145 protein-coding genes, 5 tRNA genes, 3 pseudogenes and 1 riboswitch are annotated in these 164490 nt (G+C 71.0%); of the genes and pseudogenes, 100 read left to right on the top strand and 53 right to left on the bottom strand.

The window, feature by feature from the left end:
* The coding region (locus ABZ877_RS06275) for an ABC transporter ATP-binding protein (RefSeq protein WP_361065189.1) at positions 1–1034 on the top strand (1034 nt) is incomplete at its 5' end.
* A 15-nt stretch (positions 1035–1049) separates the two neighbouring features.
* Here ABZ877_RS06275 and ABZ877_RS06270 read toward each other — a convergent pair.
* Positions 1050–1661 (bottom strand): YceI family protein, encoded by a 612-nt coding sequence (locus ABZ877_RS06270; RefSeq protein WP_361065187.1) that lies wholly within the window; start codon positions 1659–1661, stop codon positions 1050–1052.
* A gap of 231 nt (positions 1662–1892) precedes the next feature.
* Between ABZ877_RS06270 and ABZ877_RS06265 the strand changes: the two genes are divergently transcribed.
* Positions 1893–2402 (top strand): hypothetical protein, encoded by a 510-nt coding sequence (locus ABZ877_RS06265; protein ID WP_361065184.1) that lies wholly within the window; start codon positions 1893–1895, stop codon positions 2400–2402.
* 18 nt (positions 2403–2420) lie between these two features.
* On the opposite strand, the gene ABZ877_RS06260 is transcribed toward ABZ877_RS06265, so the two are convergent.
* Positions 2421–2843 carry a MarR family transcriptional regulator gene (locus ABZ877_RS06260; protein ID WP_361065181.1) on the bottom strand — a complete coding sequence of 141 codons (423 nt, stop codon included), beginning with the start codon at positions 2841–2843 and terminating at the stop codon, positions 2421–2423.
* A 167-nt stretch (positions 2844–3010) separates the two neighbouring features.
* On the opposite strand from ABZ877_RS06260, the gene eno reads away from it, so the two are divergent.
* The 3 genes from eno (at position 3011) to ABZ877_RS06245 (ending at position 6300) form a co-directional block, all read left to right on the top strand.
* Complete coding sequence (gene eno, locus ABZ877_RS06255; protein WP_361065178.1) at positions 3011–4306, top strand: phosphopyruvate hydratase; 1296 nt, start codon at positions 3011–3013, stop codon at positions 4304–4306.
* Between the two features lie 180 nt (positions 4307–4486).
* Entirely contained in the window at positions 4487–6082 is a 1596-nt protein-coding gene (locus tag ABZ877_RS06250) for an acyl-CoA carboxylase subunit beta (protein ID WP_361065175.1), read from the top strand.
* 26 nt (positions 6083–6108) lie between these two features.
* Positions 6109–6300, top strand: coding sequence for an acyl-CoA carboxylase subunit epsilon (locus ABZ877_RS06245; RefSeq protein WP_361065172.1), 192 nt, complete (start codon positions 6109–6111; stop codon positions 6298–6300).
* A 76-nt stretch (positions 6301–6376) separates the two neighbouring features.
* On the opposite strand, the gene ABZ877_RS06240 is transcribed toward ABZ877_RS06245, so the two are convergent.
* The 9 genes and pseudogenes from ABZ877_RS06240 to ABZ877_RS06200 all read right to left on the bottom strand — a co-directional run bounded on the left by ABZ877_RS06240 (position 6377) and on the right by ABZ877_RS06200 (position 18217).
* The gene (locus ABZ877_RS06240; protein WP_361065169.1) at positions 6377–6967 is read right to left on the bottom strand and encodes an ATP/GTP-binding protein; all 591 of its coding nucleotides are present in this window, start codon (positions 6965–6967) and stop codon (positions 6377–6379) included.
* A complete protein-coding gene (locus ABZ877_RS06235; RefSeq protein ID WP_361065164.1) occupies positions 6948–7538 on the bottom strand; it encodes a DUF742 domain-containing protein in 591 nt (196 codons plus the stop codon). The genes ABZ877_RS06240 and ABZ877_RS06235 overlap by 20 nt, the downstream gene beginning before the upstream one ends.
* 94 nt (positions 7539–7632) lie before the next feature.
* Positions 7633–8046 carry a roadblock/LC7 domain-containing protein gene (locus ABZ877_RS06230; RefSeq protein WP_026057603.1) on the bottom strand — a complete coding sequence of 138 codons (414 nt, stop codon included), beginning with the start codon at positions 8044–8046 and terminating at the stop codon, positions 7633–7635.
* Between the two features lie 10 nt (positions 8047–8056).
* Positions 8057–11355, bottom strand: a pseudogene (locus ABZ877_RS06225) (nitrate- and nitrite sensing domain-containing protein).
* Positions 11356–11739: 384 nt separating this feature from the next.
* On the bottom strand, positions 11740–12330 hold the full coding sequence (locus ABZ877_RS06220) for an ATP/GTP-binding protein (RefSeq protein ID WP_324775236.1): 591 nt from the start codon (positions 12328–12330) through the stop codon (positions 11740–11742).
* A complete protein-coding gene (locus ABZ877_RS06215; protein ID WP_361065160.1) occupies positions 12311–12724 on the bottom strand; it encodes a DUF742 domain-containing protein in 414 nt (137 codons plus the stop codon). Before ABZ877_RS06215 ends, ABZ877_RS06220 begins: the two co-directional genes overlap by 20 nt.
* Before the next feature lie 190 nt (positions 12725–12914).
* A complete protein-coding gene (locus ABZ877_RS06210; RefSeq protein ID WP_164305831.1) occupies positions 12915–13328 on the bottom strand; it encodes a roadblock/LC7 domain-containing protein in 414 nt (137 codons plus the stop codon).
* Between the two features lie 9 nt (positions 13329–13337).
* Positions 13338–17189 (bottom strand): nitrate- and nitrite sensing domain-containing protein, encoded by a 3852-nt coding sequence (locus ABZ877_RS06205; RefSeq protein ID WP_361065157.1) that lies wholly within the window; start codon positions 17187–17189, stop codon positions 13338–13340.
* Between the two features lie 668 nt (positions 17190–17857).
* Positions 17858–18217 (bottom strand): hypothetical protein, encoded by a 360-nt coding sequence (locus tag ABZ877_RS06200; RefSeq protein WP_361065154.1) that lies wholly within the window; start codon positions 18215–18217, stop codon positions 17858–17860.
* Positions 18218–18481: 264 nt separating this feature from the next.
* Here ABZ877_RS06200 and ABZ877_RS06195 point away from each other — a divergent pair, with 264 nt between their 5' ends.
* The 9 genes from ABZ877_RS06195 to ABZ877_RS06155 all read left to right on the top strand — a co-directional run bounded on the left by ABZ877_RS06195 (position 18482) and on the right by ABZ877_RS06155 (position 22519).
* On the top strand, positions 18482–18670 hold the full coding sequence (locus tag ABZ877_RS06195; RefSeq protein WP_361065151.1) for a hypothetical protein: 189 nt from the start codon (positions 18482–18484) through the stop codon (positions 18668–18670).
* 130 nt (positions 18671–18800) lie between these two features.
* Complete coding sequence (locus ABZ877_RS06190; protein ID WP_361065148.1) at positions 18801–19586, top strand: fumarylacetoacetate hydrolase family protein; 786 nt, start codon at positions 18801–18803, stop codon at positions 19584–19586.
* Complete coding sequence (gene gltX, locus ABZ877_RS06185) at positions 19570–21054, top strand: glutamate--tRNA ligase (protein WP_361065145.1); 1485 nt, start codon at positions 19570–19572, stop codon at positions 21052–21054. Before ABZ877_RS06190 ends, gltX begins: the two co-directional genes overlap by 17 nt.
* Positions 21055–21133: 79 nt before the next feature.
* Positions 21134–21892 (top strand): HAD family hydrolase, encoded by a 759-nt coding sequence (locus tag ABZ877_RS06180; protein ID WP_361065142.1) that lies wholly within the window; start codon positions 21134–21136, stop codon positions 21890–21892.
* A gap of 89 nt (positions 21893–21981) precedes the next feature.
* Positions 21982–22053: transfer RNA gene (locus ABZ877_RS06175), tRNA-Gln, on the top strand.
* A 42-nt stretch (positions 22054–22095) separates the two neighbouring features.
* Positions 22096–22168, top strand: a tRNA-Glu gene (locus ABZ877_RS06170).
* A 62-nt stretch (positions 22169–22230) separates the two neighbouring features.
* A tRNA-Glu gene (locus ABZ877_RS06165) sits at positions 22231–22303 on the top strand.
* Between the two features lie 30 nt (positions 22304–22333).
* Positions 22334–22405: transfer RNA gene (locus tag ABZ877_RS06160), tRNA-Gln, on the top strand.
* A gap of 41 nt (positions 22406–22446) precedes the next feature.
* A tRNA-Glu gene (locus ABZ877_RS06155) sits at positions 22447–22519 on the top strand.
* A gap of 141 nt (positions 22520–22660) precedes the next feature.
* On the opposite strand, the gene ndgR is transcribed toward ABZ877_RS06155, so the two are convergent.
* Complete coding sequence (gene ndgR / locus ABZ877_RS06150) at positions 22661–23377, bottom strand: IclR family transcriptional regulator NdgR (protein ID WP_324767461.1); 717 nt, start codon at positions 23375–23377, stop codon at positions 22661–22663.
* 186 nt (positions 23378–23563) lie between these two features.
* Here ndgR and leuC point away from each other — a divergent pair, with 186 nt between their 5' ends.
* The 4 genes from leuC (at position 23564) to ABZ877_RS06130 (ending at position 26987) form a co-directional block, all read left to right on the top strand.
* A complete protein-coding gene (gene leuC, locus ABZ877_RS06145) occupies positions 23564–24994 on the top strand; it encodes a 3-isopropylmalate dehydratase large subunit (protein WP_361065138.1) in 1431 nt (476 codons plus the stop codon).
* A 6-nt stretch (positions 24995–25000) separates the two neighbouring features.
* On the top strand, positions 25001–25594 hold the full coding sequence (leuD, locus tag ABZ877_RS06140; protein ID WP_361065135.1) for a 3-isopropylmalate dehydratase small subunit: 594 nt from the start codon (positions 25001–25003) through the stop codon (positions 25592–25594).
* Positions 25595–25891: 297 nt separating this feature from the next.
* Positions 25892–26131 carry a hypothetical protein gene (locus tag ABZ877_RS06135; RefSeq protein ID WP_361065132.1) on the top strand — a complete coding sequence of 80 codons (240 nt, stop codon included), beginning with the start codon at positions 25892–25894 and terminating at the stop codon, positions 26129–26131.
* Between the two features lie 133 nt (positions 26132–26264).
* Complete coding sequence (locus ABZ877_RS06130; RefSeq protein ID WP_361065128.1) at positions 26265–26987, top strand: HU family DNA-binding protein; 723 nt, start codon at positions 26265–26267, stop codon at positions 26985–26987.
* A gap of 134 nt (positions 26988–27121) precedes the next feature.
* Here ABZ877_RS06130 and ABZ877_RS06125 read toward each other — a convergent pair whose 3' ends face one another.
* Together ABZ877_RS06125 and cofC are read right to left on the bottom strand one after the other, a co-directional pair.
* Complete coding sequence (locus ABZ877_RS06125) at positions 27122–27325, bottom strand: hypothetical protein (protein WP_361065125.1); 204 nt, start codon at positions 27323–27325, stop codon at positions 27122–27124.
* 13 nt (positions 27326–27338) lie between these two features.
* Positions 27339–27983, bottom strand: a complete 645-nt coding sequence (gene cofC / locus ABZ877_RS06120) for a 2-phospho-L-lactate guanylyltransferase (protein WP_361065123.1) — start codon at positions 27981–27983, stop codon at positions 27339–27341.
* 135 nt (positions 27984–28118) lie between these two features.
* Between cofC and ABZ877_RS06115 the strand changes: the two genes are divergently transcribed.
* From ABZ877_RS06115 to ABZ877_RS06105, 3 genes are all read left to right on the top strand, one after another.
* The gene (locus ABZ877_RS06115; protein WP_361065120.1) at positions 28119–28895 is read left to right on the top strand and encodes a lysophospholipid acyltransferase family protein; all 777 of its coding nucleotides are present in this window, start codon (positions 28119–28121) and stop codon (positions 28893–28895) included.
* Positions 28892–29914, top strand: a complete 1023-nt coding sequence (locus tag ABZ877_RS06110; RefSeq protein ID WP_361065116.1) for an NAD(P)H-dependent glycerol-3-phosphate dehydrogenase — start codon at positions 28892–28894, stop codon at positions 29912–29914. The genes ABZ877_RS06115 and ABZ877_RS06110 overlap by 4 nt, the downstream gene beginning before the upstream one ends.
* Before the next feature lie 103 nt (positions 29915–30017).
* The gene (locus ABZ877_RS06105) at positions 30018–31196 is read left to right on the top strand and encodes a D-alanine--D-alanine ligase family protein (RefSeq protein ID WP_361065113.1); all 1179 of its coding nucleotides are present in this window, start codon (positions 30018–30020) and stop codon (positions 31194–31196) included.
* Positions 31197–31212: 16 nt separating this feature from the next.
* Here the strand turns inward: ABZ877_RS06105 and ABZ877_RS06100 are convergent, their stop codons facing one another.
* Both ABZ877_RS06100 and ABZ877_RS06095 read right to left on the bottom strand, forming a co-directional pair.
* On the bottom strand, positions 31213–31722 hold the full coding sequence (locus ABZ877_RS06100; protein ID WP_361065110.1) for a DUF3515 domain-containing protein: 510 nt from the start codon (positions 31720–31722) through the stop codon (positions 31213–31215).
* 20 nt (positions 31723–31742) lie between these two features.
* Positions 31743–31976, bottom strand: coding sequence for an Lrp/AsnC ligand binding domain-containing protein (locus tag ABZ877_RS06095; protein WP_351165332.1), 234 nt, complete (start codon positions 31974–31976; stop codon positions 31743–31745).
* A gap of 301 nt (positions 31977–32277) precedes the next feature.
* Here ABZ877_RS06095 and ABZ877_RS06090 point away from each other — a divergent pair, with 301 nt between their 5' ends.
* Together ABZ877_RS06090 and thiD are read left to right on the top strand one after the other, a co-directional pair.
* On the top strand, positions 32278–33261 hold the full coding sequence (locus ABZ877_RS06090) for a thiamine-phosphate kinase (protein WP_361065107.1): 984 nt from the start codon (positions 32278–32280) through the stop codon (positions 33259–33261).
* Positions 33258–34241 carry a bifunctional hydroxymethylpyrimidine kinase/phosphomethylpyrimidine kinase gene (gene thiD, locus ABZ877_RS06085; protein ID WP_361065104.1) on the top strand — a complete coding sequence of 328 codons (984 nt, stop codon included), beginning with the start codon at positions 33258–33260 and terminating at the stop codon, positions 34239–34241. The genes ABZ877_RS06090 and thiD overlap by 4 nt, the downstream gene beginning before the upstream one ends.
* Positions 34242–34332: 91 nt before the next feature.
* On the opposite strand, the gene ABZ877_RS06080 is transcribed toward thiD, so the two are convergent.
* The 3 genes from ABZ877_RS06080 to rpmB all read right to left on the bottom strand — a co-directional run bounded on the left by ABZ877_RS06080 (position 34333) and on the right by rpmB (position 39174).
* On the bottom strand, positions 34333–35790 hold the full coding sequence (locus tag ABZ877_RS06080) for an FAD-dependent monooxygenase (protein ID WP_361065101.1): 1458 nt from the start codon (positions 35788–35790) through the stop codon (positions 34333–34335).
* A complete protein-coding gene (locus ABZ877_RS06075) occupies positions 35787–38834 on the bottom strand; it encodes a BTAD domain-containing putative transcriptional regulator (RefSeq protein WP_361065098.1) in 3048 nt (1015 codons plus the stop codon). The genes ABZ877_RS06080 and ABZ877_RS06075 overlap by 4 nt, the downstream gene beginning before the upstream one ends.
* A 154-nt stretch (positions 38835–38988) precedes the next feature.
* Entirely contained in the window at positions 38989–39174 is a 186-nt protein-coding gene (gene rpmB, locus ABZ877_RS06070; protein ID WP_003957616.1) for a 50S ribosomal protein L28, read from the bottom strand.
* Between the two features lie 261 nt (positions 39175–39435).
* On the opposite strand from rpmB, the gene ABZ877_RS06065 reads away from it, so the two are divergent.
* Complete coding sequence (locus ABZ877_RS06065) at positions 39436–41109, top strand: DAK2 domain-containing protein (RefSeq protein ID WP_361065094.1); 1674 nt, start codon at positions 39436–39438, stop codon at positions 41107–41109.
* Between the two features lie 39 nt (positions 41110–41148).
* On the opposite strand, the gene ABZ877_RS06060 is transcribed toward ABZ877_RS06065, so the two are convergent.
* A complete protein-coding gene (locus ABZ877_RS06060; protein ID WP_361065091.1) occupies positions 41149–43848 on the bottom strand; it encodes a tetratricopeptide repeat protein in 2700 nt (899 codons plus the stop codon).
* Positions 43845–45656, bottom strand: a complete 1812-nt coding sequence (locus ABZ877_RS06055) for an HSP90 family protein (protein WP_361065088.1) — start codon at positions 45654–45656, stop codon at positions 43845–43847. The genes ABZ877_RS06060 and ABZ877_RS06055 overlap by 4 nt, the downstream gene beginning before the upstream one ends.
* Positions 45657–45828: 172 nt before the next feature.
* On the opposite strand from ABZ877_RS06055, the gene recG reads away from it, so the two are divergent.
* The 8 genes from recG to mutM all read left to right on the top strand — a co-directional run bounded on the left by recG (position 45829) and on the right by mutM (position 53335).
* Entirely contained in the window at positions 45829–48048 is a 2220-nt protein-coding gene (gene recG / locus ABZ877_RS06050; RefSeq protein WP_361065085.1) for an ATP-dependent DNA helicase RecG, read from the top strand.
* Between the two features lie 130 nt (positions 48049–48178).
* The gene (gene rsmD / locus ABZ877_RS06045; RefSeq protein ID WP_361065082.1) at positions 48179–48775 is read left to right on the top strand and encodes a 16S rRNA (guanine(966)-N(2))-methyltransferase RsmD; all 597 of its coding nucleotides are present in this window, start codon (positions 48179–48181) and stop codon (positions 48773–48775) included.
* Between the two features lie 26 nt (positions 48776–48801).
* Positions 48802–49281, top strand: coding sequence for a pantetheine-phosphate adenylyltransferase (coaD, locus tag ABZ877_RS06040; RefSeq protein WP_361065079.1), 480 nt, complete (start codon positions 48802–48804; stop codon positions 49279–49281).
* 91 nt (positions 49282–49372) lie between these two features.
* Entirely contained in the window at positions 49373–50482 is a 1110-nt protein-coding gene (locus ABZ877_RS06035) for an ATP synthase F0 subunit B (RefSeq protein ID WP_361065543.1), read from the top strand.
* Between the two features lie 169 nt (positions 50483–50651).
* Positions 50652–51296 carry a YceD family protein gene (locus ABZ877_RS06030; RefSeq protein ID WP_361065540.1) on the top strand — a complete coding sequence of 215 codons (645 nt, stop codon included), beginning with the start codon at positions 50652–50654 and terminating at the stop codon, positions 51294–51296.
* Between the two features lie 2 nt (positions 51297–51298).
* Positions 51299–51472 (top strand): 50S ribosomal protein L32, encoded by a 174-nt coding sequence (rpmF, locus tag ABZ877_RS06025; RefSeq protein WP_030361955.1) that lies wholly within the window; start codon positions 51299–51301, stop codon positions 51470–51472.
* 7 nt (positions 51473–51479) lie between these two features.
* Complete coding sequence (rnc, locus tag ABZ877_RS06020; protein WP_361065075.1) at positions 51480–52286, top strand: ribonuclease III; 807 nt, start codon at positions 51480–51482, stop codon at positions 52284–52286.
* A 179-nt stretch (positions 52287–52465) separates the two neighbouring features.
* A complete protein-coding gene (mutM, locus tag ABZ877_RS06015; protein ID WP_361065072.1) occupies positions 52466–53335 on the top strand; it encodes a bifunctional DNA-formamidopyrimidine glycosylase/DNA-(apurinic or apyrimidinic site) lyase in 870 nt (289 codons plus the stop codon).
* Here mutM and ABZ877_RS06010 read toward each other — a convergent pair.
* Positions 53308–53688 carry a helix-turn-helix domain-containing protein gene (locus ABZ877_RS06010; protein ID WP_361065070.1) on the bottom strand — a complete coding sequence of 127 codons (381 nt, stop codon included), beginning with the start codon at positions 53686–53688 and terminating at the stop codon, positions 53308–53310. The genes mutM and ABZ877_RS06010 overlap by 28 nt on opposite strands.
* 107 nt (positions 53689–53795) lie before the next feature.
* Positions 53796–55103, bottom strand: coding sequence for a CAP domain-containing protein (locus tag ABZ877_RS06005; RefSeq protein ID WP_361065066.1), 1308 nt, complete (start codon positions 55101–55103; stop codon positions 53796–53798).
* A 226-nt stretch (positions 55104–55329) separates the two neighbouring features.
* On the opposite strand from ABZ877_RS06005, the gene ABZ877_RS06000 reads away from it, so the two are divergent.
* The 4 genes from ABZ877_RS06000 to ABZ877_RS05985 all read left to right on the top strand — a co-directional run bounded on the left by ABZ877_RS06000 (position 55330) and on the right by ABZ877_RS05985 (position 61800).
* Positions 55330–55611 carry an acylphosphatase gene (locus ABZ877_RS06000; protein WP_361065063.1) on the top strand — a complete coding sequence of 94 codons (282 nt, stop codon included), beginning with the start codon at positions 55330–55332 and terminating at the stop codon, positions 55609–55611.
* Positions 55612–55995: 384 nt separating this feature from the next.
* On the top strand, positions 55996–56199 hold the full coding sequence (locus ABZ877_RS05995; RefSeq protein WP_361065059.1) for a hypothetical protein: 204 nt from the start codon (positions 55996–55998) through the stop codon (positions 56197–56199).
* Between the two features lie 237 nt (positions 56200–56436).
* Entirely contained in the window at positions 56437–60150 is a 3714-nt protein-coding gene (locus ABZ877_RS05990; RefSeq protein ID WP_361065057.1) for an AAA family ATPase, read from the top strand.
* 225 nt (positions 60151–60375) lie between these two features.
* Complete coding sequence (locus ABZ877_RS05985; protein WP_361065054.1) at positions 60376–61800, top strand: sugar porter family MFS transporter; 1425 nt, start codon at positions 60376–60378, stop codon at positions 61798–61800.
* Between the two features lie 101 nt (positions 61801–61901).
* Here ABZ877_RS05985 and ABZ877_RS05980 read toward each other — a convergent pair whose 3' ends face one another.
* Both ABZ877_RS05980 and ABZ877_RS05975 read right to left on the bottom strand, forming a co-directional pair.
* A complete protein-coding gene (locus tag ABZ877_RS05980) occupies positions 61902–62888 on the bottom strand; it encodes an LLM class flavin-dependent oxidoreductase (RefSeq protein ID WP_361065051.1) in 987 nt (328 codons plus the stop codon).
* Between the two features lie 57 nt (positions 62889–62945).
* Positions 62946–64391, bottom strand: a complete 1446-nt coding sequence (locus ABZ877_RS05975; protein WP_361065048.1) for a cytosine permease — start codon at positions 64389–64391, stop codon at positions 62946–62948.
* 234 nt (positions 64392–64625) lie between these two features.
* Between ABZ877_RS05975 and ftsY the strand changes: the two genes are divergently transcribed.
* The gene (gene ftsY / locus ABZ877_RS05970; protein ID WP_361065045.1) at positions 64626–65828 is read left to right on the top strand and encodes a signal recognition particle-docking protein FtsY; all 1203 of its coding nucleotides are present in this window, start codon (positions 64626–64628) and stop codon (positions 65826–65828) included.
* A 116-nt stretch (positions 65829–65944) separates the two neighbouring features.
* Here the strand turns inward: ftsY and ABZ877_RS05965 are convergent, their stop codons facing one another.
* Entirely contained in the window at positions 65945–66613 is a 669-nt protein-coding gene (locus tag ABZ877_RS05965; protein ID WP_361065042.1) for a bifunctional DNA primase/polymerase, read from the bottom strand.
* A gap of 479 nt (positions 66614–67092) precedes the next feature.
* On the opposite strand from ABZ877_RS05965, the gene ABZ877_RS05960 reads away from it, so the two are divergent.
* The 5 genes from ABZ877_RS05960 (at position 67093) to ffh (ending at position 75134) form a co-directional block, all read left to right on the top strand.
* Positions 67093–68574 carry a hypothetical protein gene (locus ABZ877_RS05960; RefSeq protein WP_361065039.1) on the top strand — a complete coding sequence of 494 codons (1482 nt, stop codon included), beginning with the start codon at positions 67093–67095 and terminating at the stop codon, positions 68572–68574.
* A gap of 275 nt (positions 68575–68849) precedes the next feature.
* Complete coding sequence (locus ABZ877_RS05955; protein ID WP_361065036.1) at positions 68850–70205, top strand: ammonium transporter; 1356 nt, start codon at positions 68850–68852, stop codon at positions 70203–70205.
* The gene (locus ABZ877_RS05950) at positions 70202–70540 is read left to right on the top strand and encodes a P-II family nitrogen regulator (RefSeq protein ID WP_361065033.1); all 339 of its coding nucleotides are present in this window, start codon (positions 70202–70204) and stop codon (positions 70538–70540) included. Before ABZ877_RS05955 ends, ABZ877_RS05950 begins: the two co-directional genes overlap by 4 nt.
* A 70-nt stretch (positions 70541–70610) precedes the next feature.
* Positions 70611–73187, top strand: coding sequence for a [protein-PII] uridylyltransferase (locus tag ABZ877_RS05945; protein WP_361065031.1), 2577 nt, complete (start codon positions 70611–70613; stop codon positions 73185–73187).
* 387 nt (positions 73188–73574) lie between these two features.
* A complete protein-coding gene (gene ffh / locus ABZ877_RS05940; protein WP_361065028.1) occupies positions 73575–75134 on the top strand; it encodes a signal recognition particle protein in 1560 nt (519 codons plus the stop codon).
* A 153-nt stretch (positions 75135–75287) separates the two neighbouring features.
* Here ffh and ABZ877_RS05935 read toward each other — a convergent pair whose 3' ends face one another.
* The 8 genes from ABZ877_RS05935 to yhfZ form a co-directional block, all read right to left on the bottom strand.
* Positions 75288–76523, bottom strand: coding sequence for a phosphopentomutase (locus ABZ877_RS05935; protein ID WP_361065025.1), 1236 nt, complete (start codon positions 76521–76523; stop codon positions 75288–75290).
* Positions 76520–77686 (bottom strand): alanine racemase, encoded by a 1167-nt coding sequence (locus ABZ877_RS05930; RefSeq protein WP_361065022.1) that lies wholly within the window; start codon positions 77684–77686, stop codon positions 76520–76522. Before ABZ877_RS05930 ends, ABZ877_RS05935 begins: the two co-directional genes overlap by 4 nt.
* Before the next feature lie 6 nt (positions 77687–77692).
* Positions 77693–78817 carry an aminotransferase class V-fold PLP-dependent enzyme gene (locus tag ABZ877_RS05925; RefSeq protein ID WP_361065019.1) on the bottom strand — a complete coding sequence of 375 codons (1125 nt, stop codon included), beginning with the start codon at positions 78815–78817 and terminating at the stop codon, positions 77693–77695.
* Between the two features lie 2 nt (positions 78818–78819).
* A complete protein-coding gene (locus ABZ877_RS05920; protein ID WP_361065016.1) occupies positions 78820–79767 on the bottom strand; it encodes a phosphotriesterase in 948 nt (315 codons plus the stop codon).
* A gap of 195 nt (positions 79768–79962) precedes the next feature.
* Entirely contained in the window at positions 79963–81309 is a 1347-nt protein-coding gene (locus ABZ877_RS05915) for a YhfT family protein (protein ID WP_361065013.1), read from the bottom strand.
* A 16-nt stretch (positions 81310–81325) separates the two neighbouring features.
* Positions 81326–81682: a DUF2620 domain-containing protein gene (locus ABZ877_RS05910; protein WP_361065010.1), complete on the bottom strand. Its 357-nt coding sequence runs from the start codon at positions 81680–81682 to the stop codon at positions 81326–81328.
* Between the two features lie 42 nt (positions 81683–81724).
* A complete protein-coding gene (locus tag ABZ877_RS05905; RefSeq protein ID WP_361065007.1) occupies positions 81725–82099 on the bottom strand; it encodes a PRD domain-containing protein in 375 nt (124 codons plus the stop codon).
* Positions 82100–82189: 90 nt separating this feature from the next.
* Positions 82190–83134: a GntR family transcriptional regulator YhfZ gene (gene yhfZ / locus ABZ877_RS05900; RefSeq protein WP_361065005.1), complete on the bottom strand. Its 945-nt coding sequence runs from the start codon at positions 83132–83134 to the stop codon at positions 82190–82192.
* A gap of 101 nt (positions 83135–83235) precedes the next feature.
* Here yhfZ and ftsH point away from each other — a divergent pair, with 101 nt between their 5' ends.
* Positions 83236–85176 (top strand): ATP-dependent zinc metalloprotease FtsH, encoded by a 1941-nt coding sequence (ftsH, locus tag ABZ877_RS05895; protein WP_361065002.1) that lies wholly within the window; start codon positions 83236–83238, stop codon positions 85174–85176.
* 12 nt (positions 85177–85188) lie between these two features.
* On the opposite strand, the gene ABZ877_RS05890 is transcribed toward ftsH, so the two are convergent.
* A complete protein-coding gene (locus tag ABZ877_RS05890; protein ID WP_361064999.1) occupies positions 85189–86049 on the bottom strand; it encodes an SAM-dependent methyltransferase in 861 nt (286 codons plus the stop codon).
* A gap of 256 nt (positions 86050–86305) precedes the next feature.
* Here ABZ877_RS05890 and proS point away from each other — a divergent pair, with 256 nt between their 5' ends.
* From proS to ABZ877_RS05800, 18 genes are all read left to right on the top strand, one after another.
* Positions 86306–87721, top strand: coding sequence for a proline--tRNA ligase (gene proS, locus ABZ877_RS05885; RefSeq protein WP_361064996.1), 1416 nt, complete (start codon positions 86306–86308; stop codon positions 87719–87721).
* A gap of 259 nt (positions 87722–87980) precedes the next feature.
* The gene (locus tag ABZ877_RS05880; RefSeq protein WP_361064993.1) at positions 87981–88577 is read left to right on the top strand and encodes a hypothetical protein; all 597 of its coding nucleotides are present in this window, start codon (positions 87981–87983) and stop codon (positions 88575–88577) included.
* 210 nt (positions 88578–88787) lie between these two features.
* On the top strand, positions 88788–89210 hold the full coding sequence (gene rpsP, locus ABZ877_RS05875; RefSeq protein WP_361064990.1) for a 30S ribosomal protein S16: 423 nt from the start codon (positions 88788–88790) through the stop codon (positions 89208–89210).
* A gap of 2 nt (positions 89211–89212) precedes the next feature.
* Positions 89213–89452, top strand: a complete 240-nt coding sequence (locus tag ABZ877_RS05870) for an RNA-binding protein (protein ID WP_014176063.1) — start codon at positions 89213–89215, stop codon at positions 89450–89452.
* A gap of 138 nt (positions 89453–89590) precedes the next feature.
* A complete protein-coding gene (rimM, locus tag ABZ877_RS05865) occupies positions 89591–90157 on the top strand; it encodes a ribosome maturation factor RimM (RefSeq protein WP_361064986.1) in 567 nt (188 codons plus the stop codon).
* A complete protein-coding gene (trmD, locus tag ABZ877_RS05860) occupies positions 90154–90975 on the top strand; it encodes a tRNA (guanosine(37)-N1)-methyltransferase TrmD (protein WP_361064983.1) in 822 nt (273 codons plus the stop codon). The genes rimM and trmD overlap by 4 nt, the downstream gene beginning before the upstream one ends.
* A 132-nt stretch (positions 90976–91107) precedes the next feature.
* Positions 91108–91458 (top strand): 50S ribosomal protein L19, encoded by a 351-nt coding sequence (rplS, locus tag ABZ877_RS05855; RefSeq protein WP_361064980.1) that lies wholly within the window; start codon positions 91108–91110, stop codon positions 91456–91458.
* Positions 91459–91523: 65 nt separating this feature from the next.
* A complete protein-coding gene (gene lepB / locus ABZ877_RS05850; RefSeq protein ID WP_361064977.1) occupies positions 91524–92228 on the top strand; it encodes a signal peptidase I in 705 nt (234 codons plus the stop codon).
* Positions 92221–93336: a signal peptidase I gene (gene lepB, locus ABZ877_RS05845; RefSeq protein ID WP_361064974.1), complete on the top strand. Its 1116-nt coding sequence runs from the start codon at positions 92221–92223 to the stop codon at positions 93334–93336. Before lepB (ABZ877_RS05850) ends, lepB (ABZ877_RS05845) begins: the two co-directional genes overlap by 8 nt.
* Positions 93224–94204 carry a signal peptidase I gene (gene lepB / locus ABZ877_RS05840; RefSeq protein ID WP_361064971.1) on the top strand — a complete coding sequence of 327 codons (981 nt, stop codon included), beginning with the start codon at positions 93224–93226 and terminating at the stop codon, positions 94202–94204. The genes lepB (ABZ877_RS05845) and lepB (ABZ877_RS05840) overlap by 113 nt, the downstream gene beginning before the upstream one ends.
* Before the next feature lie 92 nt (positions 94205–94296).
* The gene (gene lepB / locus ABZ877_RS05835) at positions 94297–95037 is read left to right on the top strand and encodes a signal peptidase I (protein WP_361064968.1); all 741 of its coding nucleotides are present in this window, start codon (positions 94297–94299) and stop codon (positions 95035–95037) included.
* Positions 95030–95542 carry an NUDIX domain-containing protein gene (locus ABZ877_RS05830; RefSeq protein ID WP_361064965.1) on the top strand — a complete coding sequence of 171 codons (513 nt, stop codon included), beginning with the start codon at positions 95030–95032 and terminating at the stop codon, positions 95540–95542. Before lepB (ABZ877_RS05835) ends, ABZ877_RS05830 begins: the two co-directional genes overlap by 8 nt.
* Positions 95543–95597: 55 nt before the next feature.
* A complete protein-coding gene (locus tag ABZ877_RS05825; RefSeq protein ID WP_005311352.1) occupies positions 95598–95906 on the top strand; it encodes a DUF2469 domain-containing protein in 309 nt (102 codons plus the stop codon).
* Between the two features lie 141 nt (positions 95907–96047).
* Positions 96048–96407: a YraN family protein gene (locus ABZ877_RS05820; RefSeq protein WP_361065537.1), complete on the top strand. Its 360-nt coding sequence runs from the start codon at positions 96048–96050 to the stop codon at positions 96405–96407.
* Positions 96407–98026: a YifB family Mg chelatase-like AAA ATPase gene (locus ABZ877_RS05815; RefSeq protein ID WP_361064962.1), complete on the top strand. Its 1620-nt coding sequence runs from the start codon at positions 96407–96409 to the stop codon at positions 98024–98026. The genes ABZ877_RS05820 and ABZ877_RS05815 overlap by 1 nt, the downstream gene beginning before the upstream one ends.
* The gene (gene dprA / locus ABZ877_RS05810; RefSeq protein WP_361064959.1) at positions 98023–99204 is read left to right on the top strand and encodes a DNA-processing protein DprA; all 1182 of its coding nucleotides are present in this window, start codon (positions 98023–98025) and stop codon (positions 99202–99204) included. The genes ABZ877_RS05815 and dprA overlap by 4 nt, the downstream gene beginning before the upstream one ends.
* 365 nt (positions 99205–99569) lie before the next feature.
* Complete coding sequence (whiG, locus tag ABZ877_RS05805) at positions 99570–100412, top strand: RNA polymerase sigma factor WhiG (RefSeq protein ID WP_361064956.1); 843 nt, start codon at positions 99570–99572, stop codon at positions 100410–100412.
* A gap of 135 nt (positions 100413–100547) precedes the next feature.
* Entirely contained in the window at positions 100548–101105 is a 558-nt protein-coding gene (locus ABZ877_RS05800; RefSeq protein WP_361065534.1) for a helix-turn-helix domain-containing protein, read from the top strand.
* Positions 101106–101701: 596 nt separating this feature from the next.
* Here the strand turns inward: ABZ877_RS05800 and ABZ877_RS05795 are convergent.
* A pseudogene (locus tag ABZ877_RS05795) lies at positions 101702–102250 on the bottom strand (M23 family metallopeptidase); the annotation flags it as partial.
* A gap of 267 nt (positions 102251–102517) precedes the next feature.
* Here ABZ877_RS05795 and rpsB point away from each other — a divergent pair.
* The 10 genes from rpsB (at position 102518) to ABZ877_RS05745 (ending at position 113551) form a co-directional block, all read left to right on the top strand.
* Complete coding sequence (gene rpsB / locus ABZ877_RS05790) at positions 102518–103411, top strand: 30S ribosomal protein S2 (RefSeq protein ID WP_361064953.1); 894 nt, start codon at positions 102518–102520, stop codon at positions 103409–103411.
* 134 nt (positions 103412–103545) lie between these two features.
* Positions 103546–104382 carry a translation elongation factor Ts gene (gene tsf / locus ABZ877_RS05785; protein WP_361064950.1) on the top strand — a complete coding sequence of 279 codons (837 nt, stop codon included), beginning with the start codon at positions 103546–103548 and terminating at the stop codon, positions 104380–104382.
* Between the two features lie 184 nt (positions 104383–104566).
* The gene (gene pyrH, locus ABZ877_RS05780; RefSeq protein ID WP_361064946.1) at positions 104567–105337 is read left to right on the top strand and encodes a UMP kinase; all 771 of its coding nucleotides are present in this window, start codon (positions 104567–104569) and stop codon (positions 105335–105337) included.
* A 214-nt stretch (positions 105338–105551) separates the two neighbouring features.
* Positions 105552–106109: a ribosome recycling factor gene (frr, locus tag ABZ877_RS05775; protein ID WP_255982473.1), complete on the top strand. Its 558-nt coding sequence runs from the start codon at positions 105552–105554 to the stop codon at positions 106107–106109.
* 32 nt (positions 106110–106141) lie between these two features.
* On the top strand, positions 106142–107467 hold the full coding sequence (locus tag ABZ877_RS05770) for a phosphatidate cytidylyltransferase (RefSeq protein ID WP_361064942.1): 1326 nt from the start codon (positions 106142–106144) through the stop codon (positions 107465–107467).
* Positions 107468–107579: 112 nt separating this feature from the next.
* Positions 107580–108686, top strand: a complete 1107-nt coding sequence (rlmN, locus tag ABZ877_RS05765) for a 23S rRNA (adenine(2503)-C(2))-methyltransferase RlmN (RefSeq protein WP_361064939.1) — start codon at positions 107580–107582, stop codon at positions 108684–108686.
* A gap of 31 nt (positions 108687–108717) precedes the next feature.
* Positions 108718–108836, top strand: a riboswitch (TPP riboswitch).
* A 69-nt stretch (positions 108837–108905) separates the two neighbouring features.
* A complete protein-coding gene (locus tag ABZ877_RS05760; RefSeq protein WP_361064936.1) occupies positions 108906–110000 on the top strand; it encodes a thiamine ABC transporter substrate-binding protein in 1095 nt (364 codons plus the stop codon).
* A gap of 65 nt (positions 110001–110065) precedes the next feature.
* On the top strand, positions 110066–111679 hold the full coding sequence (locus ABZ877_RS05755; protein ID WP_361064933.1) for an iron ABC transporter permease: 1614 nt from the start codon (positions 110066–110068) through the stop codon (positions 111677–111679).
* On the top strand, positions 111680–112729 hold the full coding sequence (locus tag ABZ877_RS05750; RefSeq protein ID WP_361064931.1) for an ABC transporter ATP-binding protein: 1050 nt from the start codon (positions 111680–111682) through the stop codon (positions 112727–112729).
* A gap of 9 nt (positions 112730–112738) precedes the next feature.
* A complete protein-coding gene (locus ABZ877_RS05745) occupies positions 112739–113551 on the top strand; it encodes a maleylpyruvate isomerase family mycothiol-dependent enzyme (protein ID WP_361064922.1) in 813 nt (270 codons plus the stop codon).
* A gap of 64 nt (positions 113552–113615) precedes the next feature.
* Here the strand turns inward: ABZ877_RS05745 and ABZ877_RS05740 are convergent, their stop codons facing one another.
* From ABZ877_RS05740 to ABZ877_RS05710, 7 genes are all read right to left on the bottom strand, one after another.
* Positions 113616–114302, bottom strand: a complete 687-nt coding sequence (locus ABZ877_RS05740; RefSeq protein ID WP_361064920.1) for an LAETG motif-containing sortase-dependent surface protein — start codon at positions 114300–114302, stop codon at positions 113616–113618.
* Between the two features lie 163 nt (positions 114303–114465).
* Positions 114466–115647, bottom strand: coding sequence for a Rossmann fold nucleotide-binding protein (locus ABZ877_RS05735; RefSeq protein WP_361064917.1), 1182 nt, complete (start codon positions 115645–115647; stop codon positions 114466–114468).
* Between the two features lie 50 nt (positions 115648–115697).
* On the bottom strand, positions 115698–116105 hold the full coding sequence (locus tag ABZ877_RS05730; RefSeq protein WP_361064914.1) for a VOC family protein: 408 nt from the start codon (positions 116103–116105) through the stop codon (positions 115698–115700).
* A 107-nt stretch (positions 116106–116212) separates the two neighbouring features.
* The gene (locus ABZ877_RS05725) at positions 116213–117430 is read right to left on the bottom strand and encodes a hypothetical protein (RefSeq protein ID WP_361064911.1); all 1218 of its coding nucleotides are present in this window, start codon (positions 117428–117430) and stop codon (positions 116213–116215) included.
* The gene (locus ABZ877_RS05720) at positions 117412–118152 is read right to left on the bottom strand and encodes an ATP-binding cassette domain-containing protein (protein WP_361064908.1); all 741 of its coding nucleotides are present in this window, start codon (positions 118150–118152) and stop codon (positions 117412–117414) included. Before ABZ877_RS05720 ends, ABZ877_RS05725 begins: the two co-directional genes overlap by 19 nt.
* A gap of 194 nt (positions 118153–118346) precedes the next feature.
* Positions 118347–119726 carry an aspartate aminotransferase family protein gene (locus ABZ877_RS05715; protein WP_361064905.1) on the bottom strand — a complete coding sequence of 460 codons (1380 nt, stop codon included), beginning with the start codon at positions 119724–119726 and terminating at the stop codon, positions 118347–118349.
* On the bottom strand, positions 119711–120226 hold the full coding sequence (locus tag ABZ877_RS05710) for an Lrp/AsnC family transcriptional regulator (RefSeq protein ID WP_361064903.1): 516 nt from the start codon (positions 120224–120226) through the stop codon (positions 119711–119713). The genes ABZ877_RS05715 and ABZ877_RS05710 overlap by 16 nt, the downstream gene beginning before the upstream one ends.
* Positions 120227–120390: 164 nt before the next feature.
* Between ABZ877_RS05710 and ABZ877_RS05705 the strand changes: the two genes are divergently transcribed.
* The 3 genes from ABZ877_RS05705 to ABZ877_RS05695 all read left to right on the top strand — a co-directional run bounded on the left by ABZ877_RS05705 (position 120391) and on the right by ABZ877_RS05695 (position 123629).
* On the top strand, positions 120391–121833 hold the full coding sequence (locus ABZ877_RS05705; protein WP_361064900.1) for a gamma-aminobutyraldehyde dehydrogenase: 1443 nt from the start codon (positions 120391–120393) through the stop codon (positions 121831–121833).
* The gene (locus ABZ877_RS05700; protein WP_361064897.1) at positions 121830–122330 is read left to right on the top strand and encodes a DUF1990 domain-containing protein; all 501 of its coding nucleotides are present in this window, start codon (positions 121830–121832) and stop codon (positions 122328–122330) included. Before ABZ877_RS05705 ends, ABZ877_RS05700 begins: the two co-directional genes overlap by 4 nt.
* Before the next feature lie 96 nt (positions 122331–122426).
* Positions 122427–123629, top strand: a complete 1203-nt coding sequence (locus ABZ877_RS05695) for a spermidine/putrescine ABC transporter substrate-binding protein (RefSeq protein WP_361064894.1) — start codon at positions 122427–122429, stop codon at positions 123627–123629.
* 10 nt (positions 123630–123639) lie between these two features.
* On the opposite strand, the gene ABZ877_RS05690 is transcribed toward ABZ877_RS05695, so the two are convergent.
* The 3 genes from ABZ877_RS05690 to ABZ877_RS05680 all read right to left on the bottom strand — a co-directional run bounded on the left by ABZ877_RS05690 (position 123640) and on the right by ABZ877_RS05680 (position 126754).
* Positions 123640–124812 (bottom strand): serine hydrolase domain-containing protein, encoded by a 1173-nt coding sequence (locus tag ABZ877_RS05690; protein WP_361064891.1) that lies wholly within the window; start codon positions 124810–124812, stop codon positions 123640–123642.
* Between the two features lie 144 nt (positions 124813–124956).
* Positions 124957–125637, bottom strand: coding sequence for a glycerophosphodiester phosphodiesterase (locus ABZ877_RS05685; protein ID WP_361064888.1), 681 nt, complete (start codon positions 125635–125637; stop codon positions 124957–124959).
* Between the two features lie 28 nt (positions 125638–125665).
* Positions 125666–126754, bottom strand: coding sequence for an adenosine deaminase (locus ABZ877_RS05680; RefSeq protein WP_361064885.1), 1089 nt, complete (start codon positions 126752–126754; stop codon positions 125666–125668).
* A gap of 103 nt (positions 126755–126857) precedes the next feature.
* On the opposite strand from ABZ877_RS05680, the gene ABZ877_RS05675 reads away from it, so the two are divergent.
* Positions 126858–127622 carry a DUF4190 domain-containing protein gene (locus ABZ877_RS05675; protein ID WP_361064882.1) on the top strand — a complete coding sequence of 255 codons (765 nt, stop codon included), beginning with the start codon at positions 126858–126860 and terminating at the stop codon, positions 127620–127622.
* 17 nt (positions 127623–127639) lie between these two features.
* On the opposite strand, the gene ABZ877_RS05670 is transcribed toward ABZ877_RS05675, so the two are convergent.
* Entirely contained in the window at positions 127640–128188 is a 549-nt protein-coding gene (locus ABZ877_RS05670) for an NADAR family protein (protein WP_361064879.1), read from the bottom strand.
* Positions 128189–128407: 219 nt separating this feature from the next.
* On the opposite strand from ABZ877_RS05670, the gene ABZ877_RS05665 reads away from it, so the two are divergent.
* The 8 genes from ABZ877_RS05665 (at position 128408) to ABZ877_RS05630 (ending at position 138350) form a co-directional block, all read left to right on the top strand.
* Complete coding sequence (locus tag ABZ877_RS05665; protein WP_361064876.1) at positions 128408–129958, top strand: gamma-aminobutyraldehyde dehydrogenase; 1551 nt, start codon at positions 128408–128410, stop codon at positions 129956–129958.
* Positions 129959–130064: 106 nt separating this feature from the next.
* Positions 130065–131324, top strand: a complete 1260-nt coding sequence (locus tag ABZ877_RS05660; RefSeq protein ID WP_361064873.1) for a spermidine/putrescine ABC transporter substrate-binding protein — start codon at positions 130065–130067, stop codon at positions 131322–131324.
* Between the two features lie 73 nt (positions 131325–131397).
* The gene (locus ABZ877_RS05655) at positions 131398–132546 is read left to right on the top strand and encodes an ABC transporter ATP-binding protein (protein ID WP_361064870.1); all 1149 of its coding nucleotides are present in this window, start codon (positions 131398–131400) and stop codon (positions 132544–132546) included.
* Entirely contained in the window at positions 132543–133466 is a 924-nt protein-coding gene (locus ABZ877_RS05650) for an ABC transporter permease (protein WP_361064867.1), read from the top strand. The genes ABZ877_RS05655 and ABZ877_RS05650 overlap by 4 nt, the downstream gene beginning before the upstream one ends.
* Positions 133466–134257, top strand: a complete 792-nt coding sequence (locus ABZ877_RS05645) for an ABC transporter permease (protein WP_361064864.1) — start codon at positions 133466–133468, stop codon at positions 134255–134257. The genes ABZ877_RS05650 and ABZ877_RS05645 overlap by 1 nt, the downstream gene beginning before the upstream one ends.
* A 34-nt stretch (positions 134258–134291) precedes the next feature.
* Positions 134292–135728, top strand: coding sequence for an FAD-binding oxidoreductase (locus ABZ877_RS05640; RefSeq protein ID WP_361064861.1), 1437 nt, complete (start codon positions 134292–134294; stop codon positions 135726–135728).
* A 206-nt stretch (positions 135729–135934) separates the two neighbouring features.
* The gene (locus ABZ877_RS05635; RefSeq protein ID WP_361064859.1) at positions 135935–136396 is read left to right on the top strand and encodes a hypothetical protein; all 462 of its coding nucleotides are present in this window, start codon (positions 135935–135937) and stop codon (positions 136394–136396) included.
* Positions 136397–136499: 103 nt separating this feature from the next.
* The gene (locus ABZ877_RS05630; RefSeq protein WP_361064856.1) at positions 136500–138350 is read left to right on the top strand and encodes a glycoside hydrolase family 18 protein; all 1851 of its coding nucleotides are present in this window, start codon (positions 136500–136502) and stop codon (positions 138348–138350) included.
* Here ABZ877_RS05630 and ABZ877_RS05625 read toward each other — a convergent pair.
* Complete coding sequence (locus ABZ877_RS05625) at positions 138304–139005, bottom strand: phosphatase PAP2 family protein (RefSeq protein ID WP_361064854.1); 702 nt, start codon at positions 139003–139005, stop codon at positions 138304–138306. The two genes, ABZ877_RS05630 and ABZ877_RS05625, sit on opposite strands and share 47 nt — an antisense overlap.
* Between ABZ877_RS05625 and ABZ877_RS05620 the strand changes: the two genes are divergently transcribed.
* The 9 genes from ABZ877_RS05620 (at position 139004) to ABZ877_RS05580 (ending at position 145837) form a co-directional block, all read left to right on the top strand.
* Positions 139004–140455, top strand: coding sequence for a recombinase family protein (locus ABZ877_RS05620; protein ID WP_361064851.1), 1452 nt, complete (start codon positions 139004–139006; stop codon positions 140453–140455). The genes ABZ877_RS05625 and ABZ877_RS05620 overlap by 2 nt on opposite strands.
* A 353-nt stretch (positions 140456–140808) precedes the next feature.
* Complete coding sequence (locus tag ABZ877_RS05615) at positions 140809–141051, top strand: hypothetical protein (protein WP_361064848.1); 243 nt, start codon at positions 140809–140811, stop codon at positions 141049–141051.
* Positions 141041–141805, top strand: a complete 765-nt coding sequence (locus ABZ877_RS05610; RefSeq protein ID WP_361064846.1) for a ParB N-terminal domain-containing protein — start codon at positions 141041–141043, stop codon at positions 141803–141805. The genes ABZ877_RS05615 and ABZ877_RS05610 overlap by 11 nt, the downstream gene beginning before the upstream one ends.
* A complete protein-coding gene (locus ABZ877_RS05605; protein WP_361064843.1) occupies positions 141802–142077 on the top strand; it encodes a hypothetical protein in 276 nt (91 codons plus the stop codon). The genes ABZ877_RS05610 and ABZ877_RS05605 overlap by 4 nt, the downstream gene beginning before the upstream one ends.
* Positions 142074–143462 carry an AAA family ATPase gene (locus tag ABZ877_RS05600; protein WP_361064840.1) on the top strand — a complete coding sequence of 463 codons (1389 nt, stop codon included), beginning with the start codon at positions 142074–142076 and terminating at the stop codon, positions 143460–143462. Before ABZ877_RS05605 ends, ABZ877_RS05600 begins: the two co-directional genes overlap by 4 nt.
* A 270-nt stretch (positions 143463–143732) precedes the next feature.
* Positions 143733–143996, top strand: coding sequence for a hypothetical protein (locus ABZ877_RS05595; protein WP_361064836.1), 264 nt, complete (start codon positions 143733–143735; stop codon positions 143994–143996).
* A 211-nt stretch (positions 143997–144207) separates the two neighbouring features.
* Entirely contained in the window at positions 144208–145506 is a 1299-nt protein-coding gene (locus ABZ877_RS05590) for a phage major capsid protein (protein ID WP_361064833.1), read from the top strand.
* The gene (locus tag ABZ877_RS05585; RefSeq protein ID WP_361064831.1) at positions 145503–145685 is read left to right on the top strand and encodes a hypothetical protein; all 183 of its coding nucleotides are present in this window, start codon (positions 145503–145505) and stop codon (positions 145683–145685) included. Before ABZ877_RS05590 ends, ABZ877_RS05585 begins: the two co-directional genes overlap by 4 nt.
* Positions 145682–145837 carry a hypothetical protein gene (locus tag ABZ877_RS05580; protein WP_361064829.1) on the top strand — a complete coding sequence of 52 codons (156 nt, stop codon included), beginning with the start codon at positions 145682–145684 and terminating at the stop codon, positions 145835–145837. The genes ABZ877_RS05585 and ABZ877_RS05580 overlap by 4 nt, the downstream gene beginning before the upstream one ends.
* A gap of 502 nt (positions 145838–146339) precedes the next feature.
* On the opposite strand, the gene ABZ877_RS05575 is transcribed toward ABZ877_RS05580, so the two are convergent.
* On the bottom strand, positions 146340–147101 hold the full coding sequence (locus ABZ877_RS05575; RefSeq protein ID WP_361064826.1) for a helix-turn-helix transcriptional regulator: 762 nt from the start codon (positions 147099–147101) through the stop codon (positions 146340–146342).
* 189 nt (positions 147102–147290) lie between these two features.
* On the opposite strand from ABZ877_RS05575, the gene ABZ877_RS05570 reads away from it, so the two are divergent.
* Positions 147291–147866, top strand: a complete 576-nt coding sequence (locus tag ABZ877_RS05570; RefSeq protein WP_361064823.1) for a DUF6415 family natural product biosynthesis protein — start codon at positions 147291–147293, stop codon at positions 147864–147866.
* A 71-nt stretch (positions 147867–147937) separates the two neighbouring features.
* Here the strand turns inward: ABZ877_RS05570 and ABZ877_RS05565 are convergent, their stop codons facing one another.
* The 3 genes and pseudogenes from ABZ877_RS05565 to gabT all read right to left on the bottom strand — a co-directional run bounded on the left by ABZ877_RS05565 (position 147938) and on the right by gabT (position 150088).
* Positions 147938–148147, bottom strand: coding sequence for a hypothetical protein (locus ABZ877_RS05565; RefSeq protein WP_361064820.1), 210 nt, complete (start codon positions 148145–148147; stop codon positions 147938–147940).
* Between the two features lie 260 nt (positions 148148–148407).
* A pseudogene (locus ABZ877_RS05560) lies at positions 148408–148602 on the bottom strand (phosphoesterase); the annotation flags it as partial.
* A gap of 151 nt (positions 148603–148753) precedes the next feature.
* Positions 148754–150088, bottom strand: coding sequence for a 4-aminobutyrate--2-oxoglutarate transaminase (gabT, locus tag ABZ877_RS05555; protein WP_361064818.1), 1335 nt, complete (start codon positions 150086–150088; stop codon positions 148754–148756).
* Between the two features lie 284 nt (positions 150089–150372).
* Here gabT and ABZ877_RS05550 point away from each other — a divergent pair, with 284 nt between their 5' ends.
* From ABZ877_RS05550 to ABZ877_RS05540, 3 genes are all read left to right on the top strand, one after another.
* The gene (locus ABZ877_RS05550) at positions 150373–152487 is read left to right on the top strand and encodes an ATP-binding protein (RefSeq protein WP_361064816.1); all 2115 of its coding nucleotides are present in this window, start codon (positions 150373–150375) and stop codon (positions 152485–152487) included.
* A 141-nt stretch (positions 152488–152628) separates the two neighbouring features.
* Positions 152629–154269, top strand: coding sequence for a PucR family transcriptional regulator (locus tag ABZ877_RS05545; protein ID WP_361064814.1), 1641 nt, complete (start codon positions 152629–152631; stop codon positions 154267–154269).
* Positions 154270–154775: 506 nt separating this feature from the next.
* A complete protein-coding gene (locus ABZ877_RS05540; protein ID WP_361064812.1) occupies positions 154776–156224 on the top strand; it encodes an aldehyde dehydrogenase family protein in 1449 nt (482 codons plus the stop codon).
* 60 nt (positions 156225–156284) lie between these two features.
* Here the strand turns inward: ABZ877_RS05540 and ABZ877_RS05535 are convergent, their stop codons facing one another.
* Positions 156285–157730 carry a glycosyltransferase family 39 protein gene (locus tag ABZ877_RS05535; RefSeq protein ID WP_361064809.1) on the bottom strand — a complete coding sequence of 482 codons (1446 nt, stop codon included), beginning with the start codon at positions 157728–157730 and terminating at the stop codon, positions 156285–156287.
* Positions 157731–157925: 195 nt separating this feature from the next.
* Here ABZ877_RS05535 and ABZ877_RS05530 point away from each other — a divergent pair, with 195 nt between their 5' ends.
* From ABZ877_RS05530 to ispG, 4 genes are all read left to right on the top strand, one after another.
* Positions 157926–159866, top strand: a complete 1941-nt coding sequence (locus tag ABZ877_RS05530; protein ID WP_361064806.1) for an acyl-CoA dehydrogenase family protein — start codon at positions 157926–157928, stop codon at positions 159864–159866.
* A 343-nt stretch (positions 159867–160209) separates the two neighbouring features.
* Positions 160210–161478 (top strand): 1-deoxy-D-xylulose-5-phosphate reductoisomerase, encoded by a 1269-nt coding sequence (dxr, locus tag ABZ877_RS05525; protein ID WP_361064803.1) that lies wholly within the window; start codon positions 160210–160212, stop codon positions 161476–161478.
* Complete coding sequence (locus tag ABZ877_RS05520; protein WP_361064801.1) at positions 161475–162776, top strand: site-2 protease family protein; 1302 nt, start codon at positions 161475–161477, stop codon at positions 162774–162776. Before dxr ends, ABZ877_RS05520 begins: the two co-directional genes overlap by 4 nt.
* A gap of 156 nt (positions 162777–162932) precedes the next feature.
* Positions 162933–164090, top strand: a complete 1158-nt coding sequence (gene ispG, locus ABZ877_RS05515) for a flavodoxin-dependent (E)-4-hydroxy-3-methylbut-2-enyl-diphosphate synthase (RefSeq protein WP_361064798.1) — start codon at positions 162933–162935, stop codon at positions 164088–164090.
* The last annotated feature ends 400 nt before the right edge of the window (positions 164091–164490 follow it).

The raw sequence follows: 164490 nt of genomic DNA, 5'->3' as shown, positions 1-164490 counted from the left end.
AGTCCGAGGACCCGGCGACGATCCGGGACCCGGCGAAGTCCGAGGACCCGGCGACGATCCGGGACCCGGCGAAGTCCGAGGACCCGGCGATGATCCGGGACCCGGCGGAGACCAGGAACGCGGCAAAGACCGAGGACGCTGCGACGATCCCGGACCTGGCCACGATCCGGAACCCGGCGACGATCCGGGACTCGGCGACGATCCGGGACTCGGCGAAGTCCGAGGGCCCCGGGCAGGGGGAGGCGCCCGCCCCCGGCCATACCCCCGCGGCACCCTCCATCCTGTCCACCCCCCTGTCCGTCGCCTTCGCCGACGTCGGCTTCCGCTACGACGACACCCGCGCCCCCGCCCACACCGGCCTGACCTTCGACGTCCCGGCCGGTGGCCTCACCGCGCTCGTCGGACCCTCCGGCGCGGGCAAGTCCACCGTCTTCGCCCTCCTCGAACGGTTCTACGACCACGACTCGGGCCGCCTCACGGTCGGCGGGCGGGACATCCGGGACTGGCCGCTGGGCGACCTGCGGGGTGCGCTCGGCTATGTGGAGCAGGACGCGCCCGTCCTCGCCGGCACCCTGCGCGACAACCTGCTCTACGCCGCCCCGGACGCCACCGGCGACGAGATCCGGGACGTCGTCGCCCGGACCCGGCTCGGCGATCTCGTCGCCCGGCTCGCGGACGGCCTGGACACGCCCGTCGGACACCGTGGCGTGCTGCTCTCGGGCGGGGAACGTCAACGCGTCGCCATTGCCCGGGCCTTGCTCCGCCGCCCCCGGCTGCTCCTGCTCGACGAGGTCACCGCCAACCTGGACGCCGTCAACGAGCAGTACTTGCGGGACGTCGTCCGCGACCTCGCCACCCGTACGACGGTCCTGGTGATCGCGCACCGGCTCTCCACCGTCGTCGACGCGGACCGCATCGTCGTCCTGGAGAACGGGCGGGCCCGCGCCCAGGGCACCCACGCCGAACTGCTCGAACGGGACGCCCTGTACGCCGAGTTGGCGGCCACGCAACTCGTGACCGCCTCAACTCGCTGATGTCCCGCTACCGGGTCAGGCCTTCTTGATCGCCGAGATGTCGAAGTTCAGCTTGATCTTGTCGGAGATCAGGACGCCGCCGGTCTCGAGCGCGGCGTTCCAGGTCAGGCCCCACTCGGAGCGCAGCAGCTCCGCCTTGCCCTCGAAGCCGACGCGCTCGTTGCCGAACGGGTCCTTCGCCGAGCCGTTGAACTCCAGGTCGATGGTGATCGGCTTGGTGGTGCCGAGGATCGACAGGTCACCGGTGACGCGGTAGTCCGAGCCGCCGAGCGCCTCGGCCGACGTCGTACGGAACGTCATCGTCGGAAACTCGTCGGTCTTGAAGAAGTCGGCGCTCTTGAGGTGCCCGTCCCGGTCGGCGTTGCCCGTGTCGATGCTCGCCATCTGCACGTCGAAGGAGGCCGTGGACTTCGCCGGGTCGGAGCCGTCGAGGTACAGCGCGCCGGTGAAGTCGGTGAAGGTGCCCTTCACGTTCGTGACCATGGCGTGCCGGGCGACGAAGCCGAGCGTGGTGTGCGCGGGGTCGACGGTGTACTCGCCGGTGAGGGCGGCCAGTCCGGGGTCGACGGCGGCCGGGGTGGCGGCGGTGGCGGTGGTGGTGTCGTTCTTGCGGCTGAAGATGCTCATGACGCGCTCCTTGGGGACGGTCGGCACGCGGATGCCGGTTGAAGTTGAATGTTGAACCATCAACTGGTGACGACTCTAGCGCGCTGATGTTCAACTTTCAACATCAAGCGCGGCGTGCTCGTTCGATTACACCGAGTGGATCTTGAAGGCGCACTACCCCACGCGCGTAGAACCGGGGACCATCTTCCTGTTCCACCTGCACCACCCCCCACTCGGCAGGAAGGAAACCCCATGCGCATCCGCTCCGCGCTCACCGCGCTCGCGCTCACCACCGGCGCCCTCGTCGCCCCCGGCGTCGGCGTTCTCACCTCCGCGACCGACGCGTTCGCCGTCACGAAGATCAGTCACTCCACCGCGACCTCGATGTTCAGCTCGGTCGGCATCACCTGGTCGTCCTCCGGTGGCTGCTCGGACCGCAACGTCAGCACCTGTACGTCCTTCGACCAGCTCAACCTGGCCACCGCCCAGGGCGCCCAGACCCTCAAGCGCGCCACAGGCTGCGCCCTCAACATCACCGGCGGCACCGAGACCGGCCACGCGAGCGGCACCTACTCGCACTGGAACGGCTACAAGCTCGACTACGGCAAGAACACCTGCGTCACCAACTACATCAAGAACACCTTCACGTACATAGGGCTGCGCGGCGACGGCGCCGCGCAGTACCAGTCCGGCTCGGGCAACATCTACGCCGACGAGGGCAACCACTGGGACGTCCTCTACTACAACTGCGGCGGCTGCTGACCGCCCGCGCAAGCAGGTCTAGCGCGCGGCGAGGCGCTCCAGAAGCGCCGCGCCGCGCGCCAGCAACTCCCGCTCCTCGTCGCTGAGTTCGGCCTCGATGGCCTGCGCCAGCCAGCCCGCCCGCCGACCGCGCTCCGTCTCCAGGGCGGCCCGGCCCGCGTCGGTCAGCTCCACCAGGGACTTGCGGCCGTCCGTCGGATGCGGGCGGCGCGTGATGAGCCCCTGCTCCATCAGCAGCCCCACGGCGCGGGCCATGGACTGCGGCCGTACGCGCTGGTCCGCGGCCAGGTCGCTGGTGGTCATGGCGCCGTCGCGGTCCAGGGCGCCGAGCACGGCCACCTGGCCGAGCGGAATCCGGTCCTCGTGCTTCACACGCCGCGTGAGCTTGCCCATCGCGGTACGCAGTTCGGCGGCGACGGCGGCGGCTTCCGGGGTGGGCATACGGAACTTTAACCCGCAGGTCACCGGCGTACAGGTCTGCTCGGACAACTGCACAGCAGAACTGAACAGCGCAACTGAACAGCATTGCTGTAGAGTTCCGTCGCGTCGGGCTCAGCGCCAGCGTCGTCGCAGCCGGAGCCCGGACTCGTTCCGAGCGAAGGAACTCCATGCACCTCACGCACCCCGTCGCCGACGCCACCGCCATCCGCTCCGTCACCGCCCGCACCGTCCTCGACAGCCGAGGCAACCCCACCGTCGAGGTCGACGTCGTCCTCGCCGACGGCTCCCTGGGCAGCGCCGCCGTCCCCTCCGGCGCCTCCACCGGCGCCCGCGAAGCCGTGGAACTGCGCGACGGCGACCCCACCCGCTGGCACGGCAAGGGCGTGGACCGCGCCGTCGAGCACGTGAAGGGCGAGATCGCGGCGGCCGTCACCGGCCGCGACGCCACCGACCAGGCCGGTCTCGACGCCGCGCTGACCGCGCTCGACGGCACCCCCACCAAGTCCAGGCTCGGCGCCAACGCCCTGCTCGGCGTCTCGCTCGCCACCGCCAAGGCGGCCGCCGCCGCACACCGCCTGCCCCTGTACCGCTACCTCGGCGGCGCCGACGCCCGCACCCTGCCCATGCCGATGATGAACATCGTCAACGGCGGCGCCCACGCCGACAATCCGCTGGACTTCCAGGAGTTCATGATCGCGCCGGTCGGCGCCGCGACCTTCGCCGAAGCCGTCCGGATGGGCTCCGAGGTCTTCCACACCCTGCGCCGCGACCTGCTCGCCGCCGGCCACTCCACCGGCGTAGGGGACGAGGGCGGATTCGCGCCCGCCCTGCGCACGGCCGAGGAGGCGCTCGACTTCGTCATGGCCGCCATCGAACGCACCGGCTACCGGCCCGGCGCCGACATCGGCCTGGTCATGGACCCGGCGTCCTCCGAGTTCCACCGCGACGGCGTGTACACGTACGCGGGCGAAGGCGTCCGCCGCACCTCCGCCGAACAGGTCGACTACCTCGCGGGGCTCATCGACGCCTACCCCGTCCTCTCCGTCGAGGACCCGATGGCCGAGACCGACCTCGACGGCTGGCGCGAGCTGACCGCCCGCGTCGGCGACCGCTGCCAGCTCACCGGCGATGATGTCTTCTGCACGAACGAGGCGCTGGTCAGGGAGGGCATCCGCACGGGCGTCGGCAACGCGGTCCTTGTCAAGGTCAACCAGATCGGTACGCTGACGGAGGCGCTCGGCACCGTCTCCGCCGCCCGCCGGGCCGGCTGGGCGGTCGTCATCTCGCACCGCTCCGGCGAGACCGAGGACACGACGATCGCGGACCTCGCCGTTGCCACCGGCTGCGGCCAGATCAAGACGGGCTCCCTGTCCCGCTCCGACCGCACCGCCAAGTACAACCGGCTCATCCGGATCGAGGAGGAGCTGGGCGCGAGCGCCGTCTACGCGCCGACGGCCGTGTGACGGGCCTCTCACGCCCCGACGCCGACCGCCTTTGTGCGACCCCTACAAGCGGAGAGGGGCCTGAGCAGTGACTTCGGCTGCATGAGGCGCCGGTTCTGTTCAGGGCTACCAGGAAAACGAGCCGGAGACTGTGTGAAGTCGACGGCCCGTTTTCCTTGGTCGGCTTCGTATGGTCACTACATGACCGTTTTGGACGACACCGCCTCCGCCCCCGGGGACGAGCCCACCGACGCCCGTGGGCGCGTGGCCGAGCTGCACGCGATCCGTGAGCAGGCCCTGCGCGGTCCGAGCGACCGGGCGACCGAGGCCCAGCACGCCAAGGGCAAGCTGACCGCGCGCGAGCGCATCGAGCTGTTGCTTGACGAGGGGTCGTTCAACGAGGTCGAGCAGCTGCGCCGGCACCGTGCGGTCGGGTTCGGTCTGGAGGCCAAGAAGCCCTACACCGACGGTGTGATCACCGGCTGGGGCACGGTCGAGGGCCGTACGGTCTTCGTCTACGCGCACGACTTCCGGATCTTCGGCGGGGCGCTGGGCGAGGCCCACGCCACGAAGATCCACAAGATCATGGACATGGCCATCGCGGCGGGTGCCCCGCTGGTCTCGCTCAACGACGGGGCGGGCGCCCGTATCCAGGAGGGTGTCTCGGCGCTGGCGGGGTACGGCGGCATCTTCCAGCGCAACACCAAGGCGTCGGGTGTCATCCCGCAGATCAGTGTGATGCTGGGCCCGTGCGCGGGCGGCGCGGCCTACAGCCCCGCCCTGACCGACTTCGTGTTCATGGTCCGCGACACCTCGCAGATGTTCATCACAGGACCGGACGTCGTCAAGGCGGTCACCGGTGAGGAGATCACGCAGAACGGGCTCGGCGGCGCCGATGTCCACGCCGAGACGAGCGGTGTCTGCCACTTCGCCTACGACGACGAGGAGACCTGCATCGCCGAGGTGCGCTACCTCCTGTCGATGCTGCCGCAGAACAACCGCGAGAACCCGCCCACGGCCCACTCCGACGACCCGGTGGACCGCCGCGGCGACGTCCTCCTGGACCTGGTCCCGGCCGACGGCAACCGCCCGTACGACATGGCCAAGGTCATCGAGGAGCTCGTCGACGACGGCGACTACCTGGAGGTCCACGAGCGCTGGGCGCGCAACATCATCTGCGCCCTGGCCCGCCTCGACGGCCAGGTCGTCGGCATCGTCGCCAACCAGCCGCAGGCCCTCGCCGGCGTCCTCGACATCGAGGCGAGCGAAAAGGCCGCGCGCTTCGTGCAGATGTGCGACGCCTTCAACATCCCGATCGTCACGCTTCTCGACGTCCCCGGCTTCCTGCCCGGCGTCGACCAGGAGCACGGCGGCATCATCCGCCACGGCGCCAAGCTGCTCTACGCGTACTGCAACGCCACCGTCCCGCGCATCTCGCTCATCCTGCGCAAGGCGTACGGCGGTGCTTACATCGTGATGGACTCCCAGTCCATCGGCGCGGACCTCACCTACGCCTGGCCGACCAACGAGATCGCCGTGATGGGTGCCGAGGGCGCCGCCAACGTCATCTTCCGCCGTCAGATCGCCGAGGCCGAGGACCCCGAGGCCATGCGGGCGCGCATGGTCAAGGAGTACAAGTCCGAGCTGATGCACCCGTACTACGCGGCCGAGCGCGGCCTCGTCGACGACGTCATCGATCCGGCGGAGACCCGTGAGGTACTGATCAAGTCCCTGGCGATGCTCCGCACCAAGCACGCCGACCTGCCCTCCCGCAAGCACGGCAACCCGCCGCAGTAGCGGCACCAGTCGTAGGAGACCCGCCCATGTCCATGCCTGACATCCGTGTCGAGAAGGGCCACGCCGAGCCCGAGGAGGTCGCCGCCATCACCGCGATCCTCCTCGCCCGCGCCGCCGCGCAGCCCGCCGCCCCGGTGCACCGCGTCCGCCGGACCCGCGCCGGCTGGCGCCGCCTGGAGCGCGAGTCCGGCTTCCGCGCCCCGCACAGCTGGCGCTGAGCGCGCACAGCGACGTACGACAGCGGCCCCGCTCTCCTCACGGAGGGCGGGGCCGCTGTCGTAGGCGGGTGGGCGGCTAGCGCAGGCGCGCCATCAGCGCGTGCTCCACCAGCGTGATCAGCGAGGACTTCGCGTCCGCGCGGTGGCGGGCGTCCGTCGTGATGATCGGGGTGTCGGGGCCGATCTGGAGCGCCTCGCGGACCTCGTCGGGGCCGTAGGGCTGCTGGCCGTCGAAGCCGTTGAGGGCGATGACGAAGGGGAGACCCGAGTTCTCGAAGTAGTCGACCGCGGGGAAGCAGTCGGCGAGGCGGCGCGTGTCGACGAGGACCACGGCGCCGATCGCGCCGCGCACCAGGTCGTCCCACATGAACCAGAAGCGGTCCTGGCCGGGCGTGCCGAACAGGTACAGGATCAGGTCCTGGTCGAGCGTGATGCGGCCGAAGTCCATGGCGACCGTCGTGGTCGTCTTGTCCCCGGTGTGGGTGAGGTCGTCGATGCCCGCGGAGGCGGACGTCATGACGGCCTCGGTGCGCAGGGGGTTGATCTCCGACACGGCGCCCACGAAGGTCGTCTTGCCGACGCCGAACCCGCCGGCGACCACGATCTTCGCGGACGTGGTGGAACGACTTGGAGTTGCCGGCCCTCCGCTAGAGCTTGCGAAGTCCACTGAGCACCCTTTCGAGCAGTGTCACGTCTGGCTGACCGCCGGCGCTCTCGTCGCCGCCGGGCTGATGGATGGCGACCAGGCCCGCCTCCGCCAAGTCGGCGACGAGAATCCTGGCCACGCCGAGAGGGATGGTGAGCAGGGCCGAGATCTCGGCCACCGACTTGATCTCCCGGCAGAGGTGGCAGATCCGCTGGTGCTCGGGCAGTTGGCCCTGCAACTGGTGCGGCTGCGCGGTGGTGTGCACCAGCGCCTCGATGGCGAGCTGGTAGCGGGGCCTGGTGCGGCCGCCCGTCATGGCGTACGGACGCACCAGGGGGTTGTTCTTCGCAGCAGGCGCGGGGCTCGCGTCGGGACGCGGCTGCGGCTGCACAGGCTGGATGCGCGGTGCCTGCGGCTGGTCGTAGGGGCCGGGCTGCCGGGTCGGCCGGGCGTGGCTCGGCGTGGAAGGGAAGTTGTACCGGTTCCGTGAGACGTCGTCACGGTGCGCGCCCGGCTGACCCTGGCCCTGTGCCGGGCCGTAGGGCGGCCAGTGGGCCGACGAACCGCTCGGGGGTGTTGCTGAACCAGACACGTACTTCCTCCTCCGACTGCGCTGGGCACCATCACTGTGGAGCCGCGTCCCGAAACTTTACGGCCACGGGACGCGGGAACGCACCGCTTGTCTGTCAGTTGAGAAGGCTTCCCTGGAGCTCGGCCCGCAGGTCCGGGGTGAGAACCGTGCCCGCGCGGTCGACGAGAAGTGCCATCTCGTACCCGACGAGGCCAATGTCCGCTTCCGGGTGTGCAAGGACGGCAAGGGAAGAACCGTCGGAGATGGACATGATGAAGAGGAATCCTCGCTCCATCTCCACAACGGTCTGGTTCACCGCGCCGCCCTCGAAGATGCGGGACGCGCCCGCGGTCAGCGAGGTCAGACCCGACGCGACGGCCGCCAACTGGTCGGCGCGGTCGCGGGGGAACCCTTCGGACATCGCCAGAAGGAGTCCGTCGGCGGAGACCACCACGGTGTGGGACACCCCGGGGGTGTTGTCCACGAAGTTCGTGATCAACCAGTTCAGGTTCTGTGCCGCCTGGCTCATCGGGCTCACACTAACGCTCCTGGATGTAGGTGCTGTCAGGGCCACCGGGAAACCCGCTGTCCTGGCCGTTCTTCGTCACTACGGTCGCTACGGTCACTGCTGCTCACCACTGCCTTCACTGCGCCCGCGCTGCACGCCGCGCCGCAGATTGCTCAGCCGGCCCCGGACGTCCTCGGGGGCGCGGGATATCTGCGGGCCGCCCTGCGGCGTGGCCTCCGCGGCGCCCTCGATCAAGTTGGCCTTGGGCACCCGGCGCGGCAGTCCGGAGGCGGTGACGCCGCCCGCCTTCGGCTGCTTGAGCCGCTCCGCGCGCCCCCACCGCTCGTCGTTGGCCGAACGCCAGTCGGCCGTCCCGTCGGAGCCGGCCGCCGGGGACTCCTGTGCGGAGTCCTGGCGCTGGAGGGCGCCGGAGCCGCGGCGCGGCAGTCCGGCGTCCGTCACCTCGTGCGGTGCGGAGGGGGAGGGACCGGCCGCCGGTCCTGATCCGGCGGTGGTGCCCGGGCCGAAGCCTACGCTGTCCAGGTCCGCCGCGTCAGCGGCCTGCGAGGATTCCGCATCGGGCGCGTACGCCGTGCCGAAGTCGCCCTGGTAGCTCTCCCGTACAGGCCAGTCGTCGTGCCGGCCGCGCTCGGGGTAGGCGGGGTAGGCGTCCGTGCCGGCTTCCGCATAGCCGTCCGGCGAGGTGTGGTCGGCGACGTACGCACCCTGCTGGCCGTGGTCGTAGGACGGCTGCGCGGGCGCGAAGGCGTCGTACCCGGCCTGCTGCCCGGTGTCGTAGGAAACCTGCTGCTGATCACCGTAGACGCCCTGACCCTGATCGTCGTAGGCGATCTGCTGCTGCGGCTCGTAGCCGAGCTGCTGACCGTCGTACGCGGACTGATCGGCGTACGCCGACTGGTCCGGCTGGTCCGTCTGGTGGCCCGGCTGGGGCTGGGCCGGGGCGACCTCGTCGCGGAAGAGCGGACGGCTCTCCGCCGCTTCCTGGCCCTGCGCCTGCGCCTCCAGGGCCGCACGGCGCTCCTCGCGCATCAGGGAGCGGCCGACCGGGTCGAGTTCGCGGGCGTCGTCCGGGACGTCGTAGCGGCTGTCGTCGAAGCCGAGCTCGGCCGCGGTGCGCAGCGGCGGCGCCTTCTCGAAGGGCTGCTGCTGCTCCTGCTGCGGGATCATCGTCGAGACGGTGAACTCGTCGAAGTCGGCGTTGCTCTGCTGGCCGCCGCCACCGTGCGTGATGTTCTCCGGGAGCATGACGAGCGAGGTGGTGCCCGCCTGCTCGCCCGAGGGGCGCAACTGGACGCGGATGCCGTGCCGGTCGGCGAGGCGGCCGACCACGAACAGGCCCATGCGCTGGGAGATCGCGGCGTCCACCGTCGGCGGGTTGGCCAGCTTGTGGTTGATGTCCGCGAAGTCCTCGGCGGTGAGGCCGATGCCCTTGTCGTGGATCTCGATCATGATGCGGCCGTCGGGGAGACGGGTCGCGGTGACGCGGACCTTGGTCTGCGGCGAGGAGAACGTCGTGGCGTTCTCCAGGAGCTCGGCGAGCGCGTGCACGAGGTCGGTGACCGCGCGGCCGTGGATGTCGGCCTCGGGGACGCCGGACAGCTCGATGCGCTCGTACTGCTCCACCTCGGAGGAGGCGGCGCGCAGCACGTCGACGAGGGGGACCGGCTGGTCCCAGCGGCGGCCCGGCTCCTCACCGGCGAGGACCAGGAGGTTCTCGCCGTTGCGGCGCATACGGGTCGCGAGGTGGTCCAGGCGGAAGAGGTTCTCCAGCTGGTCCGGGTCGGCCTCGTTGTTCTCCAGGTCGGTGATGAGGGTCAGCTGGCCCTCGATCAGCGACTGGTTGCGGCGCGACAGGTTGGTGAAGATCGCGTTGATGTTGCCGCGCAGGAGGGCCTGCTCGGCGGCGAGCCGGACGGCCTCGCGGTGGACCTGGTCGAAGGCGCGGGCGACCTCGCCGATCTCGTCACGCGTGTTGATCGGGATCGGCTGGACGCGGGTGTCGACCCGGCCCGGCTCGGTGCGCGAGAGCTGGTCGACCAGCATCGGCAGCCGCTGCTCGGCCACGTCGAAGGCGGCGGAGCGCAGGCGGCGCATCGAGCGGGACATCTGGCGGGCCATCATCCCGGCGAGGACGAACGCGGCGAGCAGGGCCACGACGACCGCGGCGCCGATGATGACCGCCTGCCGCTTGGCGTCGGCGGCGATGCCGGACGCCTCGGTCACGGCCTTGTCCGCGAGGTCCGACTCGATGGTGCGGTACATGTCGAACTTGGCGGTGTTGACCGCCCACCAGTTCTCGGCGGTCACACCCTTCTCGGCGAGGGCGACACGGGCGCTGGGCTGGGTGCTGGGCATCCCGACGATGGCGGCGACCATGTCGGTCGTCTCGGCCGGCGGCGGGACGTAGTCCGGGTCCTTCGCCTTGGCCGCGGCGGCCTGCTTGGCGCCGTCGGTCTTCAGCTTCTCGCCCGCCTCCTCGAGCTTCTTGAGGTCCTCGGGAGTGCCACCGCCCTTGTACTCCTCGATGGCGATGTTCTCGAGGTAGGCGTAGCTGCCGAGCGCGGTGCGCTGCTTGGCGAAGCTCTCGGCGGACACGCCGGGCTTGACCAGGAGGTGCGTACCGATGGAGCGCTCCAGGGAGAGCGCCGCCTTGGTGAGCGAGATCGCGTAGACCGTGCGGCCGTAGCTGGTGATGTTGCCGGTGCCGAGGCCCAGCTCGTTGGCGAACTCCATCAGCGGGTGCTGGATGGCGACGTAGCTCTCCTCCGTCGCGACGCCCGGGAGCTTGGAGGTGTACGACGCGGCGCGCAGCTGGTCCAGGCCGCCCTCGACCTTGGTGAACTGCGCGAGGCGGCGCTCCAGGCCCTCCTTGTGCGGCATGTTCTTCGCCGCGGCGTGGAACTCCTCGGCGGCCGAGTCGGTCGCCGCGCGCGCCTTGACCACCTTGGGGTCGTTCTTCTTGCCCTGGAGGAGGGGCGCGGCGGAGATGTCGCGCTCCTCGATGAGCCGGTTGCCGTAGGTCAGCGACGCCTGCACGAGACGTGCGGTGGCCTCGGCGTCCTCGGCCTCGTGCCAGGTGTCGATGGAGCTCTTGACCTGGAAACCGCCCATGACGAGACCGACGAGGACGGGTATGAGGAGGATCGCGTTCAGCTTGGTGGGCACGCGCCAGTTGCGCGGCGACAGCCGGCCGCCCGACGACTGCGGCGCCGCCGTCTCGGCCGGGGCGGCCTGCGCCGCCGTGCGCGGCGGCGGGGTGAAGTTGCCCCGCGCCGACGCCGGCTCGGGACTTTTCTTGCTTCGCCTCACTCGACCAACAACCTCTCGGCGTCGGCACTCACGTCGTGCCGCGGTATGTCTCCAGGCCCGTTACTACTGGGCAGTTCAGCGCATTCCAGCACGTCAGGAGGCGCACCTCCAAACAGTCGGAAGCGGAACCTCCCCGTGATGTATGCCCCAGATAAAACGGTCATAAAGAGCGAGCCCCGCCAAAAGGCGGGGCTCTTGTGCGCACAGTGGAACCAGGTGTGCGCGACGTGTGTCTACGCCCATGGAATTCTCTGTCGAAACGTTATGAACACAGCGGCCCCGCGTGTCAAACGCCACAGGGGCCGCTGATTCCACTACGACAACTGCCGTACGGTTCTGGCCACTTGATGGCCGACTTCTGACCGTTTCCGGCCGCTCGACCGGCTACTTGAGCCGGGCCATCAGCGCGTGCTCCACCAGCGTGATCAGCGCACTCTTCGCATCGGCGCGGTGGCGGGCGTCCGTCGTGATGATCGGGGTGTCGGGCCCGATCTGGAGCGCCTCGCGCACCTCCTCGGGGTTGTAGGGCTGGTGCCCGTCGAACCCGTTGAGGGCGACCACGAACGGCAGGCCCGAGTTCTCGAAGTAGTCGACGGCCGGGAAGCAGTCGGCGAGGCGGCGGGTGTCGACGAGGACGACGGCGCCGATCGCGCCGCGCACCAGGTCGTCCCACATGAACCAGAAGCGGTCCTGGCCGGGCGTGCCGAACAGGTACAGGATCAGGTCCTGGTCGAGCGTGATGCGGCCGAAGTCCATGGCGACCGTCGTGGTCGTCTTGTCCCCGGTGTGCGTGAGGTCGTCGATCCCCGCGCTCGCCGAGGTCATCACGGCCTCGGTACGCAGCGGGTTGATCTCGGAGACGGCGCCCACGAACGTGGTCTTGCCGACGCCGAAGCCACCGGCCACCACGATCTTGGCCGAGGTCGTCGACCGGGGCGCCGCCCCGGTGGCGCCGTCAGAGCTTGCGAAGTCCACTGAGCACCCTTTCGAGCAGAGTCACGTCCGGCGCGCCGCCGTTGTTCTCGTCGCCACCAGGCTGGTGGATCGCCACCAGGCCCGCCTCGGCCAGGTCCGCGACGAGGATCCGGGCCACCCCGAGCGGCATCGAGAGCAGGGCCGAGACCTCGGCCACCGACTTCACCTCACGGCACAGGTGGCAGATGCGCTGGTGCTCGGGGAGCAGCGTCACCAGCGCCGCCGGGTCGGCGGTCGTGCTGACGAGCGCCTCTATCGCGAGCTGGTAGCGCGGCCGGGTCCGGCCGCCGGTCATCGCGTACGGGCGGACCAGCGGCTGGTCGCCCTCAAAACCGTAGGCGGCCTGTGCGGCTGCGCTGCCGTACGGATCGTGAGGAGCGGTGGGCGGGGTCATGGATCCTCCGGGCGGGACGGCGGGCCTGACGGCCTGCCGTCTGAGGGTGGGCCGGTGGGGGGATTGTGACGGCCATACGGTGACAGGACGCAGATCGGAAGGGGATTACGTGACTTCTCTGGTTTCCGGGACCGGTGATGCACCAGACTTCTGGTGTGGCCGGGGTTACCGGCCGTCACCCCCGGTCGGGTCAGTGCAGAAGACTGCCCTGCAGCTCTGCGCGCAGGTCCGGGGTGAGCACGGCGCCCGCCCGGTCGACGAGGAGCGCCATCTCGTACCCGACGAGGCCGATGTCGCAGTCCGGGTGCGCGAGCACGGCCAGCGACGATCCGTCGGAGACGGACATGATGAAGAGGAAGCCGCGCTCCATCTCCACGACGGTCTGATTGACCGGGCCGCCCTCGAAGATTCTCGAGGCCCCCGCCGTCAGCGAGGTCAGACCCGACGCCACGGCCGCGAGCTGGTCCGCGCGGTCGCGCGGGAAGCCCTCGGACATCGCGAGCAGCAGACCGTCCGCGGACACCACGACCGTGTGGGAGACCCCCGGCGTGTTGTCCACGAAGTTGGTGATCAACCAGTTCAGGTTCTGTGCCGCCTGGCTCATCTGGCTCAACTAACGCTCCTGCTGGTGAGTGGGGCGGGGATAGCTGCCGGTCTGGCCGGAGTTACCGGCCTGCCGGCCCTGCTGGATGCCCCTACGGAGATTGGTCAGCCGTCCCCGCACCTCGTCGGGTGCGCGTGAGACCTGCGGGCCGGTCTGGTTCTGCTGTTGCTCCTGGGCCGTGCCCGCCACGAGGTTCGCCCGCGGCACACGGCGCGGCAGACCCGAGACGGTGACGCCGCCCGCGGCGGGCTTGCGCACCCGCTCGGCCTGACGCATCAGCTCGTCGTTCGGGGACTGCCGCCAGTTGGACTGGTTCTGACCGGAGTCGGGGGCGGCGGGCGCCTGGCGGGCCACGCCGTTCTGCGGCTGCGGACGCTGCGGCAGACCGCGCTGCGGCAGGGGACGGCCCTGCGGAGCGGGCTGCGCCTGCTGCGGGTCCTGGCCCTGCTCGGGCCGGCCGTTCCGGCCGCCCTGGCTCTGCTGGCCGTGGAACCAGTTCGTCTCGAGCGTGTCGTACAGCGGGGTGCGGCCGTCGCCGGGACCGGTGGCCGGCGGCAGGTAGTCCTGCTGCGGCTGCTGCTGCGCCGGACGCTCGTACGCGTACGGGTCCTGCTGCGCCGGGGCCTGGAACTGCTCGAACTGGCCGGTCGCGGCCGGGTCCTGCGGCTGCTCGTAGCGCACCTGCTCGTACTGCCCGGTGTCCGACGCGCTCTGCTGCGGCTCGTACTGCGCGAACTGACCGGTCGCGGCCGGGTCCTGCGGACGCTCGAACTGACCGGTTTCGGACGGGTTCCGCGGCTGCTCGTACTGGCCGGTGTCCGACGGGTTCTGGCCGCCGGGTATGCCACCACTCGGTATGCCGCCGAAGACGTCGGAGCGGACGAACTGGCCGCCGTCCTGGTCCGCGGGGCGCGGCGCGTCGAAGTCGGGGCGGGGGAACTCGGCCGTGGCGGCCGGGCCCTGGTGCGCGTCCTGGACCCGCGGGTAGCGCGCCGTCGAGTCCGGCTCGTCGTGCTCGCGCGGGGCGTCGAGGCGCGGCTGGGCGTTCTCGTCGCTCCAGCTCGGCACGCGGGGCTGCGGGTCGCCGCCCGGCAGCTCGGCGCGCGGGCCGCCGCGCGGGGGCAGCACCGGACGGCGCCGGCCGCCCTGCTGCTGCTCGGCCGGGTCGTTGTGAGTGCGCTGCTGCGGCGGGACCGGGCCCTGCCCGAAGACGCCGGAACCGTTCGGCGCCTGCGGAGCGGGGGCGTCCTGCGGGTTCTGGGGGGCCTGCGGGCCCCGCTGGGCGCGCGCGGGCAGCGGGGGCTGCTGCCGCTGCGGAGCCTGCGGGTTCTGCGGGGCCATGGGGGCCTGGGGGTTCTGCGGACCCTGCGGGTTCTGCGGGCCGCGCGGCTGTCCCGGCCTGCCGGTGTCGCGCGGACCCTGCGGGACCTGCGGGTTCTGCGGACCACGGGGGCCCTGGCCCTGCGGCGCCTGCGGGTTCTGCGGACCCTGCGGGGCGGGGGCGCCGTCCCGGCCGGGCAGCGCCGCACGGGGGCCACCGGCACCCGCGCCGACCTGCGGCCGCGCCGCACCCGGTCCGGCGTTCAGACGGCCACCGTTGCCGTTGCCCGTGCCCGGGGCGACACCCCGGCGCGCGGCGGCGGCACCGGCCGCGGCCTGCGCGGCGGCGGGACCGCCACCACCCGGACCACCCTGGCCGGGCAGCTTCTTGCCGCCCTGGGCGACGTCCACGGGGAGCATGACGAGCGCGGTCGTACCACCGGAGTCGGACGGCCGGAGCTGGATGCGGATGCCGTGGCGCTGCGACAGACGGCCGACCACGAACAGACCCATGCGGCGGGAGACGGAGACGTCCACGGTGGGCGGCGAGGCGAGCCGCTCGTTGATCGCGGCGAGGTCCTCGGGGGAGAGGCCGATGCCGGTGTCGTGGATCTCGATCAGGACGCGGCCGTCGGGCAGCGCGTGACCGGTCACCTTCACCTTGGTCTGCGGGGACGAGAACGAGGTCGCGTTCTCGAGCAGCTCGGCGAGCAGGTGCACGAGGTCGTTGACGACGCGGCCCGCGACCTCGGTGGTCGGCACCGAGGCCAGCTCGATGCGCTCGTACTGCTCCACCTCGGAGGCGGCGGCGCGGAGCACGTCGACCAGGGGCACGGGGCGCGTCCAGCGGCGGCCCGGCTCCTCACCGGCGAGGACGAGGAGGTTCTCGCCGTTGCGGCGCATGCGGGTCGCGAGGTGGTCGAGCTTGAACAGCGAGGAGAGCTGGTCGGGGTCGGCCTCGCGGGACTCCAGCTCGGAGATGAGCGAGAGCTGGCGCTGGATGAGGCCCTGGGAACGCCGCGAGAGGTTGGTGAACATCGCGTTGACGTTGCCCCGCAGGAGGGCCTGCTCGGCGGCGAGGCGGACGGCCTCGCGGTGCACGTCGTCGAAGGCCGCGGCCACCTGGCCGATCTCGTCCCGGGAGTGCACACCGACCGACTCCACGGACGTGTCGACGTCCTGCGGGTCGGACTCGGAGAGCTGCTTGACCAGCTCGGGCAGGCGGTCCTGGGCGACCTTGGTCGCGGTGTCCTGGAGCCTGCGCAGCGAACGGATCATGGAGCGGGCCACGACGAACGCGCCGACGAGGGAGACGCCGAGGACGACGAGGATCAGCGCACCGTTGACGATGGCCGACTGCTCGGAGGCGTTGCGCAACTCACGGGCCTGCTGCTCCATCTGGTTGAGCAGCGTCAGCTCGATCTTGGACATCTCCTGGATCCGGGCGCTGTCCGCGTCGACCCAGTCCTTGTAGGAGCGCTTGTCCTGCGACCTGATGCCGTCCGACTTGGCCAGTACGCGCTCCGCGTACTTGTCGGCAGCCTTGATGGTGGCGTTGTTGTCCTCGATGGGCTTCAGCAGTTCCGTCGCCGCCACGTTGCCGTAAACGCTTCTGAACGAGTCGAGCTGCGATTTTTGGTTGCTGGCGGCACCAAGCGCGTACTGACGGTCAGTATCCGAGATCGAACCGAAGTGAGTGCTATTGGCCGGCAGCGCGGCGGCGATGACGGCACGCTGTTCGGACGCGTATTCCTTGGCCGAGGAGAAAGCGGCCAGGGCGCGGGTTCGCTGAATCATCTCGGGGCTGCTGGTGGCCTGGGCCATGTCCGTGGACAAGGAGAGCAGCTGCTCGATGATGCGCGCGTACGCCTCTACCGTCTGCGACGAGTTGGTTTTTTTGGCGTAGGCGTTCTGCCGGATCTCGTTGATGCCGATCAGCTCGTGAGCGATCTGCACGGCGTGCTCACGCACGCCGTTGAGACTGTCGGCATCGCCCTCGATGTCCGTCGTGCCCTGCAGGAACGTGTCGCGGGCGCGGTTCGTCTTCTCGCGCGCTGCCTTGATGTTGAAGTCGTTCGTCGCCTTGGGGTCGTTGGACAGCGGCCCCGCCGACTGGTCGCGCTCCTCCTGGAGGGCCGAGGCCAGGTCGGTGGCCTGCTTCGTCATCTCCGTCAGCAGCTTCATGTTGTCGAGCTGCTTGATGTCGTCCAAGGACTCCGCGATCCGCAGCGCGCCGAGGGAGGTGGCGGCGACCACGGGGAGGGTCAGCAGGGCGACCAGACGGGTCGAGATGCGCCAGTTGCGCAGGGCGACCCGGGGGCCGGGGCCGGTCGGGCCCTTCGGCTTGGCGGAGGCCGGCGCGGGCGTGGCTGCGCCGCCGGACGTCGCGGCGCGCCCGTCGCGCTCCCCGGCGTCGACGGACGCGGTGCGCCCCGGGTTCTGGGCGTGCGGGGGCTGGGAGCCGCCTGTTATCGGGCCGGTCCCGCCGCGCGGCTCCGGCTCCGCCGCAGCGCTGCCATCCCTGTTCTTACGTCCCTGCACTAGCGTCGCAACCTCTGGACCAGGCGTCCCGCTCGCATGCGCGGGCAGGACGGTGTCGGCGTAGTTCGAGGGGCGACCTGAAACGCCCCCCTGTTGGTCGTGAGTGACCGGCGCCGGCTCCCCCTTTCCGCCGCCGCTCGGCGCTTGAGTCGCGCCCCCGTGCGCCGGCGCAGTCCGCGGCGGTCCCGGGAATTTCAGCACAGTGCAGGATCTCCAACAAGGCCCGAGGGGCGCAGCGCACCAGTCGTGACGCCACGTGAGGGAGGGGTAACCAGCCGTAGAAGCAATCTAGTTGAAACCGGGCGTTCAAGGAGGTTCTACGTGTAGCTTGGGGAAGGTGGAGTCGCGTGATCGGGAGCCCAGTGATGGCTTAAGTGACGCAATGTCCGATTTTCGCTTGTCGCTCGTCGGTTTGGATTGCCCTATTTGCGTGCGCCTTCGTGAGTAAACTCACAGGCCGCCGGTGGCGCCTTTCCGGCTTTGGGCGGGAAAGCGTTGTTCTGCGCCTCCAGAGAGGCGTCGCCACGCTCCGTGCTGCTCGCGCGGTCCCCGTCGCGTCTGGACGGTGGTCGTTCAGCCAAGGTGTGGCACTGGCGCTGTCCGGGCGACGAAATGAGATGGCCCGTCGCTCAAGGCGACGGGCCATCAAGCATCACGAAACTTCGCCTCTATGCGCAGGCCAGCTTCCAGGCCCCGTACGAGCCGGACACGTACGAACCGTTGTCTACAAGGCCGGCCCGCATAAAGAAGCAGGCGTTCTCGGTGAAGTCCCTGTTGTAGACGAAAGCATTGTCCCAATTGAGGCCAGTTGCGCCCAAGGTGTAGTCCTTCGTCCACTTGGGATCGCTGGTGCTTGGCGTGCCGGTAGACGTAGTCGGCACCGTGGCCTGCAGGCGCACTCCCCTGCCGTCGGAACAAGCATCCTGGAACCTGAAGACATCGCCGTATTTAGAGAACGCTACGACGCCGCATGAGTTGTTCGAAAATGCGAAGTAGTCGAGCGAGTAGGCGTTGGCTGACGTCGTCACTCCAATGGTCAGAGCCGCAGTGGCTGCAGCCACTGTCGCAACGCGCTTAAAATTCCGCATGGTTTCCTCCCCTGTGCCCTTACTTGGGTGCTGCGATGCAGTACATGATCGCCAACGGCACTATGCCTTGAGGTGGAGAAGGAGGCAATGGTTAGTTTGAGGCGTCACTGTGGAATCGGACGGTGCATGTTGATATGCTCCGGTGTTCGATCCCGATGAGGGCAACGCAGCCATCGAGCGGGAAGGTTCTAGAGCGCAGTAGTCATGAGGACGATGATGACGTATCTCCACCTTGCAAACCCGCGGCGTACCACGCTGGCGCACCTCAAAGACGCCGCTGATCTGCAGGCCGCTCCGGCCCTCCCGGAACACTCGGTCACACTTCCGACGAATACCGCGAACCCGAAGCGTACGATCCTGACGGTCGCGCCGAAGATCCCTGCGAGCAGCTGAGAGAGGCGCCTCCTGAGGGGGCCCGTCGGCGATGCCACGCCGCTCGACGGAACACTGTCTACGCCCCGCGTTAGCCTGGACACGTACGCATACTCAGGCCCACCGGCAAGTTAAAGGGGCGCAGCCACCCGTGCGCATCGCCAGATTCTCCATCGACGGGAACGTCGCCTTCGGCGCGGTCGAGGGCGACAAGCCAGACGAGCTCGTCCTCGACATCATCAAGGGCATCCCCTTCGCGGACTTCGAGCTCTCCGGCACCAAGGTCCCGCTGAGCAAGGTCCGGCTGCTGCCGCCCGTGCTCCCCAACAAGGTGATCGCCTTCGGCCGCAACTACGCGGAGCACGCGAAGGAGCTGGGCCACGAGGTCCCCGACGCCCCCTTCGCCTTCTTCAAGCCGTCGACGTCCGTGATCGGCACCGGCGACGAGATCCAGTACCCCTCGTTCTCGCAGGAGCTGCACCACGAGGCGGAGCTGGCCGTCGTCATCGGCCGCATGTGCCGCGAGGTCCCGCGTGAGCGCGTCAATGACGTGATCCTGGGCTACACCGCCGCCAACGACGTGACCGCCCGCGACGTGCAGAGGCGCGAGAAGCAGTGGGCCCGCGCCAAGGGCTTCGACACCTCCTGCCCGCTCGGTCCCTGGGTGGAGACGGACCTGGACGTGGCCGCCGCCTCCGACCTCGGCATCCAGTGCACGGTCAACGGGCAGCAGCGCCAGCTCGGCTCCACGTCCCAGATGATCACGTCCATCCCGGACCTGATCGCCAACATCTCCGAGGCAATGACCCTGCTCCCGGGCGACGTCATCCTCACGGGCACCCCGGAAGGGGTCGGCCCCCTGCAGGCGGGCGACGAGGTCGCCGTCAGCATCGAAGGCATCGGCACTCTCACCAACAAGGTTGTCAAGCGTGGCTAGCGCACCCGTACGCGTCCGTTTCTGCCCCTCGCCCACCGGTAACCCCCATGTGGGCCTGGTCCGCACCGCCCTGTTCAACTGGGCCTTCGCGCGCCACCACCAGGGCACCCTCGTCTTCCGCATCGAGGACACCGACGCGGCCCGCGACAGCGAGGAGTCCTACAACCAGCTCCTCGACTCGATGCGCTGGCTCGGCTTCGACTGGGACGAGGGCCCCGAGGTCGGCGGCCCGCACGCCCCGTACCGGCAGTCGCAGCGCATGGACCTCTACAAGGACGTCGCGCAGAAGCTGCTCGACGCCGGGCGCGCGTACTACTGCTACTGCTCCACGGAGGAGCTGGACGCCCGCCGCGAGGCCGCCCGCGCCGCCGGCAAGCCGTCCGGCTACGACGGCCACTGCCGCGAGCTGACCGCCGAGCAGAAGGAGGCGTACGAGGCCGAGGGCCGCAAGCCGATCGTCCGCTTCCGGATGCCCGACAAGACGATCACCTTCACGGACCTGGTCCGCGGCGACATCACGTACGAGCCGGAGAACGTGCCGGACTACGGCATCGTCCGCGCCAACGGCGCCCCGCTGTACACGCTGGTCAACCCGGTCGACGACGCGCTGATGGAGATCACGCACGTCCTGCGCGGCGAGGACCTGCTCTCCTCGACCCCGCGCCAGATCGCCCTGTACGACGCGCTCAAGGACCTCGGCATCGCCAAGGAGACCCCGCACTTCGGGCACCTGCCGTACGTCATGGGCGAGGGCAACAAGAAGCTCAGCAAGCGCGACCCGCAGTCGTCGCTGAACCTCTACCGCGAGCGCGGCTTCGTCCCCGAGGGCCTGCTCAACTACCTGTCGCTGCTCGGCTGGTCGCTCTCGGCGGACCGCGACATCTTCTCGATCGAGGAGATGGTCGCCGCGTTCGACGTCGCCGACGTGCAGCCGAACCCGGCCCGCTTCGACCTCAAGAAGTGCGAGTCGATCAACGGCGACCACATCCGCCTGCTCGACCCGAAGGACTTCGCGGCCCGCTGCGAGCCCTGGCTGAGGGCCCCGTACGCCCTGTGGGCGCCCGAGGACTTCGACGAGGCGAAGTGGGCGGCGATCGCCCCGCACGCCCAGACCCGCGTCAAGGTCCTCTCCGAGATCACCGACAACGTCGACTTCCTGTTCCTGCCGGAGCCGGTCTTCGACGAGGCGAGCTGGACCAAGGCGATGAAGGAGGGCTCCGACGCCCTCCTCGCCACGGCCCGCGAAAAGCTGGAGGCGGCGGACTGGACGTCCCCCGAGTCCCTCAAGGAGGCCGTCCTGGCCGCCGGCGAGGCCCACGGCCTCAAGCTCGGCAAGGCCCAGGCGCCGGTCCGCGTCGCGGTCACCGGCCGTACGGTCGGCCTCCCGCTCTTCGAGTCCCTGGAGATCCTGGGCAAGGAGAAGACGCTGGCCCGCATCGACGCGGCGCTGGCGAAGCTCGCCGCCTGACCCGCGGCACGCGCGCAACCGGACGGCCCGGTCGACGGAACACCCCGTCGGCCGGGCCGTCCGGCGTTACGGTCATGACATGCCGCAGCACGACGCCGCCGGGCCCTTGACGTCCCTGAGGAACGTCAAGGCCATCGTCTGGGACATCGACGACACCCTCTTCGACTACGCCACCGCCGACACCGCCGGGATGCGCGCCCACCTGACCGCCGAGGGGCTCCTCGACGCCTTCGGCACCGCCGAGCGGGCGCTCACCCGGTGGCGGGCGCTGACCCGCGAGCACTGGGCCCGGTTCGAGGCGGGGGAGACCGACTGGGAGGGGCAGCGCCGGGACCGTGTGCGCGCCTTCGTGGGGCGGCTCCTCGACGACACGGCGGCCGACGCCTGGTTCACGCGCTACCTCGGGCACTACGAGGCCGCCTGGGCCCTGTTCCCGGACACCGTGCCCGTCCTGGACGCCCTCGCGCGCACGCACCGCCACGCCGTGCTCTCCAACTCCTCGCTCCACAATCAGGACCGCAAACTGCGCGTCCTCGGTGTGCGGGACCGCTTCGAGGCCCTCCTGTGCGCCGCCGAGCTGGGCGTCGCCAAGCCGGACGCCGCCGCCTTCCACGCCGTCTGCGACGCGCTGGGCCTCGCCCCGCACGAGGTCGCGTACGTAGGTGATCAGCCGGACACGGACGCGCGCGGCGCCGTCGAGGCGGGGCTGACCGGTATCTGGCTGGACCGCGCGGGCGTCGGCGGCCGCCCGGAGCTGGTCCGCGTCACCGGCCTCGACCAGCTCCCGGCGCTGCTGGCCCGCGATACCCGTTTTGGAGCGCCGGAGACCTTCGGGTAATGTTCTTCCTGCGCCGAGGGAAGCGAGCCGAAAGGCCGGGCCCCGAAAGCGCAAGCCGGACAAAGATCCCGACGGGGTCGGCGTTTTGGTGGCCTATGGTGTAATTGGCAGCACGACGGTTTCTGGTTCCGTTAGTCTAGGTTCGAGTCCTGGTAGGCCAGCTCGCAGAGCTCATCTGCACCTGTGGATTCCAGATCCACGAAGCCCCCGTTGTGTAGCGGCCTAGCACGCTGCCCTCTCAAGGCAGTAGCGCCGGTTCGAATCCGGTCGGGGGTACAGATCCTTCCCACGAGGACGGCACGGGTAGCTCCCACCGACTTCGCTGCAGGATCGCTAGGGCCCCCGTTGTGTAGCGGCCTAGCACGCCGCCCTCTCAAGGCGGTAGCGCCGGTTCGAATCCGGTCGGGGGTACTGGTCGGACCCCAGTGGTCTGAACCACTGTGGCCTATGGTGTAATTGGCAACACTACGGTTTCTGGTACCGTCATTCTAGGTTCGAGTCCTGGTAGGCCAGCTCGCAGAGCTCATCTGCAACCGCGGATTCCGATCCGCAAGGCCCCCGTTGTGTAGCGGCCTAGCACGCCGCCCTCTCAAGGCGGTAGCGCCGGTTCGAATCCGGTCGGGGGTACAGCACGAAGAGGCCCTTCCCGTAAGCGCGGGAAGGGCCTCTTCGCGTATGCCCGGCGTACGGTCACGAAGACAACCGCGGCCGGTCGCTGCGGCGTTGGAGCGACCGGCCGGAACTGGCAGGAGGAACGGGCGACTTGCGTCAGCCGGTGCGGCGCAGGGCCTCGGAGAGGCGGCCCGCGGCGTCGATCACGGCCTGGGCGTGCATCCGGCCCGGATGCCGGGTCAGGCGCTCGATGGGGCCCGAGACCGAGACGGCGGCCACCACCCGGTTCGACGGGCCGCGCACGGGCGCGGAGACGGACGCGACGCCCGGCTCCCGCTCGCCGATCGACTGGGCCCAGCCCCTGCGGCGTACGCCCGACAGGGCCGTGGCCGTGAAGCGGGCGCCCTGGAGGCCGCGGTGCAGGCGCTCCGGCTCCTCCCAGGCCATCAGGATCTGCGCGGACGAGCCCGCCTTCATCGTCAGCGTCGAACCGACCGGGACCGTGTCCCGCAGGCCGGACAGGCGCTCCGCCGCGGCGACGCAGATGCGCATGTCGCCCTGGCGGCGGTAGAGCTGCGCGCTCTCGCCCGTGACGTCCCGAAGGTGCGTGAGCACCGGGCCCGCCGTCGCGAGCAGACGGTCCTCGCCGGCCGCCGCGGAGAGCTCCGCGAGGCGCGGGCCGAGGATGAACCGGCCCTGCATGTCCCGCGCCACCATGCGGTGGTGTTCCAGGGCCACCGCGAGGCGGTGGGCCGTCGGTCTTGCCAGTCCGGTGGCCGCTACAAGTCCTGCGAGGGTCGCGGGCCCGGACTCCAGGGCGCCCAGGACAAGGGCTGCCTTGTCCAGAACGCCGACGCCGCTACTGTTGTCCATGCGTCGATACTCCCGTCTCACTCTGTGAAACGCAAGTTCAAATATCCGTGGAACTTGCCACTCTGTACGGACGCCGGTCCGTGGACCAACGGACCCGGCAGCCGGCGTCCGGTACGAGGGGTACGAGCGACGGCGATCCGAAATCTCTAGTTGGGCCGGCGCAACCGGTCGGCCGAAGGGAAAGCGATGGGTAGGACACTCGCGGAGAAGGTCTGGGACGACCACGTCGTCCGGCGCGCCGAGGGCGAGCCCGACCTCCTCTTCATCGATCTGCACCTGCTGCACGAGGTGACCAGCCCCCAGGCGTTCGACGGCCTCCGGCAGGCCGGGCGCCAGGTGCGCCGCCTCGATCTCACCATCGCCACCGAGGATCACAACACCCCGACCCTCGACATCGACAAGCCGATCGCCGACCCCGTCTCGCGCGCCCAGCTGGAGACGCTGCGCAAGAACTGCGCCGACTTCGGTGTCCGCCTGCACTCGCTCGGCGACGTCGAGCAGGGCGTCGTCCACGTGGTCGGCCCGCAGCTCGGCCTGACCCAGCCCGGCACCACCGTGGTCTGCGGCGACTCGCACACCTCCACGCACGGCGCGTTCGGCGCGCTGGCGTTCGGCATCGGCACCTCGCAGGTCGAGCACGTGCTGGCCACGCAGACGCTGCCGATGGCCCGCCCGAAGACCATGGCGATCACCGTCGACGGCGAACTGCCCGAGGGCGTCACCGCCAAGGACCTGATCCTGGCGATCATCGCCAAGATCGGCACCGGCGGCGGCCAGGGCTACATCATCGAGTACCGCGGCTCCGCCATCGAGAAGCTCTCGATGGAGGCCCGCATGACGATCTGCAACATGTCGATCGAGGCCGGTGCCCGCGCGGGCATGATCGCCCCCGACGCCACCACCTTCGACTACCTCAAGGGCCGCGCCCACGCCCCCGAGGGCGAGGAGTGGGACGCCGCCGTCGCGTACTGGAAGACGCTGCGCAGCGACGACGACGCGGTCTTCGACGCCGAGGTCTTCATCAAGGCCGAGGAGCTGTCCCCGTTCGTCACCTGGGGCACCAACCCCGGCCAGGGCGCTCCGCTTTCGAGCACCGTCCCGGACCCGGCCTCGTACGAGGACGCCTCGGAGCGTCTCGCCGCCGAGAAGGCCCTGGAGTACATGGGGCTGACCGCCGGGCAGGCGCTGCGCGACATCAAGGTCGACACCGTCTTCGTCGGCTCGTGCACCAACGGCCGCATCGAGGACCTGCGCGCCGCCGCCGCCCTCGTCGAGGGCCGCAAAGTCGCCGACGGCGTACGGATGCTGGTCGTCCCGGGCTCCGCGCGGGTCGGCCTCCAGGCCGCCTCCGAGGGCCTGGACAAGGTCTTCAAGGAGGCCGGCGCCGAGTGGCGGCACGCCGGCTGCTCGATGTGCCTCGGCATGAACCCGGACCAACTCGCCCCCGGCGAGCGCTCCGCGTCCACCTCCAACCGCAACTTCGAGGGCCGCCAGGGCAAGGGTGGCCGCACCCACCTGGTCTCGCCCCAGGTCGCCGCCGCCACCGCCGTCCTCGGCCACCTGGCCTCCCCGGCCGACCTGTCCGACGCCGAAGCCCGTACGCCCGCTGGAGTCTGATCAGCCATGGAAGCATTCACCACGCACACCGGGCGGGCCGTCCCGCTGCGCCGCAGCAATGTCGACACCGACCAGATCATCCCGGCCCACTGGCTCAAGAAGGTGACCCGGGACGGGTTCGAGGACGGGCTGTTCGAGGCCTGGCGCAAGGACCCCGAGTTCGTGCTCAACAAACCGGAGCGCGCGGGCGCCACGGTCCTGGTCGCGGGCCCCGACTTCGGTACGGGCTCCTCGCGCGAGCACGCGGTGTGGGCGCTGCAGAACTACGGCTTCAAGACCGTCATCTCCTCCCGCTTCGCCGACATCTTCCGGGGCAACTCCCTCAAGAACGGCCTGCTGACCGTGGTCCTCGACCAGAAGGTCGTCGACGAGCTGTGGGAGCTGGTCGAGCGCGACCCGCAGGCCGAGGTCACGGTCGACCTGGAGAAGCGCGAGGTCCGCGCCGAGGGCGTCACCGCCTCCTTCGAGCTCGACGAGAACTCCCGCTGGCGGCTGCTCAACGGGCTCGACGACATCAGCATCACCCTGAGCAACGAGGACGACATCGCCGCCTACGAGGCGAAGCGCCCGTCGTTCAAGCCGCGGACCGTCCAGGTCTGAGCGAGGACCGTTCGGCTCCCGGGCAAGGCTCATTCAGGCCACATCCGCAGGCTCCGTACCCCCAATCGTGCATCGGTTGGGGGTACTTCTGCGTCCGGCCCCGGACGGCCCACGCGCCCTCATCGCGGCGGCCTGCGGGGACCATCAACTCCCGTGGTTACCAGGGGTGTTAGCGGGGTACGCGAGACTCGGCGCCACTGCGGACGAGCGCGGCGCGCACGGGCTCAGGAGGCGTTTGTGGGGCGGGAGTTACCCCCTGCGGAGGCGACAACTCGCCCCAGATGGCACAATCTGTGCATGGAACACGACGGCCAACTCCCGATGTACGCGGCGGTCGCGAACCAACTCAAGGAAGCGCACGCCCGAGTGCGCGCACTGCAAGTCCCGGAGGGCGTACGGATGGCGCTGACCCGGAAGCTGCTGGCCATTACGGCCGCGGCCAAACACGATCTCGCCGGTGCGGCCAGACGTCTGGAGCGATTCGGTGCGGACCTCGACGACTTCGAAGAGGGCTCCCGCACGGAAGAGGAACTCTGAGACGGCCGAGTTCGTTGCGGCACAAGGGTGATTAGCCCGTTTCGTGTTTGATTTGCGGTATATATCTGCCTAACGTGCGAAAAAGCCGGGGGCGAAAGAGATTCGTTCCGGCAATGTCTCCGAAGGGGAAGACGTGAACAAGGCGCAGCTCGTAGAAGCGATTGCCGACAAGGTCGGTGGCCGTCAGCAGGCCGCCGACGCCGTCGACGCGGTACTCGACGCCATTGTCCGGGCCACGGTCAACGGCGACCGTGTCTCGGTCACCGGCTTCGGTTCGTTCGAGAAGGTGGACCGTCCGGCCCGGTACGCCCGCAACCCCCAGACCGGCGAGCGCGTCCGGGTCAAGAAGACCTCCGTGCCGCGCTTCCGCGCAGGCCAGGGCTTCAAGGACCTCGTCGCGGGCTCCAAGAAGCTCCCCAAGAACGACGTCGCGGTCAAGAAGGCGCCCAAGGGCAGCCTGACCGGCCTCGCTTCGGCGACCGTCAAGAAGGCCGCGGCCAAGAAGACGACCGCGAAGAAGGCCGCCACCGGCACCGCCAAGAAGGCCACGCCGGCGAAGAAGTCCACCGCGACGGCGAAGAAGACGACGGCAACGGCGAAGAAGACCGCCGGCACCGCCAAGAAGACGTCCCCCGCGAAGAAGACGACGGCGACGAAGTCCACCGCCGCCGCGACGAAGAAGGCGTCCCCCGCCAAGAAGACGACGGCGACGAAGTCCACCGCTGCCGCCGCCAAGAAGGCGTCCCCCGCGAAGACGGCCCCCGCCAAGAAGGCCACGGCCAAGAAGGCGCCCGCCAAGAAGTCGACGGCCCGCAAGACGACGACCGCCAAGAAGGCCACCGCCCGCAAGAAGTAAGGGCACACGCCACGAGGCTGCTCAACGCGCCGGGCCGGGCTCCCCTCGGGGAGCCCGGCCCGCGGCGTGTCCAGCCTTCCCGGAGGCGGTCCTACGGGAGCCGGTTCCGCGGGGCCGGATCCGCGGGGGACGGTTCAGAAGGTCTGGAGGGTCACGAGCGTGATCTGCCGCGCCTCGCCCTCGCCCCGGACCTCGATCCGCACGCGCTGCCCCGGCCGCAGCAGCCGCAGGCCGCCCGCGTCGAAGGCGGCGGTGTCGAACGGCAGCGGCGTGCCGTCGTCCAGGAGGACGCTGCCGGAGCGGGAATCGGGGTCGTACGTGTACGCGGTGGCCTGCATACGGGCAGCGTACTCAGTCCTGCGCCGCGTCCAGGGACAGCAGTCCGGCCGTGGCCCGCGCGGTGTACGGGCCCACGCCGAGCACGAGCGCCGCGCGCAGGTCCTCGCCCGTGTCGACGTCCTGGCGCACGGAGTCGACCCCCTCCAGCGGGAGTTCCGCCGCGCCCGACGCCGTGTGCCGGGCGCGCGACGCCGCGCCGAATGCGGGGGACAATTCCGCGCCGGGCGCGGCGGACAGAAGCGTCGTGCCGATTCCGGCGGCGTCGGGCAGAAATGCCCGGGGAAATGCGGCGGCCGCGCCGAGAACGCGGGCCAATTCCTCGGGGCGCAGCGCGGGGAGATCCGCGTTGAGCGCGGCCACGGGCGCGGCCGGAGATGAGGCACGTACGAACTGGGCGCCGTGCGCGAGAGCCGCATTGAGTCCGGCCTGCGGCGTGTCGGGGACGACCCGGGCGCCGAGAGCCCCCAGTTCACGACCGGCGCGGACATCGTCCGTGACGACCACCACATCGCTTACCGCCGTACAGGCGCCCGCGGCGGCCACGGTGTCCTGGGCGAACGCGAGGGCGAGGCCCGGGCGCAGGCCGCCGGCCGCGGGCGCCAGCCTGCTCTTGGCCCGCACCAGCGGTTTCAGCGGTATCACCAGGGTCCACTGCACGCACCTATTGTGACCTGTGCATGAGGTGAGCCCGTTCGGGCGGGCGTACGGTGTTCTCGACAGACCGGTGGCCTGGGGCGACACTTGTGCGGCCCGACGGGGCCCACCCGCCAGGTCCTAGAGGAAGGTGTCCGAGTGTCCCGCCGCAGAATCGGCTTCTGGTACCGCTTCGCCGCGGTCCTGTGCAAACCGCCCCTGGTGGTTCTGTTCAAGCGGGACTGGCGCGGAATGGAGAACATTCCGGCCGACGGTGGATTTATCACCGCGGTGAACCACAATTCGCATCTGGACCCGTTCCTCTACGCCCACTATCAGTACAACACCGGACGAGTCCCGCGTTTCCTCGCCAAGCACGGCCTCTTCCGGAAGGGCTTCGTCGGCGCGGCGATGCGCGGCACCGGACAGATTCCCGTCTATCGCGAGTCGACGAACGCGCTGAGCGCCTTCCGCGCCGCGATCGACGCCGTGGAGCGCGGTGAGTGCGTCGCCTTCTATCCAGAAGGAACGCTTACCCGGGACCCCGAACTGTGGCCCATGACCGGTAAGACCGGCGTGGCGCGAGTGGCCCTCCAGACCCGCTGCCCGGTCATTCCCGTCGGCCAATGGGGCGCCACCGACGTCCTCGCCCCCTACGCGAAGAAGCCGCATTTCTTCCCCCGCAAGACCCACCACGTCCTCGCCGGGGAACCCGTCGACCTGTCGCGGTTCTACGACAAGGAGATGACACCGGATCTCCTCAAGGAAGCGACCGAGGTCATCATGGGGGAGATCACCCAACTGGTCGCGCAACTGCGCGGCGAACCGGCCCCGCAGAAGCGTTACGACCCGCGCGAAGCCCGGCTGGAGCAGCGCCGCAAGGCACAGGCGCGGCGCGGAAGTTCACAGAGCGGCAGTTCGGAGGAGAGCAAGTGAGCCGACCCGTGAAGGCCGCAGCGAAGGTCGCAGTCTTCGGGACGGGATCGTGGGGCACCGCGTTCGCCATGGTCCTCGCGGACGCGGGGTGCGACGTGACCCTGTGGGGCCGCCGCGCCGAACTCGCCGACGCCATCAACTCCACCCACGTCAACCCCGATTACCTGCCCGGCGTCGAGCTGCCCGCGAGCGTACGGGCGACGACCGACGTGGCCGAGGCCGCCGACGGTGCCGACTTCACCGTGCTCGCCGTCCCCTCCCAGACCTTGCGCGAGAACCTCGCCGCGTGGGCGCCCCGGCTCGCCCCCGACACCGTGCTCGTCTCCCTGATGAAGGGTGTGGAGCTCGGCTCGGCCATGCGGATGAGCGAGGTCATCGAGGACGTCACGAAGGTCGGCGCCGACCGCGTCGCGATCGTCACCGGACCGAACCTCGCGCGCGAGATCGCCGCCCGGCAGCCCGCCGCCGCGGTCGTCGCCTGCCGTGACGAGGCCGTCGCCCAGCGCCTCCAAGTCGCCTGCCACACCCCGTACTTCCGGCCCTACACCAACACCGACGTGGTCGGCTGCGAACTCGGCGGCGCCGTGAAGAACGTCATCGGGCTCGCCGTCGGCATCGCGGACGGCATGGGGCTCGGCGACAACACCAAGGGCTCGCTCATCACGCGCGGCCTCGCCGAGACCACCCGGCTCGGGCTCGCCATGGGCGCCGACCCGCTGACCTTCTCCGGGCTCGCGGGCCTCGGCGACCTCGTCGCCACGTGCTCCTCGCCGCTGTCGCGCAACCACACCTTCGGCACCAACCTCGGCAAGGGCATGACCCTCGAAGAGACCATCGCCGTCACCAAGCAGACCGCCGAGGGCGTCAAGTCCTGCGAGTCCGTGCTCGACCTGGGGCGGCGTCACGGCGTCGACATGCCGATCACGGAGACCGTCGTCGGCATCGTCCACGAGGGGAAGCCGCCGGTCGTCGCCGTGAAGGAGCTGATGTCCCGCTCGGCCAAGCCCGAGCGGCACTGAGCCCTCCTGACCTGGGTGCTGGGCAGGGGCGACGTGGCCCGGCCCGGCGCAGGCCGACTCCTTCGCTGACTCCTTCTGTACCAGCAGGTACGCTCATCGCGATATGAGCAGCGAGAACCTTCCCCAGAGCCCTGCGCCCGCCGAGCCCTCCGCGCCCGCGGGCGGGCAGAAGCCGCGCGTGGCCGTCGTCTTCGGTGGCCGTAGCTCCGAGCACGGTGTCTCCGTCGTCACCGCGGGCGCCGTGCTGCGCGCCATCGACCGCTCCAAGTACGACGTGCTGCCCATCGGCATCACGCGCGAGGGCCGTTGGGCGCTGACCTCGGACGACCCCGAGCGGATGGCGATCACCGACCGCAAGGTGCCGGACGTCGCCGATCTCGCCGACTCGCCCGAGGGCGGCGTGGTCCTCCCCGTCGACCCCTCCTCGCGCGAGGTCGTCTACACCGAGCCCGGCTCGGTCCCCAAGGTCCTCGGCGACGTCGACGTCGTCTTCCCCGTCCTGCACGGCCCGTACGGCGAGGACGGCACGATCCAGGGGCTCCTCGACCTCTCCGGGACGCCGTACGTCGGCTGCGGTGTGCTCTCCTCGGCCGTCGGCCAGGACAAGGAGTACATGAAGCGGATCTTCACCTCCTTCGGCCTCAAGGTCGGGCCCTACCTCGTCATCCGGCCCCGCGAGTGGGAACGCGACCAGGAAGGCGCCCGGCGGCGCATCGCCGACTTCGTCAGCGAGCAGGGCTGGCCGCTGTTCATCAAGCCCGCGCGCGCCGGCTCCTCCATCGGCATCACGAAGGTCGACTCCTTCGCCGGGCTCGACGAGGCCATGGAGACCGCCCGCGCCCACGACCCGAAGGTCATCGTCGAGGCGGCGATCATCGGGCGCGAGATCGAGTGCGGCGTGCTGGAGTTCGAGGACGGGCCGCGCGCCTCCGTCCCCGCCGAGATCCCGCCCGTCCAGGCCCACGACTTCTACGACTTCGAGGCCAAGTACATCGACTCCGCCGCCGGGATCGTGCCCGCCCCGCTCACGGCGGAGCAGACGGCCGAGGTCCAGCGCCTCGCCGTCGCCGCGTTCGACGCCGTGTCCTGCGAGGGCATCGTCCGGGCCGACTTCTTCCTCGGCGAGGACGGCGAGTTCGTCATCAACGAGATCAACACGCTGCCCGGCTTCACGCCCATCTCCATGTACCCCCGGATGTGGCAGGAGAGCGGGGTCAGCTACCCGGAGCTGGTGGACCGGCTGCTGCAGGCGGCACTGCGACGCCCGACGGGGCTGCGGTAGCCACCGCGTACCCGGGTCAGGAGGCGACCCCCTTCGGGATCGCCTCCTTCACGGCCGGAGCCAGATCGACCAGGACACTGGAGCTGTCCCGCCCCTTCTCCGCGCTCACCTCGACATACGCCTCACGGTTGGCGGTGGTGAAGCGGTACGAGCCGTCGTCCCGCTTCTCCATCAACCAGTCCACCCCGTTCACCCCACCGGCGACGGCGTCGGGATCGCCGCCCTCCGCCACCTTGGGATCGATCATCTTCGGGGGCTGAGCGACCCCGCAGCGCAGTATGATCGCGTTGCTTCCCCAGGCAGCGGTCAACGTGGACGCCGGCTCGGGGTCCTCGCGGCTCAGACCGTCCACCTTCGACGGCAGGACCTTGTCCAGGTTCCGGCACAGCTTCTCGGCCGTCGCGCCCGGACGGGGAACCACGACCGACGCGCTGCCGTCTGCCGAGGAGCAGCCCGCCAGGGCGATCGGCAGGCACAGCGCGGGCAGCCCGATGACAAGACGGAGCCGGTGACGGAAAAGGTTCACCGGCACAGGGTAGACGGGGGCTACAAGTGGACGACCGGGCAGGTCAGGGTGCGCGTGATGCCGTCCACCTGCTGGACCTTGGCGACCACCATGCGACCCAGTTCGTCGACGGTGTCGGCCTGCGCGCGAACGATCACGTCATAGGGGCCGGTGACATCTTCGGCCTGGATCACTCCCGGAATCTTCGCGATGAGCTCGGCGACGGTCGACGCCTTGCCTACTTCGGTCTGGATCAGGATGTACGCCTGTACCACGGAACCTCCAGGGCGGCCACGAGGATCATGTGGGGGAAAGGGACGCCACGGTATCGCGTCGCCGCTCGCCACGGGGAGACCCGGGCCGACTGTGGCGCGCACACCGTGTACGGCATCGTGGGGTCCGGCCCGTGCGAGGAGCGGAGGGCCTGGTGGTGAGCGGCTCGGCGCGCCGGACGGTGGGACGTGCGGACGACCCTCCAAGGGGCTGCACGAAACGCCCGTTCTTGACAGAAACCGTACCCATGACAGAGACGGGCCGCGACCGCAAGCGGGCCGGGGCAGAAGGGGCAGTACGCGCATGAAGGGCACCGTCGGCGAGCTGGGGGAGTTCGGACTCATCCGAGAACTCACCTCCCGGCTCACCACCACCCCGGCCGTACGGATCGGCCCCGGCGACGACGCCGCGGTGATCGCCGCGCCGGACCGCAGGGTCGTCGCCAGCACGGACGTCCTCCTGGAGAACAGGCACTTCCGGCGCGACTGGTCCACGGCGTACGACGTCGGCCGCAAAGCCGCCGCGCAGAACCTCGCCGACATCGCCGCCATGGGCGCCGTCCCCACGGCCCTGCTGCTCGGCCTCGTCGTCCCCGCCGAGCTGCCCGCGTCCTGGCCCTCCGAACTGATGGACGGGCTGCGCGACGAGTGCCAGGTCGCCGGTGCCGCGGTCGTCGGCGGCGACGTCGTCCGCGGTGACACCATCACCATCGCCATCACCGCGCTCGGCGACATGCGCAACCACGAACCGGTGACCCGCGCGGGCGCCTGCCCCGGCGACGTCGTGGCCGTCACCGGCTGGCTCGGCTGGTCCGCCGCCGGGTACGCCGTCCTGTCCCGCGGCTTCCGCTCCCCCCGCGCCTTCGTCGAGGCCCACCGCCGTCCCGAGCCCCCGTACCACGCGGGCCCTGCCGCCGCCGGACTCGGCGCCACCGCCATGTGCGACGTGAGCGACGGCCTCATCGCCGACCTCGGCCACATCGCCGAGTCCAGCAAGGTCCGCATCGACATCAAGTCCGGGAAGGTCGACGTGCCCTCCCAGATGAACGACATCGGCCAGGCCGTCGGCGTCGACCCGCTCCAATGGGTCCTGACCGGGGGAGAGGACCACGCCATCGTCGCCACCTTCCCGCCGGACGTGAAACTGCCCGCCCGCTGGAAGGTGATCGGCGAGGTGCTGAACCCCTCCGCCCTGCCCCAGGTCACCGTGGACGGCGCACCCTGGACCAGCAAGGGCGGCTGGGACCACTTCGGGGACGACTTCCCCGGTGGGGAGATCGAGTCATGACAGCCTCCGCGCCCATACCCGGACCGGGCACCGGCCCCTCGTCCGCCGCCCCGGTACGGGTGCTCACCGTCGCCGGGTCCGACTCCGGCGGCGGCGCCGGCATCCAGGCCGACCTCAAGACCATGCTCGCCCTCGGCACCCACGGCATGAGCGTCGTCACGGCCGTCACCGCGCAGAACTCCCTCGGCGTCCAAGGCGCCTGGGAACTGCCCGCGGAGGCCGTCCGCGCCCAGTACCGCAGCGTCGTCGACGACATCGGGGTCCAGGCGGTCAAGACGGGGATGCTCGCCTCCGCCGAACTCGTCGCGTGCGTGGCCGAGCTGCTGGCGGACACCGACGCGCCGGTCGTGATCGACCCCGTCGGCGTCTCCAAGCACGGGGACTCCCTGCTCGCCGCCTCCGCGCTCGACTCCGTCCGCACGAAGCTCCTGCCGACCGCCACCGTCGCCACCCCGAACCTCGACGAGGTCGCCCAACTCACCGGCGTGCGGGTCCGGTCGGAGGAGGACATGCGGCGGGCGGCGGCTGCGGTGCTTTCCTATGGGCCGCGGTGGGTGGTCATCAAGGGTGGTCATTTGGGTGGGCATCTGGGTGGGCAGCACGACGGGCATCACGGTGGGCATTTGGACTCCGGGGTGGGTGCGGGTGCGGGGGTGAGTTCGGGTGCTGGTGCGGGTACGCGTGCCGGTTCGGGCCCGGGCGGGCAGAGGGGCGAGGCGGTCGACCTTCTTACGGACGGTTCCGAGGAGTACTGGCTGCGCGCCCCGCGCCACGACAACCGCCACACGCACGGCACGGGCTGCACCCTCGCCTCCGCGATCGCGGCCCAACTCGCGAAGGGCCAGTCGGTCCCCGAGGCCGTACACGCGGCCAAGGAGTACGTCACCGGGGCGATCGCGGCCGGGTTCGCCCTGGGATCGGGCATCGGGCCGGTCGATCACGGCTGGCGGCTCAGGGGCGCGGAGGGATCGGGCAGGTAGGCAGACCGGGCGGGTAGGCGGGTAGGCGGGTCCGGCGGTGGGCTAGGGCGTTCGCGGCGGCGTGTTGGGGCTGTTGTTGGGGCTGCTGGGGTCAGGCCCCGGGTGTGGCCGCTGCCGTGGTTACGAGGCCAGCCCCGCCTATGGTCCTGGCACTCGGCGTGGCCCCGGGTATGTGCTCGCCCGCCAAGCCGTAGTCCCTCAGCGCCAGATTGCTCGCCGCCTTCTCCGTCATGCGCTTGAAGAAGCTCGCCAGGAGACGTGAGCTGAGCATCCGGTAGGCGCGGTCGCGGCTGCGGATCTTCTTCTCGGTGGGCGGGGCGAGGAACGGCCCCGCGTTCCCGGAGAGCTTCTGGCAGCCCTTCGCGTACTTCGTGATCCGCGCCTCAAAGGCGGCGAACGCGGCGCGGTGGTCGCCGCCCGCCGCCACCAGCTCGCCCGCCAGGACGTACGCCGACACGAGCGCCGTACCGGTGCCTATGCCGCCCATGGTGGCACCGTGCCCGGCGTCACCGAGCAGGACCACGCGCCCTTGCGAGATCCGGTCCATGTGGACCTGGGCGATGGCGTCGAAGTACAGGTCGTCGGCGTCGTCCAGTGCTTCGAGGATCCGCTGGGCGTGCGGCCAGGCCATACCGCGCAGCTTCTCGGCGACGATGCGCTTCTGCTGGGCCACGTCCTTGCGGTCGTACGTCAGTCGCTCCGAGTGGAAGACCACGGCGCCGCCCGCCCGGTCGGGGTCCCCGTCGTAGTTGCTGATCATCGCTGTGCGGCCGGGTTCGCTGTAGAGCCGGGCGGTGCGGTCGAGGCCGAGGTGGTTGGGCATGTCGAACCCGGCGACGTAGTAGTCGAAGAAGTGCAGGTACCGCGCTTCGTCGCCGAAGACCAGGCGCCGGGTGTGGGAGTGCAGGCCGTCCGCGCCGACGACCAGGTCGAAGGCGCGGGGCGCGCCGTGGTCGAAGGTGACGTCGACGCCCGTGGCCGTCTCCGTGAGGGAGGCGATCGAGTCGCCGAAGACGTAGGTGACGCTGTCCTTCGTGCGCTCGTACAGCAGCCGTGAGAGATCGCCGCGGAACACCTCGACGTCACCGCTCATGAGGTGCGCGGGCAGGTCCACCCGCTCCCTGTCGTCCGCGTCCACGATGGTCTGGCGCCCCATGTCGGTCTGCATCGCGTGCAGGTCGTCCCAGATGCCCATGCGGGTGAGGACGGTGCGGTGGACGTGGCCGCGGAAGTCCACGGCGAAGCCGCCTCCGCGCAGCGCGGGTGCCTTCTCGACGACCGTGACGCGGGCGCCCTGGCGGGAGAGCCAGAAGGCGATCGCGGGGCCGGCGATGCTGGCGCCGGACACCAGGACGTTCAGATGGGCCAGGGTGTCGGTGTCGGTGTCGGTGTCGGTGTCGGTGCCGGTGGCGGCCTCGGTGCCGGTGGTGCGGTGGCTGCCGGTGTCGGTGTCCGTATCGGCGTGGGAGTCGGTGCTGCGGTGGTTGTCGGTGGCGGTGGCGGTGGCGGTGGCGGTGGCGCTGTCGGCGTTGTGCGTTCGCTTCGTCATGTCAGTGAGCTTGCGGCCCCCCGCTTACCGTCCGCTGACCACTCGCTGACCGCCGACTGACCGTCGCTGGCGCCCAGCTCAAAGGCCCTTTTGTACACGTCGGGCGCCAGCAGGCGCCGCAGACGGCGTTCGACCGGCGTGACGTCCGGGTCGTCGACGATCAGCAGTCCGCGCAGCGACGACGCGGCGCCGAGGAGCTTCACCGCATGTTCCGGCTGGTCCGTGCGGCACGCCAGGGCCTCCGCGACCTCGGCCAGCACGAGCCTCTGCGTCTGGGCGTCCGTGGAGAGCGAGCGCGCCTGGGCGAACCAGTCGTCCGCCTCCTCCGCCTGCCCCTCCGCCAGGGCCGCGCGGCCGAGACCCAGCAGGATGTGGGCGGTCTGGCCGACGCTGTACCAGGAGCGGGCGCTGCTCTCCAGAGCCGATTGATAGTGCTCCCGCGCGAGGGCCGTGTCCCCGGACAGGCGTGCCGCGTCCCCCATGCCCCACAGCGCCCCGGCCACCTTCTCGGGCGCACCCGCCGTGCGCGCTTGCTCGGCAGCCCGCGTGAAGTCCGCGGTCGCTTCCTCGTAGGCCCCGCTGCGCAACAGGACGGTGCCGCGTCTGCACAGGAGGTCGGCGGTCTCCTCCGGTGCCGCCAACTCGCGCGCGTATCCCAGCGCTTCGTCGATGAGCTCCAACGCGCGCGTGCGCTCCCCACGCCAGTCCGCGTACAGGCCGAGCTGGTCGAGGGAGTTGGCCATGCCCCAGCGGTCACCGGTCTGCCGGAATCCGGCCAGGGCCTGCGCGAACAGGGTTTCCGACGCCTCGGGGCGCCCCGCGAACTGTTCCTGGAAGCCGAGGCCGACGGCGAGCAGCGCCCGGCCCCACGGATCGTCCCCGACCTGGGCGAGCACGCGCTCCTCCTGGGAGCGCTCGGGGCCGACGGCGAGCGTCCACAGCACCACCGTGAACGGCAGTCGCAACTGGCGGCGGATGGTGGCCAGGACCTGGTCGGCGTGGGCGAGCCGGGCCTCGTCGCCGTCCCCGCGCACCGAGTTGAGCGCGCACAGCGCGTACTCCTCCTCCAGTCCGGGCGGCGCCTCGGGGCCCACCGCGTCCATCAGCTCGCGGGCCAGCGCCACGCGCTCGCCGGTCAGGCCGCGCAGTCGCCAGAACCAGGAGAGGTCCGCCATGAGCCGCAGCCCGTCGGTCGGCGCGGTCCGCAGGAGGTGGCGCAGCGCGGCGTCCAGGTTGCCGCGGTCGTCGGACAGACGAGCCAGCCAGGGGAGTTGATCGTGGCCCCGCAGGCGTGGTTCGGCCTCCGCGGCCAGGCGCAGGAAGTAGGCGGCGTGCGCGTCCCTCAGCTCGGCGAGGACGGTGTCGGGCAGGTGCTCGGCGCAGAACGCGCGGATCGTCTCCAACATGCGGTAGCGCCCCTCGGCGGCCTCCAGGAACGACTTCTCGGCGAGCGAGGCCAGCAGGTCCTCCGGGTACGGGATGCCGCACACCGCCTCCACGGCGTCCAGTGTCGCGCCGCCGGACAGGCCGCTGCCGACGAAGACCGTCATCCGGCGGGCCAGGTCCCGCTCCTCCTCGTCGAGCAGTTCCCAGCTCCACTCGACTACGGCCCGCAAGGTGCGGTGGCGTGGCGCCTTGGTGCGGTCCCCGCGCGAGAGGACCCGGAAGCGGTCGCCGAGCCGCTCGGCCAGTTCGTCGACGGTGAGCGTACGCAGCCGGGCGGCAGCCAGTTCGATGGCGAGCGGAAGCCCGTCCAGGGCCGCGCAGATGTCGTCGATCACGTCCACGCGCGCGTGGTGCGCGGCGAAGTCCGGCCGCACCGCCGCCGCCCGGTCCCGGAACAACTGGGCGGCGGGACCGGCCGCGAGCGGGGGCACCGGGCACAGCGCCTCTCCGGTGATGCCGAGCGCCTCCCGGCTCGTGGCGAGGATCCGGAGCCCGGGGCAGGCGCCCAGGAGCTGTCCCGCCACCCGGGCCGCGCCCTCGATCACATGCTCACAGTTGTCGAGGACGAGCAGCAGGTCACGTCCTTCGAGCGCGGCCACGAGCCGCTGTGTGACCTCCTGGTCCCGTGGGCCGCGCAGCCCTTCGCGCACGCCGAGCGCGGTGAGGATCGCGTAGGGGACGCCCGTGGCGTCGGTGAGTGGTGCCAGTTCCACGTAGCAGACGTCCTGGCGGGCGCGCCCCGCCTCGATCGCGAGCCGGGTCTTGCCCGCGCCGCCGGGCCCGGTCAGCGTCACGAGGCGGGCGTCGGCCAGGAGCGCGCCGATCCTGGCCAGCTCCTCCGTCCGCCCCACGAACCGCGTCAACTGGGCCGGTACCCCGCGCTGCCGCAGAGGATCCCGCTCCTGCTCCCGCAGTAGCTCCAGATGGAGGGCGGACAGCTCCGGCGACGGGTCGCTGCCCAGCTCCTCGGCGAGCACCCGCCGTGCCTCCTCGTAGACCTGCAACGCCTCGGCGGGCCGGCCCGTCGCGTGCAGCGCGCGCATCAGCAGCCCGTACAGGCGCTCGCTGAGCGGGTGCCGGGCGAGGAGCTCGCGTACCTCCGCGACCAGCTCCGCGTGGTCGCCCAGGTCCAGGTCCGCCGCGATCCGGTCCTGGACGGCGCCGAGCCGCAGCTCGTCCAGGCGCGGCAGGTCCTCCGGTGCCGGGCCGCGCCACAGGGCGAGCCCTTCGTGCAGCAGCTCTGCCGCGCGCGTGGGGTCCCCGGCGGCGAGTGCCTGTCTGCCCTCGCGCGCGAGGCGCTCGAAACGGTGCGCGTCCACGGCGTCCCGCTCGACGACGAGGCGGTAGCCCGCGGGACCGGCCTCGATCTCCAGGCCGAGCCTCTTGCGGAGCCGGGAGACCTGCGACTGCAGCGCGTTGGCGGCGTTGGCGGGCGGGTCCTCGCCGTACAAGTCGTCGATCAGGCGCTCCGTCGAGACCGTCCGCCCGGCGTCCAGGAGCAGCGCCGTCAGCAGGGCGCGCGGCCGTGGCCCCCCGGGGTCCAAGGGGCTGCCGTCGTGGGCCCGTACGTCGAGGGGGCCGAGGATGCCGAAGCGCATGCGCAGAGTCTGGCAGTCGCCACTGACAGTGGTCGCGGACTTTCGCGATCTTCCGGCCGCTCGCTCACTCAGGGTGCGGGCACACGAGAAAGCCGGCCCCCGAGGGGACCGGCTTACTCAAGCAACCAGCGAGGTGGCCGCGCTACGCGAAACGTCAGCGCGAGACCTTGCCGGCCTTGATGCACGAGGTGCAGACGTTGAGCCGCTTCGGCGTCCGACCGACCACTGCACGCACACGCTGGATGTTCGGGTTCCAGCGACGGGACGTACGGCGGTGCGAGTGCGAAATGTTGTTGCCGAAGCCCGGCCCCTTGCCGCAGACGTCGCAGTTGGCAGCCACGGGTCACTCCAAAGACTTCAGATGCACTTACGGTTGATCCCGGCATGCCGAGATCAGGATCGGAGGATCTGAGTGGCGGTGCCAGGGGAGAGCCCGACGGATATCGGGCAACCGGAGCAGCATACAACGACTGCTTCGGTACAACGAAACTACCATGGCTGCCCGGACCGCTGCCCCGCTGTCCGGACCGGGGCCCTTTCCCGGCGGCCGTCCGCCGGGGTCTACTCTGCGAGGCCAGTCCAGCCGCTCGAGGAGGCGCAGGTGCCGCAGGTGCTCGACGTAGCCGCCGTACGCGCCTGGTGCTCACTGGCCCTGGAGGCGCTCGGCCGCGACCGCGCGGAGATCGACGCGATCAATGTGTATCCCGTCGCGGACGGTGACACCGGGACCAATCTGTACCTCACCGTCGAGTCCGCGCAGCAGGCCGTCGAGGCGGTCTTCGCGGGGCTCCAGGCCGGGCCCGAGCCCACCGCGCCCTCCCTCGCCGAAGTGATGCGCGCGATGGCGCACGGCGCCCTCATCGGCGCCCGCGGCAACTCCGGGACGATCCTCGCCCAACTGCTGCGCGGGATGGCGCAGGTCCTCGCCGACGACGGCGCGCGTGACGCGGATCACGCCGGAGCGGACGCGGGCGCTTTGCGCCTCGCGCTCAGCCGGGCCGCCGCCTCCGCGCGCGAGGCGGTCGCCCACCCTGTGGAGGGCACCGTCCTGACCGTCGCGACGGCGGCCGCGGAAGCCGCGTCCGGCACCGACGGGGACTGCGGGACAGTCGTCCGGGCCGCCTACGAAGGCGCCTGCGCGGCGCTCGACGCGACGCCGGACCAGCTCGCGGTGTTGCACCGGGCCGGGGTCGTGGACGCGGGCGGGCGCGGTCTCGTCGCCGTGCTCGGAGCGCTGCGCGAGGCCGTCTCCGGACAGGCGACGCCACCACGCGCGCGCGAGGACGGCCACCACGCGCGCGTGGAGAGTCCGGACGACGCCCTCGCATGCCCGGAGGAGCCTGACGGCGCCGGACCCGCCTTCGAGGTCATCTACCTCCTCGAAGCCGATGACGCGGCCGTCGCCCGGCTGCGGACCCGGCTCGACGCCCTGGGGGACTCCCTGGTCGTGGTCGGCGGGGACGGGCTGTGGAACGTCCATGTGCACGTCGACGACGCGGGCGCGGCCGTGGAGGCGGGCGTCGAGGCCGGGCGGCCGTACCGCATCCGCATCACGCACTTCGGCCTCGATGACGCCCATGCGACGCGTTCCTCCGCGCCCCCGCGCGAGCGGGCGCAGCGCGCCGTGGTGGCGGTCGTGCCGGGCGACGGCCTCGCGGGTCTGTACGCGGAGGCGGGCGCGACGACCGTGCCCGACCGGCCCGGCGAATTGCCCGCCAGCGGAGAACTGGTCGAGGCGATCAGGCGCGCCCACGCGCGCGAGGTGGTGCTGCTGCCGAACGACGCGGAGCTGCGCCACACCGCCGCCGCGGCGGCCGAGCAGGCCCGTTCCGAGGGCGTACGGGTCGCGCTCATCCCGACCCGGTCCGCGGTGCAGGGCATCGCCGCGCTCGCCGTGCACGAGCCGGACCGCAGCTTCGACGAGGACGTGGTCGCGATGACCTCGGCCGCCGGGGCGACCCGGTACGCCGAACTGGCCGTCGCCGAGCGGCAGTCCTGGACGATGGCCGGGATCTGCCAGGCCGGTGACGTCCTCGGCCTGATCGACGGCGACGTCGCCGTCATCGGTGCCGAGGTCCCGGCGACCGCCCGCACGGTCCTCGACCGGATGCTCGCGGCCGGCGGCGAACTCGTCACCCTCGTCCTGGGCGACGAGATCCCCGACGAGGTCGGGGACGGCCTTGAGCAGCACGTCCGTGAGACGTACCTGGCGGTGGACACGGTGGTGTACCGGGGCGGCCGCCAGTCCGCGCCGATGCTGATCGGTGTGGAATAGCCGCCCCGGCAGTCCCGAAGCCGCCTGCCCGCCGCGCCCCTACCGCTCCGCCGCCGCGCGCGCCTCGTCCCTGCGTTCCAGGTCGCCCGCCTTTTCGAACGCCATGGCGGCGCTTTCCAGGTGGGTCGTCGCTTGTTCGTCGTCGCGGCGGTCGAGGAGTTCCGCGAGCTGGCGGTGCGTGTGGCCGAGTTCGGAGAGCAGGGGCTCGCGGTCGGTGGCGGACGCCGACGACGTGAGGGCCTCCTCCAGGGTGCGGATCGCCGCGTTCATCAGCTCCCGTTCGTCGTCGGCCGACGCGGAGTCCAGCCAGGCACGCGCGCGCAGGCACCGCACGACGGCGTGGACGTGCCCGAGGGAGTGCCACAGCTCGCCCGCGCGCGCGTAGGCGCGGTCCGCCTCCTCGGGGCGCCCGGCCCGGTCGAGGGCGTCGGCCGCGAGGTTCGCCAGCATCGCGTGGTCGCGCTGTTCGGGCCAGTGCTGGGCGATCTCCGCCGCCTTCAGCCATGCCTCGGCGGACTGGAGGTGTTCGCCGAGCGCGCGGGCGCAGTCGCCGAGCCACCACTGGGCCTGGACGAGGGCCCCGTCACCGTGGTCCTCGGCGGTGAGGTCGAGCAGCGCCGACTCCAGGACCTCGGCGGCCTCCGCCACCCGCTCCTCGCGCAGCAGGTGGCCGCCGAGCTGGAAGCGCGCCCAGGCGGCGAACCCGGCGTCGCCGTCCGCCTCGTCGGCCCAGTGCGCGGCCTCCAGGGCGTGCGCGGACGCCTCCCCGAACCGCTCGGTGGCGGCCAGGACCTCGGCGAGCTGGAGGTGCAGCCGCGCCGCGCCGGACGGTTCCAGATACCCGGCCCCGTGGTCGAGGGCCGCCCGCAGCGCCCGTTCGGCGCCCGCCGCGTCGTCGCGCTCCCGCGCGAGCCCCGCGATCCGCACCTCGCAGTCGACGGCCATCCAGGGACGCCCCGCCGCCACCTGCGCGGCGGCGGACTCCTCGTACAGGGCCGCCGCCGCTTCCGGGTCGCCGCGGTGCACGGTGATGTCCGCGAGCAGCGACCGCGCCGACGCCGCCTGCGAGGCGATCCGCGGCACGTCGCCGAACGGCTCGGTGGCGGCGAGGAGGCGCCGCACGCTCTCCTCGGCGGCGGCGACCTCGTCGTCCCCGGAGTGGGCCGCGAGCAGGATGCGGGCACGGCAGATCAGGACGGCGGCCGCCTGGCGGGCCGCGGTGGCGTCCGCGCCGCGCAGGGAGGCGAGTGCCTGCTCGTACGGTTCCGCGATCGCGGCGAGTGCCTCTTCCGTGCGTCCCGCGCGGGACAGTGCGTACGCCCCACGCGCGCGTGCGGCCCGCGCCTCGCCGGGGTTGTCGGCCTTGTCGTACAGGTCGGCCGCGTGCGCGAAGAGGCCGGGCGCGTCCTCCGACTCCATGGCCGTGTAGTCGGCGATCTCCGCCTGGTCGTGCACGGTGAGGTCGAGGCCCTCCGTCTCGGCGGCCCGTGCGGCGGTCCGCCACGCGCGGGCCGCGTCCGGGCCGCCGTCGGCCGCCGAGATCCGCCGCGCCTCGGCCACGAGCGCCGCCGCGTCCGCGCCGGGCTGCGCGGCCACCGTGACCACGGGCTTCGGCGGGGCCGTCCGCACGACCCGTACGCCCAGCGGCAGGCGCTCGACGAGGGGCTCCTGGTCCATCCGCCGCCGGATCCGCGTGCCCACCCGGTCCGTGCCGTTGCGCGCGTCGAAGCGGGCCGCGATGGACAGCGCCTCCGCGCGCGCGTGGGCGCCGAGTTCGACGGCCGTCCAGGCGCGTCCGGCGGGGCCGGGGACACCCTGCTCGCCCAGGCCGAGCGCGACAAGGCGGTCCATCACCAGGGCGGTCACCGCGAGGAAGTCCATGAGGCCCTGCGGATTGCCGCTGTCCGTGAAGTACGCGGGCCGCTCCGCGAGCAGTTCGAGGGCGCGCGCCTCGTTGCCGGTCAGGGCGCAGAACTCCACGTGCGACGCGAAGGCGCCCCGCATGGACTCCATCGACCGTACGAGGCGGTAGCCGCGCAGGTGGTTCGCGCGGGCCTCGTCGGTGCGGCCGAGGCGCAGCAGCGGCAGCAGCGAGGCGGCGAGCGTGGCGTGCGGTTCGTGGGCGCAGGTGTGCTCGCCGTCCAGGACCGGCCGCCACAGCTCCAGGGCGCGCTCGTCCTGCCGCAGGTCCGCCTGGCGCTCGCCCTGGCCGTTCAGCTCGCAGGCGTGGCAGTCGGCCATCTTGTCGCGGTCGGCGGCCAGCCATGCCTCGTACGCGCGCGTGGCACGCTCCTCGTCGCCGATGTGGTCGGCGACGTAGAACTCGCTCATCCGGACGGCCCGTTCGGAGTGGCCCGCCACCCGGTAGCGGTGCTCCATCTCGGCGAGCCACTTCTCGATGGACGCGAGGGGGATGTGCGGCTGGTTCAGCATGCCGCCGGACATCCACTTGAAGACCCAGTGCAGCGAGTGCGTCTCGTAGGCGTCGAAGTCCTCGGGGCGCTCGTCCCACATGCGCAGCAGCCGCGCGAAGGGGACGAACATCTTGTCCTTCTCGGAGCTGTAGTTGTACATCTGCAGCTGATGGCCGAGCGCCTCGATGATCCCGAGCGGGACGCCGAGCTTCTCCGCCTCGGCGAGCAACTGTTCGGCGCGGGCGCCGCGGGCGGGCCCCTCGGGCTCCGCGGCGTTCTCCGCCATCGCGCGGCGCAGGGCGTCCAGGTCCATGGTCTCGTTCATCGGGGGTCGTCCTTTCCGGTGCCGGGGTGCGTGGCCCACTCCAGGAGGCCGATGAACGAGCGGTTCAGGAGTGCGGAGTCGGCGGGGCGCAGGGGGCGCTGCGCCATCAGGAGCGCCTGCCCGTACAGCGCCTCGGCCGCCGTGCCGATCAGCTCGGGGTCGGAGAGCGCGCTGACCCGGCGGATCAGCGGGTTGAGGTGGTTCAGGACGAGACGCGCGCGTGGGGCGCTGCCGCGCAGGGAGCCGAGGATCCCGGCCCACAGGTCGTCGGCCTGTGCCTCGGCCTCCGCGCGTGCCTGCTCGTGCCGGGCCGCGCGGTCGTCCAGGTGCAGTGCGGGCACCGTCAGCGGATGGAAGGCGCGCAGGGCGACGTCGCAGCCCAGCGGGTCGAGCCGGGCCCGCGCCGCCGCCAGGAACGCCGACAGGGCCAGTTCCTCGGCCGGGTCGACGGCGTCCAGGTGGGCGGTGACCGTGTCCGCGTCCAGTTCGGAGACGGCCGTGCCGGGGCGCACCGACGGCAGCGCCTCGACCAGGTCGGCGTCATACGTGTAACCACCGTTGACGACCCCGATGCCCTGCGCGGAGGCGATCGGCGCGACCTGCCGGTACTCCTCCACGGTCCGCGTGAAGTGCACGACGGGGTGGCGCTGGGCGAACTCCTCCAGGGAGAGCTGCCCGTCCGTCGTCTCGAACGGCAGCCAGGGGAGCATCGTGCGCAGCATCTCCTTGTCGTGCCGCGCGAGGGACTTCACGCCCAGGTGGTGCACGGACAGGAAGGCGGCGAGCCGCTCGGGGTCACCGGCCGCGAGCGACGTCAGCCACTCCCGGATGCGCTCGCCCAGGGCCTCCCGGACGGCGGCCAGGGTCTCGTCCTCGTAGAGCGACTCGCGCGAGGCGGTGGGGCGCAGGCTGTCCGTGTCGATCACGCAGCGCACGAAGAACGCCCAGTCGGGCAGCAGTTGCTCGGCGCGGTCGGTGAGCAGCATGCCCTTGAGGTGGACGCGGTGGCCCGCGCGCTGGGCCGGGCTGACCGCCTGCGGCAGCACGTGCGCGACGCCCCGGACGCCCGCGAGGGGCACCTCCAGGTCGATCGAGTCAAGCGGCGTGAACCCGAAGAGATCGTGGCAGTGGCGGGCCAGCGCCACCCGGCGGGCGGCCGGGCTGGGGTACGTACGGCTCCAGACGGAGGGCAGGTCCGTGATCGCGGCGTCCCCGACCCGCACGTCGTACGGCAGCAGCGAGCCGAAGTCCCGCGCCAGGGACAGGACCCGCTCCTCGGTCAGCCAGTCGGCGGCGCCCGCACGGGCCTCCAGGTGCACCGTCGTGCCCGGTTCCGGGCGGGCCGCGTCCGGGAGCGTACGGACCGTGTACGAGCCGTCGTCGCGGGCCGTCCACTCGACCGGCGGCGCCTCGGGCGTACGCGCGCTGCGGCTGACCACCCGGATGCGCTCGGCGACGACGAAGCAGGCCAGCAGACCGATGCCGAACTGCCCGAGGAAGTCGGCGCGGGCCGACTCCAGGCCGTCGCCGCGCTTGGAGCTGCGGCCGATCGTCGCGAGCAGGTTGTGCACGTCGGCCTCGGTCAGACCGATGCCGGAGTCCTCCACGCGCAGCGACCCGCCCTCCGCGTACAGGCGCACGGTGGCAGGCGCGTCCGGCTGCTCGGCGCGGCGGGCGGTGATGGCGTCGACCGCGTTCTGCAGCAGTTCGCGCAGGTAGACCTTGGGGCTGGAGTACAGGTGGTGGGAGAGCAGGTCGACGAGGCCGCGCAGGTCGACCTGGAAGGTGTGCGGTGTCTGTGAGTTCATCGTCGCTGCGCCGGTGGGGGGACGGGCGACGGCGCGGGTCGGGCGGTCCCGCGAGAGGTGACCGCGATCAAGGTCGGGAGCCCGTCACTCTACGGCCGTACGGCCCCTTGTGACCAGCGGGTTTCACGGTTCTCCACAGGACGCGGCGGGATTGTCGGTGGCGTGGTGTGCAATGGATCTCGTGCCCGTGCTCGAAGAACCGCTGAAGAAACTGCTCGGCCCGCCCACCGCGAAGGTGATGGCCGAGCACCTAGGCCTGCACACCGTCGGTGACCTGCTCCACCACTACCCGCGCAGATATGCCGAGCGCGGGGAGCTGACACGCCTCGCCGACCTGCCCCTGGACGAGCACGTCACGGTCGTCGCCCAGGTCGCGACCGCCCGCGTCCTGCGGTTCAACGGCGGCAGCGGCCAGCGCCTCGAAGTCACCATCACCGACGGCAGCGGCCAGCTCCAGCTCGTCTTCTTCGGCCGCGGCATCCACAAGCCGCACAAGGACCTGCTGCCGGGCACGCGCGCGATGTTCGCGGGCAAGGTCGGGGTCTTCAACCGCAAGATGCAGCTCGCGCACCCCGCCTACCAGTTGCTGACCGCGGACTCCTCGGAGGAGGCGGCCGAGACCGTCGGCTCGTGGGCCGGCGCGCTGCTCCCGATCTACCCGGCCACCGCCAAGCTGGAGTCCTGGAAGATCGCCAAAGCCGTCGACCTGGTGCTGCCCAGCGCCCGGGAGGCCGTCGACCCGCTGCCCGAGTCGCTGCGGGAGGGCCGGGACCTGGTCCCGCTGCCCGAGGCGCTGCTCAAGATCCACCGGCCGCACACCAAGGCGGACATCGCCGACGCGCGGGCCCGCCTGAAGTGGGACGAGGCGTTCGTCCTCCAGGTCGCCCTCGCCCGGCGCCGGTTCGCCGACACCCAGCTGACCGCCGTCCCCCGCGCGCCGAAGCCGGACGGCCTGCTCACGGCCTTCGACGCCAAGCTGCCGTTCACCCTCACCGACGGCCAGCGGAAGGTCTCCAAGGAGATCTTCGACGACCTGGCCACCGACCACCCGATGCACCGGCTGCTCCAGGGCGAGGTCGGCTCCGGAAAGACGATGGTCGCGCTGCGCGCCATGCTCGCCGTCGTCGACTCGGGCGGCCAGGCCGCCATGCTCGCGCCCACCGAGGTCCTCGCCCAGCAGCACCACCGCTCCATCACCGAGATGATGGGCGAGCTCGCCCAGGGCGGCATGCTCGGCGGCGCGGAGCACTCCACCAAGGTCGTGCTCCTCACCGGCTCCATGGGCACCGCCGCCCGCCGCCAGGCCCTGCTCGACCTGGCCACCGGCGAAGCCGGCATCGTCATCGGCACGCATGCGCTGATCGAGGACAAGGTGCAGTTCCACGACCTCGGCCTGGTCGTGGTCGACGAGCAGCACCGCTTCGGCGTGGAGCAGCGCGACGCCCTGCGCTCCAAGGGCAAGCAGCCCCCGCACCTCCTGGTCATGACCGCGACCCCGATCCCGCGCACGGTCGCCATGACCGTCTTCGGCGACCTGGAGACCTCCGTCCTCGACCAGCTCCCGGCCGGCCGCTCACCGATCGCCAGCCATGTCGTGCCCGCCGCCGACAAGCCCCACTTCCTCACGCGCGCGTGGGAGCGCGTACGGGAGGAAGTGGGCAAGGGCCACCAGGCGTACGTGGTCTGCCCGCGGATCGGGGACGACGAGGACGAGAAGCCCAAGAAGGGCGGCAAGAGCGCGGCCAAGAAGCAGTCCCCCGAGGACGAGGCGGAGAAGCGGCCCCCGCTCGCCGTCCTCGCCGTCGCCGAGGAGCTGGCGCGCGGACCGCTCCACGGGATCAAGGTCGAGGTGCTGCACGGCCGGATGCAGCCCGACGACAAGGACGCCGTCATGCGCCGCTTCGCCGCGGGCGAGACCGACGTCCTGGTGGCGACGACCGTCATCGAGGTCGGGGTGAACGTGCCGAACGCCACCGCCATGGTGATCATGGACGCCGACCGCTTCGGCGTCTCCCAGCTCCACCAGTTGCGGGGCCGCGTCGGCCGAGGCTCGGCGCCCGGCCTCTGCCTCCTGGTCACCGAGATGCCCGAGGCCAGCCCCGCCCGCGCGCGCCTGGGCGCCGTCGCCTCCACGCTCGACGGCTTCGAACTGTCCCGCATCGACCTGGAACAGCGCCGCGAGGGCGACGTGCTCGGACAGGCCCAGTCCGGGGTGCGCTCCTCCCTGCGGATGCTCGCCGTCATCGAGGACGAGGAGATCATCGCCGAGGCCCGCGAGGAGGCGACCAGAGTGGTCACGGCCGACCCGGACCTGGAGCGCCTGCCCGCCCTGCGCACCGCCCTGGACGCCCTCCTGGACGAGGAGCGGGAGCAGTACCTGGACAAGGGCTGAGAGACGGCCTCCCAGCCCGCTGGCGGCCGGCAGGCCCCCGTCCCCGACGGCCGACAGGGGCCCTGAGCCCGTCCTTTGAGACACTTGTCCCACAGCTCCCACAAGCAAGCACGCAAGGACAAGGACCGAGATGACCCGCGTGATCGCCGGACGCGCCGGCGGACGCCGCCTGGCCGTGCCGCCGGGCAACGGCACCCGCCCCACCTCCGACCGCGCGCGCGAGGGCCTCTTCTCCACCTGGCAGGCGCTGCTCGGCACCCTCGACGGCACCCGCGTCGCCGACCTGTACGCGGGCTCCGGAGCCGTCGGCCTGGAGGCCCTCTCCCGGGGCGCCGCGCACGCGCTGCTCGTCGAGGCCGACGCCCGAGCCGCCCGCACGGTCCGCGAGAACATCCGCGCGCTCGGCCTGCCCGGAGCCGAGGCCCGTACCGGAAAAGCGGAACAGGTCGTTGCTGGACCGCCCCCCGAGGACCCCTACGACCTGGTCTTTCTCGACCCCCCGTACGCCGTCTCGGACGACGATCTTCGGGAGATCCTCCTCACACTCCGCACTCAGGGCTGGCTCACGGACGACGCGCTGGTCACCGTGGAACGCAGCACCAGGGGCGGGGTTTTCCGGTGGCCGGCCGGTTTCGAGGGACTGCGGTCCCGTCGCTACGGCGAGGGCACGTTTTGGTACGGTCGCGCCGCCTTGACCACCAGCCTCACGTGCGACGACGCACGATGAGCGGACCGGAGAGCGAGGGACTTCCCGTGCGCCGCGCAGTCTGTCCCGGGTCGTTCGACCCCATCACCAACGGCCACCTCGACATCATCGCCCGAGCCTCCAAGCTGTACGACGTCGTGCACGTCGCGGTGATGATCAACCAGTCCAAGAAGGGCCTGTTCACGGTCGACGAGCGGATCGACCTGATCCGCGAGGTCACCTCCGAGTACGGCAACGTGCAGGTGGAGTCCTTCCACGGCCTCCTCGTCGACTTCTGCAAGCAGCGTGACATCCCGGCCATCGTGAAGGGCCTGCGCGCGGTCAGCGACTTCGACTACGAACTGCAGATGGCGCAGATGAACAACGGTCTCTCGGGCGTCGAGACGCTGTTCGTGCCCACCAACCCCACCTACAGCTTCCTGTCCTCCTCGCTGGTCAAGGAGGTCGCGGCCTGGGGCGGAGACGTCTCGCACCTGGTCCCGCCGCAGGTGCACCGGGCGCTGACCGAGCGCCTCCCCAAGAAGTGACACGCACGCACCACTTGGGCATACAGTCGTCCCGTCCGTCTCCAAACCCCCTGTCACCTCGGTGACAAGACGAGAGAGTGGCGAGCACACGGTGGACGTGCAGAAGAAGCTCGACGAGATCGTCGCCGCGGTCGGCAACGCCCGGTCAATGCCCATGTCGGCCTCGTGCGTGGTCAACCGCGCCGACCTGCTCGCGATGCTCGAAGAGGTGCGCCAGGCGCTGCCCGGCTCCCTCGCGCAGGCGCAGGAGCTCATCGGCGGCCGCGAGCAGATGGTCGAGCAGGCGCGCGCCGAGGCCGACCGGATCATCGAGTCCGCGCACGCCGAGCGCGGCTCCCTGATCTCCGACACCGAGATCGCCCGCCGCTCGCAGAACGAGGCGGACCGCATCCTCGCCGAGGCCCGCCAGGAGGCCGAGGAGATCCGCGCCGAGGCCGACGACTACGTCGACTCCAAGCTGGCCAACTTCGAGGTCGTCCTCACCAAGACCCTCGGCTCCGTCGGCCGGGGCCGCGAGAAGCTCCTCGGCACCGGACCCGGCCTGGACGACCAGGGCTACGAGGACGAGGACGCCCCCGAGCGCAGCCACGACCCGGAGACGCTGCGCCGCGACGCCGACGCGTACGTCGACTCCAAGCTCGGCGCCTTCGAGGCGGTGCTCGCCAAGACCCTGGAGGCCGTCGGCAAGGGCCGCCAGAAGCTGCACGGCCGCATCGCCACCGACGACCTGGGCGCGCTCGCCGTGGACGCCGAGGGCGGCTCCCAGGCGCACACCAGCGACGCCGACTACCTCGCGGGCCTGGCGGAGATCGCCACGGGCCCCCAGGCGGCGGAGCGGGAACCGGAGCCCGTCGCCACGCCCCAGATCCCCGCGCAGGCGCCGGCCGCCGCCTACGGGCAGCAGCAGGACCCGTACGCGTACGAGCAGCAGCAGTACGGCCAGCAGGACGCGTACGCCGCCTACCAGCAGCACGACCCCTACGCGTACCAGCAGGGGCAGCAGCAGGACCCGTACGCCGCGTACCAGCAGCAGGGGCAGCAGGACCCGTACGGCTACCAGCAGCACCAGGGGCAGCAGCAGGACCAGCACGGGCACCAGGGCCAGCAGCAGGAGCACGGCGGAGCGCTCGACGAGACCAGCCTCTTCGACACGAGCATGATCAGCATGGAGCAGGTCCGCCAGTACGAGCAGGGCCGCTGACGCCGCTGCCCGGCGGGGCGCCCCCAGGGTGGCCGGGAGCGGATTGGGCCGAGAGCGAAAGGTCCAGTACCCTGGTTCTTCGGTCGCGCGTACATGTGCGATCCGAGCTGCCCGGAAAACTTCGGGGCAGCGCCCCCCAGAGCATCGAAGATCGAAAGCAGGAACAGCCCTGAGTACTCGCCTCGACCACCGCAACCCACTTGTGTTCGACACACACGAGCTGGGCCGGCGTCCTGGTGCCATGCAGCGGCTGACCCGCACGATCGACGCCCCCCGGGACCTCGGTGTCGAAGGGGTCATCGGAGTGCCGGAAGGCGCCCCGGTGGAGCTCGAACTCCGCCTCGAGTCGGTCATGGAAGGGGTGCTTGTCACAGGCACCGCCCGTGCACTGGCGAAGGGGGAGTGCGTAAGGTGTCTGGAGCCGGTCGGCCTTGAGGTCGACACGGACTTCCAGGAGATGTTCTCGTACCCTGACGCCGACGACCGGGGCCGTGTGAAAGCGGAACCGGGCGACGACGCCGAGGACGACGAGGACAGGCTCTTTCTCGAGGACGGCTTGTTCGACCTCGAACCCGTGCTGCGCGATGCGGTGGTGCTCGCACTGCCGATGCAGCCGGTGTGCCAGGAAGACTGCGAGGGTCTGTGCTCCGAGTGCGGAGTGCGGCTCTCGGACGAACCGGGACACCATCACGACGCCGTCGACATCCGTTGGGCGGCTTTGCAGGGACTCGCTGAATCCATCCAGGACGGCGAGAAGGACGAGATGAGCGGCGCCGAAGCGGAAGCGGGCGTCGACGAGAAGCAGGAGAAGTAGCCGTGGCTGTTCCGAAGCGGAAGATGTCGCGCAGCAACACGCGCCACCGCCGGTCGCAGTGGAAGGCTGCGGTCCCCACCCTGGTTTCGTGTGAGCGGTGCCAGGAGCCCAAGCTGCAGCACATCGCGTGCCCCGCTTGCGGCACCTACAACAAGCGCCAGGTCCTCGAGGTCTGAGCGGCTGGTGAGAGGCACAGTGGCTAGCCATAAACCGGCGGATGACGCCAAGAAAAAGGCCGACACCACAGCCTCGTCCCACACGCTTCTGGAAGGGCGGCTCGGGTACAAGCTCGAGTCCGCCCTTCTGGTGCGTGCCCTGACGCACCGCTCGTACGCGTACGAGAACGGCGGACTGCCCACGAACGAGCGTCTGGAGTTCCTCGGGGACTCCGTGCTCGGTCTCGTGGTCACCGACACGCTCTACCGCACCCACCCCGACCTGCCCGAGGGCCAACTGGCCAAGCTGCGGGCCGCGGTGGTCAATTCGCGTGCACTGGCGGAGGTCAGCCGCGGGCTCGACCTGGGCTCCTTCATCCGGCTCGGCCGGGGCGAGGAAGGCACGGGCGGCCGGGACAAGGCGTCGATTCTCGCCGACACCCTCGAAGCGGTGATCGGCGCGGTCTACCTGGACCAGGGGTTGGACGCGGCCGGTGAACTCGTGCACCGGTTGTTCGACCCGCTGATCGAGAAGTCCTCGAACCTGGGAGCCGGCCTGGACTGGAAGACCAGTCTTCAGGAGCTGACGGCGACCGAGGGGCTCGGCGTCCCCGAGTACCTGGTCTCCGAGACCGGCCCCGACCACGAGAAGACCTTCACTGCTGCCGCCCGCGTCGGAGGCGTCTCGTACGGCACCGGCACCGGCCGCAGCAAGAAGGAAGCGGAGCAGCAGGCCGCCGAGTCCGCGTGGCGCGCGATTCGCGCCGCCGCGGACGAGCGGGCCGAGGCGGAGGCGGCGGCTTCGGCCGCCGCCACCTCCTCCGATCCGGCGTGACGCTGCGCTTCCTCGACCCGTTCCCATCGGCCCCGTGCCGGTGGGGACGGGTTTTTCCATGGCCCTGCCCCTGGGCGTCGTGAGGTGTCCGTGGGCCGGTGGGGGCTGGTCGCGCAGTTCCCCGCGCCCCTGGCGGAGCGCTGCACGCCCCCTGTATCGACTACAACCGGAGGATCGTCGTGCCTGAACTGCCCGAGGTCGAAGTCGTTCGGCGGGGGCTCGCGCGGTGGGTGGCGCATCGGACCGTCGCCGACGTGGAGGTCATGCACCCCCGCTCCGTACGCCGCCACATCGCAGGCGGCGACGACTTCGCGCTCCGCCTCAAGGGGCAGACGATCGGGGAGCCGAGCCGGCGCGGCAAGTACCTCTGGCTGCCGCTGGAGACCGCGCACATGTCCGTCCTCGCGCACCTCGGCATGAGCGGCCAGCTCCTGGTCCAGCCGCACACCGCGCCGGACGAGAAGCACCTGCGCGTCCGCGTCCGGTTCGCCGACGACCTCGGCACCGAACTCCGCTTCGTCGACCAGCGCACCTTCGGCGGCCTCTCGCTGCACGACACCGCGGAGAACAGCGCGGACGGCCTGCCCGACGTCATCGCGCACATCGCCCGCGACCCGCTCGACCCGCTCTTCGACGACGCCGCCTTCCACACGGCGCTGCGTGCCAAGCGCACCACCATCAAGCGCGCCCTGCTCGACCAGACGCTCATCAGCGGCGTCGGCAACATCTACGCCGACGAGGCGCTCTGGCGCGCGAAGCTGCACTACGAGCGCCCCACCGCCGGGCTCACGCGCCCGCGCACGGCCGAACTCCTCACCCACGTACGGGACGTCATGACCGCGGCGCTCGCCGTCGGCGGCACCAGCTTCGACTCCCTCTACGTGAACGTGAACGGGGAGTCCGGCTACTTCGACCGCTCCCTCGACGCGTACGGGCGTGAGGGCCTGCCCTGCAAGCGGTGCGGGACGCCGATGTGCCGGCGCCCCTGGATGAACCGCTCCAGCTACTTCTGCCCGCGCTGTCAGCGCGCCCCGCGCGCCGTGTCGTAACGCTCGCGCGCCGCCAGGACGTCGTCCATTCGCCCCTCCACGAAGCGGATGAGGGCCAGCAGGCGCTCGGCCACGTCACGGCCCAGCGGCGTCAGCTCGTAGTCGACGCGGGGCGGATTGGTCGGCTGGGCCTCACGGTGCACAAGGCCGTCCCGCTCCAGCGCCTGGAGCGTCTGGGACAGCATCTTCTCGCTGACCCCGTCCACGCGGCGGCGCAGCTCGTTGAAGCGCAGCGAGCCCTCGTACAGCGCCCCGAGCGTGAGCCCGCCCCAGCGGCCGGTGACGTGCTCCAAGGTGCCGCGTGACGGGCACGCCTTGGAGAACACGTCGAACGCGAGGTCGGTGGAGTCCATACGCCGAGGGTACTGCGGCACAGCGCGGTGTGAAGGGTAGCGCTGTGTGTGAGTGAGCGCTGTACGACGGTAACCGTGTGGGAACGCCTGTACGGACCTTGGCTCGGTCAGAAGCCGAAGTCCTGCGTCCACCACGGGCCGCCCGACCCGAAGTGCACCCCCACGCCCAGGGTCTTGTAGTCGCAGTTGAGGATGTTCGCCTTGTGGCCGGGGCTGTTCATCCAGGCCTTCATCACCGACGCCGCGTCGGCCTGGCCGCGGGCGATGTTCTCGCCGCCGAGCCCGTTGACCCCGGCCTTCTTGGCGCGGTCCCAGGGCGTCGCCCCGTCCGGGTCCGTGTGGTCGAAGAAGCCGCGCGCGGCCATGTCCGCGCTGAAGGCGGTCGCCAGTGCGGCCAGACTGCTGTCGGCGGTGACCGGGGAGCAGCCCACCTTGGAGCGCTCCTGGTTGACGAGGGCGAGGACCTGAGCCGCCGCCGCGTCGGCCGCCGGGGTGGCGGGCGCGGCCGAGGTGGGCTCCTGCGTCTTCTGCGGGGCCGGGGCCGGAGCCTCGGTCGAGGGGGCCGCGCTCTTCGATGCTGTCGGGGCGCCGTCGCCGGGGGACGTCCTGGCGGGCGCGGGCTTCTGCGACGGCTTCGCGGACGGCTTGGCCGGGGCGGCCTTCGAACGAGAGGCCGAGGGGGCGGAGCGGTCGGGGGCGCGGCTCGCGGCCGACGACGGGGAGCGGCCGTCGTCGACGGCGCCGTCCGTGCCGCCCTGCGCCTCCACCGAGGGGGAGACGGCGGCCTGCACCTTGTCCCCGTCGTGGTCGCCGCCGAGCTTGTAGCTGTCGGATCCCGGTATCAGCCCGGAGGCCACCGCGACCGCGCCCACCGCGACGGCGGCCGAGGCGCCGAGCAGACCGGTGCGCACGGGGACACCGCTGCGCTTGGCGCGCCGGTGGGACCGTGAGCGCGGCACCCGGTCCGAACCACCGGCCGAGGATATGAGGCCCTCCCGCTGCTCCGGGAAGACCGTGGTCGAAGGGGCGTCCTGGAAGTACTGGGCGTACGGACCGTACGGGTCGAAGGGGGCCGGCTCCTCCGGGGGCTCGTACGGGGCGTGCGCGGCCGTCTCGGAGGCAGATGGCACGGACGCAGACGTTTCGAACGCGGACGTTTCGGACGGGGCCCGCTCGTACGGGGCCTGCTCGTACGGTGTCGGGTCGTACGGAGCACGTTCGTACGGGGCACGTTCGTACGGGGCACGCTCGTGCGTGGCCGTCTCGTACGGGGCCGGCTCGTCCGGGAAGTAGAGGGAGTGCGCCGCGCGCGACGGGAACGTCGCGGTGGGGGCAGAGGGGGCGTAGATCTCCGTACTGTCCGCTGCGCGGCCCGTGGTGGCGCGGCCGGCGGCGGAGCGTCGGTGGCGTCCCATGTGATGGCCTTCCTCGTCCTCGCGGTCGTCAGGACGACGGTCAACGCGCCACCCCGGCCGCCGATGTGACGGTCCGGTGGCCGATGTGACGCACCGATCGTCAACGTGACGCACCGGTCGTCCATGTGACTCACCCGTACGGGTGAGGCTCGTCGGTCGGCGACGGTACCCCACGACGTACGGGGCCGAAGTGCTCTCTGTTCAATTGGCCGGTTAGCGTGCAGCCATGAACGAAGACGTACGGCTCACCGCCTGGGTGCGAGGACGCGTCCAACGTGTGGGTTTCCGCTGGTTCACCCGGGCGCGGGCCCTGGAGATCGGCGGCCTGTGTGGTTTTGCTCTCAATCTGGAGGACGGCCGCGTACAGGTCGTCGCCGAAGGGAGGCGCGAGGCATGTCAACAACTCCTGGACTGGCTCCACGGCGGCGACACACCCGGGCGCGTCGACGGTGTCACTGAGATCTGGGACACGCCCCGCGGCGGCTACGACGGATTTGCCATCCGCTGAGACATTGCCGCAGGCGAACCGTGGTGCCGCCGGGAAAGAGGTGCCACAGGCAGTTGCTCCGGGCAGAAATGCCCTGGTGGTTGCCAAGACAGGGGACTCGTGGCAGGCTCCCCGGGTACGGATGATCACACGCCCCGAGGGCCCCGAGGAACAGGCCGCGCCGGACCACGCGCGGTGCGATGCCGCCGGGTTGCCCGCCAATACGGGGCGTGATCGTGTTGACCGTCAAACTTTTTGGTGAGACTCTGGAATCCCCGCGCACCTTAGCTGTTTGGCATGTGAGAACGGCCAGCAAGACACAACAAGTGCCAAGCACCGCGGGTGCGATTCCCTCACGACCCACCACCGCTTCGGTCGGTCACTCAGTGTGGAGGACCATCCATCATGGCAAAGGCGCTTCTCGGTTACGTCGGCGGCAGCGACCCGCGACTCCTCGCCGAGATGCGACGGCTTCAGCAGCGCGTCCAGGATCTCGAAACCGAGCTCGGCCGGATCCAGGCCGAGAACGACGCGCTCGCGGCTGCCGCGTCTCGCGACTCTCTCATGGAGAGCATCGACGTACCCCAGGCGGAGCCGGCGCTCACCTGATCACGCCCAGAGTCGTGCGTGAGCAGGCTGCTCGTACAGCCGCTTGACAGAGATATGCAAGGGACGCTTCGGCGTCCCTTCTTTCTTTTCCGGGCTGATCACTTCTGCTCTGGTCGCTCGATCCGGCCGCCCCCGCGCCCCGAAGCTGATTCGTCACGTCTGATGTGCCCTGCACCTTCACGGGCGAAACCGTGGGTTCATGGAGTGAGACAAGGGTGCCGGGTAGAGTCCGACGGCGTGCATCTCAAGGCCCTCACCCTGCGCGGGTTCAAATCGTTCGCCTCGGCCACCACCCTGCGGTTCGAGCCGGGCATCACCTGCGTCGTGGGCCCCAACGGTTCCGGCAAGTCCAATGTCGTGGACGCCCTGAGCTGGGTCATGGGGGAGCAGGGCGCCAAGTCGCTGCGCGGCGGCAAGATGGAGGACGTCATCTTCGCCGGCACCACCGGGCGCCCGCCGCTCGGCCGCGCCGAGGTCTCCCTCACCATCGACAACTCCGACGGCGCGCTGCCCATCGAGTACGCCGAGGTCACCATCACGCGGATCATGTTCCGCAACGGCGGCAGCGAGTATCAGATCAACGGGGACACCTGCCGCCTCCTCGACATCCAGGACCTCCTCTCCGACTCCGGCATCGGCCGCGAGATGCACGTCATCGTCGGCCAGGGCCAGCTCGACGGCGTCCTGCACGCCGACCCCATGGGGCGCCGCGCCTTCATCGAGGAGGCGGCGGGCGTCCTCAAGCACCGCAAGCGCAAGGAGAAGGCGCTGCGCAAGCTGGACGCGATGCAGGCCAACCTCGCGCGCGTGCAGGACCTCACCGACGAGCTGCGGCGCCAGTTGAAGCCGCTGGGGCGGCAGGCCGCCGTGGCGCGCCGGGCCGCCGTCATCCAGGCCGACCTGCGCGACGCGCGCCTGCGGCTGCTCGCCGACGACCTCGTACGGATGCGGGAGGCGCTCAGCGCCGAGGTCGCCGACGAGGCCGAGCTGAAGCGGCGCAAGGAGGCGGCCGAGGAGGAGCTGAAGAAGGCGGTGCTGCGCGAGGGACACCTGGAGGACCAGGTGCGCCGGCTGACGCCCCGGCTCCAGCGGGCGCAGCAGAGCTGGTACGAGTTGTCGCAGTTGGCCGAGCGGGTGCGCGGCACGATCTCGCTGGCCGACGCGCGGGTGCGCAGCGCGGCCTCCGCGCCGGCCGAGGAGCGGCGCGGCCGTGACCCGGAGGATCTGGAGCGCGAGGCCGCCCGGGTGCGCGAGCAGGAGGCCGAACTGTCGGCGGCGCTGGAGGCGGCACAGGTCGCGCTCGACGAGACCGTCGCCCACCGCGCCGACCTGGAACGGGAGCTGGCCGTCGAGGAGCGGCGCCTGAAGGACGTCGCCCGCGCCATCGCCGACCGGCGCGAGGGCCTCGCCCGCCTCCAGGGCCAGGCCAACGCCGCCCGGTCGCGGGCCGCCGCCGCGCAGGCCGAGATCGACCGGCTCGCCGCGGCGCGGGACGGGGCACAGCAGCGGGCAGAGGCCGCTCAGCAGGAGTACGAGCAGCTCAAGGCCGAGGTCGACGGGCTCGATGCCGGGGACGAGGAACTCGCGGCCCAGCTCGAAGAGGCCAAGGTGGCGCTCTCCGAAGCGGAGTCCGCGCTGACGGCCGCGCGGGAGGCGGCCACGTCGGCGGAGCGCAAGCGGGCCGCTGTCGCCGCGCGCCACGAGGCCCTCGCGCTCGGTCTGCGCCGCAAGGACGGCTCCGGCGCGCTGCTCGGGGCCCGGGAACAGCTCACGGGCGTGCTCGGCCCCGCCGCCGAGCTGCTGACGGTGACACCCGGGTACGAGATCGCCGTCGCGGCGGCGTTCGGCGCGGCCGCCGACGCCATCGCGGTAACCACCCCCGCCTCCGCCGCAGAAGCGATCCGCCTGCTCCGCAAGCAGGACGGAGGCCGGGCGGCGCTGCTCCTTGCGGGGGGCCCGGGGGTGCGGGGGGCGGCGTCCGAGGCGCGGGGGGCATCCGAGGTGCGGGGGGCGGCTGACGTACGGGGGGCGGCCGACTTGTGGGAGGCGCCCGGTCCGCAGGGGCAGCCCGAGTCGCGGAGGACGCCCGACCCGCAGGAGACCCCCGACCCCCGCGCAACCCCCACCCCCCACAACACGCCCGCCCAAACCCCACCCCCCGCCGCCGACCTAGTCCGTGGCCCCGTCGAGCTCATGGGTGCCGTGCGGCACCTGTTGCGGGGCATCGTCGTCGTAGGGACGTTGGAGGATGCCGAGGATCTGGTGTACGCGCGGCCCGAGCTGGTCGCCGTGACCGCCGAAGGCGATCTGCTCGGGGCGCACTACGCGCAGGGCGGCTCCGCCGGGGCGCCGAGCCTTCTTGAGGTGCAGGCGTCCGTGGACGAGGCCGCCGCCGAGCTGGAGGAGCTGGCCGCGCGGTGCGAGGAGCTGGCCGAGGCGCAGCACGCGGCGACCGAGCGGCGCGGTGAGTGCGCCGCGCGCGTGGAGGAGCTGGGGCAGCGGCAGCGCGCCATAGAGCGGGAACGTTCCGGCCGGGCGCAGCAGCTCGGGCGGCTCGCCGGGCAGGCCCGGGGCGCCGCGGGGGAGGCCGAGCGCAGCGCGGCCGCGGCGGCCCGGGCGCAGGAGGCACTTGAGCAGGCCGCGATGGATGCCGAGGAGCTGGCCGAGCGGCTTGCCGTGGCCGAGGAGCAGCCCGCCGACGAGGAACCGGACACCTCCGTCCGCGACCGGCTCTCCGCCGACGGCGCCAACGCCCGCCAGACCGAGATGGAGGCCCGCCTCCAGGTCCGTACGCACGAGGAGCGGGTCAAGGGGCTCGCCGGGCGGGCCGACTCGCTCGACCGGGCCGCCCGCGCGGAACGCGAGGCACGCGCGCGTGCCGAGCAGCGGCGGGCCCGGATGCGGTACGAGGCCGCAGTCGCCGAGGCCGTGGCGTCCGGGGCCCGGCAGTTGCTCGCGCACGTCGAGGTGTCCCTCGCCCGCGCCGACGAGGAGCGCACCCTTGCCGAGCGCGCCAAGGCGGAGCGGGAGCGGGAGCTCGTCGCGGAGCGGGCCCGTGGCCGCGATCTCAAGGCGGAGCTCGACAAACTCACTGATTCAGTTCACCGGGGCGAGGTACTAGGAGCGGAGAAGCGGCTGCGCATCGAGCAGCTCGAGACCAAGGCGCTGGAGGAGTTGGGTGTCGAACCGGCCGGGCTCGTCGCGGACTACGGTCCGGACCGGCTCGTGCCGCCCTCGCTCCCCGCCGAGGGCGAGGAACTGCCGGAGGACCCGGAGCACCCGCGCAACAAGCCGCGGCCCTTCGTCCGTTCGGAGCAGGAGAAGCGGCTCAAGTCCGCGGAGCGCGCCTACCAGCAGCTCGGGAAGGTCAATCCGCTGGCCCTGGAGGAGTTCGCGGCGCTGGAGGAGCGTCACCAGTTCCTCAGCGAGCAGCTTGAGGACCTGAAGAAGACCAGGGCCGACCTCCTTCAGGTGGTGAAGGAGGTCGACGAACGCGTCGAGCAGGTCTTCACGGAGGCCTACCGCGACACCGCGCGTGAGTTCGAGGGCGTCTTCAGCCGCTTGTTCCCGGGCGGTGAGGGCCGGCTGATCCTGACCGACCCCGACAACATGCTCACCACGGGCGTGGACGTCGAGGCCCGCCCGCCGGGCAAGAAGGTCAAGCGGCTGAGCCTGCTCTCGGGCGGCGAGCGGTCACTGACCGCCGTGGCCCTGCTGGTCTCCATCTTCAAGGCGCGGCCCAGCCCGTTCTACGTGATGGACGAGGTCGAGGCGGCGCTCGACGACACCAATCTGCAGCGCCTGATCCGCATCATGCAGGAGTTGCAGGAGGCGTCCCAGCTCATCGTGATCACGCACCAGAAGCGCACGATGGAGGTGGCCGACGCGCTGTACGGGGTCTCCATGCAGGGCGACGGGGTGTCGAAGGTGATCAGCCAGCGGCTGCGGTAATGCCCGCCGCCAGCGACCCTCCTCGGGCAGTCTTCAAGTATTGAACCCAACTGCCACTTCCATGCCTAATAACTCACACCAGTCTCACTATTGACTTCGAAACTTGAAGGCATAGTCTCTGCAACGTTGCTTTTACCTTCAGGTGGTGAGCCGCGTGCAGTTGTGCGCCACTGGAAGGGCTCGCCCCCACCCCCGGCAGCGACGCCGGTGGCCCGAGGAGTACACGTGACCAGCACTGAGGCACCTTCGTCAGGAGCCAGAAACGCCCAGCCCGATCACCTCGGGCACGTCATCTTCATCACGGCCGCGGCCGCGATGGGTGGCTTCCTGTTCGGCTACGACAGCTCCGTGATCAACGGCGCGACCGTCGCCATCCAGCACAAGTTCGACGTGAGCGCCGACACCCTGGGCTGGATCATCGCGTCCGCGCTGCTCGGCTGTGCCGTCGGTGCCGCCATCGCCGGACGCATCGCCGACCGCATCGGCCGCATCCGCGTCATGCAGATCGCCGCCTTCCTCTTCGCGATCAGCGCCATCGGCTCCTCGCTGCCCTTCGCGGCCTGGGACCTCACGATGTGGCGGGTCATCGGCGGCCTCGGCATCGGCATGGCGTCGGTGATCGGCCCGGCCTACATCGCCGAGGTGGCCCCGCCCGCGTACCGCGGCCGGCTCGCCTCGTTCCAGCAGGCCGCCATCGTCATCGGCATCGCCGTCTCCCAGCTCGTCAACTGGGGCATCCTCAACATGGCCGACGGCAACCAGCGCGGCAAGCTGGCCGGCCTGGAGGCCTGGCAGTGGATGCTCGGTGTCATGGTCATCCCGGCGCTCCTCTACGGGCTGCTCTCCTTCGCGATTCCCGAGTCGCCGCGCTTCCTGATCTCCGTCGGCCGCAGGGACCAGGCCAAGAAGGTGCTCGCCGAGGTCGAGGGCACCGGCATCGACGCCGACGCCCGTGTCGCGGAGATCGAGCACGGCATCCGCAGCGAGCACAAGTCGTCCTTCAAGGACCTGCTCGGCGGCAAGTTCGGCTTCCTGCCGATCGTCTGGATCGGCATCTTCCTGTCGATCTTCCAGCAGCTCGTCGGCATCAACGTGATCTTCTACTACTCGAACCAGCTCTGGCAGTCCATCGGCAAGGACCCCTCCAGCTCGTTCCTGTACTCCTTCGAGACGTCGATCGTGAACATCATCGGCACGGTGATCGCGATGATCTTCGTCGACCGGATCGGCCGCAAGCCGCTCGCGATCATCGGCTCCGCCGGTATGGCCGCCTCCCTGTTCACCGCGGCCTGGGCCTTCTCCTACCGCACCGGCACCGGCGACAACGTCTCGCTGCCGAACGCGCAGGGCCTCACCGCGATCATCGCCGCCAACGCCTTCGTCCTCTTCTTCGCCCTGTCCTGGGGCGTGGTGGTCTGGGTGCTGCTCGGCGAGATCTTCCCCAACCGGATCCGCGCCGCGGCGCTCGGTGTGGCGGCCTCCGCCCAGTGGCTGGCCAACTTCGCCATCACCAAGACCTTCCCGAGCATGTCGGAGTGGAGCCTGAGCGGCTCGTACATCATCTACGGCGCCTTCGCCGCGGTCTCCATCCCGTTCGTCATGAAGTTCGTGAAGGAGACCAAGGGCAAGTCCCTGGAGGAGATGGGCTGACCCGCCAGCTCCTCGTCAGGCCCGTCCTCGGAAGGGCCTCGGACCCGGGGAGGTGGGTTCAGTCCCCGCTGCCACCTCCCCGTTCACGTCACTGCCCCGGTTCACCGGCCCGCTTCCCGGGCCTTGAGCCGGGGCAGTACGTCTTCGCAGAACAGACGCAGACCGCGCCACCCCTCGTCGAGCGGCATGCCGCCCGCCAGCGGGTGCAGTACATAGGTGTCGAGGCCCTGGGCCAGGCACTCCTCCGGCGTCACGATCCGGTAGACGCCCTCCGCGCGCAGCTCCTCGACCGTCGTCGCCGCCGACTTCACCGCCGACCGGATGTCCGTGGACTGCCAGGACGCGTACGTGCGCGCCTCGTGCAGGAAATGCCCGCCGTGCTCGGCCCAGGTCCGGTCCGGGTCCTCCGACAGATGCAGCAGCGCCGTGTTCTCGGCGGGCATCATGGTCCAGCCCTCGGTGCCGTACTCGGCGAGCCGCTCCTTGTAGTACGTGTCGAGGTCCGGGAGATGCGCGCTGGGGAAGAACGGCAGGCCGAGCCGGGCCGCGCGGCGCGCCGCCGCCCGCGAGGAGCCGCCGACGAGCAGGAGGGGATGCGGCTGGGTGTACGGCCGCGGGGTGACGCGGACCTGCCGCCCGCGGAACGTGAACGGCTCGCCGGTCCACGCCCTGAGCAGCGTCTCCAGCAGCTCGTCCTGGAGCGCCCCGCGCCGCTTCCACTCCACGTCGAACTGCGCGTACTCCTGCGGCCGGTACCCGATCCCCGCCACCGTCACGAGCCGCCCGCCGCTCAGCAGGTCCAGTACGGCGATGTCCTCGGCGAGCCGCAGCGGGTCGTGCAGCGGGCCGATGACCGCCGAGACGGTGACGGCGATGCGGCGGGTGGCGCCGAGGACCGCGCCCGCGAAGGTGAACGGTGAGGGCAGCCAGTTGTCGGCGGCGCCGTGGTGCTCCTCGGTCTGCACGGTGTCGACGCCCTGGCCGTCGGCGTACGCGGCCATCTCGACCGCCGCCTGGTAGCGGGCGCTCAGCGACTCGGGGGTGGCGTCGGGCTCGACCAGGTTGAACCGTACGACGGAGACGGGCATGGAAAATCCCCCTTCACACACGGGTGCGGGTGAAGGGGGACGGTAGCTGACGGAGCGTCAGACAGCCAGGGGGGCGGGCTCCTCGGCCTCCGCCGGTGCCGTGGTCCTGTCCACGGGCTTCGGCAGCACCAGGTACAGCAGGCCCGAGACGACGATCGTGACGATCCAGCCGAGCCCGTACTCGCCGATGAAGTTGTTCGTGGCGAGCGGCCCGGTGAACCAGTCCGACGTGGTGAACAGCAGCCCCGCGACCAGGCCGATCGCCCAGGCGATCACGGCGGCGGGGGAGAAGCCGCCCTTGTACCAGTAGGCGCTGGTGCGCGTGGTGTCGACGAGGGCGGCGGGGTCGTAGTGCTTGCGCGAGAACATGTCCGCGCCGAAGACGCCGACCCATGCGGAGAAGGCGACCGCGAGCAGCGACAGGAACGCGATGAACGAGCCCATGAAGCTGGTGGCGACGAGCATCAGGATGCCGCCGAAGACCAGCGAGATCAGCGCGTTCACCGAGACGGCCCAGTGGCGCGGGACCTTGAAGCCGAGGGTCTGGGCGGTGAAGCCGGCCGAGTACATCGACATGGCGTTGATCAGCAGCATGCCGACGAGCGCGATCAGCAGGTACGGCACCGCGATCCACATCGGCAGGATCTCGCCGAGGAAGGAGACCGGGTCGGCCGCCGAGGCGAGGTCGGGGGTGGAGACCGCCATGACCGCGCCCATCAGGACCATCGGCAGGACGACGATGCCGGCGCCCCCGATCGAGTGGCCGACGATCGCCTTGGAGGAGGCGGTGCGCGGCAGGTAGCGCGTGAAGTCGGGGGAGGCCGGGATCCAGCTCACGCCACCGGCGGCGATCAGGCCGATGCCCGCCACCATCAGGGACGTCTTGCCCGCGGGCTGGTCGAACACCTTCGACCAGTCGGTGTCGACGATCAGGTAGACCAGGACCAGCGCTGTGAACAGGCCGAACAGATAGGTCGCGTACTTGTTGCACTTCTGCACGGCGTTGATGCCGAGGCCGGAGATCGCGAACGTGGCGACCACGAAGCACAGCAGGGTGACGATGACCAGGAAGTTGTTCTGTTTGATGTCGAACAGGATGTCGAGGACGGTGAGCACGGCGTACGCGCCCGTCACCGCGTTGATCGTCTCCCAGCCCCAGCGGGCGACCCAGATGAGTGAACCGGGGAGCAGATTGCCGCGCTGTCCGAAGACCGCGCGCGACAGCGCCATGCCGGGGGCGCCGCCCCGCTTGCCCGAGATGCCGATCAGGCCGACGAGCCCGTACGACACGATCGGCGCCGCGATCGCGACGACGATGGCCTGCCAGAAGTTGAGCTTGTACGCCACGACGAGGCTCGCGCCCATCGTGAGCAGCAGCACGCTGATGTTGGCCGCGACCCACGTCGGGAACAGCTCGCGGGTCTTGGCGGTGCGCTCGGCATCGGGGACGGGCTCGATGCCGCGCGTCTCCAGGGCGCCTTCGGATTCGGCGGTCTTGCTCATGCGGTGGGGTTCCGTGCCTCTGTGGGGTGGGGCGGAGGGAGAGCTCGCGAGGGGTGCGCGGGGTGCGTGTCCGCGAGACGTTCGCGAGGGAAAGCTCGCGAGGACTCTACGCGCGTTGATGCACCCTCTTCCATCGTAGTTTAGTCCGAGTAATACCTTGCGGAGACCTTTGTCCCTTGGAGGATGCGACGAGAGCGGTCCCGCCGGGGCCCCATGGCTGATACTGGACGGGTTATGGAAATCGTCATCCTTGCTGTAGTCATCGCCGTGGTCGTGATCGGCGCGCTCGGCGGGCTCGTGGTCGGCAGCCGCAAGAAGAAGCAGTTGCCGCCACCGCCGCCCTCGGCGCCCGACATCACCACCGCCCCGCCCACCGAGCCGCACGTCGGCGACGAGGCCGAGACGCCGCGCGACGAAGCGCGGCGCACGATCGAGGAGGTCGACCTCCCGGTCGCCGAACCGGTCACCGAGGAGGTCGTCGAGGAGCCGGCCGCTCCGGCGGTCGAGGTGCCGGAGCCCACCGCGGGCCGCCTGGTCCGCCTGCGCACCCGGCTCTCCCGCTCGCAGAACGCGCTCGGCAAGGGACTCCTCACCCTGCTCTCCCGCGAGCACCTCGACGAGGACACCTGGGAGGAGATCGAGGACACGCTGCTCACCGCCGACGTCGGCGTCCAGCCCACCCAGGAGCTGGTCGACCGGTTGCGCGAGCGCGTCAAGGTGCTCGGCACCCGCACCCCCGAGGAGCTGCGGGCGCTGCTGCGCGAGGAACTCCTGACGCTGCTCGTCCCGGAGTTCGACCGCACGGTCAAGACCGACTCGAACCTGGACACCCCGGGCATCGTCATGGTCGTGGGCGTCAACGGCACGGGCAAGACGACCACCACCGGCAAGCTCGCGCGCGTGCTCGTCGCCGACGGCAAGAACGTGATGCTCGGCGCCGCCGACACGTTCCGCGCCGCCGCCGCCGACCAGCTGCAGACCTGGGGCGAGCGGGTCGGCGCGAAGACGGTGCGCGGGCCCGAGGGCGGCGACCCGGCCTCCATCGCGTTCGACGCCGTCAAGGAGGGCATCGCCGAGGGCGCGGACGTCGTCCTCATCGACACCGCCGGCCGTCTGCACACCAAGACCGGCCTCATGGACGAGCTCGGCAAGGTCAAGCGCGTCGTGGAGAAGCACGCGCCGCTCGACGAGGTGCTGCTCGTCCTCGACGCCACGACCGGGCAGAACGGGCTCGTGCAGGCGCGCGTGTTCGCCGAGGTCGTCGACATCACGGGCATCGTGCTGACGAAGCTGGACGGTACGGCCAAGGGCGGCATCGTCGTCGCGGTCCAGCGGGAGCTGGGCGTGCCGGTCAAGCTGATCGGTCTCGGCGAGGGCCCCGACGACCTGGCGCCGTTCGAGCCCGAGGCGTTCGTGGACGCGCTGATCGGGGAGTAGCCCGGACGGCGCCGAAGGCGAAGGGGGTGGGAAGGTGCGGGCCGAACCCGCACCTTCCCACCCCCTTCGTCATGCGCCGGGCGTGCCGTTCGTCATGATCAGCGGGGCGTGCTGCCTCATGCCCAGGCCGAGCGATGAGCCACGTACGCCAGTGTCCCCAGGAGCAGCCGTGCCTGCGGCGGCTGCGTCGACGTGTCCAGGGAAGGCGCGCGTAGCCAGGTCGCCGGGCCGAGGCCCGCGCGGTCGGAGGGCGGGGCCGTGATGTACGCGCCGGGGCCGAGCGCGTGCAGGTCGAGCGCCGCGTCGTCCCAGCCCGTGCGGTACAGCAGCGTCGGCAACTGGGCGGCGGCGCCAGGCGCCACGAAGAAGTGCGCGCGGCCCTCGGGGGTGGCGATCACCGGGCCGAGCGGGAGGCCCATCCGCTCCAGGCGGATCAGGGCGCGACGCCCCGCGGGCTCGGGGACGTCGATGATGTCGAACGCGCGGCCGACCGGGAGCAGGACGGAGGCGCCGGGGAACCGGCCCCACGCTTCGGTCACCTGATCGAGGGTGGCGCCGGCCGGGACCACCGCGGCCGGGTCGAGCGGGTGCGCGCCGGGCACCGGGCAGTCCGCCTTGCCGCAGGAGCAGTGGGGGCCCGCGGCCCGCGCGCCGGGCACCACGTCCCAGCCCCACAGTCCGGTGAACTCCGCCACCGCGGTGCAGGCCGATGCGCGGCCGGACGTGCGGCCGCGACGACGTGACCCGGAGCGCATCTCGCGAATGCCGCCGATCGTGAAGCCCATGCCCCCTCCAACGGGTACTGCGCGCTGGTGGTTACGCGCCGGAACCGGATCGTGACCCAGTGTGTACGAGCCGCCTGGTCGGGGCGGCGTTCAGTCGCATCCGGGGTGGTGCGCCCGTCGCCGCGCGCCCTCGCGCACTCCGTTTCGCCGACTTCCGGCTGTCCTATTTCAAGTGAATCGCGTGTGGCGGCGCTTGAGTTCATTCGAAGGGGTGGCGAATGGTGGCGTTTCTGTGTTCGCCCTCGCCGGAGGGGTGATCGTAGGATTACTTTCAGTACACGGATCCTCGGGGTACATGCACCCGTGGGTATGCCGCAGGCAAGTCGTCTTTCTGTTCGACGAGTGACAACTGGCGGACGGCGAGCAGTAGTTGGCGGCATTCTGATAGGGCTTGCGGGTAGGGCTCGCAGCAGAAGAGGCCGACAGGACGTGGCGTTGAGTTGAATGCCTTAGACGGTTCAAGGGATGGGGGCGTTCCAGTGGGCGGCAGCGGCGGAAGCGTGACGAACGCTGAGAAGCGCCCGAACGAACTGCTCGGCTCGTGGTTCGTGCGCAGCGGCTGGTCGAAGGGTGAGCTGGCGCGCCAAGTGAACCGCCGGGCGCGGCAGTTGGGCGCGAACCACATCTCCACCGACACTTCGCGTGTGCGGCGTTGGCTCGACGGGGAGAACCCGCGCGAGCCGATCCCACGCATCCTCAGCGAGTTGTTCTCGGAGCGGTTCGGCTGCGTGGTCGCCGTCGAGGACCTCGGACTGCGCGCCGCGCACCAGGCGCCCTCGGTCTCCGGCGTCGACCTGCCGTGGACCGGGCCGCAGACCGTCGCCCTCATCGGTGAGTTCTCGCGCAGCGACCTGATGCTGGCGCGCCGCGGCTTCCTCGGCAGCTCCCTCGCGCTCGCCGCGGGGCCCTCGCTCATCGAGCCCATGCAGCGCTGGCTCGTGCCGGGGCCGAGCGGCGCCACGGCCGGTGCCGACCCCGACGCCGCCGCGCAGCGCCGGGGGAACCGTCTCTCCAGGCCCGAGCTCGACCTGCTCGAGTCCACCACCGTCATGTTCCGCCAGTGGGACGCCCAGTGCGGCGGCGGTCTGCGCCGCAAAGCCGTCGTCGGACAACTGCACGAGGTGACCGACCTCCTCCAGGAACCGCAGCCCGAAGCCACCACCAAGCGCCTGTTCAAGGTGGCGGCCGAACTCGCCGAGCTGGCGGGCTGGATGAGTTACGACGTCGGCCTGCAGCCCACCGCGCAGAAGTACTTCGTGCTCGCCCTGCACGCCGCCAAGGAGGCGGGCGACAAGCCGCTCGGCTCCTACGTCCTGTCCAGCATGAGCCGCCAGATGATCCACCTGGGCCGCCCCGAGGACGCCCTGGAACTCATCCACCTCGCCCAGTACGGCAGTCGGGACTGCGCCAGTCCCCGCACCCAGTCCATGCTGTATGCGATGGAGGCCCGCGCCTACGCCAACATGGGCCAGCCCGGCAAGTGCAAGCGGGCCGTGCGCATGGCCGAGGACACCTTCGCCGACGCCGACGAGTGGGACGACCCGGACCCCGACTGGATCCGCTTCTTCTCCGAGGCAGAGCTCCACGGCGAGAACAGCCACTCCTTCCGCGATCTCGCCTATGTGGCCGGGCGCAGCCCCACCTACGCGTCGATGGCCGAACCGGTCATGCAGCAGGCCGTCGACCTCTTCGGCAAGGACTTCGAGCACCAGCGCTCGTACGCGCTCAACCTGATCGGCATGGCCACCGTGCACCTGCTCCAGAAGGAGCCCGAGCAGGCCACGGTCATGGCGGAGCAGGCGCTCGGGATCGCCAAGAAGGTCCGCTCCGAGCGCGTCAACACCCGTATCCGCAAGACCGTGGACACCGCCGTCCGTGACTTCGGGGACGTCGCCGAGGTCATCCAGCTCACCGAACAGCTCGCCGCCCATCTGCCCGAGACCGCGGAAGCCGCGGTCTGACACCCCACACACGCCGGCCGCGGCCGACCGTCCCCGTAACAGCCCGACTCGGCTCCCCCATGCCAGGTCACCGGAGACGGAAGACCGCGGCCGGTTCGCCGTGCCGCCGCTTCATGCAGGCGTAACACCCAGGACCTCTTCGTCACTGCGTCGAAACATCGAGGGGCCTCCGCCGAAACCGCGCTGGGCCAGAGTCTGGCGCATAACGGCCCACCCCTCATGCCCGACTCCAGGCTTCGCCCGCACGGAGCCCTACCGACGACGAGGAGACGCCGATGGCACCTGCCGCCATCACGCTCGCCGCAGAAGCTCCGAAACTCTCTGCCGCGAACACAGGCTTCATGCTGATCTGCTCCGCCCTGGTGATGCTGATGACACCGGGCCTCGCCTTCTTCTACGGGGGCATGGTCCGCGTCAAGAGCACCCTGAACATGCTGATGATGAGCTTCATCAGCCTCGGGATCGTCACGATCCTGTGGGTGCTGTACGGCTTCTCGGTCGCGTTCGGCACCGACAAGGGGTCGCTGCTCGGCTGGGACGGGGACTTCGTCGGCCTCAGCGGGGTCGGCCTGACCCAGCTCTGGGACGGCTACACCATCCCTGTCTACGTCTTCGCCGTCTTCCAACTGATGTTCGCCATCATCACGCCCGCCCTGATCAGCGGCGCCCTCGCGGACCGCGTGAAGTTCACGGCCTGGGCGCTGTTCATCACCTTGTGGGCCACGATCGTGTACTTCCCCGTCGCCCACTGGGTGTGGGGCACCGGCGGCTGGGCCTTCGACCTCGGTGTGATCGACTTCGCGGGCGGCACGGCCGTGCACATCAACGCAGGTGCCGCCGCCCTCGGCGTCATCCTCGTCATCGGCAAGCGCGTCGGCTTCAAGAAGGACCCGATGCGGCCCCACTCGCTGCCCTGGACGATGCTCGGCGCCGGTCTCCTGTGGTTCGGCTGGTTCGGGTTCAACGCCGGTTCGTGGCTCGGCAACGACGACGGCGTCGGCGCGCTGATGTTCGTCAACACGCAGGTCGCCACCGCCGCCGCCATGCTCGCCTGGCTGATCTACGAGAAGCTGCGCCACGGCGCGTTCACCTCCCTCGGCGCCGCCTCCGGCGCTGTCGCCGGGCTCGTCGCCATCACTCCTTCGGGTGGTGCGATCTCGCCGCTCGGCGCGATCGCCGTCGGCGCCATCGCCGGTGTGCTGTGCGCCATGGCCGTCGGCCTCAAGTACAAGTTCGGCTACGACGACTCGCTCGACGTCGTCGGCGTCCACCTGGTCGGCGGCATCGTCGGCTCCCTGCTCATCGGCTTCTTCGCCACGGGCGGCGGCCAGTCTGACGCCCAGGGTCTCTTCTACGGCGGCGGCCTCACCCAGTTCTGGAAGCAGTGCGCCGGTGTCGGCGGCGTCCTCGCCTACTCGCTGATCGTCTCCGCGCTCCTCGCCCTCCTCATCGACAAGACCCTCGGCATGCGGGTCTCCGAGGACGACGAGGTCGCCGGCATCGACCAGGTCGAGCACGCCGAGACCGCCTACGACTTCGCCGGTGCGGGCGGCGGCTCCATCGCCCGCACCGCCGTCCCGGCCACGCCCGCCGCGCAGACAATCCAGAACACGAAGAAGGTGGACGCATGAAGCTCATCACCGCGGTCGTCAAGCCGCACCGGCTCGACGAGATCAAGGAGGCCCTCCAGGCCTTCGGCGTCCAGGGCCTGACCGTCACGGAGGCCAGCGGCTACGGCCGCCAGCGCGGCCACACCGAGGTCTACCGCGGCGCCGAGTACACCGTCGACCTCGTCCCCAAGATCCGTATCGAGGTCCTGGTCGAGGACGACGACGCCGAGCAGCTCCTCGAAGTCGTCGTGAAGGCCGCGCGCACCGGCAAGATCGGCGACGGCAAGGTCTGGGCGGTCCCCGTCGAGACGGCGATCCGCGTCCGGACCGGCGAGCGCGGGCCGGACGCCCTGTAACCGACGCGATCAGCGATTCGACCAGCGATTCGACCAGCGATGCGTCGCTGAGCAGGACGGGAGCCGCCGCGTGGCGAATGGGAACGATGTACGGACCGAAGCAGCGGACGACCGGCCCAGCGGCTACGCGGCGGCCCGGCTGCGCCTCCTCCAGGACGGGGCGCGGTCCGGGCCGCCGCGCCGTACCGCCCTCGCCGAACTGACGGACGACTGGCTGACCCGCCTGTTCGGCCCGGGAATCCCGGACGGCGGCGTCTCGCTCGTCGCCGTCGGCGGCTACGGGCGCGGCGAACTCTCCCCGCGCAGCGACCTCGACCTGCTCCTCCTGCACGACGGGACCGCCGACCCCGGCGCGGTCGCCGCGCTCGCCGACCGCATCTGGTACCCAGTCTGGGACCTCGGCCTCGCGCTCGACCACTCCGTCCGCACCCCCGCCGAAGCGCGCAAGACCGCGGGCGACGACCTCAAGGTGCAGCTCGGGCTCCTCGACGCCCGCCACCTCGCCGGCGACCTCGGCCTCACCGCCGGACTGCGCACCGCCGTCCTCGCCGACTGGCGCAACCAGGCGCCCAAGCGCCTGCCCGAACTGCGCGAACTGTGCGAGGAGCGCGCGGCACGCCAGGGCGAGCTCCAGTACCTCCTCGAACCCGACCTGAAAGAAGCGCGCGGCGGTCTGCGCGACGACACCGCGCTGCGGGCCGTCGCCGCGTCCTGGCTGGCCGACGCGCCGCGCGAGGGACGCGCCGACGCGCGCCGCCGCCTGCTCGACGTGCGCGACGCCCTCCACCTGGCCACCGGCCGCGCCACCGACCGCCTCGCCCTCCAGGAACAGGACCAGGTCGCCGCCGAACTCGGCCTGCTCGACGCCGACGTCCTCCTGCGACAGGTGTACGAGGCCGCGCGCACGGTGTCGTACGCGAGCGACGTGACCTGGCGCGAGGTCGGCCGGGTCCTCAAGTCCCGCTCCGTACGGCCCCGGCTGCGGGCCATGCTGGGCGGCGGCAAGAGCGCGCCGGTGGAACGCTCGCCGCTCGCCGAGGGCGTCGTCGAGATGGACGGCGAGGTCGTCCTCGCCCGCGCGGCCCGGCCCGAACGGGACCCGGTGCTCCCGCTGCGCGCGGCCGCCGCCGCTGCCCAGGCCGGTCTCCCGCTGTCGCTGCACGCCGTCCGGCGGATGGCCGCGGGGACGCGGCCGCTGCCCGCTCCGTGGCCCGCCGAGGCCCGCGAGCAGTTGGTCACGCTTCTCGGCGCGGGCCGCACGACCGTCGAGGTGTGGGAGGCGCTGGAGGCCGAAGGGCTGATCACACGGCTGCTGCCCGACTGGGAACGGGTCCGCTGCCGCCCGCAGCGCAACGCCGTCCACACCTTCACCGTCGACCGGCACCTCGTCGAGACCGCCGTCCGCGCCTCCGAGCTGACCCGCCGCGTCGGCCGGCCCGACCTGCTGCTCGTCGCCGCGCTGCTGCACGACATCGGCAAGGGATGGCCCGGCGACCACTCCGTCGCCGGTGAGGTCATCGCGCGGGACGTCGCGGCGCGGATCGGCTTCGACCGGGCCGACGTCGCCGTCCTCGCCACCCTCGTCCGCCACCATCTGCTGCTCGTCGAGACCGCGACGCGACGCGACCTGGAGGACCCGGCGACCGTCCGGGCCGTCGCCGAGGCGGTCGGCTCGCAGGGCACGCTGGAGCTGCTGCACGCGCTGACGGAGGCCGACGCGCTGGCCACCGGCCCCGCCGCCTGGTCGTCGTGGCGCGGCTCCCTCGTGACCGACCTGGTCAAGCGGGTCTCCGCGGTGCTTGCCGGGGACGCCCCCGCCGACCCGGACACCTCCGACAGCGCCGAGCCCACCGCCGAGCAGGAACGGCTCGCGGTGGAGGCGTTCCGCACGGGCGGCCCGGTGCTTTCGCTGCGCACGCGGCCGGACGGGACGGACTCGGAGCCCACGCCGGAGTCGGACCGGCTGGACCGCCCGGACCGGTCCGGCCAGCCGGGTCAGTCGGGCGAGTCGGGTCAGGCGGTCGATCCGGTCGCGCCGGAGCCGCTGGGTGCGGAGCTGTTGATCGCGGTGCCGGACCAGCCGGGTGTACTGCCCGCCGTGTCGGGTGTCCTGGCCATGCACCGGCTGACGGTGCGCACGGCAGAGCTGCGCGCGCTCTCGCTCCCTGACGCATGGGGCCAGGACGAGCGGCGGGACGCTTCGGTGCTGCTCCTCAACTGGCGGGTCGCCGCCGAGTACGGCTCCCTCCCGCAGGCCACCCGGCTCCGCGCCGACCTCGTCCGCGCCCTCGACGGCTCGCTCGACATCGCGGCACGGCTCGCCGAACGGGACGCGGCCTACCCGCGACGGCGCGGCACGGTGGCGCCGCCGCCCCGGGTCACGGTCGCCTCGGCGGACTCCCGCCTCGCGACGGTCATCGAGGTACGCGCCCAGGACGCGCCGGGCCTGCTGCACCGCATCGGTCGCGCATTCGAGACATCCGGCGTACGGGTGCGCTCCGCGCATGTGTCGACGTTGGGCGCGAACGCGGTCGACGCGTTCTACGTCACCGGGCTCAAGGGCGCGCCCCTGCCGGCGCAGGAGGCGGCATCGGTGGCGAACGCGGTCGAGAAGGCGCTGCAGGTGGGAGCGGGGGGTGGTGGTTGAGCGGGATGCGTGTGCGCCCTGCCGCCGGGAGAGGCGGTGCGGGGAGCGGGCTCGCGACCCGGTGCGTGCGGATGCGGGGCCGCGGCGTCCCGGCTCAAGATCCACAGCACCCCCCCCCGCCAGTGCGGAGGCGGCTGGTTGCAGCCCGTCTCCGCCGTGGAGGGCGCGCGCGAACCCGTAGTCCTCGCTGAGGCGCGTGCCGTCCGCAGCGCCCCGCTCGGAAGCCCGCCGTGCCCCGGGCCGTGTCCGCGCGGGGCGCGGGACGGACCCGTACCGCGCCCGCGCCCACCCGCCTCCCCGACGGGGCGCTGACCCAATGCGTCGCGGCAGATACCCTGGAAGGCCACTTGTCCGTAGAGCCAACCGACCCGAGGATTCGCGACCGCCGTGTTCGACACTCTTTCCGATCGCCTCGCAGCGACTTTCAAGAATCTCCGCGGCAAGGGTCGCCTCAGCGAGGCGGACATCGACGCCACGGCGCGCGAGATCCGGATCGCGCTCCTTGAGGCCGACGTGGCGCTGCCCGTCGTCCGCGCCTTCATCAAGCAGGTCAAGGAGCGGGCCGCCGGCGCCGAGGTCTCCCAGGCGCTGAACCCCGCCCAGCAGGTCATCAAGATCGTCAACGAGGAGCTCATCGGCATCCTCGGCGGCGAGACCCGCCGCCTGCGCTTCGCCAAGACCAGCCCGACCGTGATCATGCTCGCGGGTCTCCAGGGTGCCGGTAAGACGACCCTCGCGGGCAAGCTCGGCCACTGGCTCAAGACCCAGGGCCACTCGCCGCTGCTCGTCGCCTGTGACCTCCAGCGCCCGAACGCCGTGAACCAGCTCAGCGTCGTCGCCGAGCGCGCGGGCGTCGGCATCTACGCCCCCGAGCCGGGCAACGGCGTGGGTGACCCGGTCAAGGTCGCCAAGGACTCCATCGAGTACGCGAAGTCCAAGGTCTACGACGTCGTGATCGTCGACACCGCGGGCCGCCTCGGTATCGACCAGGAGCTGATGCAGCAGGCCGCGGACATCCGCGACGCGGTCTCGCCGGACGAGGTCCTGTTCGTCGTCGACGCGATGATCGGTCAGGACGCGGTCAACACGGCCGAGGCCTTCCGTGACGGCGTCGGCTTCGACGGCGTCGTGCTCTCCAAGCTCGACGGTGACGCGCGCGGTGGTGCGGCCCTGTCGATCGCGCACGTCACCGGCCGCCAGATCATGTTCGCCTCCAACGGCGAGAAGCTGGACGACTTCGACGCGTTCCACCCGGACCGCATGGCGTCCCGCATCCTCGGCATGGGCGACATGCTGACGCTGATCGAGAAGGCCGAGCAGACCTTCTCGCAGCAAGAGGCCGAGAAGATGGCCTCGAAGCTGGCCTCCAAGAAGGGCCAGGACTTCACGCTCGACGACTTCCTGGCGCAGATGGAGCAGGTCAGGAAGATGGGCTCCATCTCCAAGCTGCTCGGCATGCTGCCGGGCATGGCGCAGATGAAGGAGCAGATCAACAACCTCGATGAGCGCGACGTCGACCGCACCGCCGCCATCATCAAGTCGATGACCCCGGCCGAGCGCGCGGACGCCTCGATCATCAACGGCTCGCGCCGCGCCCGTATCGCCAAGGGTTCCGGTGTCGAGGTCAGCGCGGTCAAGAACCTGGTCGAGCGGTTCTTCGAGGCCCGCAAGATGATGTCCCGCATGGCCCAGGGCGGCGGCATGCCGGGGATGCCCGGTCTGCCCGGCATGGGCGGCGGCGGTGCCCGGCAGAAGAAGCAGGCGAAGAAGGCCAAGGGCAAGCAGCGCTCCGGCAACCCGATGAAGCGCAAGCAGCAGGAGCAGGAGGAGGCCGCCCGGCGTGCCGCCGCCGCCGAGGCGGGAAGCGCGCTCGGCCTGCCCGGCGCCGGGCAGCAGGGCGGCAAGGACTTCGAACTGCCCGACGAGTTCAAGAAGTTCATGGGCTGACGCCATGGTCCGGTGACCTTTCCGTACGCGGAGGGGAGAGGGGCGCTCGCTGCTGCGGGCGCCCCTCACCCTTGTACGCACGGAGATCCCTTGTGCGGAGATCCCTTGTATGGAGATCCCTGCGCGGATCGGCAGGAGATGCGTACGGAGGTGTCAGGCGGCCCGCGTCGAGGCCGCCCGTATCTCCGTGCCGTTGGCCAGGCCCGCCGGATCGAGGCCCAGCGCCGCCGCCGCGGTGGCGCCCACGTCGGCCAGGCTCGTCGCGTCCGGCATCAGCTCGGCGCCTCGCGCCTCGGGTCGGTGGATGAGCACGGGGACGTACTCGCGCGTGTGGAAGGCGTGTCCGATCGTCGGGTCGTTGCCGTGGTCGCCGGTGACGATCAGCCGGTCGCCGACCTCGGTGAGCAGGGAGAGGAGCGCCGCGAGGCCCGCGTCGACCTGTTCCAGGATGCGTCCGTAGCACTCGGTGTCCTGCTGGTGGCCCGCGAGGTCGGACTCCTGCACATTCGCCACGACCAGCGCGTCCCCGTCGGCCCGCACCGCGTCGAGCGTGTGGGCGAGGACCTCGGCCGTGTCGACGGCGGGCCGCCGCACGGCCGCCTCGCAGGCCAGGATGTCCGCCGCCTTGCCGACGAGCGTCACGGGGATGCCGGCCCGCGCCGCCAGCTCCGGGAGCTGCCGGGCGTGGTCGAGGTCGGCGCCGAGGTGCTGCACCTGGAGCCCGCCGTTGCGGTAGAAACCGGTCGCCGGGGTGTCCAGGCCGACCGTGCCGCCGTCGCCCGCGCGCACGAACGCGTCCAGTGACTTCTCCGCATGGCCGCCGACCGCGATGACGCGGGCGACCGGGGCGACCGACCGCACCGTACGGGCGATGGCGAGGATCCCGGCGAAGTCGATGGCGTCGAGACGGCCCGACGCGTTCCAGTTGATCCCCGGGTCCGCCTCCAGGTTGTCGTGGACCAGGACCGCGCCGTCCACGACCAGCAGGGGCTTGCCGTCGAGCGGTTCGACCTCGTGGCCCGCGTCCGTGAGCGCCCGGGTGACCTCGTCCAGGTGTTCGGCGAGCCGTGCGACCGTCACCCGGCTGAAGTCCGCGCCCATCATCGTCTGGTGCCCGGCGAACGTGTCCGCTCCCGGATACCCGAGCGCGACCCTCCCCACGGCCACCGGCAGATGCGTGCGCCGGGCCAGATCGGGGTGCGGGTGGACCATGCCGAGGCCGAGCGCGCCCAGCACGGGCAGCCGCAACGGCCTGCCGAACGCCTCCCGGCAGCGGTCGAGGACGTGCCCGCAGGTGTCCGCCGCCACGTCGCCGGGGCGCAGCGCCCCGGCGTCGGGCATCGCGCCGACGCCGAACCCGTCCACCACCACGATCACGGTCTTGCTCATGAGACGGCCTTCCCTTGTGCGTCGTACAGCCCGACCAGGCGGGGCGAGCCGGTCGAGAGGCCGGCCACCACCGCGACCGTCGAGCGCGTCACGAAGATCTGCGTGCGGAAGGCGAGCAGCGCGGTGTCGCCCGCCCGTACGTCCGCACCCGGTCCCGGGGCGTCGAGCAGGCGGTAGTAGTCGATGTTCTGCGGCGGCGCGTCCTGCACCCCGAGGCGCAGGCCCGTGCGGGGGAGCAGCGCCGACGTGATGTGGGAACGCGCGTAGAAGCCGCCGCCGAAGACCGCGGGCCTGCCGTCGGCGAGGGTGTGGGCGACCTCGGTGACGTACACATAGGCGGGCTTCTCGGGCTGGTCGAGGTCGCGTGCGTGCAGCGGGGTGGTGCCGGTGAGGGAGTGGCCGGGCTCGCCGTGCGTGGCGCCCAGCTCGGCGAGGAGGGGGAGCGTCGCCACGGATGTGGCGCTGGGCGCGCTGAGCTTGAGGTTCTCGTGACCGCGCGCGGCCAGTGTCTGGCGTGCCTTGAGCGCGATCTCGAAGTTCGGCGTGGGTGCGGGCAGCCCTGTGACCGGGTCGCACAGCACGCAGGGGAACGCCGTGACGCCCGCGATCCGCACCCCGGGCCACTGCTCCACCGCCGCCGCGAACCCCTCGATGTCGGCGAGCGGGACCCCGCCCTCCTGCCCGGGGTAGACCGACCCCTCCGCGCCTTCTAGACGGATCATCACGTCCTGGACGAGGCCCAGTCGCAGCGCGGTCTCGGACACGGCCCGCGCGTTCGCCGCGTCGTACACCGTCACCGTCTCAGGGCGCCACGCCAGCATCTCGGGCAGCGCCCGGTGCGGGATCTGCACGAGGTGCCCGAGGTTGCCCGCCCGTGCGCCCGCCGCGTGCAGGGTGCGGGCCTCGGGCGGGTCGATGGCGGCGTACTTCGGGATGTGCCGGGCGATGGCCTTGATCAGCTCGGGGTTGCGGCCGAGCTGCTTCACGACGAACCAGAGGTCCAGGCCGAGCCGCTCGGCCTCGGCGGCGAGCAGCGCCGCGTTCCCCTCGATCGCGTCGAGGTCCATCACATAGGTGTCCGGCGGAATCGCGCCGCGCCGGTGCAGGTCGGTCGCCGCGTCGGTCAGCGCGGGGTTGCGGGCGAGCAGGCTGTCGAGGAACACGGTCGGTCAGTCCTTGCTGAGTTCGTGGAGTGAGCGGCGCAGGACGGAGACGACCAGATCGGCACCTGCCCGCATCGGATTGATCCGGACCGTCCAGTCGGCGAGCTCCGGGGCGTCGTCGAGGGAGGAGCTGGACATGCGGTAGAAGAGCGGGGCCACCTCGTAGCGCGAGTTGGAGCCCACCGGGTAGGGCGCCGCCCCGAACTTCGCCGCGACGGCGGGCAGTTCGCGCGCGACGGGCCGGTCGAGGCGCACGAGCAGACAGCGGTCCTGCGCGTTGGCGATCCGTACGTCGCTGACGCCCGGCACCTCGCCCGCCGCGAGACGCTCGGCCACCTCCGCGCCGACTCTCGACTGCAACGCCCACATCACCGGTACGTGCGTGAGCGCGCGCAGCGCGTCGAGCGCCTGGTGGCCCTGGACCTGCCCGCCGCCCGAGTAGTTGTCCGCGCGGACGTGCTCCACGAGGCCACGGGCGCCCACCACGGCGCCCACGCCCTCCGGGCCGTGCAGCTTGAAGAGGGAGAAGCAGGACGCGTCGGCGCCCAGCTCGACGCCGGCCGCCGGGACCCGGAACACCGCGTAGTTGTCGTCGACGACCGTACGGACCCCGGCCTCGCGGCAGGCGGCGAGCACCTCGCCCGGGTCGTAGGAGTCGCCGAGCCGCTGCCGCGTGTGCTGCACGTACGCCCAGCGGAACCGGCCGGAGCCGAGGGCGGCACGCAGCGCGTCCAGGTCGTTGAAGTCGACCCCGTGGGTCTGTACGCCCAGGCCGCGCAGGGTGACCTCGGTGGTGCGGTAGACGGGCGCCCGGTGGATGAGCAGCGGATCGCCCGCGCTCACCGCCGCGCTCAGCGCCGCCCGGATGGCACCGGTGCCCGCGCCCTGGACGAGGGCGGCGTCCTCGGCGCCGAAGTAGTCGGCGAGCACGGCCTCCACCTGGGCGGTGGTCCTGGGCCGTCCGAGACCGGGCACCACACCGGCGTCCGCGGTGAACAGCTCGGCGCCCTGGAAGTGCGCGGCCGTGCACTCCAGCAGCCGGAACTGCCGTGCCGCGGCCTCCTCGACGGGGACGGTGGCGAGCGGGTACGTCCGGGGGAGGGAGGGCGCCGAGGGATTCGGTCGGGGCATGGTCAGATCTCCTCCGTGCTCGCGCCGGTCAGGAAGCGCAGCGGGTTGCGCCGGGTCATCAGGTCGATCAGGTCGTCGTCCACCCCGGCCGCCCGCAGTCGCGGCAGGAACGAGCGGAACAGATGCCCGTACCCCTGTCCGCCCTCCGCCTCCAGGTACGCGTGCCGGGAGATGTCGCAGCTCAGCAGGGCCCGGTCCGCGTACCCCGCCTCGATGAGACCGAGCAGCAGACGCACGCGGGTGTCGTCGCTCTGGTAGCTCTCCTTGCCGACCGTGTCGAAGGCGACGTACGCGCCGCTCGCCGCCAGCTCCTTGTGGACACCTGGGTCGTCCAGGAGGTCCTGGTGGCCGACGGAGACGCGGTGCGGGGGCAGGCCCTCGGCGGTGAGCAGGTCGAGCTGGGCGAGGCCGCCGCGCCCGAGCTGGGCGTGCGTGGCGACGGACAGCCCTGTGGCGACGGCGGCCCGGGCGGCGGCGCGCAGCGAACGGGCCTCCGGTCCGCTCGGCACGTCACCGTGGCTGCCGACCTCGCCGAGGACGCCGGGCCGGATGCCGCTCGAACCGAAGCCGTCCTCGATCTCGCGCACGAGGCTCTCCGTGAGCTGCTCCACGCTCGCCGAAGCCACCTCCGGGGTGTGGAACGGCTCGTAGTACCAGCCGGTCGCCGCGACGACCGCGACCCCTGTCTCGCGCGAGAGCGCGGCGAGCGCGCGCGGGTCGCGCCCCATGCCGCGGCAGGTCAGCTCCATGACGAAGGAGAGGTCGAACGCGTCACGCAGCGCGAGCAGTTCGGCGGCGACGGCCGGGCCGTGCCGCCCGGCGTCGAGCACGGCACCGCCGTCGCCCTCGCGGTCCAGGTCCAGGACGAGGTGCTCATGGGCGAGGGCGGGGCCGCGGACGGCTTCGCAGGAAAGGGGGCCCGTGACGGTGTGGAGGGTGGTGGTGTGCATGGTGGGTGTTCCTTTCCGGCGAACTGGCCCCGGCGGACCGGGTGGTGCGATCGGCCACCGTCGTGGACCGCTCACCCCTTCAACGCCTCGCGTTCCGGGAAAGTTTCACGGAGAGTGACGAAATCTGGGGAGAATTTCACGCAGCGTTGATCAACTCGGTGGTGGCCGGACCGGTCACGACGACGACCGGACCGCTCACGACTTGATCGGCGTGAACAGGTCGAGCCAGTACAGGACGTTGAGCAGGATCCCGCCGACGATCACGGCCGCGGGCGCCGCCGCCATCCGTACGACGGGCCGCCCCATCGCCTCGTTCAGCAGGTACAGGCCGCCCACGACGAGGATGCCGAGCCCGGCGCCCATCGCGTTCGCCGCCATCAGTGAGCCGAACAGGATCGCCAGTTGCAGCGTGTCGCTGATCGCGCTGCGCAGATGCTCCGAGGAGTCGCGCACGCTCGGCAGCTTGCCGAGGAACTTGCCGATGTAGGACAGGGCGAGCACCTCGACGGCGAAGACGAGGGCGCCGACGACGGCCGCGACGAACGGGTTCGGCAGCAGGTAGCCGATGGGGTAGACGAGCGTGAAGCCCGCGATGCCGTACGCGCCGGAGGCCAGGGCCGTCGTCGCGATCAGCGGGATGAAGCCGAAGACCCGGTAGAAGTCGACCTGCGCCGCCTCCCCGTACTGCCCCTTGGCGATCAGGAAGCTGGTCGCCTCACCGCCGCCGAATATGTGCATCTGGGCCAGGACGCAGACGCCCGCGCCCAGCAGCATGAACAGCGGCAGGTGCCTGCGCAGGCGCGCCGCGCTCGCGCTGAACAGGGACGCCATCGGGTCGTCGCCGGGGGGGATCTCCTCGACGGCGTTCGCCCGGTCCGCCTTGCGCTGCCTGAGGTCCTTGGCGACCGCGAGGCCGATCAGCAGCAGGACACCGACGGCCATGGCGATGGCGCCCGCGAAGACGTTCGGCCACAGCTTCATCGTCATGACGACGAGGGCCAGTTCGACGACGCCCGCGACGCCGCCCCACTTGCGCCCGAACTGCTTGCTGATGGCGAGCACCGGGAACAGCGTGAACAGGAACAGGATCGGCGTCGACATCTGCTGCATCGCGGTCAGGAAGTCGACGGGCAGGTCGTGCGCCAGGTTGTTCGCGCCGTTCAGGCCGAAGACGACGACCGCGCCCCAGGCGGCGCCCAGGATCGGCGCGAGCCACTTCTTGGGCGAGAGGATGCCCAGGATGTCGGTGGGCAGGAACACCAGCCACGGGTTGAGGACGCCCGTGGACAGGGCCATGGGCGCGCCGAGGCCGAAGATGAACCCGGCCGACAGGCCGAACGAGACGGCCGTGGTGGCGCTGCGGGTGGAGCGCCCCTGGATGAAGTCGAGCATGAAGGGGCGCACGCCGTCGTTGAAGACGGCCAGGGCCATGTGCGAGATGAACGCGGTCAGCGCGCACAGGGCGATCACGGTGAGCTGTTGCGCGAGGCTGAGATCGAGGTCGGCGCCCGCGGCGAGGACGGTGCCCGTGGCTGTGTTCATGGTGGGTCCCGCGCGGCTACGAGCGAGCCGCGATCGCCCGCGCGAGCAGCGGGGCGATCCGGTCGATCTGGTCCATGGAGAAGCCGAACACCTTCTTGCCGTCCGCGAGGAGGGCGTCGACCTCCTCCTCGGTCGGTACGCCACGGCCGAAGGTGTGGCAGGCGGGCTGCCCCATCAAGCCGACGAGCACGCCGAGGGAGGCGCCCGCGCCGGTGTGGCAGGTGCCCAGGAAGTAGTCGGCCTGGCCGGCGCGCAGCTTCATCGCGGCGTCCATGTCGCTGGAGACGGTGACCTCGACGCCGTCGAGACCGAGCCCCTTGACGGTGTCGGCCACTTCGACCTTGCCGACGCCGCCGGTGAGGATCTTCGTCATGTCTGGTTCCTTCTTTCTGTGACCCAGGGCCCGGGGGAGGGCTCAGCGGGCGGGCTGCTGCGCCAGGACGGCGAGGTGCATGGCCAGGAAGTTGATCTCGGACTCGGGCAGGGCCCGTCCGAGCTCAGCACGCGCGCGTGCGGCGAGAGACCGGGCGCGTGCCACGGCGTCGGGATGGTCGGCGAGTTCGGCGGCGACCTGGTCGTCCGTGAGGAACTGCTCGATCGGGGCGCCGTCCATGAGCCGGGTGAGCGCCATCATCAGATGGCTGGTCAGCATCCCGGCGCTCTCCTCGGTGACGGTGTGCCCCTCGTTCTCGAGCGCCGCCAGTTCGGCGGTCACGAACGCGGCGACCTCCGGCCCGACCTGGCCGCTCTCCTGGAACAACTGGATGCGGAGCGCTAGTTGGTCGTCCACGGGACCTCCCATCAAGACAGTAACCGGGATTTTGGATTTTGAGCCGAGAAGATCCCGGAAGCCGGGAGCCCAACGACCCGCGTCTGGATGTCAGTACGAGGGGATGCGCTCGCCCCGCACCACTTCGGACTGCAGTTGTGCCACCTGGGAGAGGTCGAGGGCGTCGCGCACGGCGGACAGTGCCTTCGCGCCCTCCGTCCTGCCGATGATCGCCGCGCTGGAGTTGCGCAGCGCCAGATCGCGCGTGACCTCGTCGCCCAGTGGCAGCACGTCCACCTCCATGCCGAGCCGGCCCTGCACCTCGTCGAGGTTCCAGACGGTGGCGTCGGCCTGCTTCTGCGCGAACAGGTCGCGGAGCTGCATGTAGGACGACTCGACCCACTGGATGTCGTCACGTCCCGCGAAGGCGCGCTCGGCCAGCATGCGCTGGTCCTCCGAGGCGTGGTCGACCGCGACGCGCAGCCCCGGCGTGTCCAGGGAGACCCCGTCCCGCACCAGGAAGCCGTGCGCGCCCACGTACGTGGCGGGGCCCAGGTCGGCGACGAGCGCCAACTGGTCCTTGTGCTGCTCGACCAGGCCGTCGGCCGCGAGGCGCGAAAGGACCACCAGGTCGACCTTGCCCTCCAGGAGGGCTGCCGTGCGGTCGCCGGCACCGCGCATGAAGGTGATGGCGAAGGGCGTGCCGGCCGCCTCGAACGCGGCGCGCAGGCCCGTCGCCAGGCCCTCGTAGCGCCGCGAGTAGGGCAGCGGCATCGCGGCCAGCAAGGTGCCGAGGCCGGAGAGGCGCCAGAGTATGGCGCGGTCCGAGCGGATCAGGAAGGTGCCCAGATGGCCTCGGGCGGCGGTCGCGATGGCGCCCGCCTCCTCCAGGAGGCGCAGTGCCGCCTGCACGGTCCCGTTCCCGCACCCCAGCTCCTGGGCGAAGTCCTTCACGCGCGGCAGCCGCGTCTCCACCTCGTGGCCCATCAGGAGGACCGCGAGCTGGCGCGCCGCCAGGCCGTTGCGCGTGAGGAAGCGCTCGTCGAAACCGTTCACGAACCAGACAGTAACCAGGATTCTGGATACTGGCAAGAGGCCGGGAACTGTGCGGTCATGGGCGCAGGACCCCTGGACGCGGAGGGCGGAGGACAAGAGGCGTGACGAACCCCGTACCCCCGCGCGACCGGACCGACCAGCCCTGGCGCTCCGAAGGCGCGCCCCCGCCACCGCCCCCGCAGTCGCCCAAGCGCAAGATGCCCGGCGGCTGGGGCGGCCTCGTCCTCACGGCCCTGGTCGTCTACCTCATCGCCAACCTGGTGCTGTCGTTCTTCAACCGGGGCGACGAGCCGACCATCTCCTACACCGAGTTCAGCAAGCAGGTCGCGGCCGACAATGTCACCAAGATCTACTCCAAGGGCGACGCGATCCAGGGCCAGCTCAAGAAGGAACGGCCCACCCCGGACGACAGCGACAGCGGAGAGAAGAACTACACGAAGTTCACCACCCAGCGGCCCTCCTTCGCCGACGACGACCTCTGGGCGAACCTGGAGAAGCACCACGTCGTCGTGACGGCCGAACCGGTCGTCCAGGAGCGCAGCTTCCTGTCCAACCTGCTCATCTCCCTCGCCCCAATGCTGCTCCTGGTCTTCCTGTGGATCTTCATCGCGCGGCGCATGAGGCAGGGCATGGGCGGGGCGGGCGGCATGCTCGGCCGCAAACAGCCGCCCCGACCGGTCGAGCTGGAGGCCGGCGAGAAACGCACCACCTTCGAGGACGTCGCCGGCATCGACGAGGTCGAGGGCGAGCTGAACGACGTCGTCGACTTCCTGAAGAACCCCGAGGCGTACCGCAGGATGGGCGCCAAGATGCCGCGCGGCGTGCTCCTCGCCGGGCCGCCCGGCACCGGGAAGACGCTGCTCGCGCGCGCGGTGGCGGGCGAGGCCGGGGTGCCGTTCTTCTCCGCCTCCGCCTCCGAGTTCATCGAGATGATCGTCGGCGTCGGCGCCTCACGTGTGCGTGAGCTCTTCGCCGAGGCCCGCAAGGTCGCCCCGTCCATCATCTTCATCGACGAGATCGACACCATCGGCCGCGCGCGGGGCGGCGGCAGCGGCATGGGCGGCCACGACGAGCGCGAGCAGACCCTGAACCAGATCCTCACCGAGATGGACGGCTTCACCGGCTCCGAGGGCGTCATCGTCATCGCCGCCACCAACCGCGCCGACGTCCTCGACCCCGCGCTCACCCGGCCGGGACGCTTCGACCGCGTCGTCACCGTCTCGCCGCCCGACCGGAGCGGACGCGAGGCCATCCTCAGGATCCACTCCCGCGAGATCCCGCTCGCCCCCGACGTGGACCTCGCCCAGGTCGCCCGTACGACGCCGGGCATGACCGGCGCGGAACTCGCCAACCTCACCAACGAGGCCGCCCTCCTCGCCGTCAAGCGCAAGCAGGACCAGGTCACCCAGGCCGACCTGTCCGAAGCGCTGGAGAAGGTCCAGCTCGGCGCCGAGCGGCCCCTGGTGATGCCCGACGAGGAGCGCCGCCGCACCGCCTACCACGAGAGCGGCCACGCCCTCCTCGGCATGCTCCAGCCCGGCGCCGACCCGGTCCGCAAGATCACGATCGTGCCGCGCGGCAGAGCGCTCGGCGTCACGCTGTCCACCCCGGATGCCGACAAATACGCGTACACGGAGGAGTACCTGCGCGGGCGCATCATCGGGGCTCTTGGCGGCATGGCGGCCGAACAGGTCGTCTACGGCGTCGTCACCACCGGGGCGGAGAACGACCTCGAACAGGTCACCAACATCGCCCGCGGCATGGTGGGCCGCTGGGGCATGAGCGAGAAGGTCGGCCGCCTGTCCGCCCTCCCGAACGACGCCCAGCAGACCTACGGGCTCGCCGCCGCCCCCGACACCCTCGACACGATCGACCGCGAGATGCGCCGCATCGTGGACGAGTGCTACCAGGAGGCGTGCGACACCCTGCGCGAGAACCGCGCCAGGCTGGACGCGCTGGCCGGCGCCCTCCTCGAGAACGAGACCCTCGAAGAGGCGGACGCCTACCGGATCGCCGGCATCACCCGCCTCGCCAAGGACTGAGCCGTCTACGACTCAGGGCGTACGCGCGATCAGGTACCGGAAGACATTGGGCATCCACACAGTGCCGTCCTTGCGCACATACGGCTGCAGCGCCTCCGTCACCTCCTTGTCCACCTGCGCCAGGTCCGTCGCGCTCACCGCCGCGTCGAACAGACCCGTGGACAGCAGGCCGCGCACCGCGCTCTCCGCGTCCGCGTACCCGAAGGGGCACGCCACGCGCCCCGAACCGTCGGGCCGCAGCCCGGCCCGCTGGGCCACGTCCTCCAGGTCGTCCCGCAGGGCGGGCCGCCAACTGCCCGTACCGCAGGGGTCGGAGAGCTTCGTGGCCACCCGCAGGACCGCCGATGAGGCGCAGCGCTCCGGCGGGCCCCAGCCGACCAGCACCACGGCGGCACGCCGCTCCGCCAGCGGCGCCACGCTCTCCAGGAGCGCGGACAGGCCCGCCGAGTCGTCGGCCGTGCGGCCGATCGGCTGGAAGGCGGTGATGAGGTTGTAGGGGGGATCGCCGGGCTCGGTGACGCTGATGCCGTCCTGGCCGCCGTCCGTGAGCCGCAGGGTGCGGGGCCCGGACCCCTCCCCGGACGCGGGCAGCAGCCGGTCACGGGCGAGCGCGAGCCGTTCGGGTTCAGAGGGTTCGACGCCTGTCACGGCAGCGCCGCGCGAGGCGGCCATGAGCAGGGCCAGGCCGGTACCGCAGTCGAGTCCCAGGAGCCGGGTGCCCGAGCCGACCTCGAGCCGCTCGTACACCGCTTCGTAGACGGGGACCAGCATGCGCTCCTGGATCTCCGACCAGTCACGCGCGCGTGCGCACAGGTCCACGCGCGGTGCGGGGCCCGCGTGGGAAGGGTGTCGCCGCACGAGCGTAGGTGTCATCGAAAGTGCCCCAATCCGCCGAGAGATACCGAGAGTTGTCGCTGTGGTGTGTGAACCGATGTCGCGCGCTGCTCGCTCTCCCCCCGTAAGCCAGGGAACTCCGCATCGTCCGTCCCGTCTAGGGGGTGTTGGGCAGGGTTGCCGACAATGCCCGCGTGCTCCGTCGTGCGCCCCCCGGTCACGGCCGGGTGCGGGGCGCGGCATCCGGGCGAAAAGGATTCCCGTGCGCCCCGGCCCGCGCCGTAGCATGCGCGCCATGGCCAAAGCACCTGTTCTCACGCCCCGGGCGGAAGACTTTCCGCGCTGGTACCAGGACCTGATCTCCAAGGCCGAACTGGCCGACAACGGACCGGTGCGCGGCACGATGGTCATCCGACCGTACGGCTACGGCCTGTGGGAGCGGATGCAGCAGGACATGGACGCCCGCATCAAGGAAACAGGCACGCAGAACGCCTATTTCCCGCTCCTGATCCCGCAGTCCTATCTCGCCAGGGAGGCCGACCACGTCGAGGGGTTCGCGCCCGAGCTGGCCGTGGTCACGCACGGCGGCGGCAAGGAGCTGGAGGAGCCCGCCGTCGTCCGTCCCACCTCAGAAATGATCGTCAACGACTACTTCGCCAAGTGGATCCAGAGCTACCGGGACCTCCCCCTCCTCATCAACCAATGGGCCAACGTGGTGCGCTGGGAAATGCGCCCCCGCCTCTTCCTGCGGACGACGGAATTCCTCTGGCAAGAAGGGCACACGGCGCACGCGACATATGAGGGGGCGCGTGATTTCGCGGCACGCATCCACCGCCACGTTTACGCCGACTTCATGGAGAACGTGCTCGCGATGGATGTCGTCCTGGGCCGCAAGACGGCGAAGGAACGCTTCGCGGGCGCCATCAACACCCTCACCCTCGAAGGAATGATGGGCGACGGCAAGGCCCTCCAGATGGGCACCAGCCACGAGCTCGGCCAGAACTTCGCCAAGGCGTTCCAGACCCAGTACCTGTCCAAGGAGGGCAAGCAGGAACTGGTCTGGCAGACCTCCTGGGGCTCGACCACGCGCATGATCGGCGCGCTGGTGATGATGCACGGCGACGACGACGGCCTGCGGGTGCCGCCCCGCCTTGCGCCCGTCCAGGCCGTGGTCCTCGCCATCAAGGGCGACGACGCCGTGGTCGCCAAGGTGCGCGAGATCGGCGACGCCCTCCGGGCGGCCGGCGTCCGGGTCCGCATCGACGACCGTACGGACGTCCCCTTCGGCCGCCGCGCGGTCGACTGGGAGCTGAAGGGCGTCCCCGTACGGATCGAGGTCGGCCCCCGCGACCTGGAGAACGGCACCGCGATGCTCGCCCGCCGCATCCCCGGCGGCAAAAAGGCCGTCCCCGTCGACACCCTGGCCAGCCTCCTCCCCGTCATCCTGGAGGAGGACCAGGCGCTGCTCCTGGCCGAGTCGCGCCGCCGCCGCGAGGAGCGTACGAGCGAGGTCGCCACCTTCGACGAGGCGGTCGAGGCGGCCCTCGCGGGCGGCTGGGCGCGCATCCCGTGGGCGACCCTCGGCGAGGAGGGCGAGGCGGCGCTCGCCGAGCACGGGGTCTCCGTACGCTGTCTGGTCGCCGCGGACGGGTCGGTGCCGGACACGGACGACGCACCCGGTAACGTCGCGATCGTGGCGCGCGCCTACTGAGCCACCCTCAGTCACGCGGAAGAGGCCGAAACGCCTCTTGCACACCGGACCGATACGCACGCCCCGGCGCGAACAGGCCACCTGCGCGCCGGGGCGTACGCGTTGCTACGCACCACCTTGATGCGAGCTGTGCGGCTTCTCCGCAGATCAGCGCACCCGCCCTCGTCCGCATGCATGAGCGACGACTGACTGGTACGTGCAAAATATTTGGGATGCCCCGGAATAGGAACACAGAGGTGCCCCGGCTCGTTGTCACGACGTGAGCACGACACCACCTGTTCTCGCCGCAGAGCTGGCAGGCGCGTGGGCCGACATTCAGCGGCACCACCCCGAACTGCCGGATCTTGCCGCGCCCGAATCCCTGATCGGGGAGTCGTCGTCCGCCTGCGGGCACGAACTCTCCTTCGAGCGACTCCTCCACGAGGCAGTCCACGGCATCGCCGCCGCGCGCGGAATCCGCGACACCTCGCGCGCCGGCCGGTATCACAACCGCAGATTCCTGGCCATCGCCGAGGAGTTGGGCCTCGACCATCCCGAGGAGCCGCATCCCAGCAGCGGCTTCTCCCTGGTCACGCTCAACCCGGAGGCCAAGCAGCGCTACCGGCAGACGATCGAGCGGCTGCACCGCGCCCTGAAGGCGCACACCGTCGCGACCGCCGCCGACACCAAGCGCAGCTTCCGGGGCCCGGCCGCCCGGCACGGCTCCTCCGGGGGCGGCGTCCGCGTCAAGGCGGTCTGCGACTGCGGCCGCAATGTGCGCGTCGTCCCCTCGGTGCTCGCCCAGGCGCCGATCATGTGCGGCGGCTGCGGCAAGCCGTTCCGCATCCCGGAGGTCGTCGGAGCCGCCGTGGGGTGACCACAGGGCGACTGGTGGGGACGGCCGTGAGCACCCGGGGGAGGGTTCGGCCGTCCCGGCGAGGTGTGGCACAATGGCTAGCTGTACTCGACAGTCGCACAGGACCCCTCTCTCCTCCGGCTGACGCGTCCATCGGGCACTCGGGTACCGCAACCCCACGCGGCAATCTCGCCGTGCCCACCCACGTCAAGACCAGGAGACACCACTTCCGTGGCAGTCAAGATCAAGCTGAAGCGTCTGGGCAAGATCCGTTCGCCTCACTACCGCATCGTCGTCGCCGACTCCCGTACCCGCCGTGACGGCCGGGCCATCGAGGAGATCGGTCTGTACCACCCGGTGCAGAACCCGTCGCGCATCGAGGTCGACTCGGAGCGCGCGCAGTACTGGCTGTCCGTCGGCGCGCAGCCGACCGAGCCGGTCATGGCCATCCTGAAGCTCACCGGTGACTGGCAGAAGTACAAGGGTCTGCCCGCCCCGGAGCCGCTGAAGGTCGCCGAGCCGAAGCAGGCGCGCCCCTCCTTCGAGGCGCTCGCCACGGCCGACGAGCCCAAGGGTGAGGCCATCACGCAGAAGAAGAAGGCTGAGAAGAAGGACGAGGCCGCTGAGGCTGCGTCCGAGTCGACCGAGGCCTGAGCATGCTCGAGGAGGCTCTTGAGCACCTCGTGAAGGGCATTGTCGACAACCCCGACGATGTGCAGGTCGCCTCGCGCAACCTGCGCCGCGGGCGCGTGCTCGAGGTCCGGGTCCACCCCGACGACCTCGGCAAGGTGATCGGCCGCAACGGCCGCACCGCGCGCGCTCTGCGTACTGTCGTGGGCGCCATCGGCGGCCGCGGTGTCCGCGTCGACCTCGTCGACGTCGACCAGGTTCGCTGACAAAGTTGAACACCGGCTCGGGCCGGGGAGGGCTTTCGAGCCGTCCCCGGCCCGTAGTCGTTCGACGGCCCCGGCCGTCCGACCGGCCGCTTGACCGGTCCCCGTCGTACGACAGGCATGACAGGAGAGTCACCGACCGTGCAGTTGGTAGTCGGGCGCATCGGCCGCGCCCACGGCATCAAGGGTGAGGTCACCGTCGAGGTGCGCACCGACGAGCCCGAGCTGCGGCTCGGCCCCGGCGCGGTGCTCGCCACCGACCCCGCCGCCACCGGACCCCTCACCATCGAGTCCGGCCGCGTCCACAGCGGCCGGCTGCTGCTGCGCTTCGTGGGCGTGAGCGACCGGACCGGGGCGGAGGCGCTGCGCAACACGCTCCTGATCGCCGAGGTCGACCCGGAGGAGCTGCCGGAGGACCCGGACGAGTTCTACGACCACCAGCTCATGGACCTCGACGTCGTCACGGTCGACGGCATCGAGGTCGGCCGCATCACGGAGATCTCGCACCTGCCCTCGCAGGACCTGTTCATCGTGGAGCGGCCCGACGGCAGCGAGGTCATGATCCCGTTCGTCGAGGAGATCGTCACCGAGATCGACCTCGAGGAGCAGAAGGCCGTCATCACCCCGCCGCCCGGCCTCATCGACGACCGCGCGGAGATCGCCTCCAGCCGCGACGCCACCGAGGACACCGAGGACGCGTCCGCATGAGGCTCGACGTCGTCACGATCTTCCCCGAGTACCTCGAACCGCTGAACGTCTCGCTCGTCGGCAAGGCACGCGCGCGTGGACAGCTCGACGTCCACCTGCACGACCTGCGCCAGTGGACCCACGACCGGCACAACACGGTCGACGACACCCCCTACGGCGGCGGCCCCGGCATGGTCATGAAGACCGAGCCCTGGGGCGAGGCGCTCGACGACGTCCTCGCGGACGGGTACGAGCACGGGGCCCAGGGGCCCGTCCTGGTCGTCCCCACGCCCAGCGGGCGCCCCTTCACCCAGGAACTCGCCGTGGAGCTCTCGGAGCGCCCCTGGCTGGTCTTCACGCCCGCGCGCTACGAGGGCATCGACCGTCGCGTCATCGACGAGTACGCCACCCGGATGCCCGTCTACGAGGTCTCCATCGGCGACTACGTCCTCGCGGGCGGGGAAGCCGCCGTGCTCGTGATCACGGAGGCGGTCGCCCGGCTGCTGCCCGGCGTCCTCGGCAACGCCGCCTCGCACCAGGACGACTCCTTCGCCCCCGGCGCCATGGCCAACCTCCTCGAAGGGCCCGTCTACACCAAGCCGCCCGAGTGGCGCGGCCGGGACATCCCCGAGGTGCTGCTCAGCGGCCACCACGGCAAGATCGCGCGCTGGCGCCGCGACGAGGCGCTGCGCCGCACCGTGCGCAACCGGCCCGACCTCGTGCGGCGCACCGACCCGAAGGCCTTCGACAAGAAGGACCGCGAGATGCTCTCGATCCTGGGGTGGCGGCCGGGTCCCGACGGACGATTTGGGCCAACGCCCGAGGCCGTGGAAGAATAGGCCGCTGCTGTACGTCCAGCCGGCGCCCCTGCCACAGGGGGAACGACGTCAGGCCCGACGCGATCAGCTACCGAAACTCATCGCATACCTCCCGCCGATGACCTGTGGCATCGGTGAAGAAAGCAGACGATCATGTCTCACCTGCTCGACTCCGTCGACGCCGCGTCGCTCCGCAGCGACCTCCCGGCCTTCCGCCCGGGTGACACCGTCAACGTCCACGTCCGCGTCATCGAGGGCAACCGCTCCCGTGTGCAGCAGTTCAAGGGCGTAGTCATCCGCCGCCAGGGCGCCGGTGTCCGCGAGACCTTCACGGTCCGCAAGGTCTCCTTCTCCGTCGGCGTCGAGCGCACCTTCCCGGTGCACACGCCGATCGTCGAGAAGATCGAGCTCGTCACCCGTGGTGACGTCCGCCGCGCCAAGCTGTACTACCTGCGCGAGCTGCGCGGCAAGGCCGCCAAGATCAAGGAGAAGCGCGAGAACTGATCTCGCGCGCGAGAGACACCTCTCGCGGACGGCGTCACAGCGCGGCCGGATACCATCCGGTCTCGATGGACACCGAAGCACAGCCTGTGGAGCGCGACCGCTCCTCCCAGCCCTCGAAGGACACCTCGACGGGCGAGGAGGACCGGTCGCGCTCCTCTTTGCTGTCCACGCTCGCCGCCTGGCTGCCCGGCGGCCGCATCACGCTCGCATTCCTCGCCTGCGTCGCGTTCCTGCTGGCCTTCGGCGTGTTCGTGATGCAGCCCTTCCAGATCCCCAGCAGCTCCATGGAGCCCGCGTTGAGGGTCGGGGACCGCGTTCTCGTAAACAAGTTGGCGTACCGTTTCGGTGCCGAACCGGGGCGCGGGGACGTCGTCGTCTTCGACGGCAGCGGGTACTTCGGCAACGCCGACTACGTCAAACGCGTCGTCGGGGTAGGGGGCGACCATGTGGTCTGCTGCGACAGCAAGGGGAGGATCGAGGTGAACGGGCGGTCCGTCGACGAGCGCTCCCTGCTGCACGCGGGAGACGCCGCCTCGGAGGTCCCGTTCGACATCGAGGTGCCCGACGGCACCCTCTTCCTGCTCGGCGACCACCGCGGCGACTCCCGGGACTCGCGTGACTACCTGGGCGCCGACGGCGGCGGGTTCGTCCCCGTCGACCAGGTGATCGGCAAGGCCCAGTGGATCGCCTGGCCCTTCGGACACTGGCACTCCCTGTCGGGAACGGACGTCTACACGCGCGTGCCCGCTCCCGGTGGTGCCCATGGGTAGGCGCGGCAAGGCCCGCGACGGCCACGGCCCCGACGAGCAGCTGCCCACCGGGAGCCGTCCCACCAGCGGCCAGCCGCCGCGCGGGCGCGCGGAGCGGCGCAAGCTCGCCCGCAAGGTGAAGCGGCGCAGAAGGCGCTCGGCCATCAAGGAGATACCGCTCCTCATAGGCGTCGCCCTGCTCATCGCGCTCGTCCTGAAGACGTTCCTCGTGCAGGCCTTCGTCATCCCGTCGGGCTCCATGGAGCAGACGATCAAGATCGGCGACCGGGTCGTCGTGGACAAGCTCACACCCTGGTTCGGCGCGAAGGTGCACCGCGGGGACGTCGTCGTCTTCCGGGACCCGGGCAAGTGGCTGGAGCAGGAGACCGGCCCGACGGAGGACGCCCCCGTCGGGATCAAGCAGATCAAGACCGGCCTGACCTGGATCGGACTGCTTCCCTCGGACGACGAGCGCGACCTCATCAAGCGCGTCGTCGGCGTCGGCGGCGACACCGTGAAGTGCTGTGACGACCAGGGCCGCGTCACGGTCAACGGCGTCCCGCTGAACGAGTCCGCGTACATCCACCCGGGCAACGCGCCCTCGAAGTTCTCCTTCTCGGTGAAGGTGCCCCAGGGGCGGCTCTTCGTGATGGGCGACCACCGGGCGAACTCGGCGGACTCGCGCTACCACCTCACGGAGAAGTTCAACGGCACGGTCTCCGAGGAGTCCGTGGTGGGCCGCGCCCGGTGGATCGTGTGGCCCGTGGGGCACTGGTCGGGGCTCGGCGAGCCGGACACGTTCGCGGCGGTGGCCGACGCGCATCGCGACGGGTCGACCGCGGCCGCCGGTGCGTCACATAGGCTGGAGGCCGCGAACGGCTCCACACCGGGTTCGAGGACATCGAATTCGGACGGATTGATCCCCCTCCCGACCCCTGCGGAACTCCCGCTCGTTATGGGAATGGTGGGCCTGCATCGCGTAGGGATCAGGCAGCGGCACGGAGTGAGGAGTGGATGTGGGGGACTTGGCGGTCGGCGCACGGTCAGGGCATGGACCCGAGGAGCAGCCCGGGCGATCCGACGACGCGGCGAGTCCGGCCGTGACGGACCGCCTTCCCGAGGACGGTGACGCGATGGAGCCGACGCCCGTGGACGGGCCGGGGTCCGGCGGCGGCGAGGGAGCGGGCAAGCAGCAGAAGAAGCCCCGCTCCTTCTGGAAGGAGCTGCCGCTCCTCGTCGTCATCGCGCTGGTCCTCGCCCTGGTGATCAAGACGTTCCTGGTCCAGGCGTTCTCGATCCCCTCGGCCTCGATGGAGAACACGCTGCAGATCGGCGACCGGGTGCTCGTCGACAAGCTGACCCCGTGGTTCGGCTCGGAGCCGGAGCGCGGCGAGGTCATCGTCTTCCACGACCCGGACAAGTGGCTGGAGGGCGAGCCGACGGCGGAGCCGAACGCGGTGCAGAAGGTCCTCAGCTGGGTCGGCCTGATGCCGTCCGCGGACGAGAAGGACCTCATCAAGCGCGTGATCGGCGTAGGCGGCGACACCGTCGAGTGCAACGGCACGGGGCCGCTCAAGGTGAACGGCAAGGCGCTCAGCGAGCCGTACGTGTACGCGAGCAACACCCCGTGCAGCGCGGACAACGCGGGCGGCACGTTCAAGGTGAAGGTTCCGGAAGGCAAAGTCTGGGTCATGGGCGACCACCGTCAGGACTCGATGGACTCCCGGTACCACCAGAGCGACAAGAACCAGGGCTTCGTGCCGGTGGGCAATGTCGTGGGCCGCGCCATCGTCGTCGCCTGGCCGCCCACGCACTGGTCGACGCTGCCGGTCCCGGACACCTTCGACCAGCCCGGTATCAACGCGGCGGCGAGCGCGGCTCCGGGCGCCCTCGGCCTCGCGGGCGCGGTGCCGCTGGTCCTGTGGCGCCGACGCAAGATCAACCGGCGTCTGACCGAGGGGACCACCAGGGTTTCTGGGACCGGTACCGCCGGGTAGGGTGCCGTCCCAGATCGCCGATCTTCCGAGGTCCGTGCCGTTTCGGGGCCGGGCCGCGCGGGTCGATTTCTCCGACGCGGGGAGCAACTGGGATGAGCGGGACACGTCGTACGAGCGAGGGCCACGGCCGGGCCGGCAGCGTGCTGTCGGGCATAGCCGTGGCCCTCGGCTGTGTGCTGTTCCTCGGCGGCTTCCTCTGGGGCGCCATCGTCTACCAGCCCTACACGGTGCCCACCGACTCGATGTCGCCGACGATCGGCGCGGGCGACCGGGTCCTCGCGCAGCGCGTCGACGGCAGCGAGATCAAGCGCGGTGACGTCGTCGTCTTCCGGGACAAGAGCTGGGGTGACATGCCGATGGTCAAGCGCGTCGTCGGCATCGGCGGCGACCGGGTCGCCTGCTGCACGGACGGCAAGCTGACGGTCAACGGCAAGAAGATCGAAGAACCGTATCTGCAGGACGGCCAGAGCGCCTCGCTCACCGGCATCAAGGCCACGACCGTCCCCGAGGGGCGGCTGTTCTTCCTCGGGGACGAGCGCAGCGGCTCCCTGGACTCCACCGTCCACCTCGACGACATCCAGCACGGCTCGGTGGCCCGCACCGCCGTGCAGGGCCGTGTCGACGTCGTGGCCTGGCCGATGGACGGCATGCTGCCCAAGCCCACCGGCTTCGAGGAACTGCCCGGCGGGATCTCACAGCCGGGCCCGCTCAAGCTGATGGTGACCGCCGTGGTCGTGGGCGCGCTCCTCGTCTTCGCCGGGGCGGCGTACGGCCCGATCGCCCAGCGGATGCGCCGCTCGCGCACCAGGTCCGCGGAGCCGGCCCGTGTCTGAGCCCGGCGGTGAGCTGCGCAAGGTCGCCCGCGTCGTCCTGCTCGACCAGGACGACCGCCTCCTGCTGCTGCACGGGCACGAGCCCGACGACCGGACGGACGACTGGTGGTTCACACCGGGCGGCGGCGTGGAGGGCGACGAGACGCGCGCGGAGGCGGCCCTGCGGGAACTGGCCGAGGAGACCGGCATCACCGAGGTGGAGCTCGGGCCCGTGCTGTGGCGGCGGACCTGCTCGTTCCCCTTCGACGGGCGTCGCTGGGACCAGGACGAGTGGTACTTCCTGGCGCGTACGACCGCCACGGCGGACGTGCGGCCGGAGCTGCACGGGACGGGCCTGACCGACCTGGAACGGCGCAGCGTCGCCGGAGCGCGCTGGTGGACGTACCAGGAGTTGGCCGAAGCGCATGAGACGGTGTATCCGACCAGACTCGCCGAGCTGCTGAGCAGGCTGCTCGACGACGGTCCCCCGAGCAGGCCGCTCGTCCTCGACACGGAAATCGTCTAGAGGCCGCAGGGGCTGGCGCACAATAGGGGGACGCACGGCTGAAGGGGAACATGCCATGAGCGCCGAGGACCTCGAGAAGTACGAGACCGAGATGGAGCTGAAGCTCTACCGGGAGTACCGCGATGTCGTCGGTCTGTTCAAATACGTGATCGAGACCGAGCGGCGTTTCTACCTCACCAACGACTACGAGATGCAGGTGCACTCGGTCCAGGGCGAGGTGTTCTTCGAAGTGTCGATGGCGGACGCGTGGGTCTGGGACATGTACCGGCCCGCGAGGTTCGTGAAGCAGGTGCGGGTGCTCACGTTCAAGGACGTGAACATCGAGGAGCTCAACAAGAGCGATCTGGAGCTTCCCGGTAGCTGACCCCCCGGTTCTGGGGCTTTCCCTCGCACGGGTGACAGCGTTTTCCACAACCCGTGGGTAGTTCACCAAGATCCACACCCGTCCGGTCCCTGCGACAGCGTGGGCGTCGGAGGTGGTGCCGACGTGAACGCACGGGGCGCGATGGGGAAGTACGGCGAGGACCTGGCCGCGAGGCGGCTGACCGACGCCGGGATGACAGTGCTCGCGCGGAACTGGCGCGCGGGACGCAGGGGTGAGATCGACATCGTGGCGCGCGACGGTGACGCGATCGTCGTGTGCGAGGTCAAGACCCGCAGGGGGCGCGGCGCGAAGGGGGGCGCCTTCGAGCACCCCATGGCCGCGATCACCCCGGTCAAGGCCCGGCGCCTGCGCGACCTCGCGGAGCGCTGGGTGCAGGAGCACGGGGGAGCGCCACCCGGCGGCGTCCGGATCGACGTGGTCGGGGTGGTGCTCCAGGAGCGCGGCGCTCCGCGCGTCGAGCACGTGCGGGGGGTGACCTGATGGGTTTCGCGCGTACGTGTTCCGTGGCCCTGGTGGGTGTCGAGGGCGTCGTCGTCGAGGTCCAGGCGGACCTGGAGCCGGGCATCGCCGCCTTCACGCTCGTGGGCCTGCCCGACAAGAGCCTGGTCGAGAGCCGGGACCGGGTACGGGCCGCCGTGGTCAACTCCGGGGCCGACTGGCCGCAGAAGAAGCTCACGGTGGGGCTCAGCCCGGCGTCCGTGCCGAAGGGCGGTTCGGGCTTCGACCTCGCCGTCGCGTGCGCCGTGCTCGGCGCCGCCGAACGCATCGACCCGCGGGTCCTCGCCGACATCGTGATGATCGGGGAGCTCGGACTCGACGGGCGGGTACGGCCGGTGCGCGGCGTCCTTCCGGCCGTCCTTGCCGCGGCGGACGCCGGGTACGAACAGGTGGTGGTCCCCGAATGCACGGCGGGCGAGGCGACGCTGGTGCCGGGCGTCTCCGTGCTCGGCGTCCGCAGCCTGCGCCAGCTCATCGCCGTGCTCACCGACGAACCCGTGCCGGACGAGGAGCCGGACGAGCGCGGCCGCCCCGATCCACTGCTCTCCGGCCTGAGCATGCCCGGAGGCGGCGCCGGTACGGGGCTCGGCGGACCGCTGGCGGACGGGCACGGGCTCGACCTGGCCGACGTCGTGGGCCAGAGGTCGGCGCGGACCGCGATCGAGGTCGCCGCCGCGGGCGGACACCACCTGATGCTGTCGGGCCCACCGGGCGCCGGAAAGACGATGCTCGCCGAGCGGCTTCCCGCCGTCCTGCCGCCGCTCACCCGAGGAGAGTCCCTGGAGGTCACCGCGATCCACTCGGTGGCCGGCATGCTGCCCCCGGGCAAGTCGATGATCGACACCGCGCCCTACTGCGCCCCGCACCACTCCGCGACCATGCAGTCGCTCGTCGGCGGCGGACCCGGCGTGGCGCGACCCGGAGCGGTCTCCTTGTCACACAGAGGAGTGCTCTTCCTGGACGAGGCGCCCGAGTTCAGCGGACAGGCGCTCGACGCCCTGCGCCAGCCGCTCGAGGCCGGGCACGTGGTCATCGCCCGCAGCGCCGGCGTGGTGCGGCTGCCCGCGCGGTTCCTGATGGTGCTCGCCGCCAACCCCTGTCCTTGCGGGCAGTACCGGGCCCTGGGCGGTGAGTGCGACTGCCCGCCCGCCACCGTGCGGCGCTACCAGGCGCGGCTCTCCGGGCCGCTCCTCGACCGGGTCGACCTCCGGGTCGAGGTGGACGCCGTCACCCGCAGCGAACTCTCCGGGTACGGGCCGCGCGGCGAGAGCACCCAGGTCGTCGCCGACCGGGTCCGGGCGGCCCGGGAGCGGGCGGTCGCACGGCTCACGGACACGCCCTGGCGGACCAACAGCGAAGTGCCGGGGCACGCCCTGCGCACCAGGTGGCCCGCCGCGCCCGGCGCGCTGGACGAGGCCGAGCTGGATCTGGAGCGCGGCTTCCTCACCGCCCGCGGTCTCGACCGGGTCCTCCGGGTGGCCTGGACCGTGGCCGACCTCGCGGGGCGCGACCGGCCCTTCGCCCAGGACGTGGCGCTCGCCCTGCAACTGCGGACCGGGATCTCGCGCGGGGTCCCCATGACGATCGGCACGGGCTCATGACGGGGCAGCGCGCCCCGGAGGCGGTGCGGCTCGCGCGGGCCCGGCTGACCCGGATCGTCGAGCCCGGCTGGGAGGTGGCCGGGCGCTGGCTCAGGGAGTTCGGCCCTGTGGAGACGGTGCGGCGGATCGACGAGGCCGAGGAGGGCGCGGACGAGCCGCCACCGCTGCCGGGCGTACGGGCCGAGCGCTGGGCCGGGCTCGTCGCGCGGGCCCGGGCGGCGCCGCCCCCGGAGCGGGACCTGGCGCGCGTGGCGGAGCGCGGGGCGCGGTTCGTGTGCCCGGGTGACGCGGAGTGGCCCGGTCAACTGGACGACCTGGGGGACGAGCGGCCCGTCGGGCTGTGGGTGCGCGGCGGGGCCAGCCTGCGGATGTGGGCGCTGCGGTCGGTGGCCGTGGTGGGCGCGCGGGCCTGCACGGACTACGGGGTGCGCATGGGCGCGACCCTCGGGGCCGGGCTCGCCGAGCGCGGCTGGGTCGTCGTCTCCGGGGGCGCCTACGGGGTCGACGCGGCGGCGCACAGAGGGGCGCTCGGTGCCGCGGGTGCGACGGTCGCCGTCCTGGCCTGCGGGGTCGACCGGGTCTATCCGCGCGGGCACACTCAGTTGATCGACAGGATCGCGGAACAGGGGCTCGTCGTGGCCGAGTTGCCGCCCGGGGACCATCCGACACCGAGCCGGTTCATTCTGCGCAACCGGGTCATCGCCGCGTTGACGCGGGGCACCGTCGTCGTGGAGGCGGCCTACCGCAGCGGAGCGCTGGGGACAGCCCGTTGGGCGTTGCGGCTCGGCCGGCACGCGATGGGGGTGCCGGGGCCGGTGACCAGCGGCGTCTCCTCAGGGGTGCACGAACTGCTGCGCAAGGAGGGCGTGCTCGTCACCGACGCCGCGGAAGTGATCGAGCTGGTCGGTGACATGGGGGAGCTGGCACCCGAGCGGCACGGGCCCGTATTGTCCCGCGACCTGCTGCCCCCGGCCACGGCGCGGGTGCTCGCAGCCCTGCCCGCGCAAGGCGCCCACACCGTCGCGGAGATCAGCAGGGAAGCGGAGGGCGGGGCGGACGAGACGATCGGGAGACTGTATGAACTGCGCTCGTTGGGGTTCGTCGAACGACAGGGCGACGGCTGGAAGTTGACACGCCAGGCGAACCGCCCGGTGTTTCCGGACGGAGGTGCGCCCTGACACCGCCTTGACGCAGCGTATTGCGCCGTCCGGATGACGCCCCGACAACCTTGGGAGCACCGGCAGTTGGCGGCACGGCCCGGTCACGTACGGCGACGAAAGCGTTTGCGCAAGTCCCCCAACGGAACGTATCTGCGCGCGTACGAACCCATACCCTTCGCACACTGCGACACTTCAGTCACGCTACGCTCACCAGGATTCGGGTTCGTCCTCCCCATTGCGGAATCAGGCAGGCGGTTCGGCACCAGTCACCATCAGACGGGCAAGACTCCATCTTCAGCAGCGAAGCGACCTCAGCGACAGCAGCGATCCCAGCGACCCTCTCCGACTCCGTCGGCAGGCAGCAGAACGGCACAAGGCGGCGCATGCCACAGCACATCTCCGGATCCGACCGGGCGGCGGCGGTACCCCCCGCCGCCCGCGGCTCCAGCGTGCGGCCTCCGGCTCCCTCCTCCGTCGAGGAGCTGTGGAGGTCGTACAAGGCGACCGGTGACGAGCGGCTGCGCGAGCAGCTCATCCTGCACTACTCGCCGCTGGTGAAGTACGTCGCGGGCCGGGTCAGCGTGGGGCTCCCGCCCAATGTCGAGCAGGCCGACTTCGTCTCGTCCGGGGTCTTCGGGCTGATCGACGCGATCGAGAAGTTCGACATCGGCCGCGAGATCAAGTTCGAGACGTACGCGATCACCCGGATCCGCGGCGCGATGATCGACGAGCTGCGGGCCCTGGACTGGATCCCCCGGTCCGTGCGGCAGAAGGCGCGCAATGTCGAGCGGGCTTACGCGACGCTCGAGGCCAAGCTGCGGCGCAGCCCCTCGGAGAGCGAGGTCGCCGCCGAGATGGGGGTGGCGCTGGAGGAACTGCACGCCGTCTTCAGCCAGTTGTCGCTGGCGAACGTCGTGGCCCTGGAGGAGCTGCTGCACGTCGGGGGCGAGGGCGGGGACCGGCTCAGCCTCATGGACACCCTGGAGGACCGGGCGGCGGACAACCCGGTGGAGGTTGCCGAGGACCGGGAGCTGCGCCGGTTCCTGGCGCGGGCGATCAACACGCTGCCCGAGCGGGAGAAGACCGTGGTCACGCTCTACTACTACGAGGGCCTCACGCTGGCCGAGATCGGCAACGTCCTCGGCGTCACGGAGAGCCGGGTCAGCCAGATCCACACCAAGTCGGTGCTGCAGTTGCGGGCGAAGCTGGCGAGCTTCGGGCGCTGAATCGCCGTCGAACCTGGAGGCGAATCGTCCCTGCCGGGCCGGTGGCCGCTTTGGGGCGCCGGGTGCTCCGTGCGGCTCCCGTCCCGGGCGGCGCGTCCGTAAAGTGGAGCTGTGCCAAGGATTCGAGCGGCCTCTGTGGCCGAGCACCGGTCGATGCAGCGCGGCGCCCTCCTGGACGCGGCGCGCTCCCTGCTGTCCGAAGGGGGGACGGAGGCGCTGACGTTCCCCGCGCTCGCGGAGCGGACGGGGCTCGCGCGGTCCTCCGTGTACGAGTACTTCAAGTCCCGCGCGGCGGTCGTCGAGGAGCTGTGCGAGGTCGACTTCCCGGTGTGGGCCGCCGAGGTCGAGGACGCGATGGCGCGGGCCGCGACGCCCGAGGGCAAGGTCGAGGCGTACGTCCGTGAGCAGCTCTCCCTGGTCGGTGACCGGCGCCACCGTGCCGTGGTGGCGATCTCGGCGAGCGAGCTGGACGCGGGGGCACGCGAGAAGATCCGCGCCGCGCACGGCGGCCTCGTCGCCATGATCGTCGAGGCGCTGGCGGACATGGGGCACGAGCAGCCCCGGCTCGCGGCGATGCTCCTCCAGGGCGTCGTGGACGCGGCGGTCCGCCGCATCGAACTCGGCGCGGCGGAGGACCCGGGCGTCATCGTGGACGCGGCGGTGGGGATGGCGCTGCGGGGCGTCCAGGGCTAGGCGCTCCGCTCGGCCGAACGGTTCTTACGGGGCCGGGGCCAGACGCGGACGCCGTTTCTGCGTCCGGCTGGGCCCGGCTGGGCTGCAATCCGGCTTAGTCGATCGAACTTGGTCGATCAGCCCGCCCGGTTGGTGCCAAGCCCGGCCGGCACCGAGCAGGGCGGCTTGGTCGATCGGGCCCGCCCGGCCAGTGCCAGGCCGGCAGACACCGAGCCAGGACGGCTTGATCGATCCGGTCGGCCCGGCCAGTGCCAAGCCCGACCGACACCAAGCCAGGGCAGCTTGGTCGATCGGCCCGCCCGGTTGGTGCCATGCTCGGCTGGCACCGAGCAGGGCGGCTTGGCCGATCGGGCCGGCCCGGCCAGTGCCAAGCCCGTCCGGCCAGTGCCAAGCCCGGCCCGCACCGAGCCAGGGCGGGCCGCACTCAAGCCGCACTCGTCAGCCCCACCCCCGGCTGCCACGCTCCCGGCGTAGAAGCCCCCAAAGGCGCTGCACCCCCGCGGCACCCACCCCGCCAGCCCCGCTTCGTCCGCCCCCTCACAGGCACTGCACCCCCGCGGCACCCACCCCACCAACCCCGACGCATCCGGCCCCGCCCCCCAAACCGGCAGCAATCTGACCCGCCCCCCACCCACCCACGACGGGCCCAGCAGCGACAGTGGGTTCAGGTACGTCGCTCCTCTCCTCAACCCCCAGTGCAGGCACGACGGGGAGGTGGCGGGGCAGTGGCCCGTCGGGAGTTGCAGGGTGCCGAGGACATCGGCCGGGGAGACGTGCGCGCCCTTGTGGACCGTGGGCGTCACCGGCTCGAACGTCGTGCGCAACGGGGGATCACCCGTGCCCGCCAGCTCCACCGACACCACACCCCGGCCCGCCACCTCACCCGCGAACGAGACCCGTCCCACCGCCACCGCACGCACCGGCGCGTCGATCGGGGCCGCGAGGTCGACGCCGCGGTGGCCGGGGCCGTAGGGCGTCGCCGGTGGGGACCAGCCACGTACGACCGTGGGGTGGTCGCCCACCGGCCAGACCGTCGTACCCCGCCCGGCGGACGTGGGTACGGCGGCAGACGCTGCCCCCGCCGCCCAGGGGAGACAGACGAGCAGCAGGACGGTCACGGACAGTAGTCTTCGCAGTTCGCGCATGGCGGCAACGCTTCCCGATCAGGCCGGATCCGGGGGATCATGGCCGGGAAACGTGGACTACCGGTCGGTTGTGGACAGCGGCGTCACCCCCGACCTCGCGGGTCCCGTACACTTCATGTGGCGATCCGGGCCACCGGATCGACTTCGCACGCCCCGACACCGGCCCGCAAAGGCTCGTGTCAAGCGTCCTTCGGTCCCGTACTCACGTACGCGGCAGGCGCGAGCGGGGCGTCAGGAAACAACCGAGAAAACACAAGGAGTACGGCCATGGCCGTCGTCACGATGCGGGAGCTGCTGGAGAGCGGCGTCCACTTCGGTCACCAGACCCGTCGTTGGAACCCGAAGATGAAGCGCTTCATCTTCACGGAGCGCAACGGCATCTACATCATCGACCTGCTCCAGTCGCTGTCGTACATCGACCGCGCCTACGAGTTCGTCAAGGAGACCGTCGCCCACGGCGGCACGGTCATGTTCGTCGGCACGAAGAAGCAGGCGCAGGAGGCCATCGCCGAGCAGGCGACCCGCGTCGGCATGCCCTACGTGAACCAGCGCTGGCTGGGCGGCATGCTCACCAACTTCTCGACCGTCTACAAGCGTCTGCAGCGCCTCAAGGAGCTCGAGCAGATCGACTTCGAGGACGTCGCCGCGTCCGGTCTCACCAAGAAGGAGCTTCTCGTGCTCTCGCGCGAGAAGGCCAAGCTGGAGAAGACCCTCGGCGGTATCCGCGAGATGTCCAAGGTGCCCAGCGCCGTCTGGATCGTGGACACCAAGAAGGAGCACATCGCGGTCGGTGAGGCCCGGAAGCTCAACATCCCGGTCGTCGCGATCCTCGACACCAACTGCGACCCCGACGAGGTCGACTACAAGATCCCGGGCAACGACGACGCGATCCGCTCCGTCACCCTGCTCACCCGCGTGATCGCCGACGCCGTCGCCGAGGGCCTCATCGCCCGTTCCGGCGCCGCGACCGGCGACCAGAAGCCGGGCGAGAAGGCCGCCGCCGAGCCGCTCGCCGAGTGGGAGCGCGACCTGCTCGAGGGCGAGAAGAAGGCCGACGAGAAGCCCGCGGAGGCTCCGGCCGCCGAGGCGCCCGCCGCTGAGGCCCCCGCTGCCGAGGCGCCCGCCGCCGAGGCTCCGGCCGCCGAGGCCGAGCAGGCCTGACCCGTACGGGTACCGGTATCCACACCGGTTTCACGAGGTGACGGCGGGGGCCAGCCACAAGCGGCCCCCGCCGTCCCCCGTGACCTCTTCTGACTTCTCAGAACTCCTCAGACTTCGTAGAGAGAACCAGGATCATGGCGAACTACACCGCCGCTGACGTCAAGAAGCTCCGTGAGCTCACCGGCGCCGGCATGATGGACTGCAAGAAGGCGCTCGACGAGGCCGAGGGCAACGTCGACAAGGCCGTCGAGGCCCTGCGCATCAAGGGCCAGAAGGGCGTCGCCAAGCGCGAGGGCCGTTCGGCCGAGAACGGCGCGGTCGTCTCCCTCATCGCCGACGACAACACCTCCGGTGTCATCGTCGAGCTGAAGTGCGAGACGGACTTCGTCGCCAAGGGCGAGAAGTTCCAGTCGGTCGCCAACGAGCTGGCCGCCCACATCGCCAAGACGAACCCCGCCGACATCCAGGCGCTGCTCGCGTCCGAGATCGAGGCCGGCAAGACCGTCCAGGCGTACGTCGACGAGGCCAACGCCACCCTGGGCGAGAAGATCGTCCTGGACCGCTTCGCGCAGTTCACCGGTGGCTACGTGACCGCGTACATGCACCGCACCATGCCGGACCTGCCCCCGCAGATCGGTGTCCTCGTCGAGCTCGACAAGGAGAACGCCGAGATCGCCAAGGGCGTCGCGCAGCACATCGCCGCCTTCGCGCCGAAGTACCTCTCCCGTGAGGACGTCCCGGCCGAGGTCGTCGAGTCCGAGCGTCGCGTCGCCGAGGAGACCACCCGCGCCGAGGGCAAGCCCGAGGCCGCGCTCCCGAAGATCGTCGAGGGGCGTGTCAACGGCTTCTTCAAGGAGGCGACGCTGCTCGGCCAGCCGTACGCCCTCGACAACAAGAAGTCCGTCGAGAAGGTCCTCCAGGAGGCCGGCGTCACCCTGAAGCGCTTCTCGCGCATCAAGGTCGGCATCTGAGTCCGTACGCGACAGCCGCGAGACCCGGTGGCCACCCAGAGCCGCTAGGGTCGACAGCAGTCGCCCGGGCACGCGCCGGGCGACCGCAGATGTGACGAGGAGGCCATTGCCGCGCATGGGATGCGAACACCCCATCGGCAGTGGCCTTCTTCGTATGTGTGCCAAGTAAAGAGGCGAGAATTCCATGACCACCACTCAGGCCGACAACGGTGACAAGAGCGACGACGGCAAAGGCGCGGGCCGCTTTCTGCTGAAGCTTTCCGGCGAGGCGTTCGCCGGGGGCGGGGGTCTGGGTGTCGACCCCGACGTGGTGCACGCCATCGCCCGGGAGATCGCGGCCGTGGTCCGCGGCGGGGCGCAGATCGCCGTCGTCATCGGCGGCGGCAACTTCTTCCGCGGGGCCGAGCTCCAGCAGCGCGGCATGGACCGGGCCCGCTCCGACTACATGGGCATGCTCGGCACCGTCATGAACTGCCTGGCCCTCCAGGACTTCCTGGAGAAGGAGGGCATCGACAGCCGGGTGCAGACCGCCATCACGATGGGCCAGGTCGCCGAGCCCTACATCCCGCTGCGCGCCGTGCGCCACCTGGAGAAGGGCCGCGTCGTGATCTTCGGCGCCGGTATGGGCATGCCGTACTTCTCCACCGACACGACCGCCGCGCAGCGCGCCCTGGAGATCGACGCCGAGGCGCTGCTCATGGGCAAGAACGGCGTGGACGGCGTCTACGACTCGGACCCGAAGACCAACCCCGAGGCCGTGAAGTTCGACGCGCTCAGCTACGGCGAGGTCATCACCCGGGACCTGAAGGTCGCCGACATGACCGCGATCACCCTGTGCCGCGACAACGCGCTGCCGATCCTCGTCTTCGAACTGCTGACGTCGGGCAATATCGCCCGGGCCGTCAAGGGTGAGAAGATCGGGACGCTCGTGGGCGACCAGGGCACCCGCGCCTGACCTCACGTCCACGCGTCCGTACCGTCCCGCGAGGCTCGCGGGGGCACGGGGGATGGACAATGTCCTGCCGGTCGGACACCGTGCAAGGACACGGGGGACGACGAGGACCGAAGGACAGAAGGACGCCGCGGGAAACCGCGCGTCAAACAGACACGCGACGCAGCCGGCCGCCCCGTGCACGCCGGGCCTCACTCAAGACACGCAGGAGCAAGTGGTGATCGAAGAGACCCTCCTCGAGGCCGAGGAAAAGATGGAGAAGGCCGTCGTGGTCGCCAAGGAGGACTTCGCCGCGATCCGCACCGGTCGTGCGCACCCGGCGATGTTCAACAAGATCGTGGCCGACTACTACGGCGCGCTGACGCCGATCAACCAGCTCGCCTCGTTCTCGGTGCCCGAGCCGCGGATGGCCGTGGTGACCCCGTTCGACAAGAGCGCGCTGCGCAACATCGAGCAGGCGATCCGCGACTCCGACCTGGGCGTCAACCCGAGCAACGACGGCAGCATCATCCGAGTGACGTTCCCCGAGCTCACCGAGGAGCGCCGCCGCGACTACATCAAGGTCGCCAAGACCAAGGCGGAGGACAGCAAGGTCTCCATCCGCTCGGTCCGTCGCAAGGCCAAGGACGCCATCGACAAGGCGATCAAGGACGGCGACATCGGCGAGGACGAGGGCCGTCGCGGCGAGAAGGAACTCGACGACACCACCGCCAAGTACGTGGCCCAGGTGGACGAGCTGCTCAAGCACAAGGAAGCCGAGCTGCTCGAAGTCTGAGCGAGCGCGGAACATCGAGGTTCGAGGAATCCGTGAACGACTCTTCCTGGGGGGCGCCGTCCGGGCCCGGGTACGCGGGGCCGTCCGGCCAGGGGCCCGCCCATGGGCCGACCGGTCAGGGGCCCGCGCGTGGTCAGGGGCCCGGCCACGGCCAGGGGCCCTCGTACGGCCAAGCGCCCTCCTACGGGCAGGGACCTTCGTACGGGCAGGGGGCCGTCTACGGCCAGGGCCACCCGTACGACCAAGGGCGTCCTCCGGCGGGTCCCGCGTACGAAGGGCAGGCGGTTGAGGAGACTCGGCCCATGCCCATCGTGCCCGATATGCCCGACGTGCCCGCCGGTGGCGGGGACGGGGAGCAGGACGCCGACCGGGGGGCCGCTCGGGTGAGCGGCCCCTTGTACCGCGACGATCCGGTTCCGCAGCCGCCGCAGGAGCCTCTGCCGGCCTCTTCGCCCCAGCAGCCGCAGCGGCCCCAGCAGCCGCAGTCGTCGCACACACAGGCGCCGCAGTCGTCTTCGCGGCGCGCGGAGCCGCCGAAGGCGAAGAAGAGCGCGGGCCGGGACCTCGGCGCGGCCATAGGGGTCGGCGTCGGACTCGGCGTCGTGATCATCGCGTCGCTCTTCGTCGTCAAGGCCGTCTTCGTCGGCGTGATAGCGGTCGCCGTCGTCGTCGGCCTGTGGGAGCTGACCTCCCGGCTCCAGGAGCGCAAGAGCATCAAGGCGCCGCTCGTGCCGCTCGCCATCGGCGGCGCGGCGATGGTCGTCGCCGGATACGTCCGCGGCGCCGAGGGCGCCTGGGTGGCGATGGCGCTGACCGCGCTCGCCGTCCTGGTGTGGCGGATGACGGAGCCGCCCGAGGGCTATCTGAAGGACGTGACGGCGGGCGTCTTCGCCGCGTTCTACGTCCCCTTCCTCGCCACCTTCGTGGCGATGATGCTCACCGCGGACGACGGGGCGTGGCGCGTCCTGACGTTCCTGATCCTCACCGTGGTCAGCGACACCGGCGCGTACGCCGTCGGCTGGCGCTTCGGCAAGAACAAGCTCGCGCCTCGCATCAGCCCCGGCAAGACCCGCGAGGGCCTGGTCGGCGCGGTGGCGTTCGCCATGGTGGCCGGCGTGCTCTGCATGGAGTTCCTGGTCGACGACGGAGCCTGGTGGCAGGGGCTCGTCCTCGGCGTCTGCGTCGCCGCCAGCGCGACCCTCGGCGACCTCGGCGAATCCATGATCAAGCGCGACCTCGGCATCAAGGACATGGGCACGCTGCTCCCCGGCCACGGCGGCATCATGGACCGCCTGGACTCCCTGCTGCCGACGGCACCGGTGGTCTGGCTCCTCCTGGTCCTGTTCGTGGGGTCCTGACCCGGGCGTCTCTCCTGTTTACGGGCTCCCGCCTCTTGGCGGGGGCCCGTTTCCGCGCGCTGAAAAGCGGGATTCCCGACGGGCCTGCGACGCGTGCGACACTGGATGAGCCATGCCTAAGCCCGGAGAACTCACTTTCGTCGCCCCCCGCGGAGCCAAGAAGCCGCCGCGGCACCTTGCCGATCTTTCGCCCGCCGAGCGGAAGGAGGCTGTTGCCGCGATCGGTGAGAAGCCGTTCCGCGCCAAGCAGCTCTCGCAGCACTACTTCGCGCGGTACGCGCACGACCCCGCGGAGTGGACCGACATCCCCGCCGGGTCGCGCGAGAAGCTGCGGGAGGCGTTGCTGCCCGAGCTGATGACCGTCGTGCGGCACCTGTCGACCGACCAGGACACCACCCGCAAGACGCTGTGGCGGCTGTTCGACGGGACGCTCGTCGAGTCCGTGCTCATGCGCTACCCGGACCGGGTCACCATGTGCATCTCGTCGCAGGCCGGGTGCGGGATGAACTGCCCGTTCTGCGCCACGGGGCAGGCCGGGCTCGACCGGAACCTGTCGACCGGTGAGATCGTGCACCAGATCGTGGACGGGATGCGGGCGCTCAGGGACGGCGAGATCCCTGGTGGGCCGGCGCGGCTCAGCAACATCGTCTTCATGGGGATGGGCGAGCCGCTCGCCAACTACAAGCGGGTCGTCGGCGCCATCCGGGCGCTCACCGACCCCGAGCCGGACGGGCTGGGCCTTTCGCAGCGCGGTATCACCGTGTCGACGGTCGGGCTCGTGCCGGCCATCCACCGCTTCGCCGACGAGGGGTTCAAGTGCCGCCTCGCCATCTCGCTGCACGCGCCCGACGACGAGCTGCGCGACACCCTCGTACCGGTCAACACCCGGTGGAAGGTGCGCGAGGTCCTCGACGCCGGGTGGGAGTACGCCGCCAAGTCCGGGCGTCGGCTGTCGATCGAGTACGCCCTCATCCGCGACATCAACGATCAGGCGTGGCGTGGGGACCGGCTCGGGCGGCTGCTGCGGGGCAAGCCCGTGCATGTCAATCTCATCCCGCTCAACCCGACGCCGGGGTCGAAGTGGACCGCGTCGCGGCCCGAGGACGAGAAGGCGTTCGTCGAGGCGATCGCCGCGCACGGGGTGCCCGTCACCATCCGGGACACCCGTGGCCAGGAGATCGACGGGGCGTGCGGTCAGCTCGCCGCGACCGAGCGGTAATCTGAGGTCCGGCACCACTCACCACATCTGCATATTCCGACAGGGGAGCGCCACAGCGCTGAGAGTGCGGCACCGGTTCACACCGCAGGCCGCAGACCCTCTGAACCTCGCCCGGGTCATTCCGGGTAGGAAGTTCGGTCACCACTCATGCTGTTGCGCCCTGCCCGGGAACCTCCGGGCGGGGCCGCGTCTTCTCCTGGTCATTCCAGGAGGAATCCGATGAGCACCACCATCAGCAAGAAGAAGACGTGCCTGGCCCTGGCCGTGGGCGTCGCTCTTGTCGCTCTTTCCGCCTGCGGGTCGTCCGGCGACGGCGGCTCGGGCGACTCCAAGACCGTCACCCTGGTCAGCCACGACTCCTGGGCCGTCTCCAAGAACGTACTGAAGGACTTCGAGAAGAAGTCCGGGTACAAGGTGAAGGTCCTGAAGGACGGTGACGCCGGGCAGGCCGTCAACAAGGCGATCCTGTCCAAGGGCAATCCGCAGGGCGACGTCTTCTTCGGCGTCGACAACACCCTGCTGTCCCGCGCGATCGACAACAAGATCTTCACGCCGTACAAGGCCGAGGGGATCGAACGGGTGCTGAGCGAGTACCGGCTCGACATCCTGTTCGGCAAGTACAGCGTCACGCCCATCGACACCGGCGACATCTGCGTCAACTACGACAAGAAGTACTTCGAGCAGCACAAGCTGGCGCCGCCGTCCTCCTTCGCCGATCTCGCGAAGCCGCAGTACAAGAACCTGCTCGTCACGGAGAACGCCGCCACCTCCTCGCCCGGCCTCGGCTTCCTGCTCGGGACCGCCGCGGAGTACGGCGACGACGGCTGGCAGGGCTACTGGAAGAAGCTCGTCGCCAACGGGGTGAAGGTCGTCGACGGCTGGGACCAGGCGTACAACGAGGAGTTCAGCGGCAGCGCGGGCGGTAAGAAGGCGGGCGGCGACCGGCCACTCGTCGTGTCGTACGCGTCCTCGCCGCCCGCCGAGGCGATCTACTCCGACCCGCAGCCGAGGACGTCGCCGGTCGGCGTCGCGACGAAGACGTGCTTCCAGCAGGTCGAGTTCGCGGGGCTGCTCGACGGGGCGAAGAACGAGAAGGGCGGCAAGGCGCTCCTGGACTTCCTCATCTCCAAGGAGTTCCAACAGGACATGCCGCTCAACATGTTCGTCGACCCGGTGACCGAGGACGCCCACGCGCCCGCCGAGTACACCAAGTACGCCGTGCGCGTCGCCGACCCCGAGTACATGAGCCCGCGCAGGATCGCCAAGAACCGTGACAACTGGGTCAAGTCGTGGACCTCGCTCGTAAGGAAGTAGCACCCCCGACGCGGCCCCGGGCATCGCGCGGGCGCTCCTCCGGGGGCGCCGCGCGGCTCGGTCTCATGGTCGTGCCTGTCCTTTTCTTCGCGGTCTTCTTCGCGTACCCGGTCGTCGCCATCGTCCGCCGTGGGCTCCTCGTCGGCGGCGCCTGGCAGTTCGGGCGGATCGGGGACGTGCTGGCGGAGTCGGACATCCGGCACGTCCTGTGGTTCACGGTGTGGCAGGCGCTGGCGTCGACCGCCCTTACGTTGCTGATCGCGTTGCCCGGCGCGTATGTGTTCGCGCGGCTCGACTTCCCCGGCAAGCAGGTGTTGCGGGCGGTCGTCACCGTGCCGTTCGTGCTGCCGACCGTCGTCGTGGGGACGGCGTTCCTGGCCCTGGTCGGGCGGGGCGGGCTGCTCGACGAGCTGTGGGGCGTGCGGCTCGACACCACCGTGTGGGCGATCCTCGTCGCGCACGTCTTCTTCAACTACGCGGTGGTGGTCCGGACCGTGGGCGGGCTCTGGGGGCAGCTCGATCCGCGTCAGGAGGAGGCTGCGCGGATGCTCGGCGCCTCGCGGTTCGCGGCGTGGCGCCGGGTGACGCTGCCCGCGCTCGGCCCGGCCGTGGCGGCGGCGGGGCTGATGGTCTTCCTGTTCACCTTCACGTCGTTCGGGGTCGTGCAGATCCTCGGCGGGCCGGGCTACTCGACCCTCGAAGTGGAGATCTACCGGCAGACCGCGCAGATCTTCGACCTGTCGACCGCCGCCGTCCTCACGATCGTGCAGTTCGTCGCGGTCGGGCTCATCCTGGGCGTGCACGCCTGGAGCGTGCGCCGGCGCGAGAGCGCGCTCCGGCTGGTCGACGCGGCGCACACGGCGCGCAGGCCGCGCGGGGCCGGGCAGTGGGCGCTGCTCGCCGGGGTCCTCGCCACGGTCGCCGTGCTGATCCTGCTGCCGCTCGGCGTGCTGATCCAGCGCTCGCTCGACGCGCCGGGCGGGTACGGGTTCGCGTACTACCGGGCTCTCGGCGACTCCGACGGCGGGACCTTCCTCGTACCGCCGATCGACGCCGTGTGGAACTCCCTGGAGTACGCGCTCGCCGCCACCGGGATCGCCCTCGTCGTCGGGGGGCTCGCGGCCGCCGCGCTGACCCGGCAAGCGGGACGGCTCGTGCGCGGGTTCGACGCGCTGCTGATGCTGCCGCTCGGGGTGTCCGCCGTGACCGTCGGGTTCGGGTTCCTGATCACGCTCGACAAGCCGCCGCTCGACCTGCGCGCGTCCTGGATCCTGGTGCCGCTGGCCCAGGCGCTGGTCGGCGTGCCCTTCGTCGTACGGACCATGCTGCCGGTCCTGCGCGCCGTCGACGGGCGGCTGCGGGAGGCCGCCGCCGTGCTCGGCGCCTCGCCCCTGCGGGCCTGGCGGGAGGTCGACCTGCCGATGGTGCGGCGGGCGCTGCTCGTCGCGGCCGGATTCGCGTTCGCCGTGTCGCTCGGCGAGTTCGGGGCGACCGTCTTCATCGCGCGGCCCGACAACCCGACACTGCCGGTCGCCGTGGCCCGGCTGCTCGGCCGCGCCGGCGACCTCAACTACGGGCAGGCGATGGCCCTCTCGACGGTCCTCATGATCGTCTGCGCCGTCTCCCTCCTGCTGCTCGAACGCATCCGGCCCGCGCGGGCCACGACCGGGGAGTTCTGAATGGCGGCCATGCTCGCACTGGACGACGCGACCGTACGGTTCGGGGGGCGCGCGGCGCTCGACCGCGTGGACCTGGAGGTCGCCGAGCACGAGATCGTCTGCGTGCTCGGGCCGAGCGGCAGCGGCAAGTCGACGCTGCTGCGGGTCGTCGCGGGGTTGCAGCACCTCGACTCCGGGCGGGTGCTGCTCGCCGGGCGCGACCAGGCGGGTGTGCCCGCGCACAAGCGGGGCGTGGGGCTGATGTTCCAGGACCACCAGTTGTTCCCGCAGCGGGACGTGGGCGGCAATGTCGCGTTCGGGCTGCGGATGCACGGCGCCGGCAAGGCCGAACAGCGGGCTCGCGTGCGGGAGTTGCTCGAACTCGTCGGGCTGCCCGGCGCCGCCGACCGTGCCGTCGGTGCGCTCTCCGGCGGTGAGCAGCAGCGCGTCGCGCTGGCCCGCGCGCTCGCGCCCCGGCCGCGCCTCCTCATGCTCGACGAACCGCTGGGCCAGCTCGACCGTTCGCTGCGCGAGCGCCTGGTCGTCGAACTGCGGGAACTGTTCGGAGAGTTGGGCACCACCGTGCTCGCCGTCACGCACGACCAGGGCGAGGCGTTCGCCCTCGCGGACCGGGTCGTCGTCATGCGGGACGGGCGCATCGCCCAGTCCGGCACGCCCCTCGACGTGTGGCTCCGTCCGGCCGACGAGTTCGTGGCTCGTTTCCTCGGGTTCGACAACGTCGTGGAGGCGACCGTCTCGGTCTCCGGTGACGCCGCGGACACTCCGTGGGGCAAGGTCCCGGTCCCGGCAGGGGCGGCGCGGGGCCCCGGGAAGATCCTCGTACGGCCCGCTGGCGTACGGCTCGTCGACGCCGCCGACGCCCAGTTGACCTGCACCGTCGCCGCCCGCACCTTCCGGGGTACGCACGTCGCGCTGCACCTGCAACCCGAGGATGCGCCCCGGCTCGAAGCGGCCTGCGCGCTGCGCGAGGCGCCGGAGCCGGGTGCCGAGGTCGGCGTGGCCTTCGACGCCGCCGAAATTGTGGTGCTGGGCGGGGGACCGGCTACGTAGGGTCGGCGCATGACGACATCCGCGCGCACCCCACAAAGCCAGCTCTCGCACGACCGTTTCTGTACGGAGATCGTCGCGCAGGCCGACCTGTTGAGGGCGCACATCGACGGCGCCGATCTCTCCGTGACCGTGCCGACCTGCCCGGACTGGACCCTGCGCCAGCTCGTCGAGCACGTGGGCCGCGCACACCGCTGGGCCGAGGCGATGGTCCGTACGCGGGCGAGCGAGCAACTGGACGAGAACGACCTGCCGGACAGCGCCCCCGCGGACGACGACCCCGCCACGCTCGCCACCTGGTTCGGCGACGGGGCCCGGCGCCTCGCGGACACCCTGCGCGCGGCAGGGCCCGACACCGCCTGCTGGAGCTGGGCCTGGCAGCAGGACTCCGGGTTCTGGGCGCGCCGGATGACCCACGAGACGGTGATCCACCGGGCGGACGCGGCGCTCGCCGCCAAGGCCGAGTACGACGTGGCGCCCGAGATCGCCGCCGACGCGATCGACGAATGGCTGCGGATCGTGCGTTACGTGCAGGACGTCGACGCCAGGGACGGCGCGCAGGAGTTGAAGGCGGGCGGTCGCACGCTCCACCTGCACGCGACCGACACGGCACCGGAGTCGGCCGCCGAGTGGCTGATCGAACTGGGCGACGAGGGAATCGTCTGGCGGCGCGAACACGGCAAGGCGGACGTGGCGCTGCGCGGGCCCATGACCGACCTGCTGCTCGCGTTCTACCGGCGCCGGTCGCTGGACGACGGGGGCGTCGAGGTGCTCGGTGATCGCGCGCTGCTCGACTTCTGGCTGGAGCGCGCCACGTTCGGCTGACACCGGGCGCGCATGGGGAAGGGGCCGTACGGGGCACGTGCCCCGTACGGCCCCTTCCGTACTGCTAGTTCTGGGCCGCGCCGCGCTTGCGCAGGGCGAAGACCACACCGCCACCGGCGACGACGAGCGCCGCGGCGATGCCGGCGAACAGGCCGGTGTTGCTGTCGGCACCGGTCTCGGCGAGGTCCGAACCACCGGCCGGGGAGGCCGAGTTCGCGGGCGCCGGGGCGGCGGGGCTCTCCGACTCCGGGGCCGCCGGGGTCGGCTTGGCGGACTCGGCGGGCTTCGACGTCTCCGGGGCCGGGGTGCCCGGCGCGGGCTTGGCCGGCGTCGGCGTCGGCTTGGGCGTCGGCTTCTCGGTGGCGCAGGCGGTCGCCGGGGTGGTGACGCCGCCCTCTATGTCGTCGTCCACGTTGAACGCGTCGGTCTTCACGTGGATGCGGAAGTGCGTCTTCGGCGCCCAGTCACCTTCGAACGTGACGGTGGCGCCTTCCGCGGTGCCCTTGACGACCTTGCTGTCGAGGTTCTTGCCCGAGTCATCGATCAGCGTGATGGTGGCAGGCGTCCCGGACCTATCGACGTCCTTGACGGTGATAACGCTCTTCGCACCGACGCAAGAGGCGGTGGCGCTGAACTCGTTGATGTTGCACGCCGACGCGGTACCGGCGACGCCCAGCGTCAGCGCGGTCGCGGCCGCCGCCACACCGGCGAACCGGGCGGCGCGTGCGGATATACGGGGGGTTACGGACACGGTTGTCCTTCACGGGATCAGTGCAGAAAGAGATGAGGTGCCGCGAGGGGGAACGCGTAGCTCCGCCTCAGCACCCTCACGGTCCCCACACGTTTACAAGTGGCGGTGACGCAGCGTCAATACAGAGAAAGGTTTAACCCTCTACTCTTGACCTGTACTTGACCTAACGTGGCTCAGATTCTGCCTGCTCGTTCCTGTCGTTCACCATGTGTTCGAGCGCCGGGCCCGCTTCCTCGACCGAGTCGACGAGCGCGATGCGCGACTCCATCGACCGGCCGCGCGCGAGCGCCCGCAACAAGGGCCACGCGGGCAGCGTCCGCGTCCAGTGCTCGCGGTCGACGAGAACCATGGGGGTCGGTTCGCCCCGGGACTCGTAGTAGTTGGGCGTGGCGTTGTCGAAGATCTCCTGGACCGTGCCGGCCGCGCCGGGCAGGAAGATGACGCCCGCGTTGGAGCGCGCGAGCAGGCCGTCCTCGCGGGTGGCGTTGGCGAAGTACTTGGCGAGGTGCGCGGCGAACGCGTTGGGCGGCTCGTGCCCGTAGAACCAGGTGGGGATGCCGACCGAGGCGCCCCCCTCCGGCCAGCGGGAACGCACCTCGAAGGCGGCCCTCGCCCAGTCCGTCACCGACGGCGTGAACGAGGGGTGCTTGGCGAGCAGCCGCAGCGCCTCGTCGAGCATGCCGTCGGCGAGCGGGGCGGCGTACGCGCCGAGGTTGGCCGCCTCCATCGCGCCCGGGCCGCCGCCGGTCGCCACGGTGAGCCCGGCGCGCGCGAGGGTGCGGCCGAGCCGGGCCGCGCCCGCGTACTCCTCGGTGCCGCGCGCCATCGCGTGGCCGCCCATGACGCCCACCACCCGTGCGCCGACGAGGAGTTCGTCGAGGGCGTCGGAGATCGAGTCGTCGTGGACGGCGCGCAGCATGGACGCGAAGACGTCGCCGTCCGTCTTGGTCCGCTGGAACCAGGCGTACGCGCGCGCGTCCGGCGTCGCCTCGTACCCGTCGGGTCCGGAGAGGCCGTCGAAGAGTTCGGCGGGCGTGTACAGGTGACCGCGGTACGGGTCGAAGGGCAGGCCCGGGACCGGCGGGAAGACGAGCGCCCCTTCGGCCCTGACGCGGGCGGCCGCCACCGGGTCCATGGGGCAGCCGAGGAAGACGGCGTCCGCGACGCCGGCGGCGAGCAGCCGGTCGGTGCGCTGGGTCAGGTCGACGGCCTGCACGCGGTGGCCCGCGAGGGTGCCGCGGGCGGCGAGCACCTCGTCGAACTCGGCGAGCGTCTCGATCTCGCGGTCGGGCGTGGCCGCGCGGGGGGCCGGTACGGAGGGCGGTGTCGCTGGGTTCGGCTGCACCCGCCCATGCTAAGCACCGCCCCAACCATCCCCCCGGGCGCGGGGGTTGCTCAGCTCTCGATCACCGACGGGTCCATCCAGGCGACCTCGAAGGTGTGGCCGTCCAGGTCGTCGAAGGCCCGCCCGTACATGAACCCGTGGTCCTGCTTCTCGCCGGTCTCGGTGCCGCCCGCCGCGACGGCCCGCTCGACCAGCTCGTCGACCTTCTCGCGGCTCTCCGCGCTGAGCGCGATCAGGACCTCGCTGTGGGTGGTGGAGTCGACGATGGTCTTCTTGGTGAAGCCCGCGTACTTCTCCTTGGTCATCACCATGAGCACGATGGTGTCGCTGATCACCACGGCGGAGGCGGTCTCGTCCGTGAACTGCTGGTTGATCGTGTAGCCGAGCTCGGTGAAGAACTTCTTCGAGGCGTCCAGGTCGCTGACGGCCAGGTTCACGAAGATCATCTGCTGGTACATGGGAGGCCCGTCGCCTTCTGTGTGTCGGTGAGTTCTTGCGCGTACGCAGGATTAGACGGACCCCGGCACCGAAACTCATCGCTGAGTGGTCGGAAAGCGTCGGGAAATTATCGGGAGATCAGCGGAACGGCGGAGAGCTCCGCGACGACCCAGGTCAGCGGGGTGAAGACGAGCAGCAGAGCACCCGCGCGCAGGGCCGCGGCGCCGCGCAGGGAGGTCGCGGGGGCGCCGAGGCGCAGGAGCGCGGCGGTGGTGTGCCGGCGCGCCTGGCGTGCCTCGACGGCCGCCGTCAGCAGGGTGGCGAGGGTGCAGCCGACGACGAGCACCGCGCCGAGCGCGGTCAGCGGGCCGAGGCCGGGGGCCGACGCGGGGGCGTGCCCGTACAGGACGTTCGCCGCGTACGCGCCCGAGGCCACGGCGCAGACGACGCCGAGGGGGCGGCCGATGCGCCGCGCCTCTTCCTGGAGGACGCGCCCGGCGAGCAGCCGGACCGCGCCGGGGCGCACCGCCTGCAGCGCCCAGCCGGTCAGGTAGGTGAGGGCGGGTCCGGCGAGCGCCAGGCCGAGCGCGGTGAGCGCCCACCCGGCGAGGACCGCGCTGGGGCTGCCGCCGAGTCCGCCCGGCATCCGCAGCCCGTCGCCGGCGCCCGCGCGGGAGGCGTAGGTCTCCACGGCGAGCCCGGCGGCGAGCAGCGCGACGCCCCAGGGCAGCCCGCTCGGCGCGGGTGCCGGTTCGGCGAAGGGTTCCTGGGGCTCGGTGTCGGGCGGCTCGGCGGTCCTGGCGGCCCGGCGGCCGCCCCGCGCGGACGCCGTGGCCCGCTGTGGGCGCAGCACCACGGCGCTCGCGCCGGAGGCGACCAGGGGCACGCACGTGAGCAGGGTGAGGACGGCGGGGAGCGGTAGGGGCCGGTCGGCGGCGAGCAGGCCGCGCGCCGCGCCGTCGAACGGGAGCCCGAAGAGGCCGCCGCGCAGATGCAGGAAGAACAGCAAGGCGAGGGCCGAGCCGAGCGCGCAGGCGAGCGCCGTGGAGACGGTGGCGAGCAGGGTGAGGCGGGCCGGTCCGAGACCGACGGCGGAGAGTCCGGGCCGCGGTTTCGTACCCGGGTCGGAGCGGGCGACGGCGACCGCGAAGTAGGCGGTGGCGGCGAGCGGCACGGCGCACCACAGGAGCCGGGCCACGGCGCCGGTGGACGCTTCGGGGTGGCCGAGCGCGTAGCCCAGCGTGCACAGCAGCAGGAAGCCGGTGCCCGCGGAGGCGGCGGCGACCAGGAGCCTGCGCATCTGGACCAGGGGCCGGCCACCGCGCACTAGACGGAGAGCGAGCACGCGGCGCGGCCTTCCGGGTCGGCGGCCGCGACGGGCAGCGGCACGGTGGTGACACGGCGTCCGTCGAGCAGCGGCACGGTGCGGTCGGCGTGCGCGCTGACGTCCGGGTCGTGCGTGGCGAGGACGACGGTGATGCCGTGCGAGCGGGCCGCCGCCGTCAGGGTGCGCAGCACGTGGGCGCGGTCGGCGCGGTGCAGGGTCGCGGTCGGCTCGTCGGCGAAGACCACGTCGGGGGCGTGCACGAGGGCGCGGGCGATGGCGACGCGCTGGCGCTCGGCCATCCGCAGGGCGCCGGGCCGCTTGCGGGCGAGGTGTCCGACGTCGAGCCGCTCCAGCCACTCCTGGGCGGCGCTCTTCGCGGCGCGGCGGCCGGTGCCGCGCAGCATCAGGGGCAGGGCGGTGTTCTCCCAGGCGTTCAGCTCCGGGACCAGGGCGGGCTCGGGGTCGATCCAGCCGAACCGGTCGCGGCGCAGGCGCTCGCGCACGAGCGCGCCCATGGTGTGCACCGGGGTGCTGTTGAACCACACCTCGCCCTGCTGAGCCACGAGCTGGCCCGAGAGGCAGCGCAGCAGTGTCGTCTTGCCCGCGCCGCGCGGGCCGCTGACCGCCAGGGTCTCGCCCTCGCGGACCTCGACGGAGACGCCCGTGAGCGCCGGGGTGCCGTTGTGCGAGACGTGCAGCGCGCGTGCCCGGAGCACGTCGTTGTCCGGCGGGGCCACCATGGCGTACACCTCGGTTCGGATCAGTTGTGCCGGGAAGGGCTTCCCATCCCCCGTACGGGGGAACGAAGGCGGGGCCGATCGGTTACAGGCACGTTAGGTATTCCGGACGATATGTCTGGAAAGGACGCGGCCCGGCCGCGTCCATCTCACTCGGATGGCGCGGCCGGGCCGGGGCCGAACGGGGCGTGCGCGGCTCAGATCTTCGTCCAGGCCTCCGTGAGCACCTGGCGGACGATGGACTCGATCTCGTCGAACGTCGACTGGTCGGAGATCAGCGGCGGCGAGAGCTGGATGACCGGGTCGCCACGGTCGTCGGCGCGGCAGTACAGGCCGTACTCGAACAGCTTCTTGGAGACGAAGCCGTACAGGACGCGCTCGGACTCCTCGTCCGTGAACGTCTCCTTGGTGGCCTTGTCCTTGACGAGCTCGATGCCGTAGAAGAAGCCGTTGCCGCGGACGTCGCCGACGATCGGCAGGTCGTGCAGCTTCTGGAGGGTGGTGAGGAAGTTCGCCTCGTTGTCCAGGACGTGCTGGTTGAGGCCCTCGCGCTCGAACAGGTCGAGGTTGGCGAGGCCGACCGCCGCGGAGACCGGGTGGCCACCGAAGGTGTAGCCGTGCAGGAACGTGTTGTCGCCCTTGTAGAACGGCTCGGCGATGCGGTCCGAGACGATCGCCGCGCCTATCGGGGAGTAGCCCGAGGTCATGCCCTTGGCGCAGGTGATGATGTCGGGGACGTAGCCGAACTTGTCGCAGGCGAACATCGTGCCGAGGCGGCCGAAGGCGCAGATGACCTCGTCGGAGACGAGCAGCACGTCGTACTGGTCGCAGATCTCGCGCACCCGTTGGAAGTAGCCGGGCGGGGGCGGGAAGCAGCCGCCCGCGTTCTGCACCGGCTCCAGGAAGACGGCGGCGACCGTCTCCGGGCCCTCGAAGAGGATCTCCTGCTCGATCTGGTCGGCGGCCCAGCGGCCGAACGCCTCGGGGTCGTCGCCGTGGATCGGGGCGCGGTAGATGTTGGTGTTCGGCACCTTGTGCGCGCCGGGCACGAGCGGCTCGAACGGAGCCTTCAGGGCGGGCAGACCGGTGATCGACAGGGCGCCCTGCGGGGTGCCGTGGTAGGCGACCGCGCGGGAGATGACCTTGTACTTCGTGTGGTTGCCGGTGAGCTTGTGGTACTGCTTCGCCAGCTTCCACGCGGTCTCGACGGCCTCGCCGCCGCCGGTCGTGAAGAAGACCTTGTTGAGGTCGCCCGGCGCGTGGTGGGCCAGGCGCTCCGCCAGCTCCACGGCCTTGGGGTGGGCGTAGGACCACACGGGGAAGAAGGCCAGCTCGGACGCCTGCTTGGCGGCGACCTCGGCCAGCTCGCGGCGGCCGTGCCCGGCCTGGACCACGAAGAGGCCGGCAAGGCCGTCGAGGTACTTCCTGCCCTGGTCGTCCCAGATGTAGGTGCCCTCGCCACGCACGATGGTGGGAACGGGCGCGTTCTCGTACGACGACATCCGTGTGAAGTGCATCCACAGGTGGTCGTACGCGGTTCGGCTGAGGTCCTTGCTCACGGCTATCGGGTTCCCCACATGTAGGTCTGCTTCTTGAGCTTGAGGTAGACGAAGCTCTCGGTGGAGCGCACGCCGGGAAGGGCCCGGATGCGTTGGTTGATGACCTCCAGGAGATGGTCGTCGTCCTCGCAGACGACCTCCACCATCAGGTCGAACGAGCCCGCGGTCATCACCACGTACTCGCACTCCGGCATGGCCGTCAGCGCGTCCGCCACGGGGTCGAGGTCGCCCTCCGCGTGGATGCCGACCATCGCCTGGCGCCGGAAGCCCACGGTGAGCGGGTCGGTGACGGCGACGATCTGCATCACGCCCTGGTCGAGCAGCTTCTGCACGCGCTGGCGCACGGCCGCCTCGGAGAGGCCGACGGCCTTGCCGATGGCGGCGTACGGACGCCTGCCGTCCTCCTGGAGCTGCTCGATGATCGCGAGGGAGACGGCGTCGAGGGGCGGGCTTCCGCCACTCCTCGAACGGGGTCCCTTGGGGTCTGCGCTGCGACTGGCCACGACTTCACTGTGCACGAGGACTCGACAGTTCCGCAAGCCCGGACCGAGGTAATCCGTTGTCTGCGGCTCGAATACTCACGGATTTCGTAGTCCGGGCGCGGTGGGGGGTGTCGAAAGCGTCGGCGTACGGATTAGGGTGGTGTCTCAAGCAGTGGACATCCCGACAAGGAGGCCGGTCAGTGACCACCAGTGAGCTGCGTCGTCTGCGTAATTTCATCGATGGCGAGTTCCGGGACGCCGCCGACGGCCGGACCACCGAGGTGGTCAACCCGGCCACCGGTGAGGCGTACGCGACCGCGCCGCTCTCCGGCCAGGCCGACGTCGACGCCGCGATGGCGGCCGCCGCCGCCGCGTTCCCGGCCTGGCGCGACCAGACCCCGGCCGAGCGGCAGAAGGCGCTGCTCAAGATCGCCGACGCGTTCGAGGAGCGGGCCGAGGAGCTGATCGCGGCCGAGGTGGAGAACACGGGCAAGCCGATCGGGCTCACCCGCAGCGAAGAGATCCCGCCGATGGTCGACCAGATCCGGTTCTTCGCGGGCGCGGCCCGGATGCTGGAGGGCCGCTCGGCCGGCGAGTACATGGAGGGCCTCACCTCCATCGTCCGCCGCGAGCCGATCGGCGTCTGCGCGCAGGTCGCGCCGTGGAACTACCCGATGATGATGGGCGTGTGGAAGTTCGCCCCGGCGCTCGCCGCGGGTAACACCGTCGTCCTCAAGCCGTCCGACACGACCCCCGCCTCCACGGTCCTGATGGCCGAGATCATGGGCTCGATCCTGCCCAAGGGCGTCTTCAACGTCGTCTGCGGCGACCGCGACACCGGCCGCCTCATGGTCGAGCACGACACCCCGGCGATGGCCTCCATCACCGGCTCCGTGCGCGCCGGCATGCAGGTCGCCGAGTCCGCCGCCAAGGACCTCAAGCGGGTCCATCTGGAGCTGGGCGGCAAGGCGCCGGTCGTCGTCTTCGAGGACACCGACATCGCCAAGGCCGTCGAGGACATCTCGATGGCGGGCTTCTTCAACGCGGGCCAGGACTGTACGGCCGCCACCCGCGTCCTCGTGCAGGAGTCCATCCACGACGAGTTCGTCACCGCGCTCGCCAAGGCCGCCGCCGACACCAAGACCGGCATGCCCGACGACGAGGACGTGCTCTACGGCCCGCTCAACAACCCCAACCAGCTCAAGCAGGTCTCCGGGTTCATCGAGCGCCTGCCCGCGCACGCCAAGGTCGAGGCGGGCGGCCACCGCGTCGGCGAGAAGGGCTACTTCTACGCCCCGACCGTCGTCTCCGGCCTCAAGCAGGACGACGAGATCATCCAGAACGAGGTCTTCGGCCCCGTCATCACCGTCCAGTCCTTCACGGACGAGGCGCAGGCCACCGAGTGGGCCAACGGCGTCGACTACGCCCTCGCCTCCTCGGTGTGGACCAAGGACCACGCGCGCGCGATGCGCATGTCCAAGGCGCTCGACTTCGGCTGCGTCTGGATCAACACGCACATCCCGCTCGTCGCCGAGATGCCGCACGGCGGCTTCAAGAAGTCCGGCTACGGCAAGGACCTGTCCGCGTACGGCTTCGACGACTACACGCGCATCAAGCACGTGATGACGTCGCTGGACGCGTGAGCCTCACCTACACGGAGATCGGCGCGACCCTGGCGGAGGACCACCGACTTCCGCCCGGGTACGCCCACCTGGACCGCCGTGTCCGGCTCGGCTCGGGGCAGCAGTGCTTCGAGCGGGCGGGCGCGGCGGTCCTGTCGTGGGGCGCCCAGCGCGGCGCCGGTCTCTCGGTCACGCCCGGCGACGACGTGCGCGAGGGCGCGGACGTGGTCCTGCGCCTGCTCGGGCTCCGCATCCCGTGCCGGGTGGTGGGGGTGGTGCGGGACGGTGTGCGCATCGGCTTCGCCTACGGAACCCTGCCCGGCCACCCCGAACGCGGCGAGGAGGCGTTCCTCGTGGTCCGGGAGGCGGACGACTCCGTGTGGTTCCGCATCCGCGCGTTCTCCCGGCCCGGCCGCTGGTACACGCGGGCGGCGGGGCCGGTGGGCCGGGCCGCGCAGCAGTGGGCGACGCGGCGCTATCTGCGGGCGATCGTGGAGGCGAGCCGGGGCGAGGGGTAGGGACCGGGCTCTGTCGACAGGGTGTCGCTCCGGAACCCCGCCGCTCGACGCAGCGTCCATTGCCCCGGTACCGCCCGCGGCGGCATTCTGCGGGGCGTGCGAGCCCAACACCTCTCCTCCCAGGTCACCCGTCGTTCCCTGCTGCGCGCCCTGGGCGGTGGTGCCGGGGCGCTGGCCGCCGGCGCCCTCGCCGCCGGGTGCGGGGTGCCCGCCGCGTACGTCGCGCCGGGGGAGCGCGCCGGACGGGACCTGTCGTCCGCCCAGAAGCGCCTGACCTGGGCGAACTGGCCGCTCTACATCGACGTCGACGACGACGACCCCTCCCGGCGGCCGACCCTGGACGCCTTCGGTGAGCGGACCGGCATCCAGGTCACGTACACCGAGGAGATCAACGACAACGACGAGTTCTTCGGCAAGATCAGCCCGTCCCTGATGAACCATCAGAGGACCGGGCGCGACCTCGTCGTCATCTCCGACTGGATGTGCTCGCGCTTCGTGCGGCTCGGCTGGGTCCAGGAGATGGACCGGGCCCGGCAGCCGAACGTCACCGAGCACCTCGACCCGCTCCTGCGCTCGCCCGCCTTCGACCCCGGGCGCAGGTTCACCGTGCCCTGGCAGTCCGGCATCACCGGCATCGCGTACAACAAGCGCCGCCTCGGCCGGGAGATCAAGCACGTCGGCGACCTGTGGGCCGACGATCTCAAGGGCCGCGTCACCCTGCTCTCCGGGCTCGACGAGTCCTTCGCGCTGCTCATGCAGGGCAACGGCGTCGACATCACCCGGTGGACCGCCGACGACTTCCACCGCGTCTGCGACCAGGTCGAGAAACTTGTCACGTCCCAGCACATCCGCCGCTTCACCGGCAACGACTACATCAAGGACCTGTCCAGCGGCGACGTCCTCGCCTGCCAGGCCTACAGCGGCGACGTCATCCAGCTCCAGGCCGACGACCCCGACATCGCGTTCGTCGTCCCCGAGGAGGGCGCCGAGCTGTGGGCCGAGTCCCTGATGATCCCCAACCTCGCCGACCACAAGGCCAACGCCGAACGCCTCATCGACTACTACTACGAGCCCGAGGTCGCCGCCGCACTCGCGGCATGGGTCAACTACGTCTGCCCGGTCCCGGCGGCCAGGGACGTCCTCGCCGCCGCGAAGGACCGGGAGACCGCCGCACTCGCCGAGGACCCACTGATCTTCCCCGACACCGCGATGCGGTCGCGGCTCGCCATCGCCCGGGACATCGCCCCGTCGGAGCGAACGGAGTTCGCGAAGCGGTGGAACGCGATCGCGGGGTTGTGAGGGTGCGTGGTCAGTCCAGGTTCTTCAGCGTCGCCCTCACGACGCGCTCGGCCACCGCGTTCATCCCCTCGCCCTTCGCGTCCGTCGAGTTCACCGAGTAGACCAGGGTGCGGGACAGATCGCGCGTGCCGCCGGCCATGGAGCTGTAGCCGTAGCGGCTGCCCGTCTTCAGCCAGACCTCCTTGCCGTCGTCGGTCGTGAAGCGCTGGAGGCCCGCGCTCATCGTCGCGCCCGTGATGTGCGACGGCACGGTGAACATCTCCTCCAACTGCGGCTGCGGGACGACGCGGCCCCGGAACAGGGCCGTGATCAGGCGTTCCAGGTCGGCCGTCGTGGAGATCATGTCGCCGCCCGCGAGACGGTCGTACTGGTTCCACTCCGTCACGTCGATCAGCTTGCCGCCGGAGAGCTGGTAGCCGTGGTTGTGCGGGCCCCGGATACGGGTCCCGGTGCCGGGGAAGTACGTGTGCCGCATGCCGGCCGGACGCAGGACGAGCCGTTCGGCCTCGGCCGCGTACGAGTGGCCCGTGACCTTCTCCACCAGGAGGCCGAGCAGGGTGTAGTTGATGCCGAGGTACTCCTGCACCTCGCCGGGCTTGTGCGCCCGGCCCGCCGCGATCGACCCGGCGACGACCTGTCGGGGCGTCAGCGTCTCGAAGCGGTGCGGATACTCCTCCTCGAAGTTCCTGCCCCAGCTCGTGCCCGGCTTGAGTCCGCTCGTGTGGTTGAGCAGGTGGCGTACGGAGATGGGGTGGGGGAAGGCGTCGGCGTTCGGGGCGAACAGGTCGGGGAGGTAGCGCTGGATGGGCGCGTCCAGGTCCAGCTTCCCGTCGGCGGCCAGGCGCAGCACCGTCGCCGCCGTGACCACCTTCGTGGTCGAACCGGCCCGGAACCGCGCGTTCTCCAGTGCCTTCGCGCCCGTACGCAGATCACGTACGCCCGCGACGCCGTGCCAGGAGCCGCCCCTGCCGCCGACGCGGACGAGGGCGGCGGTGGCGTCGGCGTCCGGCAGACCGCTGATGGCCTGCCGCAGGGCTTTCGCGTCAGGTGCGGAGTGCTTGGGCGCGTGGGCGGCGGAGTGGGGTGCCGCGGGTGCGGCGGTGGCCAGGGGGGCGGCGACGGCGCCGAGGGCGAGGACGGTGGACACGGCGAGGGCGCGGACGGCATGACGCTTCGGCTGCAACGGGGGCTCCTGGTGCGGTAGTTGGCCCGGACCGGGCCGGTGTGCACCATCCTGTGCGGCTGCCGGGGCGTGCAGATCGTCGCGAGGGAGGAGCCGGACCCTGGCGGTCGGCCGGGACGTCCCCTAGGGGCCCGGCCTCGGGTGTCAGGTGTCCCGCAGGGCTGTCAGGAGGTCGACGCGGTTCGTCGTGATGGAGTCGGTGCCCGCGTCCAGCAGGCGGCGCATCGATCTGCGGGTGTCCGGGGTCCACGCCGAGAGCAGGTAGCCGTCGCGGTGGACGCGGGCCGCGAGGTCGCGGGTGACGAGCGGGAAGCGGTAGTTGAGCCAGCGCGGGCGGACCGCGTCGAGCAGGGCGTGGCGCGGCGGGGCGAGGGAGGTCCAGGTCAGGGCGATCTCGGCGGCCGGGTCCGCGGCGCGTACGAGGAGCATCGTGCGGGCGCCCGCGCAGTACTGGACGCGCTCCTGCGCGCCCAGGTCGTGCACGGTGGCGACCACCGCGCGGACCGTCGCCGTGTCCGCGCCGGGCAGGTCGATCATCAGCCGCGCCGACGCGGCCTGTTCGAGGGCGTCGGCCAGGGTGGGCACGCCGCCCGCCGTCAGGCCGCGCACCTCGTCGGCGGAGAGCGCGGAGAGCGGGCGGTCGTGGCGCCACAGGCGTTCGAGCGTCGCGTCGTGGAGGAGGACGGGGACGCCGTCGCGGGTCAGGCGGACGTCGACCTCCACCACGTCCGCGCCGAGCGCGAGCGCCGAGCGCAGGGACGGGAGGGTGTTCTCGCGGACGCGGTAGGGGTCGCCCCGGTGGGCCACGGCGGTGACGGTGCGCATGGCCCCCATTGTGGTGCGGAACCCCCGGTTACGCGTCGGCCAGCCAGTTGTCGGTGTACGTGTCGATCTCGGCGACGATCCTGGCCTTGCCGGGCTCGTCGAGGAAGGAGGCGTGGACCGCGTTCTTCGCGAGGTCGGCGAGGCCCCGCTCGTCGAGGTCGAGGAGGCGGGCGGCGACCGCGTACTCGTTGTTGAGGTCGGTGGAGAACATCGGCGGGTCGTCGGAGTTGATGGTGACGGTCACGCCCGCGTCGACGAACTGCTTCAGCGGGTGTTCGTCGAGGGTGGCGACCGCGCGGGTCGCGATGTTCGACGTCGGGCAGACCTCCAGGGGGATGCCGCTCTCGGCCAGGTGCGTGAGCAGCTTCGGGTCCTGGGCGCTGGAGGTGCCGTGCCCGATGCGCTCGGCGCCGAGGTAGGTGAGCGCGTCCCAGACCGTCTCGGGACCGGTCGTCTCGCCCGCGTGCGGCACGGAGTGCAGGCCCGCGGCGATCGCCCGGTCGAAGTACGGCTTGAACTGCGGCCGGGGCACGCCGATCTCGGGCCCGCCGAGTCCGAACGAGACCAGGCCCTCCGGGCGCAGCGCGTCGTCCGTCGCGAGCCGCGCCGTCTCCTCCGCGGACTCCAGGCCCGCCTCGCCGGGGATGTCGAAGCACCAGCGGAGGACCGTGCCGAACTCCGACTCGGCGGCCTTGCGGGCGTCCTCGATGGCGTCCATGAAGGCGCGGTCGTCGATGCCGCGCCGGGTGGAGGAGAAGGGGGTGATGGTCAGCTCGGCGTAGCGCACGTTCTGCCGGGCCATGTCGCGGGCCACCTCGAAGGTGAGCAGGCGTACGTCCTCCGGCGTCCGGATCAGGTCGACCACGGACAGGTACACGGTGATGAAGTGCGCGAAGTCCCGGAACGTGAAGAAGTCCGCGAGCGCCTCGGGGTCGGTCGGCACGGCCGAGTCCGGGTGCCGGGCGGCGAGCGTCGAGACGATCCTGGGGGACGCGGAGCCCACGTGGTGCACGTGCAGCTCGGCTTTGGGCAGTCCGGCGATGAAACTCTGCAGACTCTGGCTCACGGATTCCTCCCCAGGAACGTGGGTGATCGGCTGATCAGGGTTATGCCGCATCGTATGCGGGAGCGCGGCCCGCCCGGGGCACGGGCAGCCCGGGAGGCCCGCAGCCCCGACCCGTAGCATGGCGGGACCGATTCGACCGAAGGGGGCGCTTCACATGGGAGGCGGCACCACACCGCAGGGCAATGACCCCTGGGCCGCGCCGCAGGGCGCGGCACCGACGCAGCCGAGCGGTTCCGAGGGGCCCGAGAGCCCGGCGGGCGCCGGTGGTCCGGACCCTCGTGGCATCCACGAGAGCCAGACGGTGACGGCGATGCCGGCACACCAGCTGTCCAAGCCCCCGCAGGCGCCCAAGCCCCCGCAAGCTCCTCAGCCTCCGCAGGCGCCTCAGTCGCCGTACTCCGCGCAAGCCCCTCAGCCTCCGCAGGCACCGCAGGCACCGCAGCAGCCTCACGCGGCACACAACCCGTACGCCCCGCAGGCCCCGGCCTCGCCCTACGCGGCGCCCCAGAGCGGCAGCGGCCCCGTGCCGCCCCCGCCCGTCTCGCCCGCCGGGCCCGGCGCGCCCGCCTACGGCGGCTACCCGAGCGCACCGCAGTACGGGTACCCGGCGCAGCAGGCCGCCCCGTACGGCGTGCCGCAGTACGGCTGGCAGGGCGGGATGGCGCCGCAGCCGAACAACGGCATGGGCATCACCGCGATGGTGATCGGCATCGTCTCCGCCGTGCTGTGCATGGCCTGGTTCATCTCGCCGATCCTGGGCATCCTCGGCATCGTCTTCGGCATCGTCGGCCGGGGCAAGGCCAAGCGCGGCGAGGCCACCAACCCCGGGCAGGCGCTGACCGGCATCATCTGCGGCGCGTTCGGCCTCGTCGTCGGGGTCGGGTTGTTCACGATGCTGATCGTGTTCAGCGTCACGTGACCCGTCGGGCCCGCCTCTCAGCGCAGGCGGGCCCGCGCCTCCATCAGCGCGAACCCCAGCAGGTTCGGCCCTCTCCACGCCTCGGGGTTCTCCGCGTCCGCGTCGTCCGCCGCGAGACCGATGCCCCAGACCCGGTCGACCGGGCTCGCCTCCACCAGCACCCGCTCGCCCGTGCCGAGCAAGTACTCCCGCAGGGCCGGGTCCGAGGCGAACTTGTGGACGCTTCCCTCGACGACGATCCGGCGGCGCTCCCGCTCCCACACCGCGTCGTCGAAGCCCCGCACCAGGCGGCCCTCCTTCTTCGCCTGCGAGGGATGCCCGGCCGCGAGCACGCGCCGCTCCGCCTCCGCGTCGTCGAACAGCCGCGCCTTCGCCGCCATCATCCAGTGCTCCGCCGTCGCGTACTCCACCCCGTCCACGGTGAACGGCGACGGCCACCACTGGCTCAGGCAGCTCGGACCGAGCGTCCCGTCCTCCCGCGCCGTGTGACCCCAGAAGCGCAGGTACTTCACGCGCGCCCCCGCGGCCAGGGCCGCCACCAGCGCTTCCCTGCTGTCGATCTCCATGCACGCGAGTCTGGCACGCACCACTGACACTCCGTCCTGGGTTTTCCGGGGTGACTCGACACCTGGTCGACAGATTCCGTCGCGTAACCAAAAGGCAACAACGGAATCACTTGTTGGCGTACAAGCCCTCTGCCAGGATCGGCACTCAAATCGAGCTGGAGCCACGCCGGTGCCACGCGACACAGGCGGACCGGCGGCGAAGAGCGAGAGCGAGCCCTCATGCACAACCCCACCCCGGACCACCCCCGCACCGCCGCGTCGGCCGCCGCCGACGCCCGTGACCGCTTCGCGGACGGTGCGAACTTCGTCGCCGGACGCCTGGTCAAGGGCGCGTCGGGCCGCACCCACGCCGTCGTCGACCCGGCCACCGGCGAGGACGTGTACGCGTACGACCTCGCGGGACCCGACGACGTGGACGCCGCCGTCGCCGCCGCCCGCGCCGCCTTCCCGGAGTGGTCGGGCGCGACGCCGGGTGAGCGCTCGGACGCGCTGCACCGGTTCGCCGGGGTCCTCGCCGGGCGCGCCGAGGAGTTCGCCGTCCTGGAGTCGCTCCAGTGCGGCAAGCCGCTCAAGCTGAGCCGCGAGTTCGACGTCCCGGGCACGGTCGACAACACGGCGTTCTTCGCGGGCGCCGCCCGGCATCTGCAAGGGCAGTCGGCGGGGGAGTACAGCGGGGACCACACCTCGTACGTACGCCGTGAGCCGATCGGTGTCGTCGGGTCCATCGCCCCCTGGAACTACCCGCTCCAGATGGCCGCCTGGAAGGTCCTCCCCGCCATCGCCGCCGGGAACACGATCGTCCTCAAGCCCGCCGAGCTGACCCCGTTCACGTCGCTGCTGTTCGCGCAGGCCGCGACGGAGGCGGGCATCCCGGACGGCGTCGTCAACGTCGTCACGGGCGCGGGGCGCGACGCCGGTGAGCACCTCGTCGGCCACCCGGACGTCGCCATGACCTCCTTCACCGGCTCCACGGGCGTCGGCAAGCGCGTCGCCGAGATCGCCACCGCCACCGTCAAGCGGCTCCACCTGGAGCTGGGCGGCAAGGCGCCCTTCGTCGTGTTCGACGACGCCGACCTGGAGGCCGCCGTGCACGGCGCCGTCGCGGGCGCCCTCATCAACACCGGCCAGGACTGCACCGCCGCCACGCGCGCGTACGTGCAACGCCCGCTCTACGACGCCTTCGTGAGCGGCGTCGCCGATCTGATGGCGACGGTCAGGCTCGGCGACCCGTTCGCCGACGGCACCGACCTCGGGCCGCTCATCTCGCACGCGCAGCGCGACCGCGTCGCCGGTTTCGTCGACCGGGCGCGCGGCTACGCGCGCGTGGTCACCGGCGGCAGGGCCCCGCAGGGCGACCTCGCGCGCGGCGCCTACTACGAGCCGACCCTCATCGCCGACGCCGCACAGGACAGCGAGGCAGTGCAGGCGGAGATCTTCGGACCCGTCCTGGTCGTGCTGCCCTTCGACAGCGACGAGGAGGGCATCCGGCTCGCCAACGACACCCCGTACGGGCTCGCCGCCTCCGCCTGGACCCGCGACGTCTTCCGCGCGAACCGCGCCACGCGGGACATCAAGGCGGGCTGCGTCTGGATCAACGACCACATCCCGATCCTGAGCGAGATGCCGCACGGCGGCTACAAGGCGTCCGGCTTCGGCAAGGACATGTCCGCCTACTCCTTCGAGGAGTACACGCAGATCAAGCACGTCATGTTCGACAACACCGCGATCGCCAGGAAGGGCTGGCACCGCACGATCTTCGGGGACCGCTGAACAGCCGGACACCGGCCGCCCGGCCGGCGGCCACCTCACCAGATCCCACCGGGTCCCACCGCATCCAAGGACCTCCCGTAAGGGCCTCCCGAAAGGCACCACGCGCATGGAGAGCTACGAGCCCGACCGCCTGTCCCCGGCCCAAGTGGCCGCCGCCCGCCGCAGCCTCGCCCACAGCCGCGCCAGGGCGGCGCTCTCCCGCCGCTCCTTGCTGCGCGGTTCGGCGGGCGGCGCGCTCGCCGTCGGCGGGCTCGGCGCGCTGACCGGCTGCGGCATCCCCGCCGCGAGCACGTCGCAGGGCGGCGTCTCGTCCGAGGACCACTCGGCGAAGGAGAAGGAGGTCGCCTTCTCCAACTGGACCGAGTACATCGACATGAGCGACGACGAGAAGCACCGGCCCAGCCTGGAGACGTTCACGAAGCGCACCGGGATCAAGGTCAAGTACACCGAGGACATCAACGACAACGTCGAGTTCTTCGGCAAGATCAAGCCGCAGCTCGCCGCCGGCCAGGACACCGGTCGCGACATCCTCGTCCTCACCGACTGGCTCGCCGCCCGCCTCATCCGCTACGGCTGGGCGCAGAAGCTCGACCCGGCGCACCTGCCGCACGCGTACACCAACCTGGCCGGCCAGTTCCGCAACCCGGACTGGGACCCGGGCCGCGCCTACTCCTACCCCTGGCAGGGCATCGCGACGGTCATCGCGTACAACACGAAGGCCACGGGCGGAAGAAAGGTCACGTCGGTCTCGCAGCTCCTCGACGACCCCAAGCTGAAGGGGCGGGTAGGGCTGCTCTCCGAGATGCGCGACACCATCGGCATGACCCTGCTCGACCTCGGCAAGGACCCCGCCGACTTCACGGCCGACGACTTCGACGCGGCCACCGCTTGCCTGCAGAAGGCGCTCGACAAGAAGCAGGTCCGCCGCTTCACCGGCAACGACTACATAGCCGACCTCAGCAAGGGCGACCTGGCGGCCTGTCTCGCCTGGGCGGGCGACGTCGTACAACTCCAGGCGGACAACCCGCACGTCCAGTTCGCGATCCCGGACGCCGGCTACATCTCGTCCACCGACAACATGCTGGTCCCGAACAAGGCGCGGCACAAAACCAACGCCGAGAAGCTCATGGACTACTACTACGAGCCCGCCGTCGGCGCTCAGCTCGCCGCCTGGATCAACTACGTCACGCCGCTCGACAGCGCCGTCGTCAAGCCGGAGCTGATGAAGATCGACAAGGACGTCGCCGACGATCCGCTCATCGTCCCCGACAAGGCGATGTCGGCCAAGGCGCACAGCTTCCGCTCGCTGACCGCGAAGGAAGAGACGACGTTCGAGGAGAAGTTCGCCCAGCTCACCGGCGGTTGAGCCGCGACGGCCCGCCCCGCCACAGAAACCCCCGCACATCGCCAGAAAGCCCCCAGACCTCCTTGGACTCACCATGACGACCGACCACGGCGGCGACGTCCGTCTCACCGGGATCAGCAAGACGTACGACAACGGGTTCACCGCCGTCCGGCCGCTGGACCTCACCGTGCCGCAGGGCTCGTTCTTCGCGCTGCTCGGCGCCTCCGGATGCGGCAAGACGACCACCCTGCGCATGATCGCGGGCCTGGAGGAACCGACCACAGGAACGGTTCACCTCGGCGACCAGGACGTCACAGGACTGCCGCCCTACAAGCGCCCGGTCAACACCGTCTTCCAGTCCTACGCGCTCTTCCCGCACCTGGACATCTTCGAGAACGTCGCCTTCGGCCTGCGCCGGCGCGGCATCAAGTCGGTGAAGAAGCAGGTCGAGGAGATGCTCGACCTGGTCCAGCTCGGCGAGCACACGCGCAAGAAGCCGCAGCAGCTCTCCGGCGGCCAGCAGCAGCGCGTCGCCGTGGCCCGCGCCCTCATCAACCACCCCAAGGTGCTCCTGCTCGACGAGCCGCTCGGCGCCCTCGACCTCAAGCTGCGCCGCCAGATGCAGCTGGAGCTGAAGCGCATCCAGACCGAGGTCGGCATCACCTTCGTGCATGTCACGCACGACCAGGAGGAGGCCATGACGATGGCCGACACGGTCGCCGTGATGAACCAGGGCCGCGTGGAGCAACTGGGCGCCCCCACCGACCTCTACGAGAACCCGGCCTCCACCTTCGTCGCCAACTTCCTCGGCACCTCCAACTTCGTCGAGGCCGAGATCGCCGGGCGCGCGGGCGACGACCTCACCCTGAAGGCGGGCGACGGCAAGCTCGTCCTGCCCGTCGCGCGATGTTCCGCCGCCACGACCACGGGCGGCAAGGTCCTGCTCGGCGTACGCCCCGAGAAGATCTCGCTCACCCACGCCGACGACGCGGCCACCGTCCCCGACGGCCGCAACCGCATCACCGGCCGCATCGCGGACTCCAGTTTCATCGGCGTCTCCACGCAGTACGTGATCGACAGCCCGCTCTGCGACGCCTTCGAGGTCTACGCCCAGAACATCGAGCGCGACGCACGGCTCGTGCCCGGCGCCGAGGTCGTCCTGCACTGGAACCCCGCGCACACGTTCGGGCTCGACGCCGGTCAGGATGCCGAGGCGGGCGTCGCCGAGGAGACGGCCGCATGAGCACGCTCACCGAGACGCCGCCCACGACCGAGGCACCGGCACCGCACAAGCCCCGGCGGCGCGGCCGCCTCGTCCCGTACTGGCTGCTGCTGCCCGGCATCCTCTGGCTGGTCGTCTTCTTCGCCCTGCCGATGGTCTACCAGGCCTCCACCTCCGTACAGGAAGGGTCCCTGGAGGAGGGCTACAAGGTCACCTGGCACTTCGCCACGTACTGGGACGCGCTGTCCGACTACTACCCGCAGTTCCTGCGCTCGGTCCTGTACGCGGGCTCCGCCACGCTCCTGTGCCTGCTGCTCGGCTATCCGCTCGCCTATCTGATCGCGTTCCGCGCGGGCCGCTGGCGCAACGTCGTCCTCGTCCTCGTCATCGCGCCGTTCTTCACCAGCTTCCTCATCCGTACGCTCGCCTGGAAGACGATCCTCGCGGACGGCGGACCGGTCGTCGGCGCCCTCAACAGCCTGCACGTCCTCGACGTCACGACCTGGCTCGGGATGACCGAGGGGGACCGGGTGCTCGCCACCCCGCTCGCGGTGGTGTGCGGCCTGACCTACAACTTCCTCCCGTTCATGATCCTGCCGCTCTACACGTCCCTGGAGCGCATCGACGGGCGGCTGCACGAGGCCGCCGGCGACCTGTACGCCTCGCCCGCGACCACCTTCCGCAAGGTGACCTTCCCGCTGTCGATGCCCGGCGTCGTCTCCGGCACGCTGCTCACCTTCATCCCGGCGGCCGGTGACTACGTCAACGCGGACCTGCTCGGCTCCACCGACACCCGCATGGTCGGCAACGTCATCCAGACGCAGTTCCTGCGCATTCTCGACTACCCGACCGCCGCCGCCCTCTCCTTCATCCTCATGGCGGCCATCCTCCTCATGGTCACCTTCTACATTCGCCGGGCCGGAACGGAGGATCTCGTCTGATGCGCTGGCTCCGGAAGAATCTCGTGGTCCTTGCGGGCCTCGTCACGCTCGCTTATCTCCTCCTGCCGAACGTCATCGTGACGGTCTTCTCCTTCAACAAGCCCAAGGGCCGCTTCAATTACGAGTGGCAGGAATTCTCGCTCGACGCCTGGAAGAATCCGTGCGGGGTCGCCGACATGTGCGGCTCGCTCTCGCTGAGCCTCCAGATCGCCGTGTGGGCGACGATCGGGGCGACCGTCCTCGGCACGATGATCGCCTTCGCGCTCGTCCGCTACCGGTTCCGGGCGCGCGGCGCGGTCAACTCGCTGATCTTCCTGCCGATGGCGATGCCCGAGGTCGTGATGGCGGCCTCGCTGCTCACGCTCTTCCTCAACATGGGCGCTCAACTGGGCTTCTGGACCATCCTCATCGCCCACATCATGTTCTGCCTCAGCTTCGTGGTGACCGCCGTGAAGGCGCGCGTGATGTCGATGGACCCGCGCCTGGAGCAGGCCGCGCAGGATCTGTACGCGGGCCCCGTGCAGACCTTCCTGCGCGTCACGCTGCCGATCGCGGCGCCGGGAATCGCGGCGGGCGCGCTGCTCGCCTTCGCGCTCTCCTTCGACGACTTCATCATCACGAACTTCAACGCGGGCTCGACCGTGACGTTCCCCATGTTCGTCTGGGGATCGGCGCAGCGCGGGACGCCCGTACAGATCAATGTCATCGGCACGGCGATGTTCCTCGTCGCCGTGGTGTGCGTGCTGGCCGGAATGATGGTCGGCAGGCGAAAGAAAAAGACAGCGAACTAGATACGACCGACCTATTTCTGAGGGAGTTGGAATCATGGCCGCTGGAGCCATGAATCGAGAAAGCCGCAACCACCGCTGGACCGCGTCGCTCGCCGACGCCAAGCCCGTCCCTTACTGGCTCGACGACCCCGGCAGGCCCGAGGCGCGCCCCGCCCTCATCGGCGACGAGCACTGCGACCTCCTTGTCGTCGGCGGCGGGTACAGCGGGCTGTGGACGGCCTTGCTCGCCAAGGAACGGGACCCCGGCCGTGACGTGGTCCTCGTCGAGGCCAAGGAGGTCGGCTGGGCCGCCTCCGGGCGCAACGGCGGGTTCTGCGCCGCCTCCCTCACCCACGGCACGGCCAACGGGCTCGCGCGCTGGCCCGCCGAGATCAAGAAGCTGGAGGAGCTGGGCGCCGCCAACCTCGACGCCATCGAGGAGGTGGTCGCCCGCTACTCCATCGACTGCGAGTTCGAGCGCACGGGCGAGCTGGACGTGGCGACGCAGCCGCACCAGATGACCGAGCTGCGCGACTTCCACGCCGAGCTGAGCGAGGCGGGCCTCGCCGACGGCCTCGAACTGCTCGACGCCGACCAGGTACGGGAACAGGTCGCGTCCCCGACCTTCCTCGGCGCCCTGTACGACCGCGACGGCGTCGCCATGCTCCACCCGGCGAAGCTCGCGTGGGGCCTGAAGCGGGCCTGCCTCGACCTCGGCGTCCGGATCCACGAGCACACCCCGGCCACGCGACTCGTCTCCCGGCCGACCGGCGTGGCCGTCCGCACCCCGTACGGGCGCGTGTTCGCCCGGCACGCGGCTCTCGGTACGAACGTCTTCCCGTCGCTGGTCAAGCGGGTCCGCGCGTACACGGTCCCGGTGTACGACTACGCGCTGACGACCGAGCCGCTCACCGAGGCCCAGCTGGAGTCCGTCGGCTGGAAGAACCGGCAAGGTCTCGGCGACTCGGCGAACCAGTTCCACTACTTCCGGCTGACAGCGGACAACCGGATCCTGTGGGGCGGCTACGACGCGATCTACCCGTTCGGCGGCCGGGTCCGCGCCGAGCACGACCACCGCCCCGAGACCTACGCGAAGCTCGCCCAGCACTTCTTCACGTGCTTCCCGCAGTTGGAGGGGGTCCGCTTCACGCACGCGTGGGGCGGCGCCATCGACACCTGCTCCCGCTTCTCGGCGTTCTTCGGCACCGCCCACGGCGGGCGCGTGGCGTACGCCGCCGGGTACACGGGGCTCGGCGTCGGCGCGACACGGTTCGGGGCGGACGTGATGCTCGACCTGCTGTCCGGGGAGCGCACGGAACGCACGGAGCTGGAGATGGTGCGCACGAAGCCGCTGCCGTTTCCTCCGGAGCCCTTCGCCGCCACGGGCATCGCCCTCACGAAGTGGTCCCTGGCGCGGGCCGATGCCAACGGTGGTCATCGCAACCTCTGGCTGCGCGCCATGGATCGGATGGGGCTGGGCTTCGACAGTTGATCGCCCACCGCCGGCCGGGTTGCTGGTGATGCGCGGCCGCGGCGCCGTCGTGGCTGGTCGCGCAGTTCCCCGCGCCCCTGCGGGGCGCGCTTCGGGCACCCCGTCAGAAAGTTGCCCTGACCCGCGTAATGCCCGCCCCCTCCGCCCCCTCTCCCTCGTGCGCCTCCGCGCGGGAGTGGAGGGCTGACGTGAGAGGGAGGCTACGTATGGCTGGGTCGTCCAGGGCTGTCGCGGCGGTCGAGTGGCTCGTGGGGGTGGCGCCGGATCCGGCGGGGTGCCGGGAGGAGTGGGAGCGCAATCCGCTCGGGGTGGCGCTCCTGCCCGCCGGCAAGCAGTGGGACGTGCTGATCCTGCCGGGGGAGCTGGGCACGGCCACGCTGGACGTGCTGAGCCGGGTCATCGACCGGCCGGGGCCGGTGCTCGCGGACTTCGGCGATGCCCGGCTGGGCTTCTTCGTGCCCGCGGGGACCGTGGCCCGCTGGGTCGGCACGGGTGTGCGCGGCGCCGGGCCCGGCACCTGGATCGTCGTGCCGTACCCGGGCCGCACCGTCGGCGGCGTCCGCTGGGTGGTGGCGCCGGACGGCTCGGGCACGCTCAACGACCCGGCACTCCTCGAACTCGCGATGCACGAGGCCGCCGCCCGACTCGCCCAGGAGGCGGGGGAGTAGCGCTGCGCGAACCCTTGACAACCGAATTGGTCTGGACCAAGTTGAGCGCACCCCGAGCGCTCTGTCGCGCCCGTCCCCGCTCCGCCCCGCCCCGGAGGCCCCCATGGACCGCGTACGACCCAGACCCAGACCCGGACGCCGCACCCGTATACGCGGACGCGTCGTCACCGCCTTCACCGCCACCGCCCTCGCCGCCACCGGCCTTACCGCGCTGTCCGCCACCACGGCCGGCGCGGCCGACGCCGACCTGGCGAGGAACGGCGGCTTCGAGTCGTCGCTCGACGGCTGGAGCTGTACCGCGAACTCCGGTGCCGCCGTCACCTCACCCGTGCGGACCGGGACCGCGTCCCTGCGCGCCACCCCGACCGCCGCCGACAACGCCCAGTGCGCGCAGACCGTCACCGTCAAGCCGGACTCGGCGTACACCCTGTCCGGTTACGTCCGCGGCAGCTACGTCTACCTGGGCGCGAGCGGCACCGGCACCACCGACGTGTCGACCTGGACCGCGTCGGCCCCGGACTGGCAGAAGCTGACGACGACGTTCCGCACGGGCCCGTCCACGACGAAGGTCACGATCTACACCCACGGCTGGTACGGCACCCCGGCCTACAACGCCGACGACATCAGCCTCGTCGGCCCCGGTGCGGAGGCCCCGACCCCGCCGACCGCGCCCACCGGGCTCAAGGCCGGGGCGGTGACGTCCACGTCCGTCGCCCTGTCCTGGACCGCCGTCCCCGGCGCGACGAGCTACGCGCTCTACTCCAACGGCACCAAGGCCCGCACGGTGAACGGCACGTCCACCACCGTCACCGGCCTCACGCCCGCCACCGCGTACAGCTTCCAGGTGGCGGCGGTCAACGACGCGGGCGAGTCCCCGAAGTCCGCGACCGTCACGGCCACCACCTCGCAGGGCTCGGACAACGGCGGCGGCTCCTCCGACCTGCCCACCCACGCCCTGGTCGGCTACCTCCACGCGAGCTTCGCCAACGGCGCCGGCTACACCCGCCTCGCCGACGTCCCCGACAGCTGGGACGTCATCGACCTCGCCTTCGGCGAGCCCACCTCCACCACCTCGGGCGACATCCGCTTCAACCGCTGCCCGGTCACGGAGTGCCCCTCGGTCGAGTCGGATGCCGAGTTCAAGGCAGCCATCAAGGCCAAGCAGGCGGCGGGCAAGAAGGTCCTCATCTCGATCGGCGGGCAGAACGGCCAGGTCCAGCTGGCCACCACCGCCGCCCGCGACACCTTCGTCTCCTCCGTCTCGAAGATCATCGACCAGTGGGGGCTCGACGGCCTCGACGTCGACTTCGAGGGCCACTCCCTCTCCCTGAACACCGGCGACACGGACTTCAAGAACCCGACCACCCCGGTCGTCGTCAATCTGATCTCCGCGCTCAAGACCCTCAAGGCCAAGTACGGCGCCAAGTTCGTCCTGTCGATGGCCCCGGAAACGTTCTTCGTGCAGAACGGCTACCAGTTCTACGGCAGCGGCAAGTGGGGCGGCCAGGACCCGCGCTGCGGCGCCTACCTCCCCGTCATCCACGCCCTGCGCGACGACCTGACGCTCCTGCACGTCCAGGACTACAACTCCGGGCCGATCATGGGTCTCGACAACCAGTACCACTCCATGGGCGGCGCCGACTTCCACATCGCCATGACCGACATGCTCCTCACGGGCTTCCCGGTCGCCGGTGACGCGAACAACGTCTTCCCGCCGCTCCGCCCCGACCAGATCGCCATCGGCATGCCCGCCTCGACCAACGCTGGCAACGGCTACGTCTCCCCGGCCGAGACGAGGAAGGCGCTCAACTGCCTCACCAAGAAGACCGACTGCGGCTCCTACACCACCCACGGCACCTGGCCCGCGCTGCGCGGCCTGATGACGTGGTCGGTCAACTGGGACCGCTTCAACAACTGGGAGTTCCAGAAGAACTTCGACGCCTACTTCGGCTGATGACACAGGCGGCGGCACACAGCAGCACCGCCGCCAGGCACCAGCTCCCCACCACGTCGACCGGCCAGTGATAGCCCTGCCGGACGAGCCCGAGGCCCACGGCCGCGTTCACCAGGACGCAGCCGTGGGCCGCCGCGCGTCCCCGGTGCGCCTCGCGCAGGAGCAGGACGCAGAGCCCGTACGCGACCGTCGCCGTCGCCGTGTGGCCGGACGGGAAGAACCCCGTGTCGGGGGCCATCGGCGGCGGTCCCGGGCGGGCGAGCCAGGACTGGAGCGGGGCGACCAGGGCCGGGACGAGCGCCATCGTGACGAGCGCCGTGAGGACGGGGACCAGGCGCCGGGCGCGCCAGGTCACGTACGCGAGCACGGCGGCCAGGACCGGCAGCGCCACGGACGGATTGCCGAGGTCGGCGAAGAATTCAGCGGGAGCGGCGGGGACGCCGCTCGTGCGGATCGCGTCACCGAGGCGCTCGTCGGGGGAGAGGAGCGGGCCGTCCACCGCCACCTGCCAGGCAAGGGCGGCGAAGCCGAGGAGCGCGCAGAGCGCCGGGAGAAGGAAAACGGTCGGCCGGCCCGGAACAGGGGGCGTTCTACCTTCAGGCGTAGGCGCACACTTGCTGTGCGGATCCTTGTCCCGGTCCTCGGAGGTAGCCATGGGACACAGCCTGTCAGGCAAGATCGGCCGCGAGTATCTGCGGGTCTCCGCGCGTGGCGACCGGTCGATTCCGGAGCAGCACGACGACAACCGACGCGCGGCCGACCGTGAGGGCGTCACGCTCGGTTCGCCGTATCAGGATCAAGGCAGCGCGTCGCGCTATGCCTTGCGGGCGCGCGACGACTTCGCCCGCTTGATGTCCGACCTGGAGAACGACACGTTCGGCGCCGATCTGCTGTGGTTGTGGGAGTCGTCACGCGGCTCACGCAGGGTCGGCGAGTGGGTGTCGTTGATCGAGCTATGCGAGGAGCGCGGAGTCTGCGTGTACGTCACGACGCATGGTCGCGTCTACGATCCGGCTGACCCGCGTGATCGCCGTGCCTTGCTTGAGGACGCGGTCGACTCCGAGTACGAGTCGGCGAAGATCAGCAAAAGGACGCGGCGCGGCATCGACGCCAACGCGCGGGACGGCAAGCCGCACGGCATCTGCCCGTTCGGCTACGCCCGCGAGTACGAGATCCGGCGGGGCAAGCGCGTCCCGGTCCGTCAGTACGCGGACCCCGTGGAAGGCCCCTTGATCGTTGAGCTGTTCGAATCCGTCCGTGCCCGCGTCTCCTTCAAGTCGATCGCGGCTGACTGGGCAGTGCGGGGCGTTGTGGGACGGCGCGGCAAGCCGCTGTCGGCGCAGACGCTGCGGGATCTTGTCACGCACGTCTCCTACCTCGGGCTGAGGCAGACAAAGGGCAAGACCGTGAAGGCATCGTGGCCCCGACTGGTGAGCGACGAACTGTTCTACGACGTGCAGAGCATCGTCTCGGACGCGTCGCGGATCAAGGGCAAGCCGGGAGCGGCCCTCTACCCGCTGACGGGGGCTGTCACGTGCGCCGGGTGCGGCAGTTCCATCGCGGTCAGGCACCGCGTCAAGGAAGATCAGTACGAGTGCCGGGGCGGGTGCTGGCGACTCTCGAAGGCTGATGTGGACGGTCTCCTCATCGGTGATGCCGAGCACCCCGGTGTGATCCTCACCTACCTGGCCCGGCCAGACGTGTACGAGGCTCTGGACGCGGATCACTCCGGAGGTGAGGCCGGACAGGAGATCAGGGGCGCGCTCGCCAAAGCCCGTGCAGACCTGGAGGAGACGGAGGCGGCCGAGCCGGAGACGCTGGCCGAGGAGAAGAGGTTCGCACGCCGTGCTGAGCGTCTGGAAGCGAAGATTGCCGAACTGGAGGAGCGGCTCAGGCTGCTCGCCAGGCCGAGCAGCCTGAGCACGCTGTTCACGCCCGGCCCCGATGTGGCGCAGCGCTGGGAGGACACGCCCGTGCCAGCGCAACGGGCCATCGTTGCACTGCTGTTGAGCCCGGGGGTGATCGGGCAGGCTTCCGTGAAGCCCCGTGCGGCGTCTGCGTCGGCATCGGTGCCGGACCGAATCGAGTGGACGCGGGCAGCCTGAACCATTCGTGCCTTGCTGGCCCTTGCCCATTGAGCCCCTGGCTTCGCTCAGGGGCTTCTCGCCTGCTCAAGGCATGTGCAAGTTGGCAACTACTGATGCGATTGCACCAATTGCTTGATATTCGACCCGCTTAGCTCTCTTGCATGCCGGTATTAGATGTGCCTAGTCTTTAACCAGTCCGCCGGAACCCGCATCCTGCGGAAGCAGCATCCTCGTAGCCTCCGATGGGCGATGCATGGACGTGCAGAGGCTCTGTTGTTTCATTGGCCGTCATGCCGGTAATCCACCTGGACGGGTGGCAGCACGGGCCCGGACGCGCAGGAAATCCCTTCCTCATAAGAGGGTTGATTTCCGTGTCCCGAAAGACACCTCGCAAGATCTCCAAGGAAGTCGTCCAGGCGCGCGGTCGTGTTGCTGCGGCAGCCCGCTGGAATGGCGACGTCACGGAAGCTAAGCGCGAACTAAAGACCGTGGTTCTAGCGGACTACATCCGAAAGATCGTCGACACAGCGCCCGAACTCAACGAAGAACAACGCATCCGGCTCGCCACGCTGTTGCGCCCCGTCACGAAAGGCGGTGCGCACGATGGCCGTTGACCGACAGCATGAGGCGGCCCCCGGAGGCGAACCGGGGGCCAACAACGACAGCCGGGGCGTGGCGTCGATGTCTGCCACGGTACGCCCGGCGGCAGGCGCCTACCAGGTCATGCCCGCGCTCACGGTTGAGGAGTACGCCGCCCTGAAGGCGGACATTGCCGAGCACGGCATTCGGGTGCCGGTGGTACTCGACCAGCACGGCGACATCATCGACGGACACCACCGGGTCGCCATTGCCGCCGAACTGGGCATCGCGAACTATCCCCGCATGACCCGTGCGTACGCCACCGAGAAAGACCGGTACCGTGACGCGTTCGCACTCAACATGGCGCGACGCCACCTCACCCGGCGGCAGACGCGCGAACTGATCGTGCAGGAACTCGCGCGCGATCCGGGCCGCTCCAACCGAGAGATCGGCAGGCTGCTCGGAGCCGACCACAAGACGGTCGGGGCCGTCCGGCGCGATCTTGCTGGGGAGATTCCCCACCCCGAGCAAGGGGGTCTGTCGACGGCGGAGGCCCGGGAGATCACAGACGCCGTGCGCGCGCACCTGAATGAGGTCGATGAGCTAGTCAGCCAGGCAGTACGAGGAGGCGTAGCTCCGATCGCAATCATTGGGCAGCTTTCCGTGATGCTGCTCGACTTGGAGGACAAGCTAGGGGCGGAGCGTGCCAACGCGGTTCGGCGGAGCGTGGTGGAGCCACGTATTCGCGACCTGATCGGGGTCAACTCGTCGGACGGCGGTGCATCGTGAGCCGACTACGCGGCGTCGGCCGCAGCCGCACGCGCAAGCCTGCGAATGTCTCGAAGCGGCTCGCGCGGTCATACGTCTGCGGGCACTGCCGCAGCGAAGTGCGCGGCGTCCGCCGTGACGAACACGGCATTGACCACATCGACATTGCGCACGACGCCGAATGCCCCGTACTGCGCGGCGCCGTCCCCGACGAGGGCGACGTGTACCGCGCGGCGGCACGCGCCGGAATCTCCGCCATGGACGTACGCGTCCGGGACGGGGGTGCGGAATGACGACGCCGCCCCCGGCGCTGTGCGCGCACAACCAGTACAAGGGGCAGTGCCGTTACACCGGCTGCCCCGATGGAGTGGCGCCGCCTTCGACGGCCGCCCCTATTCAGGTGGCGCCCGCAGCGGTCAACGGTGAAGCAATCAGCGACGCCGCGATTATGCACGCAATCGCCAGTGTCTTCGATGAAGCAGGGGAGGCGGAGCAGCTAGGGCTATGGGCCGCCGCAAGGCGCGTCGACCCTTCCCTGACGGCGTTCAACTCTGTGTTGAATGCTGTCCGCATAGCGCGCTCCGACGACACCGGGCCCGCCCCCGATCTCGTGTTCCGCTCCCTGGCCGAGATTGCCCGCGAAGTCGATGAGGCGCCCCCGCCCTCATGGTTGTTCGAACCGGTCATCGTGGCGGGCGATTACGGGGTGCTCAGTGCAGAGGACAAGGGCGGCAAGACATGGGCGGGTATCGACGCGGCTGTTTCCTGTGCTGCCGGACTGCCCTGGATGGGGCAGTACCCGTGCGGGCAGTCCGGAACCGTCATCATGTTTTACGGAGAGGGGAGCGCACGCAAAGCCGTGCGGCGCATCCGGGCGGTGGCAGCGTCCAAAGGGCTCACCCGGGAACAAGCCGATGCACTGGACATCATCCCCGTGTTCCGCGCCCCGAAGCTAAGCAGTGCCACACACCGCGAACTCATCCGTGAGGTACTCACCACACACCGCCCCGCCCTGGTGATCATCGACCCGCTGTATCTCGCAGCCGGCGGGGCCAACAGTGCTGATTTGATCTCGATGGGCGAACTGCTCCAGGGAATTCAGCACATCGTTCAGGACGCGGGCGCGAGCCTGCTCATCTCGCACCACTTCCGGAAGACCGGGCAGGGCGACGGACACGACCGCTCCAGTGGAGTCGGGCCCGGCGCCTGGGGGCGCTTTCTTGTCTCCGTTGCGGTCAAGAGCCGCAGCACCGACGCCGCGACGAAGGAGACCACCGTGCGCCTGCGATGGCAGTTCCGGGGCGACGAAATTGCGGACTTGGACACCACCCTCGTACGGCGTGTGCGTGCCGATGACCCGTCCGATCTCAGCTCGACGATGCACTACGCGGTGACCGTGGCCGCCGACCCGGAAACGGCCGACCAGGACATCAGCCTCGCGCCCTCCGAGCGGAAGTTGTTGGAGGCGCTGAGGGACGGCAAGGACCGTCATCAGTCCGTAGCGCAGCTGGTCGACCGGATCAAGGACAGGCACGGGCACGGACTGCGCCGCGAGACGTGTTCGCGCGGGCTGCGGCACCTTGCGGAACTGGACCTGGCCGTCCAGCAGGCTGCCATGAGCGTGGGCTATCCATCGCATTGGTTGATCACTGCTAAAGGCGCTGCTCAGCTCGCGTGAGCGCCCAATGTCACGCGTGACCGCTCACGTGTGTGTGATGTGACCTCTCCCTATAGGGAGAGGTCACATCACACACACGGCATCACGGCAGCGTGGTCACACGCAGCGAGGAAGGAGAAGCCAGCCGCAGAACTGGTCGGAAAGAGCCCCGCCCCCGCCCGCTGGGCGCTCGCCTCCGCGCCTGCGCCGCGCTCGCCGGGACCGGGCGTCCGCGCCGCCGTCCGCGACCCGCAGGGCGCCGTACATCCAACATCACGAAAGGAGCCGATCATGTCTGACGATGCGCTGCCCGATGATCCGCTGGGCGTCGCGCTCTCGGTCCTGACCTCCGAGGAGCGCCGCCGCGTCGGCGAGATCACCGCCGCCCTGGCGCAGGCTGCCGACGCGGCACTCAGGGCGCCGGGCTGGACACCGCGCCCCGCCGCCGACGCGTGGCGCGAGCTGGCCGCGCACTACCGGGCGCGGGGGGACGGCATATGGCCCGCGCTGAGCGCCGCCGCCGACCGCGCCGCCTCGCTGGACGATTCCGGCTGACGGAGCGTCATCCGGGGTACGCTTGGATCAGTCGTGAGAGTCGGGCGGGGCCCGGCGAAACCACGGGCGGCGCGGTACGGCAACCGCCGCCGCCCGGGGCGGTTCCTGGACCGCCGACCGGTCGCGGCCCGGGATGAGCGCGGACGCGCTAGAGCCGAATTCCCTCAACTTCCGCACGCCTGTTTCGGCGTGCCAATTCCCGGGATTTCCTATGCTCTACTTTCCGGCGATCGAATCGGCCAGGGCCGAACTGAAGCGTATTCTCGAAGCGGCTGGTCCCAGCTATGACCTGTCGCGCGTCGAGATCAAGAACCGTCATTCCGATGCGGAAAAGGTCCGGTACATCGGCGACCTCAATGCCGAGATCGACCGGCTGCAAAAGGTCGCCGACGCGGCTGAATCCGGCGGCTACGGGGAGAGCGGCGACGGCGCACGGCCGTTGGCCACGGTCCGCCAGGGGGGAGGCTCCCTGAAGGGCAGGGAGGCGCTCCGCAAGGGTGAGGGCCTCTCTCAGTGGGCGCGGGACAACGGGCACAGCGAACGCGCCTATGAGGGCCTGAACTTCGACAAGTACGTCAAGGGCCTCGTTACCGGTGAGTGGTCGGGCGCCGAACCGGAAAGGAAGGCGCTCAGCGAAGGAACGCTCTCCGCTGGCGGCTATATGGTGCCGACTCCGCTCGCCGGGGACATCATCGACCTTGCGCGCAATCAGTCCCGCGTATTCCAGGCGGGCGCTCAGCTCGTTCCGATGACGGCCCAGACGCTGAAGATTGCCCGGCTGACGGGAGAAGGAACTCCGGCGTGGCGAAATGAGAATGCCGCCATCACGGCCGGAGATCTCACCTTCGACGCGGTGACGTTCACGGCGCGCTCCATGGCACGCCTGGTCGTGATTTCCCGGGAACTCTTCGAGGACTCCAACCCCGCCGCATCGGGCGTCATCGCCAATTCCTTTGCGGCACAGATCGCTCTCGAACTCGACCGTGCCGCACTGCGGGGCAGCGGTTCGGCGCCGGAACCCCGGGGGGTGCTCAATCAGAGCGGGGTCACTCTCACGAGCCATGGCACGAATGGGTCGACCATCGGATCGCCGCCGAGCGCGGGCGTCATGGGCTGGGAATTCCTCGTCCAGGCAGCGGGCGCCGTCGAGAACAACAACTTCACCGCCAATGCGCAAATCATGGCGCCGCGCACGAACCAGTCCCTTTCCCTTCTGCGGGACACAACGAATCAGTACATCGCACCCCCGGGGTACCTCGATAACACCCCCCGGCTCACCACAAAGCAGGTGCCCATCAATCTGACGGTGGGCAGCTCCTCGGACTGCTCGGAGGTATATACGGGCCAGTGGCCCATGATGGGCGTGGGTATTCGCACGTCCTTCCAGCTCGAATTCCTGAAGGAGCGGTACGCGGATAACCTTCAGATCGGAATTCTGGCCCATCTGCGCGCGGACGTTCAGCTCTTTCAGCCGGGCGCATTTGCCGTGGATCTCGGAGTGAGGTCGTGACGAACGAGGCGGAGACCGTGAAGGAGGACATGCTGATCGTGCGCGAGGATCTCGGGCCGGAGTCGTACACCCTGATCGCGGCGGGCGACGCGGTGCCCGCGCACCTGGCCGACCTGCCGCGCGTCCGGCGCACCGAGGTGCCTGCACGCAAGTCCAAGGCCGTGCGAGTGGCGTCATGATCGGCGAAGGCTTCGAGGTGGTGTGCGAGGTGGCCCGGGACAACGAGCGGGCGCGACAGGACGAGTACGCCAAGCTGGCCGACGCGCTCACGGCCCGCCGCGAAGGCATCCCGTTGGAGCTGTGGAGGTCGCTGCCGGACGCTGAGGACTGAGAACGCCGAGTCGGCGCCCGTGCCCCCGTCGACTCGGACCCGGCGCCGACTGCCTCTAGCGCCGGGCCGCCGCGCCCGTGGCTGCGCATGACCACGGGCGCGGCGCTGCCGTCTATGCATTGCCTTGTATGGATTTCCATGCGCGGCTTTGCTCTGCAAACTGGGGGACGCGTCACGTCAGGCGTGGGGGAGCAGTCGCAAAGCTGCACGTGGGAGGCGTGATCGTCGCAGATAGGGGGGAGGGGGTCGCTCGTGCGGGATTCTCTCGGAGACCCGCTACGCTCTTATCGCCCGTTTTTCCCTCTATGCAACTTGGTGCAAAAGGCCGCGTTCTTGCAGGTCGGGACTTGATCGACGGGCCGCAGGGGCGGCGTTGCAGGCCGTATAGATCGGCTTTGCCCGCGCAATGTATGGCTATGCTGGGCGTGCTGGTCGGCGATCTTAAGCCTATTTTTCTGCATAGCCTCAAGAGCGTGGCGCCGTGGCCGTGGCGGCTGTGTACTCAGTCGGGCGTCCGGTTGTAGGCGTCTAGCGTGGTCTTGGCGGTCGACGCGTCCAGGAGCCGCAATTCCCACGGCCCCGTGTTCACGTCGAACTCCCGGCCAAAACCAACCCATTTGCCAGACATTCGGCGACCCGTCGGCTCGACCAACATCTGAATCGCCCCGAAGTACCGGGCGCCCCGGTAGTAACCCTCGCTGGACGTGGCCTCCTGCCACGTGCCAGTGACAGTGCTGCCGTCCAACTGAAGGTCCAGCGTGAGGGGGCTGTTCGGGTTCAGGGACGCGTTCGGCAGGCTCCGCGCGGAGAGGCGATTGCCGTGCTGGAGCAGCACCACGTGATGCTTCCCCGTGAAAGTGGAGTTGCGGCCGGAGCTGAAGTACTCGTACCGCGAGAGCCATACGCCGGAGTAGTTCCCCCGGGGCGCCGTTTGCGGCGTCGGCGTCCCGCGCACCTCCGGAACGCCGACGGGCGAGTCTTCGAGATCGTGCCCGCCCTGGCCATCGTCGGCGACGCGCGCCATGGGGACGGCGGCGAAGCCGAGGGAGTCAACAGGCAGCCCGGTCACGGCTTCCAGGGCGCGTGCGTACACGGGCCTAGGTGCCGCTGTCGTGCCGCTCTCCCAGCGCTGTACGAGCCGCTTGGAGGCGTCATTGCGCTGGCCTGCTCGTTGCCCTGCGTTGCGGATCGCGCGGGCGAAGTCGTCCTGGGACATGAGAAGTCCCAGGCGGACCGCCCGAAGGGTGGCGTTCGGTGTGGTCATGGAGATCACGGTAAACCCGCGACATCGGTAATGACACCGGTTTGACGCCCCCTGTGCCGCCGCTTTGACACCTTGACCGTCATCGCGGAATTCGTTGTGACCAGGCCACGGTGAAGGCCAGCGAAAGACCCCCGCGATGCGGCAAGGCATCCGGGGGCGTGGTCGACCTGAAGGAAGCAGGCCAACGTCATGGACGGTACCGTCCCCCCACCGGTCACCCAAGAGGGTGACCCGCGCCCGCTGGACTTGCCGACGATGCGCGCCGCCGCTCGCCGCCTGGTCGGCGCAGATCCCGAACTTCCCACGGCCGAGGAACTGGCCGAGATGACGCGCACTGTGCGCGGCATGGTCGCGTTGCTCGTCTCCGAAGTCGCGACTCTCGCGCACGCGCGAAACTTCGACGACGTGCCCGCCGTCTGTGCGCGCATCGGCATCGGGGAGGCGCGGGCGCGGCTCAACATGGTCGCCCGGCCGGGGCTGCCATCGGCCCTGAACCACGCGAGGCGCCTCGCCCGGAGTGTGGTCGCGCTCGCTGATCATTACGAGAACCTGGGCGGTGGCGCACCGAAGGCCAAGTTCGTCCAGATCTGCCGGTGGTGCGATGAGCTGATCATCGACCCGGAGGACACCGTGACGGTAGCCATCCGGAGCGGCATCTCCGGGCCGGGCTACGCGGTCTACGCCCATCGTGATCACGCCCGCTTCGTCCAACTCAACGCAGCGCACGGGGAGATGCGCGCCCCGCACGTTCATCACGAGCCGTAGATCGTCCGCAGAGCAGTGCCCCCACTCCGTGATCGCGGCGGAATGGGGGCGCTGCAATGTGCCGAAAGATCTCAGATCAGTGACCTGACCGCCTGTGCGTAGGTCGAGCCTCGCGGGAGATCGAGTGAGTCACAGATGCAGCCCGGCAGAATGTCGGTGCAGTTCCAGAGTCGTCCCCAGTCCTTGCGGCGCAGGGGTTGACCGGACTCTGCGAGTTCGACTGCTTCAAGGAACGCGTTCCGGATGTGGCCGGGAGCGTGTCCGCTGATGATGTTCTTCATGGCGTTTCCTTGGTCGATTCGGTTCGAGTCGACCTCGCCATGCCATGTGTGATGGCGATGACGGTATCCGACTGCCGTGTCCAGTCCGCGTAAGTGCCGGAGCGGGCAGGGGGTTGCGCGCCCGCCAGCGTCATCGCCGCAGTCGCTATGGACGCCCATGAACACGCCGAAGGGCCAGCGCAAGGGGGGGTGTGCGCTGGCCCTTCGGGGCCCGGCGGTCCCGGTCACTCTCGCTGGCCTACTTGCGAAGGTCCAACGGGGGTGGTTCCGGGCCGGCCGAACTGACCGGTGTGCCGCACGCCCCGGGGGGTTTGGGGCGGGCGACCGTCCGATCGGTGAGGAGTTCCGGAGCCGGAGGCTCCGGGTGTGTGCGCGAGGGCACGACCAGGGCGGGGCTGGGGAGGCTCCGACCCGGTTTCGCCCACAGTCCCCTGTGGGCGGGGTGTTTCTCTCATCTGCAGAAACCGTACGGCAGGGGGCGGGGGGCACAACAGCGGCTTGGCCAACCTGCCATCGGCCCCCCACACCTTCTTCACACGGCCCGACGTCCGCCGGACCGCACGGGAAGGGACGCCGGTGCGACGGGTGCGCACCGGCGGCCCGCGGTCACAGCCCGGCGAGCGCGGCCTCGATGATGTCGAGACCCTCGTTGAGGAGGTCCTGGCCGATCACCAGCGGGGGCAGGAAGCGCAGAACGTTGCCGTAGGTGCCGCAGGTGAGGACGAGGAGGCCCTCGGCGTGGCACGCCTTGGCGAGCGCCGCGGTCGCCTCCGGGTGCGGATCCTTGGTCGCCGGGTCCTTCACCAGTTCGATGGCGATCATCCCGCCGCGCCCGCGCACGTCGCCGATGACGGAGAACTTCTCCGCCATGGACGACAGGCGCGCCTTCATCGTCTGCTCGATCTCCTTCGCACGGGCGTTGAGGTCGAGCTCCTTCATCGTCTCGATGGCACCGAGCGCACCCGCGCACGCCACCGGGTTACCGCCGTAGGTGCCGCCGAGGCCGCCCGCGTGCGCGGCGTCCATGATCTCGGCGCGGCCCGTCACGGCGGCGAGCGGCAGACCGCCCGCGATGCCCTTGGCGGTCGTGATCAGGTCGGGGACGATGCCCTCGTCCTCGCAGGCGAACCACTGGCCGGTGCGGCAGAAGCCGGACTGGATCTCGTCCGCGACGAAGACGATGCCGTGGTCGGCGGCGAACTGGCGGATCGCGGGCAGGAAGCCCTTGGCCGGCTCGATGAAGCCGCCCTCGCCGAGCACCGGCTCGATGATGATCGCGGCGACGTTCTCGGCGCCGACCTGCTTGGAGATCTGGTCCATGGCCTGGGCGGCGGCCTCCGGGCCGGCGTTCTCGGCGCCGGTCGGCCAGCGGTAGCCGTACGCCACCGGCACGCGGTAGACCTCGGGCGCGAACGGGCCGAAGCCGTGCTTGTACGGCATGTTCTTCGCGGTCAGCGCCATCGTCAGGTTGGTCCGGCCGTGGTAGCCGTGGTCGAAGACGACGACCGCCTGGCGCTTGGTGTACGCGCGGGCGATCTTGACGGCGTTCTCGACGGCCTCGGCGCCCGAGTTGAACAGCGCCGACTTCTTGGCGTGGTCGCCCGGCGTCAGCTCGGCGAGGGCCTCGGCGACGGCCACGTAGCCCTCGTACGGCGTGACCATGAAACAGGTGTGGGTGAAGTCCTGGAGCTGGGCGGAGGCCCGGCGCACCACGGCCTCGGCGCTCGCGCCGACCGAGGTGACCGCGATGCCGGAGCCGAAGTCGATCAGTCGGTTGCCGTCGACGTCCTCGATGATGCCCCGGTCCACCTTGGCGGTGAACACGGGCAGCGTGGAGCCCACGCCGGCGGCGACGGCCGCCACGCGGCGGGCCTGCAGCTCCTGCGACTTCGGGCCGGGGATGGCGGTGACGACGCGGCGCTCCTGCGGGATGTCGCTCATGCGGGGCTCCTGGTTCTGGGTCGGGTCCTGGTCCCGGATCTGGCTTCCGTCTCCGGATCTGGGGGTTCGGGGGTTTCTCCGCAGGTTAGGTGCGGGATGAGTGAGGGGTCTTGCTCCATCGGGGTGAGATTGCGCGGGGCTGTTGTCCGCGGTGGACACATACCCGGGCGGCGCGCGGAACCCGGTGAGGCGCACAAACGCTGAACTCCCCAGGTACGGGCACTACATTGAGCCCGGATCGACGCGCGGAACACGGACGGACCGGCAGGTCAGGGGGCAAGGCCATGAACAGCGAGGGCATGCAGGGCACGGACGGCGCGGCCGGGGAACGCGGTCTTCCCCCCGGCGGCGCGGTACCGCCGCCGCGCCCCGCCCACGCGCCGGGGGAGCAGCCCTCCTCCGCGGGCGCCACCTTCCTCACCTGGCTGCGCACGCCGCGCCCGCCCGCCGCGCCCGGCGTGTGGCGGTTCGGGCACCGGCCGCGCGCGGCCGAGGAACCCGAGCGGACCCCGACCCGGCAACTGCTCAGCGGCGCCCTCATCGCGTTCCTGGTGGGCTGGCTCGTGTGGTCGCTGCTGTGGAACGGCTACCTGGGCGGCTGGTGGCTGCTGCCGCTCTACGCGATGATCCCGGACTCCTGGGTCTCCCCGCACTCCTTCACCTCCGTGGTCGTCGTCTACCTCTACTACGGGATCTTCGCCGTCGGCATCGCCGTCGCGGTCGGGCGGCTCGGCCGGTGGGGCGAGGTGTGGCGGCGCTTCGGCTACCCGGCCTGGCGCTCGGCCGCGCCCGCCCAGGCGGAGCGCCCGCCCGCCCCCGAGGAGGACCCGGCGCAGTGGCCGCACCTGCGCGCCGCCGGTGCCGTCGAGGCCGCCGAGCGGCTCGGGGCCGAGGCCCGCGCCGGGCTCATGCGCGACGTGGACCACGCCCGCATCGCCCGCGCCTGGCAGGGCGTCAAGCGCGGCAGGCACAGCCTCGCCTCGTTCGCCGCCGCCGTCGTCAAGGACGGCGCCGCCGCCTGCCCGCACCCCTCCGGCACCCGCGACCTGCCCGCCCGCTCCGCCCGCCACGACCTCGTCACCGCCCAGGTCAGGATCGGCACCGCCGCCGACGACGCCCGCAACCCGTACGCGTACCGGGGCGTCGGCCTCGCCCTCGGCCCCGACCTGCTCGGCACCTCCCTGCTCGCCGTCGGCCCGCCCGGCGCGGGCAAGACCGGCCACGTCGTCTGGCCGCTCACCGAGTCGCTGTGCCTGGGCGCGCTCGCCGGACGGGCCGCCGTGGTCGTCGTCGGGGCGGCGGGCGCGGGCCTCGGCTCGCAGGACACCTACGACGTCGTCGTCCGCGTCGGCCGGCCGGACTCCGCCTACGACCTCGACCTGTACGGCGGCACCACCGACCCCGACGAAGCCGCCGCCGTGCTCGCCGAGGCGCTCGTCGGCGACCTCGCCGACCCGCACCCCAGCGGCGACAGCCGCCGCTCCACGACCGTCCTCGCCCAGCTCCTCGGCCCGTACCACGCGGTCCACGGCCGCTTCCCGTCCGTGCCCGAGCTGCGCCGGCTCCTCGACGGGGCGCCCACCGCGCTCGGCGCGCTGCGCACCGCGCTCACCGAGGCGGGCCACGAGGCGATGCTCCGCGAACTCGACGCCCGCGAGCGGCAGCTCGCCCACCCCGGCGACGTGGGCGCCGTCCTCGCCGACCGGATCGCGCTGCTCGACCGCCCCGCCTTCGCCTCGTTCTTCGACACCTCCGGCGCCGGCCGCCCCTTCAGCCTGCGCGCCCTCGACCACCCCGTCCGCGTCCGCATCGACCTGCCCGAACGCGGGCACGCCGACGCCTCCCGGGTCCTGGCACGGCTCGTCCTGGCCCAGTTCATGACGAGCGTCGCCGTCCGCGAGGACCGCTCCCTCTTCGCCTGCCTCGTCCTCGACGACGCCACCGGGGTCATCACCCCCCAGGCCGTCCGCGGACTCCAGCGGCTGCGCTCCGCCAACGCCGGCGCCGTCCTCACCCTGCGCACCCTCGACGACGTGCCGCGCCCGCTGCGCTCCCCGCTCCTCGGCTCCGTCGGCTGCCGCATGGCGCTGTCCGGGCTCACCCCGTGGGACGGGCAGGATTTCGCCGAGGTGTGGGGCAAGGAGTGGACCGAGACCCGCGACGTCACCGACCGGCAGATCATCGCCGAGACCCCGGCAGGCAAGGCGCTGCACGCCATAAGGAGGGTGATCACCGGGCGGGCGCCCACCGCCCGCGCCGTCACCGTCCGCCAGGTCGAACGCGAACGCTGGTCCGCCTCCGACCTCGCCCACGCCGTCCCGCCGGGCCACGCCGTGCTCTCGCTCACCACCGTGCGCGGCGAGCACGCGCCACCGCTGCTCGTGGACCTGCGTACCTGAGGGCGGCCGGAACACACGGGGACCGCCATCCGTGGTACGTACGGTGAGGCAGAATCGGCACCGGTCGTTCATACGGACCGGCCAAAAGCTCCCCACGCCCGGTGCACCCCCCATGTACCCCCCCGCACACCTGAAGGCCCCATGCCGCCCACGCTCGCCTCGCTCGTCCACCACTCCTCGCTCAAACTCACCGTGCGCGCGGGCGAGGACCATCTGGACACCCCCGTCCGCTGGGCCCACGTGAGCGAACTCGCCGACCCCGTCCCCTACATGGAAGGCGGCGAACTCCTCCTCATCACCGCCCTCAAACTGGACGCCGACGACCCCGAGGCGATGCGCCGGTACGTACGACGGCTGACCGGCGCGGGCGTCGTCGGGCTCGGCTTCGCCGTCGGCGTCAACTACGACGACGTGCCCGAGGCACTCGTCCGGGCGGCCGAGGAAGAGGGCCTGCCGCTGCTCGAAGTACCGCCCCGCACCCCCTTCATCGCCATCAGCAAAGCCGTCTCCGCCGCCATCGCCGCCGACCAGTACCGGGCCGTCACCTCCGGCTTCGCCGCCCAGCGCGAACTGACCAAGCAGGCCCTCAACGAAGGCCCCGAAGGGCTGCTCGCCGTACTCGCCGCACAGGTCAATGGGTGGGCGGCGCTCTACGACGTCTCCGGCGCCGTCGTCGCCACCGCCCCAGAATGGGCGGGCCGCCGCGCCGCCCGGCTCACCCCCGACGTCGAACGGCTGCGCGAACGGCCCGCGCCCGCCAGCGCCGTCGTCGCGGGCGGCGCCGACGACCGCGTCGAACTCCACTCCATCGGCACCGGGCGCCGCGCACGCGCCGCTCTCGCCGTCGGCACCGCCGCCGCCCTCGGCACCGCCGAACGGTACGCGCTGCACTCCGCCATCGCCCTGCTCACCCTCGTCACCGAACGCTCCCGGGCGCTGTACGCCGCCGAGCAGCGGATCGGGGCGGCCGTGCTGCGCATGCTCCTCGCCGGGGAACCCGATCACGCGCGGGCCGTCGCCGGGGACCTGTACGGGGCCCTGCTCGACGCCCCCTTCCGGATGGTCGCCGCCGAAGCCGCCGCGCCACCGCCCGACGGGGTCGCCGCGCCCGCCCCCGTCACCGCGGCGCCGGGGATGGCGTCGCTGCTGGGCGAGGCGATGACCGGGGCGTCCGGGGACCCGCTCTCCGTCCTCGTCGACGTCGTGGAGTCCGCGGCGGCGCGGGCGGGCGAGGCGGTGCTCGTCGTCCCCGACGGAGGGCGGACCGTGCTGCTCGTCGTCGACGGGGGAGCGGCGGCCGAGGCATGCCTCCAGTACGCGGAAGTGCTCGAAGCGACCCGGGCGGACGGCTCCGCCGCGGACGAACTGGTCATCGGGTTCTCGGCGCCGGCCGGGCCGATCGCGGCGGTGACCGCGTTCAAGCAGGCCGAACAGGCGCTGTCCGTCGCGCGGCGGCGGGGGCGGGTCCTCGTCGAGCACGAGGACGTCGTCGCCGGGTCGGTGCTGCCCCTGCTGGCGGACGACGCGGTGCGGGCGTTCGCGGACGGGCTGCTGCGGGCGCTCCGCGATCATGACGCGACTGGGCGCGGGGATCTTGTGGCGTCCCTGCGGGCTTGGCTGTCGCGGCACGGGCAATGGGACGCGGCGGCGGCGGATCTCGGGGTGCACCGGCATACGCTCCGCTACCGGATGCGGCGCGTCGAGGAAATCCTGGGTCGCTCGTTGGACGACCCGGATGTCCGCATGGAGCTTTGGCTGGCGCTCAAGGCGACCGGGGTGTGAGCGGGGGGTTGTCTTGGGGGTGGCGATGCGTCTGCCCGCTGCGGGTCTGCGAGCGAGTGCGGCGCCGCGGTGGCTGGTCGCGCAGTTCCCCGCGCCCCTCACGTTTCGCGCGTCTGCGGCGCCATCGTGGTTGCTCGCGCAGTTCCCCGCGCCCCTGAGATGCGCACTTCGTGCGCCATCTCGGGGCGCGTCCCTGCGGGGGCGCAAGGGGGAGGCGCGGCGAAGCCGCAGCCTCCAGGGGCGCGGGGAACTGCGCGAGCAACCACGACGGTGCGACACTCGGCGAGATAGCGCACCCCTACGGCGGGATGCCGGCCTTTAGGGGCGCGGGGAACTGCGCGACCAGCCACGACGGTGGGACACTCCGCGGCGGCGCGAGGGCTGGACTCGGACGAAGCGGCGAAGAAGGGGAGCCCAGCACTCCGCCCCGGCCAAGTCTTCACCCGCCCGGCCACGCCTAACGTGTGGCACGGACACACCCGCTCACCGAAAGGCCGGTACCAGACATGACCGCCGCCCACACCCCCTTCTGGCTCGCCGGCCGCCAGGCCACCGGGGACGCCGCCTTCGACGTCACGAACTCCTACGACGGGCGGCTCGTCGGCACCGTCAGCGTGCCGACCGAGGCGCAGGTCGAAGAGGCCGTCAGCGCCGCGCACGCGATCCGCGAGGAGTTCGCCGCGACCCCGGCCCACGTCCGCGCGAAGGCGCTGAACCACGTCGCGGACCGCCTCGGCGAGCGGACGGAGGAGATCGCCCGGCTGATCTCCGCGGAGAACGGCAAGCCGATCAAGTGGGCCCGGGGCGAGGTGGGCCGCGCGGTGAGCGTGTTCCGGTTCGCCGCGGAGGAGGCCCGGCGCTGGAACAGCGGTGAGGCGCAGCGCCTCGACACCGACCTGGGCGGCACGGGCCGCCTGGCCCTGACCCGCCGTATACCGAAGGGCGTCGTCCTGGGCATCGCCCCGTTCAACTTCCCCCTGAACCTGAGCGCGCACAAGGTCGCCCCGGCCATCGCGGTGGGCGCCCCGATCATCCTGAAGCCGGCCCCGGCGACCCCGCTCTCCTCCCTGCTGCTCGGCGAACTGCTCGCCGAGACGGACCTGCCCGCGGGCTCCTGGTCGGTCCTGCCGGTGCCGAACGACCGGATGCCCGCCCTCGTCCAGGACGAGCGGCTTCCCGTCATCTCCTTCACCGGCTCGGGCCCCGTCGGCTACGCGATCATGGACAGCGTCCCGCGCAAGCACTGCACCCTCGAACTGGGCGGCAACGGCGCGGCGGTCGTCCTCGCCGACTACGCCTCGGAGGCCGACCTGGACTGGGCGGCGAGCCGCATCGCCACCTTCTCCAACTACCAGGGCGGCCAGTCCTGCATCTCCGTACAGCGGGTCATCGCGGACGCCGCCGTGTACGACCGGCTGCTCCCGAAGATCGTCGCCGCGGTCGAGGCGCAGGTCACCGGCGACCCGGCCGACGACGCCACGGACGTGGGCCCGCTGGTCAGCGAGGACGCCGCCAAGCGCGTCGAGTCGTGGGTGAACGAGGCCGTGGACGCCGGCGCGACCCTCCGTACGGGCGGCAAGCGCGACGGCGCCACGTACGCGCCGACCGTGCTGACCGACGTACCGGCCGACACCACCATCGCCTGCGAGGAGGTCTTCGGACCGGTCCTCACGGTCACGAAGGTCGACGGGGAGGACGCGGCCTTCGCCGCCGTCAACGACTCCAAGTACGGCCTCCAGGCGGGCGTGTTCACGCACGACCTCCAGGCCGCGTTCCGCGCCCACCGCGCCCTGGAGGTCGGCGGTGTCGTCATCGGCGACGCCCCGTCCTACCGCGCCGACCAGATGCCGTACGGCGGCGCCAAGCAGTCCGGCGTCGGCCGCGAGGGCGTCCGCTACGCCATGGACGACTACACCTACGAGCGCGTCCTCGTCCTGACCGGCCTCGCGCTGTAACGACCGCGCACGGCCGAACGGCCCGAGCCCACTGTGCGGGGGCTCGGGCCGTTCCGTGTGTCAGGGGGCCCGGCGCTCGTACGTGGTCACGCGCCGGCCGCGTACCTGCGCGTCGTCCACGGCCCGGAAGTAGCGCCGCAGCACGGCCATCTTCACGTGGTCGCGCCGCGCCGTCACCGGCCTCGCCACCCGCTCCGCATCCGTGACCAGCAGGATCCGGTGGCGTGCGAGCATCGCGCGCCGTATCGCGTCCGGCGGCTTCTCCACGCCCTTCAACGTGCCGGAGGGCCCCGGGCCCTGGGCGAGGGCGACGTCCCGCAGCCCGTCGAAGGCGTCCGGCGACACCAGCAGCGTGTCGCGCCGGGCCGCCGGGACGAACAGCACACCCGCCCCGTCGGCCTTGTGGCGGCGTATGTCCTGCGTGACGGCGAGGACGTCGTCCACGCGGCTCGCGGGCGAACGCTTGGCCAGGAACTGCGGCAGCAGCGCCAGCACCGCGACACCGACCGCGACCGGTACGAGCCAGGCCGACGCCCTCGGGAACCGCGGCCGCGCGGCCCGGACCGCCGCCTCCAGGGCCGCCCCGATCAGCAGGGCGAGCCCGAGCAGGCCGAACAGAATGTAGCGGTCCAGGAAGAGCGGCTTGACCAGGGAGACCGCGACCAGAACCAGATGGGGGACGACCAGCAGGGGCAGGCCCACCGCGGCCATCGAGAACCGCCCCGCGACCGGCCGGTCGACCAGGGCGCACAGTCCGCCGATGGCGAGCAGCACGGCGGGGCCGATCATCATGTGCCAGGTCAGCGGCGGGATCCAGGACACCTGCGCGGACTGGCCACGGCTGAACAGGATCAGCGGGAGGGCGCCGAGGGCGGCCAGGGAGGCGGCGACCGCCCAGCGCAGCCACACCGCGCGGTCCGGCCGCGTCCACACCAGCGTCACCAGGTGCGCGAGCACGGCTAGCAGCGACAGCCAGTTCAGCCACGCGCACACGAGCACGGCGGCCCCGTACCCCGTCCAGAGGGCGGCGCCGCGCCTGCCGCGCAGCCCGTGCGCGAGCAGCAGCGTCGAGACGCCCACACCGGCCGCCACCAGCGCGTACGGGCGGCCCTCCTGGAGGTAGAACTGCACGGCGGGCAGCAGCCCGAGGGCGAGGCCCGCGCCGAGCCCCGCCCGGCGTCCGGCGGTCCGCTCGCCCAGGGCGGCGACGCAGCCCGCCGCGACCGCCGTGGCCAGGACGGAGGGCAGCCGCAGCGTCGTCGTCCCGGGGCCGAAGAGGGTGAACAGGCCGTGCATGAACAGGTAGTAGAGGCCGTGCACCGCGTCGACCTGGCCCAGCATGTGCCAGATCTCGGCGGTCGAGCGGCGGGCCACCTGCCAGGTCGCCGCCTCGTCGCGCCACACGCTGTGCCGCCGGGAGAGCCCCCACACTCCGAGGGCGACCGTCCACAGCGCCGGAACCGGCCAGACGGGGAAGGGCCGGGAGAAGGTGGTGCGGACGTTCATGAAGACGGGCGTGGCTCTCGGCTAGGGGACGATCTTGAGGAACCGCAGAGCCTACCGCCCCGCCCGTCGTGACCCGCCCGCCGCGAGCGCCGCGCGAGGGCTGGCTGACCTGTCCCGGATCGGGTACATACGATCCAGTAGCACCAGCCGGTAACGGACCGGCCCGGTGCCCCGACGCGCGGCGAGGTGAACCTCATGTCCGCAACACCACAGTCCCGGGCCAAGGTCTCCGAACGGGAGGCCCGGCAGGTCGCCGAGGCGGCCCGCGAACAGGACTGGCGCAAGCCAAGCTTCGCCAAGGAGCTGTTCCTCGGCCGGTTCCGGCTCGACCTGATCCATCCGCACCCGCTCCCCGCCGACGACGACGCGCGGCGCGGCGAGGCGTTCCTCGCCCAGCTCAGGGACTTCTGCGAGACGAAGATCGACGCGGCCCGCATCGAGCGCGAGGCGAAGATCCCCGACGAGACGGTCAACGGGCTCAAGGAGCTCGGCGCCTTCGGCATGAAGATCGACACGAAGTACGGCGGTCTCGGCCTGACGCAGGTGTACTACAACAAGGCGCTCGCCCTCGTCGGCTCCGCGAACCCGGCGATCGGGGCGCTGCTCTCCGCGCATCAGTCGATCGGCGTACCGCAGCCGCTGAAGATGTTCGGCACCCAGGAGCAGAAGGACGCGTTCCTGCCGCGGTGCGCGCGCACGGACATCAGCGCGTTCCTGCTGACCGAGCCGGACGTCGGCTCCGACCCCGCCCGCCTCGCCACGACCGCCGTCCCCGACGGTGACGACTACCTCCTCGACGGGGTCAAGCTGTGGACGACCAACGGCGTCGTCGCGGACCTCCTCGTCGTCATGGCGCGCGTTCCGAAGTCCGAGGGGCACCGGGGCGGCATCACGGCGTTCGTCGTCGAGGCCGCCGCCGACGGCATCACCGTCGAGAACCGCAACGCCTTCATGGGGCTGCGTGGCCTGGAGAACGGCGTCACCCGCTTCCACCAGGTCCGCGTCCCGGCCGCCAACCGCATCGGGCCCGAGGGCGCGGGGCTGAAGATCGCCCTCACCACGCTCAACACCGGGCGGCTCTCCCTGCCCGCGATGTGCGTCGGCGCCGGGAAGTGGTGTCTGAAGATCGCCCGCGAATGGTCGGCGGCGCGCGAGCAGTGGGGCAAGCCGGTCGCGTTCCACGAGGCGGTCGGCGCGAAGATCTCCTTCATCGCCGCGACCACGTTCGCCCTGGAGGCGGTCCTCGACCTCTCCTCCCAGATGGCCGACGAGGACCGCAACGACATCCGCATCGAGGCCGCCCTCGCCAAGCTGTACGGCTCCGAGATGGCCTGCCTCATGGCCGACGAACTCGTCCAGATCCGGGGCGGACGCGGCTTCGAGACCGCCGCGTCCCTCGCGGCGCGCGGCGAACGCGCCGTCCCCGCCGAACAGGTCCTGCGTGACCTGCGCATCAACCGCATCTTCGAGGGCTCGACGGAGATCATGCACCTGCTGATCGCCCGCGAGGCCGTCGACGCGCACCTCTCCGTCGCCGGGGACCTCATCGACCCGGAGAAATCCTTGACGGACAAGGCGAAGGCGGGTGCGAAAGCGGGCGGCTTCTACGCCAAGTGGCTGCCGAAGCTCGTCGCGGGACCGGGCCAACTCCCGCGCACCTACGCGGAATTCCACCCCTCCGGCCACCCGGACCTCTCCACGCACCTGCGCTACGTCGAACGCTCTGCCCGCAAACTCGCCCGCTCCACCTTCTACGCCATGTCCCGCTGGCAGGGCCGCATGGAGACCAAACAGGGCTTCCTCGGCCGCATCGTCGACATCGGCGCCGAACTGTTCGCCATGAGCGCGGCCTGCGTCCGCGCCGAACTCCTGCGCACCACCGAGCCCCACGGCCGCGAGGCCTACCAACTCGCCGACGCCTTCTGCCGCCAGGCCCGCATCCGCGCCGACGCCCTCTTCGAACGCCTGTGGACCAACACCGACGACCTGGACCACAAGGTCGTCAAGGGCGTCATGAGCGGTACGTACACCTGGCTGGAGAGCGGTGTCGTCGACCCGAGCGGCGAGGGGCCGTGGATCGCGGACGCGACACCCGGCCCGACAAAACGGGAGAATGTCCACCGCCCGATCCACTGAGGCGCCGACGACTGCGCCGCCGGGAGCCGGCTTCGCGCGAACGCGGATCGTGCCGGTGCCGGCCCCGGCCGTGCCGTCGTGACGGCCCCTGGAGTGCGTCGTCCCAGCGGGGCGGGCCGCCCAGGTCCGCTGACCCGGACGTCCTCTGAAGCCGTGTTCGAGACGCTCGAAGAGCGGGGCGCCGCAGTCCCGGGGCGGCCCTCCGCGTACGCGGAACGGTGGCGGTCGATCTCAGCCATTACGTCCGCTCCATGACCCGATGACGGCGGGCCCCCGGACCCGTACGGGCGCATCCCCGGGACACCCTGTCAACCTCACAGGAACGCGGGGCGACAATAGGGCAATGACCGACAGCCCATCGCCGCTCGCCGATCCGCACCTCGTCTTCGACCCCGCGCCCGGCGACGCCCCCAGGGACATCGTTGTGCTCGGCTCGACGGGGTCGATCGGCACGCAGGCCATCGACCTCGTGCTGCGCAACCCGGACCGTTTCCGCGTCACCGCCCTCAGCGCCGCGGGCGGCCGGGTCGACCTCCTGGCCGAGCAGGCGCACCAGTTGCGCGTACGGACCGTCGCCGTGGCCCGCGAGGACGCCGTGCCCGCGCTGCGCGAGGCGCTGAGCAAGCGGTACGGGGCCGGGGAGCCGCTCCCCGAGATCCTCGCCGGGCCTGACGCCGCCACCGAGGTCGCGGGCCGCGGCGACTGCCACACGGTCCTCAACGGCATCACCGGGTCGATCGGCCTCGCCCCGACCCTCGCCGCCCTCGAAGCGGGCCGCACGCTCGCCCTCGCCAACAAGGAGTCGCTGATCGTCGGCGGCCCGCTGGTGAAGGCGGTCGCCAAGCCGGGCCAGATCATCCCGGTCGACTCCGAGCACGCCGCCCTGTTCCAGGCGCTCGCCGCAGGCACCCGCGCCGACGTGCGCAAACTCGTCGTCACCGCCTCGGGCGGCCCGTTCCGCGGCCGGACGAAGGCGGACCTGGCGGACGTGACCGTAGAGGACGCGCTCGCGCACCCCACCTGGGCGATGGGCCCGGTCATCACGATCAACTCGGCGACCCTGGTCAACAAGGGCCTGGAGGTCATCGAGGCGCACCTGCTCTACGACATCCCCTTCGACCGGATCGAGGTCGTCGTCCACCCCCAGTCCTACGTGCACTCCATGGTCGAGTACACCGACGGCTCCTCGATCCTCCAGGCGACCCCGCCCGACATGCGCGGCCCCATCGCCATCGGCCTTGGCTGGCCCGAGCGGATCCCCGACGCGGCGCCCGCCTTCGACTGGACGAAGGCGTCGAGCTGGGAGTTCTTCCCCCTCGACAACGACGCGTTCCCGTCGGTGAACCTGGCCCGCCACGTCGGGCAGCTCGCGGGCACGGCCCCGGCGGTGTTCAATGCCGCCAACGAGGAGTGCGTGGACGCCTTCCTGAAGGGCGCCCTGCCGTTCAACGGGATCATGGACACCGTCACCCGGGTCGTGGAGGAACACGGCGCCCCGGTGTCGGGAACCTCCCTGACCGTCGCGGACGTCCTCGAAGCGGAGACCTGGGCGCGCGCCCGGGCCCGTGAACTGACCGAACCGGACGAGGCAGCCGCGGAGGCCCGTGCATGACGACCTTGATGATGATCCTCGGCGTAGTCGTCTTCGTCGTGGGTCTGCTCGTCTCCATCGCCTGGCACGAGCTGGGCCACCTGTCGACGGCGAAGATGTTCGGCATCCGCGTCCCGCAGTACATGGTCGGCTTCGGGCCCACCCTGTTCTCGCGGAAGAAGGGCGAGACCGAGTACGGCGTCAAGGCGATCCCGCTCGGCGGCTACATCCGCATGATCGGCATGTTCCCGCCCGGCGAGGACGGCCGGATCGAGGCCCGCTCGACCTCCCCGTTCCGCTCGATGGTCGAGGACGCCCGCGCGGCCGCCTTCGAGGAGGTCAGGCCCGGCGACGAGACCCGCCTGTTCTACACGCGCAAGCCCTGGAAGCGCGTCATCGTGATGTTCGCGGGCCCGTTCATGAACCTGATCCTCGCGGTCGGCCTGTTCTTCACGGTCCTCATGGGCTTCGGCATCACCCAGCAGACCAACATGGTCGAGTCCGTCTCGAAGTGCGTCATCGAGGCCAGCGCCCAGCGCGACACCTGCAAGGCGTCCGACCCCGAGTCCCCGGCCGCGGCCGCGGGCCTGCGGGCCAAGGACAGGATCGTCTCCTTCGACGGCGTCACCACCGACAAGTGGAACGTCCTGTCCGACAAGATCCGCGAGAGCGCGGGCAGGACCGTCCCGATCGTGGTCGAGCGCGACGGGCAGCGGAAGACGCTGACCGCGAAGATCGCCACCAACACGGTCGCGAAGAAGGACGCCAGCGGCCAGATCACCGACGGCTACGTGAAGGCCGGCTTCCTCGGCTTCACCGCCGCCACCGGCGTCGTCCACCAGGACTTCGGCGACTCCGTGACCTGGATGGGCGACCGTGTCGGCGACGCCGTCGACTCCATCGTCGCCCTCCCGGCGAAGATCCCCGCCCTGTGGGACGCCGCGTTCGGCGACGGCCCGCGCGACCAGGACTCCCCGATGGGTGTCGTCGGCGCGGCCCGCGTCGGCGGTGACATCGCCGCGCTCGACATCCCGGCGACGCAGAAGGTCGCCATGTCGTTGATGCTGGTGGCGGGCTTCAACCTGTCCCTGTTCCTCTTCAACATGCTGCCGCTGCTGCCGCTCGACGGCGGGCACATCGCGGGCGCCCTGTGGGAGTCGCTGCGGCGCAACCTCGCCCGCGTCTTCCGCCGCCCCGACCCGGGCCCGTTCGATGTGGCGAAGCTCATGCCCGTCGCGTACGTGGTCGCCGGGATCTTCGTCTGCTTCACGATCCTCGTCCTCATCGCGGACGTGGTGAATCCGGTGAAAATCTCCTGATCCTGTGGCACATGAGGCGGCCGGGCACCCTATGTGCCCGGCCGCCCCTCTTTGGGTGGATGTACGGGGCGCAGTGTGCTCCGGCGCGCGCCGGTGACGTAATCTCGGAAGCCTCTGGACTCGATCCTCGATCCATACCTTGGGGTTGCACAGCAGATGACTGCGATTTCACTCGGCATGCCGGATGTTCCGCTCAAGCTCGCCGAGCGGCGCAAGAGCCGGCAGATCCAGGTCGGCACGGTCGCCGTCGGCGGTGACGCCCCGATCTCCGTGCAGTCGATGACGACGACGCGTACGTCGGACATCGGCGCCACCCTCCAGCAGATCGCCGAGCTGACCGCCTCCGGGTGCCAGATCGTGCGCGTCGCCTGCCCCACGCAGGACGACGCCGACGCGCTGCCGGTCATCGCCAAGAAGTCGCAGATCCCCGTCATCGCCGACATCCACTTCCAGCCGAAGTACGTCTTCGCCGCCATCGAGGCGGGCTGCGCGGCCGTCCGGGTCAACCCGGGCAACATCAAGCAGTTCGACGACAAGGTCAAGGAGATCGCCAAGGCGGCCCGCGACCACGGCACCCCCATCCGCATCGGGGTCAACGCGGGCTCCCTCGACCGGCGCCTGCTCCAGAAGTACGGCAAGGCGACGCCCGAGGCGCTCGCCGAGTCCGCGCTGTGGGAGGCGTCGCTCTTCGAGGAGCACGACTTCCGGGACATCAAGATCTCGGTCAAGCACAACGACCCCGTCGTCATGGTCAACGCGTACCGGCTCCTCGCCGAGCAGTGCGACTACCCGTTGCACTTGGGCGTGACGGAGGCGGGGCCCGCGTTCCAGGGCACGATCAAGTCGGCGGTCGCGTTCGGGGCGCTGCTCTCCGAGGGCATCGGCGACACGATCCGCGTCTCGCTCTCGGCGCCGCCGGTCGAGGAGATCAAGGTAGGCAACCAGATCCTCGAATCCCTGGGTCTGCGCCCGCGCCGCCTGGAGATCGTCTCCTGCCCGTCCTGCGGGCGCGCCCAGGTCGACGTCTACAAGCTGGCGGAGGAGGTCACGGCCGGTCTGGACGGCATGGAGGTGCCGCTCCGGGTCGCGGTCATGGGCTGCGTCGTGAACGGGCCGGGTGAGGCCCGTGAGGCGGATCTGGGTGTCGCCTCGGGCAACGGCAAGGGGCAGATCTTCGTCAAGGGTGAGGTCATCAAGACCGTTCCCGAGTCGAAGATCGTGGAGACGTTGATCGAGGAGGCTATGAAGATCGCGGAGCAGATGGAGAAGGACGGGGTGGCCTCCGGCGAGCCGTCCGTGGCCGTCGCCGGATAGTCACCGGCTCGGCCCCACCCGGCCTTATCCGCGCGCTCGCCCACCGGGTTCGTCCTGGCGGGCGGGCGTGTGTGTTTTTGGGGCGGGGCGTGGGTTGCCCGGTGCCTTGTGGGAACGCGGCCGGTCTACGGGTGCGGGTTTCGTCGTGGCTGGTCGCGCAGTTCCCCGCGCCCCTGGAATGCGCACTCCGTGCGGCATTCCTTCCGTCTTTCTGTGCGGGTCTCGTCGTGGTCGCTCGCGCCGTTCCCCGCGCCCCTGAAGGCTGCGGCTTCGCCGCGCCTCCCCCCGCGCCCCTGAGATGGCGCACGAAGTGCGCATCCCGCCCCCATGGACGCGGCGACGATCCGGCCGGCCCGCTCCAGCGCGCGGCCCACGGCGTCGTCCACCGAGGTGTCGGCGC

This window comes from Streptomyces sp. NPDC046939, assembly GCF_040644575.1.
In the GTDB taxonomy this organism is placed as follows: Bacteria; Actinomycetota; Actinomycetes; order Streptomycetales; family Streptomycetaceae; genus Streptomyces.
Note: the sequence above shows the minus strand (reverse complement) of the source record. Positions and strands in the feature narration are given on the sequence as shown.

What these genes read in the sequence shown, in the direction of transcription:
- ABZ877_RS06270 (WP_361065187.1), bottom strand. Translation starts at nt 1,661, where the DNA reads ATGAGCATCTTCAGCCGCAAGAACGACACCACCACCGCCACCGCCGCC.
- ABZ877_RS06265 (WP_361065184.1), top strand. Translation starts at nt 1,893, where the DNA reads ATGCGCATCCGCTCCGCGCTCACCGCGCTCGCGCTCACCACCGGCGCC.
- ABZ877_RS06260 (WP_361065181.1), bottom strand. Translation starts at nt 2,843, where the DNA reads ATGCCCACCCCGGAAGCCGCCGCCGTCGCCGCCGAACTGCGTACCGCG.
- eno (WP_361065178.1), top strand. Translation starts at nt 3,011, where the DNA reads ATGCACCTCACGCACCCCGTCGCCGACGCCACCGCCATCCGCTCCGTC.
- ABZ877_RS06250 (WP_361065175.1), top strand. Translation starts at nt 4,487, where the DNA reads ATGACCGTTTTGGACGACACCGCCTCCGCCCCCGGGGACGAGCCCACC.
- ABZ877_RS06245 (WP_361065172.1), top strand. Translation starts at nt 6,109, where the DNA reads ATGTCCATGCCTGACATCCGTGTCGAGAAGGGCCACGCCGAGCCCGAG.
- ABZ877_RS06230 (WP_026057603.1), bottom strand. Translation starts at nt 8,046, where the DNA reads ATGAGCCAGGCGGCACAGAACCTGAACTGGTTGATCACGAACTTCGTG.
- ABZ877_RS06215 (WP_361065160.1), bottom strand. Translation starts at nt 12,724, where the DNA reads ATGACCCCGCCCACCGCTCCTCACGATCCGTACGGCAGCGCAGCCGCA.
- ABZ877_RS06210 (WP_164305831.1), bottom strand. Translation starts at nt 13,328, where the DNA reads ATGAGCCAGGCGGCACAGAACCTGAACTGGTTGATCACCAACTTCGTG.
- ABZ877_RS06195 (WP_361065151.1), top strand. Translation starts at nt 18,482, where the DNA reads ATGAGGACGATGATGACGTATCTCCACCTTGCAAACCCGCGGCGTACC.
- ABZ877_RS06180 (WP_361065142.1), top strand. Translation starts at nt 21,134, where the DNA reads ATGCCGCAGCACGACGCCGCCGGGCCCTTGACGTCCCTGAGGAACGTC.
- ndgR (WP_324767461.1), bottom strand. Translation starts at nt 23,377, where the DNA reads ATGGACAACAGTAGCGGCGTCGGCGTTCTGGACAAGGCAGCCCTTGTC.
- leuC (WP_361065138.1), top strand. Translation starts at nt 23,564, where the DNA reads ATGGGTAGGACACTCGCGGAGAAGGTCTGGGACGACCACGTCGTCCGG.
- leuD (WP_361065135.1), top strand. Translation starts at nt 25,001, where the DNA reads ATGGAAGCATTCACCACGCACACCGGGCGGGCCGTCCCGCTGCGCCGC.
- ABZ877_RS06135 (WP_361065132.1), top strand. Translation starts at nt 25,892, where the DNA reads ATGGAACACGACGGCCAACTCCCGATGTACGCGGCGGTCGCGAACCAA.
- ABZ877_RS06125 (WP_361065125.1), bottom strand. Translation starts at nt 27,325, where the DNA reads ATGCAGGCCACCGCGTACACGTACGACCCCGATTCCCGCTCCGGCAGC.
- ABZ877_RS06105 (WP_361065113.1), top strand. Translation starts at nt 30,018, where the DNA reads ATGAGCAGCGAGAACCTTCCCCAGAGCCCTGCGCCCGCCGAGCCCTCC.
- ABZ877_RS06090 (WP_361065107.1), top strand. Translation starts at nt 32,278, where the DNA reads ATGAAGGGCACCGTCGGCGAGCTGGGGGAGTTCGGACTCATCCGAGAA.
- thiD (WP_361065104.1), top strand. Translation starts at nt 33,258, where the DNA reads ATGACAGCCTCCGCGCCCATACCCGGACCGGGCACCGGCCCCTCGTCC.
- ABZ877_RS06080 (WP_361065101.1), bottom strand. Translation starts at nt 35,790, where the DNA reads ATGACGAAGCGAACGCACAACGCCGACAGCGCCACCGCCACCGCCACC.
- ABZ877_RS06075 (WP_361065098.1), bottom strand. Translation starts at nt 38,834, where the DNA reads ATGCGCTTCGGCATCCTCGGCCCCCTCGACGTACGGGCCCACGACGGC.
- ABZ877_RS06060 (WP_361065091.1), bottom strand. Translation starts at nt 43,848, where the DNA reads ATGAACGAGACCATGGACCTGGACGCCCTGCGCCGCGCGATGGCGGAG.
- ABZ877_RS06055 (WP_361065088.1), bottom strand. Translation starts at nt 45,656, where the DNA reads ATGAACTCACAGACACCGCACACCTTCCAGGTCGACCTGCGCGGCCTC.
- recG (WP_361065085.1), top strand. Translation starts at nt 45,829, where the DNA reads ATGGATCTCGTGCCCGTGCTCGAAGAACCGCTGAAGAAACTGCTCGGC.
- rsmD (WP_361065082.1), top strand. Translation starts at nt 48,179, where the DNA reads ATGACCCGCGTGATCGCCGGACGCGCCGGCGGACGCCGCCTGGCCGTG.
- ABZ877_RS06010 (WP_361065070.1), bottom strand. Translation starts at nt 53,688, where the DNA reads ATGGACTCCACCGACCTCGCGTTCGACGTGTTCTCCAAGGCGTGCCCG.
- ABZ877_RS06005 (WP_361065066.1), bottom strand. Translation starts at nt 55,103, where the DNA reads ATGGGACGCCACCGACGCTCCGCCGCCGGCCGCGCCACCACGGGCCGC.
- ABZ877_RS06000 (WP_361065063.1), top strand. Translation starts at nt 55,330, where the DNA reads ATGAACGAAGACGTACGGCTCACCGCCTGGGTGCGAGGACGCGTCCAA.
- ABZ877_RS05995 (WP_361065059.1), top strand. Translation starts at nt 55,996, where the DNA reads ATGGCAAAGGCGCTTCTCGGTTACGTCGGCGGCAGCGACCCGCGACTC.
- ABZ877_RS05980 (WP_361065051.1), bottom strand. Translation starts at nt 62,888, where the DNA reads ATGCCCGTCTCCGTCGTACGGTTCAACCTGGTCGAGCCCGACGCCACC.
- ABZ877_RS05975 (WP_361065048.1), bottom strand. Translation starts at nt 64,391, where the DNA reads ATGAGCAAGACCGCCGAATCCGAAGGCGCCCTGGAGACGCGCGGCATC.
- ftsY (WP_361065045.1), top strand. Translation starts at nt 64,626, where the DNA reads ATGGAAATCGTCATCCTTGCTGTAGTCATCGCCGTGGTCGTGATCGGC.
- ABZ877_RS05965 (WP_361065042.1), bottom strand. Translation starts at nt 66,613, where the DNA reads ATGGGCTTCACGATCGGCGGCATTCGCGAGATGCGCTCCGGGTCACGT.
- ABZ877_RS05955 (WP_361065036.1), top strand. Translation starts at nt 68,850, where the DNA reads ATGGCACCTGCCGCCATCACGCTCGCCGCAGAAGCTCCGAAACTCTCT.
- ABZ877_RS05950 (WP_361065033.1), top strand. Translation starts at nt 70,202, where the DNA reads ATGAAGCTCATCACCGCGGTCGTCAAGCCGCACCGGCTCGACGAGATC.
- ABZ877_RS05935 (WP_361065025.1), bottom strand. Translation starts at nt 76,523, where the DNA reads ATGAGCAAGACCGTGATCGTGGTGGTGGACGGGTTCGGCGTCGGCGCG.
- ABZ877_RS05925 (WP_361065019.1), bottom strand. Translation starts at nt 78,817, where the DNA reads ATGCCCCGACCGAATCCCTCGGCGCCCTCCCTCCCCCGGACGTACCCG.
- ABZ877_RS05920 (WP_361065016.1), bottom strand. Translation starts at nt 79,767, where the DNA reads ATGCACACCACCACCCTCCACACCGTCACGGGCCCCCTTTCCTGCGAA.
- ABZ877_RS05915 (WP_361065013.1), bottom strand. Translation starts at nt 81,309, where the DNA reads ATGAACACAGCCACGGGCACCGTCCTCGCCGCGGGCGCCGACCTCGAT.
- ABZ877_RS05910 (WP_361065010.1), bottom strand. Translation starts at nt 81,682, where the DNA reads ATGACGAAGATCCTCACCGGCGGCGTCGGCAAGGTCGAAGTGGCCGAC.
- ABZ877_RS05890 (WP_361064999.1), bottom strand. Translation starts at nt 86,049, where the DNA reads ATGACACCTACGCTCGTGCGGCGACACCCTTCCCACGCGGGCCCCGCA.
- proS (WP_361064996.1), top strand. Translation starts at nt 86,306, where the DNA reads ATGGCCAAAGCACCTGTTCTCACGCCCCGGGCGGAAGACTTTCCGCGC.
- ABZ877_RS05870 (WP_014176063.1), top strand. Translation starts at nt 89,213, where the DNA reads ATGCTCGAGGAGGCTCTTGAGCACCTCGTGAAGGGCATTGTCGACAAC.
- trmD (WP_361064983.1), top strand. Translation starts at nt 90,154, where the DNA reads ATGAGGCTCGACGTCGTCACGATCTTCCCCGAGTACCTCGAACCGCTG.
- rplS (WP_361064980.1), top strand. Translation starts at nt 91,108, where the DNA reads ATGTCTCACCTGCTCGACTCCGTCGACGCCGCGTCGCTCCGCAGCGAC.
- lepB (WP_361064977.1), top strand. Translation starts at nt 91,524, where the DNA reads ATGGACACCGAAGCACAGCCTGTGGAGCGCGACCGCTCCTCCCAGCCC.
- lepB (WP_361064974.1), top strand. Translation starts at nt 92,221, where the DNA reads ATGGGTAGGCGCGGCAAGGCCCGCGACGGCCACGGCCCCGACGAGCAG.
- lepB (WP_361064968.1), top strand. Translation starts at nt 94,297, where the DNA reads ATGAGCGGGACACGTCGTACGAGCGAGGGCCACGGCCGGGCCGGCAGC.
- ABZ877_RS05825 (WP_005311352.1), top strand. Translation starts at nt 95,598, where the DNA reads ATGAGCGCCGAGGACCTCGAGAAGTACGAGACCGAGATGGAGCTGAAG.
- ABZ877_RS05820 (WP_361065537.1), top strand. Translation starts at nt 96,048, where the DNA reads ATGGGGAAGTACGGCGAGGACCTGGCCGCGAGGCGGCTGACCGACGCC.
- ABZ877_RS05815 (WP_361064962.1), top strand. Translation starts at nt 96,407, where the DNA reads ATGGGTTTCGCGCGTACGTGTTCCGTGGCCCTGGTGGGTGTCGAGGGC.
- dprA (WP_361064959.1), top strand. Translation starts at nt 98,023, where the DNA reads ATGACGGGGCAGCGCGCCCCGGAGGCGGTGCGGCTCGCGCGGGCCCGG.
- whiG (WP_361064956.1), top strand. Translation starts at nt 99,570, where the DNA reads ATGCCACAGCACATCTCCGGATCCGACCGGGCGGCGGCGGTACCCCCC.
- rpsB (WP_361064953.1), top strand. Translation starts at nt 102,518, where the DNA reads ATGGCCGTCGTCACGATGCGGGAGCTGCTGGAGAGCGGCGTCCACTTC.
- tsf (WP_361064950.1), top strand. Translation starts at nt 103,546, where the DNA reads ATGGCGAACTACACCGCCGCTGACGTCAAGAAGCTCCGTGAGCTCACC.
- pyrH (WP_361064946.1), top strand. Translation starts at nt 104,567, where the DNA reads ATGACCACCACTCAGGCCGACAACGGTGACAAGAGCGACGACGGCAAA.
- rlmN (WP_361064939.1), top strand. Translation starts at nt 107,580, where the DNA reads ATGCCTAAGCCCGGAGAACTCACTTTCGTCGCCCCCCGCGGAGCCAAG.
- ABZ877_RS05760 (WP_361064936.1), top strand. Translation starts at nt 108,906, where the DNA reads ATGAGCACCACCATCAGCAAGAAGAAGACGTGCCTGGCCCTGGCCGTG.
- ABZ877_RS05755 (WP_361064933.1), top strand. Translation starts at nt 110,066, where the DNA reads ATGGTCGTGCCTGTCCTTTTCTTCGCGGTCTTCTTCGCGTACCCGGTC.
- ABZ877_RS05750 (WP_361064931.1), top strand. Translation starts at nt 111,680, where the DNA reads ATGGCGGCCATGCTCGCACTGGACGACGCGACCGTACGGTTCGGGGGG.
- ABZ877_RS05745 (WP_361064922.1), top strand. Translation starts at nt 112,739, where the DNA reads ATGACGACATCCGCGCGCACCCCACAAAGCCAGCTCTCGCACGACCGT.
- ABZ877_RS05730 (WP_361064914.1), bottom strand. Translation starts at nt 116,105, where the DNA reads ATGTACCAGCAGATGATCTTCGTGAACCTGGCCGTCAGCGACCTGGAC.
- ABZ877_RS05720 (WP_361064908.1), bottom strand. Translation starts at nt 118,152, where the DNA reads ATGGTGGCCCCGCCGGACAACGACGTGCTCCGGGCACGCGCGCTGCAC.
- ABZ877_RS05685 (WP_361064888.1), bottom strand. Translation starts at nt 125,637, where the DNA reads ATGCGCACCGTCACCGCCGTGGCCCACCGGGGCGACCCCTACCGCGTC.
- ABZ877_RS05680 (WP_361064885.1), bottom strand. Translation starts at nt 126,754, where the DNA reads ATGCGGCATAACCCTGATCAGCCGATCACCCACGTTCCTGGGGAGGAA.
- ABZ877_RS05675 (WP_361064882.1), top strand. Translation starts at nt 126,858, where the DNA reads ATGGGAGGCGGCACCACACCGCAGGGCAATGACCCCTGGGCCGCGCCG.
- ABZ877_RS05670 (WP_361064879.1), bottom strand. Translation starts at nt 128,188, where the DNA reads ATGGAGATCGACAGCAGGGAAGCGCTGGTGGCGGCCCTGGCCGCGGGG.
- ABZ877_RS05665 (WP_361064876.1), top strand. Translation starts at nt 128,408, where the DNA reads ATGCACAACCCCACCCCGGACCACCCCCGCACCGCCGCGTCGGCCGCC.
- ABZ877_RS05660 (WP_361064873.1), top strand. Translation starts at nt 130,065, where the DNA reads ATGGAGAGCTACGAGCCCGACCGCCTGTCCCCGGCCCAAGTGGCCGCC.
- ABZ877_RS05655 (WP_361064870.1), top strand. Translation starts at nt 131,398, where the DNA reads ATGACGACCGACCACGGCGGCGACGTCCGTCTCACCGGGATCAGCAAG.
- ABZ877_RS05650 (WP_361064867.1), top strand. Translation starts at nt 132,543, where the DNA reads ATGAGCACGCTCACCGAGACGCCGCCCACGACCGAGGCACCGGCACCG.
- ABZ877_RS05645 (WP_361064864.1), top strand. Translation starts at nt 133,466, where the DNA reads ATGCGCTGGCTCCGGAAGAATCTCGTGGTCCTTGCGGGCCTCGTCACG.
- ABZ877_RS05640 (WP_361064861.1), top strand. Translation starts at nt 134,292, where the DNA reads ATGGCCGCTGGAGCCATGAATCGAGAAAGCCGCAACCACCGCTGGACC.
- ABZ877_RS05635 (WP_361064859.1), top strand. Translation starts at nt 135,935, where the DNA reads ATGGCTGGGTCGTCCAGGGCTGTCGCGGCGGTCGAGTGGCTCGTGGGG.
- ABZ877_RS05630 (WP_361064856.1), top strand. Translation starts at nt 136,500, where the DNA reads ATGGACCGCGTACGACCCAGACCCAGACCCGGACGCCGCACCCGTATA.
- ABZ877_RS05620 (WP_361064851.1), top strand. Translation starts at nt 139,004, where the DNA reads ATGGGACACAGCCTGTCAGGCAAGATCGGCCGCGAGTATCTGCGGGTC.
- ABZ877_RS05625 (WP_361064854.1), bottom strand. Translation starts at nt 139,005, where the DNA reads ATGGCTACCTCCGAGGACCGGGACAAGGATCCGCACAGCAAGTGTGCG.
- ABZ877_RS05610 (WP_361064846.1), top strand. Translation starts at nt 141,041, where the DNA reads ATGGCCGTTGACCGACAGCATGAGGCGGCCCCCGGAGGCGAACCGGGG.
- ABZ877_RS05600 (WP_361064840.1), top strand. Translation starts at nt 142,074, where the DNA reads ATGACGACGCCGCCCCCGGCGCTGTGCGCGCACAACCAGTACAAGGGG.
- ABZ877_RS05595 (WP_361064836.1), top strand. Translation starts at nt 143,733, where the DNA reads ATGTCTGACGATGCGCTGCCCGATGATCCGCTGGGCGTCGCGCTCTCG.
- ABZ877_RS05590 (WP_361064833.1), top strand. Translation starts at nt 144,208, where the DNA reads ATGCTCTACTTTCCGGCGATCGAATCGGCCAGGGCCGAACTGAAGCGT.
- ABZ877_RS05580 (WP_361064829.1), top strand. Translation starts at nt 145,682, where the DNA reads ATGATCGGCGAAGGCTTCGAGGTGGTGTGCGAGGTGGCCCGGGACAAC.
- ABZ877_RS05575 (WP_361064826.1), bottom strand. Translation starts at nt 147,101, where the DNA reads ATGACCACACCGAACGCCACCCTTCGGGCGGTCCGCCTGGGACTTCTC.
- ABZ877_RS05570 (WP_361064823.1), top strand. Translation starts at nt 147,291, where the DNA reads ATGGACGGTACCGTCCCCCCACCGGTCACCCAAGAGGGTGACCCGCGC.
- ABZ877_RS05565 (WP_361064820.1), bottom strand. Translation starts at nt 148,147, where the DNA reads ATGAAGAACATCATCAGCGGACACGCTCCCGGCCACATCCGGAACGCG.
- gabT (WP_361064818.1), bottom strand. Translation starts at nt 150,088, where the DNA reads ATGAGCGACATCCCGCAGGAGCGCCGCGTCGTCACCGCCATCCCCGGC.
- ABZ877_RS05550 (WP_361064816.1), top strand. Translation starts at nt 150,373, where the DNA reads ATGAACAGCGAGGGCATGCAGGGCACGGACGGCGCGGCCGGGGAACGC.
- ABZ877_RS05545 (WP_361064814.1), top strand. Translation starts at nt 152,629, where the DNA reads ATGCCGCCCACGCTCGCCTCGCTCGTCCACCACTCCTCGCTCAAACTC.
- ABZ877_RS05540 (WP_361064812.1), top strand. Translation starts at nt 154,776, where the DNA reads ATGACCGCCGCCCACACCCCCTTCTGGCTCGCCGGCCGCCAGGCCACC.
- ABZ877_RS05535 (WP_361064809.1), bottom strand. Translation starts at nt 157,730, where the DNA reads ATGAACGTCCGCACCACCTTCTCCCGGCCCTTCCCCGTCTGGCCGGTT.
- ABZ877_RS05530 (WP_361064806.1), top strand. Translation starts at nt 157,926, where the DNA reads ATGTCCGCAACACCACAGTCCCGGGCCAAGGTCTCCGAACGGGAGGCC.
- dxr (WP_361064803.1), top strand. Translation starts at nt 160,210, where the DNA reads ATGACCGACAGCCCATCGCCGCTCGCCGATCCGCACCTCGTCTTCGAC.
- ABZ877_RS05520 (WP_361064801.1), top strand. Translation starts at nt 161,475, where the DNA reads ATGACGACCTTGATGATGATCCTCGGCGTAGTCGTCTTCGTCGTGGGT.
- ispG (WP_361064798.1), top strand. Translation starts at nt 162,933, where the DNA reads ATGACTGCGATTTCACTCGGCATGCCGGATGTTCCGCTCAAGCTCGCC.